This is a genomic window from Ignavibacteriota bacterium, assembly GCA_019637995.1.
Lineage (GTDB): Bacteria > Bacteroidota > Ignavibacteria > Kapaibacteriales > UBA2268 > JANJTB01.
Window position 1 is genome coordinate 1 of sequence record JAHBUQ010000001.1, and the last position, 230686, is coordinate 230686.

Consider the following 230686-nt stretch of genomic DNA (forward strand, 5'->3'; position numbering starts at 1 on the left):
CATCAGCAAATAATTGTTGATTATGCTTTTCAAATTAAAGCCCGGGCTATTAATAGCTCGGGCTTTTTTGCATAAAAAAATATGATTCATAAAATTATAATATTAATATTTTATTTAATGAAAATTATAATTTATCTTTGTAATTAATATTTTGCGATATTTAAAATTCTATCGATTGAGCGATTTTGAAAAAAAATCATACGGTAAATCAAGCTGCAAATCATATATTGGTAAGTGGCTTTTATCTCATTTGTTATTAATCCTTTTTTTGTTCAATAATATAATTTATGCTAATGACGATGTAATAGAAAGCGACAGCTTAAGAATCCTGCCAAATTCATTAAGTTATGGTATTGATAAGCAACTGAATATCTATTCATTCAACCTTCTTATGAATTATCAGACAATTCAAAATTTCGGTACATTTAATATAAATCAGAAATTCCTCGGCACAGCTTATGCAGCAACAAATACAATTCTGCAAGATGATGAAGAGCTGGAATTGACTTACAGCTACCCTCTCAGCGAATATTTCTCTATATTGAGTTCAGGTAATTTTGTTATGATTAGCAATCGAGGCTCAACCGAATTAAATGAATTAAGCCGATTTAATATGTTAAGTGGTACAAGAATCAATTTTGCAAATAATATCAATTTAGATTTACAGGCAGGCAGAGAACAAAATAACCAAATGGGAATAGAGAGTGCAGGCAATATATTCAAAATTGACGGACTTGTAAATAATTATGATATCGAAGGTTACAGCATTGATGCAAATCTTAAAGGTGAACATTTATCACTCAGTTTGGATAGAATTAACCGAACTTATACTTTAAATACTATGATTCATAAGCAATTTGATTATTATGATATGCTTTCTATGAATTTCTCATATAAATTGCTCGACAGGTATAACGCATTCAGACGTGATGCCGCATTTATGGATGCAAATAATCTTGATTTTGCTTATTCGCTCGAAGGTCGCTCAAATAATGTACTTAATACTGATGTGAATTTCTCTTTTGGTTTAAGTGAAAAAATTAACGGGATAATGAGGCTTTCATTCTATCAAAATCAAATTGAAAGACAGTTTACAGAATTTATCGAAAGTGACCCCAGAACAGGAGTACGTCAGTTCCGAAACCAGCTCAGAATACAATTAAATCCTGAAATTTACTATATTAGCAATAATCTCAATCAAATGTTCGGATTCTATTACGCTTTCGATAGTGACGAGAACAGAATGAATAATATTAGTAATATACGAGAACAGGATTTCAACTTGCTTAGAACCCGTGCATTTGAATTAGATAATTTAACAAAAATATTCAGAGTATTATCGAGAACTAAAGTTAATATTACTTCAAAAGATACAATTTATTTATCTGCAATGACTTCGATAACAAGATTCGACACTCCGAGCGAAACAAATAATTCCGATAGAGATGAGTTCCTTGGATTAATTAGTCTGGGCTACGGAAAATCACTCTCTGATATCCTTACTTTCAGATTAGATGCGGAATCTCAGTTCAATCATCAGGTTAATCTAAAAGCTTCAAGGAGCTCTTCAAACTTTTGGATGCGAAGTATAAAATTTGCTCCTTCACTGGAAATTCAAACAAAATACTTTTATATGCGTCCACAGCCATACGTACTTGCAAATTATACAGTATATGATTTTGAAGGTTTTGCTCCCGGGCTGAGAAGTTTCAGCTTAAGGCAGATTGGTTATAATGATTCAATCGCCGTAATCATAGGAAAGAATCTTTATATGGGCTCAAGAATTGACTTGATTTATAAGGAAACAGGAATTTTATTCTGGAATGATTTTAGAGAGCAGCCTGTGAATGGTAATTTGAAACTCTTTTTGAAATATTTTACAGGATATTTTGACGACCATTTTAATATTGCTTTAGGTTTTAGATACTTTAATCTAACTCAACAGACTTTCAGGACATCTGCATTTGTAAATGCTGATTATAAAACTGAGTCTTACGCTCCTGAAGTTATTATTTCGGCTGAATTTCCGGGTGGTACAGTTTTTAGATTAAACGGATGGTACGAATTTCAAATTATTAATGATACTTTTAAAAACGAAATACCGAATATTATACTTAATACATCTATAAGACTTTGAGATGCAAATGAGTGAGATTGAATTCTATTCTGAAAATACTCTTAAAAGCGAAAAAGCTTCGCTGACAGCGGTAGAACCGATTCTTGAAAATCTGAGGGCACGCCTTGGTATCAAGGAAGAAAAATTCTATAATGTCATGATTGCCGTTACTGAGGCTGTTAATAATGCCATCATTCACGGAAATAAACTCAATGATGATAAATCCGTTTTTTTCATTGTAAGTGCAGACAATGAAAAAATTCATATCAAAGTCAAGGATGAGGGAGAAGGATTTGATCCTGAAACAATTGCAAATTGTCTTGAGCCTGAAAATTTACTGAAATCAAGCGGTAGAGGTGTTTTCATTATTCGTGAGCTTATGGATGACCTGCAAATTGAATCAAGTCCGAATGGTACTACTATTGATATGTTATATATGTACAACAATAAGTAATTCCTTTTAATGAGAAAATTCAATAAATTTTCTTAGTTCTAAGCTTGGCTTAAATTGTTTTTTCCCTTTTAATAGGGATATGTTATTAAGTTACAGAAGGATTTGACTTCAGTTTTTCCTACTTTAATAAGACTGATAAAATTGTGCCAAACTAAGCAAATGCTAAGTATCCGGAAAATAAATACAAAATTAAATCACTTTAAAACAAAAATTAATGCAATCAAAATGCCTTACAAGCCTAATTTAGCAGTAAAATCAATAATTATTATAGTAATCTTATTGTCATTAGGGTTGTACAATAATCATCATAATGGTGAGCGTTATCGCCTTGAACAGAAAGAGCACGCAGAATGGAATATGGATGGTCTTTATGTAAAATCTGTCAGTGACAGCTCTTTCTATGCCGAAAGTCATACTGATTCTATTATTGGCGTTGGGTATCATCATCTGATTAAATCCGGTGACCAAATTCGCATTGGTGATTTGCTGAAAATTAAATCAAAACACATCGGCGGAGATACTGTTCAGGTAGTATTTCTCAATGTGAGTCGGGCACGTGGTGCTAAGATATGGCTATCTGTAATTCCACTTTTCATTGGAATCTATGTATTTAATAAGTATTTCCAATTTGACAAATCTGTTAAAAGATTCAAAGTGAGGGAAGATGCCTGATTTAATTACTCATACTGCAGCAGCATATTTAGTCAGAAATCGTAAAATATCGAGACCTGATCTGATTATATACTTATTTGGAGCTATGCTTCCCGATTTGGTCACCAGACCTTTTATGATAATTTATCCTCCTGTCAGATATTTTTTTCATACATTTCATACACCGGTTGCGATGCTTCTGATTATATATTTAATTGCACAGTTCTTTGAAGAAAAAATTAAATATCGTATAATGAAGTTTCTCGGATTAGGGGTGTTAACGCATTTTGTGCTTGATATGTTTCAAGCATCGGTTACTCAGAGAGGATATGCGTGGTTTTTTCCATTCTCATATTATGATTTTAATATTGGATTCTTCTGGCCCGAAGACTCGGTTCTTTTTCTGCCATTTACTTTTTCAATTCTCGCCGTTGATATTTTGTGGTCATACTACACTTCAAAAAACAAAACAAGATAGATTTTTTAAGCACATATTTATTAAATATATATTACTATCAACTTATATTAAAATTAATATCAATTTAATTCGACAAATCTAAATAGATAAATATTTTTTATATTTATATATTTAACTTTATATTTTGAATATTGTCCTATAATCATTGAAGTTATTTAGCATTATTGGATAAAAGGTACAGATTAGACGAAAATTAGTAATAACAGTTATTATTCAGTAATTTTACTTAATATATATTGGCATGATTATTACTATTTTTGTATATCGAAATAAGTTTTTTTATTTTTTTTGCAAAAGAATAAGTAGGATATATAGTCATGTTTAAAATTTTAGTTTATACATCTTTTCTAATGCTGATTTCTGTCAGTCTTTTTTCTCAGGATAATGTCGGTATTGGTACTACATCTCCCGACCCTTCTGCAATCCTTGAGTTGAACGCAACCGACAAAGGCTTTTTACCCCCAAGAATGAATCAAACTCAGAGAGATGCTATAGCAAGCCCTGCTACAGGACTGGTTATTTATAACTCTACATCTGTTAGATATGAGTATTACAATGGAACTTCATGGGTGGCTTTGTTAGGTGTAAGTTCTATTGGATTATCTGCACCTTCTGAAATCAGTGTTTCTAATTCTCCTCTTACTGCAAACGGTACTATTCAGCTTGAATGGACAGACCAAAATCAAAATCTTATTTTCGCATCACCGAATGGCTCTACAGGTATTCCTACATTCCGTGCACTTACACAAAATGATATTCCTAATCTAAGCACATCAAAAATTACTGCCGGAAACTGGCAGGTACTTTATTCCAATGGTTCCGGTACTTTATCAGAATTACCACTTGGTGCAAACGGAAGTTTTCTCAAATCTACCGGTACAGCTTCAGCGCCAAATTTCAGCGTTTTGTCTGATACTGATATTCCTAACCTTGACGTTACGAAAATTACTACAGGACTCCTCCCTGTAGAGCGTGGCGGAACAGGAGTTGGCGATATTACAGGTATGCTCAGAGGAAACGGCACAGGTGCTATTTCTGCAGTTACCAATACTGCCGGAAATGTTGCTTACTGGGCAAACGCTAACCAGATTAGCGGTATGTCAGACCTTACATGGGACGATGTTAATTCTATACTCACTGTGGATGGTGTCGTAAGGCATTTTCCGCTTGGAGCTGAACCCGGATCACCTGCAAAGGGTATGACTTATTTTAATGATACTGACAACAAACTATTTTTATATAACGGTTCAAACTGGATTGACCTTGGCGCTTCAGGTAGTGGTAGCTTACCTCCGGGAACTACAAACCAAACCTTGAGATACGGTGCTGCCGACTGGGAAGCCACAAGTTTACTTCGTGCTACTGCGACTAATGTTGCTATCGGTGAGACATCTTTTACACCTAATTCTTTGCTTCATACTGATGCAGGAAATGCTACTGCACACTTTCATAAATTTACTGCGGGTACTACTACCGGTACAACTGCCGGAGACGGATTCGATATTGGTGTTGATGGCTCGGGTAATGCTATTGTCAATCAACAAGAAAACTTGCCTTTAATAATCTCTACGAATAATACTGAAAGAATGAGAATAAATGGCGGAGATGGTGGCGTTCGTATTAATGTTTCTACAGCTTCAAATAATACATTAAATATCAATAATACTACTCCTGCATCTGTAGCTATGACTTTAACACATTCGGGTGCTTCAAGTGGTTCGAGATTTAGCATTACAGGCGATGGTACTTTGCATATCAGACAAATAGAAAATGACCCAATGTTGTTTTTCACTAATGATGCTGAAAGAATGAGAATTAGTGCCGATGGTAAAGTTGGTATCGGTGAAATAGCTCCCGGTACGAAACTTCATATTAATGGTGGCGTTGTGTTTAGTCCTGTAGATAATAGTAATTCAAGTATCACTGTTGGTGACAGGTCTTATATTAAGGTTTCAAATGATGGGTCAATTACTCTTACAGGTGGCGTAACAGGACAATTTTTAGTTTTGCAGAAAACCGGATCCGGCACAACCACTTTGGCTGATGGTTCAGGCACTAAATTAACAGGCAATTGGGAAGGTAGTATAGATGACACTATCACTTTGATTTTTGATGGTAGTGATTGGGTTGAATTATCAAGGTCGAATAACTAATTTATTAAAATAAATTTGAAGGGCTCTATATGTTAAGAAATACAGTAAATATTACTTTAGTGATTGCAACATTATATTTTTGTTGTATGCAAATTGCTTTTAGTCAAAGTGTTAGGACTGAACAACATATCAGATTAGAAAATCCTGCTGATAACAGCAAATATATTCTGCTGTCAGCACCGAATGACCTGAATACTGTTTCAACTTTTCAGTTTCCACCCGCTGCATCAAGCAGTGGTATGGTTCTGACAAGTACTACAAATGGTGGAATGACTTGGGTTACTCCTGCCGGAGGAAGCTCCGCACCGGCGGGCTCGATTATGATGTATGCAGGTGCTACAGCCCCTGATGGCTGGCTGATTTGTAATGGAAATGCTGTCAGCAGAACAACATATTCTGCATTATTCACAGCAATTTCTACAACTTATGGCGCTGGTGACGGCTCTACGACATTTAATCTGCCAGATTTAAGTGGCAGATTTCCTTTAGGTTCCAGTGGTTCGCACTCGCTTGGTGCTACAGGTGGCGCCGAAACTCATACTTTGACTACCGGCGAAATGCCAAGCCATAATCATACTATTAATGCAAGAAATGTAGCTGGCGGTACAAATACAAATCCTTCAGATAGAATTATGGGGATAAGTGGTGCCAACATGTATTCAAATGGTACAGTAAATACGACTATGCGTAGTGACGCTATTGCTGATACTGGTGGAGGTCAAGCGCATAATAATATGCCTCCGTATCAGGTAATTAATTATATAATAAAGCACTAATGACCAAATACGAACAATATAGCAGATTAAAGAGAGAAAAGAATTGATAATCATTTCAAAATGTATTTTTGAAATAAGAAGATATATGAAAAATAAAATATACAATATAATAATAGTTTTACTTTTGTTTTCTTCGGGTACATTGTCCGGACAGATAATGACAGTAAATGGTGCTTCAATCCACCTGAAGGAAGGCAGTCTCTTGGCTGTGCGCGGCGGGATTCACCTCAAAACGGGCTCTGTCTTAAGTCATGATAATTCCGGAGTGAGTAATTTTTACATCTCAGGTAATTTCCGATACGAAGGCTCATATCAGCAGAATACTTTCGGTATATTGCGGTTTTTCGGTGATTTGCAGGACACTATCTCCGGCAATGACCTGACTTTGTCGCGTTTGTGGATTTTAAAATCCGGCAGTAGCGGCAATATGCTAAGTCTTGCAATTGGTACTGACTTAATAGTAGACCAGGCGCTCAGACTTGTATCAAGCCATTTACTTAATATACATCGCTCGGACTTAACTCTCGAAGCGGGTGCTATGATATATCCCGACTCTACATCAAATTATACAAATGACCCTCTGAACGACCCTTTTTCGGACAGTAAACACATTACATCAAGTGGCGAAGAATATCTCACAGGAAAATTAATCAGAAAACTTGTTCAGTCGGAAGGTCTCAGCACTGATGTTGACATACGATTTCCAATCGGTACACCGAATGATACTACTTCTCCTACACAAAGATTTTACTCACCTGCAAGATACGTTTTTGCGGCAGATGATGAAACCGATTTTGGTACAAATTCATCTTTGACAGTGCAGTGTATTGCAGGCGAGCATTATGCAACAGAAGTAAAAGAAGTTGCACTCAGGAAATACTGGAGAACTGACTATAATAGCATAATTGTTAAACCAGGTGGTTATAATATCAGATTTAACTATAATGACGACGAAGTTCAGGGAGCTGAGGATTTGTATTTCCTTACTTTATTCTATCGTCCGGGAGATGACTATTATATTAATCCGGGCTTTGGATATGGTATAGAGCCGATTAACAACAGATTTTATGTGGACGAGGTAAACCGAAAGGACACTTTAGCAAATACACGCCTTTTACTTGATGGTGAATGGACAGCCGGTCAGGAAGAGGCAATTTCTACATTTTACTACAGTCGTCAGGATGGTGCCTGGGATGATACTCTGACTTGGTCAAAGACGGGTTATACCGGTATTCCGTCACCAAATATTCCAAATTCGCAGAATGATAAGGTGTTCATAGGTAATGGCAGAACAGTTACTTTGAATACTACTACAGCAGAAGTAAATCGTGTATTAATTGACAGCACCGGGGTTTTAAGAATCCCAAATCCAAATGCTCAGGTTCTTGGGGATTCTCTCTTTCTGAAGCCCGGAGGTACACTTGCAATATCCAATGCTGATGGCTTTCATCAAACCGGACCTCTTGGACACATTCAATCATCAAAAGCAAGAAGCTATTCGAACGAGGCAATTTATGAGTTTATAGGTGACCTAAATCAGGTAACCGGACCCGGAATTCCTGATATTGTAGGCTCGATTATTATTAATAAAGATGGTTTGGATGACACTGTATCACTTACTAAATCAATTTTGATAAGTGATTCTCTTGTTATTAATGAAGGTAAGTATCATTTGTTCCTGAATGGGAACTTTACTTCAAATGGTGAAACAGGAGATACCACCAGTAGAAATATTATAATGCGTGGTGGGGAACTTATCTGTGAAAGTTACCCTACTAAATATAAAAACGGCAATTTTACTGCCGGAACAATTACATTTGACGGAACAGGATCTTTCCGTGTACCTTCGAGTGAGTCACCTTCACCCGGTGAGCCTGCTGTTACACAATTTAATAATCTTAAATTTGCGGGTGCAAGAGGACCAAATACATTTGTTACTTTAGATCCGACCGGACAAATCAGAATTGGAGGACAGCTTGATATATCAGGGCTGTCATTTAATGTAAATCCACTCTCGGAAAGGTTCACGGTTACAGGTTCAAAAGTCGTTTTCAATGGAAATGGCGATCAGGATATACCTACGGGTTATCCTGATCCGGTAGGTATAAACTTCAGATTAAAATTCCACGACCTTATTATTGATGGAAGTGGAAACAAAAATATTCTTGACCCCAATGATGCATCAGTTACAGATAATCATGCATTGGTCAGAAGTTTAGTGAATATTAAACAGGGTACTTTGAGGTCAAATAATCACTGGATAAAAGTACTTGGTAACTGGACTGCTGAAGCCGGTTCAGCATTTGATGCCGGCACTGGATTAGTAACATTTGAAGCTGATGGTAAGGTTACGAATATCGAGTCAAATGGTACATCGTTTTACAATCTCAGAATAATGGGTACTCTTGCAAATGGTTTTGTAAATTTTACCGATAGCTTGAACATAGCAGGAAATTTGGAAATTAATCCGAATTCACTTCGCTCGATTAATAACTCACCACTTGGAATTCAGGGCAACTGGATGAACAAGGGTGTTTTTGTTGCTAATCAGGGTAGAGTTCATTTCAATGGAGTTGGTGACCAGCGTATTGACCAGAATGGAGGTGGTGTATTCTACAATCTTACAGTCAATAAAAGCAGTGGAATGGTTAGAATTGACGGCGATTCGCTGATAAATGTTACTAATAACTTAGAACTTATCGAGGGTAATATTGGTGGCAGACTTTCTGATTCTGTCGGCAATAAGCCGATTATGGTTAATGGCACTATTACACGTCCGGGAGGCAATCCGGGACATGTGGACGGAAGATTGAGGCTTCCATCTGTTGAGGGAACTCACACAAGAACATTTGCTGTGGGACTTGGCAGTGATTATTCCCCGATGAAACTTGATATTAATGGTCCGGGTGGTGCTCCCGGCTATCTTGATGCTTATGTTCTTCTTGATACAGATGCGCCTAATTTAACAAGAGATGTGATTGAAACACAGACTACCAACGGACCTGAACTTGATTCTACTAAAAATGTGAGAAAAGCATGGGTCTTACATGCTGATACAACAGGCTCTCAGCTTTTTGGCTTAGCTGCATCAAGAACTTATGACATAGAATTTTTCTTCCCTGCTTCTGATATCAGAAATGGTGCAAACCCACTTATTTTTGAAATTGGACAGAGAGATACCACAATTAATAGCGGAAGATGGTCGAAACCATTCGCCGCTGAAAGAAACGCACTTTCTACCAAGTTTTCCGGTAATCAGAACTTTAATAGTAATACTACTAATTACTTTATGGTCGGTGACCCCAAAGTATTTACATATTTCAGTATAGCTGATGGAAGTTTCCACGCACCATCTACATGGTCAACTGCCGGATACTTAAGTATTGAGCAGGCACTCAGACCTCCCGGAAATAATGATAATATAAGAATTGGTAACGGAAAAGTTGTTACTTTAAATGATTCAAATTATACTGTTGGTGCAAGTCGCCTATTTGTAGTTGAAACCGGCGCCCCCGGATATGAAAACGGACATCTGATTTTTGGTCAGGATGTAAGATTTATTGATGGTGCCGGTACTTTCCGTCTTGACAGCGGTGCTGCAATTACAATCAGACATCAGGACGGTATAGTAAACACCGGAGCTAATGGTGCAGTCAGAACAACAACAAGACAGTATAATTTTAATAATCATAACCGTGGCAATTTCATTTATGCAAGGAATGGAAATCAGGCAACTGGTAATGGTTATCCGGATTTTGTCCAAAATTTGATTGTAGATAAACCAAGTGGAACTTTGACGTTTACAGGTACAACTCCTGTAATTAAGCAAGTTTTGGATAGTTTATATTTTATGAATGGTAATTCAAATTTATCAACAGTAATTATGAAAATAGGTGGTAATTTTGTTGTTGATAATGGTACATTTACGCCGGGGACGCAAAGAGTATCTAATTTGGGTTCAAATGGAGCAAATAATAACGCTGATACAGCAACCTGGCAAGGTGTTATTGTTTTCAATGGTAATGGAGAGCAAAGAATTAGAGGTACTTTCGATGATTCAGGTGGTCCTCTTGTTTTCAACAGGTTATCTATTTCTAAGCCCGATGGAGTTGTGATATCACATTTTAATATTAGGACATCAATTTTTTGGCTAAAAGATCCTAACAGAGCATTTTTTGATGTTGCGACATTCAGTAAGTACCTAAATGTTTATGACCCTGATGGTGGAGTTTATGGATTTGGCAGACGTGATATATTTTCTACTGCAGAAAATAATGCAACCATGCCAAACCCACTATACGGCTATGTTGCCGGTAGATTAGTAAGATTCATTTCAGCCAGTGAAACCAACAGATATTTCCCTATAGGAACCGGAACAAGGTATTCTCCGCTTATAATTAATAGAAACGAAATTGGTGGAACCGGAGGTCAAGCATCAGGTTTACTTGAAATACAAGCTGTTGATGGTAATCATCCTTTTTTCAATATTAAATCTGATCAAATCAATTCAAACACTAACATTCAAAGGTATTATGAAGTAACAAGGCCCGTTGGATTAACTCCAGCCTATACACAAGGCGATAGAGCTTTAACAATGAATATCTTTTTTACTCAGGATGAACCACGTGGTGGGATTAACCCTTTGACTTACAGTGCTTTTAGATTGACTGCGGATAGTAATTGGACTAGGACAGCAAATATTTCAACAACAAATGACTCTGCTACTGCACTAAGAGCTTATCCAAATAATCCTACTTTAGGTGGGAATAATATTTTTACAATTCCATCTCAATTTACAGCAACTAATGCCATTGTTGTTATGATAGGCGAGCCTGTACCTGCAATACCAGAAAGAATATTTTATTCCCGTAATTCAGGCAATTGGACTGACCCAAATACATGGGCAAACGAAAGTGCAAATATATTATATGAAGATACAGAAATCGGATATGCAATTCCTGTAAATGATGCCAATGACTATCCAAGACTAAACGATGCTAATTTCAGGGACTTTGCAATAATTGGTGCAGGCGACTCTGTATATTATAATACTAACAATTTGAACCTTAGATATTTGCTTTTAGAAAGGTCTGCAAGTGGTATGGGGAAACTTGTAATTCCACAAAACAATGTTATCAGTACCGAGCAATATGTACAAAAAAATGGTGGCAAACTATATATTGGTCATAGAAGAGGAATAACTAATTTAAACCCGGGCGATCCAAATCCCGGTAATATAAGAAAAATTAATGCGAGTTCTATCTTAAATTATGATTGGAATTCGCTTGGCATAAACAATTTCGCATATATCAGAAATACAAATGCTCAAGATGCAGGAGATGCACTTCCACAGCGTATAGGTTCACTTGAAATAAATTATACCGGTACTGCTGAAGTAAGATTACAAAATGACGCTCCATTAATTATTAAAGACAGTATTGTTTTCATTAATGGACGTTTACAAAATAGAGATGGCAACAGAACAATTACGATCAAAGGTGATATTGTAAACTACTCAAGTGATGTAGGTTTTCATAATCTCACTAATCCGTCAAATCGTGCAATTATACTTGACAGCACAAATAATCAGCAAATTCGCGGTACATCTGATTTAACGGCTTTTCCATCAGTATTACAAATTAATAAGCCTTCAGGAACAGTTACATTTAATCGTGATGCTACTATTGATGGCAATTTGGATGTACTTTCAAATACATTCTTGAATGTAGCAGACGACCGCACTTTAATATTTGGAGAAAGTGCTACAATAAACAATCTTGATTCATTCCGCGTAAACAGAATGATTAAGGTTAGCGGTGGACCAAATACAGGAAAATTGCGAAAGATTTTTGCCACAGGTATCGGACAAAGCAGAGATTTCAGATTTCCTGTCGGTGAGGATTCTCTTGGTTTACGCACCCCGAGATATGGTGAAGCAAGATTCGAGCTTAATAATATGGATTTTGCTGCAGGAAATTATCTTGAGTTTTCTCTTAGAACTAATTATCCTCATCCATCTCTCACGGGCACTCCTGATGTACTTTCTAAGTATTGGAGTGTGAATTCTTCGGGTATCACTCAATCAACAGGCAATATGAATGCTCGATTCAGATATAATGACCCTGAAGTAAATGGTAATATTTTAGCTTATAAACCTTCAATATACAGAAGAACGGATATATCGGCACTTGACCCGGGCTGGTCTTCCACAATTTTTGGAGCTACAATTCTTGAAATTGATACAACGAATAAATTTATAATTGTAGAAAATGCTCAAACATTACCATATCACGACTGGACAGCCGGAGACCCCGAGGCTTATGCCAAAGGCAAAGTTTACTGGAGCCGTCAGTCAGGAGACTGGACTAATCCAAATACCTGGACTAATATAACCAATAGTGGTGTTCATGAAGTTGCAAATATTGCAGCTCTCAATTATCCGGGCTTTTATCCGAATGATACTGTTTACATAGGTGCAAATCACATTGTAACATTCGACAAATCAGTAATTAATCCTGTAGATTCAGTTGGTATCGGCATTACATCACCTTCAACAAGTCCTGAATTGAGATTTGCTACAGCCGCTGCATCTGATAAATCACTACGTATTTCCGGCTCTATGATGATAGGAAATACAGGTTTGCTTTCGAAAGCAAATTCTCCAAGCGTTACAAGTATTGATAGTTTGCTTATTCTGCGTGAATTTAATAATTTGGGAGTTGCAGGGCGTGGAGTTGATATAAACCCGGATGTTACCAGAAATGTCAGGCTAATCTTCAATGGTGCTGACAGTACATTTATATCCGGTGAAGGTAATTACAGCAGTCTCGGAAATGTCCGTATTTTAAAAGCTGACTCCGTTTGGAATACTGTGAATAAATCCGCAAGTTTTTCAAGTGCATTTACAAGTGCAGTTGTAGCTCCTGAGGTTAATTTCGATCTTGATGCCGGAATGTACGTCCATGACGTTAACGCCGACATAACACTTTCTACGGATGGAGATGGTGATGTATTCCTTGGTGACCTTGTTGGTTTGGTTGTTCGAGATGGAAATGTAATATTCGATGATGGTTTAATTTGCGGTCAGAATGCTTCTGTTTGGCTTATAAATGGAGATATGACCATTGGAAATGCAAAAGACGAAAACTTCCAGTATGAGTCAGTAACAATTATTGATATAGCCGGAACAAGCCAGCTAAAAGTAGCGGGAAGTATGAGGCGAAGATTTACGACATCAAATGTTGATTTCAGGATCAAAGAAAATGCTCAAATTGAAGTAATGATTGAGGGTGCAACTACAAATTCTGCCGAGAGACGTGCTGCATTTGACTTTGGTGAAGCAAATTCTCAAGTTACTATGTCAGGTAACAGTAAGGTTATTATTTATAAACCAATGGAAAAAAGCTTATCTGATGAGAAGGACCCCGATTATCTTATGTCTTCATCGAACGCCATAGTAACGGGTGGAACTGTTCAGTTTGGTGATCCGGCTGTAAATCCGGTTAATCCTGAGCCATTTAATTTAATTGCCTCAGTGCCATTCTGGAATCTTGATATTGCAAATACACACAGTAATGACCTGCTTGTCGGCTCTCCAATAGTAACGGTAAGAAATGATATCAGAATCCGTGGAGATGGTATTTTTAATCAAAATGGTAACAACCTAAATGTAGGTGGCGATTTTACTATTGAAGGTCAGTATAAGAGTGGTAATATTGGTACAAGACGAGTGTCATTTGTAGGTGATACTACAGCGACACCACCTACAAAGAGTTCGCAGACACTTTCTATAAGCAGTCTGAATAGTGATAGTTTCTATGATTTATCAATCAGCAAGGCTGATAGCGGAACGGTATTTTTATCAAATTCACCGACTTATACGAATTCAAATCTTGTAGTAAGAAATACACTTGAGTTTTCTGTTAGTAACCGAGCTTTGATAAATACCGGCAATAGCAGATATGTTCAAGTTGGTACAAATAATACAGACCTTGCATCCATTCAGAGATTCGGACAGGGACACGTTAACGGATTTTTGAGAAGATGGATAAATGACGGCGTTCAGGACAAGTTATTCCCTGTTGGTGTGAATCGCTACACGCCTGTCAGAATTCAGACTTCTTCAGGTCTTGGCTCAGAAGGTACACTTTCAATAAAAGCATTTAATACAGAACATCCCGATATTGCCGGAGCTTCAGCAGTATTGCAGTCGAATACTCATATTGACAGATACTGGCAGATACTGCCTCTTGGTGATAATCCATTTTCTCTCGGAGGTGGTCGTTCATTTACATTAACTACATTTTTCATTAAAGGTTTGACACCGTCAGGCGATGTTAAACCGGGCTCCTCATTTGGTATATTCGAACACTTTAGAAGAACTCCTGAGTGGAATAATGCCGGTGATTGGTTTATTACAGACCCATTTGCAAGAACTGACTCTAGTACAACTTCAAATAATAATGTTGCTTTTGGTGATTTTATTATAGGTGAAATTTCTGGCGAGAGATTTTTCTCGGGAGCAAGTGGAGATTGGAATAATATCGGAACTTGGCTGATGGGTTCATATACCGGAACGCCTGCAGTCAGAATTCCAAATCAGGAAACCGATCGCGTTTTCATTGGTAATAACCGAATTGTAACAATTCAGAATTCAAGTCCAAGGGTTCGTTCCGTTCTTGTTGAGGTTCATAACGGCTTGCCCGGAAAATTGAGAATACTCGATGAAAGATATTTGAGAGGATTATCATTCTCATTGAATAATAATTGTCATCTTGCTACTGACGATGCATTTGGATTTACATCAGTTGCAGGTCCAACTCCAAATATTGGGGCTGTGCGTACCACTTCAATCCGTGCTTTTGGACAGGGCGTCTATGAATATATCGGTAAACAGGCTCAAGCCATTGGAGATGGTCCTGTTAATCCAAAAACTGTACTGGTTGATAATACAGGTATTGTAAATAATAGTGTAACATTCGCGAATGTAGTTTATAATGTCGAAGACAGCTTGCTTGTTAATAAAGGCAAAATCCGTATGGGTAATAATTTAGTCAATTTGAAAGGTGATTTTGTAGTACAGAATACCGCACAAGTTGAAAGAGTTACCGGAACACTGAATTTAAATGGTACTGCCAATCAGCATTTTGTAATGAATGATTCTTCCGGAATTAATATTTATAATCTCAGGCTTACTAAAACAACAGGTAATCTGATATTATCAGGTGCTGCGGATTCTGCTTCTCTGAATATTGCCCGTAATCTTAATTTCAATACAGGAAATACTGCATATATAAATGGTAGAGATTCTGAAAAGAGAGTAATTCTTCAATTCGATACTACCACTGTTACTCGAAGCGGAATTGGTCACATAGATGGATATTTACTTAAATCAACTGTGGGTTCCGGAGTCAATACATTCAGATATGATATAGGCTATGGTGCATTGTATATGCCCGCAACACTTTCAATCACAGCCGGAACAGGAACTTCAGGGCATATAGCCGGAAGAGTGGATTCACCTGTAAATCATAATCAGGCAAGAGTTGACCCGGTAAGGAAAATTAATTATTACTGGACTCTTGCGCCTTGGAATAATTTCAGCCTTGGTGACAGAACAGCCAATACACGTTTTGAGTTCCCTGCCTCTGAAGTTGCTAATCTTACAGGTGGACAGCCGGATTTAGCACTTCTCAAGCGTCGCAGCGTTCCACTCGAAACTCCAATGTGGAAACAGCGTGAATTTGCTGAATTGAACTGGAATGTCGGTACTGCAAGTGTTGAAATAGCAAACTTAGCGGATAACTGGATTGGCTTAGGTGTCTTCTATATAGGTGAAAAATTCTCGCCCTCTTTTTATAGTCGTCAGAATGGTCCTTGGAATGACCATAATACCTGGACTTATGAAAATACACATATAGGTGCACCATTATTGCCTGGAGAATTTCCAGGTCCTGACCCGGACAATTTTGAAGATAATGTGTATGTAGGTCTTGACCATACAGTTAATCTGAATATTGCGGAAGCTAATATTGATACTTTAATTGTCCGTCACGATTCCAAACTTGATTTAGGAACAAATGTCATCAATTGTTTTGAATGTCTTGTACCTGTTAAAGGTATTTTCGACCTTCAGGATAATGCTACTATTGCCTTTGGTGGATTGAATGTACCATCAATATCAACTACTATAAAGAACTTTAGCGTTTATTTGATGAATCCTTTATTATCTACTGTTGAATATACCGGAACTCAGACAATAGTTGCAGATCCATTTGCGCCATTCTTCAGTAAGTATCCGGGTAATCTCAGGATTTCCGGTATTGGAAATAAGATTGTTAATGTACCTGTTCTGGTAGATGGTAGTGTTTATGTTGATGAAAATTCAAATCTTGAAGTTGATGCCAATGCGCTTCAAGTGATTGGAAATGTCGTAAATTCGGGCAATATTTTCAATAAACAGGTAATCGAGATAGGAAACTAATAAACAATATATTATGAATTTTCAGTATGCCACATTAAGCCATAAAAAGCGAAATGTGGCTTTTTTTTATATGATACTGCTGAGTTACTAATATTTTCAAAAGCTAATATAACTACATATTAAACATAAAAAGTCGTTATTAAAATTATATTTACCCGACATTTAACAATTTCTAAATTTGAACGTCTATTATATATTAAAATATGTTTAAGGAGTAATCTAAGTTGAAAAAATCTATCTACAACGCTAAAATTTATTTTGTTGTTTTACTTTCGGTGGTCATTTTTAATTATGGCTGCTCAGATGGTGTAAGTGTTAGCAATTTGAATTTATTCAGCATTTCGGATGATGTTAATCTCGGTGCTCAGGTTGTTACTGAAATGCATCAGGACCAAGCCAATTATCCGATATTAAACAATCCTAATGCTACTGCTTATGTTCAGAATATAATGAATCAGATTATTCAATCACCGCTTGTGAATTATAGAGAGCAATTTAATTATCAGGTAACAATAATTGATACCGAAACAATTAATGCGTTTGCTTTGCCGGGTGGTTATATTCATGTTTACAAAGGTCTGCTTAAATATCTTGATAATGAAGCTACCCTTGCTGCAATTCTTGCCCACGAAGTCGCCCATGCAGAAAGACGTCACGCTACTAAGAGAATGACTAAAGCTTATGGAGCATCAGTCTTACTCGGATTCCTGCTTGGAAATAATCCATCACAAATTGAGGAAATTGCAGCAAATCTTGCATCAGGATTGGGATTCCTCTATAACAGTCGTGAAGATGAGTACGAAGCTGATGAGTATTCATTCAAATATTTGCAGTCAACTGTATGGTATCCTGGTGCAGGCAAATTTTTCTTTGAAAAAATCGGTTCAGAGAGTAATAATAGCGCTTTTGCCGAACTTTTTTCCACACACCCGCTTGACCAAAAAAGAATTGACGCTCTGAATAAATTGATTGCAGATGCTAAGCTTACTGAGCCGTCTGAAAACAATGTTTTTACCCAGAGATATATTCAGTTTAAAAATACTTTGCAATAATTTAACTTTTTCCGAACCACTTCCAAATTGTTCGGTGAAAGCTGTGTACGGATTTTACCGGTTGTGCAAACATCAGGATGCACTTACCGCTGACATAGTCAAGATTATTATCCTCGCAATATTTTTTTGCTTCAGGGGATTCAGAACCTCTTTGTATCCAGAAGTTTTGGATTCCCTGTTTACGATACTCCTCAATCAAAGAGGCGGTTTTATTTGAAGCTACATTAATTATCAATCCATCAGGTTTTTCGGGCATATCATCAATTGATTTATAGCAAGGTGCATTATTCAAACTTTCGTGTTTACTGTGTAGCTGAAAAATATTGATTTGCTTTTCTTTCAATTCATTGAAAATCATATTGCCAAATTTATCTGCTTTCTCGGAGACTCCAATCAGGGCAATTGCATTTAATTTCAAAAATTTATCCGCCCTCTGCTGGGTTTGTTCTTTAGCCGAATTCAAAATAAATACTCCTCAATTTTTGGATGAGAAAAAAGTAAAATTAAAAATAATTTTCAAATATAATATTATCGAATCTAAAAAAGTTTGTTTGGACACAATTAACTGGGGCTATCTCTTAATTAGACAACCCCCATCATATATAAATTTATACGTTCAAAAGGCTCTTAATAGTTATCTATTTGCGCTCTTTGGAGTTTATCAGAATAATCAACATAAACCGTTTTCCATTCGGTGAAAATATCAAATACAGTCCAGCCACCTTCGCGATGTCCGTTGCCGGTACCTTTCACGCCGCCGAAAGGCATGTGAGCTTCTGCTCCGATTGTAGGAGCATTGATATAAGTAATGCCTGCTTCAATTTCACGAATTGCTACAAATGCCTTATTTACATCACGTGTGAAAATTGATGATGAAAGTCCATATTCACAATGATTCTGAAGTTCAATAGCGTGTTCAAAATTTTCTGCTTTAGTAATTGCCAGAACAGGTCCAAAAACTTCTTCATTGAAAAGTCTGTTTTGTACAGTAACATCAGCAATAATAGTTGGTTTGAAGAAAAATCCTTTAGCAAGTTCGCCATCAGTAGCCGGCTCGCCACCACAAACCAATCTGCCGCCGTCTTCAATACCTAAATTAGTATAATACTGGCAATTCTGAAGCGATTTTTCGTGTATTACCGGACCAACATCCGTTCCTTTTACGAGTCCATCACCGAGTTTCAGATTATTAGCTTTTTCCACCATAATTTCAACAAATTTATCGTAAATGCCTTTTTCAACAATTACTCTTGAAGTAGCAGTACAACGCTGTCCGGTCGTACCAAACGCACCCCATAAAGCTCCTTCAACCGCAAGCTCAAGATTTGCATCATCAAGAACGATTTGAGCATTTTTTCCACCCATTTCGAGTGATACTTTTTTATTCATTCTGCCGCAAATTTCGCCTAATTTTGTTCCAATATCAGTAGAACCTGTAAATCCGATGAGATTAACTTCAGGATGCTCTACAATCATATTGCCCATTGAACCTTTGCCAAGCACAAGATTAAACACACCTTTCGGAACGCCTGCTTCTTCAAGAATTTCTGCAAAAATTACTCCTGAATGAGGAGATTCTTTAGATGGTTTATAAATTATAGTGTTACCCGCTGCAAGTCCGGGAAGAATTTTCCATGAAGGAACGGCAACCGGAAAATTCCATGCAGTAATGATACCACAAACACCAATTGCAGTACGGAAAGATAAATTCATTTTATTTTCCATTTCTGATGGGGCTGTATAACCAAATAATCTGCGTGTTTCTGATGCTGAATAGTATGCAGTATCAATTGCTTCCTGAACATCACCTTCGGTTTCAAAAGTTGGTTTGCCCATTTCGCGTGTCATAATGCGGGCTAATTCTTCTTTTCTGCGAACAAAAATATCACCTGCTTTTTTGATTATGTCGCCGCGTTTTGGTGCAGGCATTCTGCTCCATTCTTTGAAAGCAGCACGAGCAGCTTTTGCAGCGTTGTCAACATCCGGCTGACCTGAATCAGGAAATTCACCTATAATATCTTCACGATTTGCAGGGGAAATATTTGGGAAGTATTTGCCATCAACCGGCTCTACCCATTCACCGTTGATATAATTTTTGAATTTTAACATATTTTCTCCGTTATAGTTTTTTTTGGAAATTTTTATTTCCAATGATTACACATATTTAATATTCAAAAATAACTATTTGAAAGCAAAAAACATAATTTAATCAGCAATTTGTTGATGAAATTTCATTTGTTGTAAATATCTTTTAAATAATATTCTCAAAATTTAATTTTTAAAATATTAAGATTAAGCTAATTATTTTTATAATTTAAAATAATATATTATTTTTGTATTACAATTTTATTATCAAATATTTATTTATGGAGTTCTTATGAGCAAATTGTTTGCAATAGTCTTAGTTGTATTATCTGTAATTTTTATAGCATCATGCTCCTCGGATAGTGGAACAAATAATTCAGGTGAAATGATATTAGGTACACTTGAAGCAAAACTTGATGGTAAAACCTGGAAAAGCCAGCAAGCATTAGCCTCAAAAATTGGTGGAGCTATGTACCAAATTACAGGCGCCGCAATTACCGGAGCAACCGAAACTATTACCCTAACAATTCCTAAAGTTGAAGCCGGTACGCATACAGGAGGAATTGGCAATGTTAATGTAATAGATATTTCTAACCCAATGGCAGGTCAGAAGGCATATAGTAACACTAATGTTACTTACACAATTTCAAATGTTACTGACGAGGAAATATCAGGTTCATTTAGCTTTGTAGCTACTAATACAGCACAAGGACAGTCTGATACAAGAAAAGTTGAAAGCGGCAGATTCAGAGTAAAATTTGTAAATTAATTATTTCTTTATTTCATCGAAAATCCCCTTGAAATCATTCACAGGGGATTTTTTTTTGAAATATATTTAAAAAAACAAAATTATCGGCTTCAAATGAATTAAAAGATATGTTTGAAGACGCTTTAAATGATTTTGACAAGAAAAATTATGTTAGTGCAAGACAGAAATTCAATGCTTTAAAAAATACTGTCAGTGATGATGACTCACTATATTATGAAGCCGATTTTTATCTGATTGAATGTACTTTAAGTGAAAACAATCTGAATGAAGCAAAAAGCCTGCTTGAAAGCATGCTCGTTGATATTCGCTTACCTAATAGTGTGCTTGAAAGAGTATTGGTCAGACTTGGGCAAATTCACTGCTCCCGTAATGATAAAAAAGCTGCCACAATGCACTTTACAAGATTAGCCGATATTAACCCAAATTCAATTTACCTAAAAATTGCCAACTGCGACTTTATTAATAACAGTTCAAAGTAGAACTGAAGCTTCCTTCTGTTGTTGGGTTTTAGTTGCTGGGGGTTCGGGATTTGGAAACAACGTAGTTGCTTACCATTAATAGCAATTGGTGTTGTGAAACCTACCTATTGTTCTTCAACTCCGAAGGAGTTGTATGCTTATAGAAAATGGTTTTAAAATAATCTTTAATACGACCTTAAAGAGGTCGAATATGCAACATATCCATCGTTTCTATAAGGATTTGACATCTTCGATGTCGGAAATTATTCATTATAAATATTTTAGTTATAATCTCAAACAAAAAAAAATCAATTGTTGGTAGGGATTTGGAACAGCAACGTAGTTGCTTACCATTAATAGCAAATGGTGTCAATATGTTGAGCTAAATACTTTTATTATAATTTACTTATCAGCTTAATGATTCAAAATATCGTGCTAAAATTTTAAAAATCAATTTCAAATAATTTATCTCCTTCTTGCCTTTATAAATACAAATTTTTGTGCCTTAAAGTAGTTTTGTAAAAAAAAAATGTTACTATTTTGTACAAAATGCAATTTTTATGAGATGAAATTCAAGTTAATGTGTTATTGTACGTATAAGGAAGTACATTTTATAAATATTTATTTGGTGAATTGAAATTGAAGAAGAATTTAGCTGTTATAATAGGCATAATATTTTCTGTTGCAGGACTACATTCACAAGTTGTTATTAATGAAGTAAGCTCTGTAAATTATGATGTGTTAATGGATGAAGACCATGAAAGACCTGACTGGATTGAACTTTATAACACAAGTCCGAATCCTGTGAATCTTGGGGGCTGGAAAATTTTTGACCGTGACAATATTAACAATGCATGGACATTCCCAAATTATGAGATGGCAGGTTACGAGAGGTTTGTTGTCATGGCAAGCGGCAAAAACTACAGCAATTCCGGTAAATTCATTATGGAAGCCGCAGGTCAGGGGATTTTTCCACACTCCCGTGATGACAGCTATAAATTTCAATATACTGAATTAAGCGGTGATTTTGAGTTCTCCGTTCAGGTTCATTCCATCAGTAATATAGCTCCTTTTGGCAGTACAGGAGTAATTGTCAGAGAAGATTTAACGAATACAAACAGGTTCTTCGGTGTATTCTCGCAAAGAGATGACAGGCCAAATTGTGAGTTTTTATACCGCGACACAACAGTTTTTGAATATCGCTACCCTAAGAGAATTTACTCTAAAACTGAGGCAATTTATCCGAATGTTGTTCTATCGGTCAAAAGGAAAGACGACAGCATTACAGCCGGAATTTATGACATTGAGGGATTTTGTCTTGAATCGCACACAATGTTTTGGGATTTTCCCCACAATGTTTTTGTTGGAATAGCTTTATCCTCAACAAACCCCGGGAATAATGGTAAAGCATCATACTCAAACCTCAAAGTAAACGGCTCTGCTTATGGATTTGAAAGTTTAAATACTATCGAACATGACTTGATGCTCAGTGGTAAATCATATTTTTCAAGAGAAATGCACACAAATTTCAGCATTTCCCGGAGTGGAGAAACAGTTTACCTATGGAACAGGCAGGGCAATTTAGTTGATAAAGTTGAATTACCTGAAATGTATGTTGATATGTCTTATGCCAGAATTCCTAATGGAACCGGAAACTGGACTTACTCAATGCCACCAACACCGGAAAAAATCAATGAAAACCCCAAGCTTGGAATAGTAAAAAATCCTCAGTTTTCACAAGAAGCCGGAATGTATGAATCGCCGATTAGTGTTTCGATTAAACTGGATAATTCAGCCGAAGTGTGTTTCTACACATTAGATGGAAGCGAGCCTAATGAGACATCAACTAAATATCAGGGTGGTACTATTTTCATTAATAATACAACAGTTCTTAAAGCTATTGCTTACCGCAATAACTATATTCCAAGTCAAATTGAAACAGCTACATATTTGATAAATGAAAATACTGCGGGTATGCCGGTAGTCTCAATTTCATCAAATCCCGAATATTTTTTTGATGAGGAAATTGGATTATTTGAAAGACCTCATTCAAATTTTGAATATCCTTTAACATTTGAATTTTTTGAATTCAATGACAAACGTGATTTTGTCAACAGAACAGCTATCAAAACTCATGGTCATGGTGCAGCGTTGGATGAGCAAACATCTCTAAGGTTCAATGCCAAGTCGAAATATGGACTTAGTGACCTTGAATATCCATTTTTTGGAGAAAGCGGACTAAAAGTTTATGATAAAATATTGATAAGAAATTCAGGTCAGGATAGGTTTGGTGCATTCATTAGAGATGCATTTGTAAGTGTACTCGGTGAGAAAATTGATTTTGTGAAAGGAACTGCTTACAGGCCGGTTATGGTTTATTTGAATGGTGAATTTTGGGGAATGTATAATCTCCGGGAAAGATTTGATACCGAATTAATTGAAGGAAGGCATAAGGTCGAAGTGCCTTCAATCAGTATGATGGAGCCGGTTTACAGATTAATGGCAGGTTCTTCCAGAACCTATCGCGATATGTTAATTACAATGCGGGAAATTGATGCCGACTCAGTTATTTCATATTTAGATAATATAATTGACATAGATAATTTGATTGATTATTCCGCAGTTTCATTTTGGGCTAATAACACAGATTGGCCCCAGCATAATTTCAAATTTTGGCGTTCAAGTCAATTAGATAACAAATGGCGTTGGATTTTAATGGATTTTGATTTATCTTTAAATTTTGACTTTACCAATATTTTCAGAGTTGACCATTTTAAATATTCGATGGAAAAAGCTCAGGAAGACCCTGAATTATATCATTTCCCGTCAATTTTATTAAATTCATTCAAAAGCAAAGAATTTAGAGATAAATACTTAAATAGAAATTGTGACTTGTTGAATACAACTTTAAGTGCTGAACCTTTGCAAAATTTACTTGATAGTCTAATAACAAATATACGACCAACAGTTCCAATTCAAATTAACAGGTGGGAAAGAAGTATACCACTTTTTGATAAACACGTTGATATGATGATGACTTATTTTGAAGAACGACCCTCCTACTATCGTGAGCATTTGAGAGAATACTTTGAATTAAGTGGTACAGTTGTAATTGAAGTAACATCAAATTTACCAAATGCCTGTACTTTTAATGTCAATAGTCTAAATAAATTGCCAATTGGCTGGAACGGTATCTATTTCAGGGAAATACCGATAAAAGTGACTTACAACCGAAATATTGGAAGTGAATTCAAATTCTGGTTTATAAACGAAAGCATGATAGTATTAGGTGATACGCTATCATTTACTCCTTATGATTCAATTGCAAGTATAAAAGCGATTTTCGAGGAAATATTCGAGCCAGTTCCCGGGATGGTCGTCATTAATGAAATAATGTATAAAGCTGCACCGGATATTAATTCAGATGACTGGGTTGAATTGTATAATCCGGGTGATTTGGATATTGATGTAAGTGGCTGGTTAATGAAAGATGACAACAATAACCGACATTTCGCAATTCCAAATAATACTACTTTAAAATCAGGTGAATATCTTGTATTAATCGAGAGTAGAAACAGATTTACAAGAATATATCCTCAAATCAAAAATTTCACTGGAGAATTTTCATTTGGTTTGGGTACTGATGATATGGTAAGAATATTCGATAATCATGGTGTATTGAAAGATTCTGTAAAATACACAAATCGTCCTCCATGGTATCCCGAAGCAGACGGGCTTGGTCCATCACTTGAACTTATTGATGCGTTTTCAGATAATTCAATTGCCTCATCATGGCGAGTTTCTTATGTTGACGGAGGCACTCCCGGCAGACCAAATTCTGCAACAAGCATATCAGATAACTTTTATGAAAACCACTTAAAAGTGTACCCGAATCCTGTAAGAGTACAAGCAAATATTGACTTTACTGTTGATAAGGGTGAAAATATTTCACTTGAAATTTATGATTTATTTGGGAATAAAATCAGAAATCTAATTGATGGATTTTATGATGCAGGGTTTTATTCTACATTTTGGGACAGCAAAGATGAAAAAGGGAAATTAATGCCATCTGGAATGTATTTTATTAAGATTCAATCCGGCAATTCATCAAAAATTGAAAAAATAATATTGGAGTAGATACTAATCTACTCCAAATACTTTCACAGCTGGTATTTCGGGTATCAATTTATGATAGTATAATAGTTCGAGATTTTGCTCAAATGCTAATTTAATTTCGGGGTTCCATCTGGTAAGAATTTTTCCTTCTCTTTCTGAATTTGGATTAATATCTATTTCTTCAGGAATTTCATCCAAAGCAAAAAGATTAGTTAACTCTATTACGTCATCAGGTTCTTCTTCATTTCTGGTAACCCAGGTTCCTGCAATCAGCGGAATTTCAAAAGTTTCGAACCAATCTTCAGTAATGTCCATTGAATTGAGAGTTTCATCATTGCCATAGCTTAATGCTGCAGAGTAACTTTTAAGAATATCATCTACATCGCCCTTGCATTGTTCAAGTTTCAGGTAGATATCATATCTTTCAGAAAGAAGAATATTGCCGATTTTCATCAAAAAATCGCTTGAGTTAGCAGAACCAATTGCTTCGATTGTACTCAATCCCTGATTAAAATATAGCGAAGCCCTGCCGGAATATCCTACAAAACCCGCAGTAAAACTTGGTATAATTCTGAAATCTGCATTTTTGACACCGGCACCGTAACCAAGCGGACTTAGCAGTGCAAGCGAAGCTCTGTTTTTTAGCATATTTTCAATGCAAGAAGCTTCATCAGTCTTAATCAGCTCAAAATTTTTCTCTTCACAAACTCTCTCAATATTTCCGAGTATTTCCGGAAAAACAAAATTATGTGGTACGAATATTAACTTTTTCATCACTTACTTTCAATATTTTCAAGAATAACTTCGGATATGTCTTTTACTTTAACATCTTCGATTTCTTTAGCTTTAACTCCATCGGTAATCATAGTCATACAGAATGGGCAGTTAACAGCAATATTTTTTGCTCCTGTTTCAAGTAGTTCTTCTGTACGCTCAATATTTACTCTCTTACCCTGGTCTTCTTCGAGGAACATCTGACCGCCGCCAGCACCACAACATAAACCTCTGTCTTTGGAGCGGACAGTTTCTCTGATTTTTAGTCCGGGCACCGAAAGTAGTGTATCGCGCGGCTCGTCATAAACATTATTGTAACGTCCCATATAGCAGCTATCGTGATATGTAAAATCATTAATAGCATCTGAGTGTGCAGATGGGCTGAGTTTTCCTTGCTTGATTAAGTCCATTATGAATTGTGAATGATGCACTACTTCGTAATTGGCACCAAAGGTCGGATATTCATTTTTAAGTGTATTAAAGCAATGTGGACAAGTTGCAACAATTTTGTTGAATTTATACTGACCGATAGTTTCGATATTTGCTTTAACCATCATATCAGCTAAATATTCGTTTCCGGTTCTGCGGGCAACATCACCGTTGCACTGTTCTTCAGTACCGAGAATAGCAAAATTAATATCAGCAATCTGCATTAGTTTTGAAAAAGCAAGTGATACTTTTTTGGCTCTGTCATCGAAACTACCTGCACATCCCACCCAGAAAAGAATATCGAATTCACCCAGCTCAGCAGCAGTTTTGATATCAGCACCATCTGCCCAATCGGCTCTTTCAGACGGAGGGAAAGCCCAAGGAGTTGCATTTGTTTCAAGATTTCCGAATGTATTCTGTAAAAGTGCAGGAAACTCGCTTTCCATCATTACAAGTGAGCGTCGCATATCAACGATTGCCGGAACGTGTTCAATATTTACGGGGCATTCCTGCATACAAGCGCCACAAGTAGTGCATTGCCATAGAGCTTCGATATTTTCGTATTCACCGATGAATTTTTTATCAAGAATTTTTTGTTCGTCTTCAGTATAATTTGCTTCGCCGTTGGCATATTTTGCCAAAATCGGCATTTTTTCCATAGTGCGTTCACGAATTTCTATGATAATCTGCCTTGGGTCGAGAACTTTACCTGTGATATTTGCCGGACAAACACTTGTACACCTTCCGCAATGAGTGCATGTATAACCATCTAACAGAGTTTTCCACTTGAAATCTTCGACATCCGAGACACCGTATTTTTCGATATTTTCATCTTCAAAATCAATATTGTCAAGTTTATTAACAGGTCCTGTATTTGAGAAATATACATTAGGTACAGAAGTCAGAACGTGTAAATGCTTAGAAAATGGCAAGTAATTCATAAATGCAAAAATTAGCAATATATGAATCCAGAATGATATTTCGTGAATCGGGATAACTGCTGATTCCGGTATCATCATACCAACAGCCGCCGCTAAAGGTCTTACTGACCAACCGGCTTCATACATTACACTTGCAGTGGCGTTTTCAAACAGCAATGATGTTACGATTGTAAAAATCATTAATAATATGAATGCCGCTTCAATTTTCTCTGCTTCAACTTGCAGACGCTTGACCTTAGCTCCATATCGTCTCCATAACGCAAAAACAATCGCAATAATAATAGCAAAGCAGAATAAATCTGTAAGTATTGTTATAACACTGTAAATTGGTCCTAAGAAACTAAAAAAGTCATATACTCCGAATAACCCTGCTACTATTGCATTCACAGCAGAAAAAAGGAGTATTAGAAATCCCCAGAATATACCGGCATGAATTGGACCGGCTTGTTTATCTCTCAATATTTTTGTTTGAGCAAATGCGACTATAAGGGTTTGTCTTATGCGATTGCCTATTTCACCAAAACGATTATCTGGCTTTCCAAGCTTAAGATATGAGATTAATCTCAGTGCATTTTTTGTGAAGAATGCAAAAGCACCTATAAATATTACAATAAATATTATATTCTTTATTCCAAAATCCATAATAAATACCAATCAATCATTATATACAAAATACAAAAATAATTGATTTATCTGAAAACTAATAATTAATTAATTTATATTGATAATTTTTACTTCATAATTTTAAATTTCAAATTGTTGAATCAAAATTTTCTTACTTTACAATTCTATAATTTGACCGATAAAATTCATATTTCTATGAAACAAATAAGAAAAAATATGACATTAAGTACTTGCTGCGATATTAATTGAAATGTTTGTAATTTTAAAGTAATTATTTCGTCATTTATTGTGTATTCAAATATAAATAATAATTTTCGGAAATGGCAAATATCAAATATATATTTCTTGCAACAGTAATAATTTCAATATTCAGTTTTGAAGCTTTATCACAAATTCAGGGCAGTGCAATAAAGCTTGGCAGAGTTAAGTATTCAGGTGGTGGAGATTGGTATAACGACCCCTCCTCCGAACCTCAGCTTCTTACTTTTGTCAAAAAGAATACAAACATTAATGTTGAGTCGGCTTATGAGTTCGTTGATTTGGGCACAGATAATATTTTTTATTATCCGATTCTATTTTTGACCGGACACGGAAATGTTAATTTTACTGATAGTGAAGTCCGCCGTTTAAGAGCCTATCTTGAGAATGGTGGCTTTTTGTATATAGATGATGATTATGGTTTAGACCAATATATCCGCCGTGAGATGAAAAAAGTATTCCCAAATCAGGAATTTATCGAAATTCCATATTCTCACGGATTATTTAATTCACCTTATCCATTCCCGAATGGTGCTCCAAAAGTACATGAACACGATGAAAAACCACCTCAGACTTTCGGACTTTTTCACGAAGGAAGACTTTGTGTGCTATATACTTATGAATCAAATCCAAGTGATGGCTGGCCAGAGCCTGATGTTCATAAAGTCGAGCCTGACAAAAGGCTTCAAGCACTCAAATTTGGTACAAATATTATCGTATGGGCGTTAAGCAATTAAAAGGTAAATCAATGCAAAATAATGAAAATTCATACAAATTATTAATAGATAAAATTAATTCGACAAGAAGAAAAGAAAACAGCTTGATTCTTGGAACAGGTCTCTTTAAAGTTTTTGCAATTACATTACTGACTGTGATACTTGCTGGATTTATTGAAATGGCTGCCCATGGCGATACTTTACTCAGGACAATTTTAGCAGGTTCAGTATTTATAAGCTTTATTGTTTCTTTTGGCCTTTTTGCAATGCCCGGAATATTGCGTTTTGCAGGAGTTCGCAATCACTATGATGATAATGGAATGGCACTTAGAATTGGTGATCATTTCACCGATATCAAAGATAATCTTGGCAATGCACTTCAAATGATACCAATATCAAAAAATCCCGGCGGAGTGTCTTCAAGTCTTGCACTTGCGGCATTTGAAGAGATTTCAAGGAAAATTAGCGGACGAAATTTTGATGAAATAATTAAATATGATGAAATTAAAAAAAGTGTAATTTATTTTGCAATTGCATTGTTCACTTTTGGAATTTCCAATATAGCTTTTCCCGATGCTTTTGGCTCTGCTCTTGGAAGAGTCGCAGATTTCAGAACATCATATCTTCCTGCTGTCCCATTTTCATTGACAATCGAGCCGCTTGAAGAAAGTGTACTTCGTGGCGATAAAGTAAAAATCACAGTTAAGGCTGAAGGAATTGCACCAGATGAGATTACTCTCCATATAAAGGAAGATAAACAGGAAGCATTTGATGAAATTTCCTTAAAACTAAATGATGATAATGAATACATTTATGAGGTTAATTCTTTAAAGAATACTATATTTTTTTATGGACGCTCTGAATGGTACCGCGAACCTGTGATAACCAATCGCGGTGTGATTTATGTAATTGATAAGCCGATTATTAAAAGTATTTCAGGAAAACTTAATTATCCGTCTTATACATCGCAGCCTGCTTCATTTTTTACTGAACAAAATGCTGATTTCACTGCATTAGTTGGTTCTAAAGCTGAATTTGAAATTTTATCAAATAAAGAACTTCAGAAAGCTGAGATTAAATTTATAAAGAAAGATATGACTGCGGCAAATGATAGCAGTGCAGTAACAAATGACACAATCATATACAGTCTTAAGGTAAATGGAAAGCGGGCAAGCGGAGATTTGAGAATTAATAATTCAGGAAACTATTTTATAGAGCTAACTGATTTCGATATCGAAAAAAGTGAGAATCCAATTGTCTATTCAGTTATAGCAATACAAGATGCTTTCCCTTCCATTAAATTAATTGAACCGCTCAGCGATACTGAAGTAAATACTAACGCATTACTTCCGATAAGAGTAAGAATTTCCGATGATTATGGATTATCAAAACTTACTTTGAATTACCGACTTTCTAAAAGCCCTTATGCATTGCCCGATGAGAATTTCACTACATACGAAATTAAATTCATTAAAGGCGAAAGTGAAATTGAAGTGCCTTACGTTTGGGATTTGAACAAACTTGGAATAATGCCTGAAGATGTATTTGAATTTTATCTTGAAGTTGCTGATAATGATATAGTTAATGGTCCCAAAAAAGCCAGAACACAGACTTTATCTGTAAGACTTCCATCTCTTGAAGAAGTCCAGAAAGAAAGTGAGCTTGTTCAGGCAAAAATTGAGAAAGATTTAGACAAAATTATGAAAGAAGCCCTTGAAATCAAAAAAGATTTAGATGAGCTCAATCGTGATTTGATGAAAGAAAAAAATAAGATGAAAGAGCCCGATTGGAAGCAGAAAAAAAAGGCTGAAGATATTGCCAAAAAGCAGCAGGAACTTAAAGAAAAAATGAGCGAAATGTCTAAATCGCTCGAAGATGCCACTGAAAAACTTCAGGAAAATCAGATGATTTCACCTGAAACTCTTGAGAAATATAAAGAACTGCAAAATTTAATGAAACAGGTCGATTCGCCTGAACTTCGCAGAATGCAGGAAAAAATGCAGGAAGCTATGAAAAATATGAATCAAGACCAACTTCAAAAAGCTATGGAGCAGTTCAAATTTGATGATGAGCAATTCAGAAAAAATATTGAACGCTCTATGAAAATTCTCAAGCGACTTCAGGCAGAACAGAAAACAGATGCACTACGAAAACGTGCAGAAGAGCTTGCCAAACAACAGGATGAACTTGCTGAAGAAACAGCAAAAAGCAATCCTGATGATAAATCTAAGCAGAATGAGCTTGCTAAAAGACAAGAAAAAATTCAAAAAGAATTGAATAATATTGAAAAAGAATTAAAAAATCTTGAAGACTTAATGAAGGAAATCGGCGAGCAGGAAATGCCGATGGATGACTTGCAGAAAGCAATGGATGATCTCAAGCCTGAAGAAACAAATCAGGAAATGAGCGATTCAAAAGAGAACATGAAATCGGGCGATATGCATAAATCTAAAAAAAATCAGCAAAATGCATCCAAAAATTTGAAGGATTTTGCTAAGCAAATGCAGAAAATGAAAGAAGGTATGCAGCAGCAGAATGCGCAGGAAGCTATTGACAAAATGGAAAAATATGTTTCTGATATGCTCGAACTCTCAAAAAAGCAGGAGAATGTCAAGAATAATACGGCAAGTTCGGATTATAACTCTACTCGTCTTCCTCAACATGCACAGACACAAGCTGAATTATTCGAGTCACTTATGAGTGTCGCCCAATCAATGGCAGCACTTTCAGAGAAAAGCTTTGCGGTAACTTCAGAAATGGCAAATGAAGTTTCCAATGCCTTAAATGAAATGCGTCAGAGTGTGGAAATGATGGCAGACCGAAATACACAAAAAGCTGCTGCATCGCAAAGTGCAGCAATGGGCGCTATGAATCGTGCTGCTTCACAGATGCAGGATATGGTTGGTGCTATGAAAGCTCAACAGAATGGTTCCTGTGACAATCCCGGCGGTCAGGGTGAAGGTGGCGGAGGAGGGTCAGGCATGACTCCCGGAATGAGTATGTCCCAGAAAATGCAGGAAATCGCCGCTCAACAGCAGGCAATCAATCAGGCTATGCAACAAATGATGCAAGGCGGACAGGGCGGAGGAGGTCAATCTTCTATGGAAAGACAAGCAGAAATGAGCAGGCTTGCCGATAAACAAGGCGGTGCTAGGAAATCTCTTGAAGAGCTTGCCAAAGAGCAAAAAGAAATTTCAGGCGGAGATAAAGAAAAATTAGCCGAGCTCGACAAAATTGCAAAAGAAATGCAGGAAATTTTGCAGGATATGAAAGTCAATGGAGTTACTCCGGAAACAATGAGAAAGCAGGAGAAAATTCTATCCCGTCTGCTTGATGCGACTCGCTCAGTCCACGACCGAGATTACGAAAAAGAGCGTGAAGGCAAATCCGCTGATAATATCTTCAGGAAAAGTCCCGGAGCGATTGATTTCAATACTCAGGAAGGTCGCGAAAAAGCTTTGCGTGATATGATGAAAGCTAATCAGAGAGGATATACTAAAGATTATGAAAATCTAATTCGTGCATATTTCGAATCTTTAAAAAAGGCTACTGAAAAATAATGGGACGCTCTATTGCCATTCTGACTGATTTCGGTCATACCGATAATTATGTCGGTATTATGAAAGGGGTTATCAGAAAAATCAGCCCATTTGCTGATATTATTGATTTGAATCATGGCATTGAGTCGGGAAATATTCGTTCAGCTGCTTACAACCTCGAATCTGCATATCAATATTTTCCTAAAAACACTATTTTCCTATGTGTTGTTGACCCTGGAGTCGGCAGCACGAGAAAAGCTGTTGCAATCGAAAGTGAAGGATTCTTTTTCGTGGCTCCTGATAATGGACTTCTCACTCCAATTATTCAAAAATCAAAAAGTAATATTACAGCAGTTGAACTTACAAATAAAAAATTTCAACTTGATAACCGGTCATCAACATTTCATGGAAGAGATATTTTCGCACCTGTTGCAGCACATATTTCTATGAAAACTGAATTATTGGAATTAGGTGATGTAATCAATATTAAAAACCTCGTACAACTAAATGATTACATAGCTAAAAAAAATGGTAATGAAATAACCGGAAATATTGTCCATAAAGACAAATTCGGAAATCTGATAACTGACATACCCGAAGATTGGGTAAACAAAAAAAAAAGAAGTAAAGACCTTAGTTGCAGGATTTGAAATTCCACACTTATCAAATACATTCTCAGATGCACCAGAAGGAGCACTTCTTGCATATATCGGCAGCTCAGGATTTCTCGAGATTGCTGTCAACAGTGGCATAGCCTCAGATATAATAAAAGAAAAAAAAGTCAGAATACTATTATAATTTCAAAATCCAATCAAATAAGCACAATTTTTGGACAAATTGAATTTTCATACAATATGAAATTAATTTTCAATTAACATAAACAAGTTTTGGAAGAGCAAAATCAATCATTAAGCAAAAAACTACGATTTTATGTAGATATATAGATAAACAAGATGTTGGATATCTGGAATAAGAAATGTAAGACATGGTTACATTTTTTTACTCAGATGGTGAAAATGTGTTTGTTTTATTCTGAAAATTAGTTAATTTTGTATAGTAAAAAAATGAATAATATTATAATTGATTTGAATTTATGAAAAAAGAGTCTGCTAATAAAAATTTACACAGTGCTAAGAATGCTAAGAAAGATGAGTTTTATACTCAATTACCGGATATTGAAAAAGAACTTCGCCACTACAAAGAACATTTTGCGGGAAAAACTGTTTTCTGCAACTGCGATGACCCGCGTGTGAGTAATTTTTTCCATTATTTTTCTTATAATTTTGAAAATCTTGGGCTGAAAAAACTAATTACGACCTGCTATAAAAATCAGGATATGGAATTTTTCAGCAATCACGATTCTGAGAGGGCTATATATCTTGAATATGACGGCGATAAGAACGGTGATAAGATACCAAACCCCGAGGAAATCGGTATTCAGTATTTGGAGGGTGACGGCGATTTTCGAAGTAAGGAAAGCATAGAGCTACTGAAAAAGTCTGACATTGTGGTTACTAATCCGCCTTTTTCACTTTTCAGGGAATATGTCGCCCAGCTTATCGAATATGATAAAAAGTTTGTGATTTTGGGTAATATGAATGCAATTACTTACAAAGAAATTTTCAAACTTATTAAAGAAAATAGAATTTGGATTGGACCAAGTATACATAGTGGAGATAGAGAGTTCGGAGTTCCTGAAGATTATCCCCTTGCAGCAGCTAGTTATAGAATTGATGAAAAAGGAAGAAAATATATTAGAGTTAAGGGAGTGCGTTGGTTTACCAATATGGACTTTAAAGAAAGGCACGAAGACCTGATACTTTATAAAAAATATACACCAGAAGAATATCCGAAGTATGATAACTATGATGCAATTAATATAGATAAAACAAAAGATATACCAATGGACTATGCCGGAGCAATGGGCGTCCCAATTACATTTCTTGATAAATATAATCCTGAGCAGTTTGAGATAATCAAATTCAGAAAGGGTGATGATGATAGAGATTTAGTTATTAATGGTAAAAGTCCATATTTTAGAATAGTGATACGGAATAAGAGATTGGTGTGTTAGATGGACTCCACCTTTAAGGTGGAGTCCATCTGGACTTTGGAGTCAATATGGAAGACAAGATTGGCGCCACCTTTAAGGTGGAGTCCATCTGGACTTTGGAGTCAATATGGAAGACAAGATTGGCGCCATCTTTGAGGTGGAGTCCATCTGGACTTTGGAGTCAATATGGAAGACAAGATTGGCGCCATCTTTGGGGTGGAGTTCATTTGGAAAGTCCCAACTTAATAAGAAAATATGAAATTTTATGAAAATACATATTACCATTTGTATAATAGAACGAATAATGAGGAAGCCCTTTTTCGTTCAGAGGAGAACTATATTTACTTTTTGAAAAAATATCGTTATTATTTAGATGAATATTTTGATACAATCGCTTATTGTTTGATGCCAACACATTTTCATTTTTTGGTGCGGGTGAAGTGCTTTAAAAAGATGGACATCACCTTTGAGGTGGAGTCCATCTACTCTCGCACTATTTCAGATAAAATCGGAATTTTGCTGAGTTCTTATACTAAAGCTATTAACAAACGTTACAATCGCCATGGTTCATTATTTCAGAATCACTCTCACGCCAAGCCAGTCCCTTCTGACCCCTATCTTATCACTTTGTTGACTTATATTCATCAGAATCCAGTAAGAAGTAAAATGGTAAATAAAGCGGAACAATGGGTATTTTCAAGTTATCAAGATTATATAGATTTAAGGAATGGAACTTTGCCCAGTAAAGATATAATATTGAAGATGATCAAAAAGAATGAATTGAAAGAATTAACTGAAAACAGAATTTTTTATAAAAAAGATATTTGAATAATGAACTCCACCTCAAAGGTGGGGTTCATTTAAATCGGAGGTCATTATGCAAATCGAACTCAAAGAAATAACAGTAAAAGAATTGTCAGACCCAACATGAAATTATTGGATGGATGAAGAAAAATATGAAACAAGATTTTATCAGCGAGTTATTTAAAAAATTTGAAGATGCCTGTTATAATTATCAAGGTGTAGAATGTTGGAGTGCCAGAGAATTACAAAAACTTCTCGGCTATACCCAATGGCGTAACTTTGAAAATGCAATTGAGAAAGCTAAGACTTCATGCAAAAATGCCAATGAGTCGGTTTCTGATCATTTTGCTGATGTCAGCAAAATGATAGAACTTGCTAAAGGTGCTCAAAGAGAAATTAGCGATATTGCTCTTACCCGATATGCATGCTATCTTATAGCTCAAAATGGGGATTCTTCAAAATCCGAAATCGCATTTGCTCAAACTTATTTTGCTGTTCAAACAAGGAAGCAGGAAATAATCGAAAAACGTATGTTGGATTTAGCAAGAGTTGTTGCACGTGAAAAGTTATCTCAGTCCGAGAAAAAATTATCCGGTATTATTTTTGAACGTGGTGTTGATAATAAAAGTTTTGCAAATATACGTTCAAAAGGTGACCAGGCATTATTCGGAGGAAAAACTACAAAGGATATGAAGCGTATTTTAAAAGTTCCGGAAATTCGTCCCTTAGCAGATTTTTTACCAACTTTGACTATTAAAGCTAAAGATTTTGCTACTGAACTGACAAGTCATAATGTTGTTGATAAAGACTTAATGGGTGATTACCAAATTACTAAAGAACATATTGACAATAATTTAGCTGTTCGAAAGATTCTACATGACAGAGGTGTCAAGCCGGAACTACTCCCTCCATCCGAAGATGTTAAGAAAGTTAGCAGAAGATTAGAAAGTGAAGGAAGAAAAATTCTAAATGAAGTCAAGAAAATTCAAAAGAATAAGGATGAGTAAATTATGCAAATCAAACTCAAAGAAATTACAGTCCGTGAATTAGCTGAAGGATTTAAAGATAATGCCGAAAGCGGTGTCGTCGGTTTTGGTGGACTTCTTGATATTCGCCCTCCTTATCAGAGAGAATTTATTTATAAGGATAAGCAGCGTGATGCTGTAATTAATACAGTACGCAGAAATTTTCCGCTGAATGTGATGTATTGGGCTGTTCGGGAAGACGGGAATTATGAGGTTATTGACGGTCAGCAAAGAACGATTTCACTTTGTCAGTATGTAACCGGTGATTTCTCTTTTGAAGGCAGATATTTTCATAATTTACAGGATGACGAGCAGAATCAATTGCTTGATTATAAGCTGATGGTTTATCTCTGCAGTGGTACAGACAGCGAAAAGCTTGAGTGGTTCAGGACTATCAATATTGCCGGCGAAAAACTCACTGAGCAGGAACTTCGTAATGCAGTTTATGCCGGCTCGTGGGTAACTGATGCAAAAAGATATTTCAGCAAGAACGGCTGTCCGGCTTATCAAATTGGGAGTGATTATCTTAATGGCTCTGCGATTCGTCAGGAATATTTTGAAACTGCTATTGACTGGATTTCATCGGGTAAAATTGAAGATTATATGGCAATTCACCAGCACGACCCAAATGCAAGCAGTCTGTGGATATATTTTCAATCTGTAATAACTTGGGTAGGGGCGACATTTACAAAGAAAAGAAAATTTATGAAAGGTGTGGACTGGGGAACGCTTTACAATAAGTATAAGGACAATATTTACGACCCGAAAGCTATTGAAGAAGAATCAGCAAAACTCATTGCAGATGATGATGTTACGAAGAAAAGCGGAATATATGCCTACATACTGACAAGAGATGAAAAATATCTTTCGATTCGGGCATTTTCTGATTCGATGAAACAGAAAGTATATGAGCGTCAAAGTGGCATTTGCATAAAATGCAACAAATATTTTGACATTTCCGATATGGAAGCAGACCACATAACACCTTGGCACGAAGGTGGCAAAACAAATGAAGAAAATTGCCAACTATTGTGCAAACTTGACAATAGAATAAAATCAAATAGATAGTGAAAATTGTAATCCCAATCCTCTAAAAATCATTTGAAAATAATAAATTTTTCCTACCCTCCCTAAGGTTTATATACTTTCGGGAGGGTTTACTTAAAAAATATTTTATCATTTTATTACTTAGATGTAAATTTTTCTTATATTTATCATAATTTATTTATATTTGTAACGTATTAAATTATGTTATTAAGCAAAACAATTTTTTATTATTTATTTGGAGTTTAAATGAAAAGATTAAATTACTTACTTGTGTTGCTCACTGCAATAATAATTGCAGTTTCGACATCTACCAATTTATTGGCGCAGCCTGTGCATTTTACATTCACAACCACTGATGCAATCCAAGCAATGACTATTTTGGTCCCTACAGCTGCAAATCCAAAAATTGGAGATACACCCCTTGCGAATGGTGACGAAATAGGTGTATTTGTAAGAGGATTTTGTGTTGGTGCTTCAGTATGGAATGGAACTTCCAATATTACAATTACTGTATGGCCTGAATCACAGGGAGTTCCCGGAGCAAAGCCCGGTGACTTGCTTTCATTTAGAGTTTGGGACCATGTAGAAGATATTGAGTATTCAAGCGTAACAGTTCAATATACTGAAGGTGCTCCATTTTTTAGCTGGGATGGAAACTTCGCAATTTCCGGTTTTTCAGGATTGTCTTCACTTGTAGGAGCAAAGAAACCCGGTAAGCCAACATTTACAAATCCAACAAACAATCAGGAAGGCGTTGCTTTAAATGGTAGTCTTACCTGGAATGCGGCTCAGGGAGCGAACACTCATACAGTTCAGCTTTCCACTGTAAATACTTTTGCTTCTACTATTCTAAATACTAGCGGCAATTTTACAAGTATTCCTTACTCCGCATTATCACACAATACTACTTATTTTGCACGTGCTCTTGGCACAAATGATGAAGGTGATGGCGACTGGGAGACTATTAGTTTCAAAACTCTTCTTGCTACTCCAACTCTCATAAGCCCTGCAGATGCAGTAAAAGGCTTAAATGAAGGTAGCGTAACCCTTAGCTGGAATGGTGTTGCCGGAGCTACATCCTATGATGTAGAAATATCAACAAGCCCGGATTTTACTGCCAATTTAGCAACAGCAGTGACAAGCAACACTTCAATCAATTTACCGACTTTAAATAACTTTACTCAATATTATTGGCGAGTTAAGGCTAAGGACGGCGGAAATACAAGTGCGTTTTCAACTTCAAGAAACTTTACAACACGTGTCGGTACTACTACTATTACTAATCCTGCCAATAATGCAACGGGTGTTGCGGTTAGTGGAAATTTAGAATGGACAGCAGTTTCGGGTGCTACTTCTTATGATGTTCAGCTTGTTAAATCACCATCTACTGTAATATTCTCTGTAAATGTCGCCGCAACTCAGACCGGTTACAGCAATCTTGTTAATTTTAGCGACTATATTGTAAGAGTAACTGCAAGGAATGCAGATGGCATAGGTGATATGGTAACCGGAAATTTCAGAACTATTTTGGGAGTTCCGACTTTGAATGCACCTGCTAATAATTCATTTAATGCTCCTCTTAGCGGGAACATTTCATGGAATGCCGTAAGTGGTGCAACTGATTATGACTATCAAATTGCAACAGATGCCGGATTTAATACTATTGTTGCTTCCAATAATGGTGTTGCAGGATTGACAGCTGCTTATGCAGGTTTTGTCAATAATACTAAATATTACTGGAGAGCAAGAGCAAACAATGCTGAAGGCACAAGCGCATATTCATCGGCTTTTGCATTTACAACATTGCTTGGTAATGTTACTCTTGCAACGCCTGCAAATAATGCAACTCAGGTCTCACTTAATCCAACTTTGACTTGGAATGCTCTTGAAGGAGCAACTAATTATCATCTGCAGGTATCTACAAACTCAGGATTTACTGCTATTGTATATGAAAATACTGCTGTTGGTGGTACAAGCCAGGCTCTTACAAATCTAAACGGCAAGACAAATTATTTCTGGAGAGTAAAAGGTTACAATGCCAATAATGAGGGTGGATTCTCATCTACATTTCTGTTTACAACTGAGCTGTCAAAAGTTAATCTGACTTCACCTGCAAACGGTGCTCAGGGTATTATCGCAGCAAGTGGAACTCTCAACTGGCAGGCTCAAGGCGGTGCAACAGGCTATGATTTATTAGTTTCAAAAAATTCTAATTTATCAAGCCCTGTAATTAATACTTCTACCGTCTCAGCAAGTTATAATTATGCAGGACTTGACAATGATGCTACTTACTACTGGGCTGTACGCTCAAAAGACAGTGAAGGAGTAGGTCCTTACTCGGATACATGGTCATTTGGAACTCAAATACCTGCACCAACATTACTGACTCCTGCAAACGGAGCTGTTAATGTTGTTCTTCAGGGTAATGCAACATGGAATGCAGTTGCAGGAGCAACAAGCTATGAAATTCAAATTGCTACGGATGCTGCTTTCACTAATATTCTTTTCCAGCAGTCCGGCATCAATGGCACGACAGTAGCTTATACAGGATTGGATAATGCTAAGTTGCATTACTGGAGAGTTCGTGGGTATAAAAACGCAGGTGCAGGTTTCTGGTCTGGTACATTTACATTTACTACAATGTCACTTGCAGCTCCAAACTTAGTATTCCCTTCAAATAATTCAATTGACTTATATTCAAATGTTACATTGGTTTGGGGTTCAGTTAATGATGCTACCGGCTATAACGTTAGAATCGCTACTGATCCAAACTTTATAAATGTTGTAGCTCAAGGAAATAATTTAGGTACAACTTCATTCGATGTTACAAGCCTCTTCACAAACCGCGATTTCTATTGGCAGGCACAGACAATTGGTCTTCAGGGAACAAGTAATTGGTCTGATGCATTTACTTTCAGAACATTACATGTGCCTGTAATTAATGGTGAGGAAACAGTTTGTGAAACCAGAACATATACTTATTCAACAAATGTTTCACCACTTGTTGATTATCAATGGTCTGTTACAGGCGGAACAATTGTCGGTAGCTCAACAGGAACAAGTGTAACAGTAGCTTGGGGAGCAGCAGGTGCCGGTACAGTTAAACTTACACGCTCATCAGCAGTTTGGGGTAGCTATACTGACAGCAAAACTCTTAATGTTACCAAAGAAGCGATTGATGATGTAGTTATTACTATTACTGCCCATACACATTTCGAAAATAAAGCTTGTCCTAATGAAGTTGTTTCTTTCACATCAAGTCTTGGCAGTGCAGGTACATTTTCTTATGTTTGGACACTTAATGGTAATATTGTATCTACTACAGATGGTTTTGATTATCGTTTTACAACAACCGGTAATCAGACAATTGTATTAACGGTTGAAGGTGATGGTTGTGAAGGCGGCTCAAAAACTTTGGTCTTAAATGTTGATGAGAACTGTCCTGTAACAATTCTTAATGATGATAATGTTTATGCTTGTAAGGGGGATTCACCTCAGTTAATGACAAATGTATTCGGTGGTAGCGGGCAATTCACTTATGCTTGGTCACCCGCTGCAGACTTTGTTAATGCAACTGTTGAAAGTCCGATTGTTATATCATCAAATTTTGCTAAGAGTTTTACACTTACAGTTAAAGATGTTGTAACAAACTTGCAATATACAGACATCCTATATTTGTTACTTAAGCCAACTCCTAATGTTACATTTACACCTACAAGAGTTAATGTTTACAATGCTAATCCAGTTGATTTGACAGACCCTGGTTTTGTTACAGTAAATATTACAAATGGCACTGCTCCTTTTGATTATTTCTGGAGATATAACAATGGAACTCCAATTTCAGATCCTACAGAAGTTTATCCGGTTTTAGGTACAAACAATTACTTCTTATATGTAGCAGATGCAAATGGATGTAAATCAGAAGAAAAACGTTTCAGAGTAGTTAGATACCCAAGCAAACTTATTGGAGAAATCTTAACAGGCTTAAACGGTGATGGTATTGTAATCAGCTATCCTAACCCTGTTGTTGATGAGTTAAATATATTTGCTGAATTTGAAACCGAATCAAATGCAAGACTTCGTATTGTAAATCTGCTTGGTCAGGAAGTATTCAGTCAACCACTTGGTTCAATAAGTATTTATGATGGTTCATTCAACTTGTCACATCTGTCATCAGGTGCTTATACCTTGATAGTTGAAACCGATACAGATATGTTTGTGAAAACATTCATTAAATACTAATCTAAACTGTAAAAGTTTAAGTAATTTGTTAAGTACGGCAACCGAAATGGTTGCCGTGCTTTTTTTTGATAGTGGTCAAAATAGATATGTCTGTTATCAGTAGATTAATAATTTTATATAAAAATTCGAAGATAAAAAATTCTTAAATAGCATTTTTTTGCAATAAGTATCTTTGGCTGTATAAAAGTTTACAAATATAATTTGTTTGAAATTCATTTTAAAATTACAAATTCAATTTCATAATTCAATGATGCTCAATCTTGCAAACGACTTTGTAATATTTCATTTTAAAAAGCAAAGTGCTCAAAATATTGACCGGAAATTGTAAATATAACTTAAATTGGTGCTTAAATAGCCGGAAAACACAATCTTACTGAAGTACCTTGTTCAACTGCACTCCTGATATTTATAACACCACCAATTTCTTCTATCAATTTTTTTACTGTGTACATACCAAGCCCGACAGAAAGCTCTCCGTGTGCAGTTTTTGGACTAAGTTGACTATATTTTTCGAATACATTATTTAAATCTTCAGAACTCATACCAACTCCCTGATCAATTATATCAACAAGAATTAATTTTCGTTTGTCAGTAATTACCTTTGCATTTACCTGTATCAGCTTAAAGAAATGAGAGTATTTAATTGCATTTGATAAAATATGCTTAAGCACAACTTCGACTTTATCTTTGTCGGCGACAGCATAAGTCAGCATATCTACTTCGGTATCAAATACAATTTTCAAGCGGTTTACTTTAACTTCAGGTTCAAATTCTTCGATAATTTTTTTTATCATTAAATTTATATTAAACGAATCTACTACTGAGGGCAGATTACCTTCTTCCAAATTATATAAATACAACAAATCATTAACAGTAGAGGATGCAGACCTGGCATTGATTTCAATCTGTTGAGTCAAATTTTGAAGCTCTGCAGAATTATCATTTTTGAGATTATAAACTTTTATCTGGTCATTATAACCTCTTATGCTGTTAATTGGACTCATTAACTGGCTTGAACTTACTTCGAAGAATGCTCTTTTTTCTTCAAAAAGGTCTTTAAGTTTCTTGTTTTGTTCAATCATAGTTTCCCTTGCTTGTTTGAGCTCTAAATGAGTTCTAATTCTTGCCAGTGCTTCATATTTGTTAGCAGGCTTGATGATATAATCAACTGCTCCTGCATCAAATCCTTCTACAATTTGCTCTTTCTCTTTCATTGAAGTAAGAAAAATTATAGGAATTTCTTTTGTTAACTCTTCGTTTTTTAAGAGTTTGCAAACTTCGATACCATTAACTCCCGGCATTACAATATCGAGTAATATCAAATCGGGAATAGCACGCTTTGCGACTTCGATTCCCTTTTTCCCGTCATTTATTAATGATACTTCAAAACCTGCTTCAAGAAGGAAATGTCCCGCTGTTTGCAAATTGCTTTCTAAATCATCAATCACCAAAATTAGTTTTTTTTCTCTCATTATTCTTCTGCCTTTTTATTTGATATGATTGTTTCCATTTTTTTTACTAAAACAGGGAAGTAATCCAAATACTTGTTCATATTGACAACATCCATCATTTTTATACTTCCTTTCAGTAATTCAGTGTATTTTATAATTGTTGAAGACTTATGATTTTTTGATATTTCATGTAAATTATTAGCAAATTTAGATATTTCTCCAAGAATTTGCATATCTGTTAATAATTGAATTTCAGAAACAAACTCCTGATTTATAATATTTATCAATTTACTGCTTGAATCAAAATTCTCACTTGAAAAATCACTCTCTTCAATTCTAATTAAATCTTCAGAATTATCAACAAAATTTATGCCTGAATTCTCTTCAGTTTCAAATTCTTCCAATTCCTCATACTCGCCTTTTATAAGACAGACAAGCTCGATTTTGAAACATGTCCCTTCATTGGGCTTACTTTCAACCCAAATTGTTCCATTAATTTTATTGACCATTTCTTTACAAATAAATAGACCGAGCCCGGTACCTTTTTCATTATTTGTACCCGGCGAACTGTACTGCCTGTTCAGATGAAATATTGTATCCACAACTTCCTTGGTCATCCCGATGCCATTATCTTTAACCCATAATTCTACTTTATCATCTTCAAGAGAAGTGCTCGAAGAAATAATAATTTCACCACCTTCTTGAGTGAATTTAATTGAATTTGAGATAAGGTTTCTGCATATAGTATTCAGCATATTCTCATCAGCTACGACGTAAATATTTTTACTAACATGATTTAAAATTGCTATATTCTTTTGCTGTGCATTTTGGGAAAGTAAATCAATATTAGCTTTGACAATCGTGAATAGTGGAATTTGTTCAAGATTTACTTCTATTTTACCTCTATTTACTCTTGCCCATGTCAGTAGATTTTCCATCAGATTAAATAAATCATAACTATTTTTTCGCAATAATTCCAAACCTGTTTTTATCTCGCTTTTAGTATAAATGTCAAAATAGGATACCAAGCCGTCCATAACTCCCAGAATTCCTGTAAAAGGACTACGTAAGTCATGAGAAATTATAGAAATAAATTTATCTTTCTCGTCATTCATTCTCTGTAATCTCTGCTCAGAGTCAATCAGGTTATCATTAAGCTTCATAAGTCTGCCCGCATCTTTCATAATTTGATTACTTGACAAGCTTAAGTGCTCAATCAATTCTTCGCGCTCTCTTTCGAGCTTGATTCTATCAGTAACATTGACTGCGATTGCTACAACACCTGCTATAGTGCCATCAATACTGTTATATGGCGAGAATACAGATTCGAATATTAACTCCTGTATTTCCAGAATTGTAGTTATGGTTTCACCATCCAACGATTTCTTAATAGATTCAATTACATCCGGATTATTCTCATATACCTCAAAAATTGATATACCGGATAATTGATTAGGCAAAAATTTGAACTTACTTAACGCTTTACCATCCGAAAAAATTATTACGCCTTCAGAATCAATAATAAATATAAGGGCATCAGCATTTCTAACTATAATCCTTAGCATTTCCTCATTTTCGAGAATATATTTTTTGTCATTAACTTTTACTGAGCTATCGTATGGGATTGAAACTTTGGAGGATAAAAGAAATGCTTCTTCTTCAAAAATATCAATAAGATTATTAATTCGCATAAAATTTGATTTGTGCTCAATACCTGAAATTTTCTCTAATTTGAGAATCTCATTTCTAAGCTCATAAATTTTATCATTTATTTCCATTTAATTCATTTTTTTAATATTTAAAGTAAATAAATTATCTATTAAATTCGTTGAAAAATATAATAGCAAATGTCATTAGAAATCGAATTGTCATTCCTTTTTCATCATATTTGCAATTCTTTCAGCTTGTAAAGCAAAAGTTTCGAGCTTAGCTTCAATTACCTGAGGAAATGTATTTCCATCCACTTCAATTGTGAGAAAAGGTATTGTTGTATGACCATTAAACGCTGATGAAAGCTCAAACTTGGGATTATTCAACTGCTTAATTTGTAGTTTTGCTTCTGATTTCATTTCAGGTATTGAAACTGCTTCAGTAAATCTTGTTGGCATACATCCGAACGGACCAAGATTGATTATGCCACAGTACTCTTCAAGCGATTCGTGCATTGCTGTACCTAAAGTTAAACCCGGCTCTCCTTTGAATTCAAGCGGGATAATATGCTTGCTATGGTCAAGAAGGGGTTTTATATCAATCTTGTGATATCGGTAATAACCGGTTTTTTTCAATATTTTTTTAATTTTCTTTTCAGCCTGCCGCATAAAGTAATTGCGTATCTCACGCTCCAGCTTATTCCTTAGCGATTTGTCCGGCTCTAAAAGATTTATTTTCAGCAAATAATCAACATACATTATCCATTCTGTTATATGAGCAGATTTTACAACAAATCCTTTTTTGCCAAGCTTTTTATTCAAATGTTTATGAGAATATCCGTCACGCCGGACATATATCTCACCAAGTAAAGCAATATATTTTGAATCATCTATTGCAGTATTTGCTGGTATATTTTTATTGATTTTTGAAGCGAAATTATCAAGATGATTATAAACCGAGTCAGGATTATTTTCAAATTCTTCAGTAAGAATATTGAATTCATTTTCAAAATATTCGAGTCCGGCATCAGGATTTTGTGCATTTGCAATTATTGCTGAGCGAATATCATCAAGAACATCACCAATCATAATTGCCTGAATTCCACGCATTGCAAACTTAGAGCCAAACCCAGCAAATCCATCTTCATTCATAAGTATCATTAGTGCGACATTTTCGATCCTGCGGTGTTTAATCATCTGCCTTAAGAATACCGGATACTGTCCAAGTCTGCAATTGCCTGCTCCCTGAACATTGAAAAACGCTAAATTTTCCTTACCGTCCCATTTATTTTCAACGTAATCAATAAGCGATCCGGCGAGAATAATAAGTGGCAGACATTCTTTTCCGGTTGCAACTGACCTGCCGTATTTAATTATCTCAGCATTTGATGGTGGTAGCGACTCAGCATTGAAACCAATGCTTCTAAGTGCTGCGGCAAACATTCGAGAATTTAAGTCCCCCATAGATGGAATAAGAATTTTGACTGATTTATCATTCATTGGAAGCTTCGTTCCATCTGAGCGAACAAAATAATTCATATCCTTATGATATTCGATAAATGCAGGATTAAAATCCGAATAATCAGGGTCATTAATGTTCGCTGATAACTTCCTGTAATTTTTAATAATATCAATTGCTGCTTCTATTCGTGTATTGATTCCGGCATCTGCAGTGTGTCCATCCAGTTCAAGTGTAAGAGAAGGTTTTGTTCCCATAATATCACGGAATGAAGAAATAATCATCGAATCGGGTCCGCAGGAGAAATTCGATACATAAACAGCAAAGAGTTGAGGATGTTCCTTCACTATTTTAGCAGCTTTGAGAATGCGCTTACCGCTTTCCCAGTACATGTCATCATCAATACTTTTAACGGAATAATCAAAAATATCATAAGGCAGTGCATATACGCCCATAGAAGCGAGCTTTCTGGGAATACTTTTATTTGCAAAGTCAGCAAAAGCATTATAAGGTCTTCCGATGAGAACAATACCAATTTCATCAGGATTCTGCTCTAATTTCCCTAAAATTTCTTCGCCTATATTTTTGATTCGTTCTTCTGCTTCATATTGCTTCTGGCAAGCAAAATGATATGATTTTTCTATAAATTTTCTATCTGTTATACCAATAATTCCTGCTATTTCTTCAAATTGATTCAGTTGTGACTCATATCCTGTTGCAAAATTCAGTGGAGTGTTAATTAATTTTGAGACATCAATTTTACTTTTAAAAGTTTGCTTCAAATACATCGGCTCTCCACTCACAAATACGCACGAACAGTTAAAATCCAGACGCACTTCGCTTGAATCTTCGGTATTCATTTCATAAATTGCCGGAACAAAATAATAATCTGGATTTTTCTCTGTTAAATTTTGAAATAATCCAAGTGCCAGTTGTGCAGGATAGCAATATGATGTTGTTTCAAGCTCCATCCCTTCTGCTGATACAAAATCGGGCAATACCACATTAAAACCCAACCCCTTGAAAAAGTGATAATAAAGCGGGAAAATTGTCTGAGTATTGAAAGATGCATTAATTCCCACAGTTTTGACGCTTTCGTCAACTATTTGTGAAGCATAATCTTCAAATAAAATTTTGTGTCTCAATTTAATTATATCTCTCGAATCAGTGCCGAATTTCAGCTCGCTTTTGAGATTGTAATATTTATTGCATGCACCTCCGAAAGGATATTTTTTACCATTTACTTCAACAATATTGATTGTGCATTTTCTATCGCATTCCTCTTTTCCTCCGAGGCACACAAAAGGCTTTTTGTAATTTACATCACGATTTATAAGTTCATCAAGATTATAATCATTTTTTGACATCAGACCGAGTTCGAGTCGTTGTTTAACAACAAGAGCAACCCCATAAGCACCCATGAGCCCGGGTTCCGGGGGTACAATTATATCTTTATCGGTAAGTGCTGACATAGCAATTGGAATAGCCTTATTATAGCATACACCTCCCTGCATAAAAATCTTTTTACCAATTTGTCGGTTGCCCATTACCCGATTTACGTAATTTTGACAAATTGAATATACAAGACCTGCCACAATATCTTCCTTGCGAAGTCCTTCCTGCTGTGCTGATTTAATATCCGAACTTATAAATGCGGCACACTGGTCACTGAAATTTGGAGGATTTTTTCCTGTCATTGCAATAGGTTCAATATCCATTACATTTATACCAAGTGATTCGTAAGCCGACTCTTCAATAAATGAACCTGTACCTGCTGAGCAGGCTTCGTTCATTGCGTAATCAGCCGGAACCTGATTAATTATATAAGTATATTTAGCATCTTGTCCACCAATTTCAAATATTGTATCAACTTCAGGGTCGAAGTGTACAGCCGCTGCTGCGTGAGCAACTATTTCATTGACAACTCCGTCGGTAAGGGCATGAAGTCCTGCAATTTGCCTTCCTGAACCGGTAGTTCCGATACCAATAATTTTTGTTTTACTTTCGGTTTGATTGAGCAACTCTGCATAGCATTTCCTTGCGGCACCCACAGGGTCACCATTTGTATATAAGTATGATTTTGCTATTATTTGAGATGATTCAGAAGTCATTAGTACAGCTTTAGTAGTCGTAGAGCCAACATCCAAACCCAGTATGCAGTCTTCATTCAGATTATTTGTAAAAGTGTCAAAACTTTTAAAATCTACTTTATTCTTAAAATCACCAAGAGGTTTGTGATAAGTAAACGAGCTGTGAAACTCTTTAAAAATTCCTTCAATACTATCAATAGCAGGAACTTTTTTCTTAAAGCTATGTACAGCAGCCCCGAGTGCTTCGAATGTATCAGCAAGCTCAGGAATTATATATTCTATGCCTTTCTTTGTCAAAAAATCCATTACGGTGGAATTCTTCGTCACACCACCGACAAGCATCACCTTACCCTTTGGAGCCTTGTTTATCAATTCTTCAATTTTTTCGGAAATCATCAGTGCAAGACCGGAGGCTACTTCGTCTTTGGGTGTACCTTTATTCAGTGCGTGAGTGCAGTCAGACTTGCAGAAAACTGAGCATCTGCCGGATACTTTATATGGTTTACTATCTTTGCTTATGAAGAGAGATTCCTCAATACTTAGGTTCATTCTTTTAATTTGTTGCAGATAGAATTCTCCTGTTCCGGATGCGCATTGATTTTTCGATATAACATTTGATATTTTTCCCTGCTCATCAAGAGAATATAGTAAAAAGGTTTCTCCACCTAAGCTGACAATAGATGTGATTTGTTGAGCTTTATCGTATATAAAGTCAAAAGCAGTTTCGGTTGCGTCAGGCTCTGTTATATTGTTAATATTTATAATATTTCTGAATTTTCTTCCGGTTACTGTTATTGGATTGCCAATTGCACCCAAATCATTGATTAAACTAAGCAATGTCTCTCTGGGTTTTCCTTGATGGCTTTTACTGCCTTTATTCTTTACTTTCATACTGCCGTCTGGTGATTGCTCGATTAGCTCAACAAAGGATATTGTTGATGCTCCCAGACAAAAACCGAAAAATCTATTCATATTTATATTTCTTCATTTGTACTATTTTATATTTGCTAAATTAAGCAATTATTTTCAAATAATGAAGATATTTTAGAAATATTGACATTATATTCATAATTTTCTACTTTGATTATAATACTATTATATGTCTAATATTTTTCAGTAGAATATGAATTGAAATAATGTAGATTACTAAGCATTAATTATATTTGAAATACTAAATATTAGCATAATATTAACATTATAAAATTAGTAATTTATATTATAACAGAACAATCAAAAAATAATAATAAGTATATTATATTAATGACTTAGAATTTATTTATAAGTAAATCGAAAATGAATAAATGATGAAAAACCGCTGTAATTACTATTATAATAGCGTAGAAAATACTCTAATTATGTTATAAAAATTAAACATAATTTCATATATTGTTTTCTTGCAAAATAATTTAAAAATTGAAAACAATATAATTCGTTGAATTTATAAAGTATTACACATTTTTTTATTTCATATTTTAAAAGGATGCTAAACTGTGAATATTAATTAATTTAATCGGATGTAAGCATTATAATTATGTAGATTTTTATAAAAATACGATAATAATTTATCAAATTTTAACTTTTTTTTTGTATTAATTGTTAGGTTTTACTATTTTTGTTATATGAAAGAGTATAATACGTTATGATAGTTTTTGAAATTGGAAATTACTTGTAAAGCAAATAATAGGCGGGAATTATTAGAATTAAAAAAATCGAAAACTATCAAAGCAAAAACAGCAGAATATTTTATACTTTATATTTTAAGTTATATTTTAAAGGTGTTACATGAAAAAATTTTTTACAAGGTTATCTTTGGTGATAATCGGCTTGCTTGTGGGTATAAGTGCCTACGGTCAGGTAGAGATTGGGAGCACAAGTTATGCAAGACTTTCGCTTGCATTCAATGCTATCAACGCAGGTACACACACCGGTGATATTGTAGTAAAAATTACTAACAATTTCACTGAAACTACTACCGCAGTTTTATTGCCTTCAGGTAATGGAAGTGCTGATTATAGTTCAGTAACAATTTACCCGACTGATACTTATACAATTCAGGGTAATCTTTCTACCGGTATAATCCAGCTCCAGGGCGCTGATTATGTTACTATTGATGGTAGAAAGAATATGAGCGGCAGCAACCGTGATTTAACTATCAAGAACAACTCTACAGGTGGTCCTTGCGTTAGAATTGACAGTTTGCTTACTGCTTCTGACCCGGCTAATTATAATAAGGTTTTATACTGTAATTTAGAAGGTTCTGCTAAGAATAATTCAAATGTTTGGGGGGTATCATTAGGAGCCAGCAATAGTGTTACCGGTGCTGCTTCCAGTACTGGAAATGAAATTGGTTATAACTCTTTCAAATTTATGTATGGTGGCGTCAGAGCTAACTCTTTGTCAGGAAGAACTCATATTGGTGTAAAAATTTATAACAATTATTTTGGTTCATCTAATTTAGCTCAGTCGGTTTCTTATCAACCAATTTATTTTTGGTACACAACTGATGCTGAAGTATATGACAACACATTCGAATATATTGACTACACTTCTGCAATTTATGTAATGTATCTTTATTACTCCAGTGGTATTAAAGTTTATAATAACACTATCAAGAATATTACCGGTGTATCAAGTTTGTATTCAATTTTCATTCAGCAATCACCAAATGCAAAAGTATATGGTAATACGATAGATAACGTAAGAACAGGTAATGGATTAAATTACCCTATTTATTGTGCTACTTGTAGTGCAGGAGAAATTTATGATAATACTGTAAATAATGTAGGAGGTACTTCAACATTTTATGGTGTTTATTTGTCTTCAGCAGCTTCAGGCAAGATTCTTAATAACAAAATTACAAATGTTACAAATAATTCTACTACTTATGGTGTATTTGTTTCATCAGCTCAATACGTTCAAATTAAAGATAATGTTATAGATAATTTGTGGGCAACCGCAAATACAACTACATATCCTTACTATATGAGTTCTTGCGCTAATATGGAATTTATAAACAACCGGGCAGTAAATATCACTTCCGGTGCTACAATATATGGCGCCTATGCTACAAGTAGCGCTACTTCAAAATTCCATAATAACTATTTTGATAATTTCATCAGTAATGGTTCCAGCACAACAGGTGCAGCAGGTTTTTACATTCTCAGCTCAAATAACAGTGAAATTGTTAATAACTCCGTGTCTCGCATGATTTCTACACAGTGGAGTACTTCCGGTACTACTACTAATCCTTTTGGTATACTGATATCAAGTGGTACCGGTTATAAAATTTATTACAACAGCGTAAATCTTACAGGTAAGCAGTTACCAAGCGGTACACAAGGTACTTTAAGTGCTTGCTTGATTTTATCAGGAACTGCTGTAAATAGCTTCGACCTTAGAAATAATAACTTTTATAATGACCTTGAAGGTTTATCAGGAAGCCGTTCGTTTGCTGTATATTTGGCTGGTACAGGTAACCTGACAAGCTCTACTATGGACTATAACAACTACTATGTTGGTGGTCCTTATGGTCATATCGGATTTTTATCATCTAATAGTACTACTCTTGCAGCCTGGAAATCTGCAACTTCACGTGAAGGAAATTCGATGAATATTTTCACCGATTTTAACTCAGTTAATGTTTTAGCTCCTTATATTGGTTCAGCTCTTTTAGGTAAAGGTACTCCAATATCAGGGTTTCAAACTGATATTATCGGTGTAACCCGCTCAGGTACAAACCCGACTCCGGGAGCTTATGAAGAAGCAGATGATATTGTAGGTCCCGAAATAGTTTTCCAAAAACTTATGACAACAACAAACTGGGGTAACCGCACTGTCATCGCAAATATTACGGATAAAACCGGTGTTGATGTTTCAGGTTCAGCCCCAAGATTGTATTACAGAAAAGCATCAACTGACAATACATATAATGGCAATACTTCTTCGACTTCAGGATGGAAGTATTCTGATGCTACTGCATTAGGTGGTAATCAATTCTCATTTACAGTTGATTACGGTAAATTGCAAGGTGGAGCAGGCGAAGGTGATGAAATCCAATATTTCATTATTGCTCAGGATATAGCTGCTAAGAAAAATATTTCAACTACTTCAGGTATTTTTAATCAATATCCTAATACCACAAATCTCACTACTTCAAATTTTCCTGTAAATAATGCTGATTCTTACAGATTAGCAGTAGGCTTTTCAGGAAATTACAGTATTGGCACAAACCAAACCTATACTTCTCTCACAAAACCGGATGGCATTTTCCAAGCTTTGATGAACAATGTTATCGAAGGTGATGTTTATTTGAATATTTCTTCAAATTTAACTGAAACAGGCGAAGTTGGTCTTACTAGCTTGACTTATGATGAAGGTGGACCTTATACTATTTATATACGACCTAATTCAACTACAAAAAGAAGTATTCAAGGTGAAGTTGCAGGAGCTTTAATTAAAATAATTGGTGTTAATAATGTCGTTATTGACGGAAGTTATGAAGGTAAGGGCAGATATTTGAAGTTCACCAATACTGCTGAAAATACATTAACTCAATTCCGTGCAACTATCTTAGTTGGAAGTGGAATGGGACGCGGCGGCAGAGACCTTACAATCAAAAATTGCGAAATTTCTAATGGAAACCGTCTGAATACTTCATTTGGTATCATTACCAGTGACGGAACTATATCAACAAGTACAAACAGCCCATCAATGAATAATCTGCTTATTCAGAATAATCATATTTACAACAGTACTTATGGTATGTATATTGCCGGACAAACAACTGTCGGCACTACTACTATGAACAATCTTATTGTTGAAGATAATATTGTTGGTGATGATAACTTATCGAATAGCATCCTTAGCTACGGTATCGAAGTAAGATATGCTCCAAACGGACAGATTCGTCGTAATAAAATTTATAATTTCAACGGCGGTCCGAATAACACTAACTACATTATTGGTATTCAGCTATTTATGGTCGGGTCTATTCCTACTTATATTGACGGTAATACAATTCATAGCTTGAATTATCAAGGAACTTCAATTTGTTTTGCTAATGGTATATATGTATCCGGCTCTTATGCCGTAATTCAAAACAATAAAATATCTGACATATTAACCACTGCTTATATTAGTTACTATCCTACTGACTATTCTGCAGCAGGAATTCGTCTTGCAGGCAGCTTCACAAAAGTTTGGCATAATTCAATTATTATGACAGGTGAAATGAAGTACTATACATCAAGTATAAATTATGGTGGATTTGCGGCAAATGTTGTGTTTACAAGTAGTTATTCAGGCAATGATTTCCGTGGAAATATATTCCATAACTCTGTTTTCAAAGCCTCAAGTTCTGTTTCTCATCCCGAAGCTTACAATATCTTCTTTCAGGGGACAAGCTCACCGGTAGGTCCATACTTTACAGCACTTGATAATAATGTTTATTCGATAGGCAACACTGCAAAAGTTGGTGGTTATGATAACTGGACTTATTATTTACCATTTACTTATGTTGCTTACAATTTTTCACAATGGAGATCACATACTGGAAGAGATGCTAATTCAAAAGAGGGTATGCCTGTTTTTGTAAGCAATAAAGATGACTTACATATAAATGGCAGCAGTATTGGCAATTCATACTTTATGTATAACAGAATGCCGGAAGTTCTACACGATGGTGACGGCGAAATGAGAAATGCTACTACTTATTATGGTGCTGATGAAGTTAACGCTATATTCGAAATTGCTGAAGATACAAAAATTGTTCCAAGTAATGCTGTACAATGTGTTGAAGATGTAGTTACTATTTCAGCTAATCCCGATGTAACCGGTTTTGGTGATGGCGTCGAGCGTTCCGGCTTGTCATCAATTGATATTAACTGGTACAAAAATGGACAACTGATACCAGGAGCAAAAAGCAAGAGTATTACTTTTAATCCTGTTAAAATGAGTGACTCAGCCCGTTACTTTGCAACAGGTACATTTATGGGTAAAACTGTAACGAGTACTGAAACTTTGCTTAAAGTTGAAACTCCAATGACAATTACTTATCAACCGCCAACATCAGATGTTTGTACTACATCTCCTGAACTCACTTTACTTGCCGAAGCAACAGGAACAATTCTTGGCTACCAATGGGAATTTATGAAAGCCGGTACATCAAACTGGCTTGACGTTCCTAATGCTAATTCAAACATTATGACAAGAGTTATTACTGATGAGTTGGTAGGACGCTACAGATTACGCGTTATGGGTCCGGGCAACTGTGGTCCTGCAACAATTTGGACAGAGGCAGCTATGGTTACAAGATCCGAACCTTTGCAGAACGTGAACTTACATCAAATTGAAAAAAGTGCTGGTAAAGAATTAGCTTCAACTTGCGTTGATGAAGATATTACTCTTAGTGTAACAGATGAAGGAACTGTATTTGGTTACGTATGGCAAAAAGATGCAGGCAATGGTTTTGTTGACTTATCACTTGCACAATATCCTACAGCACGTAATCCGATTTTAAGAATCCCCGGTTCAACACCTGCTGAAAGTGGTGTTTACCGTTGTAAAGTTCTTGGTTCAGCATCTTGCGGTACTGCAGAAGTATTCTCACAAGAAGTTGTTATTAAAATCTGGCCTTACTTCAGCTTAGACCAGCAACCTGAAAGCAAAACACTTTGTGAAGGCGAAAATTCATTTATCAGAATTAACATATCAGGTGTCGTTTATAGCTACCAATGGTACAAAGATGGCGTTATGATTACATCAAAAGAAAGCCCTTATTATAACAAACCTGTATTCTACTTAACTGATTCCAAGTTTGAAGACGGCGGTGTTTACCAATGCCGCGTTCAGGCAGAAGACTGTTTTGGTTTTCTCGATTTCATGTCTGAAGAAGCATCAATATATGTTTCAACAGGCACTGAAATAACAGTTCCACCAATGACTCAGGCAGTAGTTCCTGGTAGCGATGTTACTTTCAGAGTTCGTGCTCACGTCAATGGTACTCCAGAAGGATATGTTCCTGAAGTACAATGGTACAAAGGCAACCAACCACTCGTGGAAGGTGGAAGATTTATCGGTACAAAATCAGACAGACTAAGCATTGCTAGAGTTAGTGAATTAGACTTCGGAGAAGATTATCGAGTGGTGGTTACCGGACATTGCGGAAGCGACGAAGCATCATTGTTTGGACTTATCAAAGGTGTTGTAACAATTGTTGAACAACCGGTTAATACTGACGCATGTGAAGACGAAGCTGTGATTCTTACTGTTCGTGCTGAAACAACTGTTCCAAACGGGTTCTTAACTTATCAATGGTTCAAAGAAGGCATTGCAATCAACGACGGTAACGGTATCACAGGTACTAAAACTAACCAGCTTGTAATTTCACCTGCAAAACCTAACAACTCAGGTAATTACTACTGCTTAGTGAAAGAAGGTAATTCAGTTACAGGTATGGCTACAGTTGAAGCATCTGTAACGGTTTCTCCAAAACCAAGAATCTCTTCTCAGCCTGATGCTAATGTTACTATTGAAACAGGCGGCGTGCTTGCCCTTACAGTAGAAGTTGAAGGGATTGAACTTGAATATCAGTGGTATTTCGATGGTGCTGCTATTGAAGGCGAAGATACAAATACACTTATGATTTATGATGTTAAAGAAGAAAACGCAGGCAAGTATTGGGTAGAAATAACTAATAATTGCGGAAGTGTTTCATCAGTTGTTTGTGATGTAATTATAACAACATCAAATACAGATGTTAAGGAAGTAGCTGCTCACGGATATTCATTAGGTGTAGCTGTTCCAAATCCTGTTAATGGTTCATCTAACCTTGAATTCTCCACTCCGGCTGAATCTCAAGTAAATATTACATTAGTAAATAGCTTAGGTGCTGAAATTGCAGTACTTGTCAATGGTGTAGTTGCTGAAGGTAATCACAATATTACTTTGAATGCTGAAAAACTTAACTTAGTTTCAGGCATTTATAGTGTCGTTCTTAAATCAAATGGTGTTATGCTTACTCAAAGAGTAGTAGTAGTAAGATAATCCCTACAGATTGAAATTAAATAACCGGCAATCTCTTATGAGGTTGCCGGTTTTTTTTGTTTAATTCTATATAAATTTAAAGTAACATTTTATTAAATTATATATATCATTTATCAGATAATAATAAATAAATTAACTCAATAAAATATATACTTGATTATTTTAGTTCTATGAAGAATACTTTTTGTTTAGATTATAATATTCAAATCGGTAATTATAAAATGAGATTTTCATCAAATATTTAAATTTACTTAAACTAGGAAATAATTTCAATTAAAAAAAGGTTGCCTCAAAAATTATTATAAAATACTTGTTCATATAATCATATCAATTGAGACAACCCCATCTGAGAAAAATTTGAAGTTATTCTTTTGTAAAGACGAAATCTTTAGCTTTAGCAGCAGTATGGCAACCGGCACACATCCCATCCATAAGATTGGCGCCTCTCATTTTACCACCATCGCCAATTTTACCGTCCGGTTCGAGCATAAACCATTCCCAGTCACCTGCATCAGTACTAAATTTGTTACCTCTCTTCACCATTGCGGTAATTTCATTCATACCTTCAGGATTTGTTGATTGTTTAACAACAACAGTTCCAACCGGATATTGTCCATTTACACGGGATTTATTATCTTTGATATAAATCTTGCGAGTAACAGTTTCGTTGTTTCCACCGTGAGCCATACCACCTAATGCAGGGTCGGCACCATTTCTTGTGTCAACGAGTGTCCAGCCGGAAAAACCTGAGAATGTGTTATCGTCAGCGATAAACTCTTGGGGAGTAGATTTACTTGAGCCTTCACTGCATGAAGAGAACGACAGCATTATAATTGCAGCCGCAGCGAGCAAAAAGAATTTAAGATTATACATTAAAACCTCCTAATAATTATATTAATATAACTTACAAAGTTATTGACGGAGGGTAAATATATCCTTACAAAATTATTTTTGTGCATTAAGAAAAGAAATCATTATTTTTTTTTCTTCTTCAGTCAAAGAAACTGCTTCACTATCAATTTTTAACTTTTCAATTATCTTGCTTATTTGCTCATCGAATGCTTTACAATTTTTGCACATCATCAAATGGACTTTTAGCTTGAATGAATCAATCAAGTCAAGTTCGTGTGAGCTTTTTTTGGCGCTAAGACTAATTGCCTTTTCGCAGGAAATCATCATTTTTCTAACTATTTTCATTTTGTTCTAATTTTTAAAAAAGTATCAACACATTTACGGACATTAAGTCTTGCCCTGTGTAATAAAACCCAAAAATTATTGTTTGAAATATTTAATTCATTGCAAATTTTATCTGAATCTTCTTCATCCATATATTTTAAAATAAAGGCTGCCTTTTGTAAATCTTTTAACTTATTGACGCATTTGTCAATAATTCCTAACAATTCATCATTTTCAAACTTTTCATTATGCTCTGCAGTCCAGGGTTCCGGCATCAGATTTGACTTCCACATACCATTTTCATCAAAAAATGATTCATCGTCATCAATACTTTGGAATTTGCCTGAATAATTTTTTCTGAAGTGGTCAATTATCTTTCTTTTTAAGATTAGGTAGAGCCAGTTTTTTTCGGAAATTTCACCTTTAAAATTATCTAATCCGGTCAAGGCAGACAAAAATGTATCCTGAACAAGGTCTTTCGAGAGGTCAAAGTCGCCTGTTCTCTTAACTGCGAATCTTATCAGTGCATCTGAATAAGTCTTTACCCAATATTCAGGATTCAATTCATTTTTCATTTTTCATTTTTTATAATGAACATTGTTAAAAATACAATAAATTATTAATATAAAAAAATTAAATATAAAAATTATTATTATAAAAAACTTTTTCAAGATATAAGCCTTGTGGTGGTGCTAGTGGTGAATTTTGATTCCTGTCGAATATTTCAAATCCCTTTTCAATATCAAGTTCCGTTTTTTTATTCCTTGCGAAGTCAATCATATTGCCAACTATAGAGCGAACCATTCCATATAGAAAGTGATTAGCCCTAATATTCAATTCGTAAACATTGGTAGCGGATTCTGTCCAATTACATACTGTCACATCGCAAACCGGATTATTATTATCAGGGTTATATTTCGAAAAAGAAGTAAAATCTGTTTTCCGTTTAAAAATATTTGCTATACTGTAAAGCCTGTCCGGATTTATTGGGTACTTAATATATGAAATGTGATTTCGCCTGAATAAATTATATTCAGTAGTCAGGATATATTTGTATTGCCTGAACTGAGCATCAAATCTTGCATGAAATTTTTCATCAAAAATTTTGGATTCAATTATTCTTATATCTAAAGGTAATTTTGAATTAATAGCCACAAGAATTTTTTCTTGAGGAATTGAAATTTCACTTTCAAGATTAATCGAAACGACCTGACCTAAAGCGTGAACGCCTGAGTCAGTCCTTCCGGCTGCAATCGTAGGCAGCTTAATACCAAAAACTGCTTCAATACAACTTTCTAAGACCTCCTGAACTGTAAGGGCATTCTTTTGAACCTGCCAGCCGGCATAATTTGTACCGTCATATTCGATTTTTAAAGCTAAAGTCTTCAATTCATTTTCCGCATAGAATAATAATTAATTATATTGGGATAATTGCTCGAAATCATCAAAATGAAGTTTTTCTGTGCCTATTATTTGATAATTCTCGTGCCCTTTACCTGCAACAAGAATGATATCATTTTTCATTGAAATTTCTGCAGCTTTTCTTATAGCTTCAGCTCTATCCTCGATTACAATAATTTCAGAGCTTTCAATGACACCATTTTTAATATCATTAATTATATCAAGTGGTTCTTCAGTTCTTGGATTGTCCGATGTGATAATTGTTATATCTGCTATAACTGATGATATTCTGCCCATTTCAGGTCTTTTAGTTTTGTCTCTGTCTCCTCCGCATCCGAAAACACATATCAATCTCGAACTTTTATAATCCGAGGCTTCTATGGAGTGTTTGCAGGTAGCTAGAGCTTTTTCAAGGGCATCAGGCGTATGTGCATAATCCACAAGAGCCAAAGCACCATTTTTCAAATCTATTCGCTGCATCCTTCCCGGTGCACCCTCAGTAACGCAAAGCCCATGCTGAATTGCCTGGTTTGAAATTCCGAGCTCTCGACAGGTAGCGGCGGCAATTGCAGCATTATCTACATTGAATTTTCCTGTTAAATTTGATATAACATCAATCAAGTGCTTATTACAGTAAATAATAAACTCAACTCCTTTCATACTTATATTTTCACGCAATATTCTGTAATCATCACTTTCTACTCTGCCTACCCTGATAATATTCTTACATCTTATATTTTGAACCATGAAATTCGATTTTGGATCATCAGAGTTAATAACAGCGACGCTTTCAGAATCTAAATTCTTAAATAAAATTTTCTTAGCTTCGGCATATTCATCAAAGGTTTTATGATAATCCAAATGGTCATGAGTAAGATTTGTAAATATTGCTGCTTTGAATTTTATACCTAAAGTTCTTCCCTGAATAAGTGCATGAGATGACACTTCCATTGCCACATAACTGGCACCGCAATCTATCATTATATCGAGAGCCTGAGCTAATTCGAGTGATTCAGGAGTTGTATTTACAGTGTCAATCTTTTGGTCTCCAACAAAAATACCTGTTGTACCAATAACACCGCAAATTTTCTTATCGGATTCAATAATTGATTTTATCAGATATGTAATTGTAGTTTTGCCATTTGTACCGGTTATACCTATTACATTTATCCGCTCAGACGGAAAATTGTAAAAGGCATGGGATATTTCAGCAAGAAATTTTCTTGGATTAGGTGTCAGGATATAAGCTGTATCTTTGTTTATCAACTTTTTTTCAGGAAGTTTGCTGCAAACGATTAATTTAGCACCATTCCAAATTGCATCTTCGATAAAATTATGTCCGTCAAATTTATCGCCTTTCAATGCGACGAAACAGCCACCTGGCTTAACTTTTAAAGAATTATACGCTATTGATGTGACTAATTGTGAGGGTAAGCCTATTAACTCATAGTCGTTTGAACGTGAAAGTAGTTCTCCGATTGTTTTGCTTATATTTTTATTCATATATTCTACTAAATTTTATTTGCATAATTATTTATATTTAAATTATTTCAACGTATAAAAAACATCATAATTGCTAAAAAAAAATGTGTCATTCGAAGTTTTGATTATAGATGAATTCTTCAGCAGAATTTTCATCTTAATGGCTCCAAATGACACATTTGTTAAATCACTAATTTGCATCAGTATCTTAAAAAGAGAATTTCAAGATATTCTGCTAATCGGTGAAACTAATCTTCAGGGTATAAAATAAATTCTTTGAATGTGTTCATATCAAGATATTTATTAGCTGCTGCAACAACGTAATCTTTTGTTACATTGTCAATCATTTTATTTGTTTCAAGGATATAATTGATATCTTCATTATTATATAAATATGAGTAAATTGAATTCATCCAGAAACGGTTATCTTTCATATTTACTTCATATTCCCGTTTCATAATTTCTTTTACTTTATCAATATTGATATCTTCAAAAGTACCTTTTTTCATTTCATCAATAACGCCTTTAGCCGCAGTGATAAGGTCTTTTACTTTCTCTGGTGAAGTGCCGAAGAAAATACCAACATTATATTCCTGAGCAGGATATTTATTCATTGTAGGTCTTGCACCAATACCATAAACACCGCCCATATCCTCACGAATTACTTCACGAAGTCTGATATTCATTACTTCAACAAGTGAACGAAGAGCAAATCTGTTTGCGAGATTGTTATCCATTGTTCCGTTCAGGATGAGTCTAACCGTGCTTTTTGGTTCAATACCTTTTTTAACTTCTTTAACGAAAGATTCTTTTGGCATTCTGATGCCATTGTCTTTGAAATTATTTTTAGTATTGCTTGATGACAGGGAAGCAATATATGTCTCTATTAATGGTTCGATTTCTTCTTGTTTGAAATTGCCTACAAAAGTAAAAGTAAAGTCTGCTGCATCAGTAAATCTTGATTTATAAAAATCAAATGCTTTATCAAGATTTACTTTGCCTAATGCTTCCACTGTCCATGGCATTGACCTGAAATGATGTCCACCAAGTACAGCACTGACAGTATCAGAAAATACTCTGTCGGGACTTGAACCGGCATTCTGGATTGATTCTTTAACCCTTGACATATATGAATCAAATGCTTCTTTGTCCTTTCTTGGATTGTTGAAATACATATAAATCATCTGGAACATAAGCTCGATATCTTCAGGCGATGCGCTGCCGCTCATTCCTTCAGAAATGTCACTTATATATGGAGATACATTAGCCACTTTACCCTGCATCATCTTAGTAAGAGTAGTAGCATCAAAATCACCGAGTCCTGATTCATTTACAATGCTTGCTGCCATTGAAGCAGAATGGTAATCATTATCAGCAGCAAGAGAAGTACCACCCATTCCCCAGGCACGAAGAAGAATCTGGTCGTTCTTGAAATCAGTTGATTTCAGATATACTTTTACATTATTTGACAAAGTTAATTCTGTAACATCAAGTTTATCATTTTTTTTCTTAGAAACAATTTTTCCGGCTTTTGGTTTTTGTGTCATCAATGGTTTATCAGCATCAACATCTTCATAAGGCTTTATGTCCATCTTCTGAACTTCCTGGTATAGAGCGAGTAGTTTACTTTCGCTTGGAATTTGAACTTCAGGTTTTTCAGGGAAGCTTGCAGCAACAACAAGACCGGCTTCTGACATTAGTGGTTTTAAATATGCATTGATTTCTTCAACTGTGATTTCAGGTAGCATATCCTGATGAATTTTGTACTCAGCCTCGATACCGGGAACTGATTCTTTTTCATGAAAATGTCTGTAAAGTTCACGTGCTAAATCTCCGGATTCAGTTTTATCTCTTTCGTCATAAGCTTTTTTCATCCCTCTAAGAATTTCTGTTTTTGCTCTGTCAAGCTCGGATTTAGTAACGCCAAATCTTGTAAATCTTAGCCCTTCTTCGAGAATTTTTTTATAAGATTCTTCAATTTTATCAATCTTAGGTACTGCGATGAGATTAAATGCTTCAAGTTCTTCAACTAAAAATCCATCATAACCGCCACCTGCATAAATGAAGGGTGCATCACTTTTGCGGGTAAATTCCTGAAGTCTGTATGATAAAACTGTATTGAATAAGTTCTTAATCATACTTTGTCTGTACTCTCCGTAAGTGCCTTCCTTGAAAGTCTTATCAGCTTTACGCTTGAATACCATCATATATGATGGAGTTGGAAGTTCTTTATCTGAAGCAATTGAAAAAACCGGTTTTGAGTTAATAGGTATATTGTAATCCTCTCTTTTCTTAGGATTATCAGGATTTTTGATGCTTCCGAAATATTTTTTTACATAATTTTCCATTTCGTCAACATTGATATCACCAACAACAATCACAGCAGACAAATTAGGTCTGTAAAAATCATTAAAAAATCTTGTAAATGCTTCTCTTGGAGCTGTTTGGATAATTGTAGTATCACCAATTGGAAATCGTTTAGCAAATTTACTTTCACCTAAAATTGCTTCTAAATGCTTTTGCTGGGTTCTGCCATTTGCATTAGCCTGATACAATCTCCATTCTTCCATAATTACGCCACGTTCTTTCTCTATTTCTTCGGGGTCAAAACTTATATTTGAGAGCCAGTCCTGAAGAACCTGGAAGCCTTTTTCAAGAAGACCCTCCTTATCCAAAGGAATTGTAATCATGTAGTATGTTCTGTCGAATCCAGTATTAGCGTTGACATCAGCACCGAATCTCATACCTGTTTCTTCCAAAAAGCCTACTAATTTGTCTTTTGGAAAATTCTTTGTTCCGTTGAAAGCCATGTGCTCTAAAAAATGAGCCAGACCAGCCTGGTCATCATCTTCGTGGATTGAGCCTGCCCTGACAACAATCTGCAGGTCGGCTCTGTTCTCAGGTTTGCTGTTAGGAAGTATGAAATACTTCAGACCGTTTGAAAGTGTACCTGTTTTTACTTCCTGTTTCATAGGAATTTGGGCATTCAAATCATAACCGGATACCTTTTGTGATATTGCTGGTAGGTAGAATGCAACAATCAATATTAACGAAATTAAAATCGCTTTTGATTTGTTATACATAAAAAAGCCTCAATAAAAATTAAAAATAATAAATTGTCATTTATTTAAAGTATGTAAACTGTTATTTTCTTAAATAATTGTAGTACGCAATAGTAAAATAGTAATATTCTATGTTTATGAAAAACTGTAATCTATAAATCCACGACTGTAACACCTGCACCACCTTCAACAAGCTCGCCCAAGCGAAAGCTCCTTGCATAATGCTGATACTTCAGAAAATCATGTATTGCCTGCTTAAGAGCCCCTGTGCCTTTCCCATGAACAATCGTTACTTGTGGAACGTTACTGACCAATGCTTCCTGTATAAAATCATCAATCTTTTTTAAACACTCATCAGCACGCATCCCGCGTACATCCACTCTAGTTTTTACATCATATTTGATATAATCAGCAGTATCTTTCTTTACTGTTTTGTCTGCTTTAGCTTTTTTTAACTGATTTAGAGAAAGTCTGAATTTGAAGCCACCAAATTCTACCAAAGCCATCGAATCTTCCTCGTCAACCACAATAATAGTGCCTTTGGAATTGTTATCAATCATTATAACAGTTTCACCTGCTGCAAATGATTCTTCGACTTCGGGAGCATTCTCTGTTTTGCTAAGTTCTTGAGCTGACTTTACAATTTTTTCTTTTTCTATCTGAAAATCATTCTTAATATCTGAGATTTTCTTTTTTTCTTCGCGAATTTCACGGATTGTATTTTCTATTAAAGAATTTGCACTTCGAACAATATTTTCGGCTTCACGCTTAGCAGTGCCAATCATTTCGGATTTCTTAGATTTTACTTCGCTGATACGTTTGCTATAATCATCCTTAAGTTTTTCAAATTTTATTTTCTCCTGAGCTGCTTCATTCCTCAATGTTTCAGCCTCTGCCTTATATTGCTGAAGTACTGCAATGCTTGTTTCGAGTTCGGTTTGCTTATCGCCGAGATAGTTTTTAGCTCTATCCAGTACTAATTGGGACATCCCAATACTTGCTGATAAAGCAAAAGCATAAGAATTTCCCGGAATGCCGGATAAAAATTTGTAAGTTGGTTTTAGTTTGATACTATCAAACTCTAATGAGGCATTTACAATTTCCTCACGATTGAGAGCGTAAGTTTTGAGAGAAGACTGATGAGTAGTGGCAATAAAAAACAGATTCAGATTTATAAAAGTATCCAGAATTCCGCAAGCAAGTGCAGCTCCCTCTTGCGGGTCTGTACCGGAGCATATTTCATCAATTAAAATGAGAGAATCTTTATCACAATTATCAAGAATATCTTTTATCTGAATCATCTGTGAGCTGAATGTGCTCAAATTATGCTCTATTGACTGATGGTCGCCGATTGAAGCGAAAACTGTACGGAAATTCGTCCTGCAAAATCCCAGAGGAAATATTCCAGAAAGAGCAAGCAGAATATTCAGTCCGATACTTTTCAAGGCAACCGTCTTGCCGCCTGCATTTGGACCTGAAATTAAATGCCCGCGATGATTTCCGTCGAATTCAATAGTCAGTGGTATAATGCTCTTCTCTTTGCCTGTATGCATTAGAAGAGGATGGCGAACATTCTGCAAATAGATATAATTCTCATCTGTAATTTGCGGCTTGATTCCACCAAAATTTACTGCATATTTTGCTTTTGCATAAATCCCGTCAAAACGTGTAACGATATCAAGTGAACGCAATAAATCAAAATAATTTGAACCGATTTCTGAAGTTAAATTCGATAAAATTCTGTAAACCTCCCGGGATTCCTCATTATTTAGAAATGAAAGTTCATTGTTCATCTCAATAATTTCTGAAGGCTCGAGGAATACTGTAGCCCCGGTTTGTGAAATGCCATGAATAATTCCGGGAATAACACGCTTGTTTTCTGCTTTTACAGGCAGAACGAACCTTCCTTCTCGAACAGAATAAAAATCTTCACGAACTAGATTTTCATCTACAACTTTTCGGAGAATTTTCTCAAGTCTGGCTCGGAGTTTTTGAGATTTATACCGAATTTCACCCCTTATTCTGGAGAGCTCACGAGTAGCGGTGTCTTTTACTTCGCCTGTATCATCTATTGCATCCACAATGTGTTTCTCGAGAATTTTATTTTCGTAAAGCAATGAAGTCATTTGACTGAGTAGGGGAGAGGACTCACTTTTTTCAGAAAAATAACTCTTAAGAAGTCTGAAAGAACGTATGGTATCAGCAACAGTTAAAATTTCCAATGCGCTCATTATTGCATTTTCTACTTTAGATTTATGCAGTTTGTGAGTAATATCAGAGAGTCCGTCAAACGGAATATTTTCATTCCTGTACAAAAGATTTTTCATCTCATCAATTAATGAATGTTCCTCATTCAGAAAACCAATATTTTCTAATGGTAATGATTGCAAAACATAATTTTTACCTAAATCGCTATAGGAATATCTTGAAATAAATTCAAGCACTGCTTTGAATTCAAGCTGTTTCAGGGAATCCTGCAAAATTTTGTTTTCATACTTTTCTGAGAAATCCGGTTTCTCGAAATGATATACCGACATTAATTAGTCGCTCCGAGTATAGATTTTACAATTGACTGCACTTTGTTGCCGTCTGCCTGTCCGCTGAGTGCTTTCATAGCCGGACCCATTACTTTTCCGAAATCTTTTTCAGATGTTGCTCCTACTTTTTCAATAATTCCTTTGACAATTTCTTGAATTTCTTCATCTGTAAGCTGTTTTGGAAGAAATTCCTGAATAATTGCCAGCTCAGCTGTTTCCTGAGCAGCTGCATCATCTCTGCCAGCCTGTGAATACATATCAATAGCGTCTTTACGCTTTTTGGCAAGTGAATTCAAAATTTTAATTTCATCATCAGATGTCATCTCCCGACCTGCACCACTTTTAGCAAATTCAATAATTGAAGCCCGGACCGAGCGCAATGTATCGAGACGTAACTTATCGCCGTTCTTCATTGCGGCTTTCAATTCTTCATTAATTTTTATTTCTAAAGACATAATTTTTAATACCTTGATTTTTTATAAATATAATTACCATTAGAGAATTATTGTATAAATTTATTGTAAATATTTATTTAGAAATATTATTAATTCATCACTTAAAAGGGCAATGAAATTGAGACAGCTCCGGCAGTTCTTCCTTTTGCATGCTCATTAATGCCAAATCGGATATCGAAAGCAAAATAAACAATATTACTTATAAATGTCGGAATTCTTGAAAAGCCAAAACCGGCTTCGGCATAGCCATGATTACCTGTTTGACGATAAAATGAATTCGTGCTGTTGTAAAATTCTCCATAACTTCCGCCGATTGTAAGTTCCGGACCTCTTCCCTGGTATGTCGGCAGCCCCAACCATCTCCACCAAATATCCGAGAGATTATATAAACCCTGCACTGCATAAAACTTATCTCCTCCGTAAAATCCAAGTGGTGTAGTATAAAAATTTCCGAATTTGTTGAATATGAACAGTCGTGTTGCCATCCTGTGCTGATACTGCACAGGTGTATTATCGCTTGTTATACCTCCTGATACACCAACGAGAAGGTTCATTGGACTATAGCCCGTATGAAATGTAGGAATTACAAGTGTAAGAAGTCCGCTTACACCGGTAAATGACTCGTCAAATCCGGTTTGCATACCTGCAAAAGCATCAATATTTATTGAAGCATCAAACTTATCAGGAAGCATAATACTGTTAATTTTGCCATAAGTGAAAGTTGCTCTTAATGTCTTGAACTCACCTTCTACAGCCGCTTGGTTGTGTCGCCATTCATAATTTTCAAAAATAGATTTATCTGTATTTTTCTTCAAAGAAAATTGTCTGGATATATCGCCCCGAAGATTGAAATCGAAATTTCGGTCAAACAATCTGATATCAAACCCAAATCCATCTGATTGATAAAAATCGAAATAATCTTCATGTACAAGCAGACCGGCGATAGAATTCAAAAAACGAGGATATTGTCCAATTGTGATTCCAAAAGAATTTTGAAGGGAATATACATCCCCGGATATACTTAAATTAGTACTTCCAAATCTAATATTAGGAAGTTTAAGGGCAGCACTGCCATACAGGTCTTGAAGCCCAAAGCTGAAATATCCGGTAGTGTTGAGAGAAAATCCTTTGTAAGCAGCTTTTGGACTCAATCCCAATGATACTGAGCCTACTCTGTTAAAATCAAAATAAGAAACAAGCAAACTGTAAGTGAATTTATTAAAGTTATGTATATCAGAATCATTTGATCTATCAGTGGTATCTAATTTGATAACACTATCAACTCTGGCATATATTTCTGATTCTCTGACCGATAATTCTCTCAATGAATTCTTTTCCCAAAATAGAGAATCTCTTTCGTCAGCTAAATTTGATACTGTTATACTATGCATTTTTTTATTATATAATGAATCAGGTAATTGTGAATTTAATTTTGCATCACTAAAAATACTCGTTGCTTTTACATCAGCATCTAAATCAAGCAAACCTTTTAGAACTTCAACTTTGGCTTTGGCTTCAACTTCCAAAAATGAGGGATACCAGATACTTTCTTCGGATTCGTTATATTTTTGTTTGATTGAAATTCCGGTAAAAAAAGGCAAAGCAGTAGTTTCGGTAGGCTTTAGGTCAATTTCTACTATATTATATGTGCCTTCAACAATATGAACAGTGCCTTCGAATCTTGGATAAATCTTCGAATTTGGAATAACGTTCATCACATAAATAAATCTGTCGTCATAATTTATACGCTCAGCAATTTCGAAATTGTATGATGATATTGCATATTTTCCAACCGGAGATGGGATTCGGGTTTTAAGAAAATTTATCTCGTCATCATAAAAACTAATAAAGTCAGATATAGCCATGAGATTATTATCAGCAGGAATGTTGGCGGTTTGCCGCCTTTTATTTATAACAGCCTCAGTAATATTTTTCTCATAATCTTTCATTAATGTTGAATATGTTTCCATTATAAAAAATCTTTTGCTATCGTCAACTTCATCATCAGCACCGAAAGTAGCAGAAATTGAAAAAGAGCCATCATCGCCTGCTCCAGCAGAGAGAAGCGAGCCTCCGAGCTCCATAACAACTTTTGAATATAACTCTCCTGAGAATGTTCTTAATTTTTTTATGTTTTCGTCACGTTTTTTGACTGCTCTCTCAATAATCTGCTCAGGTGTAATGCTTGCTGTAACATTAACATCACCCGTTTTAACAGGAATTGACTTCAGTTTGATTTCAATATTGAGATTTTCCTTAGCAACAATATATTTATGCGAGGCATAGCCAATTGAACGAATCAGTAGTGTATCGCCCTGTCTTGCTTTTAATCGGAAAAAACCTTTTGCGGAAGTATAGGTGCCGCGATTTGTACCTGCTACATTGATGGATGCACCCGGAATTGTTTTTCCGTTTGAATTGTCAACAATCGTCCCTTCTACAATTATAAGTGAGCTTTCTGACCATGCTGAAAGAGATGCTAACAGAAACGAAACTGCCAATACATAAATTTTCATTTTTTTTCTAAAAATAGTTGCTGATAATTATAATACGTGAAATATTCAAAAAAGTTATTAATTATGATGATTTTTTTCGAGATTCATAGCTTACGGTTTTCTTATTATCTTCTCAATCTTTTTGCCTTTCGCAAGCTCGTCCACTAATTTGTCTAAATACCTTACTTGTTTGGTCAATGGATTTTCAATATCTTCTATACGGTATCCACAAATTACTCCTTTGATAAGATGAGAATTTGGATTTAATGTTGCTTTCATGAAAAATGTTTTAAAAGTTGCATTCTCTTCAACCAATTCCTGAAGATTATTACTGTCAAAGCCCGTCAGCCATTCAATTACTTGATTTAATTCCTCAAGCGACCTGCCTTTTTTCTCTATTTTTTTGATATAATGGGGATATACTGATGCAAACGTCATTTTTGCAATTCTTTCATCGTGTTCAGGTGTTGTTTTCATAACAATTTCATGTTTGATTAAGTTAATAATTTTATTCTGTATTCTATCATTCTTTCGATTAGTTCAGTTGGTAGTGGTTTATCTAATGGAAATTGAACTGAGCCTTTTCCTTTCTTGTAGTCTTCAAGTTCTGATTCAAATTTTTCTAAAGTTGTTGGGTGAGGGTATAATCCAACATGGCTTTTATATCCTGCAATCATGATTTGTTGTTCTCTTTTTCCACCTTCAATCAGAGCGTAGGCAGGAATATTGTAATTTATTAATTCGGTTGCTGTCGGAACTATTCTCAGAATACAATCTTTCAATATGGCTAATGCAACTCTGGTTTTATCAGGTTGTGAGTCAAAATATTCTTGAACTGTACTAAATTCTTGCTTCATAATCATTTTTTCCAAGCAATCCGAAATACAATTTATTCAAAATAATTTAATTTTTACTTTCCATTATTAATTTGTTATCTGTATAATATTGGAATAATATCATTTATATGAATCAACTTATTTTTCAAAAATATGAAATGAAAGGTTTATAACCAAAAAATAATATGTATGAAACTAAATAAACTTGATTTTGGATTGCAAATAAATATTTCACAAAGAATTGCAAAAATCATTTTATTGATTGTGATTCAAAAGAAATACAATGTTATATTAATATGAGGAAGGAATTGAAACAAAAAAAAATGAAACAGTATAACAGGATATTGTTCATTGTTTAAGCCTGGAATGACCCTAAGCTGAGTTGGAATAAGTGCCTTAAAGAACTAAACTGTTCATTGAATATGAAGTCGGATATAGCTCTCGCTTCGCTACTTGCGGGCTTTGGTGGCTGGTTTGTATGGAAGAGTAGTGTAAAAATCCTCTTTTCATAAGTTTATCTAGAAGTAGTACGTAACTGATAAATTATGGACTTTTTTATATAAAAACATAATCACAATTAATGAAAATATTAAAAATATTAGTTTGTTCTAAAAATTCTTTTGTATTTTTGAAAGTTAATATTTATACTTATTCTTTTTTTAACATAATTAAATGAGATGCTTTATGAAGAAATTATTTTTTCCAATTTTGTTTCTATTATGCAGTTTTATTGCATATTCTCAGCCTACTACAATTACCTATCAGGGAAAATTGCTTGATGCAAGCAATATGCCGATAAACGAATCGGCTGTAGCATTTACTTTTGCTATCTATGACGCTGAAACAGGTGGCAATAAAATCTGGCCCCCCAATAATTCCGCAGCTACGAAATCTATTGACATTGTTAATGGATTGTATTCAGTAATTCTCGGAAGTGGTTCAGGAAATGATGAAGCGATAGAACCGGGCATTTTTAATGGCATAACACCATATCTTGAAGTCGGAGTAAATTCTACCACTCTCCCAAGAACAAGTATTACCAGCGTACCATTTTCGATATTATCAAATAATTTATCATCGAGTGCATGGGCTTCACCGGGTTCAATTGGCTCAACAGCTCCTAATTCAGCTGCTTTCAGCAATCTTACTGTAGGAACCGGTTCCAATTCATTTGCACTTCCAGCAACTCGTGGTACAAATGGACAAGTTTTGGCATCAGATGGTACTGGAAATACAATTTGGTCAACTCCTACACAAGGAACAGTAACAAGTGTAACAGGAACAGCACCAATTGTTTCAAGCGGTGGAGCAACACCTGCTATATCCATTAATGCAGCGACTACATCAGGAGCAGGCTCAATGAGTGCAGCTGACAAAACAAAATTAGATGGTATTGCTGCAAATGCAAATAATTATACTCACCCAACAGGTGATGGCAATTTACACGTACCAGCTACAGGCACAACTAATGCCGGAAAAGTATTAACTGCAGGTGCAACTGCTGGATCATTAAGCTGGGAAACACCTGCTAGTGGTGGCGGTGGTATTCCTATTCCTACTGGTGCAAACCCTGGTGATTTGCTTTCTTTTGACGGCGCAAACTGGATTGCAAGAAAAAGTCTTTCAACAAATTCTGTAGGTTCAGGTCAAGCCATTAATAATATGCAACCATATTTAGTTGTAAATTATAGTATAGCATTGCAAGGTGTTTACCCATCAAGAAATGGTTATGATAATTATATCGGCGAAATTTGTATTTATGGTTTCAACTTTGAACCTCAGGGATGGGCTTTGTGTAATGGGCAAATTCTTTCAATTTCTCAAAATACGGCACTGTTTTCTTTGCTGGGTACTATGTACGGAGGTAATGGACAGACTACATTTGCTTTGCCGGATTTGAGAGGCAGAACACCTATTCATTTTGGACAAGGACCAGGTTTATCCACCAGAGTTCAGGGAGAAATGAGTGGTACAGAAACAGTAACTATCACAACAGGACAGCTACCAGCTCATAGTCATACCGTTATATATCAATAATATGTTCAATAAAGCAATAATACTTGCCATTATTATTTTTTCAAGCATTAACTCCGTTATTGCTAATGATACTTTGTACCAAAATTTAGCTTATGATATGCTGAATATTGTTGCTAAGAAATCTAAGAATAATAAAGTGGTAAAGGTTGCTATCGTAGATGATGGTTTTAGGTTGTCTCACAAAGTTTTAAAGAATTACGTTTTCAAAAATGAAAATGAAATCTTAAATAATTTTCGTGATGATGATAAAAACGGATATATAGATGATGTAACTGGTTGGGATGTTTCCGATAATGATAATAATGTAGGTATTATCGAAGGTCGCGAAAGCGAGTTTCGGCACGGAACTTACATTGCAAGTATAGTAATAAAAGTCTTCGAGAGATTTTATGGCGAAGATGCACCAAAATACTTAAGAATAATTCCTGTAAAAGTTCTTTCTGATCATACCAAAAGTACTTACTTGGAAGATGGTTACAAAGGAATTGAATACGCCTCTAAGATAGGTGCTGATATTATTTGCTGTGCCTGGAGTGGTGGCGTATTTGGTAGAGACGAAAAAGCAATTGTTGATGAAGCTTTATCAAAAGGGCAAATAATTGTTAGTTCTGCTGGTAATTTTTTCACAGAAGATGTCAATTATCCTGCAAAATATGATGGTCTCATAGCGGTTTCGGGTGTTGATATTAACTATCGAAAAATAAAAAGAGCTAACTATGATATGCGTGTAGATATTTGCGCTCCGGGTGATTCGATTTTTGGAGCATACCCTACTGCTGATAATGCTTTCACTTTCAGTAATGGTACGTCGCCTGCAACTGCATTCATTTCTGGTTGCATTGCAATATTAAAATCGCTCAATTACGATGCAGATACTGAATTGATAAAAGACGCTCTTTTCTTGACTGCTAAACCAATTGATGAGCATAATCTTACTTATGCAGGAAAATTAGGTGCCGGATTCCCAAATATGGAAAATGCTGCTCAATACATTCTAAATCCAGATTTTAAATACAGTCAATTTAACGAAAAGTTACCAGAAGGTAAGGTTTTGTTTGGAGCAAGTAGTAAAATTCAAACTCGATTAATTAATCCAGTCGGAGAATATCGAGGAATACATATCTTACCGATAAAAATTGATAATTCTGCAAAGCTTAAAATATACTCTAATGATTCTATTTTTTACGAAGGCAAAACTAATGAATTCAAAACTGGATTATATATTGAAAGTAATGCAATTAAGATTGAATCAGGTGCAATCAAAGGTAAGAAGAATTCTACTGAAATTTCCTATTTTATGCAAACAATTGATTCTACTAAATTATTTTGTAGCGATGTTGTACATATAAATAGTGATTCTGGAATTATAACTGATGGCAGTGGAGAAAATAATTATGCGAACAAATCTGTCTGCAAATGGATTATCACGGCGTCGGACAATAAAAGAATCAAACTTGATTTTACCAAAATGCATACCGAACCGAATGTTGATTTTGTTTATATTTATGATGGCGATACAAGTATTAAAGAAAGCTTATTAGCTCAGTTTTCAGGAGTTAATAAACCACCAATAATTACATCAAACACTAACCAGGTTATGATTTGGTTTTTGTCAAATGATTTTATAACAGGCAACGGCTGGGAATTGAAATTCGAAGCTGTTGAAAATGTAAATTAAATTTTTAGGCGAAATATAATGATTCAAAATAAAATAATAAACTTGACATTATCAATATTTTTATTGATTTTGATAATGTCACTGATTGCAAACAGCCAAACTAAAAAAGCAGATGTATTTCCTGCCGGTGGCGGGCAGTCGGAAAATACACAGTACAAGAATTTCGGAACATTCGGTCAGCCTTCTGCCGGTTCGTCCGCTAATTCATCATACAAGAATAAAGAAGGTTTTCTGAATTCCGGCGATGAAGTGATTCCCATGGTTTCGACAAGTAATGTATTCAATATCAATCTTGATTTAGCCACATCAGGTGGTGAAATTCTTGATAACGGCGGAGCTGAAATCATCTCAAGCGGTATAATCTACTCGCAAACTGCAAATGCAGAAATTGGAGATTTAGGTGTTACGGTTGTTTATACTGATCCAATGATTGAAGATGGTACATTTACACTAACAATGTCCGGCTTAGTTAATGGTGAAACCTATTACGTAAGAGCATTTGCAGAAAACGAAGTCGGTTACGGCTATGGCGACGATGTTTCCTTCGTCTCAGTTCCTACACTCGGAGAATGGGGAATGATTACTCTCGCTTCGCTTCTTGCGGGCTTCGGCGGCTGGTTTGTATGGAGAAGAGTAGTGTGAAAATCCTCTTTTCATAAGTTTATCCAGAAATAGCCCAATACTACTAAGTGTTGGGCTGTTTTTTATTCTTGACAACTAAATTTTGTTTTAATAAATTACTAATAAATTAAAGTATATATTTAAATATATTTTAGGAAATTCTAAAATATATTTGTATTTTTAAGAATTAGTTTATGTCAATTATATTTTTTTAAAAATTTATATAGGGATGCTTTATGAAAAAAATATTTTTTCCAATTTTGTTTCTATTATGCAGTTTTATTGCATATTCTCAGCCTACTACAATTACCTATCAGGGAAAATTGCTTGATGCAAACAATATGCCTGTCAACGAATCGGCTGTAGCATTTACTTTTGCTATTTATGATGCTGAAACTGGTGGCAATAAAATCTGGCCCCCCAATAATTCCGCAGCTACGAAATCTATTGACATTGTTAATGGATTATATTCAGTAATTCTTGGAACAGGGTCAGGCAATGACGAGGCGATTGAGCCCGGCATTTTCAATGGTATTACTCCATATCTTGAAGTCGGAGTAAATGCTACTACTCTCCCAAGAACAAGTATTACCAGCGTACCATTCTCGATATTGTCAAACAATTTATCATCAAGTGCATGGGCTTCACCGGGTTCAATTGGCTCAACAGCTCCTAATTCAGCTGCTTTCAGCAATCTTACTGTTGGAACCGGTTCCAATTCATTTGCACTTCCTGTTACTCGTGGCACAAATGGACAGGTTTTGGCATCAGATGGCACTGGAAATACAATTTGGTCAACTCCTACACAAGGAACAGTTACAAGTGTAACAGGAACAGCACCAATTGTTTCAAGCGGTGGAGCAACACCGACTATATCCATTAATGCAGCGACTACATCAGCAGCAGGCTCAATGAGTGCAGCTGACAAAACAAAATTAGATGGTATTGCTGCAAATGCAAATAATTATACTCACCCAACAGGTGATGGCAATTTACACGTACCAGCTACAGGCACAACTAATGCCGGAAAAGTATTAACTGCAGGTGCAACTGCTGGTGCATTAAGTTGGGAAACACCTGCTAGTGGTGGCGGTAGTAGTAAACAATATATCGTGAAAGCTACTAATACTGACAGAGTTGATCAAACTGTAATATCAGACGACCCGCACTTAAGTGTATCTTTAAGTGCAAATAAAAAATATTTCATTAGGATTTCAGTTGTATCAGTACGATTAGGAACCGAAAATGGAAGACTTAGGAGTGGGATCAGATATTCAGGTCAGGCATCGAGTGATTATTGTGCAATAAATGATTTTAAACCTGACGCTATTGATGGAAGCGGGGTTACATGGAATAATTCTGTTATTCAGGATGATATTTCTTTTCTAAATTCTGTTGGCTCAGCTCCTTCACCTGATGATTTTGAAATTGTAATTAACACGACTACAGCCGGTACTTTTGCTTACCAATGGGGTAATCGTGATATAGACGGAAGAGAAATAAGAGTCCTAAAAGGATCATTCATGATTGTTGAAGAATTGCCTTAAACATATTTGCTGGCATTAAAATGTTTTTAAAAGTATGATTTGAAATATATAATTGGTATAATAATGAAAAATGACAAATATTATTTAGTTTTGATCCTGATTCTACTACCATTGGCACTTTTTTCTCAAACTAAAAAAGCAGATGTATTTCCTGCCGGTGGCGGGCATTCGGAAAATACTGAGTACAAGAATTTCGGAACATTCGGGCAGCCTTCTGCCGGTTCGTCCGCTAATTCATCATACAAGAATAAAGAAGGTTTTCTGAATTCCGGCGATGAAGTGATTCCCATGGTTTCGACAAGTAATGTATTCAATATCAATCTTGATTTAGCCACATCAGGTGGTGAAATTCTTGATAACGGCGGAGCTGAAATCATCTCAAGCGGTATAATCTACTCGCAAACTGCAAATGCAGAAATTGGAGATTTAGGTGTTACGGTTGTTTATACTGATCCAATGATTGAAGATGGTACATTTACACTAACAATGTCCGGCTTAGTTAATGGTGAAACCTATTACGTAAGAGCATTTGCAGAAAACGAAGTCGGTTACGGCTATGGCGACGATGTTTCCTTCGTCTCAGTTCCTACACTCGGAGAATGGGGAATGATTACTCTCGCTTCGCTTCTTGCGGGCTTCGGCGGCTGGTTTGTATGGAGAAGAGTAGTGTGAAAATCCTCTTTTCATAAGTTTATCCAGAAATAGCCCATCATTGAAAAATGGTGGGCTATTAAGTTTTGATAATTCGAAGTAACTGCATTTTTATGATATTAAATATATTCAAATGCTTGATTTCTAACGATTTCTTCTTCCGCGTGGGGGTGATGGTATATCATCTTCTGGATTGAAGTCAGCTCCGGGCATTTCTCTGTCCAAAATCATCTTTCTCATTTTTCTTGCAAATTGAATTTCAAAAGCAACATATTTAGCAAAATTATCTTCGCTCAGTACTTGTTTCATATCCGATATTTTTGCTTCAACGGCTGCATGCAAATTCCTCTGAGCTTTAAGCACAGCATTTGATTTTTCAGTCAAATCCTTACCTTTGGGATTCTTTTCGATATATTCGACTAAATCATCATTTGCTTTTTTAAATTCATCGCTTTTATCTTTTACATTCTTTTCGAGAATTGTAAATTTAGCGAGGAATTTATCAGATTCGTTCTCGTTTAAGTCTAAAATTTCGAGCAGTCTCATTTTTTTTGCAACATCAATTCTTTCTTTCTTAAATCCCTGTCTGCCTTGTGCAAAGCTTCCAGCGGATGTAAAAAATGAAAGTATTAATACTAAAATTATGCTATATTTTAACATTTTTTATTTCCTCTAAAATGTTTTGAAAATCATCTTCAGACAAGAATTCGAAATCATCAATCATATAATATTCCGGAGTGACGATTGTTGCACCTACCTGATTTAAAATATATTTTTTCTCTTCAATATCATGGTAGTTCAGCTGGCTTACAATTTGGTTAACAACTGATTCTGTTGATTGATTGTTTGCAGATTCGGCATAAACTCCGTAATAATCGTAATCATTGATTGATTCTTTATCAAGATCATCAAATTCCATAAGCGAATTCAGTTTTTGGCTAAAGCTTAGAGTTTCCTGATTGTCGGTAGTGGTTTTGAAAATAGTAATCAATATAAAAATCACTACTGCCGCCGGAATAGCAAACCTAAGCAGAAAAGCATTTCCAGATAAAGCCGGCATTCTTTCCATTCTGCGGTTATTAACTTTCACAGATAAATTTCTGGTTTTAGATTCTAAAATATCATCGAAATTCATTTTATCAATTTTAGAAAAAACTAAATTTATCTCTTCAATTTCCTGTTGTAAATCAGGGAAATTTTCAAGATTTTCTTTAAATTCATTCTCTTTTTCTTTAGGAAGTCTGCCAAAAGCATAGTCAGGCAACAATTCTTCCATTTCATTACGATTCATCATTATGACCTCTACTCTCATCAATTTTAATCATTTGCGATATTTTTTTTACAGCCTGATGGTAATTTGCTTTAAGTCCTCCAATACTGGTACCAAGCAAATTTGAAATTTCCTCATAGCTAAGGTTATCAAAATATCTAAGCGCAAAAGTTTCACGCTGCTTTTCGGGCAATTTTGTCAATATTTTTAGAAAATTTTCTTCAAACTCCTTATCTTCAAGCGTCCTGTCGGGTAGATTTACTTCAGAAGAATATTCATCATTATCGCTTCCGAAAGAGAAAATATTAAGCAATTTCTTTTTTCGTTTAAAATTCAGAGCCATATTGACAGTAATCCGGTAAAGCCATGTTTTATAACTGCTTCCACCTTTGAACTTATGAATACTGTCGAGCGCTTTGATGAAAACTTCCTGAGCTATGTCATCAGCATCATCGTAGCTTTCGACATAACGCAGAGCTACAGAATACACGAATTTTCTATAAGTACGGACAAATTCATTTGCTGCTCTGTTGCTTTTGGTCTCAACAAATTCTTTTATAAGTTCAGAATCTATTTCCAATGATATAGCCGACACATTAATTCAAAAAATATTAAACAAATTTATAACTTAGACACATTTTTCTTTTTAAGGTTTAATAATTTCCAAAAATAACAAAAAAATATCCAAAATGTAAATAAAATTCGCATGACTTACGAATTTAATTATGAAAGTATCAACAATTAATCATATTATACAATAATTTCCAAATTTATACTTTTACAGTAACTTATTATTAAATCTTTTTAAAATGATATTAATACTGTTAAATTTTATAGACAAGGAATTTACATGAGTGTTTTGGTAAACAAAAAAACAAAATTGGTAGTTCAGGGAATTACCGGTTCAGAAGGTACTTTTCATACTATGCAGATGATTGATTACGGAACAAAAGTTGTTGCAGGTGTTACTCCGGGTAAAGGCGGTCAGATATATGAAGGCAAAGGTGCCAATATGTTTAAAAAACCTGTGCCAATTTTCAATACCGTAAGTGATGCTGTAAAGGAAACAGGTGCAAACACATCTGTAATATTTGTTCCTCCACCTTATGCAGCTGATGCTATATTAGAAGCAATTGATGCTAAAGTTGGACTTATAATCTGTATCACTGAAGGCATACCTGTAAATGATATGATTCCTGTTAAAGAAGCATTAAAAAGTTCTGATTCAGTATTAATCGGTCCAAATTGTCCGGGTGTTATAACTCCGGGTGAAGCTAAAATTGGTATTATGCCTGGATTTATTCACAAGAAGGGTAATGTAGGTGTTGTATCACGCTCCGGTACATTAACTTATGAAGCAGTGAAGCAGCTCTCTGATTTAGGACTCGGTCAATCAACCTGTATAGGCATAGGTGGTGACCCGATTATCGGAACACAGCATATTGACGCAATTAAATTTTTCAATGATGACCCTGATACTCATGCTATTGTAATGATTGGTGAAATTGGTGGAAATGCTGAGGAAGATGCTGCCGAATTTATCAAGAAAAATGTTAAAAAGCCTGTTGTTGCTTTCATCGCCGGAAGGACAGCACCTCCGGGAAGAAGAATGGGACACGCAGGTGCAATCATTTCCGGTGGTAAAGGCGGTGCAGAAGATAAAATCATTGCATTGAAATCTGCCGGTATTCATGTTGTAGAAACTCCTGCAAGAATTGGCGCAACTGTTTTTGAAGCACTCGAAGGCAAAACAAAAGCTAAACGTGGTAGAAAACCAAGAGCTGCTAAGGTAGCAGCTGCTGAAGCTCCTTCAAATAATATTGATGGTAGCCAAACCTCTGCTAATTCTGAAGTTATGGTGGTTAAACGACGCGGCAGAAAAAAAATAATAAAATAATTTGAGATTTTTTTTAATTTAATGTGTTATTGTAATTGAACGAAGGACAAAATGAGTAATAAAACTTTAGCAATTATTAAACCTGATGCAGTTTCAAAAAATGTTGCAGGTGCGATAATCGAAAAAATACAGTCAGCCGGATTTAAAGTACTTGGTATGAAATTGACTAAAATTACACCCGCTATTGCAGGTGAATTTTATGCAGTGCACCGCGAAAGACCATTTTATGGCGAGTTGATTGACTATATGACAAGCGGATCTATTGTTCCTGTGGCTTTAGAAAAAGAAAATGCTGTGGAAGAATTTAGAAAATTGATTGGCGCAACTGACCCGAATAAAGCAGAGCCGGGTACAATCAGAGCGTTATTTGGAACAGGAATCGAAGCTAATGCTATTCATGGATCGGACTCAGATGAAAATGCTCTCAGAGAAATAGCATTTTTCTTCAGCGAAAGTGAATTGGTGATGATTAATTCATAAGCAGACTAATTTGTTTATAAATGCTGTGAATTTTTATTTACCTTCACTGATATAATTTCAGTACAGGTGAACAAATTTAGTTCACAGCATTTTTTATTTATGTAAAATGGCAGAAAAATTTAAGACAATATCTACATCGCTTTTGAAAAGTAACCCTTATTGGTGTTACAAGTTGGATGAATACATTTTGCCTGATGGCAATAAGGGTGATTATTACTATGTTGAAACCCCTGGTGCTGTAATGGTGATACCCCGTCTTGACGACGGCAGAATTGTTATGATTCGTCAGTACAGATATTTAAACTCGAAATTCAGTCTTGAATTTCCCGGCGGGGGGATAAAACCCGGACTATCTGTTAAAGATAATGCTCTAAAAGAACTTAGCGAAGAAGCAGGTTTTGAGAGCCATGATTTACAAAAAATTGGCGAATTTAATCCATTCAATGGTGTAACAAATGAGATTTGCAACGTCTTTATAGCTGATAAGCTGACAAAAGTTAAATCAAATCCTGATAATTCAGAAGAATTTGATATTGTTTATTTAGATAAAAATCAAGTAGCAGATTTAATTAGAAGCAATGAAATATGGGATGGCATGACATTGTCTGCCTGGTCTTTGTATGTATATTCAAAATATTGGAGTTAATATAATGTTGATTAGAAAAATATCTGTAATAATGATTTCTTTGGCTATTGTTTTGGTGAGCGCTTTTTCTCAGGAATCACCAAAGAAAGCAGAAAAACCTCATGATCCGATGTATAAAATTCTGGTAAGATTTCCTGTGAATGTATCAAAAAAATATATTTACAATGAAAATTCAAAAATTACAAGAGTTTTCAGCAACGGCAACGAGCAGAATTTCACTCGTGACATGACCTATCATTTCTCACTACGTGCTCCGAGCGCCGTTGACAAGCAAGGATTTCAGATGATTGAGGTTTCGGTGGACTCGCTTGAGTACAAATATACAAGCAAAGACACTACAATTTATTTTAATGACCAAAGAGACGATTTAAGACCTCCAAAGCTTGATGATTATCAAAACAGAATGGTGCAGCTTGGACTTGATTTTCAAATGACTTATTCGCCTTATCAGGAAGTGGCAAAAGTTCATGGCGATATGCTTCTTGACAAGCGTAAATATCTTACTGACCCGGCAACAGCTCCACAAGACGAATTAAATAAAGCATCATGGATGAATGGTCTTTCAGATGAGACACTTGTTAACTTATTCGATGTTGTGAAAGGATTTCCACCTCAGCATAAAATTGATGTTGACTCATCATGGTCAAAGGAAATTCTTTGCGAAATTGAAGGCGGAAGATTTCTTGATAGCGTTACATTTACACTTACTAATTTCAACATTCAAAGTTATACATTCAAAGGTGTATCAAACAATTTTATTCCTGTCGAAAGTCTTGTTAGACTTTTTGGTCTATCGCAGTTGATTGATTTTACAGATGCTGAGGGAACAAGCGAATACACTATTAAAATGCATCCGCGTGGTTCTATTAACAGTTTAGAAGCAAAATATAACATTTTGCTTACTTATCAGGTTGCCAATGATTTCATTCAACAAAAAGTTGAAATCACTAAAACCTGGACTTTAGATAAGATGTATAATTGGTAAGTTTATTCTTATAATATGCAAAGACCAAAACTTAAAATAGTCAAATCTGATTTTGATAAAATTTTAGAGTATCTGACATTTGGAGTTTTGGTCTTTATGTTTGCATATATTTATAATAGTAATAATCAGTTGCCCGAAATAATCCCTATTCATTTCGACAGCACCGGTAAACCAGATGGATTCGGCAGTAGAAGTATGATTTGGCTTGCACCGGCAATAGGATTTGTTCTTTGCATTGGCATTTATATTTTAAACTACTTCCCGCATAAATTCAATTATCTTGTCAAAATTACCGGTGAAAACGCTTACCATCAGTATAATTTAGCCCAGTCTATGCTGAGAAAGTTGAATTTGTCTCTTGCACTCACTTTTTTAATTATATCTTATGTGACTATCAAATCTGCTCTGAATAAATCTGAAAGTATGGAAATCATTTATATTGTGTATATTATGCTTGGTATATTTGGAATAATATTTCATTATCTTTATCAATCATCCAAAAAATAGTATGAAATCATCAAATTTCCTGAATAATTAAAATTATGAATTTTGACAATTAATTATTATTATTACCGTCAAAAAATTTTAGCATTATCTTATTTATTAATTACTATTGTCGAATATTGCACTTAGCATTATCTTGATTACAAAAATTAACTATTATTTAATATATATAAAAAGGAGTTATTTATGAATAGTTTTGCCGTACTAAAATTAATGTTATTATTTGTTATATTGTCACTATCGGCTTGTAGCTCTGACAACGCCACAGATAATACCAAAAATGACAATAATAATAATAGTATGCAACCTGCTCTTGCTGAAAATAATACAATGGTTTCTGATGGCGATGTAATCAATCTTAAACAAATTGGAATTTTTCATCAGTCATTTTTAAATGAATTATGGCTTTTTATAGATGGTGATAAATCAAATACGGGATTTAATGTCATTATTAAAAATCCTTTTCCTGAAAAGTCGGATTTCAGATTTTATTTCAGAAATAATTTCCTTGGTGAAATTGGCGAGCAATATTTCATTGAATCACTTAGATTTTCAACAACGAATATTTCAAGAACTTGGTACTCGGTTGGAGATGCTTTCAATATCGAAACTGAAGGTTTTATGTATTTTAAAAGAAATCCTAATAATACTATTTCAATGTGGGTTAATAAACTGAAATTAGGAGATAAAAAACAAAATCCTTCAGAATTCAAAGAATTTAATCTTAAATTTACTTTCAATGCAGATATTGAAATAACAACTAATGCTAATCCTCCACGATTTCAGTTGATAAGCGATAAATAATTTATTAGGTCAGATAGTTCATTTTTAACACTATTGAGATGTTTTCAACGTTGATATATAATTATTAATGACACTTTTTAAAATAAATTATTAGGAGATAATATGAGTTTATTAGTAGGAAAACCGGCACCAAATTTTCAAGGTAAAGCAGTTATTGGCGGAGATGCCACACTTCTTTCACCTGATAATGCTTTTGCTGATATAAGCCTGGATGATTACAAAGGAAAATGGGTTGTTTTATTTTTCTATCCGCTAGATTTTACATTTGTATGCCCAACTGAAATCGAAGATTTCGGCAGAGCTTACAAACAATTTCAAGACTTAAACTGCGAAGTTATTGCTTGCTCTACAGACAGCCATTTCTCACATCTTGCCTGGCGCTCCTCACATCCCGGACTTCGTAATCTTCCTTATCCTATGCTTGCTGATTTCACAAGAGTTACAGCTCGCAATTATGAAGTTTTAAAAGAAGAAACCGGTTACGCATTACGCGGTACATATATAATTAATCCTGATGGTGAGCTTGTTTATTCAGTTATCCAGCCTGAAGCTGTTGGAAGAAATACTGAGGAAATCATTCGTGTTTTGACTGCACTTCAATCAGGTAAACTTACTCCTTGCAACTGGCATGCCGGTGAAGATACTATAAACTAATATATTTTGATGAGTTTTGTAAATCAAGGGCTGTTTCAAAAAGTACTTTTTGAAACAGCCTCTTTATATTATTATTATGATTCATAAATACAGAGTTATTAATATTATATTTTAAATATTAGATTGCAATATATAATTTTTATGCTTCTTTTTAGTCTACTTATGAATATTTTTTGATGTTTTTTAAATTTATCCTTCAGAGAAAAAATAAATGTACAAACTTGATACTATTATATCGCTTGCGAAAAGACGCGGTTTTATTTTCCAATCATCTGAAATTTACGGTGGTCTCAATGGTTGCTGGGATTTTGGTCCGCTTGGAGTTGAACTTTTACTTAATATCAAAGAAGCATGGTGGAAAGCTATGACTTATCGTGATGACATTGAAGGTGTTGATGCTTCAATTTTAATGCATCCGAGAACTTGGGATGCAAGCGGTCATACCAAGCAATTCAGCGACCCGATGATTGATAACAAAACTAGCAAATCACGTCACAGAGCAGATAATTTGATTGAAGAACATATCGAAAAGCTCAGAAAGAAAAACAAAAATGATGAGCTAAATATTATTCAGCAAAAACTTGAATCTGTTCAGGAAAATGATGATTATTACAAAATCATTATGGAGCACGAAATTAAAGATCCAATTTCGGGTTCGATGGATTGGACAGAAGTACGTAATTTCAATCTGATGTTCAAGACATTTGTAGGTCCTTTGGAAGATTCAAGCAGTGTAGTTTATCTCCGTCCTGAATCTGCACAAGGCATTTTTGTAAATTTCAAAAATGTTTTAGAAACTGCTCGTCAGAAGCCACCTTTCGGTATTGCACAAATTGGTAAAGCTTTTCGTAATGAGATTAATACCAAGAATTTCTTGTTCCGTACACGTGAATTCGAGCAAATGGAAATGCAATATTTTATTAAGCCGGGCGAAGAAGCTCATTGGTTCGAATATTGGAAAGAACAGCGGTGGAATTGGTATCTGTCACTCGGTATGAAGCCAGAAAAAATGAAATGGAAAAATCATGAGAAATTAGCTCATTATGCTAATATGGCAACCGATATTGAGTTTGAATTTCCATTTGGATTTGGCGAAATTGAGGGTATTCATTCAAGAACAGACTTTGACCTGAAAGCCCATCAGGAATATTCAGGTAAGAAGATGGAATATGTTGATACAGTAACCAAAGACCGTTATGTACCTTATGTGATTGAAACTTCCGGCGGTGTTTCACGCGGCTTGATGGCATTCTTATGCAATGCTTATGACGAAGAAACCGTTACAGATGAGAAGGGTGGAAGTGAAACACGTGTTGTTATGAGATTTAATCAGAAGTTAGCACCTGTTACAGTAGCAGTATTTCCGCTTGTGAATAAAGACGGTATGCCTGAAAAGGCTCATTCAATTTATAAAGATTTGCAACGTCACTTTAAGGCACAGTATGATACTTCAGGTGCAATCGGAAGGCGTTACCGTCGTCAGGATGAGATTGGCACTCCTTATTGTATTACGGTTGACGGAACAACCCTTGAAGACGGTACTGTAACTATTAGAGAAAGAGATTCTATGAATCAGGACAGAATTTCAGCAGAAAAAATTAAGCAATATATTTGGGATAGGATAGATTAAGTGAAAAAGAAAATCGGAATTGTTCTATTAGTAGCGATAGCTTCATTATTGATACTTGGTTTCACAAAGGATTATTATTTCAAAATTAATAAGTCCTTTGATGTCTTTGGTGCAGTTTTCAGGGAAGTAACAACTAATTATGTCCTCGAAATTGACCCTGAGATATTGATTAAAGGAGCAATTCAGGGTATGCTGTCTACACTCGACCCATATACAGAATTTTATGATATCCAAGACAGAGAAGATTTCGATATTCTTACTTCAGGTACATATACAGGATTTGGCATTTCAATATCCAATATTGACAGTATGCTTACCGTAACTCAGGTTCGCGATGGTTATTCAGCTTTTGATGAAGGAATTAGAATTGGTGACAGAATCTGCTATGTAGATGACGAATATGTGCTTTATAAAGATTATCAGGATATTCGTGATTTTTTAAAAGGTGATGCAGGTTCAAAATCAAACTTAAGAATAATTCGTGACGGAAATCCTGATACACTTGATTTTAGTTTAGTAAGGAAAAGCATAAGTTTGGATAATATTGGCTATTATGAAATTCTTGATGATAATACAGGTTATGTTAAGCTTGAACGCTTCAATAAAACAGCAGCACAAGATTTCAGATATGCCCTCAACGAACTCAAGCGACGTGGAAAACTAAATTCTTTAATAATTGATTTGCGGGATAATCCCGGAGGTTTACTGGAGCCTGCTGTGCAGATTTGTGATATGTTCCTTCCAAATGGTAGCTTAATAGTATCTACTCGTGGCAGAGATGATGAAGAATTATATACTTACAAATCCACCAGCAATCCGGTTGAACCTGATCTTCCGCTTGTATTATTAATTAATGAAAATTCAGCGAGTGCAAGTGAGATAATCGCCGGTACTTTGCAAGATTATGACAGGGCTGTAATTGTCGGTAAGCGTTCTTATGGCAAGGGCTTAGTTCAGTCAATATTGCCGATGCCATATAATGGAAATCTTAAAATTACTACTGCAAAATATTATATTCCATCAGGCAGATGTATTCAGCGCATAAAATTCGCAGAGAAATATATTGGAAATGAAAAATCCGGTGTGTCGGATTCGCCAGATTCAACAGTTTTTTACACTGCTAACGGAAGAAAAGTATTTGAGTCAACAGGAATTAACCCTGATACTACCGGTGAAAGACAAGTTTATGCTGAGGTGATTGCTGATTTATATGGTAATTTCCACTTCTTCAAATTTAGCAATCTGTATTCATCCAAGCTTAGTAAACTTCCTGAAAATTTTTCTGCTGATGACAAATTATTCAAACAATTTATTGATTATCTCAACAAACAGGATTACTCTTTTAAATCAGAGTCTGATTTGATAATAGACAGAATTTCCGACCTTGCCAAAGAATCCGGTTTTTCAGCAAATTTTGATAAAAGTTTGAACAGTTTGAGAAAATCTCTTGCAAAAGAGGAGGAAGGTATTCTGGAGAAAAGCAAGGTTGATATTTTGATGTATCTTGATTACGAGATTAAATCAAGATTCAATTCTGAAAGAGATATGTTTGCTGCATTTATGAATATTGACAATGATTTGATTCTAGCGAGAAAAATTTTAAAGTCCGACTCTTACTCGAAAATTTTGATGACTGTAAAAAGTAAAGATTTTTAAAATATGAGAATATTTTTTAATAAATATTATAAATATTTGACAGTTGTTTCAAGCTGGATATTTTTATTGTTTTTGCCTGTTAATTTAGAAGCAGACACAACTAAAACCAAATGTTTCGGTATTGACCGTGGTATTGAAGATTGGAGAAAAAAAGATACGATTGAAACTTCGGTTTTGATGCCAATTGATGGTGAGGATTTTATTAAGGCTTATCCAAATCCTTCAGTATCACTTGTTTTCTTTGAGATTAAGAGAGACTTGGCAGACTATACAGCAACGATTGAAGACATCAGAGGATTTACGATAAATCGGTTTGATAACGAAAAATTGATTGATGAGATATTATCGTGGGATTTAAGAAATGATGCTGGTGAGAAAGTTGCACCCGGAGCATATTTCCTGAAGATAAAATCGCAAAAAGGAATACTTATTAAAAAATTTATTATAGAATAATGACAGATATAATATTAGCAGTATTTTTGATAACCGCAACATTTTTTTTCATGGAGTTTGTTGCTTGGTTTACACATAAATATGTGATGCATGGATTTTTGTGGTCTTTGCATCGCGACCATCATGTTCAGCCAAAAGGATTTTTCCAGCGGAATGATACTTTTTTCCTGATTTTTGCAATCCCAAGTTGGCTATTTATTATGTTTGGCATGATGAACGGTTTCGATTTTAGAATTTGGATAGGCTTAGGCATTATGCTGTATGGAATAGCTTATTTTCTATTTCATGAAGTATTGATACACCAAAGGATGAAAAAATTAAGAAAAATTTTATTTAGAAATCTTGATAATTCGTATTTAAAGTCAGTCATCAAAGCGCATCATGCTCATCATAAATATCTTGACAAGAATCCGGGTGAATCTTATGGTATGCTGATAATTGGTAAGAAATACAAAATTAATAAAAGCTAAAAAAATTATTTAGTAACAATTTTAAGACCTATAATACCACAAACAATCATCAGGAGGAAAAAAATTCTCCAGAATTCTGCAGATTCTTTAAATAGAATTATGCCTAATACTGCAGTACCGACTGCACCGATACCTGTCCAGACTGCATAAGCAGTTCCTACAGGCAGATGCTTAACTGCAATACCAAGACCCAGCATAGAAATAATCAGCAAAATAACTGTAATAATTGTCCATTTCAGGTTTGTAAATCCTTCCGAAAGCTTCATGCTCACAGCCCAGCCCACTTCAAAGAGCCCTGCAACAGATAGAATTATCCAATATATAAGTTTTTCATTCATATTATCATAATAGAATTACCACCACCACTCGCGTTTGGATTGGCGTGTCATAAGGTCATGGATAGCTTCCATTGGTTTAACATTTTCAAATAATATACGGTAAACCTGTTCTGAAATCGGCATTTCGACATTATGCTTTTTGCCGAGCTCTATAGCAGCTTTTGTTGTATATACGCCCTCAGCAACCATTTTCATTTGGGATGTTATATCTTCTAATGTTAAGCCTGAGCCTAATAATTCACCTACTTTTCTATTACGACTGTGACGACTGTTGCAAGTAACAAAAAGATCTCCTAAGCCGGAAAGACCTGAAAAAGTAATTGCTTTTGCCCCCATAGCAACTCCGAGTCGGGATATCTCAGCTAAACCTCTTGTAATCAATGCCGCTTTTGTATTATCGCCTAAACCAAGTCCGTCAATTATGCCTGCAGCAATGGCAATTACATTCTTTAGTGAGCCACCAAGTTCGCAACCTGTAACATCATCAGAGGCATAAACGCGGAAATATTCATTTGAGAATACCTGCTGAATTTCATGAGCAAAAATTATATTTTCTGAAGCACCAACGATTGTAGTAGGAGTTTTGCGGGATACTTCCTCAGCATGACTTGGACCTGTAAGCACTGCAAAGTGGCTTGAATCAATATCGCCACTTTTCTGAAAAATTTCGGATATTCTGCACAAAGTTTCAACTTCAACCCCTTTGCTACCATTGATTATGAATTTGTTTTTCATAGGCAGATTGTAATTCAGGATTGTTGATTTTATAAATTGTGTTGGAATAGTATTGACTAGCCATTCACAATCGGCAAGAAGTGCAGTATTGCTTGTAACAGAGATTGAATTATCAATTTCTACTCCGGGAAGATAGTCGGGATTTTTTCTGGTTTGATTAATAATACTAACAAGATTTTCATCATGCGACCAGAGAGTAACTTCATAGCCATTGCTTGATAAAACAAGAGCCAGCGAAGTACCCCAACCGCCGGCTCCTAATACACCTATATTTAGATTTTCTATTGTCAATTTTCTTCTTTGGGTTTATTCTTCAGTTTAATTAACTGTAACTTTGAAAATTTATTTTCATTGCCTTGTAAAAGTCTTTTAATATTTGCTCTGTGAGTATAAATCACAAGTACCATCAATCCAAGTGCAAAGTATATCAGGACACTATACCCGGGTATATCAGCACCGAAAATGTTGTATCTGACTATCATTGATGACGGAATTGAAAAAGCCGCCATAATTGAGCCAAGTGAAATATATCCTGAGAAAATTACTGTCAGTGCAAAAAGCGAGAAGGCAATCAATACATCATAAGGGGCAAGACCAATAAGCATACCGGCGGCTGTATTTACACCTTTACCTCCCTTAAATCCTGCAAAAACAGACCATATATGTCCAACTACTGCTGACACACCGGCAAGAAGTTTGAGAAGTGTGATATGCTCGAACATTGTAGCATTCGGAAAAATTAAACCTTCACCAATATAACCGGCAACAAGAACTACAGCAAGATAACCTTTTAGTATATCTGTAATCTGAACAAATAAACCCCACTTCCAGCCCAAAATCCTAAAAGCATTAGTACTACCCATATTGCCGCTTCCTTTTGTGCGGATATCAAATCCGAAAAAGCGCTTGCTTACTATAATAGCTGTGGGTATGCTACCAACGAAATAACTTAATACAGCTATTAATGCTATTTTTAAAACTACTTCCATAAATCACTATGCTAAAAAAATTGCAAAAACACAAAATTTTAAAATAATCGAATTATTTTAAAAAAACAAACATATTGTTAATAAAGAGTGAATTTTTGCTAAATTATTTTAAAAAATCTTTAAAATGGTGCATTGATATACCTGCAGCAACTGCCACATTTAATGATTCAGCATCTCCAAATCCAACAATTTTAAATTTCTTAGTTAGAATTTCATTTACATCATCTGAAATTCCCTTAGCTTCACTGCCGAAAACCACTCCGAACTTTTTCTTAACTTTGGTTTTTTCAATTGTGTCATCAGTATTAAGTGTCGCTCCTAAAATATCAAATCCTTTGTAGTGTTCATTTATATAACCTGCTAAGTCCGGTGCATAATGAATTGCTGTTTTGAAAATTGCACCCATAGTCGAGCGTACAGTTTTCGGATTATAGCAGTCTGCGCAATCTCTGCCGATTAATATCTGGTCGAACCCAAACCAATTCGCTGTTCGGATAATAGTTCCAACATTGCCCGGGTCTGCAACGCCATCAAGTGCTATGAATGGCTTGCTGTAGTCAGGCTCAATAGTCTGAATATTAACAACTGCCAGAATGCTCTGAGGGGATTTTGTGTCGGTAAGCTGGTCAAAAAGATGTTTTTGAGCAGCATAAACCGGAACTCCTTTTTCAGAATAGTACTCTGCTATTTCGAGAACATCCTGCGTAGGGGAATCTCTAAGTACAACAAGTTCGGTCGTAAAACCGCTTTTGGTGAGCTCCGAAACTAATCGCTCACCTTCCGCAACGAATAATCCGTTTTGGTCGCGAAACGGTTTTTGGTGAAGAGAACGTATCAGTTTCTTCAGCTTCTGGGATACCTGCATTGTGTATAACATCAATTAACTTATTTATTTTTTGAAAAATACTAAAATACAAAATATAAAAATACGATATATTTACAAAAAACAATTATTTTTACATAAGTTTTTATACCAAATTTGTAAAATATGCTAATTTCTGAGATTTTAAAGAAGAAAAGAGACGGTTTTGAGTTAACTCGAGACGAAATAAAATTTTTTGTCGAAGGGCTGAATAATTCAAATGTCTCCGATTTGCAAGCGGCTGCATTTTTAATGGCATCATGTATTTGCGGTCTTAGTCCGGCTGAAATTTCCCAGCTGACTTTCAGTATGAGAGATTCAGGCAAAAAGTTCGATTTCACATCAATTCCTTACAAAAAAGTTGACAAACACTCAACCGGTGGGGTGGGCGATAAAATATCATTATTGATAACACCGCTTTGTATGGCGTTTGATGTTGCTGTACCTATGATTTCAGGAAGAGGACTTGGTCATACCGGCGGGACAGTTGATAAACTGGAATCAATCACCGGATTTAGAATACGACTTGATACTGAGGATTATGCTAAGCTTTTACATGAAAATGGAGTTTTTATGGCTTGCCAGACAGATGATATTGCTCCTGCTGATAAAAAGCTCTATCACATCCGCGATGTTACCGGCACTGTCGAATCGGTCGGGCTAATCACCGCATCAATACTAAGCAAAAAATTGGTCGAAGATTTGGATGCACTTGTTATTGATATGAAAGTCGGTAATGGTGCTTTTATGAAATCACTCGAGCAGTCTCGTGAGCTTGCAAGCTCAATGATTGATGTCGCTCGTCAAAGCGGACTTGCTATGACTGTGATTTTTTCATCTATGGAGCAGCCACTTGGAAATAAAATCGGAAATTGGCTCGAAATTGAAGAAACTATGGATTCGCTCAAAGGGAATTGCCCTGACGATATTAAAGAATTAACTCTCTCATTGACAGCTTCTATGCTTGTAAATGCAGATATTTTTAAAAGCAAAGCTCAGGCAATCATTGAACTTGAGAAAGTATTGAATTCCGGTATTGCTTTTAATAATTTTGTGAAGATGATTGAATCACAAGGTGGTGACTTAGAATCAAGTAAAAGAAAGTATGAAAATTATCCAAATCAATCAATTTTTGCCGATAAGTCGGGATATATTCAGCAGATTGATACATTATATGTAGGTATTGCCGGTATTATGCTCGGCGGTGGAAGACGTGACATAAATGACCGCATTGATTACGGTGCAGGTATAATATTAAATAAAAAAATCGGTGATAGGGTAGAAGCGGGAGAGGAGATTGCCCTTATCCAATCCAAAGATACTACTTCTTTTTGTCAAGCTTCAGATTATCTGAAGAACTGCCTGATTATTGGTGATTCGAAGCCTGAAATACCTAAACTTATACTTGATGAGTGGACGGCATGACCCTTGAAATTGCAGACATTCTTATAATCGTAATTTATTTTGCAATAGTTCTTTATGTCGGATTTGTAGTTGCAGGAAAAAAGGAACGGAAAAGTGAATCTAAGGAAGAATATTTATTAGCCGGCAGAAAACTGACTCTGCCGCTTTTTGTCGCTTCACTTGTTGCAACATGGTATGGAAGTATATTAGGTATCGGTGAATTTGTATATACTTCGGGATTTGTGGCTTGGGTTTGTTTCGGCTTGCCTTATTATATCGCTGCAGGAATTTTTGCGTATTTCTTAGCCGGAAAAATCAGGAGTTCAAACGTTACTTCAATTCCCGAGCAGATTAGAATGAAGTATGGAAAATATGCCGGAATAGCTGCATCAGTTATTGTTCTTGTTATTACAATACCTGCGGCTTATATACTTATGCTTGGAGTAATAATTCAGCTTTTTTCGGGCTGGAGCTTATGGTTCTCAATAATTATTGGTGCTGTTTTATCGCTGATATACCTCTTTACAGGCGGCTTTAGGGCTGATGTTTATACCAACACAGCACAGTTTGTTTTAATGTATTTAGGCTTTGCTTTGCTGCTTGTTTTTGCATTGATCAATTATGGCTCAATTGGAGATATGCTGACTTTACTTCCGGAAAACCACAAAACTTTCAAAGGTGATTACAATTGGCAGTTTCTCATTGCATGGTTTATTATTGCTTTTCAGACATTTGTTGACCCGAGCTTCCATCAGCGTTGTTCTGCAGCAACTTCACCCAAAACAGCCAGAAATGGTATATTCGTTTCAATAGCATTCTGGGCAGTTTTTGATTTCCTGACCTTGACAACAGGTTTATTTGCTAAAGCATATTTGAATATTGAAAATCCCCTGATGTCATTCCCTTTGCTTGGAGAGGCAGTATTGCCGGCTTTTTTCAAAGGATTGTTTGTTGTTTCGCTTCTTGCTACCGTGATGTCAACTCTTGATAGTTATGCATTTTTAAGTGCACTGACTATTGGAAATGACATTCTGTCAAATTTTAAGAAATTCAGTAAATTTTCTACTCAATCTCTTACTAAAGCAGGGCTTATAATCACAGGAATTGTAGGAGTGATTATTGCTATAGCTATGCCATCAGCAGTGGAAATTATCTATAAAACTGCATCTGTAGCTGTTCCGGGGTTGATTTTTCCTCTTACATTGAGTATGAATTCCAAATTTGAAATTAAACCCAAAAGTGCCTTATTGATTATGATTTCATCAAGTTTAATTTCTTTATCCTGGACATTTCTGAAAGCCTATGAAATTAATTTCTTCAAAGATATTGAACCTATGTTTCCGGGCATTATTTTTGCATTTATTTTAACTTTGTTTTTCATAAAAAAGGTTGCACATAATGAATCTTTCAAATTCAATTAGTTTGTTGAGGATAATTTTGACATTCCCGGTAGCATATTTTATCTATGCAGGTGAAATCAATATTGCTATAATAATTGGTGTGATTGCAGGTTTGACTGATTTTCTTGATGGATTTTTCGCAAGGAAATTAAATCAGATAACTGACCTTGGAAAAATATTAGATCCTGTTGCAGATAAAGTATTTGTTGGTGTAATTGCTCTTGTGATGATATTGACCGAAGCTATGCCTGTTTGGTTTTTTCTGGCAGTAATTCTGAGAGATTTGTTGATATTAGCAGGAGGCTTATATCTTAAGAAAAAATACGAGGTGGTTCCTACATCGAATTTTGAGGGAAAAGTAACTTTTTTTCTTATTGTGATTACGATGCTTGGAGTGGTTCTTGAGTTTAACTATGCAATTTTTTACGGCTTCTATCTCTGCACAGCAGCCCTGATATATTCATTTGGAACATACATTCAGCGGATGATGGAGATAATTAAGGAAAACCGATTATCTAGAAATTAATTAATAAAAAAAATTATCTATATTTTGAGATTTACTAAACGAAAGGTTATTTCTTATTTGTAAAATAATTTTTGTTTTTTCAAAGAATATTTGTATTTTAGATAATTATTAATCACAAATTGTAAAAAGATTTGTTATGATCATACATTCAATATACCCTAAGCTGATGGTTGCAATTGTAGCTTTCCTTTTTATTATTCAATTCAGTTCTAATGCTTCCGAAAATGTACAAAGACATTACCAAGAAAATCCATTATTGTCAAATTGGGTCCCACATATAAGTCAAGATATTCATGGAAACATGTGGTTTTCAGGTGGATGGGGTGCTTGTTACTTTGATGGTTATAATTGGAATTATATTGACAGTACAAATTCAGGAATTCCAAATGATGTAGTCAGAGCATCTTGTAAAGACGGAAATGGTAATGTCTGGATAAGTTTAATGATGAATGGTCTTATAAAATTCAATAAAAATGGATATGAAAATTTAAAAGAAAAATTTCCTGATATTATTGGTAAGAACGTAGTTCGCTTGGAATATAATAATAATACTAATAGTGTCTATCTTATAAGTGAGAAGGGTTCTTATAAGTTTGATGGTGAAAACTGGATTGAACTTTACGAGTATGGTATATCACTAAACTATATTATTGACGAAGAAGGCATTGTATGGTGGAATGAACAAAATATCATTTGCCATTCTGACAATGGAAATGTTTTTTGTGACTTTAATAATTCTTACAAAGGAAAACAAAGTAGGTATTACAATTTTGCTATAGATAAAATTGGCAATAAATATCTTTCAACGGAACATGGTATAATGAAGTATGATGGTAAGGAATGGAAAAAGATAGAAGCAGATTTTATAGAGGACTACGAAAAGCATGAAATATTTGCCCCTCAAATAATCTGTGATAAAGAAAATAATCTTTGGGCTCTTAATTCTCGCGGAAAAGTTGTAAAGTTCTTAGATGGGAGATGGCACTTTAAGGGGCACGCTTATTATGGAAATGAAAGCAGGAAAGCTGAATACATTTTTTTTGATAAGAAAGGGCATCTATGGGTTGGTACAGGTATGCATGGAGTTTTTGAAATAATTGACAGTAGTATAGTTGCATCTGTTTATAATGAAAATCGAAAATTAAATTCAAATTTCGATATTTACCCCAACCCCGCTACAGATTTCATCACAATTTCTATCCCTGAAATCAACCATAGGGTTAACCCTATGGTTGATAAAGTGCAAATATTCGATATGCTTGGATTAGAGGTTTTATCTGTAGGGATAGGGCTTGACCTGTCCACACAGAAAATTGACGTATCTCATCTTCCCGCGGGAGTGTATATCATCCGTATTGGCAATATTGTGGAGAAATTTGTGAAGATGTGAGATAGTTAAATGTTGAATGTTCTTGAGTTGAAAGTTAAAAAGAGTTAGTTGTGCCACACTTGCGAAGTGTCGGACAACTAAGTTTATTTAATAAATGGAGTAACATATGTATAAAATGTTATTAATTACGATACTTCTGATGTTTCCAAGTATTTGTAATTCAACAGGATGGAAATATATAACCAGACCTTCGCAGAATAATAGTATAAACAAATTAATAAATAAATTGGAATGTTTCAGTCCTGATTACTGCATAGCATATATTGGCAATGGAAATACTTATGTGTCTTCCGATCAAGGATTGAAATGGGATTCTGTTTATAAATTTAATAAACTGCCGGACACATGGTTCATAGTTTCTAAGGACACGCAATACTATGTATATTACGAAGATTGTAATTGTGGTAAACCAATTTATAAAAAGAAAATTGAAATGGTTTATGATAATTTCAAGGATGTACGAACTGTTTTGGAAAGAGATACTGCTCATAGTGAGGTTATACTATTTTTACCGTATATGCTGAATAGTAAAAAAGGATTAATGTTATCTTATGAATTTAAAAATGATTTTTCGTTTGATTTTGACAATATCAACTATTATTTGTTAAAGACAGAAGATGGTTGGCATACAACAAGTAGGATTGACCCGCCAAAAAGTTTTACAAGGCCTGGCAGAGCTTATTATACATTTTCTAATGGAGATATATTGTTTTATCAAAGTGGACAATACAAATATATTAATAACTCCGACACAGTCACACGTGGAAGAATAGCTTCACGTTATAATTTTGAAAAAGACCAATGGACACTTTTATATGAATTTCCAAAAATTGTAAATGAAGACACTACATATTATGAGTTAGGACCAGGTTTAATACAAATGGTAAACGACAGTGTTGGATTTGGTTACAGGGCACGACAAGCCGCTGCAACGATTGATAGTTCTATGTACTTTTATGACGTATTTTACCGTACAAGAGATGGTGGAAAATCTTGGCAAAAAACTATGGATACACTCAGACTTTCAGCAAAGGATGATTTGCAGAGTTTCTCGTTTTATGACGAGAAAAACGGCTTGCTTGTGGGTCGTAACGGCAAGGTATTGATGACAAATGATGGCGGTGATACATGGTATTTAGAAGACCCAAAAGCATTTTCTAAATCTCATTTAATAGCAGTGATGGATGTGGACTGGGCAGGTCAATTTCCAATTATAGGTACCCGGCTTGATGGCGATATATATCGCTATGAGGGCAATTTTTTCAAATTTGACTTTAAAGCACCTGACTTATTTTACCCTAAATCAGAAAGTGTTGGAAATTCATATAATATACTTTTCCGGTGGGAGAAATTGCGTGATGCAACAAGCTATAAGTTTGAATTATCAAAAGATTCTGAATTCAGTAATATTTTAAGAGTTACTGATGGAAACCAGATGAATTCGAATTATAATGGATTAGAACCATTTACAGAATACTGGTGGCGAGTCAGTTCAACGAATGGTCAGGAATCAAAAACCTCAGCCCCTGCAAAATTCCGAACCCAGATGCCACTGCCCCAATTAACTTCTCCAATATGTGGTAAAAAAGAGGAGGAATTAAAACTGAACCTTACCTGGAATACAGTCAAGGGAGCAGAATATTACAGAATACGAGTAACAAAAGATGGCACACTCAGCACATTTGACTATGAATACGAAGGCATAACAACGACTGAAATTGAAATAGAAGAACTTGATGATCTTACACTCTATTATTGGCAGGTACAGCCCTACCGCACTGATGAAGTTGGCAGATGGTCGGATGTATGCTACTTCACAACCAAGCTCGGCACTTCAGTTATAGATGGAAATAATATAATTTTCAGGATAAAGCCCAATCCCGCAAGTGATTATATTACAATTTCTATCCCTGAAATCAACCATAGGGTTAACCCTATGGTTGATAAAGTGCAAATATTTGATATGCTTGGAATTGAGGTAGCGCAGACGCCCTCGTCTGTGAATAATATGAAAAATACTCAGACGGGAGCGTCTGAGCTACTAAGAATTGACGTATCGCATCTGCCCGCAGGCGTGTATATCATCCGTATTGGCAATATTGTAGAGAAATTTGTGAAGATGTGAAATAGTTAAATGTTGAATGTTCTTGAGTTGTAAGTTAAAAAGAGTTAGTTGTGCCACACTTGCGAAGTGTGGCACAGCTGCCTCTTCGCCGGGATAGAGCTTGAGCTACCCACATAACGCATACATAAATTAATTAAAAAAGCCCTTGAATAATAATAATTTCAAGGGCTTTTGAATTAAAAATCAGATTAGAATTATAACTTTGGACCTGCTGCAACAAGACTTAGTCCATGTTCGGTATCAGTAAAATTTTCGAAATTTTTGATGAACTTAGCTGCCAGTTTGCTTGCTTGAGCATCCCATTCTGTTGGATTTTCCCATAAATTTCTTGGGTTAAGTATTCTGCTTTCAACATCGTGAAGAGACTTAGGTATCATTAGTCCAAATATCGGCAATTCTTCAAATTCAGCATTTTCGATTGAGCCGTCAAGAATAGCATCAATTATGGCGCGTGTTGATGGAATATCAATTCTTCTTCCAACGCCTGCAGGACCACCAATCCAACCTGTATTTACAAGATAAGCTCTTGAATTACACATTTCCATTTTCCGTGTCAGCTCGCGTGCATAAATTGTCGGGTGAAGCATTAGAAATGCATTGCCAAAGCAAGATGAGAATGAAGGAGTTGGTTCTGTCACACCACGCTCAGTACCGGCGAGCTTAGCAGTATACCCACTTAAGAAGTGATATTCAGTTTGTTCTTTAGTCAATCTCGAAACAGGAGGCAAAACACCGAAAGCATCGGCAGTAAGGAATATTACTTTATCAGGATGACCGCCTTTAGAGACAGGTTTTACGATATTATCAATGTGATTTAATGGATATGAAACTCTTGTGTTTTCGGTTTTTGCAGAGCTTGAAAAATCAATCACGCCAGTTTCTTTATCGAAAACAACATTTTCGAGGAGAGCATCACGCTTAATAGCACCGTAAATATCCGGTTCTTTTTCAGGGTCAAGGTTGATACATTTAGCATAACAACCACCCTCAAAATTAAATACACCGTTATCATCCCAACCGTGCTCATCATCGCCGATTAACATTCTGTGAGGGTCAGTAGAAAGAGTAGTCTTCCCTGTACCTGATAATCCAAAGAATACAGCAGTATCGCCACTTTTGCCCATATTAGCTGAACAGTGCATTGATGCTATTCCTTTGAGAGGCAGGTAATAGTTCATAATTGAGAAAATACCTTTCTTCATTTCGCCACCATACCATGTACCACCGATTACAGCCATTCTTTCGTGCAAATTGAATGCTACGAAAACTTCACTGTTTAAACCTTGTTCATTCCAGTTAGGATTGACAGTTTTAGATGCATTCATAACTATAAAATCAGGTGTAAAGTTTTCAAGTTCTTCATCACTTGGACGGATAAACATATTTTTTACAAAATGCGCCTGCCATGCAACTTCCATGATGAATCTGACACTAAGTCTTGTTTCTGGGTTAGCACCTGCAAATCCGTCAACAACATATAGTTTTTTCCCGGATAGCTGATTTACGGATAGCTCTTTTAAGCTGCTCCATACTTCAGTTGAGATTGGTTTATTGTCAGAACTTTTCTTCCCTGGTTGGGGATTTGCCCACCAAACCGTATTTTCGGTTGTTTCATCTCTGACAATATATTTATCTTTAGGAGACCTTCCGGTAAATATTCCGGTATCAACTGCAACTGCACCAAGATTTGTTATATATCCTCTCTCGTATCCTTCGAGCGACTGATTTGTCTCGTGCTTGTAAATTTCATCATAAGACGGATTGTAATAGATTTCAGCAACATCGTTAATTCCGTACTTGCTCAAATCTAATTTTGCAATGTTTGAATTGCTCATATTTAAAATGCCCTCAATATTATTATATATAAATTTAATTTGAATTTTGCATTATATAGAATTACAAAAATAAGTAATTTAAACTTAATATTATCAATAATTTAAATTTTTTTATTTTTAGACCGATCTCTTATTTAAGGATTCTATCAGATGAATCAAATGTTCCGAATACTGATTTTTTTTCAAGAATGGGTAACTCTTTTTAGCAGTTCCGAAAAAGAAATCTATCTCATTCTCAGCAAGAGAATAAATGCCATTTCTCTTAAAAAGTTCATCCATATCTTTAACTCTATTTTCAGGTAAGCCATTATTTTCATAAAAATCATCAAGAAGTTTCTTATCCTCAGTTGACTCAGCCCGCTGTAGAGCAGTAATAATTAAGTAAGTCTTCTTACCTTCTATAATATCCTTACCGATTTTCTTTCCGAAATCTTGTTGGTCAGCTGTCATATCAAGTAAATCATCCTGAATTTGAAACGCTAAACCGGCATTTCTTGCAATATGCTTTAGAGCTTCAATTTCTTCTTTTGAACCAAGACCGATATGCCCTCCAATTACGGCTGATGTTTCAATGAGTCTTGCAGTTTTCTTGTCAATCATCTGCAAATAGTCCATCATGGTAACATCTTTTTTTTCATTGAACATCATATCAATTACTTGACCTTCACAAACTTCTATCAGTTCATTGGTAAATACTTCACGAATTTTATCCGCTCTTTCGTGCATTCTTGTATCCGGCAACAATTTAAACGCATACCCGACCATCACATCTCCAAGAAGTATAGCCGTAGCAGAATCCCATTTTTCATGAACAGTCCGGCGTCCTCGCCTGATGGGTGAATTATCCATAATATCATCATGAACAAGAGTAAAATTATGCAATACCTCAAGCGCAATTGCTGAATCCAAAGCTGATTTAGGGTCACCGCCAACAGAACCGGCAGCAAGAAGTGTAAGCACAGGTCTGAGTCGCTTTCCGCCTGCAGTCATTATATACTCGAATGGCTCATACAGCCTTGAAGGTTCGATTTTTGGAACGACTTCTCTAATTCGATTTTCTACTAATTTTAAAAGTTCTGAATAAGTTTCTAAGAAATTCATTTTTATTAATTTTAAGGTTTGACATAATATTTACCGGGCAATTGCCTTATAATTCCTCTAAACTCAAGCTCCAGCAATCGTACTAATCCCTCTGAAATTTCAATTCCTGTTTCGTCGAAAATTTTGTCTATATGCACCGGTTCATAGCTAATTGTATTGTAAATTTTTTCTTCATTTGGATGATTAAATGTTAGCTCTCTTTGGAATGAGCCCTTTTTAACCAAATCGAGTCTGGAAAGCCCCAAATCTTCAAGAATTTGTGATGGTGATGATGCAAGGGATGCTGTATTCGTGCGTATCAGCATATTTGTTCCTTCGCTTTTCTCTGAGGTAATATTCCCAGGAACTGCAAAGACTTCACGTGATTCATTAGCAGCTAATCTTGCAGTAATTAGAGAACCACCTTTAATCCCACTTTCCACAACAAGTACAGCTCTTGAAATACCTGAAATAATTCTGTTCCTTTGGGGAAAGGAGCCAAGATTTGCAAGATATCCGCAACGATATTCACTAATCAATGTTCCGCCGCCATCTACAATTCTTTCAGCATTTTTTCTTGCTATACTAGGAGAAATTGTGTCCAGCCCTGATGCTAACACCGCATAGGTAGTGCCCTGAGCTCTTAATGTGGCGTTATGAGAGAAAGTATCAATTCCGTGAGCCAAACCACTGACGACAATGATATCATTCGCAGCAAAATACTCAGCAAATCTCTCTGCAGCAAGTTTTCCATAAACTGTTGAATTTCTGGTTCCAACTATTGCTATACAAATTGAATCAGGTTTTTGGAGTGTTCCCCTCACGTATAAAATTGTCGGAGGATAATTTATTTCCTTAAGCAAATCCGGATAACTGCTATCCCAATAAGTTATTATATTGATATTGTTTTTTTCACAATTTCCTACACAATCTTGAGCTTGATTAGTATAGGTTGATGATATATTGAACAAATCTCCCTGCAATTTTAATATTTTGACAGAATAATCCGAATTAATAAATGCTTCATAAGAGTCAAACTTATCCACAATGTCTTTAATGCGGACAGATGTAACACCTTTCATTAATGTAAGTGCAACTATATCGTGTAAACTCCATTTTTTTGGAAGCATCTTCTACGTCTTTATTCGATGTAACAATAATTTATAAAAATAACGATTTTTTTTCATATAAGCAAATAAATGTTTAATAATTTAACAATATTATCATAATAATTAATATTTAAATAAATTATTTTGGTTAATAAAACTTATATTCGCATTACAAGATGCTTTTCATTTTATTGATTAGATTTTAACAATAAATTGAGAGCCAATTATTTTATAGCAAAAATAAATACTTGATAGTTATATCTTTAGTTTGATTCAGATTCCAGTATTTTCAGAATATCATGAGAACTATTGAGGGTTAGCAACTTCTCAGTCATTTGTACAGCTTCTTCAAAATTTATTTTTAGAATTCGATTTTTCAACTCAAGTAGCATTGAGGATGGCACGCTGAGTTCTGTTATACCAAGCCCCATCAACAACCTTGTAGCTCCTGAGTGTCCTGCTAATTCACCACAAATACCTACAACTATTCCGGCTTTAGTAGCATTCTCAATTGTGATTTTTATCATTTTCAGCACTGACGGATGGAATGAGTCGTATATGTCGGTAACGAGGTCATTTGTCCTGTCAGCTGCGAGTGTATATTGAGTCAGATCATTAGTTCCAATTGAAAAGAAGTCACATTCTACAGCTAAAATATCCGATGTTAAAACCGCAGACGGAGTTTCTATCATTATTCCTACAGGTATTTTACTATCGTACTTTATTCCAGATTTATCAAGTTCCAGCATACAATCTGCTATTAACGATTTTGATGTCAGTAACTCTGATAAATCAGATATCATAGGTATCATAATTCTGACATTTTTATTAACAGAAGCTCTTAGAATTGCTTTAATCTGAGACTTGAAAATATCTCTGCTGTAAAGCAAAAATCTGACTCCTCTTAGACCAAGTGAAGGATTATTTTCTACAAGAGGGATACCGGCTGAATATTTATCACTTCCGATGTCAAAGCATCTTATGGTCACAATATTCGGATACATTCTTTCTGCTAATTCATTATACCATGAATACTGTGAATCTTCATCAGGAATTTTTCCGGAATTGGAAAGCAAAGACTCAGTTCTTACCAAACCTACTCCTTCTGCACCGGCAATCAGTGCATTTTTGACATCTTCCAGTCTGTCAATATTAGACAAAAGATGAATTCTTCTTTTATCAGAAGTCTCAGTCTTAACTTTAACAAGCTTGCCTAAGATTGTTTTGTGCTCTTCAATTTCGCTGATTCTTTGCTCATATCTTCGTGAGAGCAGATTGTCGGGATTATAAATTATGAGTCCGGTAAAGCCGTCAATTATCAAATCTAAACCATCGGTAAGAACTTTAGTAGCGTCTTTGACTCCGATGATTGCAGGCATTTCAAAAGACCTAGCTAAAATTGAAACGTGCGAAGCAATCCCACCCATTTCAGTAATTATTCCAATAACTCCTACTTCTTTGTACTTCACAAGATCTGTAGGCGAGATATTCTGAGCAACTAATATTTTCCCCGAAGCAAGATGATATTCAGGATTTTCGTGACGTAAAGTTGATATAAATCTACGCTTGACATTTTCGAGATCATTAACCCGCTCACGTAGCAAATCATCTTTGGAATTACGCAAAAAACTTCCCTGGTAATCGTACTCATTAATTACAGCGCTTTCTGTATCTAAGCCTGTTTTGATTCTTTCACGAATATTTTCATTGATAAATTCATCATTAATCAGGTATAGATAAGTTTCAATGATTGTTTGTGCAGATTGAGGCAGAGTTTTAGAATGGCTTATGACCTCATCAAATTCTGTGTTAAGGTGCTTAAGTGCTTTTGCAAATCTTTCAATTTCTGACTGGATTTTATCGGCTTCAATAAAAGTATTACCTGAAATATATGGCTCCGGCTCTATAATAAATGATTTACCTATAGCTATACCGACAGCTGAAGGTATCCCTTTAAGGAAACCTTGCGTATTAATTCCCGAGCCGGTAGAATAATACTGTTTGTTCGATATTGTTGTTTCGGATAGCACTATATCGGCTCTCCAAAACCACTTTCAAAATATTCTCTTAAAGAATTGATTGCATCTTCGGCGTCATCTCCATCGGCTCTGAGTTGCAATGAACATCCTTGTTCTGCAGCAAGAGTCATTACACCAATGATACTTTTGGCGTTGATTTCAAATCCATCTCTGGATAAAAATATTTCCGATTTAAATTTTGAGCACATTTTGACTAAACCCGCTGCAGGTCTTGTATGTAATCCTGCTCTGTTTTTAATTGTTACTTCAGTTTCTAATAAAGGCATTGTTATTTATTTATACTTTAATATTGATTTTACCGTTTTCGACTTTAATTGTAGTTTCTACTGCACCAATCTTAGCAGCGGTGAAATTTAAGGTTCCTTTCACATTCCTTTGATTCAATTCATCAACATTCAAAAAACCGCTTATAACTCTGTACGTATTTCCTTCTTTGCCTGCATCATATGCAAAAATACAGCGATTATCATCCCGAGTTAAATCTATCTCCTTTTTATCAATCCACTTTGAGTCAATTGTAATTGAAAATGAGTGGGTTTTACCGCTTTCATTCATAAAACATGAGATTTGATAATTTGGGTTATCTCCGGCAGGAATAAAATTTACCTCCTTGCTCTTGAACTCTAAGTTCTGGTCACCGGTTATAGTTAACTCTACTTTATACTCTGAAGTTGGATTGCTGCTTGAATCACTGCCACAAGACAGCAAAAAAATTGATAAAATCAATATTGTCGAAAATAATATTTTATTCATGATTAACCTTTTTAAAATTACAAAATTTAACATTTGTAAATTTAACTATTTTTTACCATTTTATCAAAATAATTTTATTTTTGATTAAATATTTGTTAATATTGGTTGAAATTATTTTTGAAAAATACTAATGAATTAGCTGAATTTAAATTAATTTTTGAAAAGTACTACAATTATTTCAAATAAAAAATGTCTGAATGATTAGAAATATAAATTTTTTCTGTAACCTTTTGTTTGTTAAATCAGTCTATATATATGTTAACAAAAATATTTTTTCGGAGGACAAGAAATGGAAATTAGAATTAATTCAGACTCACCCAAGTCTTTAGATTATCATATTAAGTCGGTGATTGAAGGAAATAGAATATTTGAGAATGTTTTTCAATCTGTTACAAGGATGATTTTGGATTATCCGGACGGAATGAAAAAAATAACAGTAAACGGCAGACCTACATACGACTTTCAGCTCTTCCGCAAGCCCGGAAAGCATATTATAGGAATGTACGATGAAATCAACAGCTTTGTTTCATTTGTTAAAGATGCGGCTGAAGGTGGCTCTTCAGCTGAGATGGCTTTTGTTCTGATTGGCGAGCCGGGAAACGGCAAAACATATTTTGTTGACTATCTAAATAAGTGCTATCGCGAATTTATCTCTGAGCCTGAGAATAACAGATATACATTTAAATTGAATAATCTCGAAAAATTAGGTGGTTACGGAAAAATCCATACAATTGAATCTCAAACTTTCGAAGATCCGATGGTCTTGGCAATGAATTTATTTGAAAACCGCGACAAAAATATTGAATACTTTGAGCTGATGGGTGCAACCGATGAGCAAATAATGAAATATTTCAAGAATTACCGCCCTCTGGGTGCCTGCTCTGACTATATTTTTAATCAAATTCGAGATTATTGCGACGGCGATATCGCCAAAATGAAAGAGTTTATAGAGATTGTCAGAATCCCTATAAGTGAAACACGTGGAACTCTGACCGGCAAATATGCAGCTAAGGATAAAATCACGTCATCAGCAGTTGATTTATTAGGTGATGAATCTATTACCAGATTACTCCACATATCGGATACAAATAACCCTTATCGTTTTGACCTGCGTCGTGGTGCACTAGCCAGAGTTGCAGGTGGGGGAGTGCATTTTGCAGATGAAATTTTCAAGAATAAACGAGACCTGGTGCAGGTATATCTTGGAGTTATCCAGAACAGGACAATTGAAATTGAAGGCTTCAAATGGCCACTTGATACACTAATTGTGGCAACAAGTAATAATGCTGAATTCCAGCGTTTTCTTGAAGAAAAGGAACAAGCACCTATTGTTGACCGCTGTCGCCTGACATATATGGCACACAACACAAATTATCAACTTCAAAAAGAGCTTTCAAGACTTGCAATCGGAAGTCAGGAAAAAACTACATTTTCAGGTGAGAAACTAAATATTGACCCGAATTTGAATTATGCTCTTTCGGTTGCTTTTGTTCTTTCGAGAATGCCAAATAACGACAAACTTACTCCTGTCGAAATGATGAAACTCGCCGCCGGTGAGGTTGCAGGAGAGAAAAGTGTAAAAACTCTTGCCGAAGTTATTGACCAGCTCAATAGAGAAACCGACATCACCAAGCGTTTCGGTCAGAAAGGCTTAGGTCACCGTAATCTTGGCAGGGCAGTGCAGATACTACTTGAACGTTCCGAAACTCAGGAAGGTAAATGTATGTATGCTGGCGATATTTTTCATGCTATCGAAAGTGTAATTCTGGATTATGTGCAGGAACCGAATGACAGAGCAAAATACTTAAATGATTTGAAAATTGCTAAATCTCTCCATCGTGAAAATGTCATGACATCTATTTTCAACGCTTATATGGATGAACCTGATGCCATTCAAAAAGATGTACTGAATTATGTTAATATGGTCATCGGCTATGATGCTAAAAATGTTGGTCCTAATAAATTATGGACGTACAAAGACCCACAAACAGGAAAGCTTGTTTCAATAAAGATAGACGAGAATTTCATTGATAGTGTTGAGTCGAGATTAGGACTTAAATCTAAAGAGCAGAAACAGAGCTACAGGACTACTATTGCTAAGATTTACGGACAGAAAATGATTCAGGAGCCAAATTATGACTTTATGGATAATAATGATTTGGTCAAGGCTGTTACCGATGTACGGCTTAAATCTGATATTGCAGGTGCCGGAAGTCTGATAGGTGCATTATCAAACAGAACTAACGAAGACAACCAAAAGCTTTACAACAGAATGATTCGCACTATGATTGACAAACTAGGCTACGATATGACAAGTGCTGAAAAAACTATAGAATATTTCTGCACTCAGGAGGATAATTCCTAATCAAATAAGGAAATAATCATGAGTGAAAATTATATAAATAACGATGAATACCGCAATCTTGAGAAGCCGGGAAGGCATTATGTTGTTGATGTGCCAAAATCAATATTGAAACCTTCTAACGCTTTTATGGATGCAATAGGATTTCAGAATAATCCAAAGCCGACCTTACAAGTTATGTTGCAAACGATTGAAGACCTAATTAGTCGTGACGACCAACGCGAAAAGGACGGTTTTCCACGCAGAATAAGACTTGGTAGAATTGTAAAACCCAACAAAAACAATCAGAAAGTTGTTGTTGTTCCTACTACGACTGAACCTAAGTTTTATCACGATGATTCTGTAACAAGTGATGAGCAAGAAACAGGTGGTACCGGGGACGGTCAGGAGGGTGAAGTAATCGGTGAAGCACCTGCCGAATCACAGCAGGGCGAAGGCGAAGGTCAGGGAGCTGGTCAGGGTGGAGATGGAGAAGGACATGATGTAGTTGCCGATGCTTTTGATTTAGGAAGAATTCTTACTCAGAAATTCCAGCTTCCAAACTTGAAAGTCAAAGGTAAGAAACGCTCATTTACTAAATATAAATATGACCTTACTGATCGTAACCGAAGAACAGGTCAGCTTCTTGATAAAAAAGCAACATTACGTAAAATTATTCAAACTAATATTTTACTTGGCAATTTGGATGAAGACGGCTTGATTGACCCTGAAAAAATGGTATTAAATCCTCAGGATGAAATTTATCGCATTCTTTCTGCCGAGAAAGATTTTGAGACACAGGCAGTGGTATTTTTCCTGAGAGATTATTCAGGTTCGATGCAAGGTAAACCGACTGAATCAGTTACATCACAACATTTGCTGATATATAGCTGGCTTATGTATCAATATAACGAAAATGTTGAAACAAGGTTCATTCTTCATGACCAAACAGCTAAAGAAGTTAAAGATTTTCATACATATCATAATTCATCTGTAGCAGGTGGTACTAACGTATTTCCGGCATTTGAACTTGTCAATAAAATCATCGAAGAAGAAAGTTTGTACATAGATAACAATATCTATGTATTCTATGGTACTGATGGTGATGACTGGGACTCTGACGGTAAGAGAGCCTTAGAAGAAACTGAAAAAATATTGGTTCACGCAAATAGAATGGGTATCACTGTTGCCCGAAATACCTGGACAACAGGCACTACTACTGTTGAGAGATACTTCGAGCAATCCGGACTTTTGAAAAATAAACCTGACTTAATCCGGATAGATGCATTTTCAGCTAATGATGCTGATGAAGCCAGACTTATTGAAGGTATTAAAAAACTTGTCGAACAAAAAGCCTGAGCATTAAAATGAAAATTATAGATCAACATACCAAAAAAATAATGGAGGATTGCAAGGTCAGGGCTCGTGATGCAGGACTTTGTTTTGACAATGAATCCCTTGAATATATTGTTACGAATCAGGATTTGATTGAGCTTTCGCCGAAAGGTATGATTCCTACACTTTATGATTATTGGGTTAACGATGTCGAAACTCTCAAAGGGAAAGGACAGTATAAACTATATCCTCATAATCCTTATGAAACAGTAATCAATTCCCGACCGGCAATTTCATATTACAATGATAATAATCCGGATTGGCTAAATATCATGATTTTTTATCATGTTATCGGGCATATTGATTTCTTTCAGAATAATATACTATTCGAGCATACTTGGAGTGATGACTTCGTCGGAAAAGCTCTTGCCGATAAACGTCATATAGCTCAACTCCGCAGTCAGCATGGCAGATGGGTGGATTATATAATTGAATTCTCACGCTCTATAGATAATTTAACAGGATATTTTACTGAATTATCAATCAGGAATTTTCCTCAGAATATGGAACCTACTGATAAATTAAGATATTATTTCGATGAATTTTTACCTAAGGAAACTTTGGCAAATATTGGTAAAATTTATTCCGAAATAGAGAGATATAATATTTTGCTTGAATCAAATGATATGGTTGCAGAATCTATGTTTTTCTCTGATATCAAAAGCAAACATCCTGAATTTGAGTCGAAATTCCAGAAGTATAAAGATATTCGAAAAGAGCGAAGCATAGATATTATGGACTTTATACGTGATAATTCACCATTTTTGAAACGTGATGAAAATCAGTGGATGAAAGCTGTAATCAATATTGTGCGTGATACTTCGCTGTATTTTGCTCCGCAAATACGCACTAAGACTATTAATGAAGGTTGGGCAAGCTATTGGCATGATGAGCTTTTCAGAAAAGACGATAGAATAAAGGGGCATGAATCAGAATATTCAGTAATTAATGCTAAAGTTACATCAATATCAAGAGTAGGATATAATCCTTATGCAATTGGTTTGCGGCTGGTACAATACATTGAAAGCCTTGCTGATGCCGGAAAAATTTCAAGGGAATATCAATTGATTTTAAACTCTGAACGACGTGATGAATTTAACAAAATTTCCGGAAAAGGGAAGGAAGCATTATTTAATCTCAGAAGTCAATTCTCGGATTTTATGCTTATTAATACTTATGTTGACCAGGATTTTGTTGATTTACATAAGCTGTTTGTGGTTGGTGAGAGACTCAATCAGCAGCGCGGAACCGTCGAATATTACGTAAAAAGCAAGAAAGCAGAAGATTACAAAAGAATGCTGATTGATAATATGTATCATCCGCCTTTTATCACAATTGATACCGAAAAATCAAATGATAAGAAATTATTTTTAAAGCATCACTTCGAAGGTAAGCAACTTTATAAACCATACATTAACGACACACTACTTGGAATTGAATACCTTTGGTTTGGAAATATAGCTCAAGGCGAAGTGATATTGGAAACAACTGATATAATTAAACGCAAAGGCTCCGAAGATTCTGTTAGCTTCGAATACAAGCCGATTCATTACATAATTTCAAATAAAAAAGTATCAAAAAGATATTTATAGATAAAGATATGGAAACTTTTTTAGAAATACAATCCAAAGCGAAAAGACTTGAAGTTCTGATAAATCTCGGTAACAATATTAGAGAGAAAGAACGTAGAACACCTGTTCCCTTTAATGATTTTCTCTATCTTGCTGCTATAAAGCCGAGACTGGTATTTCGTGATATATTTCAACTATTTCACGATATGGTTCATCATTATGTACCGGAAGGGCAGGATGAATTCAAGAGGGATTCCGAGCATGCCGGTTTCTATAAGTATGATACAGCCGAACTTTTGCAAAGAAACTGCGATGATCCTTTCTTTGCAGACCGACTCTTTGCAAACCGATTTATGAATATGACCAAGGACTTTCGAAAAGGAACTCAGAATAACCGAATTTATATTTTTGAAGGACCACCGGGTAGCGGAAAAAGTACTTTTTTGAACAATCTTCTTTACAAATTCGAAGAATATACTAAAATTCCAGAAGGAATATCTTATAAGACATATTGGCGTATTGATATAGAAAAGTTGGGCGGATTTCAATCGCGTGAAATGCAGAAATATAAATTAGCCGAAGAAGAACAAAAAAAACATAAGGATGCTGCTCATCCAAGCGTGTTGAATTTCCCTGATAAGCATCTTGAATTTTCGTGTCCTAATCACGATCACCCGATTCTTCAGATACCAAAATACTATCGGAAAAATTTTCTTGATGAATTAATCACAGATGAAGAGTTCAAGCAGCAGCTTTTCAATGATAAAGAGTACGAGTGGGTTCTGAAAGATAACCCTTGCGCCATTTGCAGCTCTATTCAGAAAACTCTGCACGACAGACTTGGGGACCCATTGGAAGTGTTCAGCATGATTAATGCACGGAGCAATTATTTCAACCGGCAGTTAGGCGAAGGTGTTAGTGTTTTTAATCCCGGCGACCCTACCACTGACAGACCAATTTCGAAGCCGGCTTTGCAGTATATGATAAATGATTTGCTGAGAAATGATGAAATAAACTATGCATTCTCATATCTTGCCAAAACTAATAATGGTATTCTTGCTCTGATGGATATAAAAGAATCCAATATTGACAGGCTGAAAGCATATCACGGTATAATTAGCGACGGTGTACATAAAGTCGAGTTAACAGAAGAATATATCCGCACTTTTTTTATCGGACTTGTTAATCCTGAAGATAAAATCCATTATGAGAAAGTAAAATCATTTCAAGATAGAATTATTAGTGTCAAAATTCCTTATGTGCTTGATTATAATACAGAAGTCGCTATTTATAAGAATAAATTCAGTGAAAAAATTATTGATGCATTTCTACCGGGCGTTTTAGAAAATTTTGCTAAAATTATAATTGTATCAAGGCTTGAGAATGAATCGCCGGCTCTCAGAAAATGGATTAATAAACCTGAAAAGTATAGTAAATATCTTGATAAAAATTTACTATTACTTAAGATGGAAGTTTTCATCGGAACTATTCCTGACTGGATAAGTGAAGAAGATATAAAGCGATTTGACAAAGTAACAAGGAAAGAAATTCTTGCAAGTACCGAAAATGAAGGTCAGAAAGGAATATCCGGAAGAAAATCACTCAGCGTATTTAATGATTTCTATTCAAAGTGTTTACTTAATAATAGAATCATAACTATGGATGATGTGCGAGAATATTTCACCAACAAGAAAGATGAACTTCAGGCAGATATTCCTCAGGATTTGATTGATAAACTTGTTGACTTGTATGATTACGAAGTTGTGCAGAAAGTTAAGGAATCAGTCTATTATTATAATGAAAGTCATATATCAAATGATATTCAAAATTATCTTTTTGCTGTTAATTTTGAAGTTGGTGATACTAAACGAAGCCCTGCAACAGGCGAGGTGATTAAAATTGACGAAGAATTTCTCCAAAACTTCGAGATGCGTATGCTTGGAGCTACTTCAACTCCTTTAGCAAGAAAAGAATTCCGCAAGGATACTCAATCCGAGTATGTTTCATTTACTCTTACTCAGGAAATTAATGTTCAGGGTAAGAATATAATTGAAACTAAACTTTACAAGAATTTGTTCGAAAGATATACACGAAATCTCAAAGAAAATGCTCTTGCTCCATATCTTGATAATACTAATTTCCGCAGAGCTATTTTGGATTATGATACGCAGGCATTCAATACATACGATGAAAGACTTAAGCGTGATGTTATTATGCTAATCAATAATCTGATAAATAAATTTTCATACAAAACCGCTCATGCTGCACAACAAGTGTGCATATATGTTCTTGATAAAGGTATTGCCAAGAAGTATTAGAAAATTATAAGCGAAGTGAAGATTGAAGGGGCTGTATCATTAGGTTTAAATCAGGGAATCAGCTACTTTGTCATTCCCGCTGAAGAGGGAATCCAACTTGGTTCTCAGAAGGAAGGGATTCCTGCCTCCGCAGAAATGACAACTTAAGATACAGCCCCATCAGTCTTCACTTCGCAAATATTTCAAAAAATAATATCCTACTTTGATATTTAATTCAGATCAGAATAAAAAAGCTGAAGAATCTTTTTTACCAAACATTTATATAAATACTAAAAAACATTATTTTTTAATAGACTTAACTAAAATATTGTTATGTTAATTGAAAATATTTTGTTATTTTAGTTTTTTCATAATCCATTTTTAGCTCTAATTAAATTTTAAATTGCAATGAGAATTATTTCCATTAAAAAATTAAGTTTTTTGTTGCCATTTTGTTCAATTTTTACAACTGAAAAAATTGCGAATTATTCTTTTCCAAAATCATTTTCAAACAATCCAATTGATTCAGGTACATCTGAGATAATCAATTATGAAACTGTAATTGATAATACTACTTTAAAAGGAGTGAAAATATGATAAGATTTTTATTGATTTTATTAGTAATCCTTCAAACGTCATTCGTAATTGTTAAATCACAATTACAAGGTCAAGCTAAAATTGACTCCTTACTCAAGGAAATTCCCAAGATGAAGGAGGATACAAATGCCGTGAATTTGTATGTTAAAATTGCATTTGAATTCTCATCGGTTAATTCCAAGAAAGGAATAGATTATAGTATCGAAGGGATGAAACTTGCAGAAAAAATTAAATGGAAAAAAGGTGTTGCAATGCTATATAGTACCTTGGGTACTAATCAATCAAATTTGAATTTGTCTGAAGAGGCTCTCCATAATTTTGAAAAATCTTATCAAATAAATAAGGAAATAAATAATATTGGTGGTCAAATTTCAAATTTATTGAGCATCGGAACATATTACAGAAAATTATCAGATTACTCAAAATCACTTGAGTATTATGAAAAAGCTCTGGATATAGTTAAGAAAAATAATTTAAACTCGCAATTATCACCAATATTAGGAAGAATTGGAACAATTTATACTTTTCTCTCTAAATATGAGATAGCATTGGATTACAGTCATAAATCGTTGGTCAATAATCGTAACATTAATGATATGGATGGTGTTTCAAATGACTTAATTAGAATTGGCAACATACATTTTCAAATTTCAAATTATTCCGAAGCCTTGAAATTCTATTTTGAAGCTCTTGAAATTTGTGAGCTTTTAAGAAATAATGGTTCATTATCAATTGTATCAGGAAATATTGGTGCTATCTATTTAAAAATGAGTAATGAAGAAAAAGCTTTAAAATATTTCTTAGAAGCTCTTGACTACAGTGAGAAACAAGGAAACTTGTTCTCAAAAGCATCACATCTTTCCAATATTGGTTCAATATATTCAAATCAAGGTAATTATGATTTAGCTTTAGATTATTTGCTAAAAGCTCAGAATATTGCTATTAAAATTGGTGATAAATTAGGTCAATCAATTAATGCAACCAACATAGGATTAGTATATAAAAACACGAATGATTATTCAAAAGCTTATGAATATTACAAAATAGCATTAGAGATTAATGAAGAGATTGAAAACAAATCAGGTATTGCTTCATGCCAAATGAGTATCGGTGAGTTAACGCTAGACATTTTATCAAGAAAGAATGATTTACAAGATTATAGTTCAAGAGTTGATTCAACTTTAGTCGGAATTGATTTATCTATTGATAAAAGTATTAATTATTTAGTTAATTCTGCAAAAGTATTTAATGAATTAGGAGAATTACAAAATGAGCTATTATCAAATAAAATTTTGTATTCTGTATACGAACTCAAAGGAAACTACAAAAAAGCTTTTGAAACATTTAAAGAATACAAAACCTTGCAGGATTCTGTATTTTCAATGGATAAACAAAAGGAATTTGCTAATCTTGATGCAAAACGTGAAAATGATATTAAAGATAAAGAAATTGTGATTTTGCAGACCGAAAAGAAGGCGCAGCAGTTTCAATCGTATTTGCTTGGTGGTGGTGTGATTGTCCTTTTTGGTGCTTTTGGTGTAGCTTTTCTTCGTTTCAGAGAAAAGAAAAAATTAAGCGATAAACTTGCTATTCAAAAGTCGGAAATCGAAACTCAGAAATCTATCGTCGAAGAGAAAAATGAGCAGATAACTGCTTCAATCACTTATGCTTCAACAATTCAGAGTGCTATTCTACCTTGGGATAGCACATTGAAAAACGCTTTTTCGGATATTTTAATATACTACAAACCAAAAGACATTGTTTCAGGCGATTCATACTGGTTTAAGGAAGTTGAGGGTATTAAATTTTTGGCTGTGATTGACTGCACCGGTCATGGTATTCCCGGAGCGATGCTGACAGTAATTGCCTCCACCGCTCTTGATGATGCAGTCCTCGGTAAAAGATTGTCAGATACCGGACAAATTTTAACCTTTATGAATGAAAAGGTTACTGAAGTACTGAATCAAAGATTAGAAGAAAATAAAATACGCGATGGTATGGAAGTTTGTATGCTCGCAATTCATCAGGATAAGATACAATTCTCAGGTGCCGGTCGTCCGCTATACCTCAAGAATGGTTCTATGGAAATCATCAAAACAGATAAGCGTGGAATCGCCGGGCAAACTGATAATGATGAGTATCAGTTCTCTGCAATTGATATAAAAAAATCAGAAAATCTAATGCTCTATTTAGCATCTGATGGCTATGCTGACCAGATGAATGAGAATAGCAAGAAATACAGCACAAAAAGATTTGTTGCTTTATTGGACTCAATCTCAGATAAACCAATCAATGAGCAGCACGAAACACTTGAAAATGAATTTAACAGCCACAAAGGCGGACGCAGTCAAATAGATGATGTAACCATAATTGGAGTAAAGATATGAGAAATTTGATACTACTTTCCGCATTGTTTTTCGTGATGATTAACATCAGTAATGCCCAGCTCTCTGGGCAAGCACGAATAGATTCACTCGAAGCTGAGTTGCCAAAAGCAAAGCAGGACACAAATCATGTGAATTTACTCGCGAATTTATCTTTCGAATATTATTCGATTGATCCAAATAGTGGAATAAAATTTGGGGATCAAGGTGTTAAGCTCGCCAAAAAATTAGCTTGGAAAGAAGGCGAAGCAAGATGTTACAGCTCACTTGGAAATAATAATATTGGAAAATCTAATTATCCAAAAGCGCTTGAATATCTTCATAAATCACTCAAAATCAATGAAGAACTCGGAAACAAAAATAGTGTAGCTCTGAATCTTGGTAATATTGGAATAATTTATGGATCTCAATCTGAATACTCGAAAGCACTAGAATATTTTCATAAATCTCTTAAAATTAATGAAGAACTTCAAAACAAAGAAGGTATAGCAGGGAATTTAGGGAATTTAGGTGCTATTTATAATTACCAATCTGACATCCCAAAGGCACTCGAATATTATCATAAAGCATTTAGAATTAATGAAGAGATTGGAAATAAAAAAGGGGTTGCCGCAAACCTTCTTAACATAGGTAATATTTACAAATATAAATCAGACTATATAAGAGCATTAGAAAATTACCAACAGGCGCTTAAAATCAATGAAGAACTAGGAAATAAAAAAGGGGTTGCTAATAGTTTAGGATACATTGGACTTCTTTATAGTTCCCAAGCAAATTATCCTAAAGCTCTTGAATACTATCTTAAAACTTTAAAAATTGAGGAGGAATTGGGTAATAAGTCGGGTATAGCAGGGACACTCAATAATATCGGTGGAGTTTACAACTATCAATTTGAGTATGAGAAAGCATTAGAATATTTTCAAAAAGCTCTAAAAATAAATGAAGAAACAAATAATAAAAGATGGATTGCATATAATCTTGGAAATATTGGAAGTATTTATTCTTCTCTATTTAAGTATTCAGAAGCATTGGATTATTTTCAAAAAGCTCTAAAAATGAATATAGAAATTGGAAATATATATGGTAAAGCTAATAACTTTAGCAATATGGGAGATTTATATCTTAAGTTATCTAAGGAATCTGTAGTATCTAAAATTATGGAGAGAGAAATTTCAATCAACCTTGATAAAGAAATAAACCTAAATAAATCAATAGATTTCTTTCTTGAAGCAATCAAAATCTTTGAAGAGATTGGAGAAAAAGAGGCTAAGACACAAACTTATAAAGGACTTGCAGATGCTTACTTCGACAGAGGTGACTACAAGAGAGCTTTTGAAGCATTTAAAGAATACAAAACCTTGCAAGATTCCGTCTTCAACATGGATAAGGCGAAGGAAATAGCGAATCTCGAAGCTAAACGCGAAAATGAACTCAAAGATAAAGAAATTGTGATTTTGCAGACCGAAAAGAAGGCGCAGCAGTTTCAATCGTATTTGCTTGGCGGTGGTGTGATTGTCCTTTTTGGTGCTTTCGGTCTGGCATTTATCCGTTTCCGCGAAAAGAAGAAACTTAGCGATAAACTTGCTATTCAAAAGTCGGAAATCGAAACTCAGAAATCTATCGTCGAAGAGAAAAATGAGCAGATAACTGCTTCAATCACTTATGCTTCAACAATTCAGAGTGCTATTCTACCTTGGGATAGCACATTGAAGAAAGTATTTGGTGAGATACTTGTATTCTATAAACCGAAAGATATTGTTTCAGGTGATTCATACTGGTTTAAGGAGGTTGAAGGAATTAAATTTCTTGCTGTAATTGACTGTACAGGACATGGTATTCCCGGTGCAATGCTGACAGTAATTGCCTCATCAGTACTTGATGATGCTGTGCTTGGGAAAAGACTGAACGATACAGGTCGAATTTTAACCTTTATGAATGAAAAGGTTACTGAAGTACTGAATCAAAGATTAGAAGAAAACAAAATACGCGATGGTATGGAAGTTTGTATGCTCGCAATTCATCAGAATAAAGTTCAATTTTCAGGTGCAGGACGACCACTTTATTTGAAAAATGGAACTTTGGAAATTTTTAAAACAGATAAGCGCGGAATAGCCGGACAAACCGAAAATGATGAATACACTTTTTCTTCAGTTGAAATTGATAGAACAGAAAATATGATGCTATATTTAACAAGCGACGGCTACTCTGACCAGATGAATGAAAAAAGCAAGAAATTCAGCACAAAACGCTTTGTTGCATTATTGGATTCTATCTCCGATAAGCCAATTTCAGACCAGTATGAAATACTTGAAAATGAATTTAACAGCCACAAAGGCGGACGCAGTCAAATAGATGATGTAACCATAATTGGTGTAAAATTATGAGAAACTTGATACTACTTTCCGCATTGTTTTTCGTGATGATTAACATCAGTAATGCGCAACTCTCTGGTCAGGCACGAATAGACTCGCTATTGAAAGAACTGCCGAAGATGAAGGAAGATACAAATGGGGTTTATCTGGTTTATCAATTAGCTGATTATTATTTTTACAATGATGATGATAAATTCATTGAATACTCAAACATAGGATATGAAATTTCAAATAAAATTAATTGGCAAAAAGGAATCGCTTTTGGTTATGAATATAAAGCCGACGAATTAATAAGTAAATTAAAGTTTTTAGAAGCTTCAGAGTACTATAACAAATCAATCGAAATTTTTTCAAAGTCAAATGATAAAACACAACTAATGAGGTTATACAAAATCTGTGCCGCAGCATATCACAATGCTTTAGATTATGATAGTTCAATCAATTATTATTTAAAAGGTTTAGATATTGCAAAAGATAAGAAAGATAGTGTCCATATTTCGATTTATATGAATGATATTGGCACTCTTTATAATGATTTAGGAGATGTTGAAACATCTTTAACATATTTTTTTGAAGCTTTGGATATAGACAAGAAGAAAAACAGACTTAAAGAACAGATTGTTGCGTTTATTAATATCGGAATGGCTTATCAATCAATACAAAAGCTTGATTCTGCAAAAATACATTACTATTTAGCTTTTGAAACAGATATAAATCTAAATGGAAAAGTAACGAACTTCAGGACTTACCGGCTTCTTGGAGTTATGTACACAGACCTTTTAGAATATGATTCTGCTTACAAGTACTTAGATTTATCATACAAATCTGAAAAAGAGAACAACAACATTTTTGGTTTTGCTGAATCCAATTCTGCATTAGCTTATTATTATTTTTATATGTCAAATGACACAAATCTTGCTAAGCGTTATCCAAATAAGATAAAAAACTATCAATTACAGACTATTAATTATGGTAAAAATGCACTTGAAATTTACGGTGAATTTGATGATATTTATTCAAGTTATGGAATTTATAAAATGCTTTTTGAGACTTTTTTAAAACAAAGAGATTACAAATCAGCCCTTGATTATCATATTTTGTATAATACGATCAGCGACTCAATTAAAACAAACGAAACTATTTTGAAATTAGCCAATTCAGAACTAAAACATCAAAAGAAGCAAGATGAAGAGCAAATCGAAATTTTAAATGAGAGAACTGGGGCGCAAAAATTTCAAATATTGTTGATTAGTGTAAGTTGTGTTTTTTTACTTGCTGCTTTCGCTGTTGCTTTCATCCGTTTTCGCGAAAAGAAAAAATTGAGTGACGTTTTGCAGATTCAAAAAAACTTAATCGAAGAAAAAAATGAACAAATCGTTGCATCAATCACCTATGCCTCTACAATTCAAAATGCAATTTTACCTTGGAAAAGCACTCTGAAACTTAATTTTGGTGATATTTTGGTATTCTACAAGCCGAAAGATATTGTTTCAGGTGATTCTTACTGGTTTCAGGAAATTGATGGAATTAAATTTTTGGCTGTAATTGATTGTACAGGTCATGGCATTCCGGGTGCTATGCTGACTGTAATAGCTGCCACAGCTCTTGATGATGCAGTGCTTGGAAAAAGATTATCTGATACCGGACAAATATTGACATATATGAATGATAAAGTAACTGAAGTATTAAACCAAAAATTAGAAGAGAACAAAATACGCGATGGTATGGAAGTTTGTATGCTCGCAATTCATCAAAACAAGATACAGTTCTCTGGTGCAGGACGTCCCCTTTATTTGAAAAATGGAACTTTGGAAATTATCAAAACTGATAAACGCGGAATCGCAGGACAAACCGAAAATGATGAATACACATTTTCATCAGTTGAAATTGAAAGAACAGAAAATATGATGCTTTATTTAACAAGCGATGGCTACTCTGACCAGATGAATGAGAATAGCAAGAAATACAGCACAAAAAGATTTGTTGCTTTATTGGATTCAATCTCAGATAAACCAATCAATGAGCAGCACGAAACACTTGAAAATGAATTTAACAGCCACAAAGGCGGACGCAGTCAAATAGATGATGTAACCATAATTGGAGTAAAGATATGAGAAAATATATAACTAATTTTTATGCTTTTAATCTTAAGAGCAAGGGGCAAAGAAATACCAATGAATAAGTTAAATAAAAATGATTTGATAAATCTAAGACAAATTGGTGATAGCCATGCTGATGACTTTGTTAATCAAGTGATTTCCAAGCACGAACTAACTGAATTAAACACATTCTTTAAAAAGCTGATTTATAATCAACAGGTGGAAAATGATAATATTCCAGCTGATTTTAGTGAGTATATAAAGACAAATTCAAAGTTGCCTCCTTGGGCTGATTATTCCAAAATTAAATTAGCTCAAGAGGTATTCACCAGAACCGGTCCGGCATTTGTAATTGCTTATTTCTGCAAATCATTACCGGAGTGTTATGCTTGTGGAAAAGGAGCTGAAATCCTCTTTAAAACAGGACGGCTTTCTAAGCACACGAGAAGACGGATTGCTCAAACAGCACAGTTTGTGCTTGATGTTATGTCTCCTGGTGGACTTGAAGCCGGTGGTCGCGGAATTGCAACAGCATTAAAAGTCCGGATTATGCACGCCTCCATAAGGTACTATTTTATCAATGAAGTAAATAAAGGTAATATTGATTATGATGTCAATAATATGGGACTTCCAATTAATCAAGAAGATTTACTCGGTACAATGTTAGCATTTTCAAGTGTTGTAATCCAAGGTATGGAAAAACTTGGAGATAAGTTTACTACAGAAGAAAAAGAAGCTATCCTGCATTTATGGAAATGTACTGGATATCTAATTGGCATTGAAGAAAAATATATGCCTGAAACTTATCCTGATGCTGGTGAAGTATGGGAAATGATTAAAGAAGGAAATTTTGAAAGCACCCGGTACGGTATTGAGCTAAATAATGAGCTCATTGCACTATTGGACGAGATACTGCATCAACCAGTTTTAGATGATGTTATTACAATTATGATGCACCATCTTCTGGACAAAGATGCAATAAAAATATTGAAAGTAAGAACCCTCAAGCGTTTTAATCTGTTGGCTATTGTTGCATATATTCTTGGATTATCGTTTTTGAAATTTGAAAGCCGGGGTTTCTTTGGGAAATTGGCATCGCGTTATGTTAATTTAAAATTACTATATGGTTTGGAGAAGTATATCGCCGAAGGTGAAGACACCGGCATATATATTCCACCATCTTTAAGAGAAGATTGGAAAGTTGAAAATCCACTAATGTCATTATTTAATATGAGGAATTAATACTATGTCTGACTTACTAAATTTAGAAAATCTGAACACATTTCAGATGACGCTTTTCATTATCGGTTGTATCTTTTGGTTGTTGACTTATATCATTTATATTAAAAACATCAGAACAAAGAAATTTGTTGAGATTCCCTTAATAGTTGTGAGTTTAAACATAGCATGGGAGTTTATATGGAGCTTTCCATTTGGGAGCTCAGTAGGAAATTATATGGGCTCTGCAATTCAAATTGGATACGGACTATGGTTTGTACTGGATTGTTTTATATTTTGGGGAATTTTGAAATATGGATATAAGCAATTTAATAATCCATTTTTCCAAAAAAATTATAAGATAATGGCTATTCTTACAGTAATTTTTGGATTAATTTTTTTCTATACTTTTAACATATCAGGATACGATACTGAAATAGGTACAATATCTGCATATCTTGATAATTTACTTATATCCGGTTTATATATATTTCTATTTGTAAATCAGAGCGATAAAAGCCTATTTTCATATCAAGTTGCATGGTACAAAATGTTGGGGACCGGATTAATATCAGTTGCATTAGTGTTACACTGGAGCGAAAATTATTTTTTGATGTTTGTTACATCTGTTGTATTGCTTTTGGATATATATTATATTTACATTGTAAGTAGAAGTCACAGGAAAGAGTTATGAGTTTAGAATTCGTGAAAAGAATCACATCTAAAGGAATTAAAACCGGCATGACACTCCATGAGGAAAAGGGTATCATAATAGCGAATTACATTTTACTATTAGCGGCTGTTGTATCATTTGGGCGGATTTTTTTATTTTATCTTTATGAAGATACACTCTTTAGTATAATTTCGGTTTTTGCATGCTTTTTTTTCTCATTTGCATATTTTATGAACACAAGGCAATACTACGATTTTGCAAAATTTACTACGGTGTTAGCCGGAAATGGTGCAATACTTATTAAAGAGTTAGTGTCAGGTGGAACAAGTAATCAGCTTTATTTGATGATAGCAAGTTATGGTATAGTATTAATGCTCTTCAGTATTAAAGATAAAACTAAAATCATTTTTGCATTTATGATACCGACAATTAGTATCTCTCTTAGCATCTTTTTCCCAAATATAGTTTCAGAACCTATAATTTTAAATCCAAATGTTGCAAAAATGGAAAAATTAATTGGTGTTGCATCAGCAGTAATTATAATAATACTTGTTATAAGGTATTTTGTAAAACAAAGTACCGAGAACGAGTTAAAGCTTATTCATTCAAATGAATTATTGAGAAACTACAATGATGAGATTTCTGAACAAAAAGAATTAATAGAAGAACAATACATTGAGTTAGAACAAATCAATGATGATTTAATGACTCAAAAGGGAATAATCGAGCAACAGCACAGAGAATTAACCGATTCTATTACTTACGCTTCCACTATTCAGCACGCCATTCTACCTTGGAAAAGTACACTAAAAAAAGCATTTGGTGATATTTTAATTTTCTACAAGCCGAAAGATATTGTTTCAGGAGATTCTTATTGGTTTCAGGAAGTTGATGGAATTAAGTTTTTAGCTGTGATTGACTGCACCGGTCATGGCATTCCGGGTGCGATGCTGACTGTTATTGCTGCCACAGCTCTTGATGATGCAGTGCTTGGAAAAAGATTATCTGATACCGGACAAATTTTGACATATATGAATGATAAAGTAACTGAAGTATTAAACCAAAAATTAGAAGAAAATAAAATACGCGATGGTATGGAAGTTTGTATGCTCGCAATTCATCAGAATAAAATACAATTTTCAGGTGCAGGAAGACCGCTATATCTGAAAAATGGAACTTTGGAAATTATCAAAACCGATAAACGCGGTATCGCCGGACAAACCGAAAATGATGAATACACATTTTCATCACTAGAAATTGAAAGAACAGAAAATATGATGCTCTACCTAACAAGCGATGGTTATTCCGACCAGATGGACGAAAAAAGCAAAAAATTCAGCACAAAACGATTAGTTGCTTTATTGGATACAATTTCCGAAAAGCCAATTTCAGAGCAGCACGAAATACTTGAAAATGAATTTAACAACCATCGCGGCGACCGCGAACAAATTGATGATGTAACTATATTAGGGGTGAAAATATGAGAAATTTGATACTACTTTCAGCATTGTTTTTCGTGATGATATATGTCAGTAATGCCCAGCTCTCTGGGCAAGCACGAATAGATTCACTCGAAGCTGAGTTGCCAAAAGCAAAGCAAGACACAAATCATGTGAATTTACTCGCCAATTTGTCTTTCGAATATTATTCGATTGATCCAAATAGTGGAATAAAATTTGGGGATCAAGGTGTTAAGCTCGCCAAAAAATTAGCTTGGAAAGAAGGCGAAGCAAGATGTTACAGCTCACTTGGAAATAATAATATTGGAAAATCTAATTATCCAAAAGCGCTTGAATATCTTCATAAATCACTCAAAATCAATGAATATCTTGGAAATAAAACTAGCGTCGCAGGAAATCTCGGAAATATTGGGCTTATTTACTCGCATCTATCGGACTACCCCAAAGCATTAGAATATTATCATAAAGCTTTGAAAATTGATGAGGAGTTGGGAAGGAAGCCAGGCATTGCAAAAAGTCTCGGAAATATTGGGATTATTTATTATTATCAATCAGATTATCCCAAAGCATTAGAATATTATCATAAAGCTCTTAAAATATTTGATGAATTGGGAAATAAATCAGGAGTTGCCTATAATCTCGGAAATATTGGGAGTATTTATTATTATCAATCTGACTACCCCAAAGCTTTAGAACATTATCATAAAGCTCTTAAAATATTTGATGAAATTGGAGATAAATTTGGTGTAGCTACAAATCTCGGAAATATTGGGCTTATTTACAGTGATCAATCCGACTACCCTAAAGCATTAGAATATTTTCACAAAGCTCTAAAAATTAATGATGAATTAGGAAATAAAAATGCTATTGCAAATAATCTCGTAAATATGGGATCATTATATTACAGTTTATCACAAGATACAGTGTTATCTAATATTAACGAGGGAACAGAACTTGTAAGTTTAAACAAAGAAATAAATCTAAACAGCTCTCTTAAATATTTACTTGAATCTATCAAAATATATGAAGAAATTGGTGAGTTGCATTATAGATCGAACAATTATAAAATACTCTCAGATGCTTATACAGACAAAGGCGACTACAAAAAAGCTTTTGAAACATTTAAAGAATATAAAACCTTGCAGGATTCTGTATTTTCAATGGATAAACAAAAGGAATTTGCTAATCTTGATGCAAAACGTGAAAATGATATTAAAGATAAAGAAATCGTAATTCTACAGACGGAAAAGAAAGCACAGCAGTTTCAATCTTATCTGCTTGGTGGCGGTGTGATTGTGCTTTTCGGTGCCTTCGGTCTTGCATTTATCCGTTTCCGAGAAAAGAAGAAATTAAGCGATAAACTTGCGTTTCAGAAGTCAGAAATCGAAACTCAAAAATCTATCGTTGAAGAGAAGAATGAGCAGATAACTGCATCAATCACTTATGCTTCCACTATTCAAAATGCCATACTACCCTGGAAAAGAACACTTGAAAATGCTTTCTTTGAAATTCTAATCTTTTACAAACCAAAAGATATTATTTCAGGCGATTCATACTGGTTTCAGGAAGTTGACGGTATAAAGTTTTTGGCTGTTATTGACTGCACCGGTCACGGCATTCCGGGGGCGATGCTGACAGTTATTGCTGCAACAGCCCTTGATGATGCAGTCCTTGGAAAAAGATTATCCGATACCGGACAAATTTTAACATATATGAATGAAAAAGTAACTGAAGTACTGAATCAGAGATTGGTTGAGAATAAAATTCGTGATGGTATGGAGGTGGCTCTAATTGCTATTCATCAGGATAAAGTACAGTTTTCAGGAGCAGGTCGTCCGCTTTATATGAAGAACGGAACTATGGAAATTATCAAAACGGATAAACGTGGTATTGCCGGACAAACTGAAAATGATATTTATCAGTTTACGTCAATTAATATTGAAAAATCGGAAAATCTGATAATATACTTAACAAGTGATGGATTTGCTGACCAGATGAATGAATATAGTAAAAAATACAGTACAAAGAAATTTGTAGCATTATTGGACTCAATTTCCGAAAAATCAATATCCGAGCAGCACGAAATACTCGAAAATGAATTTAACAGCCACAAAGGCACACGTAGTCAAATAGATGATGTAACAATTTTGGGAGTAAGGATATGAGAAGCTTATTATTGAAAATAGCAATATATTTTGTAATTATTAATTCGTCACTGATATTTTTAAATTCTCAGCTTCAAGGACAAGATTATCTTGATTCGCTCCTTGTTGAACTTCCAAATATGAAGGAGGATACTAATAGAGTCAATTTGCTTCTGGACATTGCTTATGAATATATTCAAATCAATCCTGTTGAAGGTTTAGAGTATTGCGAGAAAGGAATTAACCTCTCAAAAAAATTGAAATGGCGCATCGGGGAAGCAAAATGCCTCGATAATATTGCATTTTTACATTTATATGGTAAATCTGATTTCACAAAAGCCATTGAGTATTTTCAGGAATCAATGTCCATTTACGAAGAAATTGGTGATAACGAGAAAATTGCTGATAATTTTACAAATATTGGTACTATTTATGGTAAAAAATCAGAATATTCAAATGCTTTAGACAATTTTCATGAAGCACTAAAAATTTACGAGAAAACCGGCAACAAATTAGGTATAGCAAAGAACTTTGCAAATATTGGAAACATCTACCAAAGTCTTATTGATAGTAAAAGTCAACAAAGAGATAATTACATCTCTAAATCAATGCATTATTATAATAAAGCCATTAAAATTTTAAACGAGATAGGTTATAACGATGGAGTTGCTCAAGTATATGGCAATATAGCTACAATTTTTCACGATGACCAAAAATTTGATGAGGCTCTTGAGAATTACGAAAAATCACTTCAGTATTATAAAGAAAATGATAATCTTTATGGATTAGCACGAAATTATGGAAATATGGCGAACCTGTTTGTTGATACAAAAAAATATGAACAAGCCTTCGAGTATTATCAAAATGCTATAAAACTGAATGAACAATTATCCAACAAAGCAGACTTGGCTAATAATTTAGGCAATATTGGTAAACTTTACTCTGAAATTACAATTGACTCAGTATTAAATTCAATACCTGATAAATATTCAAAAATTTTCAATGATAAGAAGATGAATCTTGAACTCGCCGAACATTATCTTAAACAAAGTATTGCAATTTTTGAGGAACTCGATATTAAAAACAGTCAATCATATTTTCTACAAGATTTATCAATAGTATATGAACGTTTAGGGAATTATCAGGCATCTTTGGATGCTTTCAGGAAATATACCTCAATCAATGATTCATTATTTTCATCAGATATAGATATCAAGATTGCGACTATGGAAAAAGATAGTGAAATCAAACTTCTTCAAAGTAAGCAGGAAAAACGAAAATTAGAAATGTATCTGTTGTTGGGTGGTATATTGGTACTTATAACTGCATTAGTCTTCTCATATTTAAGATTCAAGGAGAAGAAAATGTTGAGTGAAAAATTGATAAAAAAAAATCAAGCTATAGAAGAACAAAAGTTGCTTGTAGAAGAAAAGAACGAACATATATACTCTTCAATTCGTTATGCATCTACAATTCAGCATGCGATACTTCCGTGGGATTCAAGAATCACAAAGTCAATACCTGATATTTTCATCTTCTATAAGCCTAAAGACATTGTTTCCGGTGATTCCTACTGGTTTCAGGAAGTTGAAGGAGTTAAGTTCCTTGCAGTAATTGATTGTACAGGTCATGGCATTCCGGGTTCGATGCTTACTGTGATTGCTTCATCTGTTCTTGATGATGCAGTTCTGAGTAAAAAACTGTTCAATACTTCTCAAATTCTGACTTTTATGAATGAAAAAGTAACTGAAGTATTGAATCAGAAATTAACCGAAAATTCAATTCGGGATGGTATGGAAATAGCATTAATCGCTATCCATCAGGATAAAATTCAATTCTCCGGAGCAGGGCGCCCTCTATATATGAAAAATGAAACTATGGAAATCATCAAAACGGATAAGCGTGGCATTGCCGGACAAACCGATAATGATGAATACCAATTCTCTTCAATAAATATTGAAATAGCTGATAATATGATGCTTTATTTAACAAGCGATGGCTTTGCTGATCAGATGAATGAACAAAGTAAAAAGTACAGTACAAAGAAATTTGTAGCATTATTGGATTCTATTTCAGGAATGTCGATTTCCGAGCAGTATGATACTCTTGAAAATGAATTAAATAGCCACAAAGGGCAGCGCAGTCAGATTGATGATATAACTATTGTGGGGGTGAGGTTATGACAGGAATTCCATGTACGAAGAAAACCCTTCATGGTATAGTTGAGAGGTTAGATACAACCACACCCTAAAGGGTGCGGTTGATTGGAGTAATATTTAATATTTTCTTGTTTGCAACAGTTATTTATTATCATTTAGTTAAAATGACTTTGCCTGACAAAATTTTGCCATTGATGTCAAGTTTGTAGATATAAGCACCCGGAGTTAAATTCCTTGCATTGAAGTTAAAGCTGTGTTCTCCTGCATTTAATTTGCCATCATGAAGTTGTGCAACTTCTTCACCTGTACTTGTACTCACAATTAACTTAACATCAGAAGCATTTTCAAGTATGAATGATAAATTTGTATTATCTGTAAATGGATTAGGATAAGCGTTAACTTTAATATTACTTTTCTTTGGAGCTGAGTTTGTCCCAAATTCAAACAAATCTTCCGGATTACTGTCGCATGAACCATTCCACATTAGTAGCATACCAATAAATTGTTTGTTCTTAGGTTCGTCACTTCTGCCTTTCATACCATTTCCTCTTTTGCCTTTTCCGGGTCTTGCTGATTCATTACTATTAACGAAATGGTTTTCGATAATCTCTTTGCGTTCAGACTGCCATTTTTCGTGATAAGGCTTAGAATCTTCGAGTATTGAATTAATAATATTGTCATAATTTTTGAGTAAACTCTTAAGCTGAGCTGCGAAATATTCTTTCGAATCTTTCAGACCGCATTTATTGGCGCAATCATTTCCCTGACCTTTCATTTTATTACCTTTGCGTGGTCTTCCTGCTTTGTCTGTATTGTTACCGGATTCTTTTCTGCAATTATCAAGACACTCTTTTTTCTCGGAAATTACTTTTTGTGCTTCAGCTCTTAACGCATGTAATTTCTGCAAATCTTCGTCACTCATAGAACTTTCGATTTTCTTTTGCCACTCAAACCATTGAGGACACACGTTTATTTTGTGATATTCCTGTAATTTTAATTTCAACTCTTCATCATGCATCCTTCCGCCAAAAATTTGAGCAGTTATTGAAAACGCTGATAATAAAATTACAACCACTACTAAACTAATAACTCGCATCATTTTTAAATTCCTTAATGTAAATACAAATATTATTTTTAAATTCAATACTTAGACACAAGGGGTATTCAAAAGGTTTAAAATCATTCAAAAAAATGAAAATCTTTGTCTATGTGATAAAAAATGCTTATTTTTGCTTTTTTGTTTCGGGATGTAGCGCAGCCCGGTAGCGCACTACTTTGGGGTAGTAGGGGTCGGGGGTTCAAATCCCCCCATTCCGACAAAAAATTTTAAGCAGGTCCTTAATTAGCCTGCTTTTTTTATGAATGTCACTATTATGGTAAGATTTTTATATATAAATATTATAATTCCTTTAGCCGATCTCATTTTTGGCTTTTTATCCATTTTTAGCTCAAAAGTGTCTGAGAGGCAAAGTCAGTGGAAAAATCTATTATTATTAATTCCCCAAAAAAAGAAACTTAGAATTCTTATACATGCATCATCAATGGGCGAATTTGAGCAAGCTAAGCCGATAATTGAGAAAATTAAATCAAAATTTCCTGAGACAGAAATTATTGCATCTTTCTTCTCTCCATCAGGATTCAGAAATCAACAGAAATATAAAAAAATTGATTATTCATGTTATCTGCCTATTGATACAAAAAAAAATGCTGAGTATTTTGCCAAACAGATCAATCCTGATATAGCCATATTTGTAAGGTATGATTTATGGTTGAATACATTAACATCGCTTAAGAATATTGGTTCAAAGAATTACTTGGTATGTGCCACAAAGCCCTCAGGAAAATTCCTTACAAATTATAAAATTGGCAATCAATATCTTCAGGAATGCTACTCACAGTTTGAATATATTTTTACAGTCGGTAGTGACCACAGTGATTTTATTTCACTTTTTTATGATAGTAAAAGGATTAAAGCACTTTCAGATACACGGGCTGACAGAATCCTTGATACGGTAAATATAGCCAAAAAAAATAAAATTTTACCTGACTCTTTAGTTGGTGATGTATTTTTATTTATCGCAGGAAGTTCATGGACTAAGGATGAGACCATAATTTCTCAAGCCGTAAATTTAATCAATAAGGATAAATTTATCTGTAGAGTAATTTACGTGCCGCATGAGCCGACTGAGAGAAATATCGAAGCAATAGAGAAATTGCATAATAAGGTAATTAGGCTAAGTGCTATTTTGAATGAATTAAAAGTATTTGATACAGATATTCTAAAAAATAATTTGAAGGATGCTCATCTCGTTGTTGACAGTATTGGCAAATTATTAAAGCTTTATGCCAATGCTGATGCCGCTTTCATTGGTTGTGGATTTGATGATGGAGTTCATAGCGTCTCAGAGCCGGCAGGATATGGATTATCAATTGCCTCCGGACCAAAAATTAATACGATGCCCGATGCCATCGAATTAAATAAGTTAGGAGGTCTGAAAATTATCAATAATTCAAATGAATTGAAAATTTGGCTCGAAAAAATTATCAATGATGAAAATTACAGAAAGAAAATTAGTAAAATCAATGAAAATTACATTCTTAGAAATTCTGGTTCGTCAGAAAAAATTAGCGAAATTATACTGAAATCTGCTGTAAAATGATTATTTTTGAATAAATATTTTGGATATAATACTAAAATTGGAGTAAAAAATGCCCGGTTTTGAAATATTCGGTGAAGAAGAAAGAAAAAGTGTTTCAGATGTACTTGAAACCGGAGTTTTGTTTAGGTATGGATTCGATGCTGCAAGAAAAAATCATTGGAAAGCTAAGGAATTTGAATGCAGATTTGCCGATTATATTAAATCAAAACATTGTCTGCTTGTATCGAGCGGGACATCGGCTCTTAGTGCAGCACTTGCAGCATGCGGTGTCGGCTTCGGTGACGAAATAATACTTCCGCCATTTACATTTGTAGCTACCGTGGAAGGAGTTCTTATGGCTGGAGCAGTGCCTGTGTTTGCTGAAATTGATGAAACTTTATGCCTCGACCCTAATAAACTTGAAAATTTTATAACTGATAAAACTAAGGGGATACTGCCTGTTCACATGTGCGGCTCGATGGCTCAAATCGACAAAATCAAGGAAGTAGCCGATAGACATAATATAATGCTGATGGAAGATGCATGTCAGGCAACAGGAGCACATCTTGGAGGAAAATATGCCGGAACATGGGGTATTGTGGGCTGCTTTTCGTTCGACTCTGTAAAAACGATAACCTGCGGTGAAGGTGGCGGATTGGTTACTGACAATGACGAGATTTATCGCCGTGCCGATGCTTTCCATGACCATGGTCACGACCATATAGGCAATGACCGTGGAAAAGAAGGACATGAGATTTTGGGTGTAAATATGAGAATTAGTGAGCTGAATGCCGCTGTAGGGGTAGCACAGTTATCCAAACTTGACAAGATACTTGAAATTCAAAGGAATAATCACAAACAAATTTCTGATGTAATCAAAGAATTTCCTGAAATAAAACTCAGAAAAATTCCTGATGAATCCGGCGATTCCTGCACATTTATATCATTTATTTTGCCTGCTGAGAATATTGCAAGAAAGGTCGCTAAAGAGCTTGCCGAAAGTGGAGTTGATGGTTCGTTCTACTGGTATGATAATAATTGGCATTATATTCGTAACTGGAATCATATACAAAATATGCAGACTGCTATGACTATGCCACAAACACAACTTTCAAACTTGAGAGACTATTCCAATCAGGAGCTGCCACAATCTGATGATATTATGAGCAGAACAATTTCAATGCTTATTAAACTCTCATGGACCGTCGAAGATTTAGACAAAAGATGCGAAAATATTCGTAAAGTATTAAAAGGAAACCTTCAATAATGAAAGTGGTTGCATTGATTCCTGCTCGTTATGATTCAACAAGGTTTTATGGTAAAATGCTTGCAAGACTTGGTGATAAAACTGTAATTCGTCAAACTTACGAAAGAGCATCGGGTTTTGGAATATTCGATGAAGTTTATGTTGTTACAGACAGCGATTTAATTTATGATGAAATTGTCGGACACGGTGGTAAGGCATTAAAAAGTATAAAAAAACATGAAACGGGTACTGACCGGATAGCAGAAGCAGCAGAAAATATCGAAGCAGATATAATTTTCAATATTCAAGGTGATGAGCCATTCATAAAGCCCGAACCATTGAAATTATTAATTAATGCTTTTCATGATAAATCGGTTGATGTAGCGACTTTGGTTCAGAAACTTGATGATTTTAATCATGTTAATGACCCGAATTATGTGAAAGTAGTTAAAGATTTAAATGATTTCATAATGTATTTTTCAAGAGCTACTATACCATATAATCGCGACAGTTCCGAAACAGCTGTCTATTATGAGCATATTGGAGTATATGCATTCAGACGTGATGCTTTACTCAAGTTTAGCAAGCTGAACGCTTCACCTTTGGAATTATTGGAAAAAGTAGAGCCAATCAGATTTCTCGAAAATAGTATGAAAATAAAGGTTTATGAAACCGATTATATGGGCATTGAAATTGATACTGAAGAAGATTTAATAAACGCAAATAAATATTTGGAAACGAAGGGAATAGATAATGTTTAAGAATTTTAAATTAGTTGATAAAGTTGTATTCGGTCGTGGTTCGTTCAATCAACTTGATGATATATTGAAACCGCATAGAACTCAAAATTCACAAGGAATGGTTTTCCTTGTTGACAATTTTTTTATAAATGATACAGCTTTTCTCAATCGTCTGCCGCTTCAGGTAAGCGACAGAATAATTTTTGCGGATGTTACAAACGAGCCTACAACATTCTATGTTGACGAATTAACAGATTCGATAAAGAATTTTTCAGACAAACTGCCTGATGGCATTATTGGAATTGGAGGTGGCTCAACTATGGATTTGGCAAAAGCAGTATCGCTGATGCTGACCAATCCTGGCTCAGCGGCTGATTATCAGGGCTGGGATTTGATAAAAGTACCTGCGATTTATCATGTTGGAATACCAACTTTGTCCGGCACAGGTGCCGAAGTATCAAGAACGACTGTACTAACAGGTCCTGTAAAGAAACTTGGTATCAACTCAGATTTTACTGTATTTAATCAAATGGTTTTAGATCCTGAACTAATAGAAAATGCACCCGAACAGCAGAGGTTTTATACCGCTATGGATTGCTATATTCATAATGCAGAATCTCTTACAGGCACATATCTCAATGAATTTAGTCGTTCATTTGGAGAAAAATCAATGCAACTTTGTCGTGAAGTTTTTTTGGGAGATGCTGACAGAAAAATAAAAGATGATAAACTTATGATGGCGTCACTTTTTGGTGGTCTCTCAATAGCATATTCACAAGTTGGAGTTTGTCATGCACTTTCTTACGGACTTTCGTATATCTTGAAATTAAGGCACGGTATGAGCAATGCTGTTGTATTCAATCAATTAGATGAGTACTATCCTGAGCATGTAAGTGAATTTAGAGAAATCATGGAGAAAAACAATATAGAATTGCCTCAGAATTTAACTAAAGATTGTACCGAAGATGAGTTTGAAAAAATGGCTGATATTTCACTTGTCCTTGAACCACTTTGGGAAAATGCCTTAGGAAAAAGTTGGAAAGAGATAATTTCACGTGAAAAAATTAAAGATTTGCTTAGAAAAATGTAATTTAAATTGCTTAATAAATAGAAATAATCAGCATTTTGAATAAATATTTCATCATTTTTCGTTTTTTTAAAATTTTTAATTGTGATTATAGTCTTATTTAGTTATATTTGAACTGTTGAATTTTTCAAATTAAATAGATATTAATAATTAAATTATTGAGATTAATTATGGCTAAAATTGATATTCTAAATACAGCTGAAAATAATGATTGTATCTTATGCGGCGATGAAGTAACAACGCTCAAAGAACCTATAACAACTCATTGTGATTTTTGTGGCAAAACAAAATTAACAAGTCACGAGTGCGAAAGTTCGCATTTTTTATGTGATGAGTGCTACAATATTCCGGTAAATGAGTTTATAAAAACAGAGTGCTTAGCCTATAAAGGCAATGACCCTATTGCACTTGCTGTAAAAATAATGAATGCACCAGTAATCAAAATGCACGGCTCTGAGCATCATTTCATAGTACCGGCAGTTCTGCTGACTTGCATTAATAATTTGAAAGATAATCCTGAAGATTTGAAATTGAAACTTGATAAAGCTGCTGAGAGAGCAGCCAACGAGGCGACAGATGTTTGTACTTACCACGCCGGTACTTGTGGAGCAGCAATTGGTACAGGAATTTTCCTGAGTATGTTCTTAGGAAGAGATCACCTGCAGGATGATGCATGGTCACTTAGCAATCATGTTGTAGCAGATACAATGAAGAAGATTGCTGAGCATGGTGGTCCACGTTGCTGCAAACGTGACTCTTATTTCGCACTTGAAACTGCTATTGATTATCTAAATGATTCATTCGCTCTTAATCTTCAGAAATCTGAAGCAAAATGTACTTTTTCGCTTCGTAATCGCTCTTGCGGTTTAGAGCAGTGTATATTTTACAACATGAGTAATTCTTTAGTTTAATAATCCATCAGTTCTAATTAATAGGGCGAACCTGTGTGTTCGCCCTATTAAAATTTCAATAATAAAAAATTTACATGATCTGTTGCTATAAATTAAATGATGTGCCAAACCGAAGTTGATTGGCTCACCTTTACAACAAATTATGCAATACTGATATCATCACATAAATAAACATCCTGTATAGTATTAAGCAGTTTAACTCCTTCTTCCATTGGTCTTTGGAATGCTTTTCTGCCGGAGATTAAGCCTTGTCCACCGGCTCTTTTGTTGATAACAGCAGTAGCCGTAGCTTCAGCAAAGTCATTGCTTCCTGATGCACCTCCGCTATTAATTAATCCGATTTTACCCATGTAGCAATTTGCTACCTGATAACGACATAAATCAATAGGATGTTCAGAACAAAGCTCTGTATAAATTCTTTTATCAAATTTGCCATAACTTGAATCGCCCATATTGAGTGAGGCAAATCCACCATTATTTTCAGGGAGTTTTTGCTTGATAATATCGGCTTGAATTGTCACACCGAGATGATTTGCCTGTCCGGATAGGTCTGCAGATACGTGATAATCTTTATCTGATTTGAACGCAGGATTACGAAGGTAACACCACAAAACAGTCGCCATGCCGAGTTCGTGAGCATACTGAAATGCTTCTGCAACTTCTACAATTTGGCGGGAAGCTTCGTCAGAGCCGAAATAAATTGTTGCACCAATTGCGGCAGCACCCATATCATAAGCCTGCTCAACTTTCCCAAACATTACCTGGTCGAATTTATTCGGAAAAGTTAGAAGCTCATTATGATTGATTTTTACCAAAAATGGAATTTTGTGTGCGTATTTTCTTGCTACTATTCCAAGTACGCCAAATGTCGAAGCCACTGCATTACAACCACCTTCGATTGCAAGTTTTACAATGTTTTCAGCATCGAAATAAATTGGATTTTTCGCAAAGCTGGCACCTGCCGAGTGTTCAATTCCCTGGTCAACCGGAAGTATCGAAAGATAACCGCTACCGCCTAATCTGCCGTGGTTGTACATCCAAGACAAGTTCCCAAGAACTCGATTGCTACGGTCAGAATTTATAAAGACTTCATCTATGAAATTCGGACCGGGAAGGTTCAAAATATCTTTTGATATTTTCGGTGAATCGAAACCAAGTAATGAATCTGACTTATCCCCGAGATATTCTTGAATTTTCTGAATCATAATTTTATCCTGTTATAGTTAATAAAAATTTTAAATTTCATTTCGTAAATAACGTAAACTCAAATTTAAATAAAATTTTATGAATATAATAATTTAAAATTCCATTTTTCAAAAAGTTAAGAAAAATATTTAAAAAAGTTCTTCATAAATAGTTTTTAGTTGTATAGCAAGCTCAACATTATGTACTCTTATTATTTCAATATTCTTGTTTAGAAGTACCGAATGAATCATCATTGTTGCCAAATCTCTGTCAACAGGATTTACTAATCCAAGCATTTTTCCAATAAATCTTTTCCTGGATATTCCAAGAACAATTGGATATTTGAGCTCTTCAAATTTATCTAAATTTCTTAATATTTCAATATTGTGACAATAATTCTTTGCAAATCCTATTCCCGGGTCAATCATTATATTATTTAAACCTTCATTTTCGGCAAACTGAATTGCAGCTTTAAGTTCACTTGTTACTTCGGATACAACATTTTTATAGTCAGCGTTTTTAAGCATTTCCTTAGGTGTGTTTCTTGAGTGCATAATTATCAGTGGAACATTATATTCTCCCGAAAGATTTACAAGCCGCTTTTCTTTACGCAAGCAGGAAACATCATTAATCATAGTTGCACCTGTTTCAAGAGCAGCTTTAGCGACTTCGTACTTTGTTGTATCTATTGAAATTACAACGTTGGCTTGACTATGTTTTATCAATTTAATTAGTGGAATTACTCTGTTGAGTTCCTCTTGGAGTGAGACTGATTCAGCTCCGGGTCTGGTGCTTTCTCCACCAATATCAATTATATCTGCACCCGATTCGAGCATTTCCATTGCTCTCTTATGGGCTAAATTTATGTCCTGGTACAAACCACCATCAGAGAATGAATCAGGTGTTACATTCAAAATGCCCATTACCTTCGGAAACCTTTGGCTCATTTGCCAAGCTCCCATGGGTTTAGGTAGCCGTCATTTTTGACAATATTTGATATTACTTCTGCACGCTTAATCATAGGCTGTACTTTCCTCAAGTGATTAGATATTGTTTTAAGTCTTAGATTTTCGCTTCTGATTTCCAACAGCGACTGCTTTTGCTCTGCGGTCATACCTGCTTTTTGGGCAATCAGAAACGAAGGATATTTGACTGGAAGTTTGTCAGGATTAATCTTGTCAATTTTCAGACTTGTTATACCCTCAATAATTTTATTATACATTCTTACTGCTTCATCCAGAATTTTTTTGTCAATCTCAAAGTCGTCATCGGCAAATGGCTCTACTTCAGCGGTATAATAAAGCTCCTCGCCTTCTTTTAATTTCATAATCCTGTAGCGGGAAATACCCTGAACAATTATATCCATCTTGCCATCAGAGTATTTTTTTAATACTTCGGAAACAATTGCTGTGCAACCAATTTCATTTATGCCGGAACTATTAATGAAATTGATTCCAAATTCCAATCCGGAGGCATAGCAACTATTGATTAGAAGCTTATATCTCTCCTCGAAAATATGAAGCGGATACATCGCCTCAGGAAACATTATTAAATTTAACGGAAATAAACCAATTTTTATCATTTTACAAAAAAAAACATTTTTAGAATACAAACACAACAACTAAAATAGCACATTTTTATATTAAAATCTCCTTTTTTCAGAAAAAAAATGCCCTTTATATAAAAAAGTTTAATTAATTGAAAAAATATTCCGATATTTGAATGATAGTTCTATGTGAATTATTATATTTATTTTCTTTTTTTATAAATATCAAAAACAATAAATTGAGTATGCAGATGAATAGAGTAATAATAATTTTGTGCTTTGTATTTTCCTTGAGTTCATTTTTTTCGCAGAATACGGTTTCACAACCTTTGGACCCGACTAAAAAAGTTGTTATTGAAAGCATATTCATCAACAATGATAAACAGCCGGATAATCAAAATAAATTTTTGATTTCAGAAACTGATTCAATAACAATCAACTTCAAACTTCATGCAGATGGAAATTCTGAAAAATCCCCTTTTTTATTCAGAACAGTATTCAAAAACGGGCTCGACTCATCAGTTAAAACACTTGGTGTAACAAGTGCTATATTTAAAAATCTAAAAAATGACAACTATTTTTTAAGTATCTCTGCTTTTGATTTGCAAAGAAAATGGTCGGCTGAATCAGTTGATTTGGAAATTGAAGTTGATAATGAAAAATATAATCTAAAAAAGAAAAACGATTCACTTGAAGCAAGGCTCAATTCTCTTTCCGATTTAATTAAGGCTACTCCGGTAAATGATTCTCTTTCAACATCTTCAAACTCAGGTATGTCCCAATATTTTAATTATATTTTGATATTTTTTGTTGTAGCACTTATCGCTGCTTTAATAATCGTTATTCAGAAAAAGCCAAAAGTGATTGAAGGAAAAACAAGTATTTCTAAACCACAAGCTCAGGATTATTCATTTATGAAAAATGTCGTCAGTATCGAAGATTACGAAAAATTGCAACTTGAAAATAGTCGGCTAAAAGCTGAAATTGCTTCACTTCGAGGGCAGATTGAAGCAATGAGTTTAAGAGGCAATCAACTTACAACCCAAAACAAAGAACTTCAAAACAGCATAACAAAGCTTTCTAAACATAAATTAGAGCTTGAAGAACTTCAAAAACAAAAAGACGATTTGTTTGCTGTAATTATTCATGACATTAAGAATCCTGCCTCACTTATAAAAAGTTTGGTTGAATTGCTTACTTCTTATGATTTATCTGCTTCAGAGCAGCAGGAAATCATTTCAGATATAGCTAATACAACCATCAAAATTGTTGCTCTTTCTCAGGAAGTATCCAGAATATTGTCTCTGGAAACAAACAAAATGAACTTAAATTTCGAACCTTGCGATATAAATCATGTGGTGAAAGATGTATTCCATAGAAATCATATTGCAGCTAAGAATAAGAGTATTAATTTATTCTCAGAGCTTGAAGAAGGATTGCCCAACACAGAAATTGACCCACAAAGAATAGATGAAGTCCTTGATAATTTAATTTCAAATTCTATAAAATTTACTCAAAATGGTGGAACAGTCCGAATCAAAACTTACAAGGATTCCTCAGGTGTAGTAGTAGAAGTTAATGACAATGGGCTCGGACTTACAGAGGAAGATTTGAAACATGCCTTCCAGAGAGGGGCAAGGCTTAGCGCCAAACCAACTCAGGGAGAGTCGTCGACAGGGCTTGGGCTTTGGATTGTGAAAAAGTTGATTGATGCTCACCATGGCAAAGTTTGGGTGAAGAGTACAGTAGGAAAAGGATCAACATTTTCATTTTCTGTACCTCTAAAACAGGAAATTAATACCGAAAATTGATGCAGGAACGGGTTTAACTTAAAAAAATATAACAAATATTGCATTCAAAATTGCAATTTGTTAAAAATAATTTGTATAAACCACTTCTAAATGTTAATTTGAAATTTGGTTTAAAGCGAATTTTTAAAAACAATTATAAAATTGCTATATGTTCGTCTTCAATACTTTTATTGTATAAATTTTTAATTATCAAATGACACAGAAAGTTCATAAAGTCATAATTGGTGGTTTGGAGTATAAGCTTACAAGCGATAATGAAGAATTGCTCCGTAAGGCGGTAGATATTGTTAATGCTGAATTAGATGAGTTACAAAATCAATCGGAAGTGAAATTGCCTGTATCTCAGCTATATGTATTATCAGCTTTGAACTTAGCCGAAAAATTATCGAAATTAGAGTCAGATGTTGAATCTGAACGAATTTATTTCCGAAACGAAATTGATAGAATTACTCAAATTATTGATAAATCTATCTCTTAGTGTATTGTTCTTTGAATTATTATTATTTATTTACGGTCGCAAAATACAGCCGTTGTCAAAACGAATGTTATAAGAACTATAAATTAATATCTTAGGGATTAGTCTCAGATTACGTAAGACAGGCCTCAATTTCCGAAAGGATTTAGTTGTGTAACGGCTCAGTGGAAGTAAGAAATAGTCGGGCTATTTTACCCGCCCGTTTAAGAGAGGTTCTTCAAGCTCTCCGTGGCCCTTTCTCGTGATATTCACTTGAAAGGTAGGCTCTGTTTTGCGACTTCTTTTATTATTTAAATTAAGATTTTAGGAGTATTTTATTATATGGATTTTACGATTATAATTATTAGTAGTATAGCCGGATTTGTTGTTGCTTTCATAATTGGAAATGTTCTTGCTAAAAAATCATCACAAAAGATAATCAACGAAGCTGAGAATTCAGCTAAAAATATCATCAAAGACGCTGAATACGAAGCTAAAAACATAAAGAAAGAGAAAATTCTAGAAGCGAAAGAAGAGTGGCATAGAAGAAAACAGGAATTTGAACAGGAAGTTAACCAAAGAAAAGCAAAAATTGCTGAATCTGAAAAACACGTCAAGAAAAGAGAAGAAGGAATTGAGCAAAAGCTTGATTTAGTTCTTAAAAAAGAAAAGAATTTTCAAGCAATCGAGGCAGATGTTGCTAAAAGGGAAGTTATTATCAAAGAGAAACAGTCCCAACTTGATGGATTGATTACTGAACAGGCAAAAAAGCTGGAACAGATAGCAGGGCTCTCAAAAGAAGAAGCTAAAAAGCAACTTATAGAAGGTTTTGTTAATGAAGCAAAAAGTCAGGCAGCACTTCAAATAAGACAAATCAGGGAAGAAACTAAATCAATTGCTAACCGCGAAGCTCAGAATATTATTGTTCAGGCTATCCAAAGAACAGCATCAGATCATAGCGCAGAAAGTACTGTTAGTGTTGTGAATCTCGAAAGCGATGAGATGAAGGGCAGAATTATTGGTCGCGAGGGCAGGAATATCCGCGCTTTTGAAGCTGCAACCGGTATTGACCTTATAATTGATGATACGCCTGAAGCGGTTGTTATTTCCGGATTTGACCCTTTTCGCCGTCATGTTGCTAAAATTTCGCTTGAAAAATTAATGCTTGACGGGAGAATTCACCCAACAAGAATTGAAGAAATTGTTGAAAAAACACGTAAAGAACTTGAAGGTGAACTTGGTTCTTTGGGTGAGCAGTCCATTATGGATCTCGGCATCCATACAATGCACCCGGAACTTCTAAAGCTAATCGGTAAGATGAAATACCGTACAAGCTACGGGCAGAATTTGCTTAATCACTCTATCGAAGTGTCACATCTTTGTGGAATTATGGCAGCTGAACTCGGACTTGATGTTCAGATTGCAAAGCGTGCAGGTCTTCTTCACGATGTCGGCAAGACTATTGAGCAGGATCCGAGTCCGCACGCACTTCTTGGTTTCGATTTAGCTAAGAAGTATAAAGAAAAGCACGTTGTCTGTAATGCTATTGGTGCCCACCACGAAGATATTGAAATGGAAACACCGATTGCAGTTCTTGTGCAGGCAGCAGACTCAATCAGCGGTGCAAGACCCGGAGCAAGAAGGGAATCACTTGAAAATTATGTTAAAAGGCTTCAGAAATTAGAAGAAATAGCACTAAGTTTTGATGGTGTTTCTAAATCATTTGCAATTCAGGCAGGACGTGAAATTCGTGTTATTGTCGAACCGGAAAGAGTTGATGATATGCTTGCAGACCAAACAGCTATGGATATTGCTACAAGAATCGAAAGCGAAATGGAATATCCCGGGCAGATTAAAGTTACAGTTGTTCGTGAAAGACGTAGTATGGCTATTGCCAAATAATTATACCATTCAATGTCAAAAATAAAGGGGTTGCAAATTATTAATGCAGCCCCTTTGCTTTTTATAGCGATTTAAATCTTAGAATCAATTGTTAAGCGAAAGTAAGAATTCACGATTTGTTCTTCTGCCTTTCATTCTGTCAAGCAGGAATTCCATAGCTTCAATAGATGACATTTCACTAAGAACTTTACGAACAATCCAAATTCTCTGAAGTTCATCTTTATCCATAAGCAATTCTTCTCGTCTTGTTCCTGAACGATTGACATCAATAGCAGGATAAATCCTTCTGTCTGCAATTTTTCTGTCAAGCACAAGTTCCATATTACCCGTGCCTTTGAATTCTTCAAAAATTACTTCATCCATTCGGCTACCGGTCTCAATCAGAGCTGTTGCAATAATTGTTAGTGAACCGCCCTCTTCCACGTTACGGGCTGCACCAAAGAATCTCTTAGGCTTGTGGAGTGCATTTGCATCAACACCACCGGATAAGATTTTACCTGAGTGAGGTACAACTGTATTATGAGCACGGGCAAGTCTTGTAATTGAATCTAATAGAATTACCACATCTTGCTTAGCTTCTACCATTCTTTTTGCTTTTTCAAGTACCATATCGGCAACCTGTACGTGACGATCAGGTGGCTCATCGAAAGTTGATGACACTACTTCGGCTTTTACCGAACGTTCCATATCGGTTACTTCTTCGGGACGCTCATCAATTAAAAGTACAATCAGTACAACTTCCGGATGATTGCTTGCTATACTGTTTGCAATTTGTTGAAGTAGAATTGTTTTACCTGACTTTGGAGGTGAAACAATCAATCCCCTCTGACCTTTACCAATTGGACAAAGCATATCAAAAATTCTTGTTGAATATTCACTTGGTAATTTTTCAAGGTTTAATCTTTCATCAGGATAGAGTGGTGTTAGATTGTCAAAAAGAGTTCTTTCCCTGATTCTTTCGGGCTCTGAAAAATTTGCACTTTCAACTTTAAGTAAAGCATAAAATCTTTCGCCTTCTTTGGGTGGGCGTACCTGCCCCTTGATTGTATCACCTGTTCTCAAGCTGAATCGCTTAATCTGAGATGGGGAAACATAAATATCATCGGGTGATGGCAAGTAATTGTAGTCACTTGATCTTAGAAATCCGTATCCATCAGCGAGTACTTCCAAAACGCCACTACCTGATATTAACCCTTCTAAAGGAGCTTCAGTTTCTTTGGTTACCTGTGTAGTTTGAGCTTCAACAATCCTTAATATCAATTCCTGTTTTCTTAAATCTGCAAAATCAGTAATACCTAATGATTTTGCCATTGATGTAAGGTCAGCAATTTTCTTTTTTTGCATTTCTGCAATGTCAATAACGCTTTTTGAAGAAGTACCTGGTCTGGAAATTTCGCTTTCGGGATTGGTCGGTTCATCAGCATTAAGTTTTCGTAATCTTGGAGACATATAAACCTTTAGATTAAAAAATAAATAAAAATTTTATTCAAATTGGTAAGTTGAATTAAGTAGAACGTATTAGGGGCATATTTATAGTTGTTATGGATATATAAAAACAAAAATGTATTATGTTATAAATTAATATACGAATTTAATAAAAAAAAATTATATAAAAAAGTTTTAAACACAATCAACTTAATTTCAATATTAATTTTTTGACTTAAATTTAAACATCATTTCAATATTAAAAAAAATTAAGTTTTATCTAAATGTTAGACAATGATATTCCTAATTGGCAATTTAAATTATACTATATTAATTATTAGATTAAATTAATGTAAATTATTGAAAAATAATGTATTTATAAAAATATTTCTTGCATAATTCTGTAAAAAGTTATATTTTTGAATAGTAAAAAAGTTGATATTCAAAAATATAGTTGTAGATTTGAAATGAATCAGTTTGATAAAGACAAACCGGTTTTCAGTATATCATCCGCCGCAAGGATGCTCGATATTTCGGTTCATACGATAAGGATGTATGAGCGGGAAGGATTGATAATATCGTATAAGCCGGATAACCGTAACAGATTATATTCTGAAAATGATATACAAAGACTTCGTTGCTTAAGACAGAAAATTCAGGAAAAGAAATTCTCGATTAATGCAATTCAGGCAATATTTTCTCTTGTTCCCTGCTGGTCAATGGTAAACTGTTCTGAAAATGACCGAAGTAACTGTTTGGCTTTTCAGCAGGCAGAACAGCCCTGCTGGATGTTTAAACACACGAACAATATTTGCGAAAAAATGGATTGTTATGAGTGTGATGTATATAGAAAAATTAATTGTATAGATATAAAAAATTCAATAAAAAAATTATCGGTTGTTCAATGAAACAGTTATCAAGAAGAAGATTTTTGAAGATTTCGGCAGGAACATTTGCCGCAGCAGCCGTAGCAACAACTCTTCACAAAGGTTTTTACTCTGAAGCTGAATCAGCTTCAGGTCGCCACGGCGAAAGTAAGATTGAGGCAGTTCCGACTTATTGCGAAATTTGTTTCTGGAAATGTGGGGCAATTGCTTACAAAAAGAACGGCAAACTCTGGAAAATCGAAGGAAATCCCGATGACCCATTATCAAATGGTCGGCTCTGCACACGCGGAACCGGTGGAGTCGGATTTCATAATGACCCTGACCGTCTTAAAGCACCATTAATCAGAAAACGTAATACTAAAAGAGGTGAAGATGAATGGGTGGTTTCGACATGGGATGAGGCATTTAACTATATTGCTGAAAAAATGCAGAAAATTAAAGCCGAACATGGAGCCAAATCAACAGCATTATTTCATCATGGGACCGGTGGGGCGTTCTTTAAGCATTTGTTAAATTCATACGGATGCTTTAATGATGCTCAGCCAAGCTTTGCTCAATGTCGCGGTCCTCGTGATACAGGATTTATGCTCACTTACGGACACGTGCCGGGTTCACCTGAAAGAGTGGATGTTCGCAATACCAAATGTCTTGTTCTGCCGGGTGTTCATATTGGTGAAAATGTTCATAATACTTTATTGCAGGATTTTGCACATTTCATCGAGAATAATGGATCTCTTATTGTTGTTGACCCGCGTTATTCAATTGCAGCAAGCAAAGCAAAATATTATCTGCCAATCAAGCCCGGAACTGATATTGCACTGTTTCTTGCTTGGATGAATGTTATCGTCAATGAAAATATTTATAATAAGCAATTTATAGAAAAATATGGCAGCGGATTTGAGGAATTTAAATCAGAAATTAAAAATTATACTCCTGAATGGGCATATCCTATTACGGGAATTAATCCTGAAATGACTCGGGATACAGCCCGTGAAATGGCAAGATATGCACCACAGGCAGTAATTCATCCGGGGAGACATACTACAAAATACGGCGATGACACACAGCGCTCAAGAGCAATTGCACTTCTGAATGCACTTCTTGGAAACTGGAATCAAAAAGGTGGATTTTACGAACCTGCAAGATTTGATTTGCCAAAATATCCAATACCTGCTTATCCCGAAATGCACGAAAAAGTTGATAATCCGAATGACAAGTATCCTTTTGCGATGGAAAGTATTACAAACGGGATTATAGATGCCACAATTTCTGGTGAGCCGTATCCGATAAAAGCGTGGTTTGTTTACTCAACAAATTTGCTTCAGGCAATACCGGACAGAAAGAGAACAATTGAGGCAATTAACAATCTTGATTTAATGGTTGCAATTGATATTCTCCCAAGTGAAATTACCGGCTATGCTGATGTTGTTCTTCCTGAAAGCGTTTATCTTGAAAGATTTGATGAACTTTACACACCACCATTTAAAGAGCCGATTATGCTTTATCGTCAGCCGGTAGTTGAAGCACCGCAAGACCAGAAGCCCGGTTGGTGGATAGCAAAAAAATTAGGGCACAAACTTAATCTTGATGAGTATTTTCCATGGAATGATATTGAGGATTATCTCAAAGTAAGAGTTGAATCGGCAGGTGTGGACTATAATGAATTAAAGAAGACCGGAATTGCAAAATCACCAAAAGAACCTGTTTATGAGCAGGATGGCGCCCCAATGAGTTTTGATACCCCATCCGGAAAGGTTGAATTTTACTCTCAACAGCTTCTTGCTGCGGGATATGACCCTGTTCCGAAATATAAACCAACTGAAGAACCTCCGGCTGGATTTTATCGTCTGATTTTCGGCAGAGTTCCTATGCATACATTCAGCAGAACTCAAACAAACAGAATTTTAAGTGATTTGAAAGATGAAAATGAAATATGGATTAATGCTGATATTGCAAGAAGATGGAATATAAAAAATGACCAGTATATCAGATTAAAAAATCAGGATGATATTTTAAGCAATAAAATTAAAGCGAAAGTAACTGAAATGATTAGAACGGACTGCGTTTATATGGCTCACGGTTTTGGGCATACTTCAAAACATCTGACAGGTGCTTATATGAAAGGTGCTAATGATACCGAACTTCTTACAAATGTCAAAATTGACCCTCTGATGGGAGGAACAGCGATGAATTTGAATTTTGTTACTTTTGTTACGGAGGTGTAAGATGGCAAGATACGGAATGGTAATTGATACAAAGAAATGCGTCGGCTGTATGGATTGTGTTGCAGTTTGCAAGACAGAGAATGAAGTACCTCTCGGATTTGACCGTGATTGGATTGTATATGAATCAAAAGGAAAATTTCCAGACATCCACATGGAAATAAGAACTGAAAGATGTAATCATTGCGATAATCCACCTTGCGTTTACTGCTGTCCCTGTGGTGCGAGTCAGAAAACAGATTTTGGTGGTATCGTGCTTGTAGATTATGATAAATGCAGTGGTTGTAAAGCATGTATCGCAGCTTGCCCTTATGATGCGAGATTCATTCATCCAACTGAAAAAGTCGCAATGAAGTGTACATTTTGCGTCCATCGTATTAAGGATGGCAAAGACCCCGCTTGTGTTTCGGTTTGTCCGACAAATTGTATGTATTTCGGTGATTTTGACGACCCACAAAGCGAAGTGAACAAACTTTTAAATTCCCGTAAACATCATTCTTTAAATCCTGCGGCAGGAACCAAACCGCAAATTTATTATTTAACTTAATTGGAGACAGATAAATGCACGAAATTTTCAATACACGAAATAATCCGCAAATTGACCCAATTCTTAGTATATGGGGCTGGGATGTTGCTATGTATCTTTTCCTTGGCGGATTTACTGCCGGAGTTATGATAATAGTAGGTTGGTTTGTTTTCAGCGGCAGACAGAAAAATGAGAATTGTTCCTGCTCGTTTATGCCACTGGTGGGCATAATTGCAATGAGTATTGGTATGGGTTTTTTATTTATGGACCTTGAAAATAAATTCAATGTCTGGAGATTTTATACCACATTCAGAATTGCTTCTCCAATGTCGTGGGGTGCATGGATATTGCTGCTTGTCTATCCGGTTTTAGCAATACTTGCTTTTATAAAACCTATGAAATTACTTGAAAAAATACTACCACAAACAGGAAAAATTTCCGAATACCTGAATAACAGGAACAAACTTGTGAAAGTAATCGGCTCAAGCTCTATGGTAATTGGTGCAATGCTTGGAATGTACACCGGCGTTCTGCTTTCTACTTTTGCAGCCCGTCCGCTATGGAATAGTTCAATGCTTTGGGTATTGTTCCTTGTATCCGGCTTATCAAGTGCAGCAGCATTTATTCACCTTGTAGCCAAAAATGCGCAGGAAAGTAAATTACTTGCAAAAGCAGATAACGGACTTTTAATATTTGAACTTCTGATTCTTTTCCTGATACTAATTGGATTTATCGGCTCTACGCAGGTTCATCAGGAGGCAGTTCAGGTACTTTTAACAGGACAATATGCAGCGGCATTTTGGGTGCTTGTTGTAGGAATCGGAATTGTTATTCCGCTGATAATTCAATTATTTGCAGTAAATGACAAAATCAACCATACTGCAATAGCTCCAATAATGGTAATTCTTGGAGGTCTTGCATTGCGGTTTATAATTGTAAATGCAGGGCAGTACAGTAGTTGGTCAATGAATGTTATACCTTAAAAACAGAGGCAATAAATGGAAAATCAAAATATTATTAATTCAGCAGATTCAGTTGTGATTGAGTCTGCACATGTACATTCTCATTCTCATGCAAAAGCAGAACCGAAGAAGTATATTAATCCCTATATGGCAGGAATCGGCTTGGGTGTTGTACTTTTTCTGACATTTATTTTTATGGGTCGCGGTATTGGTGCATCAGGAGCTGTTTCGACTGTTACGGCAGTAGCAGTTGAAAAAGTAGCACCGGAATATACTGCTGATTCAAAGTATTACAATCAATATGTAGGTGAAGCTCACCCCAACCCAATGAAAGACTGGCTTGTGTATCAAGTTTTAGGATTATTCTTTGGCGGTTTCATTTCAGCAGCTTTATCGAACCGTATCGTAAAAAAAGTTGAGAAAGGTCCAAGAGCTTCTGTAACAATGAGATTAGTTTTTGCTTTCATTGGCGGAGGGCTTATGGGATTTGGAGCTAAACTTGCAAGGGGCTGCACAAGCGGTCAGGCACTATCGGGGGGCGCACTTCTGAATCTTGGAAGCTGGGTGTTTATGATGGCAGTATTTGCCGGCGGTTATTTATTTGCATATTTTCTTAGGAGACAGTGGCAATGAGTTTTCCTCTTTTTAATTTTGGCGCCTTCAATGATGAAATCAGCTTTATTATTGCTTTCGTAATCGGTATAGGTTTTGGTTTCTTTCTTGAAAAAGGCGGTTTGGGAAATGCTTCAAAACTGACAGCACAGTTTTACTTCAAAGATTTATCAGTATTTAAAGTAATGTTTACAGCGATTGTAACAGCAATGATAGGAGTATATTTCTTTGCATTATTCGGCTGGCTTGATTTGAGCAAGATTTTCTATGGTGATACTTATCTCCTGCCACAGCTTGTCGGTGGATTGATTCTTGGTGCGGGCTTTATAATTGGTGGCTACTGTCCGGGAACATCAATAGTATCATTTGCTACGGGTAAAATTGATGCTGCTGTATATATTCTTGGGGTATTTTTTGGAATATTCGTATTTGGTACAATCTACCCATCAATCGAAGAATTTTACCTCTCTACCAATATGGGAGAAGTTACATTGTTTAATTATTTTGGAATTTCATACGGGGTGCTTGTTTTTGCAGTTATTGTCATGGCACTTTTAGGATTCTGGGGTTCTGAAGTTTTAGAAAGAAAAATGAATAAAGGAGCTTAAAAAATGAAAATTAAAATTGCGATTGCTCTTGCGATAATTTTTGGTATCGTAGCACTAATTGCGGGAAATCCGGCACAGGAAAAAGTTGCTAAAGATTATTCACAGGAAGAAATCAAAACTCTGGTTGGGCAAAAATTCAAAGCCATAGACCATTACGAACTTGCTGATTTAATTATTACTTCAAAAGCAAATTTTCGGATTTTTGATTTGAGAAATTCAGAAGATTTTCAGAAAACATCACTTCCTTATGCTGAAAATATCGGACTTGAGCAGTTAAAAACCGGATTATTTGATAATTTGGAAAGGTATATAATTATCTCAAATGATGATTTGTACTCTTTTGAAGCTATGCGAATACTAAACAAAAATGGTTTAAACTCTGTCAATATTCTTTATGGTGGACAGCAGGGATGGGATAAAATAATAATGAATCCGATATTGCCCAATAATCCGAATGAAGATGAAATAAGGGATTACAACAGAAAGCGTGCTGTAGCAAAATCTTTTGGTGCAGTATTTGAAGGTGATGAAGAGCCGGTTGCTATAGCAAGACCAAAATCAGCACCGGTGGCTGTAAAGAAGGCAAAAAAAGCAGGGGGCTGTTAAATTTTACTCATCTCTAAAAAATCTGGTTATACTAATAATAAACTAAGTCGAAACGTGCAAGCAAAAACACGTTTCGACTTAGTTCAATTATAACAAATCAATAACTATCTATCAAATTCATAAAGGACTTAAATAAGAATAATTTTGTGATACTCATTTTTTAGATAACATTCTCAATTCCTGAATTTTATCGAGTTTTAAACCTATTATCTCTGCAATCATTTCATCAGCAAAGTTTTTATGAATCAGCTCAATTGCTATTTCAAGATTTCTTTCATTTTTCCCTTTTTCAATAGCTTTAAATTCAGCTTCAGTTTGCAGTGAAAATATTTCGCTTGCTTTTTGGTGAAGACTATCTAAAAAGCGATTGTAACCATATCTGTCTTCTTCTTGAAGCCGCATTACATCCAAGACTTCATTTGCTTCTCTTAATCCTCTTGCTTTGAATGTATCTTTGACTTCGCTGTTTTTTAGAAAATATATCCATTCATCTAATGTATCTTTTGCAATATCATTGAATTGATTCACACGCAGAAGATAATATTCAGGGAAAATCTCTGATACATTTTCCTTTAAAAATGTTTTTTTCTGCTTCTCGGAAAGTCCAAGCAAATCATTTTCATGAAGTCCTTTAAATTCAGTAACACCCTTATAAATATAATCTTTACCCTGACCTAATTCAAAATATATAATATTTATTGAAATTACTTTCTTTATCTCTGAAAATTTCTGACCTAATCTCAAATTCTCAGAAATACTTTTTGAGACCCCGTAAGCCATTCGCTGAAAATAATCAATCTCATAAGTATTTTGAATTTCAATAATTACTAATTCGTTCTTTGAATTTTGAGTCAGAATATCAACTCTGTTGAATTTATCATTATCAAAAAACTGATTACTTTCGCTTTCTAAAATGTGCTCAATTTTGATATTGTCAAAAAGCAATTCACTTAAAAAACCTTCAAGAACCACAAAATTCGCTTTGTTTCTTAAAAGTCTTTTGATTGCCCAGTCAAATCTTATTAATTGCTTACTCATAATTATCTTTAATTTATTTATTTTATACTATAACACTAAACTACTCAAAATATTATATATAATTTTGAAATTAAACAGATAGAATCAAAATATTTTTTACGATTAATTCAAAACGAGTAATTTGGAAGCTCTTTGCGCAGTTCAAAATAATTTCACTTTAAAAATTTCGAATTTGTTTTTGCTATGCTAATCAAGAACGCTGAAAATTCTAAAAAAATTACTGAAATAAAATACTGAAATTTCTCACTAAAATTTACACGTATTCATAAAAAAATATTTTTTTTTATTATATTTGTATTATTATTCTTAACAAAAATTTTTTGGTGATTTATGAAGTATCAACCCGCAATTTTGATAATTTTGTTTTTGTTGTCTAATTTTGCAATTTCGCAGGAAATCATTAAAATTGAGCGTTCCGCTGATGATAAAAGTGGAGTTGTTTATCAGAGTGATTATCAGCTTACAGCTACACCAATAGACTTACCTGACTTAAAAGTAATACCAAAAGTTCTTAAACCGCTGATATTGCCGCAAAGTAGTTCGTTTTTCAAAGAAAGTGATGAAAAGATAATTGAAAGTGTTGATTTTAAGCAATATCTGAACCCAACAACTTATCTTGCTGTAGAAATTGACCCTGTGAATAAAAATTTAAAATATATCAGAACCGGAACTGTACTGACTGAAGAATCCGAATCTGCAATATTGCAAAGTCCGAAGTGGATTGAAGACCAGCTAAGACTAAAACTTACTGAGCTTCGCAGTCATGGCATTCAAACTGAGCGAGAATATGCAAATCTAATTCTAAAAGCAGAAGAAAAAATAAAAGATGAAGTAGCGTTTGTACTTGCAAATATGTCTTATCAATCGCTTGTTGATTCACGATTTATTGTGGATAAGGAAGCGATTATCCGCAATGCAGAGTATATCTATCTTTTTGCTGATTCATTGCAATATGTGGAAATTGTCGAGCATGGAAATTTTGCAGACCGCACTTTCAGAACAACTACAAGATACCGAATTTATGATAGCGCCAAACGCGATACCGTCTGGTCTGAAATTCCTTCAGATATTTATTACTGGTATGTTGTGCATCCCAAGATGGATCAGGAGGGTGTATATGTACGTGATAATAATAACAATGCCTCCGGCCAGAGAACCTACGGTTATGCCTGGAGAGATTATATCTGGAATAATCCTGATGCACTTTATGATTACAGGAATGTAAATAAAACCACGGCAAAAGGTTCAATCCTTACAATACCCAGATTCGGAGAGCTAATTCAAACAACGCGATATTTATGGGATAGAAAAAAAGCGTATTTTCCATTTAATCGCCCGCTTAATCCGGAGAATTCAGCACTTGATTTAATCGGCAACTGGTGCTCACGTGCCTTACCGGTTGATGTTACTTAACCGCGTGCTTTTCAGCCGAATCAGATACTTATGAAACACGATGGTATGTGTAATGAAGATGCCTTTCTTGTTGCTGCTACTTGCCGTACAGCTCTAATTCCTATAATTTATCTTGGAACTTGGAGTGAAGACCATGTTTTTGGTGCAGTATGGGACTTAGACTGGCATCATTTTGAATTTTTCAGAGGTGGTTTATCAGAGCGAGGAAACGCATTTTACGGTATTACCAATATGCTCGACCGTGGTTCGTACAGTTGGAAAAATGCAATGGTTGAAGGTTTCAGACCTGACGGCTATACTGTCAATTTTACTGAGTATTATGCAAATACAAGTAATTTGAAATTACGTGTATTGGATAATGCAGGCAATCCAGTTGCAGGTGCGATGATTAATTTATTCGCATCGCCAAGCATGGGTACAAGTTCAAATTTTGTTAAATGCGGAACCGTATTTACAGACAGGAACGGGAATGCCGATTTTAAAGCAGGTGAGCAGAAAAGGTATCTCGCACAGGCATATCATCCGATATTTGGCTGGGCGCCACGTGATTCCACAAGAGCATTTTCTGTCAATAGTGTTAATACAGTTGCAGGAAGTACTTATTCAGCAAATCTTGTTTATGAAATTAACACTGAAAATGACCTTCAAGTAAATCAAGTTCGTATGGACGGTAATGGAACTTATGGTATCAGAATAAATCTTAGGTCGCAGGATGTATTAACCCACCGAAACAGCCGCGACAGTCAAAGAAGTCGCTTCTATCTGTGGAATGAGGAGGATAAGGGAAATATCACAGCTTTTCTTTGTGATAGTATAAATTTCGAGAATTTTAAAAGAAAGCAACCTTTCGAAGCGTTTGAATATTATAAACATCTTGAATCAGCAGAAGATTTTAACTTGCCTGTTCAGACAAACAGTAAGAATTATCTTGTAATATCGGCTCATCATTCTTTTACCCACGGACAAAATGTTAATGCAAAAATTGACTTGCTTGAAGGAGTAAGTACATCTGTAAGTGATATAAATAGCGGAAAAGTCAGAATCTTTCCAAACCCCTTTAATGAATTTCTAAAAATTGAATCAGATGAGCAAGAACTTACAGTCAGCATTTACGATATGTATGGAAGATTGGTTAATTCCCTTGAATATCCTTACATTTGGAATCCAAAAGGACTTGAGCAGGGAGTTTATAATGTAATAATTAATGACGGTAAAAATATTTATTCAGAAAAAGTTGTTTACATCAAATAGAGCAAAAAGCAGAGAAGTAAAATTTTAAATAATAACTTTTTTGTCAAACTTTGATTATTTCACTTAACAAGCAAAGCGAAATAATCTAATAGAAATAATCCGAAAACAATATCGTTTCTTTAATAATTGAATTGTTATATCATAGGGGGTTTTAGTATGAAGATACTGCTTGGAATTTTGCTTTTATTTGTTTCTCCACAGATATTATTTGCGGCTAATCCTGATGATACAATTCAGACTAACAAAACTTTCAAATGTGATGTTATTAGAATATTTCACTCAGGTAGCAAGAATAATGTTTACAAAGAAATACTTTTAGAGATTAATACTAATAAATATGGTATTGAGAGTATAGACTGGAAATCCTTTAAAATTTATTTGCGTAATATAACTTCAGACTCAATTTTCAATTTGGCAAAAGTAAATTCAAAAACTAATCTTGTAGTGAATTGCAATACTTTGCAATCCGAAGATAATGATTTGTTTCTTTTATTATACAACTTTGAAGGACATTGCCTGCCAAGAGTAATCCTTAATCGTAGTGAATTGTATAAATTATTGAAAACAATTGAATATAACTACTGCTATAGCAATATAGATGCTGAAAGTCGTCAGATAATTGACAGATTATATCATCAATTGAATTTTAATTGAAGGTATTGAATATTATCATTTTTCTTCAAAATGAATTTTTATATCTCTTCCTTTCCATTTTAGCGTACCGAAAGTGGAGGCAATGAACGAATTTACTCCGATTGAAATTAGCATTAATAATGATAACGGATGCAGAATAGTTGATATAACAACGCTGTGCTTAAATCCAATGCTTAAAAATATTCTCCATAAAATATTTAGAGCAACCGCAATTGTAGCAAATGGGCGTAATTCATTATCAAAAAGCAAAAAGTAGGGTAAGATGCCGCAAATAAAAATTAGTGACAGTAGAATAAAAAACGGGATTGCTTTGAAATCGGTTAGCCCATAAATATTTTTACTTAAGCCCTGCCATATTTCACCAAAGTTTGAATACATCTTGCCATAGACTGCACCTGTTCCGGCAGTAGTTAGGGTTTTAATTCCGGCATCTTTTGCCGCTCTGCTTAAAGCAACATCTTCAACGATATGATGCTTAACCGCATTGTGTCCACCGATTTTATCATAAGCCAGCCTTGTAAAAGCAATCCATTGTCCATTTGCGGCAGCAAAAACCTTAAACGGAAGAAGAAATGTTGTCCACAAAATTAGTCCTGAGTAAATGATTAAATCTATAACCGGAATGATTAATTTTTCCCAGAATGAATTTGTAAATTGCTGTGGAAATGCTGAGAGCATACCCAGATTATACTTCTGCATGTATGCAACCGTGTTACTCACAGCAAATTTCTCATGAAAATTATCGGCATCGGTAAATATTAAAATTTCACCTGTTGCATTTTCAGCAAGTTGTCGGCAGGCATTATTCTTGCCGAGCCAACCGGGCAGTAAGTCCCCGCCTTTTAATAATCTGAAATTATCTGAATTTTTATATTCCAGACAAATTTTGTATGTGTTGTCTGTTGAATTATCATCAAGAATTATAATTTCGTAATTCGGGTAATCCTGATTGACGATTGATTCAATAGATCTTCTGATATTTTTTTCTTCATTTCTTGCCGGAACCAATATTGATACCATCGGAAATGTCCGAATTTCAATTTTTTTCCGCAAAAAAGGTCCAACAAATAAATTCGTAGCAGCAGTAAAAATTAATATTAAAAGTATAAAACTTATAAATACAAAATAAATAATCCAAAATACAGATAAATTGGAAATTAAAGCTAAAATAACACCGGATAATTCACTCAAGATATCCATTTATATCTCACGGTTATAATGAGTATAATCTTTTACTACTTTATTAATAAAATCGAGTGGTGATTTATCGGATTTTACTCCCATTTTTTCTTCAAGAATATTCTTAACTTTATAATTTCCTTCAATTACTTTAGTTGGAATTTCGGGCAGCCTGTTTGCTTTTAGCAGATCTTTGCAAGTATTGATATCACTTTCAGAGAGTTTAACAGCTTCGGGAAATTCAGGTATGTAGAATGAGTCATCCGTTTCTGAGAATAAAGTATCATCAAGCGAAATTTGACTTTTTAGACTGACTACCATTGTGCCTGCCGCCAAATCTCCAATTCTTTGTCCTTTTCCGTTTAAAAATATTACTAATGCAGCAAGCCCTCCGCTTGAAAACCAAATATCAATCGGACGCAGTATCCATCTTAAAAAATATTGAACTATTGTTGGTTCGAGACCATCAGTTCTTATTACCCTAATTTCCATTACTTTCTTACCAATAGACTGACCATTGGCAAGAGTTTCAAATATTAAATCATAAAAAACTACTGGTGTAAGAAAAATAAAATATAAATAAGTTGTATCCAGAAGGAATGTAGTAAGAAAAATCAAACTTAGAAATATTGAGTAAAATACCAAAATTATCAAATCAATAAATGAAGCAATTATCCTTTCGACAAGACCCGCAGCTTTATATTCTAAAAAAACATTGTGAGTTGTATTAAAATTTATACTATCCATAGATTTTTTTTATTAATTTTGTAAATGTTTAAAATGTAAAAATACAATGAAAGAAATTATTTTTCTGCAAAAAAATCAACCTTCGTGGGAAATTGTTGAAAAGTTTGTCAAAGGAGAGGTAAATTTATCACCTGACGAACTTAAATCAGCATATACAAATTTAGTTGAAGCACTCTCATATTCACGAACTTTTTATCCTGACAGCAAAACCTCGCTTTATCTAAATAATCTTGCATTGAAGGTACATACTAAGATTTATTCAAAAAAGAGATTTGACTTTGAAAATATAAAGAGATATTGGGTGTATGAGCTTCCGCTTTTGATTTATCAATCAAGAAAGGAATTTTTAATATCTTTCTTGATTTTTTTTGTGGCTGTTATGATTGGAATAATTTCTACGAAGTACGACGATTCCTTTGTGAGAATCATTCTGGGTGATGATTATGTCAATATGACACTTAGAAATATTGAAAAGGGTGACCCGCTTGCTGTTTACAAAAAAGCAAATCAACTTGATATGTTCCTGGGGATAACATTCAATAACATAATGGTATCATTCAATGCGTTTGCTTTCGGGCTTATGACGCCATTAGGCACCGGAATTATTTTATTCAAAAATGGGGTTATGCTTGGATCTTTTCAGCAGTTTTTTGCCGGTCAGGGGTTGTTTTACGATTATTTAAAAACTGTCTGGATTCACGGTACATTTGAAATATCAGCAATAATCATAGCCGGAGCAGCCGGAATTATTTTAGGCAACAGTTTTTTATTTCCCGGTACATACTCCCGGTCAATATCTTTCAAGATGGGAGCCTTGCGGGGTGTAAGGATTATTTTAGCTTTAATTCCAATTTTCATTATCGCGGGATTTCTTGAAGGATTTGTAACAAGATTAACAGAAATGCCGGATGTAATCAATTTTTTGATAATTATTCTGTCATTATCATTTATGATATGGTATTTTGTAATTTATCCAATTAAAATATATAAGAGGAGTACTGATGTTGAACTCATTACAGATTAAGTTTAACGAATATCGCAAGTTTTCAGACTTGATGAACGTTACTTTTACTTTCACACGACATGAACTCAAGCCTTTGTTCAAATCCTTATTACTGATGGCTTTGCCGCTGTTAGTTTTGTTAGGTATTGTCTTAGGTATTTTTCATGCAGAGAACATGAGCCTAGTCCAATCGGATAATTTAGGAAATCTCGAAAATTTTGGAATAGAGTTTCTACAGAACATGATTATTCAGTATGGGCTTATAATCATAATTTATTACTTGTCAATAACTGTAATTGGTGCAATTGTTTTGGGATATATTGTCGAATATATAAATAACGGACCTCAGGTTCCATTTGAAAATGTTCTGGCACAAGTGAAAATATATCTTCCCCGTCTTTTAGCTCTGAATCTTGTATATTACTTAATTGTTGGTTTTGCATCAATATTTTTATTCGTTCCTGGAATATATCTTGGAATTGCTATGGCAATATCACCTGTGGTGCTGGTCTTTGAGGATACGGGAATAGGTGGTTCGCTCAAACGCAGTATGTATCTTGTTAAAGGCTATTGGTGGAGAACTCTGGGCTACTTGATTGTTATAGGAATTGTTTATACTCTTATAAGCGCAGTATTTGGCCTTCCGGCAGGTATGCTTAGTCTGCTTCAAACTCTTGGAGTAGTAACAGCTGCACCTGATAGTCCTGCAATATTGATGATTACAATAATTGCCAATATTATTTCAACAATATCTTATCTATTTTCAGGACTTGTTGTTATTTTCATGGCATTTTACTATTACAGTCAATTTGAATTAAAAGAAGCAGGTAACTTGATGAAAAATATTGAAAATATGGCTTCAGAAATCAAATAAGTTGTACCGGATCAAAAATATTAATTTAAATAAAATCAAGCATTCATTAGTTTATGGGGGCTTGATTTTAAATATTTTTGTTTTTAATATGATGCTATTTACAACAAGTTCATTTTCACAGTATGACAAGTATGACACTTCAGATGCATCATCCGATAATATGGATGATACTACTTTCATTCAGAAAATGACTAATGCCAGCCATGGTTTCTATATTGACTCACTTGTAAATTACGATTCAACTGATTATGAGATTCGTGAATTTGATAAATCTAAGTTCATTAAATTTAAAAAGGATAGAAATTTTAATTATTTGAGAAATGAAGCTCCTCAATTTGATTTAATGGAATATATTTGGAATTTAATAGACAGATTTATTATTTATCCGATTCAGAAAATGGTTGGACTTGCGAGGGCTCACTATCTCCTTGGGTTTATAATTCTAATTCTTGCTATTTTTGTTGTAATTATGATTATCAGAAAAAAAAGAGCAACAGGAATAGATAAGAAATTATCTAATCCAAATGCAAATTTTACTTTTAATCTCAAAGATGTTCATTCAATTGACTTCGAAGGTGAAATTGATAAATGCTTGAAAAATAATGATTATTCTGGTGCTGTCAGATTGCAGTTTCTAAAAAATTTAAAAGTATTATTTGACACCGGTGTTTTAAAATTCCATATAAGTAAGACTAATAGTGATTATTTAAAGGAGATAAAAAGAAAGGAACTGGCTCATCATTTCACAAAACTTTCTGATATTTTCAACTACGTATCCTATGGAAAGTTTGAATTAACTAAGCCTGATTATTCTTTGATAATAAAAATATTTAATGACTTTTCAGAAAAGGTGATGAAGTATGAACAGTCTTAAAATTATTTATATTTTCTCGGGAATTGTTTTTGTTTCTTTATTATTTTATGAATTTACAAAGCCTAAGAGATTTAGTTGGACGCCAACTTATGACGTTAATGACAAAAATCCCTACGGACTTTTTATACTGAAAGAATTAGCAGGTGATATTTTTTCAAAATCCGGTATTGAAGTATATCCAAAGACATTTTATGAGTATTTAAAAGAGTACGATGTATCTGATAATATAGGTATTTACTCCAAGAGTCCCAAGAATTTTCTTATGATATCAAATAACATTCCGCTAAGTGGTTCTGATGTTGAAGATATTATTGAATTGCTTAAACGGGGTAATAATGTATTTGTATCCGGCTTAAAAAATGATAATATAACAAAATTGCTAGGACTTAAATCACAATATTTATATACACCGTTTAGAAGTGGTTTTAAGTACGATACTACAAATAAAGTGCTCCAATATTTGAATGATGATGAGAGTTTTTACCTACCAATCAGCTCAGGAGATTATTATAAATTTGACAGCTTAATGATTTATCCGATTGATATTTATGCTGTTTATCATTATTACAAGCCCAATAATGAAAATTATCCCGTAATTATTGGTACAAGCGCATTTGGAGGTAAATTGATTTTGTCTTCTTTACCCGCAATTTATACAAATGTAAGCTTGATGAATGATGATTTGCGTAGATTTGCTCAGAAATCACTTTCATTGCTGCCTGACAATCCGACAATATTGATGAATTACTGGTCTGAAGAATCAACTCCCCTTAGGTTTATTTTAGCAAATAATTCGCTTAGCTATTCATACCATATTTTGCTGTTAACTATTATATTTTTTATGATTTTTGGTATCAAACGCAAGCAACGTATTATACCTGTAATTGAAAAACCTAAGAATTCCTCTGCTGAGTTTATTTCAACAATTGCAACTCTATCATTTGCTGTGAAGGATAATAAGGAAATGGCATTAAAAAAGATAAACCACTTTTATCATTTTATAAAGAATAATCTTAATACAAATATATTTTTTGGAGATAAAGAATTTTATGATTATTTGTCGGGTAAGTCCGGTATATCATTGGAAAATATACGGTTATTATTTAAATTGATAGATGATATCACTCAATTAAATACGATAGATGATAAAATTCTTGAAAAACTAAATAACGAAATTGATAATTTTTACAGAAAGGTTAAATTATGAGCGATAATAATAATATTGAATTTCAACCAAGAACTGATTTGTCTGAGTTTAAAAGCAAGATAGATGCAGTCAAATATGAAATCTCTAAGGCATTGATAGGTAATCAGGATGCGGTCGAAATGATACATACAGCACTGATTGCCGGAGGTCATATATTGATTGAAGGGGTTCCGGGTATAGCAAAAACCCTTATGGCTAAACTCACTGCCAAAACTCTTGACCTTGATTTCAGCCGAATTCAGTTTACACCGGATCTTATGCCCTCGGACATCACAGGAACATCGGTTTTTAACCCAAAAACGCTTGAATTTGAGCTTCGTAGGGGACCAATTTTCTCTAATATTGTTTTAGCGGACGAAATCAATCGTGCTCCAGCCAAAACACAATCTGCACTATTTGAAGTAATGGAAGAGAGACAGGTAACAATTGACGGCACTTCTCATAAGTTTCCGGAATCATTTATAGTGCTTGCTACACAGAATCCTATAGAGCAGGAAGGAACTTACAGACTTCCTGAGGCTCAGATTGACAGATTTATTTTCAAAATTCTGCTTGATTATCCCAAATTAAATGAAGAAATTGATATACTCACTTTGAAAAATAAGGATTTACGCTCGCATAATATTGATGAGATTGAATCAGTTTTAACAGAAAATGATTTATCTGAACTTAGAAGTGTATCGGCTAAAACATTAATAAATCAAGAGCTTATAAAATATATTGCTGAAATCATTCAGGCTACAAGAAAGAATAAATCATTATTCTTAGGGGCTTCACCTCGCGGCTCGGTGGCTGTATTGCAGGCATCAAAGGTATTTGCGACAATTTCGGGCAGGGATTTTGTTACTCCCGAAGATATTTTGAAAGTCACATATCCAGCTCTAAGACACAGAATCATTCTATCTCCCGAAAAGGAGATGGAAGGAGTTACACCTGATGAAGTCATAAGTTCAATTATTCATGGTATTGAGGTTCCTCGTTGATAAATTTTTTGAAATCATATTATCCTGATTACCGTCTATTTTTTTCGTTGGTTGTTGTTTCAATAATCTATGTATTAGGATATTTTTTCAAAGAATTATCGCTTATAGCTGATATTTTGTTAACAGTTATATTGATTGCAGCTGTGCTAGATATTATTTTTCTATTCAGAAAATCTCAAATTACAGCACACAGAATTACTCCTGAAAGGCTATCTAACGGTGATGATAATTATTTAACATTAAGAATAATAAATAATTATAATACCAATATCTTACTTGAAATAGTTGATGAAATTCCTTATCAATTTCAGAAGCGGGATTTCAAGATTATTGATAGAATTTCAGCCAATAGTCAAAAGCAGATTGATTACATTTTAAGACCGATAGAAAGAGGCAGTTATCAATTTGGAAATCTTAATATTTATACCTCAACAGTTATAGGATTTTGCAAGAGAAAATATATTTTTTCAGGTGGTGCTGAGGTTCAAGTTTATCCATCATTTCTGCATCTCAAACATTACGAAATGATTGCTGTTTCCAATAAAAGCTATTCTTATGGTTTTAATGAAGTTAGTAAATTAGGCAATTCCATGGAATTCGAGCATATTCGCGACTATCGAATTGGAGATGATTATCGAACAATTAACTGGAAAGCCACTGCTCGTCGAAATGACCTGATGGTAAATCAGTATATAGATGAAAGGTCTCAAAATATATATTCCTTCATTGATATGGGAAGAGTAATGCGTATGCCTTTCAATGGTTTATCTTTGCTTGATTATGCTATAAATACATCACTTGCTATGAGTTCAATCATTCTTAAGCGTTATGACAAAGCCGGTCTTCTGACTTTTGCAAAAGATGTTAAGTCATTCCTGCCTGCTATAAATCAACCGCAGCAGCTACCTAAAATTATGGAAATGCTATATAACTCTGAAACAAATTTCGAAGAGAGCAGTTTTGAATATCTCTACACATTTGTAAGACGTAAAATTCCTCAGAGAAGCCTGTTAATGATATATACAAATTTTGAAACGATTGATTCTATGAGAAGAAATCTTGATTATATTCGCCTGATAGCTAAGTTTCATTTGCCATTGGTTATATTTTTTGAAAATACTGAATTAAGTAAATTATTGGATGACATTCCACAAAAATCTTTTGATATTTATAAAAAAGTGACCGCAGAGCAGTATATGATTGATAAATACGAAATAATTAATGAACTTAGAGCAAATGGTATTATTGCAATGCTAAGTAAACCCGAAAATTTAACTTTGAATTCAATCAATAAATATTTAGAAATTAAGTCTAGAAGATTAGTTTAGAGATATGGAGTAAATAGTATGATTTTAAAGTCGCATTTTTTGCAACCGGAGAAAGATAAAAGTGTTTCTTTCCTGGAAAATTATTATCTTGAAACAGATGATAAGGGAAAAATAATTTATTTCGGCAGAGATAATGATGTTGTTAATAGTTACCAGATGAAGGGATTTGTTGATATGACCGATAAAATCATCATTCCGGGAATGATAGATTTACACACTCATATTCCTCAATATCCTGCGTTAGGTCTTGGAAAAGGAACTTTACTCGAATGGCTTGAAGATTATATTTTTCCTCTTGAAACTAAGTTTGACAATCAGGAATATGCCTTTTATTTGTCACGTGTTTTTTTTGAAGATTCAATAAAATATGGTACAACAACTTTAGTTGCATATTCGAGTTCAAGTTTTTCAGGCACTAATAGTGCTTTTAAGGCTGCTAAAGAATCCGGCATAAGGGCTTACATTGGTATGTCGCTAATGGATCTGAACGCTCCTTCGGCGTTACAAAAAACAATTAATGATAATTTGATTGATACAGAAAAACTCATCAATAAATGGCATAATTCTTCATCAGGAATGCTTAAATATATTGTAACTCCAAGATATGCTCTTTCATGCTCTCATGAATTGATGTCAAAAGCCGCTATTATTGCAAAAACTCATGATTTGTACATTCAAACCCATCTTGCAGAGAATAAGGAAGAAATTAGACGAATATATCAAGCCTATCCTGAGCACAACACTTACACAGATGTTTATGACTCCGCAGGTATTTTGGGAGATAAAACTATTCTTGCTCACTGCATATATTTAAGTGATTATGAGGTTGACTTGATTAAAGATAGGAATGCTAGCATTGTTCATTGTGCCTCATCGAACCGATATCTGAAAAGTGGGGTTTTCCCATTCAAGAAGTTAAGTAAACTCATCAAAACGGGTATTGGAACTGATGTCGCAGGGGGTATTTCTATTTCACTTATTAATGAGATTAAAGCAGCCGTTGAGACGAGTAAGACATATCAGATTATGGGTGGTGATGAATCTGACGGCTTGTGTCCACAAGAAGCACTGTGGACAGTTACAAGGGGAAATGCAGAGATTCTGGGAATAGATAATGAAACAGGTAGTTTTGATTTAGGAAATTTCGCTGATTTTATTACTTTTGATACTGATAGATTTCGAATTTTGAATGAGAATATTAAAAGTGAAACTGTAATAAATAAACTCGTATATATTCTTGGTAATAATATACCGGATGATGTTTATATAAATGGCAAGTTAATGTATAGTTCAGGAAAATAAAAAAAGGGTTACCATAAATTTAATTAGAAGGAAACCCTTTTAAACATAATCATTTAATACTAAATATTTAATAATAAGGTTATTTCTTAATTGTAATCTATTTTGCTTTACCTTGATTTGCAACTGCTTCCATTGCTTTGCGGACATCTTCCTCATCACCAAGGAAATTGCGGCTTAACGGCTGCATATTTTCATCAAGTTCGTAAACTATTGGAATGCCGGTTGGGATATTGAAGTTCAGAATATCCTCTTCGCTCATATTTTCAAGATGCTTAACCAATGCTCTGAGTGAATTTCCGTGAGCAGCGATAATGACATTTTTACCGGATTTAATATCAGGTACAATTTCATCATTCCAAAGCGGCATAAATCTGTCCACTGTATCTTTCAGACATTCACCTTTTGGAAGAATATTTGCGTCAATACCATCATATCTTGGGTCGTTGCCGGGAAAATGCTCGCTTGATTCATCTACAAACGGCGGTGGAGTGGCATAACTGCGCCGCCATACTTTAACCTGGTCTTCGCCGTATTTTGCTGCCATATCCGATTTATTCAAGCCCTGTAATGCACCGTAATGACGTTCATTCAGGCGCCAGCGACGATTAACGGGAATCCACATCAAATCAAGCTCATCTAAAGTGAACCAAAGTGTGCGGATAGCACGTTTCAGAACCGAAGTATAAGCAACATCAAATTTAAAACCGGCTTCTTTTAATGATTTTGCGGCTTTTTGTGCTTCCTCACGCCCTTTTTCGGATAAATCAACATCAACCCATCCTGTAAAGCGGTTTTCTTTGTTCCAGACACTTTCTCCGTGTCTTACAATCACAAGTTTATACATTTTTACACCTTATTTTTTCTAAGTAATTTAAACATTTCTTCGGCTCGTGCAAGCTCATCAGTTGTGTTAATACCCTGCAACTCCTCGAATGGAGCGGCATTAATTGCATGAACAAGCCGACCTTCTTCTTTCATAATTTCAATAATATCAGTCAGATAATACTCGCCCTGAGCATTATTGTTTTGTACTTTACTAAGTGAATTGAACAACAATTCAGTATTGACGATAAAAATTCCACTGTTGATTTCATCAATTTTTCTGATTTCCTCATCAGCATCTTTATGCTCGGTAATTTTAAGAAAATTTTGTGATTCATCGCGCACAATACGACCATATCCACTTGCGTCAGGAGCAATTGTTGACAGAACCGACGCTTCTGACATACTTTCAAGATGCAGATTGATAAACTTATTTAATGATTCAGATGTCAGAAGTGGCACGTCGCCCGCAAGAATCAGAGTATCACCATCAAAATCCGCAAGCAGATTTCTTGTCATATCAACAGCATGGCCTGTTCCAAGCTGCTGATTCTGTTCTGCAAACTCAACATTTGCAAAGCCGTAGCTTGAAACAAAATCAATCACAAGTTCCTTGTGATGTCCTACTACGATTACCATACGCTCCGGATTAAGTTTTTCAACTTCACTCAGCACATAATATATTAAGGGTTTGGAGTCAATTTCTGCTAATACCTTAGGAATATCAGGATTATTCATTCTTTTGCCTTTACCGGCAGCAAGAATTACAACAGCAATAGGTTTATTATTCATTTTTACTTCGTGGCTTCAATAATTTCAGTAATAGATTGAATTTTATTTTGTTTATCAAGTAAAACAACAGTTGGGTGATAACCTTCAATTTCTTTGGAATCAATCAGGCAATAGCTCATGATGATTAGCAAATCACCAACGGCTCCTTTACGTGCAGCAGCACCATTCAGGCAAATAGTCCCCGAACCCCGCACACCCGGAATCACATAAGTTTCGAATCTTTCTCCGTTATTGATGTTTACCACTGACACTTTTTCATAAGTCTTAACATCAGCCGCATCCATCAAATCCTCGTCAATAGTCAGACTGCCTACATAATAAAGCTCTGCCTGCGTAATTGTCGCCTGATGAATTTTAGACTTCAAGAAATTTCTTAGCAAATTTAACTCCTTGATTTTACACGGTATATAAATATTGTAAAATCTTCTCAAAAAATTATAAATATCATTATATACTACGAAATAAATCAAATAATATTGAAAAGATAGTTTTTTTCAACATCTTATGAAAAAACAAAATTTATTAAAACTTAAAAAACATTTCGGAAATTTGAGTACAGATTTTTAATATTTACTTTACCGATTTTTTTATCTTTATAATTATCCTTGATATTCTGCGCAGCAGTTACCAATTCTTCAGTTTTGATTCCTACACTGCACGAACTCCATGCCTCCAGAAATGCTGTCAAATGGTCAGCGGCTCTGATTGCCACTCCGTCAATGGGGTTAAATTCGGGCATGTTGTATTTTTCGTTTAAGTCATCAGTTGTCAACCCTTCAGAGATAATTTTGTCGTCAATAAGGATTTTATTTTCAAATTCATCAATTATAAAGTATTTAATTTCATCAATCCATTCTCTTTCGATTAATGGAAAAATTTCATTTTCGGCAAGTTGCATTTCCAGGTCTTTGATTAATTTATCAAATTCACTCGATGAACGTTTGATGGGTGATATTATATCTCTTGTTACCGCCTCCGGTAAATCATGAAAAAGTCCCCCGAAAAAGTTGTTATATATTCTTTTAATGCAAGCACCATTCTCAAGTGAAAAAAAATAGGAAATTATAGCAACGAGTAATGAATGTCCAAGCACAGATGTCTGCGGCGTTCGTGGCACCTGAGCCCATCGAAGTTGAAATCGAAGCTGTCCTGTAAGGTCAATGAAATTTGCTATTGTATGCCTGTTCGTAATTTTCTGAATTCCAATCAGATGTTTATAATTATCAATTCTGTTTAATAAATCGGTCTCAAGTCGAATATTTTGGTAGCCAAATGGATTGGATTGCCTTATAATCTGAAATTCCCAATAACTTGAGTATATATGTGCAGCTTCAAGTATTTGCTCTTCGATTACTTCGCTTCCTTCAGAAAAAAGGAATTCACGAAGTTCTTTTGTTATCACATCATTATCAATCTTAGGCTCAAGCTGTTTGAATATGTAATTATTTAGCTCTTTGAAAACAGCTTTGTTTTTTCGTACTTCAGCATAAATTGGAGATTTTATGTCAGATATAATAATTCTGCGAATTAGTTCGTATATTCCGTGTTTGATTACTATATCCCAGTTGATGACCTTACCGTCTGCTTCTTCGTATTTCCCAAGGCAGTAAGCAATCATCATCTTATGGGCGTGCTTATCCATTTCAATAAGGTCCATTGGTCTGATGCGGTCATTCCATCGTTGTATATAAAAACCCCTGAAAATCTCATTTAAAAGCGAAAAATTTATGAACATCATTTTGCCTCAGTTTTACCTGATTTAATCAAATAAATCAAATAAAATATCAATATTTGGTGTTAAAATAATTTCTGTTCTGCGGTTGGTAGCACGTTCTTCGGGTGAGTCACCATCCTGAATCGGGAAAAATTCACCTCTGCCGGAAGCAATAATTCGTTTCGGATTTACTTTACCATCAACAGTTAAATATCTGACTACTTCAGTTGCACGCATCACACTCAAATCCCAATTATCTTTGAATCTGCCTGCTTGAGCTGTTATTGGCTGGTTGTCTGTATGACCTTCAACTAATATATTTATATCTTCCTGCTGATTAAGTACAACAGCCAATTGAAGAAGCGCATCAAGTCCTGTTTTATCAATTACTGTTGAGCCGGTCTTAAAAAGAAGTTTATTAGAAAGTGATACATATAGTTTACCATCTTTAACATAAACCGAAAGTCCGCCTTCTTCTACACCAGCCATAGCACGCTGAATTCTTTCCCTCAAAGCAGTAAGAAATCTGTCACGCTCTTCAAGTTTTAATTTAATCTCTTCTATTCTTTTTTCACGATCTGCAATATCTTTTTGAAGTTCTTCGAGCTTCGTAATCATACTTAATGCACCGGCACTTGAGTTTTTCTTCAGTTCATCATAAGTTAATTTTAAGCTATTCAATTCACTTTGCAAATTAGCAAGTTCGCGATTCAGATTAAGATTTCTGCTATTTAAATTACTTATCACATTTTTAAGCGAGTCATTGCTTGATAAAGCAATATCACGCTCGCCAACCATTGCATCATATTTTCCTTGCGATACACAAGATACAAAAATTAAGCTAAATGTAGAAAATAAAATTATTAATCTAATCATTAGATTTCCTGAAAATGTTTATTAAATAATAATGAATAACGTTGAAAACTGATAATTAGTATCAATTTCACAATTGTTAAAAATAACTAAAGAAATTAACAAATAAAAAAAATACTTTTTTGTCTGCTTCGTTATGCCATTTGTAAATGAGTTCCGTTGGAGGTGCTGTGTCTATATGATGCGGCTGAGAGAGTCTCCTCGAACCTGATCCGGGTAATACCGGCGTAGGGAAACGGCTGTAAGACATCCGCTTAGAATTTACTCTCCTTATATCCCCACGGGAAACTCGATGTGTTTAATTAAATATACGAGGTTTCTGTGAAAAGCTATTTGTGTTTTTTACTATTTATTTTTCCCGCATTATTGGTTGCGGAAGATGCCGGCAAACGTAAATCTGATTCGCTCAGAATTTACCGAACTCCCAGCATAACGGTCAGCACTTCACGTGCAAATGTCACAAATTCTCCTGTTCCATATTCCGAAATTACTAAATCGGAAATTAAGGAAACTTATACTACTCAGGATTTACCACAAATCCTCAGCCAGCTTCCCTCTATTCTCACATTTTCCGAAAATGGAAATTTTATTGGTTATACCAATATGTCTTTGCGTGGTTTCGACCAAAGGAGAATTGCAGTCATGGTGAACGGAATCCCGCAGAATGACCCCGAAGACCATAATTTCTACTGGATAAACATGTCCGATTTTGCTTCGACACTCGGCAATATTCAGGTTCAGCGAGGAGCAGGTTTATCAAGTTATGGACCCGCTGCAATTGGTGGCAGTATTCTGCTTTCAACTGTCAATTATGCCGAATTTAAAGGTGTGAATATTTCATCAGGAATCGGATTTCAGGAATATGGTGGTCCTAACAGCAGAACCGAGCAAATTTCAAATCGCTATGCAATTGAGTATTCATCAGGCTTAGTTGATAATTATGCATTCTATGCAAAACTTGGACGCATCAATTCATTTGGTTACAGAGAGCAATCCTTTGCAAATCTGAACAGCTACTTCTTCTCGGCGATGAGATTTGACGGTAATCTGACCACTCAGTTAAATATTTTCGGTGGCTCGCAATACGACGGGCTTGCATATAACGGCTTACCAAAAAGCTATGTGAAAGACCCGGAACTTAGACGGACTAATTACAGCTATTTCTCCTACGATAGAGAAGATGGGCAAACTATCAACTGGACTACAACCCGACGTCGTCAGGAAGTCGAAAATTTCTCCCAGCCACAGATGGAGCTTCTCAACGATTGGCAGATTTCGGATAAATTAGCTTTCAAGTCAGCGATATTTCTGAAAATGGGTGATGGTTATTTTGATTATGATGGTACGGGCTGGACTGATGCAAATTCATTTCGACTAACTCCCGAAAATGGATTTATTGATGCTCCTGACCCGCAAAATCCCATTATACGTGCAAATGTAAGCAACAAATATGGTGGCTGGATACCAAGACTTGAATATGTGAATGAGTTCGGGAAAATGATGGTTGGTGCAGAAATCCGAATCCACCGCTCTGAGCACTGGGGAAAAATTAATTTTGCTGAAAATCTGCCAGAAAATTATGACCCTGATTATAAATTTTATTCATATAACGGTGTCAGAAATATTTATTCGGCATTTGCTAGTCAGCAATTTGAATTTACTGACAAATTTACTATATTATTAGAAGGGCAGCTTGTAAATCATCTTTACGCTATTGAAAATGAACGTGCAGGAAAGGTTTTCTCTGAGTATCAGTTGATTGATGGTGGAACGGTTGGAAATGGAGACAGATTGTTTGAAGTAAATTATACTTTTTTAAATCCGCGTGTGGGATTCAATTTCAATATTGATGAAACACAACGTACATATTTTTCAGCGGCACATACATCACGTGAGCCGAGAATGAGAAATCTCTATGCCGCAAGTGATTCATGGGATGGCGCTGTGCCATTATTCCAAAAAGTTAAAATTGACAGCGTTACAAATGCTTACGATTTTAGTAATCCACTTATCAAACCTGAACAAATGCTCAATTTTGAGTTGGGTTGGGCGTATGCAACAGCTAATTATTCATTTAATGTCAATGGATATTGGATGGAATATTTCGATGAACTTGTAAAAAGCGGTCAGCTTGATGTATTTGGAGCGCCGGTTGACGGAAACGCCCCAAAGACACGGCACTACGGAGTTGAATTAATGGGTTCTGCTCGATTCTTTGATGATGAGAAAATTGGCTCTCTGCAACTCTCTGCAAACGGAACTTACAGCAAAAATCTGATTGTTGATTATGGATTTGCTACATATCAAGGAGAATTAGTTCAGCTTGAGGGTAATTCAATAGCAGGATTTCCTGATATGATGGCAAATATGCGCCTGACATATTCTATCGGCGATTTATTCACATCATTGCATTTACGATATGTCGGCGAATTTCGTACAGACAATTTCGGCGATATGCTCGTGAGCGACCCAAGAATAAAAGCACATCTCGGCGGCAGTTACTACGCTGATAATGTAGTTGATGCCTATACAATTTTAAATGCTGATTTTGGATATACATTCCGTAATATTCCCGCAGTAAACAGCCTCAGACTTCATCTGCAAATCAACAACATTACAAATGAACTTTATGCAGCAAGCGGTATCGGCAGAGAGTTTTTCCCGGCAGCCGGTCGCAGCTTCTTTTTAGGATTTGAATTAGGGTTGTAGAATTATTTATTTTATGACAGAGGCTGCAACATTGATATCTGTTATGTTACAGCCTCAACTTTTAAAAAGATGTTTAAAAAAATCTACTCCAACTTCCCTTCTTTATTGCCACGAAATCCATTTAGAAAGTCATTAATCAACATTGCTTTTTTATTCGGAGGTTGAATATGTTTTATACTCAAATCTCCGTAGGCAGTACCAACGATAAATTTTTTCTTTTCAATTGTATAATTTCCGGCATCCAAAAAATTTGTATCAAGTTTCTCTGAACCAAGTATTTTATGCTGCTCACCATTAATAATTGTCCAAGCGGTGGGGTGTGGAGATAATCCCCTAATAAAATTGTAAATTTTTTCTGCCGGTAAATCCCAATTAATTATTGTATTTTCTTTGGTTAATTTGGGTGCCGGACATGCAAGTGATTCATCTTGAATTTGTGGCATAAAATTCCCTTCAAAAAGCATCTTTATTGTACTTATTGATAAATCCGCAGCCATTGGCATTAACATATCGTGAAGTTCTCCTGCTGTCATACTTTCGGTAATTTCGACTTCACTTGTAAGAAGCATTTCACCGGTATCAACTTTGTCTTGCAGAATAAATGATGTAAGTCCTGTGCGAGTTTCTCCATTCATAACTGCATGATTGATTGGTGCTGCACCACGATATTTTGGCAATAAACTTCCATGAATATTAAAAGAAGCAATTTTTGGAATTGAGTACAATTCACGTGGTAAAATTCTAAATGCAATAACAACAATTATATCTGGCGAGATTGATTTAATTCTATCAATAAGGGCTTCATCTTTGAGTTTTTCAGGCTGCATTACTTCTATTCCAAGCTCAAGAGCTTTTTCTTTTACCGGAGAAGGAATTAGTTTAAGTCCTCTGCCTTTTGGTTTGTCAGGTACAGTTACTACTGCCGAAATTCCATATTTTGTATGAATTACCTCCAATGCCGGAACTGCAAATTCGGGAGTTCCCATGAATATTATTTTTGGTTTAGTCATAATTATTTCCTCACACCGGAACTGCCAAAGCCGCCCGAAGAGCGTTCTGTATCGCTCAGGGAATCAACTTTCACCCATTCTACACGTTCGTATCTTGCAACGACAAGCTGAGCAATTCGGTCACCACGTTTGATTGTGAAATCATTCTGTGAGAAATTCGACAGAATTACACCGATTTCTCCACGGTAGTCGCTATCTATTGTTCCCGGTGCGTTCAGAGCAAAAATCCCGCTTTTAAGAGCAAGTCCGCTTCGGGAACGAACCTGACATTCAAATCCGGTTGGAAGCTCAATTGCAAGTGATGTTGGAACTAATACTGTCCCACCTGATTTGATTTCAATATCATTTTCGATTGCTGCATAAACATCCATACCGGCAGAGCCCTCTGTCATGTATGAAGGAAGCGGTAAATCATCGAATTTACTATCTAATCTTGTTATTTTTACACTAACTGACATAATCTTCTTTTTTAATATTTTGAATTATCTGAATATTTAATAAAACATAATTTTATGAAATTTATTTTTAATTTTATTAAGATATCTAATATGGAGACTTTCAAAAAGCGAAACTTCGCATTTAATCGTTTCTAAAATTTTTCTAATATGAAAAGATATTCAATTTGAAAAAGTATATTTTTTTTTCGATATTAATTACTTTATTTTTAATTTTTGTTGTATTTTTAAAATATGGCAGGTCTTACTATATGCCGGTTTATCAGAAAGTTAAGGGAATGGAAACTGTAGAATCAATCCTCGATAAACTTGAAGGCGATGTCTTTAGTAGACTTAAATTAAATTTGCAGAATGCCGGTTTCTCCGAATTCCCGAAAGAATTGCTTATAATTGCATTTAAGAAGGAACGTCTGCTGGAAGTTTATGGTTTCAATAATTCGAAACCTAAACTGATAAAAAAATATCCATTTTTAGGATATAGCGGCAAACTTGGACCCAAGATTAAAGAAGGTGATAAACAAATTCCTGAAGGTATCTACAAAATTGAGTATCTAAATCCTAACAGTTCATATTATTTGTCATTAAAAATTAATTATCCGAATGAATTTGATGTATCCAAGTCTCAATTTGATGATATCAAGAATATGGGTGGAGATATTTTTATTCATGGCAAATCTCATACAATAGGTTGTATTCCGGTTGGAGACGATGCGATTGAGGAGATTTTTGTTATGGTTCAAAAAGCATTTGATAAAGATGTAAAAGTAATTATCAGCCCTCAGGATTTAAGAACAAATAAGATTTATCCTGATATTCGTTCAATTGATTGGGAATCAGAATTATATGATAAAATTAAAACTGAACTTAATTTGTATTTTAACAATTAGTAAGTCAAAAAAATAGACATTTTATAATCAAATAATTGGGATAATAGTGCTAAAAAAAGTTGAAAATATAACAGATTATGAAAAATATTTTGCTCTCTCCAGACCTGAGATGCTTGAATACCTGCCTGATGTCGCAGAGAGAATTCTTGAAGTCGGTTGCGGTGAGGGATATTTTGGCAATGCTGTAAAAAGTAATTTTGATTGCGATTATTGGGGTGTTGAGCCATTTCCAGAAGCCGCTGAAAAGGCAAAAGGCAAGCTTGATAAAGTATTTAATTCCGGTTTTGATGAGGCTTACAGCCATTTACCAAAAGATTATTTTAATTGTGTAATTTTTAATGATGTACTCGAGCATATCGCCAATCCATTTGATACACTCGAAAAATTGCATAGAATTTTACCGAAAGGTGCTAAAATTGTAAGCTCAATCCCAAATGTCAGATATGCTCTGAATCTCTATGAACTCTTGTTTAAAAGAGATTGGGAATACAAGCATGAAGGGGGGATTCTTGATTTCACTCATCTGCGATTTTTTACAAAAAAAAGCATACATCGTATGTTTGAAAATTCAGGTTACAGAATATTAAGAATAAATGGTATAAATCCGATTCCAAATTATAAATTTATACCATTCAATATAATGACTTTAGGTTTATTCAGTGATAGCAAGTATCTGCAATATGCTGTAGTTGCCGAGAAAAAATAGAAAATCTGTTAATTAGATTCAACCTTATCCGAATCTTCTCAAATTATATGTAATGGTAAGCATAAAATATCTTTGCAGAACTTGTGTTCTCAAATCTTCGAGATAAATTTCCGTAACATTACGTGTAATGCTGTTATTCTGACCTAAAATGTCATAGACGCTGAGCCTCAGCTCTGCGGCATTGTTTTCAAGGAATTTGAAGCCAATTGAAGCATTCCAAAGTATAAATTCCTGATCAAATTCTTGCTCTAAGCCTTTATACAGGTTATGAAATAACTCTGTATTCAGAACTAATTTACCCCATAAAATCCAATTTACACTTCCATTTGCAACATGAATGAAATAATTGTTGTTCTGTTCCGGAAGTAAGCTATTTTCGACGATTGTATAATTACCACTGTATGATAGTGTAAAGTCAAAGTTTTGGCTGATATTGCTTGATAAAACTACGCCACTGTTTATTGAAAAATTGTTTGCTTCATTGAGCCTGTCGTTAATCAATCCGGGAGTTTTTGAATAAACTACTCCACTTCGAATATTGAAATTGCTTTTTAAAAAAGGTACAGGTCTTCCAAATGCTGCGAAAAGACGTCCGTTTACATATCCGTCAAGATTTACAGGTCTTGAAAGCTGAGAACCCGCGAAAAGAGGTATATTATCAATTACGGTATCTCGCCTCGCAGTTAAAAGTGAATTTGCTATGTAATCATTTGTAAATCTGAGCATACCAAATGCAAAAAGAAATGAAGACGACCTGAAATCAGATGTACCGAATCGTGTCATTATTGTATGTGTATAATTTTGTTTCAAATCCTGATTTCCGGCTCTTAGAAGCACAGGATTACTATTATCCACAACATTTTGAAGCTGTGATAAAGATGGCGCACTTGTGGAAGTTCTGTAGTTAAATCTGATATTTGTAGTTTTTGATAAATTATGCTGAATTCTTAAATTTGGCAAAAAGTCACCAAAAGTGAAATTCGTTTCAGCATCAAAAGGAAAAACCTGCCTGCCCTGTAAATCTGCTGCCTGATAGTCCATCCCAAGCGTGATATTGGTTTTATCCTTATTATACATCATACTTAAGCCACCTCGTTGCTGAAAATAGATATTTTCAAAATTGTTTGTAAGCATTGTATCCAGAAATCTAAAGTTTTCCTCGCCGGGCTGCAAATTGTAAACTTCTTTGTCGGAGTTACTTACAGTATATGAGGGGTTGTATGAAAATTGCAGTAATGTGAATTCTGTAATAGGCTCTGTATAGTTAAGCTCTGAATTCAATCTGTAACCATCACCCAAAATATCTCCATCCTGATTAAACTCAAACTGATTTACTGCCGTAACATCAAAAATTGTGTTATTTGATAATAAGTATGTATTCCCTGAATTTTTGTTGACGTTATTCGAAAGTTGCATCGAAAATGTTCTGCCTTTTTTAGCAAATTTATACCTGTACAGCAAAGAGTTATCAATTGAAAAAGCTTGAAGGTCTGATTGATAGTCATTTTCAGTGCGATTAACATCAACTGAATTAAACGATGTTATACCATCCACATTACTGTTATAATCATTAGCCTGGAAATTTATTCTTGGTGTGAACAATATTGAATGAGATGAGTCAATTTGGTAATCAAATCTGGCGTTAAGTCTATGATTGAAATTATCAGTAAATGCAGCATTCGTTTCATTGTACATTTGCTCTGCATCAGGGTCAACAAAGAAATTTCTGGCTACTAAGCTTACATTATCATTATTACTTAAATTGAAAAAATAACTCCCAGTAAATGTCATTCCTTCAGACCATCTGTCAGAATAATTCAATCCGATTGAGTTTGTGGTCGAAATACCGTTTTGCTGACCTGTCAAAAAGTCAGCAGCAGAGCCCATACCACGTGCTGAGCCTCCTCCTCTTCCAGGTCCGCGTGCCCCTGCAAAACTTGGCCTGTTTGGAGCTGAAGCGCCTGTAGCACTAAGGACGTCTGAAACTGCAAAGTTTTGTTGATTTATATTATTAGTTAATCCGATAACAGAGAGTCGCATATCACCTTGGAAATAATTGACATTGCCACCACCCCAATATCTGTCGTCAGTACCATATCCCGCATAAAGTTTACCGAAATTGCCTCTGCCTTTGTCAGACTTTGTAATAATATTTAAGGTTTTTTGAGAATTGCCATCATCGAATCCGGTAAACTGCGCCTGATCGCTTGCCTGGTCAAAAACTTGGATTTTATCTATAATTTCAGCTGGCAGGCTTTTAATTGCAACTGTTGGGTCGTCACCAAAAAATTCTTTGCCGTCAATTAGTACTTTTCGAATATTTTCGCCCTGAGCCTGGACTGTACCGTCACGCTCAACAGTTACTCCCGGCATTTTCTTGAGTAAGTCTTCTGTCGTTGCATCCGGATTAACTTTAAAGGCATCGGCATTATATATTGTAGTATCCTCACGTTGCTCTTGACGAACGATTTCACCTTCAACAGTAATTTCACCAAGTCTGACATCACCGGGCTTTAGTTTTAGTGTACCAATATCATTATTATCAGGACTTAAATTTATGCTTTTAATATATCTTTCAAACCCTACAAATGAAACTTCGACTCTGTGTTCGCCACGTCTCAGACCGTCAATTGAAAATTTTCCGTCACGATCAGTAATGGCACCCTTTTTACTTGTTGAATCCCGAAGCCAAACCGCTTGCACAGAAGCACCTCTTAAGGCTTTTCCGGCATCATCAGTGACTTTGCCTCTTAGTGACAATCCTCCGCCTCCGCCTTCTCTGCCTGACTGAGCATTTAGAATGATACTGCTGTTGAATAAAAATATTAAGACTGTTATTAATTTTATATTAACTATAAATGACTTTTTCATGGAAATATTTTTAATTTGTAATGCAAAACTATAATTAGACACCGGAAATCGTAAAAAAGTTTATTCTAATTTAAAAATCATTCTCAGAATTAATTGCGAGAGTGGAGCTTGCTCCATTGTCGAGAAGCTTGTGAAGATGTAACTATGTTAAATGTTATTGTGTTGAATGTGAAAAAGAGTTAGTTGTGCCACAATTTTGAAGTGTGGTACAACTTTTTTTTAATTAATCCGCGATTCTGACGGAAATTGGTATTGTAGAGAAATTTGTGAAAATTTAATCACTATATAATTTTGAAAACTCCCACAAAAATAATTCTATCAAATAAATTATATTTATTAACGTAAATCTAATGATTATGAACATAGAAGAAAAAATTAAATATTGGTCTGAACTCGCTGACGATGACTTAATTACAGCCGAGATTATTCTTAATTCAAAAAGGTATCTTCATTTCGGCTTTCTATGTCATTTGATAGCTGAGAGGTATATCAAAGCATACTATTGGAAAAATCTTTTAGCAGAACCGCCTTATACACATAATTTGCTTGTACTTTCATCGAAATCCGGTTTAAATGAAGTCATCCCTGAAAATTTTAAACAATTATTGTTTAAGTTAATGCCGCTGAATATTCAAGCCAGATACCCAACAAGCAAGGATAAGATTTATCAGTTACTTACTTATGATTATTGCACATTATTATTATCTGAAATTAAGGAATTTAGTGTATGGATAAAGAACTTCTTGACAAGTTAAGATTACTTAAATCCGAAGCATCGAAGTATTTTGATTTTCAGCAGGTATTTCTTTTTGGCTCTTATGCAAAAGCTGAAAATAATAAATCAAGTGATATTGATGTAGCGTTTATTGTTGATGATATTAGCGATGATTTTTGGAATTTATCCGCAAAATTATTTGAAATTGTGGATAAGATTGACAACAGAATAGAACCATTGATATTATCAAAATTTTCAGATAATAGTGGCTTCACTGAAAATGTGATAAAAAATGGTATTCTTATAAATTAGATTCAGTGTTAATAATTTACAAACCGGACTATATATTATACAAATAACTCACTTAGGTCAGGTATTAAAAACAGATAAAATTATAATTGTGAAGTAAAATACTATGAAAAAGTATATAATTCTAATATTCTTTTTGGCATATCCTTTGTTTAGCCAAAACATTTGGGAAATGACAAGCGATGCCAAGGCAGTTCCTAAAAAGTTAGAATGTCCGGACAGTAATAATTGTTTTATTACAGTACAATTTGGTGAAAACTGGACAAATTATCAAGCTATTTATAAATCTGAAGACCAAGGTAAAAACTGGTATTTATTAAGTAAATTTGAGAATAATTTATACAGTTCAGATATGAGCTGTCCAGACAGTTCAAGTATATTCTTATCTTATAATTATACTGATACGATATTAAAATCAACAAATTCAGGACAGGATTTTGAGTTAATTAATCTAAATTTAAGAAGTAGGATAGGTATTGAATATGTTTCGATGTATAATAAAGATGTTGGGGTACTAACAAATACTTTCATACTTATTACTAAAGACGGATGGGAGTCATTTAAGGAATTTAGATTGGATACTTCTTATGGTAAAATTATGTCATATAGAAATCCTGTTATGCTGAATGACTCAATTCTATTTGTTACAACCGGAACAAATAATAAGATACATGTTTTAAAATTAAATATAAATTCTATTGAATATGAATTAAATAAAGTTAATGATTTTTCATTTTCCAATTCAAATCTTTTCAATGTAAACGATAATCTACTTTTTATTAGTGGAAAAAGTAATACAATAAGTGGTGGTTCAGGACATGATGCGATATATAAAAGCACGGACGGAGGCAAGAACTGGCGTCGTGTACTTGATTTGTATAATGACAGAAAATTTAACGATACCCTAAGAAATCCATTTGGTTTGCAGCAAATTGCATTTAAAGACAGTCTGACAGGAATAGCAGTAGGTCAGTTCGGTACGATTGTTTATACTTACGATGGTGGCGAGTCATGGATTTATGAAAGTGTAAACCCACCAGGAATAAGAACCCCAGCAACCATGATGGTACGATATGCCGGTACGGTACCAATAATAGCAACTTTTTTTGGACATTTATTCCGCATGGTAGAAGATAATTTAGCACCCGCACCTGAAGATACTCTAATTATAAGCGGCAGAGTTTGGGAAGGAGACAAAGGTCAGCCGAATATACCAGTAGTCATAGGGTATCGTGTTACAATGACCGATGCAGATGGTTATTATAAATTTACCCGCCTTAAACAAGGTTCATACACAGTAAAAGCAATGAACAAATATTTTGATGGTCCTAATGAAATGTATTACTACAAACCATTTGATTATGCGCCTTTGCAATACGAAATAGACCTTTCAAGTGATACAAGTGGATTTGATTTTAATGCAACTGACTTACGCACATACCATACTATAAGCGGCTATGTAGTTGATACAGACGGCAAAGGTATGGCAGATATTGATGTCAGATTTGCCCGGTCAGTACTAACCCCTGACGGTTTAGGTCTTGCAGACACAACAACAAAAACCGACATATCAGGCAAATTTGAATTCCTGAATATAGAATCTTATAAAACCTGGGACATCACCCCTGTAGATGATAATTTCAAGTTTTCACCATTAAAGCATACAGTCCGGCTTATAAGTAACGATTCAACCGATTTGAAATTTACGGGTACACCAACTACCAGCGTTTGGGAGAGTTGTAAGGATAGTCGAATTGTAGTAAGCCCCAACCCCGCAAGTGATTTTATTACAATTTCTATCCCTGAAATCAACCATAGGGTTAACCCTATGGTTGATAAAGTGCAGATATTCGATATGCTTGGATTAGAGGTTTTATCTGTAGGGATAGGGCTTGACCTGTCCACACAGAAAATTGATGTATCTCACCTGCCGACGGGAGTGTATTTCATCCGTATTGGCAATAAGGTTGAGAAGTTTGTGAAGATGTAACTATGTTGAATGTTATTGAGTTGAAAGTTAAAAAGAGTTATCAGTTGTTATTTGAGCAGGATTTCAATGTCAGGAAAGGTATTAATGACCTGATTCTTAATCTAAATGAATTTAAAACAGGTATGTATCTGATTCGTTATTCATCAGGTGGTTCATATCAGAGTGTTGATAAATTAATTATTGTTAAATAAACAAGTTTTATTGAAATGAAAAGATTATTATATATAATCATTTTAATTACTCTTCCCATGTATTCTCAGAATAAATGGGAAATGACACGGAATGTCAATTCAGTTCCTAAAAAGTTAGAATGTCCCGACAGTAATAACTGTTTTGTTACTGTACAATTTGGTGAAAACTGGACAAATTATCAAGCTATTTATAAATCTGAAGACCAGGGTAATAGTTGGTATTTATTAAGTAAATTTGAGAATAATTTATATAGTTCAGACATGAGCTGTCCGGATAGTTCAAGTATATTCTTAACTTTTAAATATACTGATACGATATTAAAATCAACCAATTCAGGTCAGGAATTTGACATAATAAATACAGCTCTCGGCAATAATGAATATATATCAATGTATAATCATCAAATTGGCGTTGCTACAGATGACCGTGTCAAAATCACCAAAGACGGTTGGGAAACTTATAAAACCTTTCGTCTTGATACATCTTTCGGTAAATTGTTGTCATATAGAAATCCCGTAATGGTGAATGACTCAATTCTATATGTAACGGTAGGCAAAGGAGGTGTAAATATATTGCAACTCAATATCAATACATTAGAGTATTCATTATATAAGGTTGATGTGAATTCATTTTACTCAGGCAATCTTTGCAAGGTTACTGAAAAATTATTTTTCATTTGCGGTTGGAGTAATGATATTGCAGGAGGTTCTTGTAGAGATGCGATATATAAAAGCACGGACGGAGGCAAGCACTGGCGAAGAGTATTGGATTTGTATTCAGATGACCCAAAATTCAATAGTCGAATGAGCCCATTCGGTTTACAAAGTATCGCATTTAAGGATAGTCTGATAGGAATAGCAGTAGGTCAGTTCGGCAAAATTGTATATACTTATGATGGTGGCGAGTCATGGACTTATGAAAAACCTGATATGGATACACCGGCAACCATGATGGTACGATATGCCGGCTCGGTACCAATTATAGCAACATTTTTTGGACATTTATTCCGCATGGTAGAAGATAATTTAGCACCTGGTATTGAGGACATATATACAATAAGCGGTAGAGTTTGGGAAGGAGATAAAGGTCAGCCCAATATACCTATTTTTCTTGGTTATCGTGTAACAATGACAGATGCTGATGGTTACTATAAATTTACCCGTCTAAAAAAAGGTTCATACACAGTTAAAGCAATGAACAAATATCATGATAATCCTTTATCAAAATTTTACTACAAACCTTTTGACTATACACCTTTGCAGTATGATATAGAGCTTACCCACGATACGAGTGGTTTCGATTTTAATGCAACTGATTTACGCACATACCATACTATAAGCGGCTATGTAGTTGATACAGACGGCAAAGGTATGGCAGATATTGATGTCAGATTTGCCCGGTCAGTACTAACCCCTGACGGTTTAGGTCTTGCAGACACAACAACAAAAACCGACATATCAGGCAAATTTGAATTCCTGAATATAGAATCTTATAAAACCTGGGACATCACCCCTGTAGATGATAATTTCAAGTTTTCACCATTAAAGCATACAGTCCGGCTTATAAGTAACGATTCAACCGATTTGAAATTTACGGGTACACCAACTACCAGCGTTTGGGAGAGTTGTAAGGATAGTCGAATTGTAGTAAGCCCCAACCCCGCAAGTGATTTTATTACAATTTCTATCCCTGAAATCAACCATAGGGTTAACCCTATGGTTGATAAAGTGCAAATATTCGATATGCTTGGATTAGAGGTTTTATCTGTAGGGATAGGGCTTGACCTGTCCACACAGAAAATTGATGTTTCTCATCTCCCCGCAGGCGTGTATTTCATCCGTATTGGCAATATGGTAGAGAAGTTTGTGAAGATGTAATTCTGATACAATCATCTGGTATTTAAAATAAAATAAAAATTATCCTAACTTAGCCAAGATTTTACTATGTTAAGAATTAATTAATAATTAATTAATTACATTATTTAATAAAATACTTGAAGTATTGCAGCGTGTCATTTTTTTTTCAAACAAATTTGAATTTATGAAATGAAATATTTTTTGATACTCATAGCTTTAATTGTATTTAATCAACCCTTTATTTTTGCAGATGAATTAACTGCAAAGGGTTTTGTTTTCGAAGATTTGAACGGAAACGGGAAGAAAGATTCCCAAGAAAAAGGAATATCAGATGTTTCTGTATCTAATGGACTAATTGTTGTTCAAACAAATGCAGATGGATATTATGAAATACCAATTAAACGCGGAGATATAATATTTGTAATTAAGCCGGCTGAATATTCTTATCCTGTAAATAGTCTGAATTTCCCACAATTCCACTATATATACAAACCTGATGGCTCACCTGATTTAAAGTATCCCGGCACGAAACCAACCGGAAAGCTACCTAAATCAATTAATTTCCCGCTTTCAAAGATTAAATATTCCGATGAATTCAGTATTGCAGTATTTTCAGACCCGCAACTTTTCAATAAAAAGCAATCTGAGTATTATTCTTCGGATATTGTTCAGGATTTTGTAAAAAGTGTCTTTAACTGCGATTTTGGAGTTACTCTCGGCGATATGGTTAATGATAAGCTCGAGCTACTTGAATATCTGAATAATGAAACAGCTAAGGCAGGAATTCCCTGGTTCCATGTTGCAGGTAATCATGATTTGAATTTTGATGTTGAGAATCCCTCAAATGCAACAGAAACATTCGAAAGTATCTATGGACCCGCAAATTATGCGTTCAACCATGGCAAAGTTCATTTTATAGTTTTAAATGATGTCATTTATCCCAATAATTTTACAAGTCATAAATATATAGGTGGCTTGAGAGAAGAGCAATTACAATTTCTAATAAATAATCTCAAATTTGTTCCAAAGGATAAACTGATTGTACTTATGATGCACATTCCGATTTATAACGAGAGTGAATGGGGAGAAACTTTCCTTCAAAATAGTCGCAATATTCTCTTTAATATTTTAAGTGATTATGACTTTACTTTGTCTCTTTCAGGTCATACTCACACACAGCGTCATTATTTCTTTACTGATAAAGAAGGATGGCTGAATTCAAATCATCATCATCATTATACAGTCGGTACAGCATCAGGAGACTGGTGGTCAGGCAGTTCTAATCTGAAAGGTACTCCTGAATCAATTATGAGAGATGGAACACCTAATGGATATAATATTATTAAATTTGAGGGTAATAAATACTTTTATGAATACAAATCTGCATCTTATCCAAATGATTACAGAATAAGAATTCACGCACCCTCAAAAGTAAAAGCCAATATTTATAATGGTGGAGATATTTATGTTAATTTCTTTCAAGGTTGCGAAAAAGATACAGTTGAATATCAAATCAATAATGGTGAGTGGATTAATATGAGATATTCAATCGAATTTGACCCATACATTTGCAATATACGCAGCCAGTGGGACAGCCCGCAAATTCCGGATGGAGACCGTCCATCAGCACCGGCAAATTCAAGACACATCTGGAAAGCAAGACTATCTACCAAGCTGCCTGTTGGAGTGCATGCAATTAATGTTCGGGTCAGAGATTGGCTTGGAAGAGTTTATACACAAAATAGAAAATTTGAAGTAATTGAGAAATAATTGTGTATCAGAATACTTGAACTAAATATTTTTTTTGAATTTGTATTGTTTTTACCGGTTTATTCGTCATTATAATTTTAAAAACTAATATGGATAAACCGGTTTATGAATAAATATTTTAAATTTTCAGTTGCTATTCTGACAATTGCAATAATTGCTTTTAGCTGGCAGTCTTGTGCAGTATTAAAGGATGTAACTAATACACTTGCCGATATCGGAAAGTTGAAATTTAAACTGGACAATGTTTCTAATATGTCTGTTTCAGGAATTGACTTTTCCAATAAAAAAACTTTCAGCGATGTTACAACAAGTGATGTACTAAAGCTAACAAGTGCTTTTGCAACTAAAAAATTCCCTGCAAGATTCAATCTTAATGTTTTAGCTCAAAATCCAAACGACGGTACTGCCGGCACTAAAAAGACAAATGCAATAATTCAATCGCTTGACTATAGATTAATTATCGATGATGTCAGTACTATTACTGGTGATATCAGCGGTGAAATTACTGTACCCGGTTCAGGGCAGGCAACTATGATACCCCTTGGAATGGAACTTGATTTATACAAGTTTTTTGGTAATCGCGGTTACGAAAGTATTGTTAACCTTGCTCTTGCTATAGGTGGCTTAAACGGATCTCCAGCAAAAATTAAACTTGATGTTAAGCCCACAGTCAGAACTGCTATTGGTCCAATGACATATCCGGGCAGACTTACAGTAGTTGACCAGGAATGGAGATAATCTTTAAACCGTTTTACTAACAATTCAATCCCTTTATAAATGAAAAAATTAAAAGTTGCGTTTCTATGGCATCAGCATCAGCCTTATTACAAGTTGGGTGAAGAGTTCATTTTGCCTTGGGTTCTTCTTCACGGCACAAAAGATTATTTTGATATTCCGGAGGTGCTGTATGAATTTCCCAATATTAAACAGACTTTTAATTTTGCGCCTTCGCTAAGTCTCCAAATAGATGAATATATTACAGGTAATACTAAAGATAATGTTCAAAGATTGACAGCAATTGATAGTGAATCTCTCAATATTGATGAAAAAAAAGAAATAATTGAATATTTCTTTCACGCCAATTATGAAAACATGATCTCTCCATACCCAAGATACAAAGAATTATTCGATTGGTCAAGAAATAAGGATTATGCGGTACATAATTTCTCAGCTCAGGATTGGCTTGATTTGCAGGTATGGTATAATCTAACATGGTTTGGATATTTTTCATCCAAGTCAGGATTAGTCAGGCAATTATTTGAAAAGGGGAGAGGTTTTACAGAAATTGAGAAAAAATCTTTGCAAAATGAGCAAAATGATATTCTAAAAAAAATTAATTATCAATATCGTAAATTATACGAGCTTGGACAGATAGAATTATCTTGCTCTCCAATGTATCATCCGATTTTACCACTTTTGATTAATTCTGATGCGGCCCATGAATCCAGACCAAATCAGCCACTTCCCACTCCGATTTTCAATTTTCCGGAAGATGCTTCACTTCAAATGAAACTCGGACTTGAATATTTCAAACAAACCTTTGATTATTATCCAAACGGAGTTTGGCCCTCGGAGGGTTCGGTTTCTGATGATGTGCTGGAGCTTATGATTGAAAACAATGTCAAATGGATTGCCACAGATGAAAAAGTACTTGAAAACTCAATCAAAGATGGACATTATTTACCGACAGAGAAATTTTTTCCAAGAAAGTATGTGATGAAAAATGGTGAAATAACAGTATATTTTCGTGATCATTTTTTATCTGACCGAATTGGATTTGAATATTCAAAATGGAATGAATTTGATGCCGCAAATGATTTTATGCATCATTTGAGAAGTATCAGAAGTGAAATTATCAAAAATCACGGGGAAGTTGCTCTTGATTCAGCATGTGTATCTGTTATACTCGATGGTGAAAATTGCTGGGAGTATTACAAGGATAACGGAATACCATTTTTGAGGTCTCTTTTTGGTCTTTTGACACATTCAGATGTGATTGAAACTGTTAAATTTTCGGATATAATCGAAGGTGGCAATTTTCTGAATCCGCTGAGTCATATTTTTGCTGGCTCATGGATAAATTCAAACTTCGATATATGGATAGGTCACAAAGATGATATCAAAGCATGGGATTTACTGAGTAAAGCAAGACATGAATTAAGGAGAAATTCAGACAGACTGAATCCTGTTCAATACGAAAGAGCACTTCATTCACTCTTGATTGCTGAGGGTTCCGATTGGTTCTGGTGGTATGGACCCGAGCATCAAACCGTAAATAAACCTGACTTTGATAAGCTTTTCAGGCACTATATCGGGGAAGCATATAGGGCAATGAATCTTCAAGTTCCCGAGGATGTCCTCATGCCTGTCGAATTGATTGAAGAAAGAGATGCAGAAATGACGCCCAAGTTGCAAATAAACAAGGTTTGCATTAATGATTTAAACCTTGAACTTGACAAAGCTGGTTATATTCCTTTTAATACTGAACTAAGTGCAATGCACAGAATTGGTGATTTTCTTGATTCGATAAATTACGGTAATGACAACAATTATATATATATCAAATTAAATTCTAATAATATTTTGCCTGAAAACTATCAAATTAAACTGATATTTCCACCTCAGAATAAGGAAATATTCATTTCAGAAAATAATTTTTCATCCGAAATTAGAAAATGTGGTATTGTCAGAAATTCAGATTTTATTATTATTATAATTCCTATATCAGAATTTAGTCATAATACGAACTTATTGATTGAAACCAATACAAGCAATGTACATAATCAATATCCAAAAAATCAAACGTTCAATCTAACCATAATCAAAGAATCCAAATAGCGTATGAATAGAAAACTTTTCTTTGGAATAACACTAGCAGCAATTTTCTGGTTTATTATGTTTTCGATAAGTCTTGATTTTACCAAGCTGGTACATTATAATTATTTTTGGTATGCAATGACTTTCTCGACACTAACACTGACTGCATATTCACTTGTAATTCAAAAAGGAAAACTGAAAGAATTATTCGAATTTAAATGGAAATATATCTGGATTGGAATAATACATGCAATATTGCTTTATTTGCTATCCAGATTCGGGATGTGGCTTCTTGTTTATATGTTTGACTGGGCTGCTCCTCAGATTGAGGCAATTTATCAAACAAGGAATCAAGCAAGTCCATACTTTATCGGAGCACTTCTTTTTTTCTTAATTGCACCCGCCGAAGAAATATTTTGGAGAGGATATGTGCAGGATAGTTTTTTGATTAAATTCGGCAAAAGAAATGGAACAATGATTGCAATTTTTCTATATTCTTTTGTACATATCTGGGCTTTGAATCCATTGCTTTTACTGGCTGCTTTAGTGCTTGGAATACACTGGAGCATAATGTATACTAAATTTGGAACTCTTACTCCCGGAATAGTATCACATGCTGTATGGGATTGTTTGATTTTTGTTATTTTTCCGGTAAACATATAATTTTGTAAATATTTGCATATTTTAGTTTTTTTTAATTATATTTGTATATGAAAATTTTGTAAATTTACAATCAATATATTTTATTTGTTTTTTATTTTCATTATGTTTAGCTAAATAAAAAGAGCAATTGATGAACGAAAAAGAATTGGACGAAATCAGACAAAAAGCTTTGGAAATACTTCGCACAAAAAGTGTAAATCTTAAGCATGAAGATATATCATTAAACTCTATTATTGAAGAGTTAAGCGTATATAAAATCGAATTAGAACTTCAGAACGAACAACTCATGGTCGCAAATGAGCAACTCTACAAAGAACAGCAAAGATTTAAAAACTTATTTGACAATTCGCCTGTTGGAAATTTAATCATAGATTCCGATTACAACATCATTGAAGTTAGTCGTAATGCTGCTAAGATTCTGGAGGGATTCAGAGAACAATTGGTTGGCAAGGACATCAGATATTTCATAAAAAAAAACTATCAGGATGCTTTTTACTTAAAAATTAATTCCTTGAGTAACACAACTAATGCTGATCTCGAACTTACAATGATTGGCCTTTATGGTAAATTAGTTGATGTGAATCTAAACATAATGGAACATCCTGATGAAAAGGAAAAAAGTACTTTTTGGGTATCAATTAATGATATCAGCGATAAATTACATACTGAAAAGAAACTCCAGGAAAGTAATTCCTTGTACGAATCACTTGTTGATACGATAGAATTAGGGATATATCGCGTTGATACTAACTCAATAGTTACATTTAGCAATAAATATTTTGCAAATCATTTCAATAAGTCAAAAGAAGAATTAATTGGCAAGCATGTAAGCGAATTATTTTCACCAGGGCTTGCTTGGAATAACGAAATGAACAACGAGCTTTGCATAAGACTCAATCAGTCAATTTCAATAATTGAAGAGCATACTTATGAAAATTGCTATCATGAAGGTTCGATTGAGGTTTTAAGAACTCCTTTAAAAGATAAAGATGGAAGCGTTATCGGTGTTCAGATTGTTCAATGGGATATTGCAGATCGCCTCAAAGCAGAGGAATTACTAAAGAATAATGAGTATAAATTCCGTAAACTTGTGGAAGACAGCGTTGATTTATTCTTTATACTTGATAATAAACTAAATCCTGTCTATGTTAGTTCGAATGTTCATAATTTATTGGGTTATTCAAGTGCTGAGATTATTTCAAAAGGACTTAAGCCCCTTGTATATAAATCTGACAGACTTGTATTAGTTGAGATTTCAAATCAACTTTATGATAATGAAACGTTAACAAAATATTACAATCTAAGACTAATTAACAAAAGTAACGAAATCAGGTGGTTTGAATTTGCTGTTACTAATTTATTTAGTGATAAAATCATTTCAGGAGTTATTGTAAATTTAAGAGATGTTACTGATAGAATTGAGTATATAAATGCTATAAGGGAAGCAGAACTTCGTTACAGGCAGTTGTTTGATTTTTTACCTGATGGAATAGTTGTTATTGACCCTGAAACTCAAACTTCTGTTGAGTTCAATGATGCAGCTTACAGCAGCTTAGGGTATACAAAAGAAGAATTTGAAAAATTGTCAATCAATGATTATGATGCAATCGAGAGCCCTGAAGAAACTAAACGAAGAATTGATTCGATAATTAAAAATGGCTTCGATGAATTTGAAACAGTGCACAGACGTAAAGATGGCAGCCATAGACCTACTTATGTAAAAGTTAACACCGTTGAGTTAACAGGTAAGTCTTACATTTTGACACTTTTTCATGATTTGACAGATTTCAAAGAATCATTGAAAGAAAAAGATAATACAGATATTAAGTTTCGTCACTTAATAGAAAATGCATTTGACGGCATTTATCTCTTGCGGGGACGCAATTATTACTATGCTAATCAGAGTTTTTGTGATATCACAGGTTATACATTTGATGAAATAACATCAAAAGAGTTTGATTTTACCAGATTGTTTACACCTGCGAGCAGAAATATATTCGAGGATAGATTTAGAAAAAGACATTCAGGTGAAGAAGTTGCGAATAAATTTGAAGTACAGTTAATATCAAAAGATGGAACTCCCAAATTCATAGAAATATCATCAGAAAGTCTTACAATCAATGGCGAAATTAATATCATAGGAATCGTAAGAGATATTAGTCAGAGAAAATCATTTGAAAAAGAATTGATTAAAGCTAAAGATTTGGCAGAAAAATCAGCAGATATCGCAAATACAATACTCAATAATCTTGGTCATGAACTACGCACACCTCTCAATGGTATTCTTGGGTTTTCGAGAATACTCAGAATGGAATTAACTGATGAAGACCAGATTGAAATGCTGCATATGATTGAACTTTCAGGGGAACGCTTAAAAAGAACTCTAAGCGCTTTGCTTGTTCTAACTGAGCTTGATTCACTGAAGTATGACCTTATTTTTGAATTATGCCGGCTAAATACTTTCATATCAATGTATGACAAATCTGCAATTGATATGGTTCAGGAAAAGGAACTTGATTTTAGACTTGAAATCGCGGATGAAATACTTGAGTTTGAAACCGATGAGTATTTATTGCATCAAGCCATCTATGAGCTTTTGGAAAATTCTTATAAATTCTCAGACATCGGAACTATAGTTTTGGGTGTTTCAAAAGAAATTATTGATGGGCAGGATAAAGTAAAAATTTATATTAAAGATAACGGAATCGGTATTCCTGAAGATAAAATCAACGTAGTTTTTGAACCATTCCGCCAAGGGAGTGAAGGAATACAGCGCCGCCATGAGGGAATTGGACTTGGTTTGACAATTGTGATGAAAATCGTCAAAAAGCTAAAAGGCGATATCAGAATTGAAAGTGAAGTCAATAAAGGAACTACAGTAAGTTTGTATTTTGATGCTTATAAGCAATAATGTTTTACAATATGCAATAATTATAAAATTATGGTTTATGAAACAAAGCGAATTTTTAACCAAAATTAAGACAATTTCCGGTGCTACTAATGCCGAGCTAATTATAGTTTCTATAGTGCTTGGAGGCTTTTTAATGGGGTTGATAATTCAAAGTTTTCAGATTGATGCTGAAAGTGCAAAAGTAAATCCTGAAGTATTTCGAATATTAGATTCTTTAGCCGAGCAATCCCGTCAAAAATATGTAGGCACAGATGAAATGAATAATCCTGCAATTTTTCAAGAAAATGCAAGTGATTCGTTAATTATTGAAACTACAGCTAATTCAAGGAATACTATTTCTGATTCCAAAGCAACTAAAGCCGATAAATTAAAAGGCATGAAAATTAATTTAAATTCAGCATCAAAAGCTGAACTTATGAAACTTCCGAATGTAGGTGAGAAAACTGCTATTGCAATAATCGAATACAGAAACCGAAAACCCTTTAATCATCCCTCAGAATTAAAAAATATTAAAGGAATTGGAGATAAGAAATACGATACAATGAAAGATTTCATTGAAGTTAAGTAAAATTTGATTAATTTTATATTTTTAATTTGAACAAAAAGTAAAATTATTTTTTGAAATGAGGAAATCATGATTAGAACAACAAGATTTACAGAAATCCATAAAAGCCTTAGTGCAAAAATGGTCGAATTTGCCGGATTTATTATGCCTATTCAGTATTCTGCAGGCATCATAGCCGAGCATAATTGTGTAAGAGAAAAAGTCGGTGTTTTTGATGTATCACACATGGGTGAATTTGAAGTCAGCGGTGAAGACGCATTGGCATTTGTGCAGAAGATTACAACAAACGATGCTTCAAAACTTACAATTGGTCAGGTTCAGTATTCAGCTATGTGTTATGAAAACGGTTGTATTGTTGACGATTTGTTGGTTTACAGAACAGGTGAAGATTCGTATATGCTTGTGGTAAATGGAGCAAATGAAGAAAAAGATTGGAATTGGTGTAGCAAAAATGCAGAAAATATGTCACTTGAGCTTAAAAATGCTTCTGATGAATTAAATTTACTTGCAGTTCAGGGACCTGCATCAAGAGATACTCTTGTAAAGCTCACTGTTGAAGATATTAGTGAAGATGCGCTAAAGTATTATAGCTTTAAGCCCGGTAAGTTAGCCGGATATGATATGATTATTTCCAGAACCGGATACACAGGCGAGCTTGGTTATGAACTTTACTTCAAAGGTGATGATGCCGTTGCAAAAGATGTTTGGGATAAGCTATTTTCTGCGGGTGAAGAATTCGGAATTCAACCGGTTGGACTTGGCTGCCGCGATACTCTAAGATTAGAAAAAGGGTATTGTTTATATGGAAATGATATTGACGAAACAACTAATCCAATCGAAGCCGGATTGGGCTGGATTACCAAACTTGCAAAAGGTGCATTTAATGGAAGTGAGGTAATTGCCAAAGTGAAAGAAGATAAACCCTCAAGAAATCTTGTTGGTTTCGTTGTTGCTGCTGATAAATTCATTGCACGTTCCGGTTACAAAATATTTTCAGGTGATAATGAAATAGGAAAAGTAACAAGCGGTAATCTTTCACCAACTCTAAATAAGGCGATTGGAATGGGGTATGTATCGAAAGAATTCAAAACTCCGGGAACCATCATTGAAATTGAAGCCAGAGGAAAAAAATTCTCAGCTGAAGTTATCAAATTACCTTTTGTTGTTTAAACTAATGCAGCCCCCTGGCTTCTTTTCTGAAAATGGGGGCTGTTTGAATACTTCTGTTTTTTCTGAATTATCATTATAATTTAATACTGTTTCATGACTTTACTACGGTTTAACTCAGTTCAAAACATTATAGATTTTTATGGGAATTAAAAAAAAAATATTACTCATAGATAATAACGATTCGTTTACATATAACTTAGTACAGGCTTTCGAAGAGAATGGAGCCGAAGTGGTTGTTATTCCTGTTCGTGAATCACCAAATTGCAATGTATTCAAATTTGACGGGATAGTTCTATCTCCTGGTCCCGGACTTCCTTATGAATATCCTGAAATGAACGTAATTATTGATAATTGTTTTAGAAATATTCCACTATTGGGGGTTTGTCTTGGTTTTCAGACAATTGCAATACACTTTGGAGCTGAGATTTACAGATTGGATAAAATCAGACATGGAATCAGTAGCACCTTAAAATATTCTCTTGGGACTCTTTATGATAATATTTCATCGCAGGTTAATGTCGGCAGATACCACTCATGGGCAATAAGAAAGTTGCCGGAAGACTTCACCGTTACTGCAATTTCCGACGATGATGTCATTATGTCTTACTCAAGCAAGGATAATTTAATAAATGCTGTTCAGTATCATCCAGAATCAATTATTACTGAATTTGGCTATTGGATTTTGGGAAATTGGCTGAAAAGTTTTTAAAATATAAGAAAAAATTTCATATTTTTAAATAATCATTTTTACACTTCTATTAATATCCGTAAATTTGTACTTTATAAAAATAACAAATCAAATAAACATATAATGCTATATTATTTCGGTTTATGGCTTCGTGATTTATTCGACCCTCCGGGATTCGGATTATTCCAGTATATTACATTTCGTGCGGCTCTTGCAGCAATCACTGCTTTAATTATCAGTTTTGTTTTTGGTCCTTTAATTATCAAAAGACTTAAAAGAAATCAAATTGGTGAGCAGGCAAAAAGTGAGCTCCAAATGGTAGGCAACCATTCTCTAAAAGCCGGAACTCCAACCATGGGAGGTCTTATTGTGCTTACTGCAGTTCTGTTGCCAACACTTTTTTGGGCAGATATTACCAATATGTTCATAATTTTGATATTCATTACAACTGCTTGGCTCGGTGCTGTAGGATTTCTTGATGATTATCTTAAAGTAGTAAAAAAATATCCTAACGGGCTTATTGGTCGCTACAAAATTATAGGACAAGTACTGATAGGACTCATTCTTGGTGGTACCATTTACTTTTTCCCCGAAGCATTTTCACCGGACTTTCTTAAATTCAATACATCAACAACCGTACCCTTTGAAAAAAATCTTATGTTTGACTTCGGAATATTTTATATTCCGGCTGTGATATTCATACTTACTGCTACCTCAAATGCCGTAAATCTGACAGATGGTATCGATGGTCTGGCTATCGGTACCGTTGGTATAGCAACGCTTGCTCTTGCCGTAATTGCGTATTTTTCCGGTAATGCAAATTTCTCAGAATATCTCAATATTACTTACATTCGCAATTCAGGTGAGCTGACAGTCTTTGCAGCGGCACTTGTTGGTGCAGCACTTGGCTTTCTTTGGTATAATTCCTATCCTGCACAAGTCTTTATGGGAGATACAGGTTCTCTGGCTTTGGGTGGTGCAATCGGTGGGCTGGCAATACTTATTAAAAAAGAATTTATTCTGCCGATTTTGGGTGGTATATTTTTTGCTGAAACTCTGTCAGTCATAATTCAGGTTTCATATTTTAAATACACTAAGAAAAAATACGGAGAAGGTCGTCGCTTATTCAAAATGGCACCACTTCATCACCATTTCGAGAAAAGTGGCTGGCATGAATCTAAAATCGTTACACGTTTCTATATCATTGCCGTGCTTATGGCTATAATTGCAATGACTACTTTCAAAGTAAGATAGAATTCGATAGTTCTTTTATGGTGTCTGGTTTGTTCCTCGAAATGTATTGCTGATTAATCAGAAATAGTAAGTTTCAATATATTGAATTTATAGCATTATTATATTGTTAAACTTAAGTATCAGAGTTGTTCGGATTAGCAATTAAAATGTTAGAGCAATATTACTAATTTTCTAATATAATACATGATTCTAGTAATAAGTATATGTATAATTAGTACTAAAACATAGTCGTTTATGCTATATTTGTATCAATAATATTAAAATAAATAAGGCGAAAACATGATATTTTCAATTAAATTTTGAAATATCCCGCTTTCGCCTTTGAAGTTTTATTATTAATTTCAAGCTAAAGACTTAAACTTCAAAATAATTATTTAGCTATGATTCTGCCTGTTGTATTTCCATAAGGAGTTTGTATTGAATAAATATACAACCCTGAAGGGAATTTACTTAAATCTATATCAATTAAGTTTTCGCCTGCATTAAGTTCAATATTTTGAATTTTGAAAATCTCTCTTCCAATGATATTCAATACTCTCAAATCTGCATTCACGGCACTTAAACTGTGAATATTGATTACAGCTTTATCAATTGCGGGATTTGGATACACAAAATGTGAATTAACAACATCATCGTTATTGATTACTGAAGTGTTCAATTTTGTATTAAATCTGCGTGCAACAGACCAGCCGGCCTGTCCGTCCTCGTTCCATGCAGCCACTCTCCAGTAATATGCTTTATCATATTCAAGGTCATAAACTATTCTGTTAGTGTCCTGGACATTCCTGTGCGTCTGAACAATATCATTTTGTTCAAAATTCGGAGTAGAAGATATTTGCAACTCATAAGAAAGAGCTCTTTCGACTGAAGACCAACGCATACTTATTATAAGATTTTCAAAAGTAGCATTATCTGCAGGACTAATAAGTGAGACTATTTGCTCAGGTGCTATGTCCTTTGTTCTGAATGTATAAACAAGTGATGTATTGCCTTCTTCTTCAGCTCCTATTGCCTGAACTTTCCACCAATAATTTGTAAATCTTTCCAGACCTATAACTTCAAGGGTAGTATCAGCAATTTGTTGACTTAGGAAAATGTTATCAAAAAATTCATCTTCACCAATTGTAACAATATAACTTATAGCTCTTGGAGCCGCGTGCCATACCAAAGTTGGATTCATCAAGACTTTTGATTCACGATTCTTTGGAGAAATTATAACCGGCGCATCTGCCGGAAGTTCATCAGTTGTAAAAACAAAAGGAGCTGACCAAAGGCTTACCCCATCGCTATTTCTTGCACGTAATCTCCAAAAATATCTGGTTTTTTCTTCATACTGAGTACCGGATTTAGTCCATATAAGGGATTCAATCCGCTCGTCAGTTAGAAATTTTGTTGTAAAAGTACTGTCCTTCGAAATTTCAATATCATAATTTAATGCGTCAACTACTGCTTCCCATTCGAAAATCGGATATACAGATACCCTCGTTTCATTATTTGCAGGCTTCAGAAGCACCGGAGATGGAATCAATGTTCTGAACGTTTGTAATTTAGTCCAATCGCCAACACATCCGTTGCTGATAACACGTACCTGCCATTTGTAAGTAGTATTATCATTAGGAACCTGAACAACGAATGAATTCAAATCCAAACCAAGTGTGTCAACTAAAGTAAGGTATTCGCCCTGAGAAACTTCCTGAAATACATTTAGGTCATATAATGCACTTTCGCCAAAATCTTCCCAATTCAAAATTACAGTTTTTTGCAAGCCTAAAGTACTGTCTGTAGGACTTACAACAACCGGAGGTCTTTGTGTCGTAACAAACGAAAACGCAGATGACCAAAAACCTGAATTGTTATTATCCACAGCTTTGATTCTCCAAAAATGCTGCTTCAATGGAAGATTCAAATTCAGCGAAATTTGACTGTTATTAATTCCAGTGCTGTCAATTAAAATATTCTCGAAATTCTCTGAATCTGAAACTTGAATCCTATATCCGGAAGCACCTTCGACGGCAGTCCAATTAAAAAATGTGTTTTGCATGCTCACACATGTTGCTGCATTAGCAGGCAATTCGAGTGTTGTAATCTGGTACGGAGTTTTAAACGAGAAAGAGTCAGACCAGTAGCTGAGACATCCTTCATGATTAACTCTGACTCTCCAGTAATAAGTAGCGTTATAGTCCTCAGGTAATTCTAAAAACTTGAGTGTATCATTTAAACCATAAGATTCAGCCAAAGTATCTGCAAAATTCTGTGATGAGGATATTTGAAAATCATAAACAGCTGTCTGACCAATACTTCTCCAATTAAACTCAACAGAAAACGGCTCGCTGCTGAATATATCTCCACCGAATGACATGTTTTCAGGGAAAGTCAGTGCCGGTGGTGCCAGTTTAGTCGTATAATGCCAAACAGCAGAAAAATCACTTTCACAAGTTGCTTTTTTATGAGACACTCTCCAATAATATGTCTTACTGTATTCAGCAAGTCTTAGAGTGAAAAATGTATCAACAATTGTATTTCTGCTGAAAATTAAAGAGTCAAAATCCTGAGTATCGGATACTTCTAGTCTGTAAAATTCAGCATCAGCTTGATTCCAGCGAAATGTTATCGTTGTATCCTGACACAATACACCATTCTGAGGCGAAACCAAAGTAAGTGGCTCAAGTTTAGTTTTGAAATTCCATGGGTCAGAAACCCCTGTGTTGTTATTCGCAAATACAGAAGTTGCTCTCCAGTAATATTCTGAATTCCAATTCGGCAACTCTACATTTGCGTTAGTTTCTTCGAGTTCTGATAGATTTGCAATCAAATTGCTGAATTCAGGATTTGTTGAAACCTCCAGCTTATATGAAACTGCATTTGGAACCTCTGTCCACTGGAAATTAATATTCTTTCCGACGCAATAATTAAAATTTGCAGGGCTGATTAAAGTGGGAGGGACTTGTGAATATGCAGCAGTTACAAAAAGAAATGATAAAATTACAAGGCTTAAATGCTGTTTGAATCTTTTCATTTTATTAAAACTCCAATTTATTTTTAAATACTTATTTTTCAAAAATTAATTTATTTAAAATATTTATACTATCAATATACTACAAACGTTATTTTAATACTATTATTATACTATTGGTCATATTTAACAAAACTGACTCTATTTTTTAAATAATTTACAGAAATAATTGTTAAGGAAAAATTATGCCTAATATATTTGAATTTAATGCTTTTAAGCCTGTTATTCATGAAAGTAGTTTTATACATCCAAATGCCTCTATAATCGGCAATGTGATTATCGGAAGAGATGTATATGTTGGACCCGGTGCGGCAATCAGAGGTGATTGGGGGGAGATTATGATTGAAGACGGCTGTAATGTGCAGGAGAACTGCATTATCCATATGTTCCCGGGGGTAACAGTAAGATTGAAAGAATCTGCACATATCGGACATGGAGCAATTATCCACGGTGGAATAATAGGAAGAAATTCACTAATCGGAATGAATGCTGTAGTTATGGACAATGTAGTTATTGGTGATGAATGTATAGTTGGAGCTTTGTGCTTTGTTCCGGCTGGTATGATTGTGCCGGATAGAAAAATTGTTGTTGGAAATCCAGCAAAAATTGTCAAAGATGTATCTGATGATATGATTAATTGGAAAACGGAAGGTACTAAACTATACCAATCTTTGCCAAATCAATGTTTCGATTCACTCAAACCATGCGATCCGTTGAGGGAAATTCCTGCTGATAGACCTAAAATGCAAATAAACTACAAAACATTGAAAGAGACTTTAGGCAGATAGCTTATTATTTCTGTATTTTTTTGGAAAGATTATACAACAATGCTGACGGCTGACTATTTCTGTCAATTTAATAAACTGAAATTGAATTGCAATATTTTTTAATTTTACTCAATTTTTAAAATACGACTACAATAGTCTGATTTTGATTTCGTCATGGTTTATGATTGTGATACAAATTATATTAAAATGCTCAAATTATCGAAAAAGGCGGAATATGCGATTTTGGCTATGCAATACTTAGCTGAAAATCCTGGTGAAAAGCTTAATGCTAAGGAAATAGCAAATCGGCTTGGTTTATCATTTGAGTTTTTGTCGAAAACTATGCAGGCACTAATGAAGGTTGGCTTATTGGAGTCTCATCAGGGTGTGAAAGGTGGATATCTCCTATCCAAAGTTCCAAATGAAATCTCGCTGATGGAGATTATCAATGCAACTGATGAGCGAATCAGAATAGTTGATTGTCTGAATGGAAATGAAGATGAATGTCAGCGTAATGATATGTGCGTAATAAAAGACCCGATGCATAAAATTCAAAAACTGATAGATAATATTTTTATTAAAACGTCTTTAAAAGATTTTGTTTCCGGAGATTTGAATAAATTTTCCGTGAATGGAAATCACAAAAAATTAATTAATATTGAAAGTTTAATTTAAAAAATGGTTATATAATGTCAGAAGAAGTTAAAGATAAAGATGAATTACTGCTCGAAGAATTAGCTAACAATGACTATAAGTATGGTTTTGTTACTAATATTGAGCAGGAATACGCTCCAAAAGGTCTGAATGAAGATATTGTCAGGTTTATCTCTGCAAAGAAAAATGAACCTGAATTTATGCTTAACTGGCGTCTAAAAGCATATCGTCACTGGCTGACGATGAAAGACCCCGCGTGGGCTAAAGTTAATTTCCCGAAAATTGATTATCAGGATGCATATTATTATGCAGCACCTAAGAAAAAAGTTACTCCAAAAAATTTAGACGAAGTTGACCCCGAGATTTTGAAAACTTACGAAAAATTGGGTATTCCGCTTACAGAACAAAAGAGATTGCAGGGTATTGCAGTTGATGCTGTAATGGACAGTGTTTCGGTTGCAACTACTTTTAAAGATACCTTGAGTGCTATGGGAATTATTTTCTGCCCAATCAGTGAGGCCGTTCATTCACATCCGGAACTTGTTGAAAAGTATATTGGGAGCGTGGTTCCAACAACAGATAATTATTATGCAGCTCTCAATTCAGCTGTATTCAGCGATGGTTCATTTGTTTATATTCCAAAAGGTGTTCGCTGTCCGATGGAGCTGTCAACATATTTTCGTATCAATGCACAGTCCACAGGTCAATTTGAGAGAACTCTCATAATTGCAGATGAAGGTTCATATGTCAGTTACCTCGAAGGATGCACAGCACCTATGCGTGATGAAAATCAGCTACACGCAGCAGTTGTTGAACTTGTGGCACACAAAAATGCAGAAATTAAATATTCAACAGTTCAGAATTGGTATCCGGGAGATAAGGAAGGAAAAGGCGGAATTTATAATTTCGTTACAAAACGTGGCATTTGCGAAGGTGAAAATTCTAAAATATCTTGGACGCAGGTTGAAACCGGTTCTTCAATCACATGGAAATACCCGAGTTGCATTTTAAAGGGTGATAATTCAGTAGGTGAATTTTATTCAGTTGCAATGACAAATAATATGCAGCAGGCAGATACCGGCACTAAAATGATTCACCTTGGCAAAAATACCCGTAGCCGTATTGTATCGAAAGGTATTTCAGCCGGAAAGAGTGACAACAGCTATCGCGGTCTTGTGAAAGTAACCAAAAATGCTGAAAATGCACGCAATTTTTCACAATGTGATTCGCTATTGCTTGGTGATAAGTGTGGCGCCCATACTTTCCCATATCTTGAAATACAGAATAAATCCGCTACTGTGGAGCATGAAGCAACTACATCAAAGATTTCTGAAGATATAATTTTCTACTTAAATCAAAGAGGAATTTCAACTGAAGATGCTGTGGCATTGATTGTAAATGGATATGCAAAGGAAGTACTGAATCAGCTCCCTATGGAATTTGCAGTGGAAGCTCAGAAATTATTGGCGATAAGTCTTGAAGGCAGTGTTGGCTAAGAAAATATATTGTCAGTCTGAGTGTAGTCGAAGACTGGAAAACAACACTTCGACTACGCTCAGTGTGACAAGTTTTGTGTAGTTTAAAGTAAGTTTGTCAGTCTGAGCGTAGTCGAAGACTGAAAAACCACACTTCGACTACGCTCAGTGTGACAGGAATTAAATTAAGAAATTAAAAAATATAGGAAATAAATTTAAAATGGCATTACTTAAAATTGAGAATTTAAAAGCAAATATTAATGGGACTGAGATTCTGCATGGTTTGAATCTTACAGTTAATCCGGGTGAAGTTCATGCAATTATGGGACCGAACGGCTCCGGAAAAAGCACTCTTGCATCGGTTCTTGCCGGAAAAGAAGATTATGAAGTTACTGATGGAAAAGTTGAATTTCTTGGCAAAGATTTACTTGATTTATCACCTGAGGACAGAGCAAGAGAAGGCGTTTTTCTTGCGTTTCAATATCCGGTGGAAATTCCGGGTGTGTCTAATGCAAATTTCATCAAAACATCGGTTAATGAAATTCGTAAGTATCGCGGCTTAGAGCCACTTGATGCGATGGATTTCTTACAACTTATGAGAGAGCGAGCCAAACTTGTGGAAATTGAGCAGTCATTCCTTAGCCGTTCTGTTAATGAGGGATTTTCGGGTGGTGAAAAGAAACGTAATGAAATTTTCCAGATGGCTATGCTTGAGCCAAAATTAGCGATTATGGATGAAACTGATTCGGGACTTGATATTGATGCTCTTAAAATTGTTTCAAATGGTGTGAATAAACTCAGAAATTCCGAAAATGCTTTTGTTGTAATTACACATTATCAAAGATTGCTTAATTATATTGTTCCGGATTTTGTTCACGTTTTGGTGGACGGAAGAATTGTAAAAACAGGCGATAAGGAATTAGCACTTAAACTTGAAGAAATTGGCTACGACTGGGTTAAAGACCATATTAATGAATTATAATTTAGTAGGAAATTAAATAAAATGAATAACTCAGAATTAAAATCTGATTTTAAGTCAATGATTAAAACTGAATTTGAGAAAATGCAAAATTCTTTCAATGGCAGCAGCGGTTCAGAAATTAACCTTGCCAGAAAAGAAGAATTTTCATCATTCTTTGTTCAGGGTTTGCCAACTTTGAAATCGGAAAACTGGAAATATACAAATCTCACATTTTTAAATAAATTAGATTTAACTGTATCAAATGAAATTAGTGATTTAACTGGAATTGACTTAAATTCGCTATACTATTCAAAACTTGATTCGCATAAAATAATACTTGTAAATGGTAAATATTCCAAAGAATTATCAGATATTGGCAATATTGATGGTGTGAAAATTGAGTATCTGAATACTACAATTAATAAAGGCATTGGTGAATATGCAAAATACTACGGTAGTTTGACTCATAATAGCGGGCATCCATTTGCGAGTGTTAATTCAGCATTGAGCAACGGCGTTTTGGTTATTGATATTGAAAAAAACAAAGTGATTGAAAAGCCGATACAAATTATCAACATTACGGATGCAAGACATAGTGGAGTTCTTACTAATCCAAGAATTTTAGTAGTTAGCAGGAAATCTTCATCCTGCAAAATTGTTGAGACAAATTATACACTTGGAAATAATGCTGGTGTGAAAAATATTGTGAAAGAATTTTTCCTTGAAGAAAATTCACATCTTAATTATTATAAAATTCAGGATGATACTGAATTTTCTCATACTTTTGATTATACTCAAACGCGTCAGGAAAGGGATTCTCATTTTGATGAAGCAGCCGTTTCAATAAATGGGAAATTTACAAGAAACGATTTAAGAGCTGTTCTTGATGATGAAAATATTGAAACTCATTATTATGGAATTTTCATTGGCAGCAATAATGAATTAATTGATAATCATACATTTGTTGACCATGCTAAACCACATTGTTTCAGCAATGAAAATTACCGGGGTATTTTATTTGATAAAGCATCAGGAATATTTAACGGTAAAATTATGGTTCGCCGTGATGCCCAGAAAACTAATGCTTATCAGTCAAATAAAAATGTTCTGTTATCTCCGAATGCCACTATTAACACGAAGCCGGAACTTGAAATATATGCTGATGATGTGAAATGTAGTCATGGTGCTACTTCAGGTGCATTGGATAAAACCTCGAAATTCTACCTTCAGGCACGCGGAATAGGGGAGAAGATGGCAGAAGTGATGCTTCTAAACGCATTTGTGGCTGAAGTAATTGCAGAAATAAAAATTGATGAATTAAGAGAATTAATCCTTGCAAGAATTGAGGATAAACTCGGTAATATTTATAATTAATAAGAAGTTACAGAATGTTTAAAGTAGAAGAAATAAGAAAAGATTTTCCTGTACTGAGCCGTATAGTAAACGGTAAACCATTGGTTTATCTTGACAATGCTGCAACCACACAGAAGCCCAATCGTGTGATTGAGGCAATGGATAAGTATTATCGTGAATACAATAGTAACATTCATCGAGGTGTACATAAGTTAAGTCAATTATCAACAAATGCTTACGAGAATGCCCGCAGTGTAGTAAAGGATTATATTAATGCTGATTCAATTGAAGAAATAATTTTCACACGCGGAGCAACTGAATCAATAAATCTTGTTGCGGGTACTCTTGGAAAGCGATTAAAAGAGGGCGATGAAATCATCATTTCTCACATGGAACATCATGCAAATATTGTCCCATGGCAGATACTTCGCGAGGAAAAAGGTATTGTGTTGAAGGTCATTCCAATTGATGATAATGGTGATTTAATTCTTGAAGAATATGAAAAATTACTAAGTAACAGAACAAAATTGGTTTCAGTAGTTCATATTTCAAATACACTTGGCACAATTAATCCTATTGAGCAAATTATTGCTAAAGCAAAAGAATATAATGCTCTTACGTTAATTGATGCTTCGCAGTCAATTCACCATTCAAATATTAATGTTCGTGAATTGGATTGCGATTTTCTTGTTTTCTCGGGTCATAAAATTTATGCTCCGACCGGTATTGGTGTACTATACGGTAAAAGGGCATTACTCGAATCATTGCCGCCATATCAGACAGGTGGTGACATGATAAGAACAGTCAGCTTTGAAAAGACTACGTTCAATGATTTGCCTTATAAATATGAAGCCGGTACTCCAAATATTGCAGGGGCTATTGGACTTGCGGAAGCACTGAATTATATTCGCTCAATTGGACTTGATGCGATAATTGATTATGAAAATCATCTTCTTGATTACGGAACAAAATTATTAACCGAGATACCTGAACTTAGAATTATCGGCACAGCGAAAAAGAAAACTGCGGTAATATCGTTCGTTTTGGAGGATATTCATCCGCATGATATTGGTACAATGGTGGATATGGATGGTATTGCAATCCGAACCGGACAGCATTGCACTGAGCCACTTATGCGAAGATTTGGAGTGCCTGCAACATCAAGAGCTTCATTCTCATTTTACAATACTACCGATGAGATAAACGTTTTACATAATTCTTTAATTAATGTTATTAAAATGTTTAAATAGATAATAATGAACGAACTTAGAGAACTATATCAGCAGGTAATTTTAGACCATAACAAGAATCCGAGAAACTTCGGAGAATTGAAACAATGTACTAATTATGCAGCCGGGCATAACCCCTTATGTGGCGACCAAATAGATGTTTTTGCAGTTTTAGATGGCGGTGTTGTAAAGGATTTAAAATTTAATGGTTCAGGTTGTGCTATTTCGAAAGCATCTGCCTCAATTATGACTACCTTGGTTGTTGGCAAAACAATTGATGAAGCAAAAGGACTATTTAATGAATTTCACAAAATTGTTACTTCGGATATGTCTGTACAACTTGATACTTTAGAACTTGGAAAAATGGCTGTATTCTGCGGTGTGAGAGAATTTCCTGCACGTGTAAAATGTGCAAGTCTGGCTTGGCATACAATGATTCAGGCACTTGAAAACAGCAACAAAGTTGCAATAACCGAAACTAATTTAAACTAGATTATTATGAGTGAAAATTTATCACCTCAGGAACTTGAAGATAGAATCGTCGAGAAAATCAAGACGGTATTTGACCCTGAAATCCCTGTAAATATATATGATTTAGGGTTGATTTACGATATCAGCATTACTGCACAAAATGAAGCAGTCATTCTGATGACACTTACATCTCCGGCTTGCCCTGAAGCAGGGATGCTACCCGGAGAAGTGGAAATGAGAACAAAAGAAGTGGAAGGTGTTACGGATGCAAAAGTAATTCTGACATTCAATCCTCCATGGGATAAGTCAATGATGAGTGATGCGGCTGCTTTAGAACTCGGATTATTTTAAACTTAAATATATTTGAAAAATGGCATTAAAATTTTATTCTTTAAAAGTCAGCGATTTAGTTCGTGAAACAATTGATACTTTAACTATAACATTTGATGTTCCAAGTGAAATAAAAAGTGAATTTGCCTACAAACACGGGCAGTATATAACTGTGAAAGTACCTGTAAACGGTAGCGAAAACCGCCGTGCTTACTCAATCTGCACAAGTCCTGTTACAGATAATAAACTTTCAATCACCGTAAAAAAAGTTGATGACGGAATAGTGTCCCGCTATATCAATGAAACTCTTAAAATTGGTGATATGCTTGAAATTATGCCACCATTAGGCAATTTTACGATTGACCTGAACCCCGAAAGCAGCAATTCATACTTTTTGATTGGTGCAGGTAGCGGAATAACCCCATTAATGTCAATTTTGAAAACAATACTTGCGGTTGAATCAAACAGCAAAGTATATTTATTATATCAGAACAGAACTGAGGAAAGCATCATTTTTGCCGGTCAGCTAAGTGAATTGTCGCAAAAATATTCCGGCAGATTTTACCTCACAAATATATTAAGTCAGCCGACTGCGGACTGGAGCGGAGAAAAAGGCAGATTAAACAGTGATTTCATCGAAAAGTACATATCTGAAAATGCCGGAAATGAAATATTTAAAGCTCATTATTTTATTTGCGGACCGCAGGGATTAATGGAAACAAGCGACCTCGCACTCCGTAACCTGAAAGTTGCTTCTTATCAGATTCATAAGGAAATTTTTACTATCACCCAAACATCACCTGATGAAGGAAATGAAAATATCGTGCTTGATTCTAATGATGAAATTATCACCCGCAAAGTAAAAATAATTCTTTACAGCGAAGAAATTGAATTTCTTGTTGAGCCGGATGAAACTGTTCTCACAGCCGCTCAACGTGAAGGTCAGGACCCGCCGTTCTCCTGTCAGATTGGTGCTTGCTCAACCTGCCGCGCAAAACTTATTTCAGGCAAAGTGTATATGGATGAGCGTGATTCTCTTACTGATGAGGAGATTGAAGAAGGTTACGTTCTGACCTGTCAGGCACACCCTCTGACTGATGATGTCGTCATTGATTATGATGATTAGTTACATAATTTAGATAAACAGTTTTCATCAAAGGGCTGAATAATAAAATCTTCGTTTTCTCTTATTATTAGAATGTTTTCAAATGGATAAATATTCAATTTATTAAATTCAGATTTTTCATCTACAATAACATTAATTGTATTTATAAAATTCTTAAAATCAGCATCTAAAATTTTTGTACTTTTAACAATTATTATTTGATATTCATCTAAGCATATTCGATTAGCTAACATATTTGTTAATAATTCATTTTGGCAAGGTTTGCAGTATTGAGTTTGTATAATGATGTATTTGTTTCCATAAGAAATATCTATTTCCATTTTTTTTAAATATTCTTCAATAAGTTGATTGCTTGGATTGTTACAAGCTGACATGATGGAAAAATACATTAAAATTAGCAAAATTAAACTAAATTTCATTTGATTCTTTTCATTAATTTGAATAGTGAAAATGAAAAATAATTTTCATCATAATTAGGATTGTTTGGATTGTTATTTGAAATAATCAACCCTTCTTTTGTTACGAAGGTATTCAAAAAATAAAAATTCTTTGGAGGAAATAATTGTTCGTAGATCAAATTTAGGTTGCTATCAAGAATTGATATTGACCAACTACAATCGTAGTAATCATTAACTATTCCATTCACTTCAAATTCTTGCTTGTGTTTATTAATTCTATAAAATACTTTGTTATAATTGTCATATAATATTTTAAAGAACTCTGGCTTCATAATTTGATGTTTATTATTATAACTAAATTTCTTTCCTAAAGTTGTATCATATTTAGAAAATTCCTGAATATACTTGCTTTTAATAATTTTATAACTAATTAAATTTCCAATTTTATCGTACTTAAAAATTGTAGGATCATCACTAAAAATTACAACAATGCAACCATTGCTTTCACAATAAGATTTCGAAATTAAACCAGGGTCATCTTGTTTTGAAATTTCAATTGGATATTTTACCAACTTATTATGTTGTTGACTAACAATATTAAAATTTAACAAAGTATATGCTTTATAATGTTCAAACGGGTATCCATCCAAACCAATTTTAATAATTAAGTTATTATCAATTAAATACATCTGTTCATTAATATTATATTCAGTGACATATTTACCTTCAGGTACATATAGAATTTCATTAATATCCCAACTTTGTAAAATTTCTGAATTTGTATTTATTAAGAAAATTGAGTCATTAAATTTAGATATACAAAAAATTGAGTCAAGATTATGAATGAATATACCTTTTGCTTTGAAATTCAAATGAATAACATAATTTAAATTAAAATATTTGATACTATATAACTCAATTATATCAAAATCGGCATTGTAATTAACTAAATATTCTTGCTTTGATTTTAAATCATAGTAATAGGAAATCTTATTTGGCTGAGAATCAGTTGTATCACTAATACTGATAGAGAACGTCTTTTCATATTCAAAATTAATCTCATTGGAACTATCTGAACTACATGAAAATAAAAATATTATATACACAGAAAAAAAATGATATAATCTCATCTAACTTTAATAATTTATTATAGAAAAGGTACTGCCCAAAATGGACAGTACCCATTTGTATTAGTAAAATGCTGAATAGTCTGGGGTAGAATCAGGATATCCAAGAAAATGGATATAATAAGTTCTAACACCAGAACCGAAATCTAATTTACTCATGGTTGTGATACCATTACGTAAATCAAGCAGTGCGGGACCAGAAAAATTCTCAAAAATTTCTAGATAGTTGCCACTTGCGCTAAAGAATACATCAGTAGTTTGATTAACTATACGATTATCAAGCTCATCAAAATAAATTTCTTTAGGAGCTGTGACAATTACATCATCAAAACAATCTCTTTTGGGTGTTTCGCAATCTCGAATAGCTTTCTTATAAGTTCTTGTTGGAGACGACATGGTGCCAGCAACAATATTCATTGGTTGAAAATCGTCTTGTGTACTCGATTTTTGATTATTTGTAGAAGTATCAGAACAAGACATCACTATCGAAATTGATATGATTACAATTATTATTTTATACATATTATTTACCATAAGTATTTGTGAAAAATAATTTTTTATAGTGACGGATACATTAATTGCGGCTTATCCACCACTCTTAACGGACAATCATAAGCAACCTCGCAATTTATTTGCTAAAGTTTGATTATAATTGTTGGAGATTGTATTTATATATTTTTGCTTTTTATTCTGAGTTGAAGAATTTAGTAAGGCTCTGATACCTGATACCTGATACCTGATACCTGATACCTGTGCAGTATTTAAAATAATATGTTAGATATTTTATCATAAATATTTAAAATTGTATTTTAACTTTAGCGAATATAATAAGACTTATGATATTCTCCAAAAATTATTTATAAAATTTGAATTATTTTTCAAATTTATAAATATTAATTATTACTTTTCGTTAAATAGTTATATGAACTAATTCAATTTAGATTAATTATATGGCATCTTCAGTACCAGAAATAGATAGAAATGAACTTCTAAGAATAATCAATCTGCAGGATTATGATTATAGGTTTTATATTTTTAATGAGCTCAAAAAATCATTGATTTTTGATAGATTTGAGGCATTGCTCAAGACAACAAAAAATGATTCTCTAACTTATGATGAAATAACCGAAGAAGTAGAATCTGTAAGAAAATCATGATATGAAAAAGGACAACAAGTCTTATAAAATAATAATTGATTGATTCAAAAAAGATTATGATATTAATTTTCAAATACTTATAGCAAAATACTCAATGATATTAAACTACTTCCAAGAGGTAGTCAATAATACAAAATATAGTTGGAGAAATTAGTAAAAAAATAAATAATCCTTGCAACCTATTCAATTACAAGAACTTAATAATTTCAAGTGCGGAGAGGGAGGGATTCGAACCCTCGGTACAGTTGCCCGTACAACGGTTTTCGAGACCGCCACATTCAACCACTCTGCCACCTCTCCGAATTACTTTTACAAAAGTAATCAAAATTTTAAACTTAATCAAAATTAGATTATGTTAAATTACAATAAATTATCTTTTAAAACTATTAACAAAAAGTTTTTATCATATTGGAGTTGTTATGAAGTATTTGCCACATATTCTTTTGATGCTCTTTTCAATTACAAATCTAAATGCAGCAGATGTAAAATGGATTTTTGAGACTGATGATTCCTGCTTCGGGATGTCAGCGATGGAGTATATTAGCGGTGAGAATGCATATTATATATCCTTCGGATGTTACCGTAATGATGGAAATATCTATGTTGTTAATTCAAAAACCGGAGAATTGGTTTGGAAATTTTTCACAGGTGAGTCAGCAGAAGGTTGTAACGACACTGCTCCACTTATTTATGATGTTGATGATGACGGCTATCCTGAGCTTATTGTAGCAAGCTCATGCACACCTAAAACCTATTGCTTCGACCTTCAGAATGGCACAATCAAATGGATAACTAATACTCGTGGTAGCGATTCTCCACCCGTTATTGCAGATTTGGATGGTGACGGCAAGCTTGAGATTTTGCATGGTCAGTTTGGTGGATTTGTAGTTGCGATTGATGCGTTAACTGGCGAAAAACTTTGGGACAAGGAAGTTGACCCTAACTCTTGGATTCAGACAGCACCTACTATTATTGATATAGATGGTGATGGATTATCTGATTTCGTTGTTGCAAACTGGAGTTTCGAAGAAAAGCATCGTGTTTTTGCATATCGTGGTTTTGACCAGAAACTGCTTTGGACCAGAGAGCTTAATGGTGTTGTATATCATGGTTTCGGTATTACGGATTTAGATAAAGACGGAATGGATGACATAATTTTTGGAGATTACGGTGGTACTCTTTGGGCTTTAAATTCCAAAGACGGCAGCATCAAATGGACATACCAATCTCCTTTATATATCGGTTCACCGGTATCTATCGGAGATATTGATGGAGATGATAATTGCGAGTTAGTTTTTACAAGTCATAACAGAGTAATTGCCCTTAATCATGATGGAAGCGAAAAATGGAATTATGTAATACCTGATTATGCTCATTCATTCAGAGGTGTTGCACTTTCTGATATGACCGGAAATAATCTGAAAGATATTGTTTTTAGCTCTTCAAAAGGCTTACTCTCAGCTGTTGAAGGTACAAGCGGAAACTTAATTTGGGACATTGATTTAGCTGAATATTACGGAAGACCACTTGATATGAATCATGCACCTGTAATAGGTGATATGGATGGAGATGGTTTGAAAGATGTTTTCATAGTTGGCGGAACAACAGATTATCCTGACTTTTCGCAAAATTATGGTGCCGGATTTTGCGTTTCTACTAATGCGCCAGCCAACGATGAATGGCTGATGTTTCAAAATAATCATTTAAGAAACGGAAATGTTAGTCCAAAAGAACCTAATGCTATCAATAATCAAAATGGAAATTTCATGATTTTCAATAATAAAAATCTGATTCAAATCGAAAATATAGATAGAAACTTGAATATAAAAATTATCAATCTTCTTGGACAAATTATATATAAAGGCATTATTGAAAGTTCGTATTTCGAGATAAATATTGAAAATTATCAAAATGGCTTTTATATATTATCTATAGATGGATACAATCATAAATTTATAAAATTTTAATTTTGTTTCATGCAACATTTTTAATATTGTAGCGTTTTAGTATTATTACGTATTCAAATTATTAATGGAGTTATCACAATGAAAAATTTTATGCTATTTTTAGCATTAGTTGTATTTGCAGGTGGTATAATCAGTTCATGTTCTGAAGATTCAAACACACCTTCAAAAGAAAAGAATTTGTTCCCAGCAACGAATAATTCTTTCTGGGTTTACACAAGAACTTATGTAAATGATGGTCAAACAGCTACTGCGACTGATTCTGTTGCTATTTCAGGTACTGAAACTGTCAAAGGTCAAACTGCTTCAAAGTATAATGTATATACCGGCGGACAACTTAGAGAATCATACTTCAGATACAGTCAGGACTCTAAGTTATACTCCCTTCCTTCGGAGCTTTTACCCGCAGATATACTTGCTTTAATCCCAGCAGAAATTTTACCTCAGGACTGGGTTGTAATAGCAGATGACAAAACTAACTCATGGGAAATGTTTACATTTAATGTTGACAATGTACCTGTTGATTTAGGAGGAACCACTACTACACTTAATGGCGTTATTAAAGTAACAGGTCAGAAAGGCGGAATGGTTAACAAAAGTGTGGGAGCTACAAATTACAGTTGTCAGGAATTTACATCAAAAATTTCTTACACAGGTAAAATTAATTATTTAGGTCAGAACATTGACCTGAAATTCGAAGTTAATTCCAAAACATATTATGCTGATAATGTTGGTTTAGTATATTCAGAAACTCCTGAACAAGAAATAGTTGTTGATCTTGTTTTTTCAAAGATACCTGTATATAAAATTGAAGCTACTAATAGTGCACTTGTTAGGTTTAGCGTAGCTCAGTAACAAATATTAATTTGATTTACTAATTGTGAAGCTCTTTGGTTAGCATATTATAAGCTTAATCAAAGGGCTTTTTAATTGTAATAATAAAATTATCACTTTATTTACCCAAAATTTTATTATTTTTGAAGTTCCAAATTTTAATAAACTGGTTCAATATTTGATATACCATTTGATGTTTTAATGATTATATAATTGAGATTTTGAAGAAAAATAATAGAATATTATTTATTATACTGATATTATTCGGTTTCGGATTAATTTCGGCAGGGCAGTCCGTTAACAAAGCTAAGGACTATTCCCGTCATTTACATATTTTAATACCTGAAATTGAATATCATGACGTTTTCTTACCAAAAAAAGATACAATTTTCATTCATGGTGATGAATATATTGATATTTGCCTGAAGAATCAACTGACAACACTTTATCGCAGAAGTGATACAGCAGTCGCATTCCCTATTTCATCAGGTACTGAAAATATTGCGAAAGGAATCAAAACTTCAACGGGCATTTTTACTGTACAATCTAAAATCAGACTTGGAATATCCCGACAGTTTAACAATGCCGAGCTTATTAATTGGATTGGTTTTAATGGCAATATTGGCTTTCATGGACTCAGTGGTAGCGGTTATTATCAATATCTTGGTAAACGCCCGTCATCACATGGTTGCGTAAGGATATCCCGTGAGGATGGCAACACTCTTTATGAATCTGTAAAAATTGGAACACCTGTAATTGTTTATGAGGATGAGCCTGCACGCGTTCTGGCTTTTTACGACGATAAGATACATAATTCCAAATCTGCCATAATTCTGAGGGACAATAAGCATTTAATGAATAATCTCGACAGACGTCTCGAGAATTTGTATTTAGGCAATGGACACTTAAACAATTCTTTTAACCTGATTTTTGATAATAACACTATTCTAAAAAAATTAAAAATTCCGGTAGGTGAATTCAAAAAAGTTGCAGTCAAGCAAAAATTTATACCTCCTGCTACCAAATATTACAACTTAGCATCGGATAATACCAGATTATCTGAAAAGCTCAAAGAGATTTCAAGTCCGGTTAATTTTTAAAATTTTCTTTAATTGAAAATAATATTTTGACATTTGAAAAAAAAACGTTATTTTTGTAAACTTAATTCAGCCAAATATCACGGAGAGGTGGCAGAGAGGCTGAATGCACCGGTTTGCTAAACCGACGTAGTGGTAACATCCGCTACCGAGGGTTCGAATCCCTCCCTCTCCGCAAATATAAACAATAAATCCTTGCAAATTTTATATTTACAAGGATTTTTTATCTGATTCAACATATTCCTCTTTCCAAATTTCAAAAATTTGACTTTCTACATCTTCACAAATTTTTCTACCTTATTGCCAATTTTGATGAAATACACTCCTGCGGGCAAATGAGATACATAAATGCGTTTTGTGGACAGGGCAAGCCCTATCACTACAATTCAATTCTTAAAATTCCGAAGTTTTGAAAACTTCGGAAGTTTTATTTGACGTCATAATCAAGGATAATTCAGATTAAAAGATTTAGCGGATTAATTCCAAAAACAAGATGTGCCACACCCGTTTAGGTATGGCACAATTTAAACAATGCCTTTTGATTCTATCTCAAGAAAATCCTTAAACCAATATTTGCAAATGAATAGGACATTATTTTTGAATTATAGTGCATTCCGGATAATTCCAAACCAATAAAATCATATTGAAAACCCATTGAGACTTTGGAATTTAATCCTGAATTTGTACCTTCAATATCAGGAAATTTTAAATGTGTTAAACCCGTAAGAACATCAAAGTAAATACGGAACTTTTCCATTTCTGATAAACTCATTCTTAAGCCCATATTTATATTAAATATGAAAAGGTCTTTAGCTTTATCAAACCCTCCTAAGAGCGAAATATCATATAATAATGAGAAGAAAAATCCACTTCTTTCCCTGAGTAAATTTTCAATTGTAAAACCTAAAGGAATTAATTTTTCAGAATTTTCATTATATGAATATCCTGAATAAAGGCTTATCCCGATATGTTCAAAATTATCTTCCTCTTTTTCAACAACTTCTTCTCCAATAAGAAGATTAGAAAATATTATAATCAGAAAAATACTTAATACAGTTAAACCGAAAAAATTCAATTTTGCTTTTTGCTTCATGCTTTTACTCCAATATTTGATTGAAACTAAACTCTATAATTTATCACATAATAATTAATAATTAATAATTATATTTAAAAGCTAATTATTCACCAGGACCTTTTATCCACATAAGTGCAGCCGTTGCTCCTGAGGCTGTAACACCATATTGTATACCAAGACCAACTGAAGCAGGAGTACCAGCACCAGCAGCTACACCAGCTGCAGCCCCAACAGCATCTGAGACAGCAGTTGCTACAACTTTTGCCCATTTAGGCCAATTAAAAAATCCAAAAAGTTGAATTTTATCAATTTTTGAGGAATTTTTTTCAAACTGATTACAATTTAATTCATGATACCAAGGATTTGTTACGCTATTAACATATCCAACATCATACCAATATGCCATAGAATAACGAGCTACTGCCCCGCCAACCAAAAGTTGTTCCTTTTGTGAGGTACTTAATAAGTTTGAGTTAATTATATCAAATTCCCAATCTTTAATTAATATTAACAAACTACTAATATTAGTTGAATCACTGTGATTCCTGAAAATGTCGATAAGATCTAATAAATGCCTTTCAACATCTCTTTCAAATGAATAATAGTAGGTAACTGAATCCAGTTCAACTATTCCTGGGTTGTCAAATATCAAATTAACTTGTTGATTTATTTGATTGATGTTATACTGGTATCCTAATGAATCTAATGAATACGAAATTAGTGAAACTAATTCTAATCGATGGTTTTGACAAGTTAGAGAAGAAATATTATTGCTAATATAATTTAACCCGTTATTATGAATTAATCCAATTGAGTCGTATGGGTTTAATGGGAAACTTACTCCTAATGTATCGTAAAATAAATTGGGTAGATTTTTATCGATATTGAAATCAGTAGAATTGTTAATATCCCCTGAGCAAGCAATAGCTGAATATAAGAATAATACTGATAGAAATTTTAAATACATTTTTTTCATTTAAAAATTCTCCAAAATTTTTCCCAAATATTTATTTTTTATTAGCTCAACAATTTCACATAAGAAATTGTCAAAAATTCATAGAACATACTTCTGTTTATTTTTTAAGAAGTCCAGAACCATCCAATTTTTGCGACAGACAATAAATTTATATTTTGTAAATCTTATCTGCCGCTAAATCGTAATTCCGGGAATTTTAAGCTCCTCAAATAAAATAAATATTTTAATTTTGTGTACGTTCTTTTCGTTGAGAATTCGTTGAGAATTCGTTGAGGCAAAATTTATTAAACAAAAAATCTTTTTCTGTTGAAGAAGTAATAAAGGAGAGATAAAGCGTTTTAAATATGCAGATAACAAAATGGCAAAAAGATATATATTTGCCCCAAGAGATAGGGCAATGTTACAATGAAGTTTATGATATTTCCCAGCCAAAATCATTTTTTTTCCTTGTTACCATTATCATATTGCTAAAATAAGAAATTTCCGAATATTATACAAATAAAATTTTATTTTTTTACAAAATTCAAAAAGCAAGATGTCCGACACTTGCGAAGTGAAGGACATCTAACTCTTTTACATTCAACTCAATAACTTTCAGCTAAATCACATCTTCACAAATTTTTCGACAATGGAGCAAGCTCCATTGCAACCAACAATTTTGATGAAATACACACCCGCGGGCAAATGTGATACATCAATTCTTAGTAGCTCAGACGCCCCCGTCTGAGTATTTTTCATATAATTCACAGACGAGGGCGTCTGTGCTACCTCTACTCCAAGCATATTGAATATTTGCACTGATGAAACTTCGGAAGGTTTATATTGAGATAAATTACCCTACCTTATAACATTCAGCATTTGTATGTGGCTAAAGCCATTTATCTCTGAAACTAACCAATATGAGCCGGAACTAATATTTTTTGTAATGTTAAATTGCTGTGAATGATAACCAACATCTTTGAAACCACTGAAAAATTCACATATCAAATTTCCGTTTATATTGCTTAAATAAATCCTTAAATTCCCACTTTTTTCAATTTCGTATTCTGTAGTAAAAATTGTTCCGTTTGTTACTGGATTAGGATATAAGTGTTTTGGTTTTAAAGAAGTTAACTCGACTGATGTATGATTTATTTTCCCCTTGATAAGTTGTGAAGGTAAAGATGTATAGGCATAAAATTCGTCACCAAAATATTCTGAAAGGGTAAAGAAATAAACCCCTTCCATCAGATTTGTATCTAAAATAAATGTTGGATAAAACCAGCTTTCCCCTTGATCTGTAGATTTGAAAAAACCAAAACCTGAGCCACCTAATAATATATTATTCATATTGAAAAATATTGGCTTATAAAATAGGTAGTATTTACCACCCATTTGCAATTTTATTTGCCAATTCTTACCGCCGTCAATTGTTTTAAAGAAAAATGCAGAATCATTAACCGCCATATTCACAAAACTACCAGTAGCAAAACCAAGATTTTCATTTTCAAAATGAAAATCAGTCATTCGGAATTTATTTAAAGTTGTTAATAACTTCCAAAAACTTCCATCAAAATCTGTATGAAAATAATATCTGTAATTTGTATCATAACTAATTCCATAATGAGTGTTACAACCAATTATCATACTACTATCTCTTTGAATATCAATTTTATTAAAATTCCAAATCTGAGAAATTGAGTCAGGAACATTAAATTTTTCCCAAGTTTTACATCCATCGGTAGATTTATATATTCCATATTCACCCTTGCCGTCAGATTTTACTGAAACCGTTACAGCTTTATTCTTGTCAATCATTTCAAATGACTGATAAGAATAATCAGGAATCTGGATTATATCAAATGTATTTCCAAAATCTTCACTTCGTAAAATTTTACCTGTTGAAGTTACAATTATCATTGTACCATCATCAAAATACTTACATCTTTGAGCCAAACTTTTAGGAAAGTAAATAGAATCTTCTCTAAAAACCAAAGAATCCGCATATAAGGTTTGCCATGTAATGCCGCCATCACTTGTTTTATAAACCATACATCCTGTAGAATTATAATCAGTGCTTATCATTAAGCAATTATTATTATCAAAACAAGACATATCCATTGTATTCACTAAATTATTAGGATAATTAAAAATACTTTCAAGTTTATATGATTCTTCAGCTGTACTAAAGTATGTAAGTAATAAAAGCAATAAAGGTAATAAATATTTCATAAGAATGTTTGTTTTCATAATAACTCTTCCTTCAAAAGCCCTGCTTATAAATAATTATAAGCAGGGTATTGTTAAATAAATTGCAAAATTACCTAAACTTAATAAATTTACCTGTTATAACTTCTCCATTTGTTCCTGTTACAATTATACTGTACATTCCATTTGGGTAAGATGAAGTATTTATATCCAAATTTAAATTATGATTAGAACCTATAGTTATTTCTTTTTTATAGTGTTCAGATCCATTAATATCATAAACAGAAATTACATAATTGCCTGGACTAAGCAATTTCAAATTAATTTCAATTTTTAAATTCGTTGGATTAGGATGAATACCTATAAACTTTGAAGGTGTACTTTCATAAATACTCATTTTGGGGTAAAATACTCCTATATCACCATTTGGCATTTCATTAGGACCATAAAAACTACTCGGCATTGTACTTGAACAATCTATAAAATTACAGGGACTTGTACAATTATAGGTCTGTCTTTGTGTAACCTGTAATTGTGTAAATTCTAAATAATCACCAGAAGGTCCATTCCGCTTGCAAATTCTATATAAACCAACACAACATTCACCACCACAAACAATATAACTATTGAAAATGATATCGTGCTGCCAGCAAGTTGCTGCCTTGTATGTAAATTGGTCGTAGCAATCATTATTATTTATTAGCCCCATTTGATTTTTTCTCACAACTGCAATCATCCACATTGCTGCTTTCCAAGGATTTACCATACAAGCAGAATCACAATTTTGGAAACTAATTTCAGCTACTTGAAACTCATACCCCCATCCAGGTATGTTACGTTCATAAAACTTGACTGTAACAATACAATTTGAATCTGCGCACCCAATTACACTGGGTGGCAATCCCATTCCAATCAAGGTGATTGGACCTTCCCATGCTGTTGTGTCGCCCTCATCACAATACGTTGGGTCGTAATTTGCGTTTGATTCATTATAATATAGTATTAAAGATAATAAAATTATACAGATTATCGTTGAAAATTTACTTATCTTACTCATTATTAAAATTCTCCATTTTATTTTAATTATTTAATTTTTATTAACTCAACAATTTTACAAAAATTCAAAAAACGGACTTCTGGTTTTAAAGCGAAGTCGCTGCTGTTGCCCTTTTTTGCGACAGAAATGATTTATATTTTGTAAATCTTATCTGTAGCCAAATCGTGATTCCGGGAATTTTAAGCTCCTCAAATAAAATAAATATTTTAATTTTGTGAAATACTTTTCGTTGAGAATTCGTTGAGACAAAATTTATTAAACAAAAAAACTTTTTCTGTTGAAGTAATAAAGGAGAGATTAAGCGTTTGAAATATGCAGATAACAATATGGCAAAAAGATATATTTTTGCCCCAAGAGATAGGGCAATGTTACTATAAATTTTATGATATTTACCCATCAAAATCATTTTTTTCTTAGTTACCATTATCATATTGCTAAAATAAGTAATTTCTGAATATTATACAAATAAAATTTTTATTTTTAACAATATTCAAAAAGCAAGATGTCCGACACTTGCGAAGTGTAGGACATCTGACTTTTTTTACTTTCAACACAATAACATTATAACATTCAACATGGTTACATCTTCACAAATTTCTCGACAATGGAGCAAGCTCCATTGCTGCAATTAATTTTGACGAAATACACACCTGCCGGCAAATGAGATACGTCAATTCTTAGTAGCTCAGGCGCCCCCGTCTGAGTATTTTTCATATTATTCACAGACGAGGGCGTCTGTGCTACTTCCAAACCAAGCATATCAAATATTTGTACTGTGGAAACATCCGATGTTTCCAAAACTTCGGAAGTTTTCAAAATTGGGTCAGAATCACAGATTAAACGGATTAATTGATTTCGTGGATTAATTTAAAAAGCAATAAGAAAAATCCGCGGTTCATAAACTTCCGAAGTTTTCACAATGTTGTCTGAATCACAGATTATTCAGATTAAATGATTTCGCGGATTAATAAAAAGCAAGATGTGCCACATTTCAAAGCATGATGCATCTAACCCTTTTTAACTTTCTACTCAATCACTTTCAACTTTCAACAATGTTACAGCAAAATAATTGAATCAATTTTCGGAAAATTCAAAATGAAAGCAAAACAGCCGTTTGGTGGAATATATGAAACTGATTTGAGTATAGTATTTTGCACCAATATCACTTAAACATTAATAAATGATATTTTGACAACAGTAAGAAGGTCGGATGTAGATAATTGGTTCTGGAAGATGGTAGGTGTAAGTAATTTAGTTAAACGTAGAATTGCTTTTAGTTGGAAAATGTATAATCATGTTGGTAAAATATTTGCCATTTTTCACACGATATATACATACGATATTGAAATATTGGTATGAATTCATTAATTCTTGTGTAGGTTTAGCATATAATTTTAATTACGGTGGCTTTTATGTTCAAGCAGGAATAGCATATAGCGAAGACAATTATTTAAGATTTTATGCTAACCGGGCAAATCGGATATGTATATCAGTTAAGACAGTAAATATTGTATGCTGGTGATTACAGCTTAATGAATTTCTTTAAAACTAATTTGTCACCTTGATTCATTTTTATAAAATATGTTCCGGACTGTAATTCATTTACGTTGATTGTAAGAATGTTATTTGAACCAACTAAATGGTTCTTAATTTCTTTTCCGTTTATATCCATAATTGATAAATGTTCAAATGGATGAATATTGACCTGAATAGTAATAGATTCAATTGCCGGATTCGGATAAATTAGAACATCATCCTGATTAATTTCATCATATACGGAAGCAATAATATAATATGGAACTTTTAATGCAGGGTCACCCATTAAATTCATTATATTATCGAAATATGGATTACCAGTTCTGACTTTAGTCATAGAACTACCTATTGTAACATCATCACCTGTTATAAATGCCTGAAGGAATTTTTCTAAATAGAATCCGTTAATAGCATCATAAGTTACAGCAGAACTTGAAACTGTTGCTACTGCTCCAAAATCCTCCTTGGATATTAATTGTTCGACAATACTCTTTTTTTCAGGGTCATCGAAACTGTGTGAACAACTTAACGAATAAAAAATAAAGGGCGGCGACTTGACTGATAATGTATCAAGAAACTCAGTATCAATTATTATAGAACGGGACCATTTGAATTGATGTCCATGACCAATATAACCGAGAAAAGAAGTTCCTTCAGATAGAGCATTTATAAAATCATATCTAAATTCTTCAAGCGATTTTTCTGTTACAAACGGCAATCTTAATGTCCGATTACTATTGGGATAATAATTAAGAAGTGCTCTTGAAAATTTATTAAATATTACACTGTCTTCCAAATCAGTCACATGAATAACATCTTTACTAAAATTTATCTTCCGATAATTATCTTCATATAAATAGGTTTTACTAAACATACTTACAAGTTCATTTCGGTTACGTGCGGGGAAGCGACCTATTGCAAAATAATATTCTCTTAAAGATTTGGCTGGAATCATGGTATAATATACATCAGTATGAACAGAGTCCTCCAAAATAAATGTGCTACCATGGAAAAATGACTCTATTTTTACAGAAGGAATATGATTTATAGAGCCTATGAGCAATAGATACTCTAATTTTGGATTTGCCCAGTTTTCAATTATATACTCCGTAAAGTTTTGTATTGCTTTTGTAGTATCGAATTTATTATCAGATGGAAATTCATTGACAATATCAGTAAGATTTACAGAAGTAACTTTATAACCTTTAGTCTCGCGCCATTTATGAAAATCTATAATATCATCTTTGTATTCTTCATGATATATAATAAGATAGTTTGATTGCAATTCAGGATTTCTAAGGTCAGCACACAAGCAATTGAAACTGCCCAAAACTATAATTGATATTAACAACAACCACATCATTTTTCCATTATAAAGTTCAAAATATTGAGTGAAGACGATATTTTCTAAAAATTCACTTAAAATAAAGGAAAATGCAAATTTTGTTATCTGATAGCAAAATTCTAATTGTGAAAATAAATGTGTATTTTCATAAATAGTTAATCATTTAGGTTTTATTAAGTTACACTACGCTTCGGAAGTGCAGGACATCTAACTTTTCAACATTCAACACAATAACATTATAACTCAATAACTGACTCACATCTTCACAAATTTTTCGACAATGGAGCAAGCTCCATTGCTGCAATTTATTTTGATGAAATACACACCTGCCGGCAGATGAGATACGTCAATTCTTAGTAGCTCAGACTCCCCCGTCTGAGTATTTTTCATATTATTCACTGGTGCGGGCGTCTGTGCTACCTCAATTCCAAGCATATCGAATATTTGCACTTTATCTACTGCTGCAAAGGGCTGAAGCCCTTTGTTGCTGAGTTGTATTGTAATATAATCACTTGCGGGATTAGGTGAAATCAAAAATTTACCGCTGTGATTTATTTCTTCTGAAACCCCTACTGTGTTATCCTTAATAATTTTTAATTTGAGTGAATCATTACATACTGTAGAAAATGCTATAATCCCATTTGGCAGGGCTCTTATTCTTGTTAATGAACTTAAGTGACAATCATTTATAAAGTCATTACGCCAGATTACATTAAAATTAAAAAATCAACTTTTTCAAGAAACCTCCAATATATTTTGTAATAAAAATGCAGAGTAGAAAATTTTTATCTACTCTGCAATTTTAATATACTAAGGTGAAACTATAAAAGTTTTAGAGATAATAATATCATCAATTACTGCTTAGATATAAAATATCTAATATATAATTGATTATTATTAGCACAAAAATATCTTATACCTACTACATTGCCATTATATAATATCTCATATAATGAATTGTTATAACCATCCGAAAATACATGAGTTTCTGTTACTTCATGTGGAGAATATTGAGATGCAATTGTATCAGATTCGGCTAATGTAATAAAATAGGAGAAGCCGGCTTTCACAGCCCGATCTCCTAAAGTTGAGTCTATCACTGATGAAGGACCATATTCAAGAGCTATTGTGCTATTGACGACTACGTTTGGCAACCTTATTTCAGATATATATTTATGATAATTTGTAGCTGAATTATATTGAAAAAAAGGTCGACAAATATTGCATGAGTCTAACAATATACTACCGTTTTCATGAATAATATTTCTTACAGCAGGTATTAAATTTCGAGTGTTCATTTGAGCATCTCCAAATAAATAAAAACCCCATGAATATTTATCGTTGTTATCTTCCATCATATAATTCACACCATACCAAGCTGGTGAACCACATACGTTTTCATTTTTCTCCAATATTAATGTAGAGAAAGAAGATAATGTTAGTAATACGAATACTGAAGCTAAAATTACAAGATTTTTCAACATTGGAAACTCCTATTTAATAATTGATATTGATTTTGATATAACGCTTATTCCATCATTTAATGTAATAAAATAATTTCCTGATGGTAAATTCGGAATAAGTAATTGTAAATTTTCTGAGTTTACATAATCATTGTAGAGTAACGATACATTTCTGAAATTTATGTCATATAATGATATATTTACTTTTGTTCCTTTAAAATTATGAGTATTTAAGTAAATATACTCACTTGTAGGATTCGGAAATATTGTAATTGACATTAATGATTTTAAATCATTAGAAGGAACCGTTCTTTTTTGGTTGAAATCTTGGTCCTCGAAGATAGTACCACCATTTCCGTCTGATATTACAATTTTTTTCCAGACTATTATTGCCCCAGTCGTCGGATGAACTGCAGTTAATGTTATTCTTCTAACCAACCAACCCATGGGTTCCATTGTATAACGGGATGTTTCCTCTTGAGTGAAACTATATACTTCATTAATTTCTATAAAAATGAATGCAATTAGAAATAATAAAGTTGCAATAAATTTTTTCATATTCAACACTTATTTATTTGTAACAAATTATTTTATTTATATCTCAACAATTTTACAAAAATTGTCAAGGATTCATAAGACAGACTTCAGTTTATTTTTAAGAAGTCCCGCACCATCCTATTATTTTAGCGACAGAAATGATTTATACTTTGTTAATCTTATCTGCCGCTAAATCGTAATTCCGGGAATTTTAAGCTCCTCAAATAAAATAAATATTTTAATTTTGTGTAAATACTTTTCGTTGAGAATTCGTTGAGAATTCGTTGAGAATTCGTTGAGAATTCGTTGAGAATTCGTTGAGAATTCGTTGAGACAAAATTTATTAAACAAAAATTCTTTTTCTGCTGAAGTAATAAAGGAGAGATTAAGCGTTTGAAATATGCAGATAACAAAATGGCAAAAAGATATATTTTTGCCCCAAGAGATAGGGCAATGTTACTATAAATTTTATGATATTTACCCATCAAAATCATTTTTTTCTTAGTTTCCATTTTCTTTTTACTAAAATAAGTAATTTCTGAATATTATACAAATAAATTTTCATTTTTTTTCAAATTTCAAAAAGCAAGATGTCCGACATTTCAGGATAAGAGCGGACCGCGAAGCAGCACCAATGGTAAACACTCGCTTTTGCTATTTCTGCTTTAGTCATATCACCAATTGTTTTAAATGTAATACATATTTATGCCCGTAAAAATTCCATTTATCAACGAACCTCAATATATAATATCGCAAAAATTAAATAAAAAAATTATAAATTGTCAAAATAATTTTATATACCAAATTATTAGAAATTCTATTTTTCTCTATTGTTCAATATATCAAGTACTTCTTTACATTTGATTTCAGCATTTTTCATGATTTCACCTGATTCAGCAAGAATTGTATTTTTGAACTGCTCATCCTTTATGCCGGGAAGATTGATCTCAACATTTTTCAAAGCACCCCAAATTCCAACTTCCAAAGCTCTTGCTCCAACTTCTACATCTGATCTGGAAGCGATGTTGCCATATTTTGCTATTTCAATCATCCAATCCCATGCCTGATTTCCTAATCTCATTGTTTTCAGTGGAACTTCTATTGCTTTTTTGAGTCCTGCCTGCATAGCTTGCGTGCGGATTGCCTTTTCCTCGTCATTGGACTTTGGTAATCTGAGTGCATCCATATAATCATTGAATGCGTTTGTATCTGCATCAATCATAGGAATTAAATACTGCGTTGCATCATTCAAATGCGGGATAATCCGTCGCATGTCGTCATCCAAATGCTCGAACTTTCTGACACCGTAAGTAAGCTGAGCCACCATACATCCAAGTCCGGTACCTATTGCAGCAATTGCCGCAGATGCAGAGCCACCTCCGGGAGCAGAAGTGCGGGCAGCAATCTCTTCAATGAAATTTCTGACGGTCATACTTGCTAAAGGCTCATTTTTTTTGTCTTCTATCATATATTCGATAATTCGTTTGTCAGGATCAAATTTGGACACAGAGTTGAGTCCTAATCTCTCAACAACGAGTTTGATTTTCTGCTTTTCATCAAGAATGAATAAATTCTCTTTTTCTATATAATATTCAGCTGCCATCAGCATTGCTTCAAGTGGAATAAGTCCCACAAGCTCTGAGCCAGCAATACCGACTTTAAGCTCTTTTGCATCTTTAAGGCATTCTTCGAAGGCAATATGTACAGGAGTAACTTTATAATTTGTAAGATTCATTGTAATTTGTGCCATACCATATTCTTCAACATACCAGCCCATAGCTTTACACTCCTTAAGTCTTCCCGGCTCATTGTCACTTCTGCCGGCTTCCCTGATATTAAGTGCAATACGGTGAGCTTGATTTGATGTTCCGAGCACATTAATATTATATGCAACCAGAAAAAATCTGGCTCCTGTGGCTGTAGCTCCCCATTTAGGAACAAACTTGGCCGGACCAAAGTCGGGCTTCCATTCAGGTTGTATAATTTTTTTTTCTATCCCTTCATACTCGCCTTTGCGAATCTGAGGCAATGTTTTTCGGAATTCATTCTCAGCAGCATTTTCGTATAAATAAATTGGAATATTTAGCTCATCAGCCACTCTAAGACCAAATTCTTTAGCACATTCGACACATTCATCCATAGTTACATTTGCCACAGGTACGAATGGACAGACATCCATAGCACCCATTCTTGGATGTTCACCCTCGTGCTTTGTCATATCAATGAGCCTGTGAGCCACTCTTGCAGCCGATAAAGCACCTTCAACAACACTTTTGGGGTCGCCTACAAAAGTATATACTGTTCTGTTCGTAGAAAATCCCGGGTCAACATCAAGGAGAGTGACTCCTTCAGTTTCTCTGATTGCCTGAGCAATTGCTTCTATTGTTTCTTTATTTCTGCCCTCTGAGAAGTTGGGCACACATTCAATAATTTTTTTCATATAATTAATTATCATAAATTGTAAAAATATACAGTTACAAAATTAATCAAAATAAATTTATTTTCATAAAATATTGCTAATTTTGTAAGAATTTTCAAACATCATCAATGAATTGTTATAATAATAATAAGCCATGTAAGGGTTTAAAATATTTTAGCTGAATACTGGATTATTATTCTTTTCTCTAGATTCATTCATAATTTGTATTTTATAATCCTCAAGTTTGCTTGAAAGTGATTCATTATTTAAAGCAAGTATTGATAAAGCCAGCAGACCGGCATTTTTTCCGCCTCCAATTGCTACTGTTGCAACAGGAACCCCTGCAGGCATCTGCACAATTGATAGAAGTGAATCGAGACCGTTTAAAGCACGTGACTGCACAGGAACTCCAATAACCGGCAAAGTAGTATATGAGGCTGTCATTCCCGGAAGGTGTGCGGCACCACCTGCTCCGGCGATTATCACTGAAATACCGCGGGATTTCGCAGTTTTTGCATATTCAGCCATATCATCAGGAGTTCTATGAGCACTGACAACACGAATTTCACAATCAATACCAAATTCTTTGCAAACATCCGCCGCAGGTTGCATTGTCGGAAGGTCTGAGTCACTTCCCATAATTATACCAACTTTTGCCATGTTTTTCCTTTTAAAAATTAATAATCAATTTTGAATATAAAAAACTTGAGATAAGACGTTTCAGGCATAGAAATATGAACGGGATGGTCCGGTGGTTGAAATCCTCGATATATTTGAGTTAAATTTCTTCCCGCTTTTCTTGCTGAATTTTGAATTATTTCCATAAAAGTATCTTCTCTTAAGTGCTGTGAGCAACTCGCTGTTGCAAGCATACCGCCTGGTTTTAGTAGCCTGATACCCAAAGTATTTATTGCTATATATGCGTTTTTGGCAGCCCCGACAGCTTTTTTTGTTTTGGAAAATGCCGGTGGGTCAAGAATGATTATATCCCAACGCTGTTTGTTTACAGCAGCGTTTTCAAGAAAAAATTTAACATCATCCCTGACGAAATTAATATCAAGTGAATTTATTTCAGCATTTCGTTCAGCAAAATTCAGTGCCTCCTGCGAACTGTCAATAGCAGTAACTTCGCTTGCTCCACCTGCCTTTGAGTGAAGTGCAAAGCCACCTTGATTTGTGTAGCAGTCCAGTACTCTTTTTCCTTTAGCTATTCTTCCGATTTCGTAACGATGGAATCTCTGGTCGAGAAAATAACCTGTTTTCTGACTTTCGGTAAGAGATATTTCGAGTTTGATATTACTGTCATTTGTAAGAATTTTTCCGGGATCCTTACCAAAAAGTATTTCATCTTCGAGTGATAGTCCTTCGATTTCACGCATTTTCGAATTTGCACGCATTATTATGAATTCCGTTTCAGGATAAATATTCAATAACGCCTCAACTATCATATCCCGATTCAGTTCCATTCCGATTGAATGGATTTGTAAAGAGAAATTATTTTCATATTTGTCAATTATCAAACCTGAAAGCAAGTCAGACTCCCCGAAAACAAGGCGATAATTTGATTGATTAGGTAGAAGAAAATCTCTGTGATTTTTTGCTTTTCTAATTCTTTCAATAAAAAAGTTTGTGTTTATTTCGCCTGATGTTTTCAGCAATCTTACAGTTATGAGACTGTTAGGGTTGTAGAAGCATTTTCCGAAACTCTTGGAATTATTATAATTGAATAATTCAACCACGGTTCCGGGTGTCAGATGCTTTACTTCAACCAATTCGTTGTTAAATGCCCAAAGATAACCGGTTCTAATCTTCCTTTCTGAGCCGTTTTTTAGATTAATTATTTCCAATTACTTGCCTAAAATTAATATTTTCTTCAATAACGGAGTTTTTGTGCTTAAATTGTTAAAATAAAATATAAAAAAGTAATACTGCATAAAATATTATAAAATATATAACGTTAATAGTAATACTATTATCAATAGAATCATTACTACAAATTTTAATATGCTGGATTTAATTAAAAATATACAAATTAATGTTAATGATAAGATATATCTGAAAGACCCTGTTTTAACTCATTTAGGACGATATATTGTCAAGGAAAGTATCAATTTGATTGATGAAATCGGATTGGAAGAGTTTACTTTTAAAAAATTGGCACAGAAAGTTGGTTCAACAGAAAGCTCAATTTACAGATATTTTTGCAATAAGCACAGAATATTGTTATATCTTATGTCTTGGTATTGGGGCTGGCTTGAATATAAACTTGTTTTCTCTATTAATAATATCTCAGATCCAGCAGAAAAACTTAAATCTTCAATTTCTGTTTTAGCAGATGAGCTCGAAGATATTGAACTGAATGGAATGATAAATCTCAAAGCTTTAAGCAGGATTGCAATTGCCGAATCAGCAAAGTCATATTTGACTAAAGAAGTAGATAACGAGAATAAAGAAGGGCTCTTTAGCTCATATAAAAACTTATGCAAGCGGCTCAGCAATATATGTGATGAAATTAATCCTGAATATAAATACTCAAAATCACTTGCATCTACTATTTATGAAGGAATTCATCATCAGAAATTTTGTGCTCATCATTTCCATTCTTTAACTGATTTTTCTTCTGATAATTTGGGATTTAAAGAATATTTTATTAATCTTGCATTAGATAATTTAAGAAGTGACCGAAATGGCAGAAACTAAACCTTCATTGCAGCCCTGGACAAGATTTTTCAACCTTTTGAAAGTTGACAGACAAGAGGTAATAAACATATATATTTACGCTATATTTAACGGGATAGTCAGTCTATCTTTACCACTTGGAATACAAGCGATAATTAATTTAATTATTGGCGGTCAGATTTCTACAACATGGATAATCCTGATTATATTTGTTTTGTCAGGTGTAGTGATTTCAGGAATATTGCAAATTCTTCAGCTTTATATGACTGAAAATTTGCAACAGAAAATTTTCACTCGTGGTGCTTTCGAATTTACTTTTAGAATTCCAAAACTAAAACTGGACTTGCTTGATAAAGTGTATGTTCCGGAGCTTGTTAACAGATTTTTTGATATAAATACTGTTCAGAAAGGTTTATCCAAAATATTAATTGATTTTTCAACAGCATCATTGCAAGTATTCCTTGGATTGGTTTTGCTTTCATTTTATCACCCGTTTTTTATAATATATGGGGTTGTGCTGATTATACTTGTAGTTTTGATAATCCGATTTACAGGACCAAAAGGATTGGCTACCAGCTTAAAAGAGTCTTCATATAAATATGAAGTTGTACATTGGCTTGAGGAAATAGCGAGAACAATCGAAACATTCAAAATGGCAGGCAATACTAATCTCCCATTTGAAAAAACAGACAAAGCTGTTACAGGATATCTGAATAACAGAAAAGAGCACTTTAAGATATTGATATATCAGTATTCGGTAATGATTCTTTTCAAAGTGTTCATTACAGCAGGGTTGCTTATTCTCGGTGGATTGCTTGTAATTGACCAGCAAATGAATGTTGGGCAGTTTGTTGCGGCAGAAATAATTATATTGCTTGTAATTGCTTCAGTTGAAAAGTTAATTCTTAGTATGGAAACAATATATGATGTGCTCACAGCAATCGAAAAAATAGGCACTGTTACTGATTTAGAAATGGAGACAAGCGATAATACTATTTGTGAAGTAAAAGATTTCAGCCATGGTATGAATCTAAGTATTAAGAATTTGAGTTACAAGTTTGCAGGTTCAAAATTTGATATTCTTAAAGATATAAATTTGGATTTCAAATCAGGAGAAAAAATTTGTGTTACTGGATATGACGGCTCCGGTAAATCAATGTTTTTTAGAATATTAGCAGGATATTTTGACGAATTCAGGGGAAATATTTTAATTAATGGTATTCCTTATGTTAATTTTGACAGAGACGAACTTCGTTCGATGATTAGCTATAGCCAGACCAAGGAGGATACAATTTTTAGTGGTACACTTGCTGAAAACATATCATTAGGACGTCAGCATGTAAAATTTGAAGATGTGAAATTTTCAGCTGATTTATTCGGTTTGCTCAGATTTTTCGATGTATTTCCAAGAGGTTACAATACCTTGTTGACCCCTGAAGGAAAACAACTTCCGAAGAGCATTATACTTAAAATAATGCTTGCAAGAGCAATTGCAAGCAAACCTAAAGTGTTAATTATGGAAGATTTGCTTTCAAGATTGAAAAGTTTGGATAAAGAAGCGTTTTTAAATCACGTCTTGGAAAAAAACAATAAAATGACCGTGATTATGGTAACAAATGAAAGAGAAATAGCTCAAAAGTGTGATAAAATTATTAGATTTGACAGTGGTGAAGTAGCAGATATCGGAACTTACGATGAACTGAAGAATGAATCATGGTTTTCAATATTATTTAATCAGTGAGATATTAATATGTTAAATATAAGTAAAGTATCGGTTGCTGATAAGGTAGAAATCAAAAAGTATTATTCATTTTCACTTCTCAGGAATTATAAAACCGGAAAAGTAATTTCAAGGATATTGCTATCAATTTTCATAGTCTTTATGATTATAATGTTTCTGCCCTGGACACAGAATGTAAGAGTGGAAGGATATGTTGGAACACTTAACCCTGACCAGAAACCGCAAACAGTAAATTCAATTATTGGTGGTAAGATAGTAAAGTGGTATGTTCGTGAGGGCGATTACATTCAAAAGGGTGACAAAATTGTTGAAATATCAGAAATCAAGGATGAATATTTTGACCCAAAACTTTTGGAAAGAGTAGCGTCTCAAATTCAAGCGAAAAAAGACGCTATAATCTCTTATGAAGGTAAAATAAATGCTCTCGAAAATAGAATTAGTGCAGTCGCCAGAATAAGAGATATAAAAGTTGAGCAATCAAAAAATTACTTTCAGCAGACTAAACTGAAAGTGCAGTCAGATAGTATTGACCTTGTAGCCGCCAATACCAATTTTAATATTGCCAAGCAGCAGTTAAGTCGTATGGAAGAACTTTTCAACCAAGGACTTAAATCTCTTACAGATCTTGAGCAAAGAAGATTAAAAATCCAGGATGCTGAGGCAAAGCTGATTTCTGCTACTAATAAGCTTCTGACAAGTCAAAATGAGTTAATTAATGCTGAAGTTGAAATCAGCTCACAATTGAATCAATACTCGGACAATCTCGCAAAAGCTGAATCAGAAAGGTGGGAGACTCTCTCTAAGCTCTTTGAAGCACGAGCTGAACTCACTAAGATGGAAAATATGCTTCAAAATTATGAAATAAGAAGCGGCATGTATATCATAACTGCTCCTCAGAATGGTTTTGTTGCACGCTCATCAAAATCAGGTATAGGTGAAATTATTAAGGAAGGTGACGAAGTCATTTCAATTGCACCTTCGGATTATGATCCCGCTATTGAAATGTATATAAGTCCAATGGATTTACCGCTAATGAAGATAGGTCAAAAAATTAGGATTATTTTTGATGGATGGCCCTCAATTGTATTTTCAGGGTGGCCTGATTTATCTATTGGTACTTTCGGTGGAGAGGTAGTCGGAATGGATTATTATATAAGCAGTAACGGGAAATACAGAATTCTAATCGCACCTGATCCTGATGATGCAGAATGGCCCGATGTACTGCGAATTGGTTCTGGAGCTATGGGAATGATTCTACTCAATGATGTGCCTATTTGGTATGAGACCTGGAGGCAATTCAACGGATTCCCACCTGACTTCTATAACAAGGAAGAAGTGGACAATTCTAAGATTGACAAAAATGGATCTGACTTAATGAAGCCTCCCGGTAAATCTTTGAAGTAAAATTTCTATTAAGAACAGAAAATTGAAAATTAATGAAAATTAAATTATTAGTAATATTATTTATTCTAAATTCTGCATTATCATCATCAAATGAGATTGTGATGGCAGAATCTGATTTCCTTTTACTAGTTGGAAAATTCCATCCGGTCGCTAAGCAGGCTCAGCTTCAGATTGATATAGGAAGAAGCAATCTTTTGCGAGCAGGTGGTGCATTTGACCCATTTATTTCAGCTCAATATTCCAATAAAATTTACGAAGATAAATCCTATTACGAAATAATTAATTCCGGCTTAAAAATCCCTATATGGTTTGGTCCTGATATTAATTTTGGGTACGAGAAATCTGCCGGTAATTATCTAAATCCCGAAAGGAACTTGCCCAATCAGGGTTTGCTTTCAGCCGGAATTAAAATGCCATTAGGACAGGGACTATTTATTGATAATCGAAGAGCTGCATTTCGACAGGCTGAGATATTTGGTAAACTCAGTGAAGTAGAACAGGTCAGAATTCTTGCCGATTTGTATTTTAGCGCTGTTTCTGCATACTGGGACTGGTCAGCAGATTATAGTATATTGAAACTTTCGACAGAAATATTATCTGTTGCCAACGAGAGATATGAAGGTATCAGGCAATCTTTTTTTCAGGGCGATATTCCGGCTATAGACACTGTGGAAGCCTATTTGCAAATACTCAATTTAGACATCAATTTACAGTCCGCAAGAAATGAATTTGTTAGCTCAAGTCTTTATCTTTCTAATTTTCTTTGGAATGAAAATATGATTCCAATGGAAATTAATGATAATCTTATACCTGATACAAATTCAGAGCTGACTCTCAGACCTGTAAATGAGATACTTCCTCTGACTCAAAACATTGATTCACTAATTGCTATTCACCCTGAACTTCAGGTTTATTCCCTCAAACTTGAGGAGTTAGCAGTTGAAAGGCGCTTGAAATTGGAATATCTTAAGCCTAAGCTTGATCTGAAATATGATTATCTGAACAATGCCGGCAATGTATTTCCAAATGAGATATTTCCCGATCAAAATTTTAAAGTAGAATTAGACTTTAATATGCCGGTTTTTCTGCGACAAGGAAGAGGCGAGCTTCAGCTTACTGATATTAAAATAATTGAAGCAGAGCTGCAATTCGAAGCAAAAAAATTAGAACTGTTAAATAAGGTAAATTCTTATTTGAACGAAATCAGTATTTTGTATCAACAGTTCAGTTTATTCTCTCAAGCACTTGAAAACTACAGGATTCTTCTCGAAGGTGAACAAATTAAATTCAATGCCGGAGAAAGCTCCCTATTCCTTCTAAATTCCCGCGAGAATTCTCTACTAAATGCAAATATTAAGCAAATCGAACTTTTTACCAAAATTAACACTAAAATCGGTGCTCTTAGGTGGAGTCTTGGTACTATTGGAAGGGTACAATAGAAATTATCTGAAATTCTTTTGTTGTATGATAATATTTTGGTATTTTTGATTATTATTAAATCTTAAAAAATTGTAAACAAATGTCTGATTCAATACCTTTAGAGTTACTTCCGGGTTCATCAAAAATATTTCAGGATTTTCTAATAGAAAACACTTGCGATTGTTCAAACGTGATTTCAAAAATTTCCGAAAGAATCTATAACAGAAGTTTGTTGACCAAGTTAATAAATTTTTCAATTGGTGAAGAGAACTTATCTGATTTGCAAAAAAATAATTTAATACTTTTGCAGGAAAGTAATACTTTTGCAGTTGTAACCGGTCAGCAAGCAGGTTTTTTAGGTGGTAGTCTATATACACTATTCAAAGCTGTTGATACAATCAGAATTTCAAACGAATTGAGTAATAAGTATCCTGATTTTAAATTTGTGCCAATATTTTGGATTGAAGACAATGA

181 protein-coding genes, 3 tRNA genes and 1 riboswitch (1 of these 185 cut by a window edge) are annotated in these 230686 nt (G+C 34.4%); of the genes, 118 read left to right on the top strand and 66 right to left on the bottom strand.

What is annotated here, in order from left to right; genetic code table 11:
* The first annotated feature begins 175 nt into the window (after nucleotides 1-175).
* The 8 genes from KF896_00005 (at nucleotide 176) to KF896_00040 (ending at nucleotide 18163) form a co-directional block, all read left to right on the top strand.
* Entirely contained in the window at nucleotides 176-2137 is a 1962-nt protein-coding gene (locus tag KF896_00005; GenBank protein MBX3042075.1) for a hypothetical protein, read from the top strand.
* A 7-nt stretch (nucleotides 2138-2144) separates the two neighbouring features.
* A complete protein-coding gene (locus KF896_00010; GenBank protein ID MBX3042076.1) occupies nucleotides 2145-2570 on the top strand; it encodes an ATP-binding protein in 426 nt (141 codons plus the stop codon).
* A gap of 225 nt (nucleotides 2571-2795) precedes the next feature.
* Complete coding sequence (locus KF896_00015; GenBank protein MBX3042077.1) at nucleotides 2796-3242, top strand: hypothetical protein; 447 nt, start codon at nucleotides 2796-2798, stop codon at nucleotides 3240-3242.
* Nucleotides 3235-3699, top strand: coding sequence for a metal-dependent hydrolase (locus KF896_00020; protein ID MBX3042078.1), 465 nt, complete (start codon nucleotides 3235-3237; stop codon nucleotides 3697-3699). The genes KF896_00015 and KF896_00020 overlap by 8 nt, the downstream gene beginning before the upstream one ends.
* A 317-nt stretch (nucleotides 3700-4016) precedes the next feature.
* A complete protein-coding gene (locus KF896_00025) occupies nucleotides 4017-5852 on the top strand; it encodes a hypothetical protein (protein ID MBX3042079.1) in 1836 nt (611 codons plus the stop codon).
* Between the two features lie 29 nt (nucleotides 5853-5881).
* A complete protein-coding gene (locus tag KF896_00030; protein MBX3042080.1) occupies nucleotides 5882-6628 on the top strand; it encodes a tail fiber protein in 747 nt (248 codons plus the stop codon).
* An 85-nt stretch (nucleotides 6629-6713) separates the two neighbouring features.
* A complete protein-coding gene (locus KF896_00035) occupies nucleotides 6714-17111 on the top strand; it encodes a hypothetical protein (GenBank protein ID MBX3042081.1) in 10398 nt (3465 codons plus the stop codon).
* 224 nt (nucleotides 17112-17335) lie between these two features.
* On the top strand, nucleotides 17336-18163 hold the full coding sequence (locus tag KF896_00040) for a M48 family metalloprotease (protein MBX3042082.1): 828 nt from the start codon (nucleotides 17336-17338) through the stop codon (nucleotides 18161-18163).
* Nucleotide 18164: 1 nt separating this feature from the next.
* Here KF896_00040 and KF896_00045 read toward each other — a convergent pair whose 3' ends face one another.
* A complete protein-coding gene (locus tag KF896_00045) occupies nucleotides 18165-18626 on the bottom strand; it encodes a CoA-binding protein (GenBank protein MBX3042083.1) in 462 nt (153 codons plus the stop codon).
* Between the two features lie 164 nt (nucleotides 18627-18790).
* On the bottom strand, nucleotides 18791-20272 hold the full coding sequence (locus KF896_00050) for an aldehyde dehydrogenase family protein (GenBank protein MBX3042084.1): 1482 nt from the start codon (nucleotides 20270-20272) through the stop codon (nucleotides 18791-18793).
* Nucleotides 20273-20540: 268 nt separating this feature from the next.
* On the opposite strand from KF896_00050, the gene KF896_00055 reads away from it, so the two are divergent.
* The 3 genes from KF896_00055 (at nucleotide 20541) to KF896_00065 (ending at nucleotide 25612) form a co-directional block, all read left to right on the top strand.
* Nucleotides 20541-21017, top strand: a complete 477-nt coding sequence (locus KF896_00055) for a hypothetical protein (protein MBX3042085.1) — start codon at nucleotides 20541-20543, stop codon at nucleotides 21015-21017.
* Nucleotides 21018-21124: 107 nt separating this feature from the next.
* A complete protein-coding gene (locus KF896_00060; protein ID MBX3042086.1) occupies nucleotides 21125-21496 on the top strand; it encodes a hypothetical protein in 372 nt (123 codons plus the stop codon).
* 618 nt (nucleotides 21497-22114) lie between these two features.
* Nucleotides 22115-25612: a lamin tail domain-containing protein gene (locus KF896_00065; GenBank protein MBX3042087.1), complete on the top strand. Its 3498-nt coding sequence runs from the start codon at nucleotides 22115-22117 to the stop codon at nucleotides 25610-25612.
* Nucleotides 25613-25615: 3 nt separating this feature from the next.
* Here KF896_00065 and KF896_00070 read toward each other — a convergent pair whose 3' ends face one another.
* Both KF896_00070 and KF896_00075 read right to left on the bottom strand, forming a co-directional pair.
* Nucleotides 25616-26365, bottom strand: a complete 750-nt coding sequence (locus KF896_00070; GenBank protein MBX3042088.1) for a hypothetical protein — start codon at nucleotides 26363-26365, stop codon at nucleotides 25616-25618.
* A complete protein-coding gene (locus KF896_00075) occupies nucleotides 26365-28377 on the bottom strand; it encodes a 4Fe-4S dicluster domain-containing protein (protein MBX3042089.1) in 2013 nt (670 codons plus the stop codon). Before KF896_00075 ends, KF896_00070 begins: the two co-directional genes overlap by 1 nt.
* A gap of 302 nt (nucleotides 28378-28679) precedes the next feature.
* Between KF896_00075 and KF896_00080 the strand changes: the two genes are divergently transcribed.
* From KF896_00080 to KF896_00120, 9 genes are all read left to right on the top strand, one after another.
* Nucleotides 28680-29354, top strand: coding sequence for a DUF4159 domain-containing protein (locus tag KF896_00080; GenBank protein MBX3042090.1), 675 nt, complete (start codon nucleotides 28680-28682; stop codon nucleotides 29352-29354).
* A gap of 11 nt (nucleotides 29355-29365) precedes the next feature.
* On the top strand, nucleotides 29366-32893 hold the full coding sequence (locus KF896_00085; GenBank protein ID MBX3042091.1) for a hypothetical protein: 3528 nt from the start codon (nucleotides 29366-29368) through the stop codon (nucleotides 32891-32893).
* A complete protein-coding gene (locus tag KF896_00090) occupies nucleotides 32893-33522 on the top strand; it encodes an SAM-dependent chlorinase/fluorinase (protein ID MBX3042092.1) in 630 nt (209 codons plus the stop codon). The genes KF896_00085 and KF896_00090 overlap by 1 nt, the downstream gene beginning before the upstream one ends.
* A gap of 1 nt (nucleotide 33523) precedes the next feature.
* On the top strand, nucleotides 33524-33670 hold the full coding sequence (locus KF896_00095; protein ID MBX3042093.1) for an SAM-dependent chlorinase/fluorinase: 147 nt from the start codon (nucleotides 33524-33526) through the stop codon (nucleotides 33668-33670).
* Nucleotides 33671-33965: 295 nt separating this feature from the next.
* A complete protein-coding gene (locus tag KF896_00100; protein ID MBX3042094.1) occupies nucleotides 33966-34946 on the top strand; it encodes an adenine-specific methyltransferase EcoRI family protein in 981 nt (326 codons plus the stop codon).
* Nucleotides 34947-35180: 234 nt separating this feature from the next.
* The gene (locus tag KF896_00105) at nucleotides 35181-35753 is read left to right on the top strand and encodes a transposase (GenBank protein ID MBX3042095.1); all 573 of its coding nucleotides are present in this window, start codon (nucleotides 35181-35183) and stop codon (nucleotides 35751-35753) included.
* A 128-nt stretch (nucleotides 35754-35881) separates the two neighbouring features.
* Nucleotides 35882-36736, top strand: a complete 855-nt coding sequence (dinD, locus tag KF896_00110) for a DNA damage-inducible protein D (GenBank protein MBX3042096.1) — start codon at nucleotides 35882-35884, stop codon at nucleotides 36734-36736.
* 3 nt (nucleotides 36737-36739) lie between these two features.
* Nucleotides 36740-37822, top strand: a complete 1083-nt coding sequence (locus KF896_00115) for a DUF262 domain-containing protein (GenBank protein ID MBX3042097.1) — start codon at nucleotides 36740-36742, stop codon at nucleotides 37820-37822.
* Between the two features lie 225 nt (nucleotides 37823-38047).
* Nucleotides 38048-42043, top strand: coding sequence for a T9SS type A sorting domain-containing protein (locus KF896_00120; protein ID MBX3042098.1), 3996 nt, complete (start codon nucleotides 38048-38050; stop codon nucleotides 42041-42043).
* 347 nt (nucleotides 42044-42390) lie between these two features.
* Here the strand turns inward: KF896_00120 and KF896_00125 are convergent, their stop codons facing one another.
* The 3 genes from KF896_00125 to KF896_00135 form a co-directional block, all read right to left on the bottom strand.
* Nucleotides 42391-43515, bottom strand: a complete 1125-nt coding sequence (locus KF896_00125; GenBank protein MBX3042099.1) for a hybrid sensor histidine kinase/response regulator — start codon at nucleotides 43513-43515, stop codon at nucleotides 42391-42393.
* Nucleotides 43515-45272 (bottom strand): PAS domain S-box protein, encoded by a 1758-nt coding sequence (locus KF896_00130; protein ID MBX3042100.1) that lies wholly within the window; start codon nucleotides 45270-45272, stop codon nucleotides 43515-43517. Before KF896_00130 ends, KF896_00125 begins: the two co-directional genes overlap by 1 nt.
* A 90-nt stretch (nucleotides 45273-45362) precedes the next feature.
* Nucleotides 45363-49664, bottom strand: a complete 4302-nt coding sequence (locus KF896_00135) for an activase (protein ID MBX3042101.1) — start codon at nucleotides 49662-49664, stop codon at nucleotides 45363-45365.
* An 810-nt stretch (nucleotides 49665-50474) separates the two neighbouring features.
* Here KF896_00135 and KF896_00140 point away from each other — a divergent pair.
* Complete coding sequence (locus KF896_00140; protein ID MBX3042102.1) at nucleotides 50475-56735, top strand: immunoglobulin domain-containing protein; 6261 nt, start codon at nucleotides 50475-50477, stop codon at nucleotides 56733-56735.
* A 363-nt stretch (nucleotides 56736-57098) separates the two neighbouring features.
* Here KF896_00140 and KF896_00145 read toward each other — a convergent pair whose 3' ends face one another.
* The 5 genes from KF896_00145 to KF896_00165 form a co-directional block, all read right to left on the bottom strand.
* Nucleotides 57099-57608, bottom strand: coding sequence for a cytochrome P460 family protein (locus KF896_00145; protein ID MBX3042103.1), 510 nt, complete (start codon nucleotides 57606-57608; stop codon nucleotides 57099-57101).
* 72 nt (nucleotides 57609-57680) lie between these two features.
* A complete protein-coding gene (locus tag KF896_00150) occupies nucleotides 57681-57932 on the bottom strand; it encodes a hypothetical protein (GenBank protein ID MBX3042104.1) in 252 nt (83 codons plus the stop codon).
* Entirely contained in the window at nucleotides 57929-58486 is a 558-nt protein-coding gene (locus KF896_00155; GenBank protein MBX3042105.1) for a sigma-70 family RNA polymerase sigma factor, read from the bottom strand. Before KF896_00155 ends, KF896_00150 begins: the two co-directional genes overlap by 4 nt.
* Before the next feature lie 58 nt (nucleotides 58487-58544).
* Nucleotides 58545-59300 (bottom strand): tRNA pseudouridine(38-40) synthase TruA, encoded by a 756-nt coding sequence (gene truA, locus KF896_00160; protein MBX3042106.1) that lies wholly within the window; start codon nucleotides 59298-59300, stop codon nucleotides 58545-58547.
* Between the two features lie 24 nt (nucleotides 59301-59324).
* The gene (locus tag KF896_00165) at nucleotides 59325-60815 is read right to left on the bottom strand and encodes a UDP-N-acetylmuramoyl-L-alanyl-D-glutamate--2,6-diaminopimelate ligase (GenBank protein ID MBX3042107.1); all 1491 of its coding nucleotides are present in this window, start codon (nucleotides 60813-60815) and stop codon (nucleotides 59325-59327) included.
* A gap of 85 nt (nucleotides 60816-60900) precedes the next feature.
* Here KF896_00165 and KF896_00170 point away from each other — a divergent pair, with 85 nt between their 5' ends.
* Nucleotides 60901-61065 (top strand): hypothetical protein, encoded by a 165-nt coding sequence (locus KF896_00170; GenBank protein ID MBX3042108.1) that lies wholly within the window; start codon nucleotides 60901-60903, stop codon nucleotides 61063-61065.
* On the opposite strand, the gene KF896_00175 is transcribed toward KF896_00170, so the two are convergent.
* The 6 genes from KF896_00175 to KF896_00200 form a co-directional block, all read right to left on the bottom strand.
* Nucleotides 61043-63877, bottom strand: a complete 2835-nt coding sequence (locus KF896_00175) for an insulinase family protein (GenBank protein ID MBX3042109.1) — start codon at nucleotides 63875-63877, stop codon at nucleotides 61043-61045. The two genes, KF896_00170 and KF896_00175, sit on opposite strands and share 23 nt — an antisense overlap.
* A 131-nt stretch (nucleotides 63878-64008) precedes the next feature.
* Nucleotides 64009-66393 carry an endonuclease MutS2 gene (locus tag KF896_00180; GenBank protein MBX3042110.1) on the bottom strand — a complete coding sequence of 795 codons (2385 nt, stop codon included), beginning with the start codon at nucleotides 66391-66393 and terminating at the stop codon, nucleotides 64009-64011.
* A complete protein-coding gene (locus KF896_00185) occupies nucleotides 66393-66848 on the bottom strand; it encodes a GatB/YqeY domain-containing protein (GenBank protein MBX3042111.1) in 456 nt (151 codons plus the stop codon). Before KF896_00185 ends, KF896_00180 begins: the two co-directional genes overlap by 1 nt.
* Nucleotides 66849-66949: 101 nt before the next feature.
* Entirely contained in the window at nucleotides 66950-69364 is a 2415-nt protein-coding gene (locus KF896_00190; protein MBX3042112.1) for a carboxypeptidase-like regulatory domain-containing protein, read from the bottom strand.
* A gap of 90 nt (nucleotides 69365-69454) precedes the next feature.
* Entirely contained in the window at nucleotides 69455-69820 is a 366-nt protein-coding gene (locus KF896_00195) for a DUF2200 domain-containing protein (GenBank protein MBX3042113.1), read from the bottom strand.
* Nucleotides 69821-69837: 17 nt separating this feature from the next.
* Nucleotides 69838-70206 (bottom strand): DUF1801 domain-containing protein, encoded by a 369-nt coding sequence (locus tag KF896_00200; protein MBX3042114.1) that lies wholly within the window; start codon nucleotides 70204-70206, stop codon nucleotides 69838-69840.
* A gap of 1635 nt (nucleotides 70207-71841) precedes the next feature.
* Here KF896_00200 and KF896_00205 point away from each other — a divergent pair.
* From KF896_00205 to KF896_00225, 5 genes are all read left to right on the top strand, one after another.
* Complete coding sequence (locus KF896_00205) at nucleotides 71842-72216, top strand: tail fiber protein (GenBank protein ID MBX3042115.1); 375 nt, start codon at nucleotides 71842-71844, stop codon at nucleotides 72214-72216.
* Between the two features lies 1 nt (nucleotide 72217).
* On the top strand, nucleotides 72218-73894 hold the full coding sequence (locus KF896_00210) for a S8 family serine peptidase (protein MBX3042116.1): 1677 nt from the start codon (nucleotides 72218-72220) through the stop codon (nucleotides 73892-73894).
* Nucleotides 73895-73969: 75 nt separating this feature from the next.
* Entirely contained in the window at nucleotides 73970-74536 is a 567-nt protein-coding gene (locus KF896_00215; GenBank protein MBX3042117.1) for an IPTL-CTERM sorting domain-containing protein, read from the top strand.
* A 215-nt stretch (nucleotides 74537-74751) separates the two neighbouring features.
* Nucleotides 74752-76062, top strand: coding sequence for a hypothetical protein (locus KF896_00220; protein ID MBX3042118.1), 1311 nt, complete (start codon nucleotides 74752-74754; stop codon nucleotides 76060-76062).
* A gap of 63 nt (nucleotides 76063-76125) precedes the next feature.
* Nucleotides 76126-76734: an IPTL-CTERM sorting domain-containing protein gene (locus KF896_00225; GenBank protein MBX3042119.1), complete on the top strand. Its 609-nt coding sequence runs from the start codon at nucleotides 76126-76128 to the stop codon at nucleotides 76732-76734.
* Between the two features lie 123 nt (nucleotides 76735-76857).
* On the opposite strand, the gene KF896_00230 is transcribed toward KF896_00225, so the two are convergent.
* Genes KF896_00230 through KF896_00240 form a run of 3 tightly spaced genes read right to left on the bottom strand, consistent with a single transcriptional unit; the run spans nucleotide 76858 to nucleotide 78578 of the window.
* On the bottom strand, nucleotides 76858-77373 hold the full coding sequence (locus tag KF896_00230; GenBank protein ID MBX3042120.1) for a hypothetical protein: 516 nt from the start codon (nucleotides 77371-77373) through the stop codon (nucleotides 76858-76860).
* The gene (locus KF896_00235) at nucleotides 77360-78007 is read right to left on the bottom strand and encodes a hypothetical protein (GenBank protein MBX3042121.1); all 648 of its coding nucleotides are present in this window, start codon (nucleotides 78005-78007) and stop codon (nucleotides 77360-77362) included. The genes KF896_00230 and KF896_00235 overlap by 14 nt, the downstream gene beginning before the upstream one ends.
* Nucleotides 77994-78578, bottom strand: a complete 585-nt coding sequence (locus KF896_00240) for an RNA polymerase sigma factor (protein ID MBX3042122.1) — start codon at nucleotides 78576-78578, stop codon at nucleotides 77994-77996. The genes KF896_00235 and KF896_00240 overlap by 14 nt, the downstream gene beginning before the upstream one ends.
* Before the next feature lie 255 nt (nucleotides 78579-78833).
* On the opposite strand from KF896_00240, the gene sucD reads away from it, so the two are divergent.
* The 11 genes from sucD (at nucleotide 78834) to KF896_00295 (ending at nucleotide 88162) form a co-directional block, all read left to right on the top strand.
* Complete coding sequence (gene sucD, locus KF896_00245) at nucleotides 78834-79880, top strand: succinate--CoA ligase subunit alpha (GenBank protein MBX3042123.1); 1047 nt, start codon at nucleotides 78834-78836, stop codon at nucleotides 79878-79880.
* 51 nt (nucleotides 79881-79931) lie between these two features.
* The gene (ndk, locus tag KF896_00250) at nucleotides 79932-80360 is read left to right on the top strand and encodes a nucleoside-diphosphate kinase (protein MBX3042124.1); all 429 of its coding nucleotides are present in this window, start codon (nucleotides 79932-79934) and stop codon (nucleotides 80358-80360) included.
* A gap of 172 nt (nucleotides 80361-80532) precedes the next feature.
* Entirely contained in the window at nucleotides 80533-81006 is a 474-nt protein-coding gene (locus KF896_00255; protein ID MBX3042125.1) for an NUDIX hydrolase, read from the top strand.
* Nucleotides 81007-81010: 4 nt separating this feature from the next.
* The gene (locus KF896_00260) at nucleotides 81011-81991 is read left to right on the top strand and encodes a hypothetical protein (GenBank protein MBX3042126.1); all 981 of its coding nucleotides are present in this window, start codon (nucleotides 81011-81013) and stop codon (nucleotides 81989-81991) included.
* A 15-nt stretch (nucleotides 81992-82006) separates the two neighbouring features.
* Nucleotides 82007-82498, top strand: a complete 492-nt coding sequence (locus tag KF896_00265) for a DUF1648 domain-containing protein (GenBank protein MBX3042127.1) — start codon at nucleotides 82007-82009, stop codon at nucleotides 82496-82498.
* 183 nt (nucleotides 82499-82681) lie between these two features.
* Nucleotides 82682-83299 (top strand): hypothetical protein, encoded by a 618-nt coding sequence (locus tag KF896_00270; GenBank protein MBX3042128.1) that lies wholly within the window; start codon nucleotides 82682-82684, stop codon nucleotides 83297-83299.
* A 102-nt stretch (nucleotides 83300-83401) separates the two neighbouring features.
* Entirely contained in the window at nucleotides 83402-83953 is a 552-nt protein-coding gene (locus KF896_00275; protein MBX3042129.1) for a peroxiredoxin, read from the top strand.
* 211 nt (nucleotides 83954-84164) lie between these two features.
* On the top strand, nucleotides 84165-85583 hold the full coding sequence (locus KF896_00280; GenBank protein MBX3042130.1) for a glycine--tRNA ligase: 1419 nt from the start codon (nucleotides 84165-84167) through the stop codon (nucleotides 85581-85583).
* Nucleotides 85584-87239, top strand: coding sequence for a S41 family peptidase (locus KF896_00285; GenBank protein ID MBX3042131.1), 1656 nt, complete (start codon nucleotides 85584-85586; stop codon nucleotides 87237-87239).
* Between the two features lie 3 nt (nucleotides 87240-87242).
* Nucleotides 87243-87692 carry a T9SS type A sorting domain-containing protein gene (locus KF896_00290; protein ID MBX3042132.1) on the top strand — a complete coding sequence of 150 codons (450 nt, stop codon included), beginning with the start codon at nucleotides 87243-87245 and terminating at the stop codon, nucleotides 87690-87692.
* A 50-nt stretch (nucleotides 87693-87742) separates the two neighbouring features.
* The gene (locus tag KF896_00295) at nucleotides 87743-88162 is read left to right on the top strand and encodes a carotene hydroxylase (GenBank protein ID MBX3042133.1); all 420 of its coding nucleotides are present in this window, start codon (nucleotides 87743-87745) and stop codon (nucleotides 88160-88162) included.
* A gap of 5 nt (nucleotides 88163-88167) precedes the next feature.
* Here the strand turns inward: KF896_00295 and KF896_00300 are convergent, their stop codons facing one another.
* The 4 genes from KF896_00300 to KF896_00315 form a co-directional block, all read right to left on the bottom strand.
* Complete coding sequence (locus KF896_00300) at nucleotides 88168-88485, bottom strand: multidrug efflux SMR transporter (protein ID MBX3042134.1); 318 nt, start codon at nucleotides 88483-88485, stop codon at nucleotides 88168-88170.
* Between the two features lie 30 nt (nucleotides 88486-88515).
* The gene (locus KF896_00305) at nucleotides 88516-89520 is read right to left on the bottom strand and encodes an NAD(P)-dependent glycerol-3-phosphate dehydrogenase (GenBank protein MBX3042135.1); all 1005 of its coding nucleotides are present in this window, start codon (nucleotides 89518-89520) and stop codon (nucleotides 88516-88518) included.
* Nucleotides 89521-89522: 2 nt separating this feature from the next.
* Nucleotides 89523-90224: a glycerol-3-phosphate 1-O-acyltransferase PlsY gene (gene plsY, locus KF896_00310; protein MBX3042136.1), complete on the bottom strand. Its 702-nt coding sequence runs from the start codon at nucleotides 90222-90224 to the stop codon at nucleotides 89523-89525.
* Between the two features lie 103 nt (nucleotides 90225-90327).
* A complete protein-coding gene (locus KF896_00315) occupies nucleotides 90328-91101 on the bottom strand; it encodes an RNA methyltransferase (GenBank protein MBX3042137.1) in 774 nt (257 codons plus the stop codon).
* A 111-nt stretch (nucleotides 91102-91212) separates the two neighbouring features.
* On the opposite strand from KF896_00315, the gene KF896_00320 reads away from it, so the two are divergent.
* The 5 genes from KF896_00320 to KF896_00340 all read left to right on the top strand — a co-directional run bounded on the left by KF896_00320 (nucleotide 91213) and on the right by KF896_00340 (nucleotide 97931).
* A complete protein-coding gene (locus KF896_00320) occupies nucleotides 91213-92511 on the top strand; it encodes a thymidine phosphorylase (GenBank protein ID MBX3042138.1) in 1299 nt (432 codons plus the stop codon).
* The gene (locus KF896_00325; protein ID MBX3042139.1) at nucleotides 92508-93911 is read left to right on the top strand and encodes a sodium:solute symporter family protein; all 1404 of its coding nucleotides are present in this window, start codon (nucleotides 92508-92510) and stop codon (nucleotides 93909-93911) included. Before KF896_00320 ends, KF896_00325 begins: the two co-directional genes overlap by 4 nt.
* Complete coding sequence (locus tag KF896_00330; GenBank protein MBX3042140.1) at nucleotides 93889-94416, top strand: CDP-alcohol phosphatidyltransferase family protein; 528 nt, start codon at nucleotides 93889-93891, stop codon at nucleotides 94414-94416. Before KF896_00325 ends, KF896_00330 begins: the two co-directional genes overlap by 23 nt.
* 136 nt (nucleotides 94417-94552) lie before the next feature.
* Entirely contained in the window at nucleotides 94553-95806 is a 1254-nt protein-coding gene (locus KF896_00335; GenBank protein MBX3042141.1) for a T9SS type A sorting domain-containing protein, read from the top strand.
* A gap of 106 nt (nucleotides 95807-95912) precedes the next feature.
* Nucleotides 95913-97931 (top strand): T9SS type A sorting domain-containing protein, encoded by a 2019-nt coding sequence (locus KF896_00340; protein ID MBX3042142.1) that lies wholly within the window; start codon nucleotides 95913-95915, stop codon nucleotides 97929-97931.
* A 194-nt stretch (nucleotides 97932-98125) separates the two neighbouring features.
* On the opposite strand, the gene pckA is transcribed toward KF896_00340, so the two are convergent.
* The 6 genes from pckA to KF896_00370 form a co-directional block, all read right to left on the bottom strand.
* Nucleotides 98126-99766, bottom strand: a complete 1641-nt coding sequence (gene pckA / locus KF896_00345; GenBank protein ID MBX3042143.1) for a phosphoenolpyruvate carboxykinase (ATP) — start codon at nucleotides 99764-99766, stop codon at nucleotides 98126-98128.
* Between the two features lie 117 nt (nucleotides 99767-99883).
* Nucleotides 99884-100867, bottom strand: coding sequence for a polyprenyl synthetase family protein (locus KF896_00350; GenBank protein ID MBX3042144.1), 984 nt, complete (start codon nucleotides 100865-100867; stop codon nucleotides 99884-99886).
* Between the two features lie 11 nt (nucleotides 100868-100878).
* Nucleotides 100879-101976 carry a DNA-processing protein DprA gene (gene dprA, locus KF896_00355; protein ID MBX3042145.1) on the bottom strand — a complete coding sequence of 366 codons (1098 nt, stop codon included), beginning with the start codon at nucleotides 101974-101976 and terminating at the stop codon, nucleotides 100879-100881.
* A 242-nt stretch (nucleotides 101977-102218) separates the two neighbouring features.
* Nucleotides 102219-103985 (bottom strand): phosphoenolpyruvate--protein phosphotransferase, encoded by a 1767-nt coding sequence (gene ptsP / locus KF896_00360; GenBank protein MBX3042146.1) that lies wholly within the window; start codon nucleotides 103983-103985, stop codon nucleotides 102219-102221.
* The gene (locus KF896_00365; protein ID MBX3042147.1) at nucleotides 103985-104260 is read right to left on the bottom strand and encodes an HPr family phosphocarrier protein; all 276 of its coding nucleotides are present in this window, start codon (nucleotides 104258-104260) and stop codon (nucleotides 103985-103987) included. The genes ptsP and KF896_00365 overlap by 1 nt, the downstream gene beginning before the upstream one ends.
* Before the next feature lie 10 nt (nucleotides 104261-104270).
* Nucleotides 104271-104747, bottom strand: a complete 477-nt coding sequence (locus KF896_00370) for a hypothetical protein (GenBank protein ID MBX3042148.1) — start codon at nucleotides 104745-104747, stop codon at nucleotides 104271-104273.
* 289 nt (nucleotides 104748-105036) lie between these two features.
* Between KF896_00370 and KF896_00375 the strand changes: the two genes are divergently transcribed.
* From KF896_00375 to KF896_00430, 12 genes are all read left to right on the top strand, one after another.
* Nucleotides 105037-107112: a serine protein kinase PrkA gene (locus tag KF896_00375; GenBank protein ID MBX3042149.1), complete on the top strand. Its 2076-nt coding sequence runs from the start codon at nucleotides 105037-105039 to the stop codon at nucleotides 107110-107112.
* Between the two features lie 126 nt (nucleotides 107113-107238).
* The gene (locus KF896_00380) at nucleotides 107239-108447 is read left to right on the top strand and encodes a DUF444 family protein (GenBank protein MBX3042150.1); all 1209 of its coding nucleotides are present in this window, start codon (nucleotides 107239-107241) and stop codon (nucleotides 108445-108447) included.
* An 8-nt stretch (nucleotides 108448-108455) separates the two neighbouring features.
* Entirely contained in the window at nucleotides 108456-110075 is a 1620-nt protein-coding gene (locus KF896_00385; protein MBX3042151.1) for a SpoVR family protein, read from the top strand.
* A gap of 8 nt (nucleotides 110076-110083) precedes the next feature.
* Nucleotides 110084-112372 (top strand): serine protein kinase PrkA, encoded by a 2289-nt coding sequence (locus KF896_00390; GenBank protein MBX3042152.1) that lies wholly within the window; start codon nucleotides 110084-110086, stop codon nucleotides 112370-112372.
* Nucleotides 112373-112944: 572 nt separating this feature from the next.
* Nucleotides 112945-115335 (top strand): tetratricopeptide repeat protein, encoded by a 2391-nt coding sequence (locus KF896_00395; protein ID MBX3042153.1) that lies wholly within the window; start codon nucleotides 112945-112947, stop codon nucleotides 115333-115335.
* A complete protein-coding gene (locus tag KF896_00400; protein ID MBX3042154.1) occupies nucleotides 115332-117716 on the top strand; it encodes a tetratricopeptide repeat protein in 2385 nt (794 codons plus the stop codon). Before KF896_00395 ends, KF896_00400 begins: the two co-directional genes overlap by 4 nt.
* On the top strand, nucleotides 117713-119818 hold the full coding sequence (locus KF896_00405) for a SpoIIE family protein phosphatase (GenBank protein MBX3042155.1): 2106 nt from the start codon (nucleotides 117713-117715) through the stop codon (nucleotides 119816-119818). Before KF896_00400 ends, KF896_00405 begins: the two co-directional genes overlap by 4 nt.
* 60 nt (nucleotides 119819-119878) lie before the next feature.
* A complete protein-coding gene (locus KF896_00410; GenBank protein MBX3042156.1) occupies nucleotides 119879-121045 on the top strand; it encodes a DUF2236 domain-containing protein in 1167 nt (388 codons plus the stop codon).
* Between the two features lie 4 nt (nucleotides 121046-121049).
* Nucleotides 121050-121715: a hypothetical protein gene (locus KF896_00415; protein MBX3042157.1), complete on the top strand. Its 666-nt coding sequence runs from the start codon at nucleotides 121050-121052 to the stop codon at nucleotides 121713-121715.
* On the top strand, nucleotides 121712-123178 hold the full coding sequence (locus tag KF896_00420; protein ID MBX3042158.1) for a SpoIIE family protein phosphatase: 1467 nt from the start codon (nucleotides 121712-121714) through the stop codon (nucleotides 123176-123178). Before KF896_00415 ends, KF896_00420 begins: the two co-directional genes overlap by 4 nt.
* Nucleotides 123175-125319: a tetratricopeptide repeat protein gene (locus tag KF896_00425; protein MBX3042159.1), complete on the top strand. Its 2145-nt coding sequence runs from the start codon at nucleotides 123175-123177 to the stop codon at nucleotides 125317-125319. The genes KF896_00420 and KF896_00425 overlap by 4 nt, the downstream gene beginning before the upstream one ends.
* Complete coding sequence (locus KF896_00430) at nucleotides 125316-127481, top strand: SpoIIE family protein phosphatase (GenBank protein MBX3042160.1); 2166 nt, start codon at nucleotides 125316-125318, stop codon at nucleotides 127479-127481. The genes KF896_00425 and KF896_00430 overlap by 4 nt, the downstream gene beginning before the upstream one ends.
* Nucleotides 127482-127608: 127 nt before the next feature.
* Here KF896_00430 and KF896_00435 read toward each other — a convergent pair whose 3' ends face one another.
* The gene (locus KF896_00435) at nucleotides 127609-128556 is read right to left on the bottom strand and encodes a T9SS type A sorting domain-containing protein (GenBank protein MBX3042161.1); all 948 of its coding nucleotides are present in this window, start codon (nucleotides 128554-128556) and stop codon (nucleotides 127609-127611) included.
* Nucleotides 128557-128700: 144 nt separating this feature from the next.
* Here KF896_00435 and KF896_00440 point away from each other — a divergent pair.
* From KF896_00440 to KF896_00465, 6 genes are all read left to right on the top strand, one after another.
* Nucleotides 128701-128774 (top strand) — tRNA-Pro (locus tag KF896_00440).
* 137 nt (nucleotides 128775-128911) lie between these two features.
* On the top strand, nucleotides 128912-130117 hold the full coding sequence (locus tag KF896_00445; protein ID MBX3042162.1) for a hypothetical protein: 1206 nt from the start codon (nucleotides 128912-128914) through the stop codon (nucleotides 130115-130117).
* A gap of 49 nt (nucleotides 130118-130166) precedes the next feature.
* Nucleotides 130167-131363, top strand: a complete 1197-nt coding sequence (locus KF896_00450) for a DegT/DnrJ/EryC1/StrS family aminotransferase (protein ID MBX3042163.1) — start codon at nucleotides 130167-130169, stop codon at nucleotides 131361-131363.
* Entirely contained in the window at nucleotides 131363-132103 is a 741-nt protein-coding gene (kdsB, locus tag KF896_00455) for a 3-deoxy-manno-octulosonate cytidylyltransferase (protein ID MBX3042164.1), read from the top strand. Before KF896_00450 ends, kdsB begins: the two co-directional genes overlap by 1 nt.
* A complete protein-coding gene (locus KF896_00460; protein MBX3042165.1) occupies nucleotides 132096-133172 on the top strand; it encodes an iron-containing alcohol dehydrogenase in 1077 nt (358 codons plus the stop codon). Before kdsB ends, KF896_00460 begins: the two co-directional genes overlap by 8 nt.
* A gap of 167 nt (nucleotides 133173-133339) precedes the next feature.
* Complete coding sequence (locus KF896_00465) at nucleotides 133340-134080, top strand: SAM-dependent methyltransferase (protein MBX3042166.1); 741 nt, start codon at nucleotides 133340-133342, stop codon at nucleotides 134078-134080.
* Between the two features lie 140 nt (nucleotides 134081-134220).
* Here KF896_00465 and KF896_00470 read toward each other — a convergent pair whose 3' ends face one another.
* The 3 genes from KF896_00470 to KF896_00480 form a co-directional block, all read right to left on the bottom strand.
* Nucleotides 134221-135285, bottom strand: coding sequence for a class I fructose-bisphosphate aldolase (locus KF896_00470; protein ID MBX3042167.1), 1065 nt, complete (start codon nucleotides 135283-135285; stop codon nucleotides 134221-134223).
* 129 nt (nucleotides 135286-135414) lie between these two features.
* Nucleotides 135415-136212 (bottom strand): dihydropteroate synthase, encoded by a 798-nt coding sequence (gene folP / locus KF896_00475; protein MBX3042168.1) that lies wholly within the window; start codon nucleotides 136210-136212, stop codon nucleotides 135415-135417.
* On the bottom strand, nucleotides 136209-136847 hold the full coding sequence (locus KF896_00480) for an LON peptidase substrate-binding domain-containing protein (protein MBX3042169.1): 639 nt from the start codon (nucleotides 136845-136847) through the stop codon (nucleotides 136209-136211). The genes folP and KF896_00480 overlap by 4 nt, the downstream gene beginning before the upstream one ends.
* Nucleotides 136848-137062: 215 nt before the next feature.
* Between KF896_00480 and KF896_00485 the strand changes: the two genes are divergently transcribed.
* From KF896_00485 to rny, 3 genes are all read left to right on the top strand, one after another.
* Entirely contained in the window at nucleotides 137063-138622 is a 1560-nt protein-coding gene (locus tag KF896_00485; GenBank protein MBX3042170.1) for a HAMP domain-containing histidine kinase, read from the top strand.
* A 193-nt stretch (nucleotides 138623-138815) separates the two neighbouring features.
* Nucleotides 138816-139100, top strand: a complete 285-nt coding sequence (locus KF896_00490; protein ID MBX3042171.1) for a cell division protein ZapA — start codon at nucleotides 138816-138818, stop codon at nucleotides 139098-139100.
* A gap of 318 nt (nucleotides 139101-139418) precedes the next feature.
* A complete protein-coding gene (gene rny / locus KF896_00495; GenBank protein ID MBX3042172.1) occupies nucleotides 139419-140978 on the top strand; it encodes a ribonuclease Y in 1560 nt (519 codons plus the stop codon).
* An 84-nt stretch (nucleotides 140979-141062) separates the two neighbouring features.
* Here rny and rho read toward each other — a convergent pair whose 3' ends face one another.
* Nucleotides 141063-142427 (bottom strand): transcription termination factor Rho, encoded by a 1365-nt coding sequence (rho, locus tag KF896_00500; GenBank protein ID MBX3042173.1) that lies wholly within the window; start codon nucleotides 142425-142427, stop codon nucleotides 141063-141065.
* A gap of 443 nt (nucleotides 142428-142870) precedes the next feature.
* Here rho and KF896_00505 point away from each other — a divergent pair, with 443 nt between their 5' ends.
* From KF896_00505 to KF896_00535, 7 genes are read left to right on the top strand one after another with little or no spacing between them, the layout of a single operon-like run.
* The gene (locus KF896_00505; protein MBX3042174.1) at nucleotides 142871-143311 is read left to right on the top strand and encodes a MerR family transcriptional regulator; all 441 of its coding nucleotides are present in this window, start codon (nucleotides 142871-142873) and stop codon (nucleotides 143309-143311) included.
* Complete coding sequence (locus KF896_00510; protein ID MBX3042175.1) at nucleotides 143308-145515, top strand: molybdopterin-dependent oxidoreductase; 2208 nt, start codon at nucleotides 143308-143310, stop codon at nucleotides 145513-145515. Before KF896_00505 ends, KF896_00510 begins: the two co-directional genes overlap by 4 nt.
* Before the next feature lies 1 nt (nucleotide 145516).
* Nucleotides 145517-146059 (top strand): 4Fe-4S dicluster domain-containing protein, encoded by a 543-nt coding sequence (locus KF896_00515; protein ID MBX3042176.1) that lies wholly within the window; start codon nucleotides 145517-145519, stop codon nucleotides 146057-146059.
* Between the two features lie 14 nt (nucleotides 146060-146073).
* The gene (gene nrfD, locus KF896_00520) at nucleotides 146074-147021 is read left to right on the top strand and encodes a polysulfide reductase NrfD (GenBank protein MBX3042177.1); all 948 of its coding nucleotides are present in this window, start codon (nucleotides 146074-146076) and stop codon (nucleotides 147019-147021) included.
* Between the two features lie 15 nt (nucleotides 147022-147036).
* Nucleotides 147037-147633, top strand: coding sequence for a YeeE/YedE family protein (locus tag KF896_00525; protein ID MBX3042178.1), 597 nt, complete (start codon nucleotides 147037-147039; stop codon nucleotides 147631-147633).
* Nucleotides 147630-148220 (top strand): YeeE/YedE family protein, encoded by a 591-nt coding sequence (locus tag KF896_00530; protein ID MBX3042179.1) that lies wholly within the window; start codon nucleotides 147630-147632, stop codon nucleotides 148218-148220. Before KF896_00525 ends, KF896_00530 begins: the two co-directional genes overlap by 4 nt.
* Nucleotides 148221-148223: 3 nt before the next feature.
* The gene (locus KF896_00535; GenBank protein MBX3042180.1) at nucleotides 148224-148826 is read left to right on the top strand and encodes a rhodanese-like domain-containing protein; all 603 of its coding nucleotides are present in this window, start codon (nucleotides 148224-148226) and stop codon (nucleotides 148824-148826) included.
* Between the two features lie 153 nt (nucleotides 148827-148979).
* On the opposite strand, the gene KF896_00540 is transcribed toward KF896_00535, so the two are convergent.
* A complete protein-coding gene (locus tag KF896_00540; GenBank protein ID MBX3042181.1) occupies nucleotides 148980-149864 on the bottom strand; it encodes an Rpn family recombination-promoting nuclease/putative transposase in 885 nt (294 codons plus the stop codon).
* A 330-nt stretch (nucleotides 149865-150194) separates the two neighbouring features.
* Here KF896_00540 and KF896_00545 point away from each other — a divergent pair, with 330 nt between their 5' ends.
* The 3 genes from KF896_00545 to KF896_00555 all read left to right on the top strand — a co-directional run bounded on the left by KF896_00545 (nucleotide 150195) and on the right by KF896_00555 (nucleotide 153182).
* The gene (locus tag KF896_00545) at nucleotides 150195-151277 is read left to right on the top strand and encodes a hypothetical protein (GenBank protein MBX3042182.1); all 1083 of its coding nucleotides are present in this window, start codon (nucleotides 150195-150197) and stop codon (nucleotides 151275-151277) included.
* Nucleotides 151278-151307: 30 nt separating this feature from the next.
* Nucleotides 151308-152528 (top strand): T9SS type A sorting domain-containing protein, encoded by a 1221-nt coding sequence (locus KF896_00550; protein MBX3042183.1) that lies wholly within the window; start codon nucleotides 151308-151310, stop codon nucleotides 152526-152528.
* Nucleotides 152529-152684: 156 nt separating this feature from the next.
* A complete protein-coding gene (locus KF896_00555) occupies nucleotides 152685-153182 on the top strand; it encodes a hypothetical protein (protein ID MBX3042184.1) in 498 nt (165 codons plus the stop codon).
* A gap of 15 nt (nucleotides 153183-153197) precedes the next feature.
* On the opposite strand, the gene KF896_00560 is transcribed toward KF896_00555, so the two are convergent.
* Both KF896_00560 and KF896_00565 read right to left on the bottom strand, forming a co-directional pair.
* Entirely contained in the window at nucleotides 153198-154382 is a 1185-nt protein-coding gene (locus KF896_00560) for a glycosyltransferase (GenBank protein ID MBX3042185.1), read from the bottom strand.
* On the bottom strand, nucleotides 154383-155108 hold the full coding sequence (locus tag KF896_00565) for an RDD family protein (GenBank protein ID MBX3042186.1): 726 nt from the start codon (nucleotides 155106-155108) through the stop codon (nucleotides 154383-154385).
* Between the two features lie 46 nt (nucleotides 155109-155154).
* Between KF896_00565 and KF896_00570 the strand changes: the two genes are divergently transcribed.
* From KF896_00570 to KF896_00600, 7 genes are all read left to right on the top strand, one after another.
* Complete coding sequence (locus tag KF896_00570) at nucleotides 155155-156132, top strand: stage II sporulation protein M (protein ID MBX3042187.1); 978 nt, start codon at nucleotides 155155-155157, stop codon at nucleotides 156130-156132.
* Nucleotides 156110-156985, top strand: a complete 876-nt coding sequence (locus KF896_00575; GenBank protein ID MBX3042188.1) for a hypothetical protein — start codon at nucleotides 156110-156112, stop codon at nucleotides 156983-156985. Before KF896_00570 ends, KF896_00575 begins: the two co-directional genes overlap by 23 nt.
* Nucleotides 156986-157073: 88 nt before the next feature.
* Nucleotides 157074-157859: a hypothetical protein gene (locus tag KF896_00580; GenBank protein ID MBX3042189.1), complete on the top strand. Its 786-nt coding sequence runs from the start codon at nucleotides 157074-157076 to the stop codon at nucleotides 157857-157859.
* Nucleotides 157846-159066 (top strand): hypothetical protein, encoded by a 1221-nt coding sequence (locus tag KF896_00585; protein MBX3042190.1) that lies wholly within the window; start codon nucleotides 157846-157848, stop codon nucleotides 159064-159066. The genes KF896_00580 and KF896_00585 overlap by 14 nt, the downstream gene beginning before the upstream one ends.
* Nucleotides 159063-160049 carry a MoxR family ATPase gene (locus KF896_00590; protein MBX3042191.1) on the top strand — a complete coding sequence of 329 codons (987 nt, stop codon included), beginning with the start codon at nucleotides 159063-159065 and terminating at the stop codon, nucleotides 160047-160049. Before KF896_00585 ends, KF896_00590 begins: the two co-directional genes overlap by 4 nt.
* Nucleotides 160050-160111: 62 nt before the next feature.
* Nucleotides 160112-161377 (top strand): DUF58 domain-containing protein, encoded by a 1266-nt coding sequence (locus KF896_00595; protein MBX3042192.1) that lies wholly within the window; start codon nucleotides 160112-160114, stop codon nucleotides 161375-161377.
* Between the two features lie 18 nt (nucleotides 161378-161395).
* The gene (locus KF896_00600; GenBank protein ID MBX3042193.1) at nucleotides 161396-162679 is read left to right on the top strand and encodes an amidohydrolase family protein; all 1284 of its coding nucleotides are present in this window, start codon (nucleotides 161396-161398) and stop codon (nucleotides 162677-162679) included.
* A 97-nt stretch (nucleotides 162680-162776) separates the two neighbouring features.
* On the opposite strand, the gene gpmA is transcribed toward KF896_00600, so the two are convergent.
* The 5 genes from gpmA to KF896_00625 all read right to left on the bottom strand — a co-directional run bounded on the left by gpmA (nucleotide 162777) and on the right by KF896_00625 (nucleotide 166883).
* The gene (gene gpmA, locus KF896_00605; GenBank protein MBX3042194.1) at nucleotides 162777-163523 is read right to left on the bottom strand and encodes a 2,3-diphosphoglycerate-dependent phosphoglycerate mutase; all 747 of its coding nucleotides are present in this window, start codon (nucleotides 163521-163523) and stop codon (nucleotides 162777-162779) included.
* 2 nt (nucleotides 163524-163525) lie between these two features.
* On the bottom strand, nucleotides 163526-164293 hold the full coding sequence (locus tag KF896_00610; protein MBX3042195.1) for an NTP transferase domain-containing protein: 768 nt from the start codon (nucleotides 164291-164293) through the stop codon (nucleotides 163526-163528).
* 2 nt (nucleotides 164294-164295) lie between these two features.
* Nucleotides 164296-164673, bottom strand: a complete 378-nt coding sequence (locus KF896_00615; protein ID MBX3042196.1) for an aspartate 1-decarboxylase — start codon at nucleotides 164671-164673, stop codon at nucleotides 164296-164298.
* Between the two features lie 149 nt (nucleotides 164674-164822).
* Nucleotides 164823-166031 carry an HD domain-containing protein gene (locus KF896_00620; GenBank protein ID MBX3042197.1) on the bottom strand — a complete coding sequence of 403 codons (1209 nt, stop codon included), beginning with the start codon at nucleotides 166029-166031 and terminating at the stop codon, nucleotides 164823-164825.
* A gap of 21 nt (nucleotides 166032-166052) precedes the next feature.
* Nucleotides 166053-166883 carry a flagellar motor protein MotB gene (locus KF896_00625; GenBank protein ID MBX3042198.1) on the bottom strand — a complete coding sequence of 277 codons (831 nt, stop codon included), beginning with the start codon at nucleotides 166881-166883 and terminating at the stop codon, nucleotides 166053-166055.
* A gap of 148 nt (nucleotides 166884-167031) precedes the next feature.
* A riboswitch (TPP riboswitch) is annotated at nucleotides 167032-167131 on the top strand.
* Nucleotides 167132-167201: 70 nt separating this feature from the next.
* On the opposite strand from KF896_00625, the gene KF896_00630 reads away from it, so the two are divergent.
* A complete protein-coding gene (locus tag KF896_00630; protein ID MBX3042199.1) occupies nucleotides 167202-169589 on the top strand; it encodes a TonB-dependent receptor in 2388 nt (795 codons plus the stop codon).
* A gap of 83 nt (nucleotides 169590-169672) precedes the next feature.
* On the opposite strand, the gene fmt is transcribed toward KF896_00630, so the two are convergent.
* Together fmt and dut are read right to left on the bottom strand one after the other, a co-directional pair.
* The gene (fmt, locus tag KF896_00635) at nucleotides 169673-170599 is read right to left on the bottom strand and encodes a methionyl-tRNA formyltransferase (protein ID MBX3042200.1); all 927 of its coding nucleotides are present in this window, start codon (nucleotides 170597-170599) and stop codon (nucleotides 169673-169675) included.
* Nucleotides 170600-170601: 2 nt separating this feature from the next.
* Complete coding sequence (gene dut / locus KF896_00640; GenBank protein ID MBX3042201.1) at nucleotides 170602-171057, bottom strand: dUTP diphosphatase; 456 nt, start codon at nucleotides 171055-171057, stop codon at nucleotides 170602-170604.
* 164 nt (nucleotides 171058-171221) lie between these two features.
* On the opposite strand from dut, the gene KF896_00645 reads away from it, so the two are divergent.
* Both KF896_00645 and KF896_00650 read left to right on the top strand, forming a co-directional pair.
* Complete coding sequence (locus KF896_00645; protein MBX3042202.1) at nucleotides 171222-171941, top strand: L,D-transpeptidase family protein; 720 nt, start codon at nucleotides 171222-171224, stop codon at nucleotides 171939-171941.
* 46 nt (nucleotides 171942-171987) lie between these two features.
* Nucleotides 171988-172647 (top strand): class I SAM-dependent methyltransferase, encoded by a 660-nt coding sequence (locus tag KF896_00650; protein ID MBX3042203.1) that lies wholly within the window; start codon nucleotides 171988-171990, stop codon nucleotides 172645-172647.
* A 24-nt stretch (nucleotides 172648-172671) separates the two neighbouring features.
* Here KF896_00650 and KF896_00655 read toward each other — a convergent pair whose 3' ends face one another.
* The gene (locus tag KF896_00655; GenBank protein MBX3042204.1) at nucleotides 172672-175518 is read right to left on the bottom strand and encodes a TonB-dependent receptor; all 2847 of its coding nucleotides are present in this window, start codon (nucleotides 175516-175518) and stop codon (nucleotides 172672-172674) included.
* A gap of 356 nt (nucleotides 175519-175874) precedes the next feature.
* Here KF896_00655 and KF896_00660 point away from each other — a divergent pair, with 356 nt between their 5' ends.
* From KF896_00660 to mraY, 14 genes are all read left to right on the top strand, one after another.
* Entirely contained in the window at nucleotides 175875-176273 is a 399-nt protein-coding gene (locus KF896_00660) for a HEPN domain-containing protein (protein ID MBX3042205.1), read from the top strand.
* Complete coding sequence (locus KF896_00665) at nucleotides 176246-176545, top strand: nucleotidyltransferase domain-containing protein (GenBank protein MBX3042206.1); 300 nt, start codon at nucleotides 176246-176248, stop codon at nucleotides 176543-176545. The genes KF896_00660 and KF896_00665 overlap by 28 nt, the downstream gene beginning before the upstream one ends.
* Nucleotides 176546-176648: 103 nt before the next feature.
* Nucleotides 176649-178532: a T9SS type A sorting domain-containing protein gene (locus KF896_00670; GenBank protein ID MBX3042207.1), complete on the top strand. Its 1884-nt coding sequence runs from the start codon at nucleotides 176649-176651 to the stop codon at nucleotides 178530-178532.
* Between the two features lie 2 nt (nucleotides 178533-178534).
* Nucleotides 178535-178723 (top strand): hypothetical protein, encoded by a 189-nt coding sequence (locus KF896_00675; protein MBX3042208.1) that lies wholly within the window; start codon nucleotides 178535-178537, stop codon nucleotides 178721-178723.
* 15 nt (nucleotides 178724-178738) lie between these two features.
* Nucleotides 178739-180601 carry a T9SS type A sorting domain-containing protein gene (locus KF896_00680; protein ID MBX3042209.1) on the top strand — a complete coding sequence of 621 codons (1863 nt, stop codon included), beginning with the start codon at nucleotides 178739-178741 and terminating at the stop codon, nucleotides 180599-180601.
* 168 nt (nucleotides 180602-180769) lie between these two features.
* Nucleotides 180770-182350: a calcineurin-like phosphoesterase family protein gene (locus KF896_00685; protein ID MBX3042210.1), complete on the top strand. Its 1581-nt coding sequence runs from the start codon at nucleotides 180770-180772 to the stop codon at nucleotides 182348-182350.
* Between the two features lie 105 nt (nucleotides 182351-182455).
* A complete protein-coding gene (locus KF896_00690; GenBank protein ID MBX3042211.1) occupies nucleotides 182456-183088 on the top strand; it encodes a hypothetical protein in 633 nt (210 codons plus the stop codon).
* A gap of 39 nt (nucleotides 183089-183127) precedes the next feature.
* Nucleotides 183128-185188 carry a hypothetical protein gene (locus KF896_00695; protein MBX3042212.1) on the top strand — a complete coding sequence of 687 codons (2061 nt, stop codon included), beginning with the start codon at nucleotides 183128-183130 and terminating at the stop codon, nucleotides 185186-185188.
* 3 nt (nucleotides 185189-185191) lie between these two features.
* Complete coding sequence (locus KF896_00700; GenBank protein MBX3042213.1) at nucleotides 185192-185830, top strand: CPBP family intramembrane metalloprotease; 639 nt, start codon at nucleotides 185192-185194, stop codon at nucleotides 185828-185830.
* Between the two features lie 130 nt (nucleotides 185831-185960).
* Nucleotides 185961-188741 (top strand): PAS domain-containing sensor histidine kinase, encoded by a 2781-nt coding sequence (locus tag KF896_00705; GenBank protein MBX3042214.1) that lies wholly within the window; start codon nucleotides 185961-185963, stop codon nucleotides 188739-188741.
* Nucleotides 188742-189117: 376 nt separating this feature from the next.
* Nucleotides 189118-189309: a helix-hairpin-helix domain-containing protein gene (locus KF896_00710; GenBank protein MBX3042215.1), complete on the top strand. Its 192-nt coding sequence runs from the start codon at nucleotides 189118-189120 to the stop codon at nucleotides 189307-189309.
* Nucleotides 189310-189375: 66 nt separating this feature from the next.
* On the top strand, nucleotides 189376-190476 hold the full coding sequence (gene gcvT, locus KF896_00715) for a glycine cleavage system aminomethyltransferase GcvT (protein ID MBX3042216.1): 1101 nt from the start codon (nucleotides 189376-189378) through the stop codon (nucleotides 190474-190476).
* Between the two features lie 139 nt (nucleotides 190477-190615).
* Nucleotides 190616-191185, top strand: coding sequence for an aminodeoxychorismate/anthranilate synthase component II (locus KF896_00720; GenBank protein MBX3042217.1), 570 nt, complete (start codon nucleotides 190616-190618; stop codon nucleotides 191183-191185).
* Between the two features lie 102 nt (nucleotides 191186-191287).
* Nucleotides 191288-192418, top strand: a complete 1131-nt coding sequence (gene mraY / locus KF896_00725; protein MBX3042218.1) for a phospho-N-acetylmuramoyl-pentapeptide-transferase — start codon at nucleotides 191288-191290, stop codon at nucleotides 192416-192418.
* Nucleotides 192419-192788: 370 nt separating this feature from the next.
* Here mraY and KF896_00730 read toward each other — a convergent pair whose 3' ends face one another.
* On the bottom strand, nucleotides 192789-195434 hold the full coding sequence (locus KF896_00730) for a T9SS type A sorting domain-containing protein (protein MBX3042219.1): 2646 nt from the start codon (nucleotides 195432-195434) through the stop codon (nucleotides 192789-192791).
* A 182-nt stretch (nucleotides 195435-195616) separates the two neighbouring features.
* Here KF896_00730 and KF896_00735 point away from each other — a divergent pair, with 182 nt between their 5' ends.
* The 9 genes from KF896_00735 (at nucleotide 195617) to KF896_00775 (ending at nucleotide 203797) form a co-directional block, all read left to right on the top strand.
* Nucleotides 195617-196219: a gamma carbonic anhydrase family protein gene (locus KF896_00735; protein ID MBX3042220.1), complete on the top strand. Its 603-nt coding sequence runs from the start codon at nucleotides 195617-195619 to the stop codon at nucleotides 196217-196219.
* Between the two features lie 186 nt (nucleotides 196220-196405).
* Nucleotides 196406-196873 carry an Rrf2 family transcriptional regulator gene (locus KF896_00740; GenBank protein MBX3042221.1) on the top strand — a complete coding sequence of 156 codons (468 nt, stop codon included), beginning with the start codon at nucleotides 196406-196408 and terminating at the stop codon, nucleotides 196871-196873.
* 14 nt (nucleotides 196874-196887) lie between these two features.
* Nucleotides 196888-198348, top strand: a complete 1461-nt coding sequence (sufB, locus tag KF896_00745) for a Fe-S cluster assembly protein SufB (GenBank protein ID MBX3042222.1) — start codon at nucleotides 196888-196890, stop codon at nucleotides 198346-198348.
* Nucleotides 198349-198547: 199 nt separating this feature from the next.
* Complete coding sequence (sufC, locus tag KF896_00750) at nucleotides 198548-199309, top strand: Fe-S cluster assembly ATPase SufC (GenBank protein MBX3042223.1); 762 nt, start codon at nucleotides 198548-198550, stop codon at nucleotides 199307-199309.
* A 21-nt stretch (nucleotides 199310-199330) separates the two neighbouring features.
* Nucleotides 199331-200662 (top strand): Fe-S cluster assembly protein SufD, encoded by a 1332-nt coding sequence (gene sufD / locus KF896_00755; protein MBX3042224.1) that lies wholly within the window; start codon nucleotides 199331-199333, stop codon nucleotides 200660-200662.
* A gap of 14 nt (nucleotides 200663-200676) precedes the next feature.
* Entirely contained in the window at nucleotides 200677-201891 is a 1215-nt protein-coding gene (locus KF896_00760) for a cysteine desulfurase (protein ID MBX3042225.1), read from the top strand.
* A 6-nt stretch (nucleotides 201892-201897) separates the two neighbouring features.
* A complete protein-coding gene (locus KF896_00765; protein MBX3042226.1) occupies nucleotides 201898-202362 on the top strand; it encodes an SUF system NifU family Fe-S cluster assembly protein in 465 nt (154 codons plus the stop codon).
* Nucleotides 202363-202368: 6 nt separating this feature from the next.
* Nucleotides 202369-202692 (top strand): DUF59 domain-containing protein, encoded by a 324-nt coding sequence (locus KF896_00770; GenBank protein MBX3042227.1) that lies wholly within the window; start codon nucleotides 202369-202371, stop codon nucleotides 202690-202692.
* Nucleotides 202693-202711: 19 nt separating this feature from the next.
* Complete coding sequence (locus tag KF896_00775) at nucleotides 202712-203797, top strand: 2Fe-2S iron-sulfur cluster binding domain-containing protein (GenBank protein MBX3042228.1); 1086 nt, start codon at nucleotides 202712-202714, stop codon at nucleotides 203795-203797.
* Here the strand turns inward: KF896_00775 and KF896_00780 are convergent.
* From KF896_00780 to KF896_00790, 3 genes are all read right to left on the bottom strand, one after another.
* On the bottom strand, nucleotides 203794-204216 hold the full coding sequence (locus KF896_00780) for a hypothetical protein (protein ID MBX3042229.1): 423 nt from the start codon (nucleotides 204214-204216) through the stop codon (nucleotides 203794-203796). The genes KF896_00775 and KF896_00780 overlap by 4 nt on opposite strands.
* Nucleotides 204213-205301 carry a DUF4221 family protein gene (locus KF896_00785; protein MBX3042230.1) on the bottom strand — a complete coding sequence of 363 codons (1089 nt, stop codon included), beginning with the start codon at nucleotides 205299-205301 and terminating at the stop codon, nucleotides 204213-204215. The genes KF896_00780 and KF896_00785 overlap by 4 nt, the downstream gene beginning before the upstream one ends.
* A gap of 84 nt (nucleotides 205302-205385) precedes the next feature.
* A complete protein-coding gene (locus KF896_00790; protein ID MBX3042231.1) occupies nucleotides 205386-205805 on the bottom strand; it encodes a hypothetical protein in 420 nt (139 codons plus the stop codon).
* A gap of 467 nt (nucleotides 205806-206272) precedes the next feature.
* Between KF896_00790 and KF896_00795 the strand changes: the two genes are divergently transcribed.
* Nucleotides 206273-206479 carry a hypothetical protein gene (locus tag KF896_00795; protein ID MBX3042232.1) on the top strand — a complete coding sequence of 69 codons (207 nt, stop codon included), beginning with the start codon at nucleotides 206273-206275 and terminating at the stop codon, nucleotides 206477-206479.
* A gap of 213 nt (nucleotides 206480-206692) precedes the next feature.
* Here KF896_00795 and KF896_00800 read toward each other — a convergent pair.
* A tRNA-Ser gene (locus KF896_00800) sits at nucleotides 206693-206779 on the bottom strand.
* A 119-nt stretch (nucleotides 206780-206898) separates the two neighbouring features.
* On the opposite strand from KF896_00800, the gene KF896_00805 reads away from it, so the two are divergent.
* The 4 genes from KF896_00805 (at nucleotide 206899) to KF896_00820 (ending at nucleotide 210549) form a co-directional block, all read left to right on the top strand.
* Entirely contained in the window at nucleotides 206899-208446 is a 1548-nt protein-coding gene (locus KF896_00805; protein MBX3042233.1) for a PQQ-binding-like beta-propeller repeat protein, read from the top strand.
* 78 nt (nucleotides 208447-208524) lie between these two features.
* On the top strand, nucleotides 208525-209298 hold the full coding sequence (locus tag KF896_00810; protein MBX3042234.1) for a hypothetical protein: 774 nt from the start codon (nucleotides 208525-208527) through the stop codon (nucleotides 209296-209298).
* Between the two features lie 200 nt (nucleotides 209299-209498).
* Nucleotides 209499-210377 (top strand): L,D-transpeptidase, encoded by an 879-nt coding sequence (locus KF896_00815; protein MBX3042235.1) that lies wholly within the window; start codon nucleotides 209499-209501, stop codon nucleotides 210375-210377.
* An 81-nt stretch (nucleotides 210378-210458) separates the two neighbouring features.
* Nucleotides 210459-210549 (top strand) — tRNA-Ser (locus KF896_00820).
* Nucleotides 210550-210918: 369 nt separating this feature from the next.
* Here the strand turns inward: KF896_00820 and KF896_00825 are convergent.
* From KF896_00825 to KF896_00855, 7 genes are all read right to left on the bottom strand, one after another.
* On the bottom strand, nucleotides 210919-211467 hold the full coding sequence (locus KF896_00825; GenBank protein MBX3042236.1) for a hypothetical protein: 549 nt from the start codon (nucleotides 211465-211467) through the stop codon (nucleotides 210919-210921).
* Nucleotides 211468-211552: 85 nt separating this feature from the next.
* Nucleotides 211553-212425: a hypothetical protein gene (locus KF896_00830; GenBank protein ID MBX3042237.1), complete on the bottom strand. Its 873-nt coding sequence runs from the start codon at nucleotides 212423-212425 to the stop codon at nucleotides 211553-211555.
* Nucleotides 212426-213028: 603 nt separating this feature from the next.
* Nucleotides 213029-213223 carry a T9SS type A sorting domain-containing protein gene (locus KF896_00835; GenBank protein MBX3042238.1) on the bottom strand — a complete coding sequence of 65 codons (195 nt, stop codon included), beginning with the start codon at nucleotides 213221-213223 and terminating at the stop codon, nucleotides 213029-213031.
* Nucleotides 213224-213262: 39 nt separating this feature from the next.
* Nucleotides 213263-214654, bottom strand: coding sequence for a hypothetical protein (locus KF896_00840; protein MBX3042239.1), 1392 nt, complete (start codon nucleotides 214652-214654; stop codon nucleotides 213263-213265).
* A 70-nt stretch (nucleotides 214655-214724) separates the two neighbouring features.
* A complete protein-coding gene (locus tag KF896_00845; protein ID MBX3042240.1) occupies nucleotides 214725-215669 on the bottom strand; it encodes a T9SS type A sorting domain-containing protein in 945 nt (314 codons plus the stop codon).
* An 85-nt stretch (nucleotides 215670-215754) separates the two neighbouring features.
* On the bottom strand, nucleotides 215755-216093 hold the full coding sequence (locus KF896_00850) for a hypothetical protein (GenBank protein MBX3042241.1): 339 nt from the start codon (nucleotides 216091-216093) through the stop codon (nucleotides 215755-215757).
* Nucleotides 216094-216248: 155 nt separating this feature from the next.
* Nucleotides 216249-216485, bottom strand: a complete 237-nt coding sequence (locus KF896_00855; protein MBX3042242.1) for a T9SS type A sorting domain-containing protein — start codon at nucleotides 216483-216485, stop codon at nucleotides 216249-216251.
* Nucleotides 216486-216857: 372 nt separating this feature from the next.
* Between KF896_00855 and KF896_00860 the strand changes: the two genes are divergently transcribed.
* A complete protein-coding gene (locus KF896_00860; GenBank protein MBX3042243.1) occupies nucleotides 216858-217028 on the top strand; it encodes a hypothetical protein in 171 nt (56 codons plus the stop codon).
* Between the two features lie 163 nt (nucleotides 217029-217191).
* On the opposite strand, the gene KF896_00865 is transcribed toward KF896_00860, so the two are convergent.
* From KF896_00865 to KF896_00895, 7 genes are all read right to left on the bottom strand, one after another.
* Nucleotides 217192-218565, bottom strand: a complete 1374-nt coding sequence (locus KF896_00865; protein MBX3042244.1) for a T9SS type A sorting domain-containing protein — start codon at nucleotides 218563-218565, stop codon at nucleotides 217192-217194.
* 240 nt (nucleotides 218566-218805) lie between these two features.
* Entirely contained in the window at nucleotides 218806-219084 is a 279-nt protein-coding gene (locus tag KF896_00870) for a T9SS type A sorting domain-containing protein (GenBank protein ID MBX3042245.1), read from the bottom strand.
* Nucleotides 219085-219404: 320 nt separating this feature from the next.
* Nucleotides 219405-220034, bottom strand: a complete 630-nt coding sequence (locus tag KF896_00875) for a hypothetical protein (GenBank protein ID MBX3042246.1) — start codon at nucleotides 220032-220034, stop codon at nucleotides 219405-219407.
* 9 nt (nucleotides 220035-220043) lie between these two features.
* The gene (locus tag KF896_00880; GenBank protein ID MBX3042247.1) at nucleotides 220044-220469 is read right to left on the bottom strand and encodes a T9SS type A sorting domain-containing protein; all 426 of its coding nucleotides are present in this window, start codon (nucleotides 220467-220469) and stop codon (nucleotides 220044-220046) included.
* Nucleotides 220470-221367: 898 nt separating this feature from the next.
* Nucleotides 221368-222990 (bottom strand): glutamate formimidoyltransferase, encoded by a 1623-nt coding sequence (gene ftcD, locus KF896_00885; protein ID MBX3042248.1) that lies wholly within the window; start codon nucleotides 222988-222990, stop codon nucleotides 221368-221370.
* Between the two features lie 153 nt (nucleotides 222991-223143).
* Complete coding sequence (purE, locus tag KF896_00890) at nucleotides 223144-223629, bottom strand: 5-(carboxyamino)imidazole ribonucleotide mutase (GenBank protein ID MBX3042249.1); 486 nt, start codon at nucleotides 223627-223629, stop codon at nucleotides 223144-223146.
* Between the two features lie 17 nt (nucleotides 223630-223646).
* The gene (locus KF896_00895) at nucleotides 223647-224816 is read right to left on the bottom strand and encodes a class I SAM-dependent rRNA methyltransferase (protein ID MBX3042250.1); all 1170 of its coding nucleotides are present in this window, start codon (nucleotides 224814-224816) and stop codon (nucleotides 223647-223649) included.
* A 157-nt stretch (nucleotides 224817-224973) separates the two neighbouring features.
* On the opposite strand from KF896_00895, the gene KF896_00900 reads away from it, so the two are divergent.
* From KF896_00900 to bshC, 5 genes are all read left to right on the top strand, one after another.
* Nucleotides 224974-225669 carry a TetR/AcrR family transcriptional regulator gene (locus KF896_00900; GenBank protein ID MBX3042251.1) on the top strand — a complete coding sequence of 232 codons (696 nt, stop codon included), beginning with the start codon at nucleotides 224974-224976 and terminating at the stop codon, nucleotides 225667-225669.
* Complete coding sequence (locus KF896_00905; protein MBX3042252.1) at nucleotides 225656-227389, top strand: ATP-binding cassette domain-containing protein; 1734 nt, start codon at nucleotides 225656-225658, stop codon at nucleotides 227387-227389. The genes KF896_00900 and KF896_00905 overlap by 14 nt, the downstream gene beginning before the upstream one ends.
* 9 nt (nucleotides 227390-227398) lie before the next feature.
* Nucleotides 227399-228793 (top strand): HlyD family efflux transporter periplasmic adaptor subunit, encoded by a 1395-nt coding sequence (locus tag KF896_00910; GenBank protein ID MBX3042253.1) that lies wholly within the window; start codon nucleotides 227399-227401, stop codon nucleotides 228791-228793.
* Between the two features lie 32 nt (nucleotides 228794-228825).
* Nucleotides 228826-230232 carry a TolC family protein gene (locus KF896_00915; GenBank protein ID MBX3042254.1) on the top strand — a complete coding sequence of 469 codons (1407 nt, stop codon included), beginning with the start codon at nucleotides 228826-228828 and terminating at the stop codon, nucleotides 230230-230232.
* An 80-nt stretch (nucleotides 230233-230312) separates the two neighbouring features.
* A protein-coding gene (bshC, locus tag KF896_00920; protein MBX3042255.1) for a bacillithiol biosynthesis cysteine-adding enzyme BshC crosses the window boundary here: on the top strand, nucleotides 230313-230686 show its beginning. It continues 1192 nt past the right edge of the window; the window shows 374 of its 1566 coding nt (coding positions 1-374); it begins with the start codon at nucleotides 230313-230315; its stop codon lies beyond the right edge, outside the window.

Bases quoted from the DNA above. Each gene is read 5' to 3' on its own strand.
- KF896_00570 (MBX3042187.1), top strand. From the start codon at position 155,155: ATGAAAGAAATTATTTTTCTGCAAAAAAATCAACCTTCGTGGGAAATT.
- KF896_00430 (MBX3042160.1), top strand. From the start codon at position 125,316: ATGAGAAGCTTATTATTGAAAATAGCAATATATTTTGTAATTATTAAT.
- KF896_00460 (MBX3042165.1), top strand. From the start codon at position 132,096: ATGTTTAAGAATTTTAAATTAGTTGATAAAGTTGTATTCGGTCGTGGT.
- KF896_00850 (MBX3042241.1), bottom strand. From the start codon at position 216,093: ATGGTAACTAAGAAAAAAATGATTTTGATGGGTAAATATCATAAAATT.
- KF896_00535 (MBX3042180.1), top strand. From the start codon at position 148,224: ATGAAAATTAAAATTGCGATTGCTCTTGCGATAATTTTTGGTATCGTA.
- KF896_00325 (MBX3042139.1), top strand. From the start codon at position 92,508: ATGACCCTTGAAATTGCAGACATTCTTATAATCGTAATTTATTTTGCA.
- KF896_00275 (MBX3042129.1), top strand. From the start codon at position 83,402: ATGAGTTTATTAGTAGGAAAACCGGCACCAAATTTTCAAGGTAAAGCA.
- KF896_00290 (MBX3042132.1), top strand. From the start codon at position 87,243: ATGAGAATATTTTTTAATAAATATTATAAATATTTGACAGTTGTTTCA.
- KF896_00150 (MBX3042104.1), bottom strand. From the start codon at position 57,932: ATGAAAATAGTTAGAAAAATGATGATTTCCTGCGAAAAGGCAATTAGT.
- KF896_00780 (MBX3042229.1), bottom strand. From the start codon at position 204,216: ATGAAATTTAGTTTAATTTTGCTAATTTTAATGTATTTTTCCATCATG.
- KF896_00705 (MBX3042214.1), top strand. From the start codon at position 185,961: ATGAACGAAAAAGAATTGGACGAAATCAGACAAAAAGCTTTGGAAATA.
- KF896_00030 (MBX3042080.1), top strand. From the start codon at position 5,882: ATGTTAAGAAATACAGTAAATATTACTTTAGTGATTGCAACATTATAT.
- fmt (MBX3042200.1), bottom strand. From the start codon at position 170,599: ATGACTAAACCAAAAATAATATTCATGGGAACTCCCGAATTTGCAGTT.
- KF896_00215 (MBX3042117.1), top strand. From the start codon at position 73,970: ATGTCACTGATTGCAAACAGCCAAACTAAAAAAGCAGATGTATTTCCT.
- KF896_00685 (MBX3042210.1), top strand. From the start codon at position 180,770: ATGAAATATTTTTTGATACTCATAGCTTTAATTGTATTTAATCAACCC.
- gpmA (MBX3042194.1), bottom strand. From the start codon at position 163,523: ATGTATAAACTTGTGATTGTAAGACACGGAGAAAGTGTCTGGAACAAA.
- KF896_00375 (MBX3042149.1), top strand. From the start codon at position 105,037: ATGGAAATTAGAATTAATTCAGACTCACCCAAGTCTTTAGATTATCAT.
- KF896_00525 (MBX3042178.1), top strand. From the start codon at position 147,037: ATGGAAAATCAAAATATTATTAATTCAGCAGATTCAGTTGTGATTGAG.
- KF896_00140 (MBX3042102.1), top strand. From the start codon at position 50,475: ATGAAAAAATTTTTTACAAGGTTATCTTTGGTGATAATCGGCTTGCTT.
- KF896_00120 (MBX3042098.1), top strand. From the start codon at position 38,048: ATGAAAAGATTAAATTACTTACTTGTGTTGCTCACTGCAATAATAATT.
- KF896_00555 (MBX3042184.1), top strand. From the start codon at position 152,685: ATGAAGATACTGCTTGGAATTTTGCTTTTATTTGTTTCTCCACAGATA.
- KF896_00610 (MBX3042195.1), bottom strand. From the start codon at position 164,293: ATGAATAATAAACCTATTGCTGTTGTAATTCTTGCTGCCGGTAAAGGC.
- KF896_00840 (MBX3042239.1), bottom strand. From the start codon at position 214,654: ATGAAAACAAACATTCTTATGAAATATTTATTACCTTTATTGCTTTTA.
- KF896_00490 (MBX3042171.1), top strand. From the start codon at position 138,816: ATGACACAGAAAGTTCATAAAGTCATAATTGGTGGTTTGGAGTATAAG.
- sufD (MBX3042224.1), top strand. From the start codon at position 199,331: ATGAATAACTCAGAATTAAAATCTGATTTTAAGTCAATGATTAAAACT.
- KF896_00530 (MBX3042179.1), top strand. From the start codon at position 147,630: ATGAGTTTTCCTCTTTTTAATTTTGGCGCCTTCAATGATGAAATCAGC.
- KF896_00625 (MBX3042198.1), bottom strand. From the start codon at position 166,883: ATGATTAGATTAATAATTTTATTTTCTACATTTAGCTTAATTTTTGTA.
- KF896_00660 (MBX3042205.1), top strand. From the start codon at position 175,875: ATGAACATAGAAGAAAAAATTAAATATTGGTCTGAACTCGCTGACGAT.
- KF896_00335 (MBX3042141.1), top strand. From the start codon at position 94,553: ATGATCATACATTCAATATACCCTAAGCTGATGGTTGCAATTGTAGCT.
- KF896_00320 (MBX3042138.1), top strand. From the start codon at position 91,213: ATGCTAATTTCTGAGATTTTAAAGAAGAAAAGAGACGGTTTTGAGTTA.
- KF896_00100 (MBX3042094.1), top strand. From the start codon at position 33,966: ATGAAAAAAGAGTCTGCTAATAAAAATTTACACAGTGCTAAGAATGCT.
- KF896_00370 (MBX3042148.1), bottom strand. From the start codon at position 104,747: ATGAATAAAATATTATTTTCGACAATATTGATTTTATCAATTTTTTTG.
- KF896_00090 (MBX3042092.1), top strand. From the start codon at position 32,893: ATGGGACGCTCTATTGCCATTCTGACTGATTTCGGTCATACCGATAAT.
- KF896_00410 (MBX3042156.1), top strand. From the start codon at position 119,879: ATGAATAAGTTAAATAAAAATGATTTGATAAATCTAAGACAAATTGGT.
- KF896_00235 (MBX3042121.1), bottom strand. From the start codon at position 78,007: ATGATGAATCGTAATGAAATGGAAGAATTGTTGCCTGACTATGCTTTT.
- KF896_00515 (MBX3042176.1), top strand. From the start codon at position 145,517: ATGGCAAGATACGGAATGGTAATTGATACAAAGAAATGCGTCGGCTGT.
- KF896_00060 (MBX3042086.1), top strand. From the start codon at position 21,125: ATGTTTGAAGACGCTTTAAATGATTTTGACAAGAAAAATTATGTTAGT.
- KF896_00425 (MBX3042159.1), top strand. From the start codon at position 123,175: ATGAGAAATTTGATACTACTTTCAGCATTGTTTTTCGTGATGATATAT.
- KF896_00080 (MBX3042090.1), top strand. From the start codon at position 28,680: ATGGCAAATATCAAATATATATTTCTTGCAACAGTAATAATTTCAATA.
- KF896_00075 (MBX3042089.1), bottom strand. From the start codon at position 28,377: ATGGATTTTGGAATAAAGAATATAATATTTATTGTAATATTTATAGGT.
- KF896_00205 (MBX3042115.1), top strand. From the start codon at position 71,842: ATGCAACCATATTTAGTTGTAAATTATAGTATAGCATTGCAAGGTGTT.
- rny (MBX3042172.1), top strand. From the start codon at position 139,419: ATGGATTTTACGATTATAATTATTAGTAGTATAGCCGGATTTGTTGTT.
- KF896_00195 (MBX3042113.1), bottom strand. From the start codon at position 69,820: ATGAAAACAACACCTGAACACGATGAAAGAATTGCAAAAATGACGTTT.
- KF896_00880 (MBX3042247.1), bottom strand. From the start codon at position 220,469: ATGGAACCCATGGGTTGGTTGGTTAGAAGAATAACATTAACTGCAGTT.
- KF896_00190 (MBX3042112.1), bottom strand. From the start codon at position 69,364: ATGAAAATTTATGTATTGGCAGTTTCGTTTCTGTTAGCATCTCTTTCA.
- KF896_00295 (MBX3042133.1), top strand. From the start codon at position 87,743: ATGGAGTTTGTTGCTTGGTTTACACATAAATATGTGATGCATGGATTT.
- KF896_00070 (MBX3042088.1), bottom strand. From the start codon at position 26,365: ATGAAAAAGTTAATATTCGTACCACATAATTTTGTTTTTCCGGAAATA.
- KF896_00865 (MBX3042244.1), bottom strand. From the start codon at position 218,565: ATGTGGTTGTTGTTAATATCAATTATAGTTTTGGGCAGTTTCAATTGC.
- KF896_00905 (MBX3042252.1), top strand. From the start codon at position 225,656: ATGGCAGAAACTAAACCTTCATTGCAGCCCTGGACAAGATTTTTCAAC.
- KF896_00230 (MBX3042120.1), bottom strand. From the start codon at position 77,373: ATGTTAAAATATAGCATAATTTTAGTATTAATACTTTCATTTTTTACA.
- KF896_00180 (MBX3042110.1), bottom strand. From the start codon at position 66,393: ATGTCGGTATATCATTTCGAGAAACCGGATTTCTCAGAAAAGTATGAA.
- KF896_00465 (MBX3042166.1), top strand. From the start codon at position 133,340: ATGGCTAAAATTGATATTCTAAATACAGCTGAAAATAATGATTGTATC.
- KF896_00105 (MBX3042095.1), top strand. From the start codon at position 35,181: ATGAAATTTTATGAAAATACATATTACCATTTGTATAATAGAACGAAT.
- KF896_00115 (MBX3042097.1), top strand. From the start codon at position 36,740: ATGCAAATCAAACTCAAAGAAATTACAGTCCGTGAATTAGCTGAAGGA.
- KF896_00480 (MBX3042169.1), bottom strand. From the start codon at position 136,847: ATGATAAAAATTGGTTTATTTCCGTTAAATTTAATAATGTTTCCTGAG.
- KF896_00575 (MBX3042188.1), top strand. From the start codon at position 156,110: ATGTTGAACTCATTACAGATTAAGTTTAACGAATATCGCAAGTTTTCA.
- KF896_00385 (MBX3042151.1), top strand. From the start codon at position 108,456: ATGAAAATTATAGATCAACATACCAAAAAAATAATGGAGGATTGCAAG.
- KF896_00620 (MBX3042197.1), bottom strand. From the start codon at position 166,031: ATGATGTTCATAAATTTTTCGCTTTTAAATGAGATTTTCAGGGGTTTT.
- KF896_00020 (MBX3042078.1), top strand. From the start codon at position 3,235: ATGCCTGATTTAATTACTCATACTGCAGCAGCATATTTAGTCAGAAAT.
- KF896_00540 (MBX3042181.1), bottom strand. From the start codon at position 149,864: ATGAGTAAGCAATTAATAAGATTTGACTGGGCAATCAAAAGACTTTTA.
- KF896_00695 (MBX3042212.1), top strand. From the start codon at position 183,128: ATGAAAAAATTAAAAGTTGCGTTTCTATGGCATCAGCATCAGCCTTAT.
- KF896_00795 (MBX3042232.1), top strand. From the start codon at position 206,273: ATGGCATCTTCAGTACCAGAAATAGATAGAAATGAACTTCTAAGAATA.
- KF896_00125 (MBX3042099.1), bottom strand. From the start codon at position 43,515: ATGAGAGAAAAAAAACTAATTTTGGTGATTGATGATTTAGAAAGCAAT.
- KF896_00600 (MBX3042193.1), top strand. From the start codon at position 161,396: ATGATTTTAAAGTCGCATTTTTTGCAACCGGAGAAAGATAAAAGTGTT.
- KF896_00730 (MBX3042219.1), bottom strand. From the start codon at position 195,434: ATGAAAAGATTCAAACAGCATTTAAGCCTTGTAATTTTATCATTTCTT.
- KF896_00700 (MBX3042213.1), top strand. From the start codon at position 185,192: ATGAATAGAAAACTTTTCTTTGGAATAACACTAGCAGCAATTTTCTGG.
- KF896_00315 (MBX3042137.1), bottom strand. From the start codon at position 91,101: ATGTTATACACAATGCAGGTATCCCAGAAGCTGAAGAAACTGATACGT.
- KF896_00035 (MBX3042081.1), top strand. From the start codon at position 6,714: ATGAAAAATAAAATATACAATATAATAATAGTTTTACTTTTGTTTTCT.
- KF896_00875 (MBX3042246.1), bottom strand. From the start codon at position 220,034: ATGTTGAAAAATCTTGTAATTTTAGCTTCAGTATTCGTATTACTAACA.
- KF896_00665 (MBX3042206.1), top strand. From the start codon at position 176,246: ATGGATAAAGAACTTCTTGACAAGTTAAGATTACTTAAATCCGAAGCA.
- KF896_00395 (MBX3042153.1), top strand. From the start codon at position 112,945: ATGATAAGATTTTTATTGATTTTATTAGTAATCCTTCAAACGTCATTC.
- KF896_00900 (MBX3042251.1), top strand. From the start codon at position 224,974: ATGCTGGATTTAATTAAAAATATACAAATTAATGTTAATGATAAGATA.
- KF896_00365 (MBX3042147.1), bottom strand. From the start codon at position 104,260: ATGCCTTTATTAGAAACTGAAGTAACAATTAAAAACAGAGCAGGATTA.
- KF896_00390 (MBX3042152.1), top strand. From the start codon at position 110,084: ATGGAAACTTTTTTAGAAATACAATCCAAAGCGAAAAGACTTGAAGTT.
- KF896_00135 (MBX3042101.1), bottom strand. From the start codon at position 49,664: ATGAATAGATTTTTCGGTTTTTGTCTGGGAGCATCAACAATATCCTTT.
- KF896_00830 (MBX3042237.1), bottom strand. From the start codon at position 212,425: ATGAAAAAAATGTATTTAAAATTTCTATCAGTATTATTCTTATATTCA.
- pckA (MBX3042143.1), bottom strand. From the start codon at position 99,766: ATGAGCAATTCAAACATTGCAAAATTAGATTTGAGCAAGTACGGAATT.
- KF896_00265 (MBX3042127.1), top strand. From the start codon at position 82,007: ATGCAAAGACCAAAACTTAAAATAGTCAAATCTGATTTTGATAAAATT.
- KF896_00175 (MBX3042109.1), bottom strand. From the start codon at position 63,877: ATGTATAACAAATCAAAAGCGATTTTAATTTCGTTAATATTGATTGTT.
- KF896_00225 (MBX3042119.1), top strand. From the start codon at position 76,126: ATGAAAAATGACAAATATTATTTAGTTTTGATCCTGATTCTACTACCA.
- sufC (MBX3042223.1), top strand. From the start codon at position 198,548: ATGGCATTACTTAAAATTGAGAATTTAAAAGCAAATATTAATGGGACT.
- KF896_00655 (MBX3042204.1), bottom strand. From the start codon at position 175,518: ATGAAAAAGTCATTTATAGTTAATATAAAATTAATAACAGTCTTAATA.
- KF896_00260 (MBX3042126.1), top strand. From the start codon at position 81,011: ATGTTGATTAGAAAAATATCTGTAATAATGATTTCTTTGGCTATTGTT.
- KF896_00585 (MBX3042190.1), top strand. From the start codon at position 157,846: ATGAACAGTCTTAAAATTATTTATATTTTCTCGGGAATTGTTTTTGTT.
- KF896_00155 (MBX3042105.1), bottom strand. From the start codon at position 58,486: ATGAAAAATGAATTGAATCCTGAATATTGGGTAAAGACTTATTCAGAT.
- kdsB (MBX3042164.1), top strand. From the start codon at position 131,363: ATGAAAGTGGTTGCATTGATTCCTGCTCGTTATGATTCAACAAGGTTT.
- KF896_00085 (MBX3042091.1), top strand. From the start codon at position 29,366: ATGCAAAATAATGAAAATTCATACAAATTATTAATAGATAAAATTAAT.
- KF896_00690 (MBX3042211.1), top strand. From the start codon at position 182,456: ATGAATAAATATTTTAAATTTTCAGTTGCTATTCTGACAATTGCAATA.
- KF896_00775 (MBX3042228.1), top strand. From the start codon at position 202,712: ATGGCATTAAAATTTTATTCTTTAAAAGTCAGCGATTTAGTTCGTGAA.
- KF896_00015 (MBX3042077.1), top strand. From the start codon at position 2,796: ATGCCTTACAAGCCTAATTTAGCAGTAAAATCAATAATTATTATAGTA.
- KF896_00165 (MBX3042107.1), bottom strand. From the start codon at position 60,815: ATGAATAAAAATATAAGCAAAACAATCGGAGAACTACTTTCACGTTCA.
- KF896_00505 (MBX3042174.1), top strand. From the start codon at position 142,871: ATGAATCAGTTTGATAAAGACAAACCGGTTTTCAGTATATCATCCGCC.
- KF896_00400 (MBX3042154.1), top strand. From the start codon at position 115,332: ATGAGAAATTTGATACTACTTTCCGCATTGTTTTTCGTGATGATTAAC.
- sufB (MBX3042222.1), top strand. From the start codon at position 196,888: ATGTCAGAAGAAGTTAAAGATAAAGATGAATTACTGCTCGAAGAATTA.
- KF896_00565 (MBX3042186.1), bottom strand. From the start codon at position 155,108: ATGGATAGTATAAATTTTAATACAACTCACAATGTTTTTTTAGAATAT.
- KF896_00810 (MBX3042234.1), top strand. From the start codon at position 208,525: ATGAAAAATTTTATGCTATTTTTAGCATTAGTTGTATTTGCAGGTGGT.
- KF896_00405 (MBX3042155.1), top strand. From the start codon at position 117,713: ATGAGAAACTTGATACTACTTTCCGCATTGTTTTTCGTGATGATTAAC.
- KF896_00675 (MBX3042208.1), top strand. From the start codon at position 178,535: ATGTTGAATGTTATTGAGTTGAAAGTTAAAAAGAGTTATCAGTTGTTA.
- KF896_00010 (MBX3042076.1), top strand. From the start codon at position 2,145: ATGAGTGAGATTGAATTCTATTCTGAAAATACTCTTAAAAGCGAAAAA.
- KF896_00765 (MBX3042226.1), top strand. From the start codon at position 201,898: ATGAACGAACTTAGAGAACTATATCAGCAGGTAATTTTAGACCATAAC.
- KF896_00550 (MBX3042183.1), top strand. From the start codon at position 151,308: ATGAAACACGATGGTATGTGTAATGAAGATGCCTTTCTTGTTGCTGCT.
- KF896_00680 (MBX3042209.1), top strand. From the start codon at position 178,739: ATGAAAAGATTATTATATATAATCATTTTAATTACTCTTCCCATGTAT.
- KF896_00760 (MBX3042225.1), top strand. From the start codon at position 200,677: ATGTTTAAAGTAGAAGAAATAAGAAAAGATTTTCCTGTACTGAGCCGT.
- KF896_00485 (MBX3042170.1), top strand. From the start codon at position 137,063: ATGAATAGAGTAATAATAATTTTGTGCTTTGTATTTTCCTTGAGTTCA.
- KF896_00590 (MBX3042191.1), top strand. From the start codon at position 159,063: ATGAGCGATAATAATAATATTGAATTTCAACCAAGAACTGATTTGTCT.
- ftcD (MBX3042248.1), bottom strand. From the start codon at position 222,990: ATGAAAAAAATTATTGAATGTGTGCCCAACTTCTCAGAGGGCAGAAAT.
- nrfD (MBX3042177.1), top strand. From the start codon at position 146,074: ATGCACGAAATTTTCAATACACGAAATAATCCGCAAATTGACCCAATT.
- KF896_00130 (MBX3042100.1), bottom strand. From the start codon at position 45,272: ATGGAAATAAATGATAAAATTTATGAGCTTAGAAATGAGATTCTCAAA.
- KF896_00670 (MBX3042207.1), top strand. From the start codon at position 176,649: ATGAAAAAGTATATAATTCTAATATTCTTTTTGGCATATCCTTTGTTT.
- KF896_00915 (MBX3042254.1), top strand. From the start codon at position 228,826: ATGAAAATTAAATTATTAGTAATATTATTTATTCTAAATTCTGCATTA.
- KF896_00280 (MBX3042130.1), top strand. From the start codon at position 84,165: ATGTACAAACTTGATACTATTATATCGCTTGCGAAAAGACGCGGTTTT.
- KF896_00545 (MBX3042182.1), top strand. From the start codon at position 150,195: ATGAAGTATCAACCCGCAATTTTGATAATTTTGTTTTTGTTGTCTAAT.
- folP (MBX3042168.1), bottom strand. From the start codon at position 136,212: ATGAGCCAAAGGTTTCCGAAGGTAATGGGCATTTTGAATGTAACACCT.
- KF896_00580 (MBX3042189.1), top strand. From the start codon at position 157,074: ATGATGCTATTTACAACAAGTTCATTTTCACAGTATGACAAGTATGAC.
- rho (MBX3042173.1), bottom strand. From the start codon at position 142,427: ATGTCTCCAAGATTACGAAAACTTAATGCTGATGAACCGACCAATCCC.
- plsY (MBX3042136.1), bottom strand. From the start codon at position 90,224: ATGGAAGTAGTTTTAAAAATAGCATTAATAGCTGTATTAAGTTATTTC.
- KF896_00415 (MBX3042157.1), top strand. From the start codon at position 121,050: ATGTCTGACTTACTAAATTTAGAAAATCTGAACACATTTCAGATGACG.
- KF896_00720 (MBX3042217.1), top strand. From the start codon at position 190,616: ATGGGAATTAAAAAAAAAATATTACTCATAGATAATAACGATTCGTTT.
- KF896_00185 (MBX3042111.1), bottom strand. From the start codon at position 66,848: ATGTCTTTAGAAATAAAAATTAATGAAGAATTGAAAGCCGCAATGAAG.
- KF896_00560 (MBX3042185.1), bottom strand. From the start codon at position 154,382: ATGGATATCTTGAGTGAATTATCCGGTGTTATTTTAGCTTTAATTTCC.
- gcvT (MBX3042216.1), top strand. From the start codon at position 189,376: ATGATTAGAACAACAAGATTTACAGAAATCCATAAAAGCCTTAGTGCA.
- sucD (MBX3042123.1), top strand. From the start codon at position 78,834: ATGAGTGTTTTGGTAAACAAAAAAACAAAATTGGTAGTTCAGGGAATT.
- KF896_00340 (MBX3042142.1), top strand. From the start codon at position 95,913: ATGTATAAAATGTTATTAATTACGATACTTCTGATGTTTCCAAGTATT.
- KF896_00420 (MBX3042158.1), top strand. From the start codon at position 121,712: ATGAGTTTAGAATTCGTGAAAAGAATCACATCTAAAGGAATTAAAACC.
- KF896_00825 (MBX3042236.1), bottom strand. From the start codon at position 211,467: ATGAAGCAAAAAGCAAAATTGAATTTTTTCGGTTTAACTGTATTAAGT.
- KF896_00805 (MBX3042233.1), top strand. From the start codon at position 206,899: ATGAAGTATTTGCCACATATTCTTTTGATGCTCTTTTCAATTACAAAT.
- KF896_00210 (MBX3042116.1), top strand. From the start codon at position 72,218: ATGTTCAATAAAGCAATAATACTTGCCATTATTATTTTTTCAAGCATT.
- KF896_00330 (MBX3042140.1), top strand. From the start codon at position 93,889: ATGAATCTTTCAAATTCAATTAGTTTGTTGAGGATAATTTTGACATTC.
- KF896_00050 (MBX3042084.1), bottom strand. From the start codon at position 20,272: ATGTTAAAATTCAAAAATTATATCAACGGTGAATGGGTAGAGCCGGTT.
- mraY (MBX3042218.1), top strand. From the start codon at position 191,288: ATGCTATATTATTTCGGTTTATGGCTTCGTGATTTATTCGACCCTCCG.
- KF896_00510 (MBX3042175.1), top strand. From the start codon at position 143,308: ATGAAACAGTTATCAAGAAGAAGATTTTTGAAGATTTCGGCAGGAACA.
- KF896_00450 (MBX3042163.1), top strand. From the start codon at position 130,167: ATGCCCGGTTTTGAAATATTCGGTGAAGAAGAAAGAAAAAGTGTTTCA.
- KF896_00380 (MBX3042150.1), top strand. From the start codon at position 107,239: ATGGATGCAATAGGATTTCAGAATAATCCAAAGCCGACCTTACAAGTT.
- KF896_00055 (MBX3042085.1), top strand. From the start codon at position 20,541: ATGAGCAAATTGTTTGCAATAGTCTTAGTTGTATTATCTGTAATTTTT.
- KF896_00220 (MBX3042118.1), top strand. From the start codon at position 74,752: ATGAAAAAAATATTTTTTCCAATTTTGTTTCTATTATGCAGTTTTATT.
- dinD (MBX3042096.1), top strand. From the start codon at position 35,882: ATGAAACAAGATTTTATCAGCGAGTTATTTAAAAAATTTGAAGATGCC.
- ndk (MBX3042124.1), top strand. From the start codon at position 79,932: ATGAGTAATAAAACTTTAGCAATTATTAAACCTGATGCAGTTTCAAAA.
- purE (MBX3042249.1), bottom strand. From the start codon at position 223,629: ATGGCAAAAGTTGGTATAATTATGGGAAGTGACTCAGACCTTCCGACA.
- dprA (MBX3042145.1), bottom strand. From the start codon at position 101,976: ATGCTTCCAAAAAAATGGAGTTTACACGATATAGTTGCACTTACATTA.
- KF896_00735 (MBX3042220.1), top strand. From the start codon at position 195,617: ATGCCTAATATATTTGAATTTAATGCTTTTAAGCCTGTTATTCATGAA.
- KF896_00910 (MBX3042253.1), top strand. From the start codon at position 227,399: ATGTTAAATATAAGTAAAGTATCGGTTGCTGATAAGGTAGAAATCAAA.
- KF896_00270 (MBX3042128.1), top strand. From the start codon at position 82,682: ATGAATAGTTTTGCCGTACTAAAATTAATGTTATTATTTGTTATATTG.
- KF896_00845 (MBX3042240.1), bottom strand. From the start codon at position 215,669: ATGAGTAAGATAAGTAAATTTTCAACGATAATCTGTATAATTTTATTA.
- KF896_00025 (MBX3042079.1), top strand. From the start codon at position 4,017: ATGTTTAAAATTTTAGTTTATACATCTTTTCTAATGCTGATTTCTGTC.
- KF896_00145 (MBX3042103.1), bottom strand. From the start codon at position 57,608: ATGTATAATCTTAAATTCTTTTTGCTCGCTGCGGCTGCAATTATAATG.
- KF896_00770 (MBX3042227.1), top strand. From the start codon at position 202,369: ATGAGTGAAAATTTATCACCTCAGGAACTTGAAGATAGAATCGTCGAG.
- KF896_00350 (MBX3042144.1), bottom strand. From the start codon at position 100,867: ATGAATTTCTTAGAAACTTATTCAGAACTTTTAAAATTAGTAGAAAAT.
- KF896_00740 (MBX3042221.1), top strand. From the start codon at position 196,406: ATGCTCAAATTATCGAAAAAGGCGGAATATGCGATTTTGGCTATGCAA.
- KF896_00710 (MBX3042215.1), top strand. From the start codon at position 189,118: ATGAAAATTAATTTAAATTCAGCATCAAAAGCTGAACTTATGAAACTT.
- KF896_00470 (MBX3042167.1), bottom strand. From the start codon at position 135,285: ATGATTCAGAAAATTCAAGAATATCTCGGGGATAAGTCAGATTCATTA.
- KF896_00435 (MBX3042161.1), bottom strand. From the start codon at position 128,556: ATGATGCGAGTTATTAGTTTAGTAGTGGTTGTAATTTTATTATCAGCG.
- dut (MBX3042201.1), bottom strand. From the start codon at position 171,057: ATGTCAGTTAGTGTAAAAATAACAAGATTAGATAGTAAATTCGATGAT.
- KF896_00200 (MBX3042114.1), bottom strand. From the start codon at position 70,206: ATGATTATGAAGCAAGAATTTAGTACAGTTCAAGAATATTTTGACTCA.